This window comes from Streptococcus sp. SG2, assembly GCF_030439925.1.
Taxonomy (GTDB): domain Bacteria; phylum Bacillota; class Bacilli; order Lactobacillales; family Streptococcaceae; genus Streptococcus; species Streptococcus gordonii.
The window spans coordinates 518,555-749,240 of sequence record NZ_JAQFJD010000001.1 but is presented as its reverse complement, the minus strand read 5'-3'; the positions used below and the strand labels follow the sequence as shown (position 1 = coordinate 749,240).

At 41.2% G+C, this 230,686-nt stretch carries 202 protein-coding genes, 8 pseudogenes and 1 other annotated feature (2 of these 211 cut by a window edge); of the genes and pseudogenes, 173 read left to right on the top strand and 37 right to left on the bottom strand.

Annotated elements, in window-relative coordinates; translation table 11 throughout:
• Together PCY09_RS03605 and PCY09_RS03600 are read left to right on the top strand one after the other, a co-directional pair.
• On the top strand, positions 1 to 136 hold the 3' portion of the coding sequence (locus PCY09_RS03605; RefSeq protein ID WP_020992673.1) for a DNA-directed RNA polymerase subunit beta. 53 nt of this gene lie to the left of the window's left edge; the window shows 136 of its 189 coding nt (coding positions 54-189); the start codon falls outside the window, past its left edge; the stop codon is at positions 134 to 136.
• Positions 137 to 180: 44 nt separating this feature from the next.
• The gene (locus PCY09_RS03600) at positions 181 to 1,020 is read left to right on the top strand and encodes a DNA/RNA non-specific endonuclease (protein ID WP_045634644.1); all 840 of its coding nucleotides are present in this window, start codon (positions 181 to 183) and stop codon (positions 1,018 to 1,020) included.
• Between the two features lie 212 nt (positions 1,021 to 1,232).
• Here the strand turns inward: PCY09_RS03600 and PCY09_RS03595 are convergent, their stop codons facing one another.
• The 4 genes from PCY09_RS03595 to PCY09_RS03580 form a co-directional block, all read right to left on the bottom strand.
• Positions 1,233 to 1,934, bottom strand: a complete 702-nt coding sequence (locus tag PCY09_RS03595) for an alpha/beta hydrolase-fold protein (RefSeq protein ID WP_125396956.1) — start codon at positions 1,932 to 1,934, stop codon at positions 1,233 to 1,235.
• Positions 1,915 to 2,943: an ABC transporter substrate-binding protein gene (locus PCY09_RS03590; RefSeq protein ID WP_061601745.1), complete on the bottom strand. Its 1,029-nt coding sequence runs from the start codon at positions 2,941 to 2,943 to the stop codon at positions 1,915 to 1,917. The genes PCY09_RS03595 and PCY09_RS03590 overlap by 20 nt, the downstream gene beginning before the upstream one ends.
• A gap of 144 nt (positions 2,944 to 3,087) precedes the next feature.
• Positions 3,088 to 3,843 (bottom strand): ABC transporter ATP-binding protein, encoded by a 756-nt coding sequence (locus PCY09_RS03585; RefSeq protein ID WP_105165157.1) that lies wholly within the window; start codon positions 3,841 to 3,843, stop codon positions 3,088 to 3,090.
• 1 nt (position 3,844) lies between these two features.
• Complete coding sequence (locus tag PCY09_RS03580) at positions 3,845 to 4,891, bottom strand: iron ABC transporter permease (protein WP_125396957.1); 1,047 nt, start codon at positions 4,889 to 4,891, stop codon at positions 3,845 to 3,847.
• Positions 4,892 to 5,179: 288 nt separating this feature from the next.
• Between PCY09_RS03580 and PCY09_RS03575 the strand changes: the two are divergent.
• A pseudogene (locus PCY09_RS03575) lies at positions 5,180 to 5,287 on the top strand (DNA-entry nuclease); the annotation flags it as partial.
• A gap of 50 nt (positions 5,288 to 5,337) precedes the next feature.
• Here the strand turns inward: PCY09_RS03575 and PCY09_RS03570 are convergent.
• Positions 5,338 to 6,420, bottom strand: a complete 1,083-nt coding sequence (locus PCY09_RS03570) for a Xaa-Pro peptidase family protein (protein WP_061601748.1) — start codon at positions 6,418 to 6,420, stop codon at positions 5,338 to 5,340.
• A 164-nt stretch (positions 6,421 to 6,584) separates the two neighbouring features.
• Between PCY09_RS03570 and ccpA the strand changes: the two genes are divergently transcribed.
• The 15 genes from ccpA to ftsY all read left to right on the top strand — a co-directional run bounded on the left by ccpA (position 6,585) and on the right by ftsY (position 24,314).
• Positions 6,585 to 7,589 carry a catabolite control protein A gene (ccpA, locus tag PCY09_RS03565; protein WP_048775076.1) on the top strand — a complete coding sequence of 335 codons (1,005 nt, stop codon included), beginning with the start codon at positions 6,585 to 6,587 and terminating at the stop codon, positions 7,587 to 7,589.
• Positions 7,590 to 7,733: 144 nt separating this feature from the next.
• Complete coding sequence (locus PCY09_RS03560; protein ID WP_045502119.1) at positions 7,734 to 8,732, top strand: glycosyltransferase family 4 protein; 999 nt, start codon at positions 7,734 to 7,736, stop codon at positions 8,730 to 8,732.
• A gap of 1 nt (position 8,733) precedes the next feature.
• Entirely contained in the window at positions 8,734 to 10,047 is a 1,314-nt protein-coding gene (locus PCY09_RS03555; protein ID WP_125396958.1) for a glycosyltransferase family 4 protein, read from the top strand.
• 35 nt (positions 10,048 to 10,082) lie between these two features.
• Positions 10,083 to 10,448 carry a hypothetical protein gene (locus PCY09_RS03550; protein ID WP_061601749.1) on the top strand — a complete coding sequence of 122 codons (366 nt, stop codon included), beginning with the start codon at positions 10,083 to 10,085 and terminating at the stop codon, positions 10,446 to 10,448.
• Positions 10,449 to 10,781: 333 nt separating this feature from the next.
• On the top strand, positions 10,782 to 11,153 hold the full coding sequence (locus PCY09_RS03545) for a hypothetical protein (RefSeq protein ID WP_046165831.1): 372 nt from the start codon (positions 10,782 to 10,784) through the stop codon (positions 11,151 to 11,153).
• A gap of 91 nt (positions 11,154 to 11,244) precedes the next feature.
• Positions 11,245 to 13,188, top strand: a complete 1,944-nt coding sequence (gene thrS / locus PCY09_RS03540) for a threonine--tRNA ligase (protein WP_061601750.1) — start codon at positions 11,245 to 11,247, stop codon at positions 13,186 to 13,188.
• Between the two features lie 205 nt (positions 13,189 to 13,393).
• On the top strand, positions 13,394 to 14,095 hold the full coding sequence (gene yycF / locus PCY09_RS03535) for a response regulator YycF (protein ID WP_012000241.1): 702 nt from the start codon (positions 13,394 to 13,396) through the stop codon (positions 14,093 to 14,095).
• On the top strand, positions 14,088 to 15,449 hold the full coding sequence (gene vicK, locus PCY09_RS03530) for a cell wall metabolism sensor histidine kinase VicK (RefSeq protein WP_008809003.1): 1,362 nt from the start codon (positions 14,088 to 14,090) through the stop codon (positions 15,447 to 15,449). Before yycF ends, vicK begins: the two co-directional genes overlap by 8 nt.
• Complete coding sequence (locus PCY09_RS03525; protein ID WP_048775089.1) at positions 15,442 to 16,245, top strand: MBL fold metallo-hydrolase; 804 nt, start codon at positions 15,442 to 15,444, stop codon at positions 16,243 to 16,245. The genes vicK and PCY09_RS03525 overlap by 8 nt, the downstream gene beginning before the upstream one ends.
• 34 nt (positions 16,246 to 16,279) lie before the next feature.
• Positions 16,280 to 16,636 carry a YbaN family protein gene (locus tag PCY09_RS03520; protein WP_008809001.1) on the top strand — a complete coding sequence of 119 codons (357 nt, stop codon included), beginning with the start codon at positions 16,280 to 16,282 and terminating at the stop codon, positions 16,634 to 16,636.
• A gap of 242 nt (positions 16,637 to 16,878) precedes the next feature.
• Complete coding sequence (gene rnc / locus PCY09_RS03515) at positions 16,879 to 17,577, top strand: ribonuclease III (protein WP_061601751.1); 699 nt, start codon at positions 16,879 to 16,881, stop codon at positions 17,575 to 17,577.
• Complete coding sequence (gene smc, locus PCY09_RS03510; RefSeq protein WP_125396959.1) at positions 17,568 to 21,101, top strand: chromosome segregation protein SMC; 3,534 nt, start codon at positions 17,568 to 17,570, stop codon at positions 21,099 to 21,101. Before rnc ends, smc begins: the two co-directional genes overlap by 10 nt.
• Position 21,102: 1 nt before the next feature.
• Entirely contained in the window at positions 21,103 to 21,900 is a 798-nt protein-coding gene (locus tag PCY09_RS03505) for a Cof-type HAD-IIB family hydrolase (RefSeq protein WP_061583524.1), read from the top strand.
• The gene (locus PCY09_RS03500; RefSeq protein ID WP_061601753.1) at positions 21,897 to 22,706 is read left to right on the top strand and encodes a Cof-type HAD-IIB family hydrolase; all 810 of its coding nucleotides are present in this window, start codon (positions 21,897 to 21,899) and stop codon (positions 22,704 to 22,706) included. The genes PCY09_RS03505 and PCY09_RS03500 overlap by 4 nt, the downstream gene beginning before the upstream one ends.
• Before the next feature lie 18 nt (positions 22,707 to 22,724).
• On the top strand, positions 22,725 to 24,314 hold the full coding sequence (ftsY, locus tag PCY09_RS03495) for a signal recognition particle-docking protein FtsY (protein ID WP_125396960.1): 1,590 nt from the start codon (positions 22,725 to 22,727) through the stop codon (positions 24,312 to 24,314).
• 45 nt (positions 24,315 to 24,359) lie between these two features.
• On the opposite strand, the gene zwf is transcribed toward ftsY, so the two are convergent.
• The 4 genes from zwf to PCY09_RS03475 all read right to left on the bottom strand — a co-directional run bounded on the left by zwf (position 24,360) and on the right by PCY09_RS03475 (position 27,803).
• Positions 24,360 to 25,820, bottom strand: a complete 1,461-nt coding sequence (gene zwf / locus PCY09_RS03490; RefSeq protein ID WP_060970316.1) for a glucose-6-phosphate dehydrogenase — start codon at positions 25,818 to 25,820, stop codon at positions 24,360 to 24,362.
• 131 nt (positions 25,821 to 25,951) lie between these two features.
• On the bottom strand, positions 25,952 to 26,767 hold the full coding sequence (locus tag PCY09_RS03485; protein ID WP_045773777.1) for a TIGR03943 family protein: 816 nt from the start codon (positions 26,765 to 26,767) through the stop codon (positions 25,952 to 25,954).
• Positions 26,764 to 27,669 carry a permease gene (locus PCY09_RS03480; RefSeq protein ID WP_125396962.1) on the bottom strand — a complete coding sequence of 302 codons (906 nt, stop codon included), beginning with the start codon at positions 27,667 to 27,669 and terminating at the stop codon, positions 26,764 to 26,766. The genes PCY09_RS03485 and PCY09_RS03480 overlap by 4 nt, the downstream gene beginning before the upstream one ends.
• Positions 27,666 to 27,803: an SPJ_0845 family protein gene (locus PCY09_RS03475; protein WP_125366964.1), complete on the bottom strand. Its 138-nt coding sequence runs from the start codon at positions 27,801 to 27,803 to the stop codon at positions 27,666 to 27,668. Before PCY09_RS03475 ends, PCY09_RS03480 begins: the two co-directional genes overlap by 4 nt.
• Positions 27,804 to 27,973: 170 nt before the next feature.
• Between PCY09_RS03475 and PCY09_RS03470 the strand changes: the two genes are divergently transcribed.
• The 8 genes from PCY09_RS03470 (at position 27,974) to PCY09_RS03435 (ending at position 38,633) form a co-directional block, all read left to right on the top strand.
• Positions 27,974 to 30,106: a Tex family protein gene (locus PCY09_RS03470; RefSeq protein WP_125396963.1), complete on the top strand. Its 2,133-nt coding sequence runs from the start codon at positions 27,974 to 27,976 to the stop codon at positions 30,104 to 30,106.
• Positions 30,093 to 30,533, top strand: coding sequence for a SprT family protein (locus PCY09_RS03465; protein WP_125396964.1), 441 nt, complete (start codon positions 30,093 to 30,095; stop codon positions 30,531 to 30,533). Before PCY09_RS03470 ends, PCY09_RS03465 begins: the two co-directional genes overlap by 14 nt.
• Positions 30,534 to 30,700: 167 nt before the next feature.
• Positions 30,701 to 32,362, top strand: coding sequence for a ribonuclease J (locus PCY09_RS03460; protein WP_008808990.1), 1,662 nt, complete (start codon positions 30,701 to 30,703; stop codon positions 32,360 to 32,362).
• 50 nt (positions 32,363 to 32,412) lie between these two features.
• The gene (locus tag PCY09_RS03455) at positions 32,413 to 33,204 is read left to right on the top strand and encodes an alpha/beta hydrolase family protein (protein ID WP_125396965.1); all 792 of its coding nucleotides are present in this window, start codon (positions 32,413 to 32,415) and stop codon (positions 33,202 to 33,204) included.
• A 136-nt stretch (positions 33,205 to 33,340) separates the two neighbouring features.
• Positions 33,341 to 34,054, top strand: coding sequence for a M57 family metalloprotease (locus tag PCY09_RS03450; protein WP_125396966.1), 714 nt, complete (start codon positions 33,341 to 33,343; stop codon positions 34,052 to 34,054).
• 485 nt (positions 34,055 to 34,539) lie between these two features.
• Entirely contained in the window at positions 34,540 to 36,156 is a 1,617-nt protein-coding gene (locus tag PCY09_RS03445) for a M20/M25/M40 family metallo-hydrolase (RefSeq protein WP_125396967.1), read from the top strand.
• A 115-nt stretch (positions 36,157 to 36,271) separates the two neighbouring features.
• The gene (locus PCY09_RS03440; protein WP_125396968.1) at positions 36,272 to 37,015 is read left to right on the top strand and encodes an ABC transporter ATP-binding protein; all 744 of its coding nucleotides are present in this window, start codon (positions 36,272 to 36,274) and stop codon (positions 37,013 to 37,015) included.
• Positions 37,005 to 38,633 carry a hypothetical protein gene (locus PCY09_RS03435; protein ID WP_125396969.1) on the top strand — a complete coding sequence of 543 codons (1,629 nt, stop codon included), beginning with the start codon at positions 37,005 to 37,007 and terminating at the stop codon, positions 38,631 to 38,633. Before PCY09_RS03440 ends, PCY09_RS03435 begins: the two co-directional genes overlap by 11 nt.
• A 21-nt stretch (positions 38,634 to 38,654) precedes the next feature.
• Here PCY09_RS03435 and PCY09_RS03430 read toward each other — a convergent pair whose 3' ends face one another.
• Positions 38,655 to 39,596 carry a polysaccharide deacetylase family protein gene (locus PCY09_RS03430; RefSeq protein WP_060553977.1) on the bottom strand — a complete coding sequence of 314 codons (942 nt, stop codon included), beginning with the start codon at positions 39,594 to 39,596 and terminating at the stop codon, positions 38,655 to 38,657.
• A gap of 119 nt (positions 39,597 to 39,715) precedes the next feature.
• On the opposite strand from PCY09_RS03430, the gene PCY09_RS03425 reads away from it, so the two are divergent.
• The 9 genes from PCY09_RS03425 (at position 39,716) to PCY09_RS03385 (ending at position 47,883) form a co-directional block, all read left to right on the top strand.
• Positions 39,716 to 41,002: a homoserine dehydrogenase gene (locus PCY09_RS03425; protein WP_060553976.1), complete on the top strand. Its 1,287-nt coding sequence runs from the start codon at positions 39,716 to 39,718 to the stop codon at positions 41,000 to 41,002.
• 1 nt (position 41,003) lies between these two features.
• Entirely contained in the window at positions 41,004 to 41,870 is an 867-nt protein-coding gene (thrB, locus tag PCY09_RS03420; RefSeq protein ID WP_061601865.1) for a homoserine kinase, read from the top strand.
• 90 nt (positions 41,871 to 41,960) lie between these two features.
• Positions 41,961 to 42,884, top strand: a complete 924-nt coding sequence (locus tag PCY09_RS03415; RefSeq protein WP_061601864.1) for a hypothetical protein — start codon at positions 41,961 to 41,963, stop codon at positions 42,882 to 42,884.
• Between the two features lie 96 nt (positions 42,885 to 42,980).
• Positions 42,981 to 43,889, top strand: a complete 909-nt coding sequence (gene murB, locus PCY09_RS03410) for a UDP-N-acetylmuramate dehydrogenase (protein ID WP_046165814.1) — start codon at positions 42,981 to 42,983, stop codon at positions 43,887 to 43,889.
• Between the two features lie 18 nt (positions 43,890 to 43,907).
• Positions 43,908 to 44,054, top strand: a complete 147-nt coding sequence (locus PCY09_RS03405) for a hypothetical protein (protein WP_155718594.1) — start codon at positions 43,908 to 43,910, stop codon at positions 44,052 to 44,054.
• A gap of 47 nt (positions 44,055 to 44,101) precedes the next feature.
• A complete protein-coding gene (locus PCY09_RS03400; protein WP_045502205.1) occupies positions 44,102 to 45,259 on the top strand; it encodes an ABC transporter ATP-binding protein in 1,158 nt (385 codons plus the stop codon).
• On the top strand, positions 45,240 to 46,046 hold the full coding sequence (locus PCY09_RS03395; protein WP_012000265.1) for an ABC transporter permease: 807 nt from the start codon (positions 45,240 to 45,242) through the stop codon (positions 46,044 to 46,046). Before PCY09_RS03400 ends, PCY09_RS03395 begins: the two co-directional genes overlap by 20 nt.
• Positions 46,043 to 46,816 (top strand): ABC transporter permease, encoded by a 774-nt coding sequence (locus PCY09_RS03390; protein WP_008808976.1) that lies wholly within the window; start codon positions 46,043 to 46,045, stop codon positions 46,814 to 46,816. The genes PCY09_RS03395 and PCY09_RS03390 overlap by 4 nt, the downstream gene beginning before the upstream one ends.
• On the top strand, positions 46,813 to 47,883 hold the full coding sequence (locus PCY09_RS03385; RefSeq protein ID WP_045634615.1) for an ABC transporter substrate-binding protein: 1,071 nt from the start codon (positions 46,813 to 46,815) through the stop codon (positions 47,881 to 47,883). The genes PCY09_RS03390 and PCY09_RS03385 overlap by 4 nt, the downstream gene beginning before the upstream one ends.
• Positions 47,884 to 47,916: 33 nt before the next feature.
• Here PCY09_RS03385 and PCY09_RS03380 read toward each other — a convergent pair whose 3' ends face one another.
• Positions 47,917 to 48,324 (bottom strand): DUF6556 family protein, encoded by a 408-nt coding sequence (locus PCY09_RS03380; RefSeq protein WP_045634614.1) that lies wholly within the window; start codon positions 48,322 to 48,324, stop codon positions 47,917 to 47,919.
• Positions 48,325 to 48,615: 291 nt separating this feature from the next.
• Positions 48,616 to 51,237: a pyruvate, phosphate dikinase gene (gene ppdK, locus PCY09_RS03375; RefSeq protein WP_125396970.1), complete on the bottom strand. Its 2,622-nt coding sequence runs from the start codon at positions 51,235 to 51,237 to the stop codon at positions 48,616 to 48,618.
• Positions 51,238 to 51,481: 244 nt separating this feature from the next.
• On the opposite strand from ppdK, the gene PCY09_RS03370 reads away from it, so the two are divergent.
• The 10 genes from PCY09_RS03370 (at position 51,482) to PCY09_RS03325 (ending at position 59,724) form a co-directional block, all read left to right on the top strand.
• Positions 51,482 to 52,120, top strand: a complete 639-nt coding sequence (locus PCY09_RS03370) for a CBS domain-containing protein (protein ID WP_012000270.1) — start codon at positions 51,482 to 51,484, stop codon at positions 52,118 to 52,120.
• A 2-nt stretch (positions 52,121 to 52,122) separates the two neighbouring features.
• A complete protein-coding gene (locus tag PCY09_RS03365; protein ID WP_012000271.1) occupies positions 52,123 to 52,935 on the top strand; it encodes a pyruvate, water dikinase regulatory protein in 813 nt (270 codons plus the stop codon).
• A 55-nt stretch (positions 52,936 to 52,990) separates the two neighbouring features.
• Complete coding sequence (locus tag PCY09_RS03360) at positions 52,991 to 54,901, top strand: fructose-1,6-bisphosphatase (protein WP_125377352.1); 1,911 nt, start codon at positions 52,991 to 52,993, stop codon at positions 54,899 to 54,901.
• A gap of 99 nt (positions 54,902 to 55,000) precedes the next feature.
• Complete coding sequence (locus PCY09_RS03355) at positions 55,001 to 56,143, top strand: cysteine desulfurase family protein (RefSeq protein WP_061598689.1); 1,143 nt, start codon at positions 55,001 to 55,003, stop codon at positions 56,141 to 56,143.
• A 3-nt stretch (positions 56,144 to 56,146) separates the two neighbouring features.
• Complete coding sequence (gene thiI, locus PCY09_RS03350) at positions 56,147 to 57,361, top strand: tRNA uracil 4-sulfurtransferase ThiI (protein WP_061600789.1); 1,215 nt, start codon at positions 56,147 to 56,149, stop codon at positions 57,359 to 57,361.
• Between the two features lie 74 nt (positions 57,362 to 57,435).
• Positions 57,436 to 58,035 carry a hypothetical protein gene (locus PCY09_RS03345; protein WP_061601861.1) on the top strand — a complete coding sequence of 200 codons (600 nt, stop codon included), beginning with the start codon at positions 57,436 to 57,438 and terminating at the stop codon, positions 58,033 to 58,035.
• A 106-nt stretch (positions 58,036 to 58,141) separates the two neighbouring features.
• Positions 58,142 to 58,229: a sequence feature (ribosomal protein L21 leader region), on the top strand.
• Positions 58,230 to 58,267: 38 nt separating this feature from the next.
• Positions 58,268 to 58,582 (top strand): 50S ribosomal protein L21, encoded by a 315-nt coding sequence (rplU, locus tag PCY09_RS03340; RefSeq protein ID WP_009754237.1) that lies wholly within the window; start codon positions 58,268 to 58,270, stop codon positions 58,580 to 58,582.
• A gap of 15 nt (positions 58,583 to 58,597) precedes the next feature.
• Positions 58,598 to 58,942 carry a ribosomal-processing cysteine protease Prp gene (locus PCY09_RS03335; protein WP_012000277.1) on the top strand — a complete coding sequence of 115 codons (345 nt, stop codon included), beginning with the start codon at positions 58,598 to 58,600 and terminating at the stop codon, positions 58,940 to 58,942.
• A 17-nt stretch (positions 58,943 to 58,959) separates the two neighbouring features.
• A complete protein-coding gene (gene rpmA / locus PCY09_RS03330) occupies positions 58,960 to 59,253 on the top strand; it encodes a 50S ribosomal protein L27 (RefSeq protein WP_003032879.1) in 294 nt (97 codons plus the stop codon).
• A gap of 165 nt (positions 59,254 to 59,418) precedes the next feature.
• Positions 59,419 to 59,724, top strand: coding sequence for a rhodanese-like domain-containing protein (locus tag PCY09_RS03325; RefSeq protein WP_061601860.1), 306 nt, complete (start codon positions 59,419 to 59,421; stop codon positions 59,722 to 59,724).
• Positions 59,725 to 59,783: 59 nt separating this feature from the next.
• Here the strand turns inward: PCY09_RS03325 and PCY09_RS03320 are convergent, their stop codons facing one another.
• Both PCY09_RS03320 and PCY09_RS03315 read right to left on the bottom strand, forming a co-directional pair.
• Positions 59,784 to 60,311 carry a hypothetical protein gene (locus tag PCY09_RS03320; RefSeq protein ID WP_008808966.1) on the bottom strand — a complete coding sequence of 176 codons (528 nt, stop codon included), beginning with the start codon at positions 60,309 to 60,311 and terminating at the stop codon, positions 59,784 to 59,786.
• Positions 60,312 to 60,540: 229 nt separating this feature from the next.
• Positions 60,541 to 61,353, bottom strand: coding sequence for a Cof-type HAD-IIB family hydrolase (locus tag PCY09_RS03315; RefSeq protein ID WP_061601859.1), 813 nt, complete (start codon positions 61,351 to 61,353; stop codon positions 60,541 to 60,543).
• A gap of 122 nt (positions 61,354 to 61,475) precedes the next feature.
• Here PCY09_RS03315 and lepA point away from each other — a divergent pair, with 122 nt between their 5' ends.
• The 19 genes and pseudogenes from lepA (at position 61,476) to PCY09_RS03220 (ending at position 78,826) form a co-directional block, all read left to right on the top strand.
• Positions 61,476 to 63,299 carry a translation elongation factor 4 gene (gene lepA / locus PCY09_RS03310; RefSeq protein ID WP_061601858.1) on the top strand — a complete coding sequence of 608 codons (1,824 nt, stop codon included), beginning with the start codon at positions 61,476 to 61,478 and terminating at the stop codon, positions 63,297 to 63,299.
• Positions 63,300 to 63,343: 44 nt separating this feature from the next.
• A complete protein-coding gene (locus PCY09_RS03305) occupies positions 63,344 to 63,979 on the top strand; it encodes a hypothetical protein (RefSeq protein ID WP_061601857.1) in 636 nt (211 codons plus the stop codon).
• A gap of 89 nt (positions 63,980 to 64,068) precedes the next feature.
• Positions 64,069 to 64,563 carry a YkgJ family cysteine cluster protein gene (locus PCY09_RS03300; protein WP_045773754.1) on the top strand — a complete coding sequence of 165 codons (495 nt, stop codon included), beginning with the start codon at positions 64,069 to 64,071 and terminating at the stop codon, positions 64,561 to 64,563.
• Positions 64,564 to 64,759: 196 nt separating this feature from the next.
• Entirely contained in the window at positions 64,760 to 65,593 is an 834-nt protein-coding gene (locus PCY09_RS03295) for an AraC family transcriptional regulator (protein ID WP_061583496.1), read from the top strand.
• A gap of 243 nt (positions 65,594 to 65,836) precedes the next feature.
• Entirely contained in the window at positions 65,837 to 66,526 is a 690-nt protein-coding gene (locus PCY09_RS03290) for a YjjG family noncanonical pyrimidine nucleotidase (RefSeq protein WP_061583494.1), read from the top strand.
• 42 nt (positions 66,527 to 66,568) lie between these two features.
• Positions 66,569 to 68,404 carry an excinuclease ABC subunit UvrC gene (uvrC, locus tag PCY09_RS03285; protein ID WP_061583493.1) on the top strand — a complete coding sequence of 612 codons (1,836 nt, stop codon included), beginning with the start codon at positions 66,569 to 66,571 and terminating at the stop codon, positions 68,402 to 68,404.
• A gap of 170 nt (positions 68,405 to 68,574) precedes the next feature.
• On the top strand, positions 68,575 to 69,120 hold the full coding sequence (locus tag PCY09_RS03280) for a hypothetical protein (RefSeq protein ID WP_008808949.1): 546 nt from the start codon (positions 68,575 to 68,577) through the stop codon (positions 69,118 to 69,120).
• A gap of 257 nt (positions 69,121 to 69,377) precedes the next feature.
• Positions 69,378 to 70,217 carry a metallophosphoesterase gene (locus tag PCY09_RS03275; protein ID WP_125392219.1) on the top strand — a complete coding sequence of 280 codons (840 nt, stop codon included), beginning with the start codon at positions 69,378 to 69,380 and terminating at the stop codon, positions 70,215 to 70,217.
• A 13-nt stretch (positions 70,218 to 70,230) separates the two neighbouring features.
• Positions 70,231 to 71,895 (top strand): hypothetical protein, encoded by a 1,665-nt coding sequence (locus PCY09_RS03270; protein ID WP_061601854.1) that lies wholly within the window; start codon positions 70,231 to 70,233, stop codon positions 71,893 to 71,895.
• A 114-nt stretch (positions 71,896 to 72,009) separates the two neighbouring features.
• Positions 72,010 to 72,615, top strand: a complete 606-nt coding sequence (locus PCY09_RS03265) for a nitroreductase family protein (protein WP_012000291.1) — start codon at positions 72,010 to 72,012, stop codon at positions 72,613 to 72,615.
• A gap of 45 nt (positions 72,616 to 72,660) precedes the next feature.
• On the top strand, positions 72,661 to 74,064 hold the full coding sequence (gene pepV, locus PCY09_RS03260; protein WP_061601853.1) for a dipeptidase PepV: 1,404 nt from the start codon (positions 72,661 to 72,663) through the stop codon (positions 74,062 to 74,064).
• Between the two features lie 52 nt (positions 74,065 to 74,116).
• Positions 74,117 to 74,701, top strand: a complete 585-nt coding sequence (locus PCY09_RS03255; protein WP_045634594.1) for a uracil-DNA glycosylase family protein — start codon at positions 74,117 to 74,119, stop codon at positions 74,699 to 74,701.
• Between the two features lie 12 nt (positions 74,702 to 74,713).
• On the top strand, positions 74,714 to 75,202 hold the full coding sequence (locus PCY09_RS03250; protein ID WP_061600763.1) for a prolyl-tRNA synthetase associated domain-containing protein: 489 nt from the start codon (positions 74,714 to 74,716) through the stop codon (positions 75,200 to 75,202).
• Positions 75,203 to 75,256: 54 nt separating this feature from the next.
• A pseudogene (locus PCY09_RS03245) lies at positions 75,257 to 75,582 on the top strand (TfoX/Sxy family protein).
• 161 nt (positions 75,583 to 75,743) lie between these two features.
• Positions 75,744 to 76,193, top strand: coding sequence for a MarR family transcriptional regulator (locus PCY09_RS03240; RefSeq protein WP_061600760.1), 450 nt, complete (start codon positions 75,744 to 75,746; stop codon positions 76,191 to 76,193).
• A 176-nt stretch (positions 76,194 to 76,369) separates the two neighbouring features.
• Positions 76,370 to 77,338 (top strand): zinc-binding alcohol dehydrogenase family protein, encoded by a 969-nt coding sequence (locus tag PCY09_RS03235; protein ID WP_061601851.1) that lies wholly within the window; start codon positions 76,370 to 76,372, stop codon positions 77,336 to 77,338.
• A complete protein-coding gene (locus PCY09_RS03230) occupies positions 77,331 to 77,645 on the top strand; it encodes a rhodanese-like domain-containing protein (protein ID WP_082245457.1) in 315 nt (104 codons plus the stop codon). The genes PCY09_RS03235 and PCY09_RS03230 overlap by 8 nt, the downstream gene beginning before the upstream one ends.
• Positions 77,646 to 77,758: 113 nt before the next feature.
• Positions 77,759 to 78,475 carry an LD-carboxypeptidase LdcB/DacB gene (ldcB, locus tag PCY09_RS03225; RefSeq protein WP_061593777.1) on the top strand — a complete coding sequence of 239 codons (717 nt, stop codon included), beginning with the start codon at positions 77,759 to 77,761 and terminating at the stop codon, positions 78,473 to 78,475.
• 60 nt (positions 78,476 to 78,535) lie between these two features.
• Positions 78,536 to 78,826, top strand: a complete 291-nt coding sequence (locus PCY09_RS03220; protein WP_125392222.1) for a cupin — start codon at positions 78,536 to 78,538, stop codon at positions 78,824 to 78,826.
• A gap of 89 nt (positions 78,827 to 78,915) precedes the next feature.
• On the opposite strand, the gene PCY09_RS03215 is transcribed toward PCY09_RS03220, so the two are convergent.
• On the bottom strand, positions 78,916 to 79,788 hold the full coding sequence (locus PCY09_RS03215; protein ID WP_061593768.1) for an N-acetylmuramoyl-L-alanine amidase family protein: 873 nt from the start codon (positions 79,786 to 79,788) through the stop codon (positions 78,916 to 78,918).
• 801 nt (positions 79,789 to 80,589) lie between these two features.
• Between PCY09_RS03215 and PCY09_RS03210 the strand changes: the two genes are divergently transcribed.
• Positions 80,590 to 82,605: a hypothetical protein gene (locus PCY09_RS03210; RefSeq protein WP_061601849.1), complete on the top strand. Its 2,016-nt coding sequence runs from the start codon at positions 80,590 to 80,592 to the stop codon at positions 82,603 to 82,605.
• 223 nt (positions 82,606 to 82,828) lie between these two features.
• Complete coding sequence (locus PCY09_RS03205; protein WP_061601848.1) at positions 82,829 to 84,268, top strand: CAP domain-containing protein; 1,440 nt, start codon at positions 82,829 to 82,831, stop codon at positions 84,266 to 84,268.
• 154 nt (positions 84,269 to 84,422) lie between these two features.
• Here PCY09_RS03205 and PCY09_RS03200 read toward each other — a convergent pair whose 3' ends face one another.
• Both PCY09_RS03200 and PCY09_RS03195 read right to left on the bottom strand, forming a co-directional pair.
• A complete protein-coding gene (locus PCY09_RS03200; protein WP_002895374.1) occupies positions 84,423 to 84,665 on the bottom strand; it encodes a type B 50S ribosomal protein L31 in 243 nt (80 codons plus the stop codon).
• 98 nt (positions 84,666 to 84,763) lie between these two features.
• On the bottom strand, positions 84,764 to 85,708 hold the full coding sequence (locus tag PCY09_RS03195; RefSeq protein WP_061601847.1) for a bifunctional oligoribonuclease/PAP phosphatase NrnA: 945 nt from the start codon (positions 85,706 to 85,708) through the stop codon (positions 84,764 to 84,766).
• Positions 85,709 to 85,824: 116 nt separating this feature from the next.
• Here PCY09_RS03195 and PCY09_RS03190 point away from each other — a divergent pair, with 116 nt between their 5' ends.
• The 5 genes from PCY09_RS03190 to cshA all read left to right on the top strand — a co-directional run bounded on the left by PCY09_RS03190 (position 85,825) and on the right by cshA (position 97,485).
• Positions 85,825 to 86,268 carry a flavodoxin gene (locus PCY09_RS03190; protein ID WP_061601846.1) on the top strand — a complete coding sequence of 148 codons (444 nt, stop codon included), beginning with the start codon at positions 85,825 to 85,827 and terminating at the stop codon, positions 86,266 to 86,268.
• Between the two features lie 139 nt (positions 86,269 to 86,407).
• The gene (locus tag PCY09_RS03185; RefSeq protein WP_125396971.1) at positions 86,408 to 87,574 is read left to right on the top strand and encodes an AI-2E family transporter; all 1,167 of its coding nucleotides are present in this window, start codon (positions 86,408 to 86,410) and stop codon (positions 87,572 to 87,574) included.
• Positions 87,564 to 88,799: a tetratricopeptide repeat protein gene (locus tag PCY09_RS03180; RefSeq protein ID WP_125392223.1), complete on the top strand. Its 1,236-nt coding sequence runs from the start codon at positions 87,564 to 87,566 to the stop codon at positions 88,797 to 88,799. Before PCY09_RS03185 ends, PCY09_RS03180 begins: the two co-directional genes overlap by 11 nt.
• A gap of 120 nt (positions 88,800 to 88,919) precedes the next feature.
• Positions 88,920 to 89,639 (top strand): acetolactate decarboxylase, encoded by a 720-nt coding sequence (budA, locus tag PCY09_RS03175; RefSeq protein ID WP_061583479.1) that lies wholly within the window; start codon positions 88,920 to 88,922, stop codon positions 89,637 to 89,639.
• A gap of 331 nt (positions 89,640 to 89,970) precedes the next feature.
• Complete coding sequence (gene cshA / locus PCY09_RS03170) at positions 89,971 to 97,485, top strand: LPXTG-anchored fibrillar adhesin CshA (RefSeq protein ID WP_125396972.1); 7,515 nt, start codon at positions 89,971 to 89,973, stop codon at positions 97,483 to 97,485.
• Positions 97,486 to 97,564: 79 nt separating this feature from the next.
• Here the strand turns inward: cshA and fbpA are convergent, their stop codons facing one another.
• Positions 97,565 to 99,217, bottom strand: coding sequence for an Rqc2 family fibronectin-binding protein FbpA (fbpA, locus tag PCY09_RS03165; protein WP_125369670.1), 1,653 nt, complete (start codon positions 99,215 to 99,217; stop codon positions 97,565 to 97,567).
• Between the two features lie 158 nt (positions 99,218 to 99,375).
• Here fbpA and PCY09_RS03160 point away from each other — a divergent pair, with 158 nt between their 5' ends.
• From PCY09_RS03160 to PCY09_RS03100, 13 genes are all read left to right on the top strand, one after another.
• Positions 99,376 to 99,936, top strand: coding sequence for an RNA polymerase sigma factor (locus PCY09_RS03160; protein WP_125369668.1), 561 nt, complete (start codon positions 99,376 to 99,378; stop codon positions 99,934 to 99,936).
• Positions 99,917 to 100,666: a beta-carotene 15,15'-monooxygenase gene (locus tag PCY09_RS03155; protein WP_125369666.1), complete on the top strand. Its 750-nt coding sequence runs from the start codon at positions 99,917 to 99,919 to the stop codon at positions 100,664 to 100,666. Before PCY09_RS03160 ends, PCY09_RS03155 begins: the two co-directional genes overlap by 20 nt.
• Positions 100,650 to 101,534 (top strand): ABC transporter ATP-binding protein, encoded by an 885-nt coding sequence (locus PCY09_RS03150; protein WP_125369664.1) that lies wholly within the window; start codon positions 100,650 to 100,652, stop codon positions 101,532 to 101,534. Before PCY09_RS03155 ends, PCY09_RS03150 begins: the two co-directional genes overlap by 17 nt.
• Positions 101,518 to 102,702: an ABC transporter permease subunit gene (locus PCY09_RS03145; RefSeq protein ID WP_125377210.1), complete on the top strand. Its 1,185-nt coding sequence runs from the start codon at positions 101,518 to 101,520 to the stop codon at positions 102,700 to 102,702. The genes PCY09_RS03150 and PCY09_RS03145 overlap by 17 nt, the downstream gene beginning before the upstream one ends.
• 458 nt (positions 102,703 to 103,160) lie before the next feature.
• Entirely contained in the window at positions 103,161 to 104,165 is a 1,005-nt protein-coding gene (gene trpX / locus PCY09_RS03140) for a tryptophan ABC transporter substrate-binding protein (RefSeq protein WP_061583764.1), read from the top strand.
• A gap of 66 nt (positions 104,166 to 104,231) precedes the next feature.
• The gene (locus PCY09_RS03135; protein WP_045635019.1) at positions 104,232 to 105,098 is read left to right on the top strand and encodes an ABC transporter permease; all 867 of its coding nucleotides are present in this window, start codon (positions 104,232 to 104,234) and stop codon (positions 105,096 to 105,098) included.
• Positions 105,095 to 105,853, top strand: a complete 759-nt coding sequence (locus PCY09_RS03130; protein WP_008808922.1) for an ABC transporter ATP-binding protein — start codon at positions 105,095 to 105,097, stop codon at positions 105,851 to 105,853. The genes PCY09_RS03135 and PCY09_RS03130 overlap by 4 nt, the downstream gene beginning before the upstream one ends.
• A 943-nt stretch (positions 105,854 to 106,796) precedes the next feature.
• Positions 106,797 to 107,846, top strand: coding sequence for a phenylalanine--tRNA ligase subunit alpha (gene pheS, locus PCY09_RS03125; protein ID WP_061583763.1), 1,050 nt, complete (start codon positions 106,797 to 106,799; stop codon positions 107,844 to 107,846).
• A gap of 45 nt (positions 107,847 to 107,891) precedes the next feature.
• Entirely contained in the window at positions 107,892 to 108,401 is a 510-nt protein-coding gene (locus PCY09_RS03120) for an N-acetyltransferase (RefSeq protein ID WP_061601842.1), read from the top strand.
• Positions 108,402 to 108,817: 416 nt separating this feature from the next.
• Entirely contained in the window at positions 108,818 to 111,223 is a 2,406-nt protein-coding gene (pheT, locus tag PCY09_RS03115; RefSeq protein WP_061601841.1) for a phenylalanine--tRNA ligase subunit beta, read from the top strand.
• Between the two features lie 116 nt (positions 111,224 to 111,339).
• Positions 111,340 to 112,053, top strand: a complete 714-nt coding sequence (locus PCY09_RS03110; RefSeq protein ID WP_125392225.1) for a hypothetical protein — start codon at positions 111,340 to 111,342, stop codon at positions 112,051 to 112,053.
• A gap of 151 nt (positions 112,054 to 112,204) precedes the next feature.
• A complete protein-coding gene (locus PCY09_RS03105) occupies positions 112,205 to 112,597 on the top strand; it encodes a YbgA family protein (RefSeq protein ID WP_046165771.1) in 393 nt (130 codons plus the stop codon).
• A 253-nt stretch (positions 112,598 to 112,850) separates the two neighbouring features.
• The gene (locus PCY09_RS03100; protein ID WP_046165770.1) at positions 112,851 to 113,309 is read left to right on the top strand and encodes an SP_0198 family lipoprotein; all 459 of its coding nucleotides are present in this window, start codon (positions 112,851 to 112,853) and stop codon (positions 113,307 to 113,309) included.
• Positions 113,310 to 113,603: 294 nt separating this feature from the next.
• Here the strand turns inward: PCY09_RS03100 and PCY09_RS03095 are convergent.
• Positions 113,604 to 114,329: pseudogene (locus tag PCY09_RS03095) on the bottom strand (hypothetical protein).
• Between the two features lie 109 nt (positions 114,330 to 114,438).
• Here PCY09_RS03095 and PCY09_RS03090 point away from each other — a divergent pair.
• The 8 genes and pseudogenes from PCY09_RS03090 (at position 114,439) to PCY09_RS03055 (ending at position 122,142) form a co-directional block, all read left to right on the top strand.
• Positions 114,439 to 115,047: pseudogene (locus tag PCY09_RS03090) on the top strand (TetR/AcrR family transcriptional regulator).
• Positions 115,048 to 115,114: 67 nt separating this feature from the next.
• A complete protein-coding gene (locus tag PCY09_RS03085) occupies positions 115,115 to 116,176 on the top strand; it encodes an ABC transporter permease (protein ID WP_046165958.1) in 1,062 nt (353 codons plus the stop codon).
• On the top strand, positions 116,177 to 116,842 hold the full coding sequence (locus PCY09_RS03080; protein ID WP_046165769.1) for an ABC transporter ATP-binding protein: 666 nt from the start codon (positions 116,177 to 116,179) through the stop codon (positions 116,840 to 116,842).
• Positions 116,843 to 117,168: 326 nt separating this feature from the next.
• Positions 117,169 to 117,486: a hypothetical protein gene (locus PCY09_RS03075; protein ID WP_227250335.1), complete on the top strand. Its 318-nt coding sequence runs from the start codon at positions 117,169 to 117,171 to the stop codon at positions 117,484 to 117,486.
• A gap of 230 nt (positions 117,487 to 117,716) precedes the next feature.
• Positions 117,717 to 119,612, top strand: a complete 1,896-nt coding sequence (locus PCY09_RS03070; protein WP_125392227.1) for an ABC-F family ATP-binding cassette domain-containing protein — start codon at positions 117,717 to 117,719, stop codon at positions 119,610 to 119,612.
• A gap of 45 nt (positions 119,613 to 119,657) precedes the next feature.
• The gene (locus PCY09_RS03065; RefSeq protein WP_061583753.1) at positions 119,658 to 120,014 is read left to right on the top strand and encodes a hypothetical protein; all 357 of its coding nucleotides are present in this window, start codon (positions 119,658 to 119,660) and stop codon (positions 120,012 to 120,014) included.
• Positions 120,015 to 120,018: 4 nt separating this feature from the next.
• A complete protein-coding gene (locus tag PCY09_RS03060; protein WP_070493809.1) occupies positions 120,019 to 120,882 on the top strand; it encodes an XRE/MutR family transcriptional regulator in 864 nt (287 codons plus the stop codon).
• Positions 120,883 to 120,960: 78 nt separating this feature from the next.
• Complete coding sequence (locus PCY09_RS03055) at positions 120,961 to 122,142, top strand: MFS transporter (protein WP_048779706.1); 1,182 nt, start codon at positions 120,961 to 120,963, stop codon at positions 122,140 to 122,142.
• Between the two features lie 18 nt (positions 122,143 to 122,160).
• Here PCY09_RS03055 and PCY09_RS03050 read toward each other — a convergent pair whose 3' ends face one another.
• From PCY09_RS03050 to murT, 3 genes are read right to left on the bottom strand one after another with little or no spacing between them, the layout of a single operon-like run.
• Entirely contained in the window at positions 122,161 to 122,418 is a 258-nt protein-coding gene (locus tag PCY09_RS03050) for a lipopolysaccharide assembly protein LapA domain-containing protein (protein WP_048779704.1), read from the bottom strand.
• An 18-nt stretch (positions 122,419 to 122,436) separates the two neighbouring features.
• Positions 122,437 to 123,222: a lipid II isoglutaminyl synthase subunit GatD gene (gene gatD / locus PCY09_RS03045; protein ID WP_125392228.1), complete on the bottom strand. Its 786-nt coding sequence runs from the start codon at positions 123,220 to 123,222 to the stop codon at positions 122,437 to 122,439.
• On the bottom strand, positions 123,222 to 124,565 hold the full coding sequence (murT, locus tag PCY09_RS03040) for a lipid II isoglutaminyl synthase subunit MurT (RefSeq protein ID WP_125392229.1): 1,344 nt from the start codon (positions 124,563 to 124,565) through the stop codon (positions 123,222 to 123,224). The genes gatD and murT overlap by 1 nt, the downstream gene beginning before the upstream one ends.
• A gap of 100 nt (positions 124,566 to 124,665) precedes the next feature.
• Here murT and cdaA point away from each other — a divergent pair, with 100 nt between their 5' ends.
• The 16 genes from cdaA to PCY09_RS02960 all read left to right on the top strand — a co-directional run bounded on the left by cdaA (position 124,666) and on the right by PCY09_RS02960 (position 138,021).
• A complete protein-coding gene (cdaA, locus tag PCY09_RS03035) occupies positions 124,666 to 125,514 on the top strand; it encodes a diadenylate cyclase CdaA (protein ID WP_125392230.1) in 849 nt (282 codons plus the stop codon).
• Positions 125,511 to 126,257 carry a YbbR-like domain-containing protein gene (locus tag PCY09_RS03030; RefSeq protein WP_125392231.1) on the top strand — a complete coding sequence of 249 codons (747 nt, stop codon included), beginning with the start codon at positions 125,511 to 125,513 and terminating at the stop codon, positions 126,255 to 126,257. The genes cdaA and PCY09_RS03030 overlap by 4 nt, the downstream gene beginning before the upstream one ends.
• A gap of 36 nt (positions 126,258 to 126,293) precedes the next feature.
• On the top strand, positions 126,294 to 127,646 hold the full coding sequence (glmM, locus tag PCY09_RS03025) for a phosphoglucosamine mutase (protein WP_045635000.1): 1,353 nt from the start codon (positions 126,294 to 126,296) through the stop codon (positions 127,644 to 127,646).
• Positions 127,647 to 127,816: 170 nt separating this feature from the next.
• On the top strand, positions 127,817 to 129,709 hold the full coding sequence (locus PCY09_RS03020; RefSeq protein ID WP_125392232.1) for a Cna B-type domain-containing protein: 1,893 nt from the start codon (positions 127,817 to 127,819) through the stop codon (positions 129,707 to 129,709).
• A gap of 176 nt (positions 129,710 to 129,885) precedes the next feature.
• A complete protein-coding gene (locus PCY09_RS03015) occupies positions 129,886 to 130,017 on the top strand; it encodes a DUF4044 domain-containing protein (RefSeq protein ID WP_012000341.1) in 132 nt (43 codons plus the stop codon).
• A gap of 75 nt (positions 130,018 to 130,092) precedes the next feature.
• Positions 130,093 to 131,403, top strand: a complete 1,311-nt coding sequence (gene obgE / locus PCY09_RS03010) for a GTPase ObgE (protein ID WP_125392233.1) — start codon at positions 130,093 to 130,095, stop codon at positions 131,401 to 131,403.
• Between the two features lie 11 nt (positions 131,404 to 131,414).
• The gene (locus PCY09_RS03005; protein WP_125392234.1) at positions 131,415 to 131,570 is read left to right on the top strand and encodes a hypothetical protein; all 156 of its coding nucleotides are present in this window, start codon (positions 131,415 to 131,417) and stop codon (positions 131,568 to 131,570) included.
• A gap of 126 nt (positions 131,571 to 131,696) precedes the next feature.
• Positions 131,697 to 132,278, top strand: a complete 582-nt coding sequence (locus PCY09_RS03000; protein WP_125396973.1) for a GrpB family protein — start codon at positions 131,697 to 131,699, stop codon at positions 132,276 to 132,278.
• Positions 132,275 to 132,889, top strand: a complete 615-nt coding sequence (locus PCY09_RS02995; RefSeq protein WP_125396974.1) for a class I SAM-dependent methyltransferase — start codon at positions 132,275 to 132,277, stop codon at positions 132,887 to 132,889. The genes PCY09_RS03000 and PCY09_RS02995 overlap by 4 nt, the downstream gene beginning before the upstream one ends.
• Positions 132,890 to 132,901: 12 nt before the next feature.
• Positions 132,902 to 133,519, top strand: coding sequence for a Type 1 glutamine amidotransferase-like domain-containing protein (locus PCY09_RS02990; protein WP_125396975.1), 618 nt, complete (start codon positions 132,902 to 132,904; stop codon positions 133,517 to 133,519).
• Positions 133,520 to 133,636: 117 nt separating this feature from the next.
• Positions 133,637 to 134,047 carry a helix-turn-helix domain-containing protein gene (locus tag PCY09_RS02985; protein ID WP_045634994.1) on the top strand — a complete coding sequence of 137 codons (411 nt, stop codon included), beginning with the start codon at positions 133,637 to 133,639 and terminating at the stop codon, positions 134,045 to 134,047.
• Between the two features lie 6 nt (positions 134,048 to 134,053).
• Positions 134,054 to 134,350 carry an AbrB/MazE/SpoVT family DNA-binding domain-containing protein gene (locus PCY09_RS02980; protein WP_081106673.1) on the top strand — a complete coding sequence of 99 codons (297 nt, stop codon included), beginning with the start codon at positions 134,054 to 134,056 and terminating at the stop codon, positions 134,348 to 134,350.
• A 39-nt stretch (positions 134,351 to 134,389) separates the two neighbouring features.
• Positions 134,390 to 135,490, top strand: coding sequence for an alpha/beta fold hydrolase (locus tag PCY09_RS02975; protein WP_125396976.1), 1,101 nt, complete (start codon positions 134,390 to 134,392; stop codon positions 135,488 to 135,490).
• Positions 135,491 to 135,629: 139 nt separating this feature from the next.
• On the top strand, positions 135,630 to 136,127 hold the full coding sequence (locus PCY09_RS02970; protein ID WP_125396977.1) for a GAF domain-containing protein: 498 nt from the start codon (positions 135,630 to 135,632) through the stop codon (positions 136,125 to 136,127).
• Entirely contained in the window at positions 136,127 to 137,797 is a 1,671-nt protein-coding gene (dnaX, locus tag PCY09_RS02965; protein WP_125396978.1) for a DNA polymerase III subunit gamma/tau, read from the top strand. The genes PCY09_RS02970 and dnaX overlap by 1 nt, the downstream gene beginning before the upstream one ends.
• A 38-nt stretch (positions 137,798 to 137,835) precedes the next feature.
• Entirely contained in the window at positions 137,836 to 138,021 is a 186-nt protein-coding gene (locus PCY09_RS02960) for a DUF3272 family protein (RefSeq protein WP_046165754.1), read from the top strand.
• A 58-nt stretch (positions 138,022 to 138,079) separates the two neighbouring features.
• On the opposite strand, the gene birA is transcribed toward PCY09_RS02960, so the two are convergent.
• Both birA and PCY09_RS02950 read right to left on the bottom strand, forming a co-directional pair.
• The gene (gene birA, locus PCY09_RS02955) at positions 138,080 to 139,015 is read right to left on the bottom strand and encodes a bifunctional biotin--[acetyl-CoA-carboxylase] ligase/biotin operon repressor BirA (RefSeq protein WP_125396979.1); all 936 of its coding nucleotides are present in this window, start codon (positions 139,013 to 139,015) and stop codon (positions 138,080 to 138,082) included.
• Positions 139,016 to 139,031: 16 nt separating this feature from the next.
• Positions 139,032 to 140,033 (bottom strand): LacI family DNA-binding transcriptional regulator, encoded by a 1,002-nt coding sequence (locus PCY09_RS02950; protein ID WP_061583737.1) that lies wholly within the window; start codon positions 140,031 to 140,033, stop codon positions 139,032 to 139,034.
• 165 nt (positions 140,034 to 140,198) lie between these two features.
• Here PCY09_RS02950 and PCY09_RS02945 point away from each other — a divergent pair, with 165 nt between their 5' ends.
• From PCY09_RS02945 to PCY09_RS02870, 16 genes and pseudogenes are all read left to right on the top strand, one after another.
• On the top strand, positions 140,199 to 140,855 hold the full coding sequence (locus PCY09_RS02945; RefSeq protein ID WP_125396980.1) for a hypothetical protein: 657 nt from the start codon (positions 140,199 to 140,201) through the stop codon (positions 140,853 to 140,855).
• Between the two features lie 450 nt (positions 140,856 to 141,305).
• A complete protein-coding gene (locus PCY09_RS02940; RefSeq protein ID WP_008808889.1) occupies positions 141,306 to 142,874 on the top strand; it encodes a 2-isopropylmalate synthase in 1,569 nt (522 codons plus the stop codon).
• 12 nt (positions 142,875 to 142,886) lie between these two features.
• Entirely contained in the window at positions 142,887 to 143,924 is a 1,038-nt protein-coding gene (leuB, locus tag PCY09_RS02935) for a 3-isopropylmalate dehydrogenase (RefSeq protein WP_125396981.1), read from the top strand.
• A complete protein-coding gene (locus PCY09_RS02930) occupies positions 143,921 to 144,187 on the top strand; it encodes a DUF1294 domain-containing protein (protein ID WP_125396982.1) in 267 nt (88 codons plus the stop codon). The genes leuB and PCY09_RS02930 overlap by 4 nt, the downstream gene beginning before the upstream one ends.
• 1 nt (position 144,188) lies before the next feature.
• Complete coding sequence (gene leuC, locus PCY09_RS02925; RefSeq protein ID WP_125396983.1) at positions 144,189 to 145,571, top strand: 3-isopropylmalate dehydratase large subunit; 1,383 nt, start codon at positions 144,189 to 144,191, stop codon at positions 145,569 to 145,571.
• A 9-nt stretch (positions 145,572 to 145,580) separates the two neighbouring features.
• Positions 145,581 to 146,171, top strand: coding sequence for a 3-isopropylmalate dehydratase small subunit (gene leuD / locus PCY09_RS02920; RefSeq protein WP_002897735.1), 591 nt, complete (start codon positions 145,581 to 145,583; stop codon positions 146,169 to 146,171).
• A gap of 99 nt (positions 146,172 to 146,270) precedes the next feature.
• Positions 146,271 to 147,050, top strand: coding sequence for an L-threonylcarbamoyladenylate synthase (locus tag PCY09_RS02915; protein ID WP_002897734.1), 780 nt, complete (start codon positions 146,271 to 146,273; stop codon positions 147,048 to 147,050).
• Positions 147,051 to 147,298: 248 nt separating this feature from the next.
• A complete protein-coding gene (locus PCY09_RS02910; protein ID WP_125396984.1) occupies positions 147,299 to 148,972 on the top strand; it encodes an McrB family protein in 1,674 nt (557 codons plus the stop codon).
• A complete protein-coding gene (locus PCY09_RS02905; RefSeq protein WP_125397062.1) occupies positions 148,935 to 150,239 on the top strand; it encodes an McrC family protein in 1,305 nt (434 codons plus the stop codon). The genes PCY09_RS02910 and PCY09_RS02905 overlap by 38 nt, the downstream gene beginning before the upstream one ends.
• 114 nt (positions 150,240 to 150,353) lie before the next feature.
• A pseudogene (locus tag PCY09_RS02900) lies at positions 150,354 to 150,434 on the top strand (polyketide cyclase); the annotation flags it as partial.
• Positions 150,435 to 150,448: 14 nt separating this feature from the next.
• Positions 150,449 to 151,177 (top strand): ABC transporter ATP-binding protein, encoded by a 729-nt coding sequence (locus PCY09_RS02895; RefSeq protein ID WP_125396985.1) that lies wholly within the window; start codon positions 150,449 to 150,451, stop codon positions 151,175 to 151,177.
• A complete protein-coding gene (locus PCY09_RS02890) occupies positions 151,170 to 152,690 on the top strand; it encodes an ABC transporter permease/substrate-binding protein (protein WP_045773691.1) in 1,521 nt (506 codons plus the stop codon). Before PCY09_RS02895 ends, PCY09_RS02890 begins: the two co-directional genes overlap by 8 nt.
• Before the next feature lie 338 nt (positions 152,691 to 153,028).
• A complete protein-coding gene (locus tag PCY09_RS02885; RefSeq protein ID WP_012000350.1) occupies positions 153,029 to 153,631 on the top strand; it encodes a hypothetical protein in 603 nt (200 codons plus the stop codon).
• The gene (locus tag PCY09_RS02880) at positions 153,631 to 154,422 is read left to right on the top strand and encodes an energy-coupling factor transporter transmembrane component T (RefSeq protein ID WP_000130448.1); all 792 of its coding nucleotides are present in this window, start codon (positions 153,631 to 153,633) and stop codon (positions 154,420 to 154,422) included. Before PCY09_RS02885 ends, PCY09_RS02880 begins: the two co-directional genes overlap by 1 nt.
• Entirely contained in the window at positions 154,398 to 155,234 is an 837-nt protein-coding gene (locus tag PCY09_RS02875; RefSeq protein ID WP_000343048.1) for an ABC transporter ATP-binding protein, read from the top strand. The genes PCY09_RS02880 and PCY09_RS02875 overlap by 25 nt, the downstream gene beginning before the upstream one ends.
• Positions 155,221 to 156,021, top strand: coding sequence for an energy-coupling factor ABC transporter ATP-binding protein (locus tag PCY09_RS02870; protein WP_125396986.1), 801 nt, complete (start codon positions 155,221 to 155,223; stop codon positions 156,019 to 156,021). Before PCY09_RS02875 ends, PCY09_RS02870 begins: the two co-directional genes overlap by 14 nt.
• Before the next feature lie 224 nt (positions 156,022 to 156,245).
• Here PCY09_RS02870 and PCY09_RS02865 read toward each other — a convergent pair whose 3' ends face one another.
• The 5 genes and pseudogenes from PCY09_RS02865 to PCY09_RS02845 form a co-directional block, all read right to left on the bottom strand.
• Positions 156,246 to 156,407 carry a hypothetical protein gene (locus PCY09_RS02865; protein ID WP_001062367.1) on the bottom strand — a complete coding sequence of 54 codons (162 nt, stop codon included), beginning with the start codon at positions 156,405 to 156,407 and terminating at the stop codon, positions 156,246 to 156,248.
• Positions 156,395 to 156,622: a hypothetical protein gene (locus PCY09_RS02860; protein WP_001152920.1), complete on the bottom strand. Its 228-nt coding sequence runs from the start codon at positions 156,620 to 156,622 to the stop codon at positions 156,395 to 156,397. Before PCY09_RS02860 ends, PCY09_RS02865 begins: the two co-directional genes overlap by 13 nt.
• A 12-nt stretch (positions 156,623 to 156,634) precedes the next feature.
• On the bottom strand, positions 156,635 to 156,892 hold the full coding sequence (locus PCY09_RS02855) for a plasmid replication protein (RefSeq protein ID WP_046165739.1): 258 nt from the start codon (positions 156,890 to 156,892) through the stop codon (positions 156,635 to 156,637).
• Positions 156,885 to 157,166, bottom strand: a pseudogene (locus tag PCY09_RS02850) (DNA replication protein); the annotation flags it as partial. The pseudogene PCY09_RS02850 and the gene PCY09_RS02855, both read right to left, overlap by 8 nt.
• A 14-nt stretch (positions 157,167 to 157,180) precedes the next feature.
• Positions 157,181 to 157,800: pseudogene (locus PCY09_RS02845) on the bottom strand (LacI family transcriptional regulator); the annotation flags it as partial.
• A 157-nt stretch (positions 157,801 to 157,957) separates the two neighbouring features.
• On the opposite strand from PCY09_RS02845, the gene PCY09_RS02840 reads away from it, so the two are divergent.
• The 17 genes from PCY09_RS02840 (at position 157,958) to PCY09_RS02760 (ending at position 185,258) form a co-directional block, all read left to right on the top strand.
• Positions 157,958 to 159,136: a galactokinase gene (locus tag PCY09_RS02840; protein WP_048776193.1), complete on the top strand. Its 1,179-nt coding sequence runs from the start codon at positions 157,958 to 157,960 to the stop codon at positions 159,134 to 159,136.
• Between the two features lie 219 nt (positions 159,137 to 159,355).
• Positions 159,356 to 160,837 carry a UDP-glucose--hexose-1-phosphate uridylyltransferase gene (gene galT / locus PCY09_RS02835; RefSeq protein ID WP_061601827.1) on the top strand — a complete coding sequence of 494 codons (1,482 nt, stop codon included), beginning with the start codon at positions 159,356 to 159,358 and terminating at the stop codon, positions 160,835 to 160,837.
• Between the two features lie 45 nt (positions 160,838 to 160,882).
• Positions 160,883 to 161,884, top strand: a complete 1,002-nt coding sequence (gene galE, locus PCY09_RS02830) for a UDP-glucose 4-epimerase GalE (RefSeq protein WP_125396987.1) — start codon at positions 160,883 to 160,885, stop codon at positions 161,882 to 161,884.
• A 185-nt stretch (positions 161,885 to 162,069) separates the two neighbouring features.
• A complete protein-coding gene (locus PCY09_RS02825; RefSeq protein WP_125396988.1) occupies positions 162,070 to 162,660 on the top strand; it encodes a CDP-archaeol synthase in 591 nt (196 codons plus the stop codon).
• A gap of 14 nt (positions 162,661 to 162,674) precedes the next feature.
• A complete protein-coding gene (locus tag PCY09_RS02820; RefSeq protein ID WP_125396989.1) occupies positions 162,675 to 165,170 on the top strand; it encodes a PEP/pyruvate-binding domain-containing protein in 2,496 nt (831 codons plus the stop codon).
• On the top strand, positions 165,157 to 165,789 hold the full coding sequence (locus PCY09_RS02815) for a phosphatidylcholine/phosphatidylserine synthase (protein ID WP_048774599.1): 633 nt from the start codon (positions 165,157 to 165,159) through the stop codon (positions 165,787 to 165,789). Before PCY09_RS02820 ends, PCY09_RS02815 begins: the two co-directional genes overlap by 14 nt.
• Positions 165,782 to 166,654, top strand: a complete 873-nt coding sequence (locus tag PCY09_RS02810; RefSeq protein WP_048774600.1) for a phosphatidylserine decarboxylase — start codon at positions 165,782 to 165,784, stop codon at positions 166,652 to 166,654. Before PCY09_RS02815 ends, PCY09_RS02810 begins: the two co-directional genes overlap by 8 nt.
• Positions 166,639 to 167,538 carry a UbiA family prenyltransferase gene (locus PCY09_RS02805; RefSeq protein WP_061601824.1) on the top strand — a complete coding sequence of 300 codons (900 nt, stop codon included), beginning with the start codon at positions 166,639 to 166,641 and terminating at the stop codon, positions 167,536 to 167,538. The genes PCY09_RS02810 and PCY09_RS02805 overlap by 16 nt, the downstream gene beginning before the upstream one ends.
• Entirely contained in the window at positions 167,538 to 170,015 is a 2,478-nt protein-coding gene (locus PCY09_RS02800) for a phosphoenolpyruvate synthase (RefSeq protein ID WP_125396990.1), read from the top strand. Before PCY09_RS02805 ends, PCY09_RS02800 begins: the two co-directional genes overlap by 1 nt.
• Positions 170,008 to 171,081 carry a hypothetical protein gene (locus PCY09_RS02795; RefSeq protein ID WP_125367022.1) on the top strand — a complete coding sequence of 358 codons (1,074 nt, stop codon included), beginning with the start codon at positions 170,008 to 170,010 and terminating at the stop codon, positions 171,079 to 171,081. The genes PCY09_RS02800 and PCY09_RS02795 overlap by 8 nt, the downstream gene beginning before the upstream one ends.
• A gap of 202 nt (positions 171,082 to 171,283) precedes the next feature.
• Positions 171,284 to 179,077: an SIALI-17 repeat-containing surface protein gene (locus PCY09_RS02790; RefSeq protein ID WP_125367023.1), complete on the top strand. Its 7,794-nt coding sequence runs from the start codon at positions 171,284 to 171,286 to the stop codon at positions 179,075 to 179,077.
• Positions 179,078 to 179,207: 130 nt separating this feature from the next.
• A complete protein-coding gene (locus PCY09_RS02785) occupies positions 179,208 to 179,789 on the top strand; it encodes a TetR-like C-terminal domain-containing protein (protein WP_082307691.1) in 582 nt (193 codons plus the stop codon).
• Positions 179,782 to 180,462, top strand: a complete 681-nt coding sequence (locus PCY09_RS02780) for an ABC transporter ATP-binding protein (protein WP_125375804.1) — start codon at positions 179,782 to 179,784, stop codon at positions 180,460 to 180,462. The genes PCY09_RS02785 and PCY09_RS02780 overlap by 8 nt, the downstream gene beginning before the upstream one ends.
• A 3-nt stretch (positions 180,463 to 180,465) precedes the next feature.
• Positions 180,466 to 181,611: an FtsX-like permease family protein gene (locus tag PCY09_RS02775; protein WP_082307690.1), complete on the top strand. Its 1,146-nt coding sequence runs from the start codon at positions 180,466 to 180,468 to the stop codon at positions 181,609 to 181,611.
• A gap of 87 nt (positions 181,612 to 181,698) precedes the next feature.
• Positions 181,699 to 182,736, top strand: a complete 1,038-nt coding sequence (locus tag PCY09_RS02770; RefSeq protein ID WP_125396991.1) for a M42 family metallopeptidase — start codon at positions 181,699 to 181,701, stop codon at positions 182,734 to 182,736.
• Between the two features lie 106 nt (positions 182,737 to 182,842).
• The gene (locus PCY09_RS02765; RefSeq protein ID WP_227250336.1) at positions 182,843 to 183,697 is read left to right on the top strand and encodes an alpha/beta fold hydrolase; all 855 of its coding nucleotides are present in this window, start codon (positions 182,843 to 182,845) and stop codon (positions 183,695 to 183,697) included.
• Positions 183,698 to 183,860: 163 nt separating this feature from the next.
• Positions 183,861 to 185,258, top strand: a complete 1,398-nt coding sequence (locus PCY09_RS02760) for a polysaccharide deacetylase family protein (protein ID WP_125396992.1) — start codon at positions 183,861 to 183,863, stop codon at positions 185,256 to 185,258.
• Positions 185,259 to 185,351: 93 nt separating this feature from the next.
• Here the strand turns inward: PCY09_RS02760 and PCY09_RS02755 are convergent, their stop codons facing one another.
• Positions 185,352 to 186,443: a DEAD/DEAH box helicase gene (locus PCY09_RS02755; protein WP_185760617.1), complete on the bottom strand. Its 1,092-nt coding sequence runs from the start codon at positions 186,441 to 186,443 to the stop codon at positions 185,352 to 185,354.
• On the bottom strand, positions 186,433 to 187,413 hold the full coding sequence (locus PCY09_RS02750) for a Gfo/Idh/MocA family protein (protein WP_125396994.1): 981 nt from the start codon (positions 187,411 to 187,413) through the stop codon (positions 186,433 to 186,435). The genes PCY09_RS02755 and PCY09_RS02750 overlap by 11 nt, the downstream gene beginning before the upstream one ends.
• A gap of 102 nt (positions 187,414 to 187,515) precedes the next feature.
• Here PCY09_RS02750 and udk point away from each other — a divergent pair, with 102 nt between their 5' ends.
• From udk to PCY09_RS02690, 12 genes are all read left to right on the top strand, one after another.
• Positions 187,516 to 188,148 carry a uridine kinase gene (gene udk / locus PCY09_RS02745; protein WP_060553717.1) on the top strand — a complete coding sequence of 211 codons (633 nt, stop codon included), beginning with the start codon at positions 187,516 to 187,518 and terminating at the stop codon, positions 188,146 to 188,148.
• 41 nt (positions 188,149 to 188,189) lie between these two features.
• Positions 188,190 to 188,861: a YoaK family protein gene (locus PCY09_RS02740; protein ID WP_125396995.1), complete on the top strand. Its 672-nt coding sequence runs from the start codon at positions 188,190 to 188,192 to the stop codon at positions 188,859 to 188,861.
• Between the two features lie 219 nt (positions 188,862 to 189,080).
• Complete coding sequence (locus tag PCY09_RS02735; RefSeq protein ID WP_008808853.1) at positions 189,081 to 189,461, top strand: RidA family protein; 381 nt, start codon at positions 189,081 to 189,083, stop codon at positions 189,459 to 189,461.
• 24 nt (positions 189,462 to 189,485) lie between these two features.
• Complete coding sequence (rapZ, locus tag PCY09_RS02730; RefSeq protein ID WP_046165717.1) at positions 189,486 to 190,376, top strand: RNase adapter RapZ; 891 nt, start codon at positions 189,486 to 189,488, stop codon at positions 190,374 to 190,376.
• Positions 190,373 to 191,347, top strand: a complete 975-nt coding sequence (locus tag PCY09_RS02725; protein WP_008808851.1) for a YvcK family protein — start codon at positions 190,373 to 190,375, stop codon at positions 191,345 to 191,347. The genes rapZ and PCY09_RS02725 overlap by 4 nt, the downstream gene beginning before the upstream one ends.
• Complete coding sequence (gene whiA / locus PCY09_RS02720; RefSeq protein ID WP_046165715.1) at positions 191,344 to 192,255, top strand: DNA-binding protein WhiA; 912 nt, start codon at positions 191,344 to 191,346, stop codon at positions 192,253 to 192,255. The genes PCY09_RS02725 and whiA overlap by 4 nt, the downstream gene beginning before the upstream one ends.
• A gap of 185 nt (positions 192,256 to 192,440) precedes the next feature.
• Complete coding sequence (locus PCY09_RS02715; protein WP_046165714.1) at positions 192,441 to 193,055, top strand: hypothetical protein; 615 nt, start codon at positions 192,441 to 192,443, stop codon at positions 193,053 to 193,055.
• An 11-nt stretch (positions 193,056 to 193,066) separates the two neighbouring features.
• On the top strand, positions 193,067 to 193,933 hold the full coding sequence (locus tag PCY09_RS02710) for a GNAT family N-acetyltransferase (protein ID WP_061601815.1): 867 nt from the start codon (positions 193,067 to 193,069) through the stop codon (positions 193,931 to 193,933).
• 80 nt (positions 193,934 to 194,013) lie between these two features.
• The gene (locus PCY09_RS02705) at positions 194,014 to 194,646 is read left to right on the top strand and encodes a copper homeostasis protein CutC (protein WP_061601814.1); all 633 of its coding nucleotides are present in this window, start codon (positions 194,014 to 194,016) and stop codon (positions 194,644 to 194,646) included.
• 44 nt (positions 194,647 to 194,690) lie between these two features.
• Complete coding sequence (locus tag PCY09_RS02700) at positions 194,691 to 195,362, top strand: MmcQ/YjbR family DNA-binding protein (protein ID WP_061601813.1); 672 nt, start codon at positions 194,691 to 194,693, stop codon at positions 195,360 to 195,362.
• A 90-nt stretch (positions 195,363 to 195,452) separates the two neighbouring features.
• Complete coding sequence (locus tag PCY09_RS02695; RefSeq protein ID WP_046165711.1) at positions 195,453 to 197,192, top strand: ABC transporter ATP-binding protein; 1,740 nt, start codon at positions 195,453 to 195,455, stop codon at positions 197,190 to 197,192.
• A gap of 1 nt (position 197,193) precedes the next feature.
• Positions 197,194 to 198,936 (top strand): ABC transporter ATP-binding protein, encoded by a 1,743-nt coding sequence (locus PCY09_RS02690; protein ID WP_046165710.1) that lies wholly within the window; start codon positions 197,194 to 197,196, stop codon positions 198,934 to 198,936.
• 12 nt (positions 198,937 to 198,948) lie between these two features.
• On the opposite strand, the gene PCY09_RS02685 is transcribed toward PCY09_RS02690, so the two are convergent.
• The gene (locus tag PCY09_RS02685) at positions 198,949 to 200,229 is read right to left on the bottom strand and encodes a PLP-dependent aminotransferase family protein (protein WP_125396996.1); all 1,281 of its coding nucleotides are present in this window, start codon (positions 200,227 to 200,229) and stop codon (positions 198,949 to 198,951) included.
• 100 nt (positions 200,230 to 200,329) lie between these two features.
• Between PCY09_RS02685 and PCY09_RS02680 the strand changes: the two genes are divergently transcribed.
• From PCY09_RS02680 to PCY09_RS02615, 14 genes and pseudogenes are all read left to right on the top strand, one after another.
• On the top strand, positions 200,330 to 201,193 hold the full coding sequence (locus PCY09_RS02680; RefSeq protein WP_301556692.1) for a pyridoxamine kinase: 864 nt from the start codon (positions 200,330 to 200,332) through the stop codon (positions 201,191 to 201,193).
• Positions 201,183 to 201,713, top strand: a complete 531-nt coding sequence (locus PCY09_RS02675) for an ECF transporter S component (protein WP_046165708.1) — start codon at positions 201,183 to 201,185, stop codon at positions 201,711 to 201,713. The genes PCY09_RS02680 and PCY09_RS02675 overlap by 11 nt, the downstream gene beginning before the upstream one ends.
• 240 nt (positions 201,714 to 201,953) lie before the next feature.
• Positions 201,954 to 207,809, top strand: a complete 5,856-nt coding sequence (locus tag PCY09_RS02670; protein ID WP_227250339.1) for an accessory Sec-dependent serine-rich glycoprotein adhesin — start codon at positions 201,954 to 201,956, stop codon at positions 207,807 to 207,809.
• A 378-nt stretch (positions 207,810 to 208,187) separates the two neighbouring features.
• Positions 208,188 to 210,197: pseudogene (locus PCY09_RS02665) on the top strand (SP_1767 family glycosyltransferase); the annotation flags it as partial.
• A 16-nt stretch (positions 210,198 to 210,213) separates the two neighbouring features.
• Entirely contained in the window at positions 210,214 to 211,218 is a 1,005-nt protein-coding gene (locus PCY09_RS02660) for a sugar transferase (RefSeq protein WP_061601929.1), read from the top strand.
• 31 nt (positions 211,219 to 211,249) lie between these two features.
• On the top strand, positions 211,250 to 212,473 hold the full coding sequence (gene secY2, locus PCY09_RS02655) for an accessory Sec system protein translocase subunit SecY2 (RefSeq protein WP_061601930.1): 1,224 nt from the start codon (positions 211,250 to 211,252) through the stop codon (positions 212,471 to 212,473).
• An 8-nt stretch (positions 212,474 to 212,481) separates the two neighbouring features.
• Positions 212,482 to 214,062, top strand: coding sequence for an accessory Sec system protein Asp1 (asp1, locus tag PCY09_RS02650; protein ID WP_125396997.1), 1,581 nt, complete (start codon positions 212,482 to 212,484; stop codon positions 214,060 to 214,062).
• Positions 214,052 to 215,581 carry an accessory Sec system protein Asp2 gene (gene asp2, locus PCY09_RS02645; protein WP_125396998.1) on the top strand — a complete coding sequence of 510 codons (1,530 nt, stop codon included), beginning with the start codon at positions 214,052 to 214,054 and terminating at the stop codon, positions 215,579 to 215,581. The genes asp1 and asp2 overlap by 11 nt, the downstream gene beginning before the upstream one ends.
• On the top strand, positions 215,578 to 216,057 hold the full coding sequence (gene asp3 / locus PCY09_RS02640) for an accessory Sec system protein Asp3 (RefSeq protein ID WP_061601099.1): 480 nt from the start codon (positions 215,578 to 215,580) through the stop codon (positions 216,055 to 216,057). The genes asp2 and asp3 overlap by 4 nt, the downstream gene beginning before the upstream one ends.
• On the top strand, positions 216,050 to 218,431 hold the full coding sequence (secA2, locus tag PCY09_RS02635; RefSeq protein WP_125396999.1) for an accessory Sec system translocase SecA2: 2,382 nt from the start codon (positions 216,050 to 216,052) through the stop codon (positions 218,429 to 218,431). Before asp3 ends, secA2 begins: the two co-directional genes overlap by 8 nt.
• Positions 218,432 to 218,443: 12 nt before the next feature.
• A complete protein-coding gene (gene gtfA, locus PCY09_RS02630; RefSeq protein WP_125397000.1) occupies positions 218,444 to 219,964 on the top strand; it encodes an accessory Sec system glycosyltransferase GtfA in 1,521 nt (506 codons plus the stop codon).
• A complete protein-coding gene (gene gtfB / locus PCY09_RS02625) occupies positions 219,948 to 221,300 on the top strand; it encodes an accessory Sec system glycosylation chaperone GtfB (protein WP_125397001.1) in 1,353 nt (450 codons plus the stop codon). Before gtfA ends, gtfB begins: the two co-directional genes overlap by 17 nt.
• A complete protein-coding gene (gene asp4, locus PCY09_RS02620; RefSeq protein ID WP_125397002.1) occupies positions 221,293 to 221,475 on the top strand; it encodes an accessory secretory system protein Asp4 in 183 nt (60 codons plus the stop codon). Before gtfB ends, asp4 begins: the two co-directional genes overlap by 8 nt.
• A gap of 1 nt (position 221,476) precedes the next feature.
• Complete coding sequence (locus PCY09_RS02615; protein ID WP_125397003.1) at positions 221,477 to 221,698, top strand: accessory secretory protein Asp5; 222 nt, start codon at positions 221,477 to 221,479, stop codon at positions 221,696 to 221,698.
• A gap of 71 nt (positions 221,699 to 221,769) precedes the next feature.
• On the opposite strand, the gene PCY09_RS02610 is transcribed toward PCY09_RS02615, so the two are convergent.
• Positions 221,770 to 222,615: a DegV family protein gene (locus PCY09_RS02610; protein WP_008808827.1), complete on the bottom strand. Its 846-nt coding sequence runs from the start codon at positions 222,613 to 222,615 to the stop codon at positions 221,770 to 221,772.
• A 125-nt stretch (positions 222,616 to 222,740) separates the two neighbouring features.
• Here PCY09_RS02610 and PCY09_RS02605 point away from each other — a divergent pair, with 125 nt between their 5' ends.
• Both PCY09_RS02605 and PCY09_RS02600 read left to right on the top strand, forming a co-directional pair.
• Positions 222,741 to 223,307 carry a TetR/AcrR family transcriptional regulator gene (locus PCY09_RS02605; protein ID WP_008808826.1) on the top strand — a complete coding sequence of 189 codons (567 nt, stop codon included), beginning with the start codon at positions 222,741 to 222,743 and terminating at the stop codon, positions 223,305 to 223,307.
• Between the two features lie 18 nt (positions 223,308 to 223,325).
• Positions 223,326 to 223,793 (top strand): deaminase, encoded by a 468-nt coding sequence (locus tag PCY09_RS02600; RefSeq protein WP_125397004.1) that lies wholly within the window; start codon positions 223,326 to 223,328, stop codon positions 223,791 to 223,793.
• 76 nt (positions 223,794 to 223,869) lie between these two features.
• Here PCY09_RS02600 and PCY09_RS02595 read toward each other — a convergent pair whose 3' ends face one another.
• From PCY09_RS02595 to PCY09_RS02580, 4 genes are read right to left on the bottom strand one after another with little or no spacing between them, the layout of a single operon-like run.
• Positions 223,870 to 224,724, bottom strand: coding sequence for a cysteine ABC transporter substrate-binding protein (locus tag PCY09_RS02595; RefSeq protein ID WP_008808824.1), 855 nt, complete (start codon positions 224,722 to 224,724; stop codon positions 223,870 to 223,872).
• Between the two features lie 11 nt (positions 224,725 to 224,735).
• Positions 224,736 to 225,494, bottom strand: coding sequence for an amino acid ABC transporter ATP-binding protein (locus PCY09_RS02590; RefSeq protein ID WP_045773912.1), 759 nt, complete (start codon positions 225,492 to 225,494; stop codon positions 224,736 to 224,738).
• 1 nt (position 225,495) lies between these two features.
• Positions 225,496 to 226,173: an amino acid ABC transporter permease gene (locus PCY09_RS02585; RefSeq protein WP_105026028.1), complete on the bottom strand. Its 678-nt coding sequence runs from the start codon at positions 226,171 to 226,173 to the stop codon at positions 225,496 to 225,498.
• Positions 226,133 to 226,813: an amino acid ABC transporter permease gene (locus PCY09_RS02580; protein ID WP_125397005.1), complete on the bottom strand. Its 681-nt coding sequence runs from the start codon at positions 226,811 to 226,813 to the stop codon at positions 226,133 to 226,135. The genes PCY09_RS02585 and PCY09_RS02580 overlap by 41 nt, the downstream gene beginning before the upstream one ends.
• Before the next feature lie 336 nt (positions 226,814 to 227,149).
• Here PCY09_RS02580 and PCY09_RS02575 point away from each other — a divergent pair, with 336 nt between their 5' ends.
• The 4 genes from PCY09_RS02575 to PCY09_RS02560 all read left to right on the top strand — a co-directional run.
• Positions 227,150 to 227,638 carry a hypothetical protein gene (locus PCY09_RS02575; protein WP_048779387.1) on the top strand — a complete coding sequence of 163 codons (489 nt, stop codon included), beginning with the start codon at positions 227,150 to 227,152 and terminating at the stop codon, positions 227,636 to 227,638.
• 484 nt (positions 227,639 to 228,122) lie between these two features.
• Entirely contained in the window at positions 228,123 to 229,313 is a 1,191-nt protein-coding gene (metK, locus tag PCY09_RS02570; RefSeq protein WP_048779390.1) for a methionine adenosyltransferase, read from the top strand.
• A gap of 59 nt (positions 229,314 to 229,372) precedes the next feature.
• A complete protein-coding gene (locus tag PCY09_RS02565; RefSeq protein ID WP_061596413.1) occupies positions 229,373 to 230,299 on the top strand; it encodes a YafY family protein in 927 nt (308 codons plus the stop codon).
• Between the two features lie 83 nt (positions 230,300 to 230,382).
• Positions 230,383 to 230,686, top strand: the 5' portion of a protein-coding gene (locus PCY09_RS02560; protein WP_061595693.1) for a nuclear transport factor 2 family protein. It continues 62 nt past the right edge of the window; the window shows 304 of its 366 coding nt (coding positions 1-304); it begins with the start codon at positions 230,383 to 230,385; its stop codon lies beyond the right edge, outside the window.

The following is a 230,686-nucleotide window of genomic DNA, read 5'->3' as shown; positions in this document are numbered from 1 at the left end:
GATTTTATTGGGACTCCTTGTCTTTGCTATTGGTTTAGTTATTGGTTATGGTGTGATTGGTGGTGGCGATAATCCTTGGTCCATCTTATCACCTGATAAATGGCAGAGCATTATTAATAAATTCACAGGTAAATAAGGAGTATAGGGCAGTTTGTCCGCTCCTATTTTTATGAGGAAAAAATGAAGAAAAAACAAGAAGAGAAACTCTTTCAGAGCATAGTAGGACTGATTCTGGCACTTGTTCTGATAGCTGGTGCTAATTATTTCTCAAACCATCAGAATCAGGATAACATAAAGTCTAATCCACAGGTTCAAAGAACAGGAAGAAGGGATATCTCAACTCCCGAGCAAGCACTATCTCAGAGTGTGCTGACTGATTCTGTTCGTAAGCAATTAAAAGGCAGCATAGAATGGAATCAGGCAGGTGCTTTTATTATTAATGGCAACAAGACAGACCTGAATGCTGATATTGCCAGTCAGCCTTATGCACAAAATCAAACGAAGTCAGTCCAGGGACAGTTAGTACCAATAATTGGGAACGCACTGCTTTCTAAACAGACTAGACAATACAAAAATCGAGAAGAAACCGGAAACGGGACGACAAGTTGGGTTCCTGCCGGCTGGCATCAGCTGAGAAATCTTACTGGAGATTTTAATCATGCTGTTGATCGAGGGCATTTATTAGCTTATTCTTTAGTCGGAGGCTTAAAGAACTTCGACGCTTCTACAAGCAACCCGGAGAATATCGCTGTTCAAACAGCCTGGGCAAATCAAGCAAACAGCCCTTCGTCTACTGGACAAAATTTTTATGAAAGCTTGATTCGGAAGGCTTTGGATAAAAAGAAGCGAGTTCGTTATCGAGTAACCTTGATTTATGCTAATCCTGATGACTTAATAGCAGCGGGCTCTCATTTAGAAGCAAAGTCTAGCGATGGAAGTCTTGAGTTTAATGTCTTCGTTCCAAATATTCAAACCGGGATTCGTATTAACTATAGAACTGGAGAAGTAACTGTAGAGTAGTTATACTTTAAGACAGAAAAAGCACCAATTTTACCCTACCCTAGTTTTTAGATTATTTCTATCTAAGTCTTAGGGGGAAGTAAATCTGGTGCTTTTTATCATCTTTCTAAAATCAGAAGAGATGAGGGAGGTAGAAGCAGTCTACTTCAATAAAAATTAAAGTGTTTCTCTATATAGTGCCATGATTAGATTAAAGTTTTCAAGAAAGATAGTTAACTAGTTGTTTCTATATTCCAGTTTTGAACTAACCATTTTATAAAGGAATCATATCTTGATTGAAGAGCATCATGATGTCCAGAAGAATCAAAGACAGAGTAAGTGTCAGTTATCTGATTTTGAATGACACTGTGGACCAGTTCGGCATAGAATGGTGCTTTAGCCAAGCGATTAGAATGATGAGCACCTTCTGTCTTTCCATTCTGTAAATAGACTAGACAGTCCTTGTTTTTCAAGTCCTGTGTCTGGCAATAGTTGGTAAAACCTGGGTACCAAAAGGAACCGCAGATAGAAAAGACACAGGGGATCTTGCAGTTGCTATAGAGGCTGTATACAGCAACTAGTCCACCGAGAGAGTAGCCACCATAGGCAATTCTCTTGTCGTCCAGTAGGTAGTGCTGTCTGATTTCTGTTAAAATACCGCTGAAGAGCTTTTGATGGTAGCTATCTGCTCTGCCGCCAAAATCGGGATTGCCAGGCTTTAAAGCATTGGCTTTCCAGGGTGTATAATCGTCCAGCCTATTGTTTGATATCAGTCCGATCAAGATTACCGATGGAGAAAGCTTGCTTAGGTAGTTTATCTGCCCATCGTTTAGCAAGACAGCAGGATAAGGTCTCGATCCGTCATAATCTTGGGGCAGAGTAATATTGACAGTGATACCCTCCCAGACAAAGGCCTTATTTATTGATAAAGTCATTGATTTTCTCGAGTGAGTCGATTACAGCAGGACCATAATCCATAAACTCATCATAGGAGATGGTCATAATTTTCTGATTTTTGACCGCTGGGACATCTTCCAGAACTGGATTGGCTTTCATTAGATCAACTGCTTGCTCATCCATGGACTTGTTGCGGTCGCTGGTTACGTAGATGATGAGTTCTGGATCCATAGAAACCAGGTTTTCCAAGGTTAAGCCAGAGGTTCCAGTCGCTACATTGGTATAGCCGAGCTGGTTGAGCAGACTTTCTTGCAGAGCAGATTTATAAGCACCGAAAGTCTCATCGTTATATGCACACATGATGAGCGCTTTTTTCTTTTCTCCTTGGCTAGCCTTATTCGCCTTCTTGACAGTGTCAATTCTTGCCTGTAGCTGGTTGGCATACTGATTGGCCTTATCTTGAACGTTAAAGATGGTTCCTATATTCTTGACATCTTCAACGATATTGCCTAGATCTTGCTTGGTATTGGACAGGGAAGCCTTTTGTGTATAGACAGGGATTTTATTTTCATTCCAGGCACTAACTGTTCCCAGAGATTTTTCGGAAAACATCATGTTTCGGCCAAGAAGAGCGTCTGGCTCATAGGATAGCACAGTTTCCTGTGATACGGTTTTCTTGTCGCCGACCTGCGGAATGGTGGCAATATCAGCCTTGTATTTATCTGTGACATCATTGTCTGGATTGAGCATGCCAGCAATCTTGTCTTTTAAGCCTAGTTCAATCAAGATTTCGGTCGTTGAAAGGTTATTGGTGATGACCTTTTCCGGTACCTTTTCAAAGATCTGATCAATCTCCTTGCCTTCGGCATCGTAGGTTTTGATTGTCACTGGATATTTTGTCTCTGCTGTGCTCTTTTTCGCGCTTTGTGTTTTTGAGGAAGATTGCGAAGTTGAGCTTTCTTTCGTACTTTCCTTAGATGAAGAATTGCAGGCTACCATTGTCAGTGCAGCTGTTGTGACGAGTAAGATACTGAGAGTTTTTTTCATATACATTTCCTTTCATGTGTTGAGAATATAGCTAGATTAGGCTAAGGTTTTCAAAAAGTGGCTACCCAAAAGTTTCCATTAATTATAAGAAAGTCACATTGGAAACAATTTTTTCTTCAACTATTCATCTCTGAAAATAGTTTCTTAGAGATACTGAATCATTGCTTGTTGATCGCTGGTCCAAGCGACCTTGCTTTGAACACCATAAATGGCTTGCAGTGATTCTTGACAAATTACTTCTTCAGGGCTGCCCTGGTATAGGATTTCACCTCCTTTCATAAGATACAGATAATCTGAGTAGCGACAGGCTAATTGAATATCGTGTAGAACAGCCAATACGTTGATATCTAAGTCTTTAACAATACTTAGAATATCCAGCTGGTATTTGATATCCAGATGATTGGTAGGCTCGTCTAGGAGTAGCAAGCTTGGTTGCTGGGCTAGAGCTCTAGCCAACAAGACTCTTTGCTTTTCTCCTCCAGATAGGGAGGAGTAGGAGCGTTTGGCTTTGTCAGCCATGTCTACTTTAAGTAAAGATTGGTGAACCAAGTCATAATCTTCTTCTTGTTCCCTCTGTAAAAAAGATAGGTGGGGGATTCGCCCCAGTAACACGATTTCCTCAACAGTGGTGTCAAATTGCAACTGGTTAAATTGACTGAGAACTGCCATGCCTTTAGCGGTAGATTTTAAACTCAAATTTTTTAATGGACTTCCGTTTAAAAAAATCCTACCACTGTCTGGTTTAATTTGACGATATATAGTCTTCAATAGGGTTGTTTTACCGCAGCCGTTGGGTCCAAGAATAGTGTGGAATTTTCTCCCTTCGACTTTTAGAGAAATGCCATTTAAAATTTTTTTCTGGCCAATTGAATAGTGAATATCTTCGCAAATTAGATCCATCTCAACTAAGCATCTCCTTTCGACTTTTAGCAACCATATAGATAAAAAAGGGAGCTCCTACTAAAGCGGTAAAAATACCAATCGGAAGTTCAGAGTTTTTTATTAAAATCCTGGAAAAAACATCGGCCCAAAGAATAAAGAGGGCTCCAAGAAGGCTGGCTATGGGTAAGATTTCTTTATAATTGCTTCCTATTAGGGCTCTGGCTAAATGAGGAGTGATCAATCCTACAAAACCAATAATTCCACAAGACGCTACTAGCATAGCAGTGATAATCGCGACAATAGTGATATAAAGATACCAATAAAAGCGTAAGGGCACACCCAATGTTAAAGCAATTTCTTCCCCCATCGTCATGGCGTTAAAAATTCGATATTGAGACCAAAAGAACAAAAGGGAAAGACTGACAATGAAAGCAGGAAAAGTTAGATTCGACCAAGATGCCCCTGCCAGAGAACCCATAGTCCAAAATTTGATAGTCAAGGCGCTATCAGCATTGGCGCCAAGAGAAATGATAAAATTAGCAAAGGCGATAAAGAGGGCGTTAACTACTGTACCGGAAAGAATCAGACTGGATGTTGTTGACTTTCCTTGTATAGTCGCAATTAGCAAAACAGTAGCAGTTGCTAGAAGTGCTCCCGTAAAAGCAGCAACTCCAGTGAAGGCTTTAAGGCCTAAAATGATACTGAGTGTAGCTCCAAAAGTAGCTCCTGAAGAAATCCCCAGAATGTAAGGTTCAGCAATGGGGTTGTTGACAGTGGACTGCATCACACACCCGCAGATAGAAAGTCCAGCTCCTGCAATAATGGTAAGGAGTACTCTTGGGACTCGCATATTCCAAACGATTGCAATACTTGATTTGGAAAGGTATCCAGTATCTGAGACCCAGCCTAACTTACTAAATACAATCCGATAGGTATCTAACAAATTGATTTTAACAGCTCCTAAAGAAACAGATAAAAACAATGAAAAAAGTAAAAATATGATGAGAAAAAGTAAGAGAACAAGATAGCTAAGGTAGCCTCTCCTTCTAGTTTTCTTGAAGGACATAGATGTCTCCTTAAAACACTAATATCTTAGAATATTCTGATAATTTAATGAAATTATATCATTTTAAAAAAAGAAGGGCAAGGGAAGACCTGATTTGAAAAGTTAATCATTTATACATATAATAATTTCACCAAATGGTTGTCGATTGTTTTTTAGGATTCTTATTTTTTAGAAAAAAAGCCCAAACAATAGAGTTCAGACTTGTAATTAAGGACAAGAGGATCTAAGAAAGTGACAAGAATCTCCGTCCAATAACGATTAGAAGCAAAGAAAGGAGTAATCTTTCGTCTGGAAACCAAATCAAGCGATGGGAGTCTCGAGTTTAATGTCTTCGTTCCAAATATTCAAACCGGGATTTGTATTAACTATAGAACTGGAGAAGTAACAGTTGACTAAGTAGATATCAAACTAGCAAAAAAGCACCGCAATGGGTGCTTTTGGCTATTCTAATCAAAGTAGAGCAAGTCCTTGCTAGTCTCAGTAAAGAGTTCAAATCCGTTTTTAGTGACATACCCACAATCTTCGATGCGGACACCGACCTTGCCAGGAATATAAATACCTGGTTCAACAGAGAAGCACATACCTTCTTCAATAACCATATCGTTACCTTCCATGATAGACGGAAATTCATGAACATCCATACCGATACCATGACCAAGACGGTGGTTGAAATACTCACCATAACCAGCTTTTTCGATAACTTGTCGAGCAGCTCGGTCTACTTCATGGGCTGTTACACCTGGTTTGATAAAGTCAAGTGCAGCTTGCTGGGCTTCTAGAGTTAGATGGTAGATATCTTTTTTGAACTGGTCAGGTTGGCCAACAGCAACAGTCCGCGTCATATCACTAGCATAGCCATTAACCATACAGCCTAAGTCAAAGAGTAGGAGGGCATTGTTTTCAATTTTGTTTGCTCCTGGGATACCATGAGGGTTGGCCGCATTATTTCCAGTTAGGACCATGGTTTCAAAGCTCATTTCATATCCTTCTTGCTTGATGGCAAAGTCAATTTGAGCAATGATATCAGTTTCAGTTTTATTCAAAGAAATATTGTCAAAACCAATGTTAACAGCCTTATCGGCATATTGGCCTGCTACAAGCATTTTTTGGATTTCATCAGCAGACTTAATGAGTCGCATCCGTTGAATAAATGGTGTAAGGTTTGTAAAGTCAGCCTGCTCAAAAACAGTTTTCAAACCGTGGTATTTAGTTAAAATTAAGTTGTCAAATTCAACAGCCACAGTTTTAACCCCTTTGACTGGTAGGGAAGCCTTAATTTTGTTCCAAGGGTTTTCAGAATCTACATAACCTACTACAGAAAAAGAAACGGTGCTAGAAGCGCGCTCTACTTCTAAAGCAGGAACAAAGAGTAGAGGTTCTTGATCTGTGAAGACAAAGAGAAACATTTGACGCTCATGAGGGTCGCTATAAAATCCGGTTAAATAATGAATAGTGACTGGATCTGAAATGATTGCAGCGTCTTTTTTCTCGTTTTCAAGAAAATTACGAATTTGATTCAATTTTGTCATAATGAAACCTTCTTTCTATGCCTCTATTTTGGCAAAAAATGACTAAAAAAGCAAGAGTTTTCAAATAAACTCATCAAAATGCTTGAAAGTGTTTCCAAGAAGTGATAAAATGTTCTTGGTAGGAATATGAAAACGTTATTTTCAACTTTAAGAAAGGAAGCAATATGAACACAGACGATACAGTAACCATTTATGATGTCGCCCGTGAAGCAGGGGTTTCTATGGCGACAGTTAGTCGTGTAGTTAATGGAAACAAGAATGTAAAAGAAAACACTCGGAAAAAAGTTTTGGAAGTAATTGATCGCCTTGATTATCGTCCAAATGCAGTAGCTCGTGGTTTGGCTAGCAAGAAGACTACGACAGTTGGTGTTGTGATTCCAAGTATTACAAATAGTTATTTCTCAACACTCGCCAAGGGAATTGATGATATTGCTGAGATGTATAAATACAATATCGTCCTAGCAAACAGCGATGAGGATGATGATAAGGAAGTTTCAGTTGTTAACACTCTCTTTTCGAAACAAGTAGATGGTATTATCTTTATGGGTTACCACCTTACTGAAAAGATTCGTTCAGAATTTTCACGCTCACGCACGCCGGTTGTCTTGGCTGGAACTATTGATGTGGAGCACCAATTGCCAAGTGTTAATATAGATTATAAACAGGCTACGATTGATGCTATCACATTCCTTGCTAAGCGCAATAAAAAAATTGCTTTTGTATGCGGACCTTTAGTTGATGACATCAATGGAAAAGTACGCTTATCCGGTTATAAAACGGCTCTTAAGAGTAAAAAGCTATCATACAGCGAAGGTCTTGTTTTTGAGTCTAAGTATAGCTATGATGATGGCTATAATTTAGCTGAACGAGTAATTGCTTCTAAAGCAACGGCTGCTTTTGTGACAGGTGATGAGCTGGCAGCAGGTCTTTTAAACGGACTAGCTGATCGCGGAGTAAAAATTCCAGAGGATTTTGAAATTATTACTAGCGATGATTCACAGATATCTCGCTATACACGTCCAAATTTGTCGACTATCAGCCAGCCTTTATATGATTTAGGTGCTATTAGTATGCGTATGCTGACTAAAATTATGCACAAGGAAGAGTTGGAAGAACGCGAAGTTGTTCTATCTCATGGTATTTACGAACGGAACTCAACTAGAAAATAAAAGATAAAGTCACCATTTGGTGGCTTTTTTGGTATGCAGTTTGAGGATACTTGTTGGAAAGAAAAGTCATAAGATTGAGTGAGACAGACTTGCTTTTGCCATTTAAAGTTTAATTTTTTTCTGCTTTCAGGTATAATAGTATTTATGAAAGTTTTATTGTATTTAGAAGGAAAATCAGTGCTAGAAAAATCTGGTATTGGTCGAGCTTTGCAACACCAAATGCATGCCTTGGACCTAGCTGGTATTCCGTATACGACAGATATTTTAGGTGATTATGATGTAGTCCATATTAATACTTACGGGCCAAGAAGCTTGCTTCTCTTGCACGCTGCTAAGAGACATGGGAAGAAGGTAATCATGCATGGTCACTCAACTAAAGAAGATTTTCAGAATTCTTTTATTGGGTCGAATTTCTTTGCACCTTTATTTGGTAAATATCTTGCACATATGTATCAAAAGGCTGACTTTGTTATTACACCGTCAGAGTATTCTAAAAAGCTTATTGCAGGCTACGGGGTAACGACACCGATTATTGCTGTGTCAAATGGTATAGATCTTGAGAAATACCAAGCGGACCCTAAAAAGGAAAAGGTTTTTAGAGAACATTTTCGAGTTAAGGAAGGCCAAAAGGTTGTTGTCTGTGCAGGTCTCTATTTTAAGCGAAAAGGAATAGAAGACTTTGTTGAAGTGGCTAGAAGGATGCCAGATGTTCGTTTTATCTGGCTAGGCTCGATCAATAAGTGGTTGATCCCAGCTTCGATTCGTAGATTAGTAGAAAAAGATCATCCTTCTAATGTGGAGTTCCCTGGCTATTTTAAGGGAGCTGTTTTTCAAGGAGCTATGTCAGGAAGTGATGCATTCTTTTTCCCATCATATGAAGAGACAGAAGGTATTGTGGTCTTGGAAGCCCTAGCTAGCAAGCAACATGTCATTCTTCGAGATATTCCTGTGTATGAGGGATGGATTAGCGAAGAGTCTGCTGAGCTTTGTCATAATGTTGATGAATTTGTTGAGTCACTTCGAAAGGTTCTAGACGGTCAAGTTGATAAACGTGAAGCTGGTTATCGAGTGGCTCAAAGCCGTTCAATTGATGATGTAGCCTATCAGCTAGTAGAAGCCTATCGAAAAGTATTGGAGATGTAATATGCGAGTTGGTCTTTTTACAGATACCTATTTCCCTCAGGTCTCGGGTGTGGCGACGAGTATTCGGACTTTGAAGACGGAACTTGAAAAGCAAGGACATACAGTTTTTATCTTTACGACAACTGATAAAGACGTGAATCGTTATGAGGATTGGCAGATTATTCGGATACCGAGTGTACCCTTTTTTGCCTTTAAAGATCGTCGGGTTGCATACCGAGGTTTTTCTAAGGCTTTAGAGATTGCTCGCCAGTATCAGCTTGATATCATTCACACACAGACTGAATTTTCATTGGGGTTGTTAGGGGTCTGGATTGCTAAGGAATTAAAGATTCCTGTCCTGCATACCTATCATACTCAATATGAAGATTACGTCCGCTATATTGCAAATGGAATGCTGATTCGGCCTAGTATGGTTAAGTATATCGTTCGTGGTTTTTTGAATGACATGGATGGTGTGATTTGTCCTAGTGAAATCGTCTATGATTTGTTGACACGTTATAAGGTTACAACTGAAAAGAGGGTCATTCCTACAGGGATTGATTTGGCTAAGTTTGAACGGCCTGAAATTACCAAAAATCATATTGAAGATTTACGAAAGAAATTGGCAATCGATGATTCGGAAACTATGTTGCTCAGTTTGTCTCGAGTTTCCTATGAGAAAAATATTCAAGCAGTTATTGAAGCCTTACCAAATGTCTTAAAAGAAAATGCTGCTGTAAAATTGGTAGTAGCAGGAGATGGGCCTTATTTGGCGGACTTGAAGGAACAGGCTGAGAGTTTAGGTATTACTGATTCTATCATTTTCACAGGTATGATTCCTCCAAATGAAACTGCCCTTTACTATAAGGCGGCTGATTTCTTTATTTCTGCCTCGACTAGTGAGACACAAGGTCTAACATATTTGGAAAGTATTGCCAGTGGTACACCGATTATTGCACATGGCAATCCTTATCTAGATAATGTTGTGACGGATAAAATGTTTGGGACGCTTTATTATGAGGACAATGACCTATCTGGTGCTATTTTAGAAGCAGTTATGACAACGCCTAAAATGGACGAAGAGAGATTGGCAGATAAACTCTATGAGATTTCAGCAGAAAATTTTGGGCGCCGTGTCTATGAATTCTATCTGGATTTAGGGATTTCTAAAGATTTTCAAAATGAAATTAGGCCGGATGAAACAAGAACAAAGCGCTTTGCAAAATCAATGATAAAACTGCCGGGTAAAATTATCCTTCTTCCGGTAAATGGTTCCACTCGGATGATCAAGGCTTCAAGAAAACAAATCAGAAAAATTCGCAAATACCTAGAATAAGTTTACTCTTTGAAAGGTGAAAAGGAGATGAGGGGATGAAAGACAGAAAAAATGAATTTCTTTTCTTACTTCCCCTTGTTTTTTTCTATTTAATATTTGATATTTTGCCAATATATTTGCCACTTGATTCAATAGTAAGTAAAAGCCTTATGGTTGGAAATGTTCTTATATTTTCACCTCTGGTCACTCTTTTGGTGTCTTTTCTATATGCAGTATTTTATGGATTTTCATTGCGTTTTTCACTCTTAGTTGGCCTTCTATTTTTGCTGACAATTTTTATCTTTGGAGAATGGATTCCTCTCTATCACTTGGTTTATTTTCTTTCTTCACTGGCTGGTAATGGATTAGGCCATTTGTTTTATCATTTGAGAAAGAAAAAAAGCGAAGCTAGAAAAATGTAAAAGTTCTTGCAAATTTTTTCAATCGTGCTATAATGTTTCCTAGAGACATATCACCTGCAGGAAATCTTTTAGAGAGCGCGTGGAGCTGGAAATCGCGTAGAGGATGCAGTTGGGACTACTCTACTGGATTTTATGAAAACATAAAACGGTGGCTACGTTAGAGCCAATCAGAGGTGTCCCTCTTTTTTGAGGAACATAAATGAAGGTGGAACCACGTTGCGACGTCCTTTCGAGGATGTCGCTTTTTGTATGGAGAATAGTTATGACAAAGTTAAAATGAAATTTAGCTAAGGGCTGAATGAGGTGATAGATTTGAAGAAATATTTATCTTGGATGATGGCTTGTACCTTCCTTATAGTCTATGTATGGCTAATGAAAACTCTCAGCCTATGGGGGTTAGAGTATATTGTCGTCTTTTCATTTTTTCTACTCATTCCTCTCTTGCCCTTCCTTGCCCCCTTTCTTGGTATCTTAATGTTTTTCAACAACAAGAAACTCATTATAACGGGATATCTTTTAAGTTTGACAGCTGCTATCTATTTGGTCAATGCGATAAAAAGCTATCCGATAAGGATATACATGGAAGGTGAGATGACTGATGAGCAATACTTGTCTCTAATCCTTTCTTTGGTATGCTATCTATTTATTTCTACAGCTTTCTTTATCTATAGAATGAGAAAGTTAAACTATCATTTATTTAAATAATCAACTGATATCATTCATTGTAAATGACTAGTTTCCCTATTCCTTCAAACCTCAGTTATAAAAATACGATAATTTTTTAAAGGAGAAAACCATGATTAAGATTACTTTCCCAGATGGTGCTGTTCGTGAATTCGAATCTGGCGTTACAACTTTTGAAATTGCGCAAAGCATCAGCAATTCCCTCGCTAAAAAAGCCTTGGCTGGTAAATTCAACGGCAAACTCATCGACACGACTCGTACTATCACCGAAGATGGTTCCATCGAAATCGTGACACCTGATCACGAAGATGCCCTTCCAATCTTGCGCCATTCAGCTGCTCACTTGTTTGCTCAAGCAGCTCGTCGCCTTTTCCCAGACATTCACTTGGGAGTTGGTCCAGCTATCGAAGATGGTTTCTACTACGATACGGACAACACAGCTGGTCAAATCTCTAACGAAGACCTTCCTCGTATCGAAGAAGAAATGAAGAAGATCGTCAAGGAAAACTTCCCATCTATTCGAGAGGAAGTTACCAAAGACGAGGCACGTGAAATCTTTAAGAACGACCCTTACAAGTTGGAATTGATCGAAGAACACTCTGAAGACGAAGGTGGTTTGACTATCTACCGTCAGGGTGAATACGTGGACCTCTGCCGTGGACCTCACGTCCCATCAACTGGTCGCATCCAAATCTTCCACCTTCTCCATGTAGCAGGTGCTTACTGGCGTGGAAATAGCGACAACGCTATGATGCAACGGATCTATGGTACAGCTTGGTTTGACAAGAAAGACTTGAAGAACTACCTTCAAATGCGTGAAGAAGCCAAAGAACGTGACCACCGTAAACTTGGTAAAGAACTTGACCTCTTCATGATTTCACAAGAGGTTGGACAAGGTCTGCCATTCTGGTTGCCAAACGGTGCGACTATCCGTCGTGAATTGGAACGCTATATTGTCGACAAGGAAATCGCTGCAGGCTACCAACATGTTTACACTCCACCACTTGCATCAGTAGAGCTTTATAAAACTTCTGGTCACTGGGATCACTACCGTGAAGATATGTTTCCAACTATGGACATGGGAGACGGTGAAGAGTTTGTCCTTCGTCCAATGAACTGCCCACACCACATCCAAGTCTTCAAACACCATGTTCATTCTTACCGTGAATTGCCAATCCGTATCGCTGAAATCGGTATGATGCACCGCTACGAGAAATCTGGTGCCCTCACTGGTCTTCAACGTGTGCGTGAAATGTCTCTCAACGATGGTCACCTCTTTGTTACTCCAGAACAAATCCAAGAGGAATTCCAACGTGCCCTTCAGTTGATTATCGATGTTTACGAAGACTTCAACTTGACTGAGTACCGCTTCCGTCTCTCTCTTCGTGACCCTCAAGACACTCACAAGTACTTTGACAACGATGAGATGTGGGAAAATGCCCAAACTATGCTTCGTGCAGCGCTTGATGAAATGGGCGTAGACTATTTTGAAGCGGAAGGAGAAGCTGCCTTCTACGGACCAAAACTCGATATCCAAGTGAAGACAGCCCTTGGAAAAGAAGAAACCCTTTCTACTATCCAGCTCGACTTCTTGCTTCCAGAACGTTTCGACCTCAAATACATCGGAGCTGATGGTGAAGAACACCGTCCAGTTATGATTCACCGTGGAGTTATTTCAACCATGGAACGCTTCACAGCTATCTTGATTGAAAACTACAAGGGTGCCTTCCCAACATGGCTTGCACCACATCAAGTGACCCTCATCCCAGTTTCTAACGAAAAACACGTGGACTACGCTTGGGAAGTGGCTAAGAAACTCCGTGACCGCGGTGTCCGTGCTGATGTGGATGAGCGTAATGAAAAAATGCAGTTCAAGATTCGTGCTTCACAAACCAGCAAGATCCCTTACCAATTGATCGTTGGGGACAAGGAAATGGAAGATGGAACAGTCAACGTTCGTCGCTACGGACAAAAAGAAACACATACGGTAGCAGTAGACGAATTTGTGGAAGCTATCCTAGCTGATATCGCTAACAAATCACGCGTTGAAAAATAATGATCAAGAACTCGCTTTGCGGGTTCTTTTTGTAATCTCATTTTTTGACAGTTTATTTTTAGATTTTTTTATGAGCTAATTTTTTACAGCATTGTCACGAATGTCTTTAAATTGTAAGATAAAGAATAGTATTTTTAATTGGGGAAATTAGTCTATTTTAAGAAAGTTTGTTATAATAAAAGAGACAGAAAAAAAGGTGAAAGATATGAAGAAAATATTAGTTGTAGATGATGAAAAACCAATTTCAGATATTATAAAATTTAATATGGTAAAAGAGGGCTATGAAGTTGTTACGGCTTTTGATGGTCGTGAAGCTCTTGAGATGTTTGAAGCTGAAAATCCTGATATTTTGATTTTGGATTTGATGTTGCCAGAGTTGGACGGGCTAGAAGTAGCACGCACCATTCGGAAGACCAGTAATGTTCCAATTATTGTCCTATCGGCTAAAGATAGTGAGTTTGATAAAGTTATCGGCCTTGAGATCGGAGCAGACGACTATGTGACTAAGCCTTTCTCTAACCGTGAGCTCCAAGCTCGTGTCAAGGCTATTTTGCGACGTTCAGAATTTGCTGTAGATACCCAAGAAAATGAAAAGGGCTCAAATGAGTTGACAGTGGGTGAATTGCAAATTTTACCCGATGCTTTTGTTGCCAAGAAACATGGTGAAGAGCTAGAATTAACCCATCGTGAGTTTGAATTACTCTACCATTTGGCTAGTCATGTTGGTCAAGTAATGACACGCGAACACCTACTAGAGACAGTTTGGGGTTATGATTATTTTGGTGATGTACGCACTGTTGATGTGACGATTCGCCGTCTACGTGAAAAGATTGAAGATACGCCAAGCCGACCAGAGTATATTTTAACTCGTCGTGGTGTTGGCTATTATATGAGAAACAATGATTGAAAATATTAGACAATTTGTGTTTTCTGTAGATTTTGTTTTTGTTTTAATTGTTTTAGGTTTTATTTTGGTTGTTGCCCTGCTCTTTTTAGAGAATCGAAGGGATAATCGCCAACTTCGTCTGCTCAATCAAAAGATCAAAGATTTAATCGCAGGAGACTATTCCGAGGTTCTGGATATGCAGGGCAGTCCAGAAATTACGGATATGACCAATAGTATAAATGATTTGTCTGAGGTGACTAGATTAACACAAGAAAATCTGGAGCAAGAAACCAAACGTTTGACTAGTATCCTGTCCTACATGACAGATGGGGTTTTGGCAACCAACCGTAGGGGTCAGATTATCATGATTAATGATATGGCTTCTAAGCAACTAGGTGTTGATCCAGAGGAAGTCCAAAATACAAGTATTTTAGACTTGTTAGATATTGCGGATGAATATGATCTGCGGGATTTAATTACCAAGATGCCGGAATTGACGATTGATTCACAGGATGAAAATGGAGAATATCTAAGTCTGCGTGTTCGTTTTGCCTTGGTTCGTAGGGAATCTGGTTTTATCTCTGGTTTGGTAGCTGTTTTGCACGATACGACAGAACAGGAAAAAGAGGAACGGGAGCGTCGGCTTTTTGTATCAAACGTAAGTCATGAGCTCCGGACCCCTTTAACAAGTGTTAAGTCTTACCTAGAAGCTTTGGACGAGGGCGCTCTTTCTGAGCCAGTTGCTCCTGAATTTGTTAAAGTTTCTCTTACTGAAACGAACCGAATGATGCGGATGGTTTCTGATTTGCTTAGCTTATCAAGGATTGATAATGATAGTAGTCATTTGGATGTAGAATTAACTAATTTTACAGCTTTTATCACTTTTATTTTGAATCGTTTTGATAAGATTAAAAGTCAGGATGAAACCAAAAAATATGAGATTGTACGAGATTATCCAATCACACCTATTTGGGTTGAAATTGATACTGATAAAATGACGCAGGTCATTGATAATATCATGAATAATGCTATCAAGTATTCTCCAGATGGTGGAAAGATTACCGTAGGGATGAAAACGACGGAAGATCAGCTGATTATTTCAATTTCTGATGAAGGATTGGGAATTCCCAAAAAAGACTTGCCTAAGATCTTTGACCGTTTTTATCGAGTGGATAAGGCTCGAAGCCGTGCGCAAGGTGGAACGGGCTTAGGACTTGCGATTGCAAAAGAAATCATCAAGCAGCACCATGGCTTTATCTGGGCCAAGAGTGAGTATGAAGTCGGATCAACTTTTACAATTGTCCTGCCGTATGATAAGGATGCTGTTTTGGATGATGGCTGGGAAAGTGAAGAAGTAGAAAGTAAAGATGACTAAGGAAGGTTTTAAGTATAGCATTTTAGCATCTGGATCTAGTGGTAATTGTTTTTATTTAGAAACAACCCAAAAGAAGATTTTAGTGGATGCGGGACTATCTGGTAAAAAAATCACTAGTCTCCTAAGTGAAATTAATCGTAAACCAGAAGATTTAGATGCTATTTTAGTAACTCATGAACATAAGGATCACATTCATGGTGTTGGGGTCTTAGCCCGCAAGTATAATTTAGATATCTATGCTAATGAAGATACTTGGAAAGCTATGGATAGTGCCTTAGGGAAAATTGATATCAGCCAAAAGCATATTTTTGAAATGGGTAAGGTTATGACTTTTGGTGATATAGATATTGAAAGTTTTGGTGTTAGCCATGATGCGGCGGCACCACAATTTTATCGGTTTATGAAAGACGATAAAAGCTTTGTCATGCTGACGGATACGGGCTATGTGAGTGACCGTATGGCTGGAGTAGTTGAAAATGCTGATGGTTACTTGATTGAGAGTAATCACGATGTAGAAATTTTGCGTAGTGGAGCTTACCCCTGGAGTCTTAAGCAACGTATTTTATCTGATAAAGGGCATTTATCTAATGAAGATGGTGCTGATACGATGATTCGAACCTTGGGGAACCGTACCAAAAAGATTTATCTAGGTCACTTGAGTAAGGAGAATAATATCAAGGAGCTGGCTCATATGACTATGGTTAATCAGCTGGCTCAAGCTGACTTGGCAGTCAATCATGACTTTCAAGTTTTGGATACTTCGCCTGATACGGCTACGCCTCTGACATCAATTTAATCATGTTGAAAATAAAAAATAACCAGGAGATTTTATGCGTCCCATTTATTTTCTTGTTGGACTAGTGTCCTTGGGGCTGGGAGTTGTTGGAATTCTTCTTCCTATCTTGCCTACAACGCCTTTTTTGCTCTTGTCCATAGCTTGCTTCTCTCGGAGTTCCAAACGTTTTGAAAATTGGCTCTATCATACAAAAATGTATCAGATTTATGTGGCGGATTTTCGGGAGACAGGATCGATTGCCAAGGAGCGTAAGAAAAAGATTATTGTATCCATCTACATTTTGATGGGCATTTCTATATTTTTTGCTCCTCTTCTACTTGTAAAGATCGGTCTATTTGCTCTGACAATTTTTATCACCTACTACTTATTTAAGGTCATTCCTGATAAGTAATAACTATAGAAAAGACAATTGTTATAATTGTCTTTTTTCCTTTGCCTAAAGCAAGAAAAAGAGGGCAGGAAAATTTAATTTTTGGTATAATAGTAGCTGTGCAGTCTTCTTTCTAATAGAAGATTTAAACAGCAGTAGAACTTACTTTTACCATTTGTTAAGAGTGTCTTTCTACTCTACTTTGCTATAAAGATAGAAAGGATTGGACTTGTGTTTATCAGTTTGAACACAGGTAGAGGTTTATGAAAAAATTAGAAAACCTTTTGTTTGATCGATTTGGCTTGGTTTTCAAGGATGTTTCATTGCTAGAAACAGCTTTTACTCATACAAGTTATGCCAATGAACACCGCCTCTTAAAAATTTCACACAATGAACGCCTGGAATTTTTAGGAGACGCTGTTCTGCAATTAATTATCTCTGAGTATTTATTTGAAAAATATCCCAAGAGACCTGAAGGAGATCTGACTAAGCTTCGTTCAACGATTGTTCGTGAAGAAAGTTTGGCGGGTTTCAGTCGTGATTGTCAGTTTGATCGTTTCATCAAGCTGGGTAAGGGAGAAGAAAAATCTGGGGGCCGTGAGCGCGAAACGATTTTAGGTGACTTGTTTGAAGCTTTCTTAGGAGCTTTGTTACTTGATAAAGGCTTGGAAGTTGTGAAGGACTTTATTTATCAAGTCATGATTCCTAAGGTGGAGGCAGGAGATTTTGAGCAGGTGACAGACTATAAGACAAAATTGCAAGAGTTGCTTCAGTCTAATGGAGATGTAGAAATTCTTTATCAAGTCGTGTCTGAATCTGGACCAGCTCATGCCAAAAATTTTGAGGTTAGCGTTTCGGTTGACGGCCGTTTAGTAGGAAAAGGCCAAGGGCGTTCTAAAAAGCTGGCAGAACAAGAGGCTGCTAAGAATGCCTTTGAAAAGGAAAATCATTCATGTATTTAAAAGAAATTGAAATCCAGGGTTTTAAATCTTTTGCGGATAAAACAAAGGTAGTTTTTGACCAAGGGGTGACAGCAGTTGTCGGCCCCAATGGTTCAGGTAAGTCCAATATTACAGAAAGTCTGCGCTGGGCTTTGGGAGAATCCAGTGTTAAGAGTTTGCGTGGCGGTAAGATGCCCGATGTCATTTTTGCAGGGACTGAAACACGTAAGCCCCTTAATTATGCGTCTGTAGTAGTGGTTCTTGATAATAGCGACCAATTTATCAAGAATGCAGCTAAGGAGATTAGAGTTGAGCGTCATATTTATCGAAGTGGTGATAGTGAGTACAAGATAGATGGTAAAAAAGTTCGTTTGCGTGATGTTCATGATCTCTTTATGGACACAGGGCTTGGACGGGACTCCTTCTCTATTATTTCCCAAGGTAAGGTAGAAGAGATCTTTAACAGTAAGCCAGAGGAGCGGCGTGCTATTTTTGAAGAGGCTGCAGGAGTACTGAAATATAAGACGCGTCGTAAGGAAACTGAGAGTAAATTGGCTCAAACCCAAGACAATTTGGATCGCTTGGAAGATATTATTTACGAATTGGATGGGCAAATCAAACCTTTAGAGAAGCAAGCACAAACTGCTAAACGCTTTTTGGAGTTAGATCAGGAAAGGCGAGAACTTTACCTAGATGTCTTGGTTGCTCAAATGACAGCTAATAAGGAAAAGCTGAACCAGGCTGAGGAGAATTTGGCCAAGATTCAGGAAGAGCTGTCAGCCTATTATAGCAAACGCGATGAATTGGAACTGGAGAACCAAACTCTCAAATCTAAGCGCCATGAGCTTAATCAGACCTTGGCAGCTGATCAAGCTAAGCTACTGGAATTAACTCGTCTGATTAGTGACTTGGAGCGACAAATTGACCTCTCTAAGCTTGAATCGAGTCAGGCGGCTAGTAGCCGTAAGGAAAATGAGGCTCGTATGGCTGTATTGGCAGAGAAGTTGGAGCAAACGGAGAAAGAATGTCAGGCTAAGTCTGAAAATCTGGCTCTTATTGCAGAAAAATTGGATAAGAATCAACAGGAAATGGATGAGCTAGAAAAAGAGATTGCCGATTTTTCTGAGAATCCTGATCAATTGATTGAGCATTTACGAGATCAATATGTCAAACTCATGAAAGAAGAGGCTGATTTATCCAATGATTTGACTGCTCTGGAAAGCCGTCAGGCTAATGAGTTGAAACTAAACGAGAGTAAACAAGCAGATTTTGAAAAAATTAAAAGGGACTTGTTAGAAAGCCAAAATGCTGAAACAGCCCATATAGAAGAGTTGGAAACAGCTCGGAAGAATCTAAAAGACTTGTTGAATGCTTACCAGGCGCAGGTGGAAAAAGTACAAGAACTGCAGACAAGTTACCAAAATCAGCAGAAAACTATGTTTGATTTGTTGGACGATTTGAAAAATAAGAAGGCTCGTTCTGCGAGTTTGGAAGCTATTCTTAAAAATCATAGTAATTTCTATGCTGGTGTAAAAAGTGTCTTGCAAGAGTCTGATCGCTTAGGTGGGATTGTTGGTGCTGTTAGTGAAAAATTAAGTTTTGATCCGCATTATCAGACAGCTCTTGAGATCGCTTTAGGAGCTAGCAGTCAGAATATTATTGTCGAAGATGAAGCGGCTGCTACAAAAGCTATTGATTTCTTGAAGAAAAATCGAGCTGGTCGAGCCACTTTCTTGCCACTGACAACGATCAAACCGCGTCAGCTAGCTGATCATCATCGGACAAGCATTGAGTCTAGTAAAGGTTTCCTTGGTTTGGCATCTTCGCTGGTCACTTATGATGCAAGCTTGGATACCATCTTCCAAAATCTGCTTGGGACGACAGCCATTTTTGATACGGTAGACAATGCAGGAGCTGCGGCCCGTCAGGTTCGTTACCAAGTCAGAATAGTCACTCTAGACGGGACAGAACTGCGAACAGGTGGTTCCTACGCTGGTGGAGCAAATAGAAACAACAATACGATCTTTATCAAACCGGAATTGGACGCTCTTTTGTCTGATATAAAGGAAAAAGATGTCCAATTGAAGGAAAAAGAAGAGACTGTCCAAATCCTACACAATCAACTGAGTCAAGCTAAGCATGTCTTAGATCAAATCAAGGAAGATGGCGAAAGCGCCCGCTTGGCAGAACAAAAAGCTAGTTTAGCTTATGAGCAAATTGCAAAGCGAGTGGAAGAGCTGACGAATCTGAAAGATATGCAAGAGCAAGAATTGGCAAGGTTGTCTGGCTTAGATATTTCTGGCGAACAAGCCAAATTGCAGGCTCGTTTAGTAGAAATTGAACAGGCTAAATTGGATGTGACACAGGAAATTGAGCAGGTTAAATCGAATAAAGATGCTGTTCAAGAACGTTTTGATAAACTTTCCAATAAATTGTCAGACTTAAAACTATCTCGGACTGAGCTGACCTCTCTCCAACGTTTTGAGAAAAATGACTTAGAACGTTTGGAAGAAGAAAAAATAGCTTTAGTCAAAGAACAGTCTACTCTAGAACTCTTAATGGAACAAAAAGAATCCAGTCTCCAAAAGGTGGACATTGCAGTTCTAGAAGATCAGTTGAAGACTGCAAATCAAGAAAAGACAGACTTAAACCAAGGACTGATTCGCCTGAAATTTGAATTGGAAGATTTGGAAGGTCAGTCTGAAGACATTCTCAGCCATTTGGATCAGGCTCGTAAGCAAAATGAAGAATTGATACGTAATCAGGCCAAGGCTGAGGCTGAAAAAGAAAAGATTACTGATGTTTTGCGTCGTCTCTTAACCAGTCTGACGGAAGAATATCAAATGAGTTTTGACGAAGCCAATCAGAAGGCTCGTCCTCTCGAAAACTTAGCAGTATCGGAAGGGCAAGTCAAAGACTTGGAACGATCTATACGTGCGCTTGGCCCAGTAAACCTGGATGCTGTTGAACAATTTGATGAAGTAAAAAATCGTTTGGACTTTCTCAATACACAACGAAATGATGTCTTGTCCGCTAAGAATCTTCTCTTGACAACCATCGAAGAAATGAACGATGAAGTCAAGGAACGTTTCAAGTCAACCTTTGAGGCTATTCGTGAAAGCTTTAAAATGACCTTCAAACAAATGTTTGGTGGAGGATCGGCAGATTTAATCTTAACAGAAGGTGACCTTTTGAAAGCTGGAGTTGAAATTTCGGTGCAGCCACCTGGCAAGAAGATCCAGTCCCTCAATCTCATGAGTGGTGGGGAAAAGGCCTTGTCAGCTCTCGCTTTGCTCTTCTCCATTATTCGAGTGAAAACCATTCCTTTTGTTATTTTGGATGAAGTTGAAGCGGCCTTGGATGAAGCAAATGTTAAACGTTTTGGGGATTATCTCAACCGCTTTGATAAGGAGAGTCAGTTTATCGTTGTTACCCACCGAAAAGGGACCATGTCAGCAGCTGACTCCATTTATGGAGTGACCATGCAGGAGTCCGGTGTGTCGAAGATTGTTTCGGTGAAATTAAAAGATTTAGAAGGTATGTAAAATGGATATTAAACTAGTTGCAACCGATATGGATGGTACCTTTTTAGATGGTCAAGGGCAATTTGACATGGAACGTCTGAAAAGTCTTTTAGTCAAATTCAAAGAGAAAGGTCTCTATTTTGCGGTAGCTAGTGGCCGAGGGATTCTGTCTCTGGAGAAGCTGTTTGCCGAAGTTCGTAATGAGATTATTTTCATTGCTGAAAACGGCAGTCTAGTTGAATTCCATGGGCAGGATTTATATGAGGCTACGATGAGCCGAGATTTTTATTTAGATACTTTTGAAAAGTTAAAGGAGTCTCCATATGTAAATACTGGTAAGCTCTTGCTAACAGGTAAAAAAGCTTGCTATGTTTTAGACAGTGTAGATCCGACCTATCTACATTTTTCAGCTCACTACAATGAAAATATTGTAAAGGTGGCTAGTTTAGCTGATATTGATGATGAGATTTTCAAATTCACGACTAATTTCACACCTGAAACTATAGCTGAAGGAGAAGCTTGGGTCAATGAAAATGTTCCTGGAGTCAAAGCGATGACAACGGGCTATGAATCTATTGATATTGTTCTTGATTATGTGGATAAGGGGGTTGCGATTGTCGAATTAGCCAAGAAACTTGGTTTGGAAATGGGCCAAGTCATGGCTTTTGGTGACAATCTTAATGACCTTCATATGATGCAGGTTGTTGGCCATCCGATTGCACCAGAGAATGCCCGCCCAGAGATTTTAGAATTAGCAACTGAGGTGATTGGCTCTCACAAAGATCAGTCTGTAATTGCCTATATGGAGAAACTAGTATGACAGCTATTAAACTGATTGCGCTTGATTTAGATGGAACCCTGTTGACTTCTGACAAGAAGATTTCTCAGAGGAATATAAAGGCTCTAGCAGCAGCCAGGGCAAAGGGAGTAAAAGTTGTATTGACGACAGGCCGACCACTCAAGGCTATGGAGTTTTTACTAGATGAGCTGGGAACAGCAGGTTTAGAGGATGAATATACTATTACATTTAACGGTGGTTTGGTACAGCGAAATACTGGTGAAATTATAGATAAAACCGTCTTCTCCCATGCTGATGTGGTTCGTATTTTTGAAGAAACGCAGAAGCTTTCTTTGCCACTCGATGCTATTAGTGAGGGAGTTGTGTATCAGCTGCAATCTGAACAGAAATCCCTCTATGCCCAAGCCAATCCTTATCTCCAGTTTGAACACGTATCGCTAAACGATCTATTTGAGGAACAGACCTACAATAAATGTGTGACAGCCTTTGATCCATCCAGCATTGATAAGGCACTGCCTCAGATTTCACCTGATCTATTTGAGCGATATGAAATTTTTAAATCTCGAGATATGCTGTTAGAGTGGTCTCCGAAAAATGTTCATAAAGCAACTGGTTTAGCAAAATTAAGCCAGCATCTTAGTTTAGATTCCAGTCAGATCATGGCTTGTGGAGATGAAGGAAATGACCGTTCCATGATTGAGTGGGCAGGACTTGGTGTGGCCATGGGGAATGCAACGGAAGAAATCAAAGCAGTAGCCAAGGTAGTTGCTCCGCTGACCAACGATGAAGACGCAGTCGCTTGGGCGATTGAAAACTATATTTTATAGAGAAAAGGAGGACAGACCATGGGCTTATTTGATCGCCTTTTTGGCAGAAAAAAAGAAAAAAAAGAAGACATCCGAGAAGAGGAGTCTGTTCAGACGGAAGTTTCTGAAACAGAGGACGCAATAGAAGAACTGGAAAATGAAAATCAGTCTCAAGTAGAAAATGCTGCTGAAGTAAGTTTACAAGAGGAGAATCAACCTTTTGAAGAAGAGGAAAAGCAGGAATTTTACGAAGAGCTAGAAGAGCGCTTAGCAGAAGACCAGGTCTTAAATGAGGTCATAGAAGACAAGACTCAAAATATATTCGAGGATCAAGAAGCGGATGAACTCCAGCAAGAAGAGACTGAAGAGAGTGTAAGCATTGCTGAAAAGTCTGAAGAAGCTCAAATAGACAATTCAAGTGAAGAAGAGCTTGCTGAAGAACCAGCCTCAGTCCAAGAAGAGTCTGAAGCAGATCAATTAGAACGTGACTCAGAAACACCAGCACTTGAAGATAGCAAGTTAGAAGACCAAGGCCCTCTAACCGTCGATGAACCAGGTCAGGCTGATGAAGATGCGAAAGACTCAAATCAAGCAGAAGCTGTTGAGGAAGAGAAGCAAGATTTACCAGATGAAGCGGAGCAAGGTCTAGATACAAGTGAAGAGGCTGAAGTTACAAAGTCAGACCAGGAAGAAGGTCATACTGAAACTGTTCAAGAAAAGTATGACCGTAGTTTGAAAAAAACTCGGACAGGATTTGGAGCTAAGCTCAATGCTTTCTTTGCTAATTTCCGTACTGTCGACGAAGACTTCTTTGAAGATTTGGAAGAGCTGTTGATTACCAGTGACGTTGGTGTGCAAGTGGCCTCTAATTTGGCAGAAGAGCTACGTTATGAGGCTAGATTAGAAAATGCCAAGAAACCTGATGCTTTACGAAAGGTTATCATAGAAAAGCTAGTTGATATCTACGAAAAAGATGGTCGCTACAATGAGAAAATTAATTTCCAAGATGGTTTGACAGTCATGCTTTTTGTCGGTGTCAATGGTGTTGGGAAAACTACATCAATTGGTAAATTAGCATACAAATATAAACAAGAAGGCAAGAAGGTTATGTTGGTAGCAGCAGACACCTTCCGGGCTGGAGCAGTAGCCCAGCTAGCTGAGTGGGGGAGACGTGTTGATGTACCTGTCGTAACTGGTCCTGAAAAGTGTGATCCTGCCAGCGTTGTTTTTGACGGTATGGAGCGAGCTCAAGCTGAAAATGTTGATATTCTGATGATCGATACTGCTGGTCGCTTGCAAAATAAAGATAATCTCATGGCTGAATTGGAAAAGATTGGCCGGATTATTAAGCGGGTTAATCCAGATGCTCCTCACGAGACTTTCCTAGCTTTAGATGCTTCAACAGGTCAAAATGCCCTCGTTCAAGCCAAGGAATTTTCAAAGATTACTCCAGTTACAGGAATTGTTCTAACGAAGATTGATGGAACAGCGCGTGGAGGTGTTGTTCTCGCTATTCGTCAGGAATTGGATATTCCTGTTAAATTGATTGGATTTGGTGAGAAGATTGATGATATTGGGGAATTCAATTCAGAGAACTTTATGCGTGGCCTTTTAGAAGGACTGCTTTAAATACAAAAAAAGAAATCCATATTCCTTGGATTTCTTTTTCTATCTTTAATTTTGAGGGTTCCATTGCCACTCAGCACCAAACTGAGCCAATAATTCTGCTGAAGCAGCTGGTCCCATTGTTCCAACTGCATATTCATGAAGTGGCGCTTGATTGTTTCTCCATAGTTCTTCAATTTGATCAATTAATTTCCAGCTGGCCTTTACTTCTTCCCAGTGACTAAAGTTAGTTGAGTCATTGTTAAGTACATCAAAAATTAATTTTTCGTAAGGTTCAGGAGAAGCTCCAGAAGCAGTCGCCTCTGTACGGTAATCTAAAGAAATAGGGGATAAACTGAAGAGTTCGCCGACTTCTTTGCCATTAACGCTGAGTGAGAAACCTTCCGTTGGCTGAATATAGATGGTCAGAACATTCGGTGCTAGTTTTTCACCAAAAATGGAATCCATTTGTTTGAAGACGATGTTAACATGGGTCCCTTTTTCTGTTAGACGTTTACCTGTGCGGAAAAAGAAAGGAACATCACGGAAGCGGTCACTGTCAACAAAGAAGGCACCTGAAACAAAAGTTTCAGTCATAGATTCTGGATTGACATTGGGTTCACTTCTATAAGCAATATATTTCTTACCATTGACTTTTCCAGACTTGTATTGGCCACGAATGAAATATTTTTTCAAATCTTCTTGGCTCGGTTGTGTCAAACGTTCAAAAACCTTGATTTTCTCTGCACGGATCTCATCTTTTGTAAAGCTGTTGGGCTTATCCATGGCAAGAAGAGACAGCAATTGCAAGGTATGGTTTTGGACCATATCTCTTAGGGCACCGGATTCATCGTAATATCCGCCTCGTTCTTCTACACCCAGTTTTTCGGCAAAGGTGATTTGGACATTGTCAATGTGGTCGCGGTTCCAAATATTCTCAAAAAGTGAGTTGGCAAAACGAATAGCAAAGATGCTTTGGATCATTTCCTTGCCCAGATAATGGTCAATTCGGAAGATTTGCTCTTCATCAAAAGTTGCCAACAAGTCATCATTAAGTTGGCTAGCTGATTCCAAGTCTGTTCCAAAAGGTTTTTCGACGATCAAACGCTCAAAGCCTTTGCCATCGACAATGTTTTCAGATTTGAGGTGTTTGGCAATAGTTCCGAAAAACTGAGGAGCCATGGATAGGAAGAAGAGTTTATTGTGTTCTGCTTGATATTCTTCATTGAGTCGGTTTTGAAGCTTGCGTAACTCAATGTAGTGTTCGGTATCCTGCACATCATGACTTTGATAGTAGAAGTGGCTGGCAAATTCCTGTGCTTGCTCAGGACTATCAGCTAAATCGGCGATAGACTCAACAACGACAGATTCAAAGTATTCCTTGCTCCATGGCCTGCGAGCTGTCCCAATAACAGCAAAATGCTTAGAAAGGTTGCCAGACTTATATAATCTAAAAAGTGAAGGGTAGAGCTTACGTTTAGCCAAATCTCCACTAGCTCCAAAAATTGTAACAATAACTTTAGATGACATCCTAATATCCTTTTTTTCTAAAATGATGTATCTATTTTATCACAAATGCCTCAAAAATGGTAAATGACGCTACGAATAGAATATAATTTGTCTGAGGTTAAGAAAAGAGTTAGACTACTTGTCTAACTCTTCTAAAATACGCGATAAACATAAGGATTGTCTGGTTTTTCTACTTTCTCAAAACTGGAGACCTTTAAGATAGGCAGACTCTGTCCTAAATTCTTATGGTATTGGACAGCAATCTTTCCTTTAGCATGGATCCAAGTATTGTCTTCAAAATGTTGGGTATTTCCAGTTGTTAAGAGGCCATAGACTCCAGAGTCAGCAATACAGTGGATGATGCCGAAGCGAAAGAGAAATTGACTTTTCTGATCGCTCGGGTCGTTGTAGACAAAACCGGTAAATTCAAGCGTTTTACCAACAAATTCATCTGGATAATCATAGATAACTTCCATAACTTCCATGTAATTTTCAGTCGTGACCTGAATGGTACTTTTATTGATATATTTCTTGGCAGCTGCCCGCATTTCTTTTTCATAGGCCCCTTTTGTAAAGTAGGTGCTAGTGTCCGGTTTCAGGTATTGGCTGGTTGTGCCTTCGTCCTGCTGAATAGCAGTTGAAGTTCCTTCAGCCAGTGGAAAATGAAATCCTTTAGCAGAAACTGTGGTTGAATCCAAGGTAACAGTTGGAAAGAAAATTCCTACAAAGAGTGGGATGATAAGGAGCAGTATGCTACCCAGTTTTGCCCAGCGAGTACTTAAATGGCTGTGAACCTCCATCTTCTTCATCCAGACGATGAGTTGAACCACTGCCAGAATAAATGACAGAATCATAGACAAGTATGCCAGATAGGAGTAATGAAGGTTGATATATTGGTTGAGCTTGCCTGTCAGCTGCAGATACATGGTGATCTCAAAGTAGCCGACTAAGATTAGAAATCGAATCATAGCACCACCCCCACAAGCCAAGTGTAAAGAAAGACGACGACGGTAACTAGACTGATAAATTGCCAGATAAAGCGCGTCTTAAAGTAGTTTTTCATCATCAGCAGATTCTTGACATCTAGCATAGGCCCAATGACCAAGAAAGCTAAGACTGGCGATAAGCCAAAGCTAGCAATCAAGGAGCTCCCGATGAAAGCATCAGCTTCACTACAAAGCGAAAGCAGGAAGGACAGCAGCATGAGGAGAAGAATAGCGATAGCGGGTGTCGAGCTAATAGAAGTCAGGATTCTGGTTGGCACATAAACTTGGACTAGGCTGGCAAAGAGACAGCCAAAGACCAGATAGCGACCTGTATCGAAAAATTCGTCAATGGCCTGCACAAAGACCTGAAATAGCTTTTGTCCCTTGCTGAGATGTGAAAAGTCATGTTCATGGACTGCTTTGCGATTTTCTTTTTGAATATGACTATCTGCGAAGAAGCCCAGAAAAATCCCTAAAAGAATAGCCACGACCATAGAACCTAAAGCACGAAGCAGAGCCATTCGGAGGGAATTTCCAAAGGCTGAGTAGGTCGCAAAGAGCACAATGGGGTTGATGACTGGAGCCGTTACCAGAAAAGGCACAGCCGTGTAACTGGGAACTTTCTTTTCCAGAAACCGATTTATAATGGGAACAATACCGCACTCACAGGATGGAAAGACAATACCGATCAAGCTTCCAAAGAAAATCCGAGCCCATTTATTTTTGGGTAAGAAGTGATAAACTTTTTCTGGAGTGACGTAAACTTCAATAAAGCCAGAAATAATACTTCCAATCAAAACAAAAGGTAGGGCCTCGATGATGATAGAGAGAAAGATAGCACCAGCCTGTAAAACGCTAGCAGGCAGATTTGAAAAGAGACTCATGATTTTTTAGCCTTTTCTTCCGCTTCTTTTTTCTTTTTATCATCAGGAAATTCTACTTTTTCTAGCTTAGGAAGGGTTGCAAATTCCTCGAACATCTTATCTAAATCATCTGTTCTATTATATTTTACAGCCATAGGGCCACCTCATTTCTAAAATAATAACTCTATTATACTACCAAAAAGGAAAAAATGATATTTTGAGACATAGGACTTAGTCTTTAATGAGAACTTGGAGCTATAAAAGAATAATAGAAGTTTGGCTTTCTGAATTTTTAAAATCAATCTTATGGTATAATAGAAACGTTATGGAAAATATAAATATTGAAAAAATTGCTCAGAAATTGGGCCTTAAAGAAAGCCAAGTATCACAGGTCCTAGATCTGACTGCTGAGGGAAATACAATTCCTTTTATTGCTCGTTACCGTAAGGAAATGACGGGAAATCTAGACGAGGTCGAGATTAAGGCAATCATTGATTTAGATAAGAGTATGACTGTTTTAGCAGAGCGCAAAGCAACGGTATTGTCTAAGATTGAGGAGCAGGGCAAACTAACGGATGCTCTTCGCTCTGAGATTGAGGCTGCTGAAAAGCTGGCTGATGTGGAAGAATTGTATCTGCCATATAAGGAGAAGCGCCGTACCAAGGCTACTATTGCGCGTGAAGCAGGTCTCTTTCCTTTGGCCCGCTTCATCCTACAGGATGCGGCTAACTTGCAGGAAGAGGCTGAGAAATTGACTAGTGAAGCCTTTCTAACAGCAGAAGCTGCTCTTGCTGGAGCAGTGGATATTCTGACCGAGGCGATTTCCGAAGACACCAAGCTGCGGGCTTGGACCTATCACGAGATGCAGACCAATTCTTCTATCGTATCCAGTCTCAAAGATGGTGATTTGGATGAAAAGCAAGTTTTCCAGATTTATTATGATTTTTCTGAAAAAGTAGCGACCATGCAAGGCTACCGGACCCTTGCTCTTAATCGTGGTGAGAAGCTAGGTATTCTCAAGGTTGGTTTTGAGCACAATCTTGAGAAAATTTTGCGCTTCTTTGAAGTACGTTTCAAGGTGAAAAATGCCTATATTATTGAAGCTGTCCAGCAAGCGGTTAAAAAGAAAATCATTCCAGCCATGGAGCGCCGTATTCGGACCGAGCTGACTGAGGCTGCTGAGGATGGAGCGATTCAGCTCTTCTCAGATAACCTCCGCCATCTTCTTCTGATTGCTCCTCTCAAAGGTCGCGTAGTACTGGGCTTTGACCCAGCCTTTCGGACAGGAGCCAAGCTAGCTGTTGTGGATGCGACAGGAAAAATGCTGACGACTCATGTTATCTATCCAGTAGCGCCAGCAAAGCCAGCTCAGATTGAAGCTTCTAAGAAGGAGTTGTCAGAGCTGATTGAGGAGTTTGGCGTGGAAATCATCGCCATCGGAAACGGAACGGCCAGCCGAGAAAGCGAAGCTTTTGTAGCAGAAGTTTTGAAATCTCATCCAAATGTCAGCTATGTTATCGTCAATGAAAGCGGTGCATCTGTCTACTCTGCTAGTGAACTGGCCCGTCATGAGTTTCCAGAGTTGACCGTTGAAAAGCGCTCAGCTATTTCCATTGCCCGCCGTTTGCAGGATCCATTGGCTGAGCTGGTCAAGATTGATCCTAAGTCTATCGGGGTTGGCCAGTACCAGCATGATGTCAGCCAGAAAAAACTGTCTGAAAGTCTGGACTTTGTCGTAGATACCGTGGTTAACCAAGTTGGAGTCAATATCAACACCGCAAGTCCTGCACTGCTGGCCCATGTAGCTGGCCTTAATAAAACTATCTCAGAAAATATCGTCAAGTATCGGGAAACAGAAGGTTTGATTCGGTCTCGTGAGGCCATCAAGAAAGTGCCACGTCTAGGCGCAAAGGCTTTTGAACAGGCAGCCGGCTTCCTGCGTATTCCTGAAAGTGATAACTTGCTAGATAATACAGGGGTTCACCCAGAGTCATATCAGGCAGTGGAAGAGCTCTTTAAGCGTCTGGAAATCAGCAGTTTGGATGAAGCAGCCCAAGCCAAATTAAAGGCTGTGCATACTTCTATTTTGGCTGCAGAGCTGGGCTTGGGCGAAGAAACCCTAAAAGATATTATTGATGATTTGCTCAAGCCTGGCCGAGATTTGCGTGATTCCTTTGACGCGCCAGTTCTGCGACAGGATGTCTTGGATATCAATGACTTACGCATTGGCCAAAAGTTGGAAGGCGTCGTACGGAATGTCGTCGATTTCGGAGCCTTTGTGGATATTGGTATCCACGAAGACGGTCTTATTCATATTTCTAAGATCAGTAAAAACTTTGTTAAGCATCCCAGTCAAGTCCTGTCTGTTGGTGATTTGGTCACTGTCTGGGTGGATAAACTGGATGTGGAGCGGGAGAAGGTCAACCTCTCTTTGATAGCGCCAAATGAATCTAAATGAGTATGTCAAGCAGGTTTCGCTGGAAGATTTCGGCTGGGAATTTCGCCACCAAGCTTTTTGGAATAAGCGTCTTCGGACGACTGGTGGGCGCTTCTTTCCCAAAGATGGTCATCTGGATTTCAATCCTAAAATCTATGAAACTTTTGGACTGGAGACCTTTCGAAAGATTGTCCGCCATGAGCTAGTTCATTATCATCTCTATTATCAAGGCAAGGGGTATCGGCATAAGGATAGAGATTTTAAGGAACTGCTTAAACAGGTAGGAGGCTTGCGCTATACACCCAGTATCTCTAGTCCAGAAGGAAAGTTACATTACCAATGCCAGCAATGCCATGCAGATTTTTATCGACAAAGACGGATTGATCTTAAGAGATACCGCTGTGGTCGCTGTAAAGGAAAACTACGATTACTAAAGCAAGAAAGATAGAAATTCTATCTTTTTTGTTTGCAGTAGACTAACCTCATTTTTGAAAAAAGAGTGAAAAAGTTGTATAATATAGAGGATATGCAGCGAAAGTTGCAAGACTGTAATTCGACTTGGATTCCAAGGACCGTTAGTAATAAAATATAAATGTATGGAAGGATACAAAATTAATGAGTAAAGTGAAAATCATCGCTTTAGGTGGTGTCAGAGAGAATGGTAAAAATCTCTATATCGCCGAGGTGGATGAATCAATTTTTGTTTTGGACGCAGGTCTAAAATATCCAGAAAATGAGCAGTTAGGTGTCGATGTGGTGATTCCTAACATGGATTACCTCTTTGAAAATAGCGATAGAATTGCAGGTGTCTTCTTGACCCATGGTCACGCGGATGCTATTGGAGCTTTGCCTTATCTTTTGGCGGAAACCAAGGTGCCTGTATTCGGTTCAGAACTGACTATTGAGCTAGCTAAACTTTTTGTTAAAAATAATGATGTTGTCAAGAAGTTTAATGACTTCCATGTGATTGATGAAAATACAGAAATTGAGTTTGGAAATGTGGTTGTTTCCTTCTTTAGAACGACTCACTCGATACCAGAGAGCTTGGGTATTGTGATAAAGACTGATGAAGGAAATATTGTTTACACAGGCGATTTCAAGTTTGACCAATCAGCTAGTCAGTCTTATGCGACTGATTTTGGCCGCTTGGCTGAGATTGGACGGGAAGGTGTATTAGCTCTCCTTAGTGATTCTGCTAATGCAGACAGTAATGTTCAAGTAGCAAGCGAAAGTGAAGTGGGCGACGAAATTATGCACACCATTGGTGACTGGGACGGCCGTGTGATTGTGGCTGCAGTAGCCAGCAACCTCTCTCGGATCCAACAGGTTTTCGATGCCGCAGCTGATACTGGACGCCGTGTTGTCTTGACAGGTTTTGATGTTGAAAACATTGTCCGCACTGCCATTCGTTTGAAGAAGCTTTCTTTGGCAGATGAACGTCTCTTGATCAAGCCAAAAGAAATGTCTAAGTTCGAAGACCATGAGCTGATTATTTTAGAGACAGGTCGGATGGGTGAACCTATCAACGGCTTACGCAAAATGTCAATTGGTCGTCACCGCTATGTGGAAATCAAAGAGGGTGACCTGGTTTATATCGTAACGACACCGTCTATTGCTAAAGAAGCAGTTGTTGCCCGAGTAGAAAATATGATCTACCAGGCAGGTGGAATCGTGAAATTGATTACCCAGCATTTACGTGTATCTGGTCATGGAAATGCTCGTGATTTACAATTGTTGCTCAATCTTTTGAAGCCTCAATTCCTTTTCCCAATTCAAGGAGAATACCGAGAACTGGACGCCCATGCTAGGGCGGCTATGGAAATTGGCATTTTACCTGAGCGGATTTTCATTCCAAAACGCGGAACCATTATGGAATATGACCGTGGAGATTTTGTCCCGGCAGGGTCAGTGTCAGCAGGAGATGTCCTTATTGATGGAAATGCTATTGGTGATGTTGGCAATATCGTCCTCAGAGACCGCAAGGTCTTATCAGAAGACGGGATCTTTATCGTTGCAATCAGTGTGAATCGTCGGGAGAAAAAAATTATTTCCAAGGCTAAAGTTCATACTCGTGGCTTTATCTATATCAAAAAGAGCCGTGATATTTTGATAGAAAGTGCTGAATTAATTAATAAAACAGTTGAAGACTACCTTGCAAAAGATGAATTTGATTGGAGTGAACTAAAAGGAAACGTTCGCGATGTACTTTCAAAATATCTCTTCGAACAGACCAAACGTCGCCCAGCTATTTTACCAGTAGTGATGGAAGTAAAATAAATGAAAAACAGCCTGAAGGCTGTTTTTAAATCATAGAATAGGAGACTAAGATGGCTTTTCTTGAAATTGAATATAATTCTAAAGTTTTAGAAATGGAAAGACATGTCAATGTTATCTATCCAGATGCCAGTGAGATTGATCCGGCTCTAGTAGAAGATAAAGATATTCCAGTTTTATACCTTCTGCATGGGATGGGGGGAAATGAAAATTCTTGGCGTAAGAGAACCAATATTGAACGTTTATTGAGACACACAAATCTGATTGTTGTGATGCCCTCGACTGACTTGGCCTGGTATACAAATACAAACTACGGGCACCGTTATTATGACGCTATAGTTAAAGAGCTACCAGAGGTCTTACAACGTTTCTTTCCAAATATGAGCCGTAAGCGGGAGAAAACTTTTATTGCGGGTCTTTCGATGGGAGGATACGGTGCCTATAAAATTGCTTTGAAAACCAATCGTTTTTCTTATGCAGCTTCCTTTTCAGGTGCTCTTGGTTTAGGAATTGATGGTACTAGTCTTGATGATCTTCCTGGTGACAATCGTGCTTACTGGGAAGGGGTCTTTGGGGACTTGGATGCTCCTGATATGAAGCAACACTTTTTAACAAGTATGGTGGCAGAGTCAGACAAGAAAACTAAGTTTTATGCTTGGTGTGGAGAGCAAGATTTTCTTTATAAGGCTAACCAAGTAGCTGTCAAAGAGTTGAAGAAACTTGGCTTAAAACTGGATTACAAACATAGTCCTGGTAAGCATGAGTGGTATTATTGGGAAAAACAGCTGGAATATCTCTTAGAGTGGTTGCCGATAGACTATAAGCCAGAAGAGCGTTTGTCATAAAATTAGAGACGAGTAGAAAGTGGGTAGAAGTCGTTGATTTATCTAGTGAATCCACTTTCTTCTATTTCTATCTTTAGAAAACTTTAAGCAAGGTCTTTTATAATCTGTTTTTATCTAGGAGAGAGAGGAGGCGAGAATGAGATTCCTTTTAAACCTTTTTCGTTTCATATGGCGAATGTTCTGGCGCCTTGTATGGGCAGGAATCGTAGCCTTTATTATCTTAGTGAGCGTTCTCTATTTAACGAATCCTAGTCAAACTGGACTAACAGCTGTAAGACAGGCTGTACAGACAGCGGTTAATCAGTTAGATACTTTTTTAGATCAACAAGGTATTCACACTGGACTTGGTCAAAATGTTCAAAATCTGGGAGAGCATTTAACCGATCAACATGTAGCAAGTTCAGATGGAGCACGTTGGGAGACTGCTAGAGCGACAGTTTATATTGAGACGGAAAACCCTACTTTTCGAGCAGCTTATCAGGAGGCGATAAAGTCTTGGAATGCAACAGGAGCCTTTACTTTTCAACTTGTAGAGGATAAAAGCCAAGCTAATATCATCGCTACTGAAATGAATGATAGTACTATTACGGCAGCTGGAGAAGCTGAGTCTCAGACAAATGTCTTGACCAAGCGTTTTACTAAAGTAACTGTTCGTTTGAATGCTTATTATCTTTTGAACAGCTACTACGGATATTCTCATGAAAGGATTGTGAATACAGCAGCTCATGAGTTGGGTCATGCCATTGGACTGGATCACAATGAGTCAGCATCCGTCATGCAGTCTGCAGGATCTTTCTATAGTATCCAGCCAATAGATATCCAGGCTGTTAAGGAATTGTACCAAGACTAAAGACGGAATTATTTAAGTTCAGAAGAATTTTCATTCCCCTCTCCTTTCAATGGAGAGGGGCTTTTAAATGTGAAGACTTGAGTTTAAAATCCATTTTTTTCTTTTAGCTAGATATCAGATTAGGCAACTTTCATTTCTTTCTAAGAAAACTATTTTATCTTTGGAGAAATTGGATTGGAAGGTAGAGGAAAGGCCAGCGAGTTAACAAAAATTATAAGTAGTCATGATAGATTCGTGACGTATGCAGATTTGATTGTTCTTTTATTTAGAGTTGTAGAGTAGAAGAAGAGCTAGTAGCTTTTATAGTGTAGAAGATTTAAGAAGCTGAAAGACCGATGATAAAACAATCCTCAGTATAATTTTTCCATGAGGGGGATTTTTATTTTTGTTAAAAAAATACCTATTTTTCCTTGTTAATTGAAAGTCTGAGTGCTACAATATAGGCAAAATAGAAGAAAGACAGGTTCTCTGTTCAGGTGAAGAAAATGAAGGAAAGAATAGCAGATATATTTCAAAAAAGTATGGCCATAAAAAGCTTTACTCACACTGCTTTTGAACGAGATATAGAAAATTTTTTGATGAACTATATAGGGCAAATCCCTTATTTTCAAATTCATCCAGAACTTTTTGGCTCTTATCCGATTCCTGAGGATAGTCTGGGACGTAGTGTTAATTGGGCCTTGGTGCGTCGTGATTCGGCTGATACAGTCATTCTTTTCCACCATCATGATACAGTGGATACGGAAGACTTTGGTCATTTGAAAGACTTGGCTTTTGACAATCAGGACCTGAAAGAGAAGCTGAAAGAGGAGTCTATACATCAGGATGTCCTGGCTGATATCGTTTCAGGAGACTGGCAATTTGGTAGAGGTTCTTGTGATATGAAGGCGGCTCTAGCCCTGCAGTTGGGGGTCTTAGAGGAATACTCGTCTACCTCCACTGGTCAAGCAAACTTGCTTTACCTGTCTGTCAGCGATGAGGAAGCATATTCTCAAGGTATGAGGGCAGCTGTTGGTTTGCTCTATGATTTAAAAGAACGTTTTGATCTTAATTACATTCTTGCTATTGACTCGGAACCTTTTGAAAGTACATCTGAATCAGAAAAGGTTCTACATGTTGGTACAGTTGGGAAATTGATGCCCTTGATTGTGACCCAGGGTCTGCTTTCTCATATGAAAGAACCATTAAAAGGTGTGAATGCAATTTCTCTTTTAGCTAAAATTATTGAAAAAATAGACTTAAATCCTTTGCTGTCTGATGCGGCTTACGGAGAGCAGTCTCCCTTGCCTTCTTGGTCCTTTATGAGAGACCTAAAAGAGCAGTATGATGTGTCAACGGTCCTACGTGCAGCTGGATACTTTAGTCTACTGTATCTGGATAAAAGTCCTCAGGACTTGCTAGAACTGATCCAAGGACTGATGCAAGAAGCAATAGATGAATTTTATGATAAGTATTCCAACTTGCAGGATCAATATCAGGAAAGCAAATCAATGGCTAAGCCAAGAGTGCTAACCTATCAAGACTTGTTAGAAGAATGCCAAAAAAAGGCGGGTTTCAAAGACTTCATGGAAAGGGTCAATCAAGAAGCTAAAGTAGAATTACAAAAAGGCTTGTCCTATCAAGAAGTTACTCTGTCTAATGTACAAAAAGCTCTTGATTTTTACGATAAAAAAGAAGCCTTGGCTGTACTTGCTGTTGCCCCGCCTTATTACCCAACAATGAATAGCCGACGACTTCAAGAACAAGATCTTGACATGGATCGATTCATTTCTTTCTATCAGAATTATTTAGCAAATAAGGGGAGTTACCAGTTGAAAGTTGAAGAGTTTTTCATGGGCATTTGTGATATGAGTTACTGTGCTTTGGAGAAGCCTTTGAGTGACTATCAAGCTCTTCTGAACAGTATGGCAGTCTCAAAAGAGATTTACCCGCTTGATTTGGAAAAAATTGCTAGTATTAATGTAGCTGCTGTAAATTTGGGGCCTTGGGGTAAGGACTTACACCAGTTGACAGAAAGGGTCTATGAGGAAGATATGTTAGATACCATACCAGCTTTCTTTCTCTATCTATTAGAACACCTTGACGAAGTCAAAAGGAACTAATTTAGCTTTTCTATTGTGTAATAGAGGAAAAAACGAACATTATCGTTATAAGAGAGACAAACAATTTTAAAAGATATATAATAAATATATTATAAATAAGAGCGGAGGAACTCTGATGATTGAATTGAAAAATGTAACCAAAGATTATGATGGCCATCTGGCCCTTAGGAATCTAAACTTGACCATTCAAAATGGTGAAATTGTCGGTCTGATTGGTCATAACGGTGCAGGAAAATCAACGACAATCAAGTCACTAGTCAGTGTCATTAATCCAACGAGTGGTCAAATCATTGTTGACGGACAAGAGTTGTCTGCTAATCGACTGGCCATCAAGAAAAAAATTGGTTATGTAGCCGACTCACCAGACCTCTTTCTTCGTTTAACAGCTAATGAATTCTGGGAGTTAGTAGCTACATCTTACGATATGAATGAAGCTGACTGTGAGAAACGCTTGCAGTATTTGTTGGAAACTTTTGACTTTGCAGATCATCGATATGAGGTCATCGAATCCTTCTCACATGGTATGCGTCAAAAAGTTTTTGTCATTGGTGCTCTACTTTCTGACCCGGATATCTGGGTTTTGGACGAACCTTTGACAGGTTTGGATCCTCAAGCGGCATTTGATCTTAAGAACATGATGCGGGAACATGCAGACAAGGGAAATACTGTTATCTTTTCAACCCATGTCCTAGAAGTGGCTGAGCAACTCTGTGATCGTTTGGCCATCTTGAAAAAAGGGGAGTTGATTTTTTATGGAACGATCGAAGAACTCAAGTCCCAACACCCTGAGCAAAGTCTAGAAACTATTTATCTGGGATTGGCTGGACGGAAAGAAGAGGTGGTCCACGATGCGCTTTAAAGCCTTAAAAAGTTTAATTCGGACGAATATTATCTATACAACACCTCCGTCAAGTCTAACACGCTTTCGTCAGAAGCAAGCCAAAAAGCCTGATAAGAAAATCAATGTTTCTAGACAGTTGATTATGACCCACTTGTTTACAAGTTTACTTTATCTTCTTATCTTTGGAGTGATGAGTGCCTTTTATCCTTTAGTAGATCATCCGGGTATCTTTACCAATATGGTATCTATTTTTAGTCTGATGGTTCTATCACAGGGATTCTTATCTTTCTACAACGTTTTCTATGAAAGTAAGGACTTGCAGTCTTATCGACCCTATGCTTTTAGTGAAGCAGAAATCATGATTGGGAAGAGTATCTCTGTTGTTCTGACAGTTTTGCTTGGAGCTCTTCCGATTTTAGCTTATTTCATAAATCTTCAGATTCAAAGTGGGAATCCTTTTTGGCTGGCTATTCCAATCGTTCTGATTTCGCTAGTGGTTTTGGGATCTGTTCTGGCTTTCGGGATTTTGACAGCTGTTCATTTTATCACTAAAACCTCTGTTTTCCGTCAGCATAAGCAAGTAGCCTCTAATATTCTTTTGGGAGTGACCAATCTCTTGATTTTTGGATCAATTATTTTGGTCAATACTCAAAACAGAGAATTACTTCTTAAAGATACAGGTAGCTATTTGCCACCGATGGAAGCCTTTTATTATTTTGGTGTTACTCCTTTTGCGCCTCAATCTCTTATTGGAATTGGCGCTTGGGCCTTGGTTGCCGTGCTTCTGTTTTCAATCGTAAAATGGAAGGTTCTACCAGAGTTTTATGAAGCGGCTTTGAAAACTTCTGAGACTGTTAATAAGAAACAACGTGTTCGTAAATTTCAACTTGGAAATCAGAAGTCATTCCCTCGCTTTGTTTGGAGCTATCAGCTTAGCTTGATCAGTGACGGTTCTGTTTTTCTTCAATCAGTCTTTATGTCTAGTGTTATGCCTTATCTCTTCATACTTCCTGGACTAATGGGCTTTATTCGGGGAGGAGGATTTGAGCTTAGCCCGTACTTAACACCGAAGTTTCTGTTACCATTGATGTTGATCACGGTGTTCATTGCTACTTTTAATGCAGGTTCGACCAACTTAACTATGATTGGGATTTCCTTGGAGCGCGAGAATTTTTCCTATTTGAAAGTACTTCCCTTTGATATGAAAGCATATCTTCGCTTAAAATTCTGGTATCTTTTCTTGATCCAGTCAATCTTGCCTCTCTTGATATTTGTTGTGGTCAACCTATTATTGGGCACCCATTGGTTATCTCTTTTGGTTATGGTCCTTGTCTGGATCAGTAATTGTTTAGCATGGAGTATCTGGGGCTTCCAACGGGACCATCGTCTCTTGGTTACCAACTGGTCTAACGTCACAGAATTATTCAACCGATCTAACAATACTCTAAAGACAATTATTGCTTTTCTAATCTTATTTGTTTTTATTGCCGCAATTGGTGGTTCCTATGCCTTGATATTCTACCTAAAAGAAGCAATAGTCTATGGTATTACCTTAGGATTTTTCCTTATTATCATGGTCCTTTCTGGTCTTCTCTATTTTCACTATGCGAATAAATTTAAAAAGGCTCTTGAATGAGAGCCTTTTTTGTTATGGTCTTTAATTTGCTATCTCATCTAGGAGACTCTGTGCAGTGGTCGTTGGATTGACACGAACACGATTGAGTGATAGAAGTCCGTCTGAGAGAGAAGCCAAGCCATTATTGGTCGTCAACCCCATTTTATATCCTAACTTTTCTGCAAGCTGAAGAGTTGTCTCACTGTAACGGCCAGAAGGATAAGCCACGGTAGTGGTTGTCTGAGAAAGATTACGATCTAAATACTCTTTTGAATCTTGTAATTCTGAATTTTGAGTATCAGCACTTGATACGGATAAATCTGGATGGTTCACGGTATGATCTTCAAAGGACATGCCATTTTTCTTCATTTCTTTGATCTCATCAAGTGTTAGAATATCTTCGCGACCTGCTTGAACAAAACCTGTAATGACATTGTTAGTAGCCTTCATTTGGTATTTTTGTAGGATAGGATAGGCTTGAGTATAGAAGTCCTTGAGACTATCATCAAAAGTTAACCAAACGACCTTCTTATTCTCTGGGAGGACATTTTCAGTTAAGGCCTTATAAGCTTCAGCAGGAGAAAGAGTGTAGTATCCTGCTTCTTTCAAAGCTTTTAAGTGGCTTTCAAAAGTTTCAGGATCAACAATTAGTCCAGAGTTAGCGGCTTCAGATGGGTCCATGACATGGATAGCATGATACATCAAGATGGGCAATTTAACAGGCTTATCTTGCTTGACCCATTTGATTTCCTCTTTCTTTTGACTAGTAGATGAGGGCTGGCTTGCCTCTTTTGAAGGGCTTGCTTTACTAACTTGGCTAGCTTCAGGCTTGCTGGCTTCTTGCTGACTATTACTGTATTCTTTCCAAAGGAAAATACCACCAGTAACGATAAAGATGAGAAGAATGAGGTTCAACAGAAGTAAGATATCTCTTTTCTTTCGAGCCTTTTTTTCTGCTGAACGATTGCGATTAGGATAAGTCATAATTTCTCCTTGGCTAGATATTTGCTTTTATTATATCAGATCTAGAGAAGAATAGTATGAATTTTGTGCTAAATTCTGATATAATAGACTTTATACAGAAAAAATTTGAGGAGTGCTTCATGTCTATTAAAATAGCTTTACTTGGTTTTGGAACAGTGGCCAGTGGTGTGCCATTTCTACTGAAGGAAAACGGAGAGAAAATCGTTCAAGCTGCCCATTCAGAGATTGAGGTTGCTAAAGTCTTGGTTAAGGATGATGCTGAAAAAGAGCGTCTTTTGGCAGCAGGAAATGACTTTAACTTTGTCACAAATGTCGAAGAAATTTTGAAGGATTCCGAAATTACCATCGTTGTCGAATTGATGGGACGGATTGAGCCGGCGAAAACTTTCATCACTCGTGCTCTTGAAGCTGGCAAGCATGTGGTAACAGCCAATAAAGACTTGCTGGCTGTTCATGGCGCAGAGCTACTGGAAATTGCTCAAAAGCAAAATGTAGCTCTCTACTATGAAGCAGCTGTTGCTGGCGGTATTCCGATCCTGCGTACCTTGGTCAATTCATTGGCTTCTGACAAAATTACCCGTATCCTAGGTGTGGTTAATGGAACCTCTAACTTTATGATGACCAAGATGGTCGAAGAAGGCTGGTCTTATGAAGATGCTCTTGCTGAAGCTCAGAAACTTGGATATGCTGAAAGTGACCCAACCAATGACGTAGATGGCATTGATGCGGCTTACAAGATGGTCATTCTTAGCCAGTTTGCCTTTGGTATGAATGTTAAGTTTGAAGATGTAGGCCATCAAGGAATTCGAAATATCACACCAGAAGATGTGGCTGTAGCTCAGGAATTGGGCTATGTAGTTAAACTAGTTGGATCTATCGAAGAGACGCCATCAGGGATCGCAGCAGAAGTAGCTCCAACTTTCCTACCTAAAGCTCATCCACTTGCTAGTGTCAATGGAGTGATGAACGCTGTCTTTGTCGAGTCGATCGGTATCGGAGAGTCTATGTACTTCGGACCGGGAGCTGGCCAAAAACCAACTGCAACTAGTGTCGTGGCAGACATTGTTCGGATTAGTCGTCGTTTGAATGAAGGAACAGTTGGCAAGGCATTTAATGAATTTAACCGTGAGTTGGTCTTGGCTAAGCCAGAAGATGTGAAGAGTAGCTATTACTTCTCTATCTTAGCGCCTGATTCTAAAGGCCAAGTTCTGCATTTGGCTGAGATTTTCAATGCTGAGGATGTTTCCTTTAAGCAGATTCTGCAGGAAGGTACAGACGGTGAGAAGGCTCGTGTAGTGATTATTACCCATGCTGTCAGCAAGACACAGCTAGAAAATGTCACTGCTAAGCTCAAAGAAGTTGCTGAGTTCGACTTGCTCAATACCTTCAAAGTATTAGGAGATTAAGATGAAGATTATTGTACCCGCTACCAGTGCTAACATTGGTCCAGGCTTTGATTCAGTCGGTGTGGCTGTCAGTAAATATTTGACCATTGAGGTTCTGGAAGAACGCGATGAGTGGCTAATCGAACATGACTTAAATCCAAGAATTCCTAAGGATAAACGAAACTTGCTAATCAAAGTAGCCTTGCAACTGGCGCCAAACCTTCAGCCTTACCGTCTGAAGATGACTAGTGACATTCCTTTGGCACGTGGTCTGGGTTCATCTAGCTCAGTTATCGTAGCTGGGATTGAATTGGCTAACCAATTAGGAAAACTGAATTTAACGGATGATGAAAAGCTGGACTGGGCAAACAAGATTGAAGGCCATCCAGACAATGTGGCTCCAGCTATCTTTGGAAATCTAGTCATATCTAGTGTTTTTAAAGGGGCTGTTTCCTCTGTTAGGGCAGACTTTCCTGAGTGCTCTTTCATTGCTTATGTTCCTAAGTACGAACTGAAGACACGGGATAGTCGCAGTGTTTTGCCTTTTAAATTTTCTTATAAGGAAGCAGTAGCAGCTAGTTCGATTGCCAATGTTGCAATTGCAGCCCTTCTTCAGGGGGACCTTGTCAAGGCAGGCCGAGCCATTGAATCGGATCGCTTCCATGAGCGTTTTCGCCAAAAACTCGTCAGAGAATTTCCTAACATTAAGAAATTGGCTAAAAAACATGGAGCTTATGCTACTTATTTATCTGGAGCAGGTCCAACAATTATGATTTTAGCTCCAAAAGATAGGGCCAAATTAATTCAAACACGGATTGAGGGATGCAAGTATAATGGAGAAGTCTTTATACTAGATGTTGACAGAGATGGTGTTCGAGTGGAATTTTAAAGGCTTTAAAATAGACGAAGAGACTGTCTATTCCTATCAAAAAAATTATGATATAATCAAATGAATATCCAACTAGGAGGTTTTACACGAATGGATAAACTTGAATGGCAGGATCTTGCTAGCCAGCTAGGACTTGAGTACGATGAAGATACGAAAATTATTTTCGGTCAGAAAGATGGGTACACTCTTTTTATTGAAGATGCTGGTGAAAAAATCTACCGAATTTGCTTTTCAGTTAAAGGTGATGAAGCACTTTCCATTGCGGAAGACCTGAAAGAATTGAAAAAATCCACTAAGGGTATGACAAATGCTCAGCTTACGCGTTACAAGCTTGTTGTTACTGTTAAAGGCGGAATGACTAAGGGTAGAACCAAAGAAACAATTGCTGAATGTTTGGAAGCTAGTGTCACCTTCTTAAAAGAGCATGGGTTAGTCAATGTTTGTGAGCACACTGGAGAAGCAGAGCCAACAGCAGTTTACCAAGTAGGAACAAACTTGTTGATTTTATCGGCTGATAGCTTCCAACAGTTGAGCTCTAATCTTGCAATTGAGAATCAAAGCTATGATCAGCAAAATGAAAATGTGATTGGCGGAATCGTCGGAGCCTTTGTTGGGTGTTTGATCGGTGGAGCTGTTACATTGGGAATCGCTCAATTGGGTTATGTCTCTTTTGTATCTGGTTTAGTTATGGGAGTTTGTACCATTAAGGGATATGAACTTTTAGGAAAGAAATTATCTAAACTTGGAATTGGTATCAGTATTTTCTTTATGCTTGTGATGATTTTATTTGTTCACCAGCTTGACTGGGCTATATTAGTTACAAGAGAAGTAGGCACAGATGTTTTCACAGCTTTCTCTTATTTCACAAATTATCTCTTATCTGGTGGAGAAGTTCACTATACCTACTGGCTTAACCTTGGATTGCTCTATCTCTTTACAGGAATTGGTGCCTACTCTATGGTACACAATGCTTTAGGTAATCATACCTTGAAGTATGTCACTAGGAAATTATAAAAGAAAACTGGCTGAGACCAGTTTTTTTGTATTTTTATCGAAAATGCCGATTAATTTTGATATAATAGAATCAATTTGTGATAAGAAAGAGAAATCATGGTGAATATAGAATTATTAAAGTCGGAACTAGCGGGAATTGATATCCGTTTTGATGAACCACTGAAGAGATATACTTATACAAAAGTTGGTGGTCCAGCCGATTATTTAGCTTTTCCTCGTAACCGATACGAATTAGTTCGACTTGTCAAGTTTGCTAATAGGGAACAAATTCCATGGATGGTTCTGGGAAATGCTAGTAATATCATTGTTCGTGATGGTGGTATTCGTGGCTTTGTGATTATGTTTGACCAGTTACACACCATTATGGTTAACGGCTATACGATTGAAGCTGAAGCTGGGGCTAAATTAATCGACACGACTCATGTAGCCTTGCATCATAGCTTGACAGGCTTTGAGTTTGCATGTGGAATTCCAGGGAGTGTAGGTGGAGCTGTTTTCATGAATGCTGGCGCCTATGGTGGCGAAATCGCTCATGTCCTGGTATCTTGTAAGGTCCTGACTCCAGAAGGAGAAATCAAGACGATTTCAGCTGAGGAAATGAAGTTTGGCTATCGCTCTTCGGTAATTCAGGAAACGGGTGATATTGTCATTTCTGCTAAATTCGCCCTTTCTCCAGGAAATTACACAGCCATCCAGCAGGAAATGAAACGTCTGACACACCTGCGTGAACTTAAGCAACCGCTAGAATATCCATCGTGTGGTTCGGTCTTTAAACGTCCTTTAGGCCATTTTGCTGGCCAGTTGATTAGTGAAGCTGGTCTCAAGGGACATCGGATTGGTGGCGTTGAGGTTTCAACCAAACACGCTGGTTTTATGGTCAATATTGCAGATGGAAATGCTCAGAACTATGAAGATTTGATTGCTCACGTGATTCAAACTGTTGAAAATGAATCTGGTATAAGGTTGGAGCGTGAAGTCCGGATTATTGGAGAGACTTTACAGTAAAATTTTACTGAGATTGAAATGTTAGATAAGAAGGTTAGTCGTTGTCTAGTAATGAACGACTTTCTGCTTTTTTCTGACCGCTACGTTTTAGTTGAGGGGGTGACGCCTATCGATATCGCAAGTATGCAGGGCACTAGTTGCCCTCGAGAAGCAGTAGCGGCTTGACAGAGCCCCAATCTGTTAATACATGAAAAAGAAGGAATTTATGTGAATTGAAAAAACCAATTATCGAATTCAAAAATGTTTCTAAGGTTTTTGAGGATAACAATACTGTTGTTTTAAAAGACATTAACTTTGAGCTAGAAGAAGGAAAATTTTATACTCTTCTGGGGGCTTCAGGGTCTGGTAAATCTACGATTTTAAATATTATCGCAGGTCTCCTAGATGCCTCTACAGGAGATGTCTTTTTGGATGGGGTACGGATCAATGACGTACCAACTAATAAACGTGATGTACACACTGTTTTTCAGTCTTATGCCCTTTTCCCGCATATGAATGTTTTTGAAAACGTAGCTTTTCCGCTACGTTTGCGTAAGGTTGAGAAGAAGGAAATTGAACGTCGTGTCAAAGAAGTGTTGAAAATGGTTCAGCTGGAAGGTTTTGATCGCCGTTCCATTCGAAAATTATCAGGAGGTCAGCGACAACGGGTAGCCATTGCTCGAGCAATCATTAATGAACCTCGAGTGGTCCTCTTAGATGAACCACTATCAGCTCTTGATTTGAAATTGCGGACGGATATGCAGTATGAACTGCGTGAGTTGCAACAGCGCCTGGGTATTACCTTTGTCTTTGTTACTCACGACCAGGAAGAAGCCCTAGCAATGAGCGATTGGATTTTTGTCATGAATGACGGGGAGATTGTCCAGTCAGGTACACCGGTTGATATCTATGATGAGCCGATTAACCATTTTGTTGCAACTTTCATTGGAGAGTCTAATATCCTTCCTGGTAAGATGATTGAGGACTATTTGGTTGAGTTCAATGGCAAACGCTTTGAAGCGGTGGACGGTGGGATGCGTCCAAATGAGTCTGTTGAAGTGGTTATTCGTCCAGAAGATCTGCGGATTACTCTACCAGAGGAAGGAAAACTTCAGGTTAAGGTTGACACCCAGCTCTTCCGTGGAGTCCACTATGAAATCATCGCCTATGACGAACTGGGAAATGAATGGATGATTCACTCGACCCGCAAAGCCATTGTTGGTGAAGTGATTGGTCTTCAGTTTGAACCAGAAGATATCCATATTATGCGTCTCAATGAAACAGAAGAAGAATTTGATGCTCGTATCGAAGAATATGTTGAAATTGAAGAACAAGAAGCTGGTCTGATTAACGCAATCGAGGAGGAAAGAGATGAAGAAAACAACCTCTAACCTCTTTATCGTTCCATATTTTTTATGGATTGTGCTTTTTGTACTAGCACCAGTGGCTATGATTATCTGGAATTCCTTCTTTAATATTGAAGGAGGATTCACCTTAGAAAACTACCGGACTTATTTTGCCTCTCAGAATCTGACCTATTTAAAAATGAGTTTCAATTCAATTTTTTACGCAGGAATTGTAACTTTGGTCACCTTATTGGTCAGTTATCCAACGGCATTTTTCTTGACTCAGCTCAAGCACAAGCAACTCTGGCTCATGCTGATTGTTTTGCCGACTTGGATTAACCTTTTGCTGAAGGCCTATGCCTTTATTGGAATTTTTGGTCAGGATGGCTCTATCAACCAATTCCTTAGTTTTATCGGAGTTGGTCCTCAGCAAATTCTTTTTACTGATTTTTCTTTTATTTTTGTTGCTAGTTATATTGAGCTTCCCTTCATGATTTTGCCAATCTTTAATGTATTGGATGATTTGGATCCAAATCTCATCAATGCTAGCCGTGATTTGGGAGCTAACCGTTGGGATACTTTCCGTCGCGTGATCTTCCCTCTTTCGATGAATGGTGTACGTTCAGGTGTTCAGTCAGTTTTCATCCCTAGTCTCAGCCTCTTTATGCTGACTCGTTTGATTGGTGGAAATCGGGTTATTACACTAGGTACGGCGATTGAGCAACATTTTCTAACGACGCAAAACTGGGGTATGGGTTCAACCATAGGAGTGGTTCTTATTATTGCCATGCTCCTGATTATGTGGGCAACTAAAGAAAGGAGAGATCGATGAAGAAACTATCCAGTATCTATCTAGCTTTTGTCTTTCTGATTCTTTATCTGCCAATCTTTTATCTGATTGGTTATGCCCTTAATGCTGGTGATGATATGAATCAATTTACCGGCTTTAGCCTGACTCACTTTGAGAACCTCTTTGGTGACAAGCGTTTGATGCTGATTTTGGCTCAAACCTTCTTTCTGGCCTTTCTCTCTGCTTTAATTGCGACAATCATTGGGACTTTTGGGGCAATCTATATTTATCAAGCCAAGAAAAAATACCAGGAAGCTTTCCTTTCTGTTAACAATGTCTTGATGGTAGCGCCGGATGTCATGATTGGTGCTAGTTTCTTGATTCTCTTTACCAATATGAAATTCCAGCTGGGCTTTATCTCAGTTCTGGCTAGCCATGTGGCCTTCTCTATTCCGATTGTTGTTTTGATGATTCTGCCAAGGCTTAAAGAAATGAACGACGATATGATTAAGGCGGCTTACGACTTAGGTGCCAGCCAGTTACAAATGCTGAAAGAAATCATGTTGCCTTATCTAACACCAGCTATTATAGCAGGGTATTTTATGGCATTTACCTACTCTTTGGATGATTTTGCAGTGACCTTCTTTGTAACAGGGAATGGGTTTACTACCTTATCAGTGGAAATTTATTCTCGTGCCCGTCAGGGGATTTCTTTGGAAATCAATGCCCTATCTGCTTTAGTCTTTCTCTTTAGTATTTTACTGGTGATTGGCTATTACTTCATTTCGCGAGAGAAGGAGGAGCAAGCATGAAAAGACTCTATTCCTTTCTAATCGGTATTGTTGCCATTGTCGCTGTCTTATGGCTAGTTAGTGTTCAGCTTGAAAATCAAACCAAAACTAGTGGTGGCGATAAGCTGGTCATCTATAACTGGGGTGACTACATTGATCCAGAACTGCTAGAAGAATTTACCAAAGAAACAGGAGTTCAAATCCAGTACGATACCTTTGATTCGAATGAATCGATGTACACTAAAATCAAGCAGGGAGGAACAACCTATGATATTGCCATCCCAAGTGAGTACATGATTGCCAAGATGATCAAAGAAAATTTGGTAGAAAAGCTAGATCACAGCCAAATCAAGGGGATGGAAAATATCGGTTCAGACTTTTTAGACCAGCCTTTTGATCCAGGAAACCAATATTCTGTTCCTTATTTTTGGGGAACTCTAGGTATTGTTTATAATAGCAAGATGGTTGACAAGGCTCCAGAACATTGGGATGACCTTTGGCGTCCTGAATACAAAAACTCTATCATGTTGATTGATGGAGCGCGTGAGGTTATGGGCTTAGGTCTCAATTCTCTTGGCTATGGGTTGAATGACAAAAATGCGGATCATTTGCAGGAAGCTGTAGACAAGCTCTACAAGCTTACACCAAACATCAAAGCCATTGTAGCAGATGAGATGAAGGGCTACATGATTCAAAACAATGCAGCAATTGGTGTAACTTTCTCTGGTGAAGCTAGGCAGATGCTAGAGAAGAACGAAGACTTGCGTTACGTAGTTCCTAGTGAAGCCAGCAACCTTTGGTTTGATAATATTGTCATTCCAAAAACAGTTAAAAATAAAAAAGCAGCTTATCAATTTATTAACTTCATGCTGCGTCCAGAAAATGCCTACAAGAATGCCCTTTATGTTGGCTATTCGACCCCAATTCCAAAGGCAAAAGAGCTTCTTCCAAAAGAAATTCAAGAAGATCAGGCCTTCTATCCTACAGAAGAAACCATGAAGCACCTAGAAGTTTATCAGCAACTAGGCCCTAAATGGTTAGGAATATACAATGACCTCTATTTACAGGTTAAGATGTATAGAAAATAAAAAAATGAGCTGGAACAGATGTTCTGGCTCATTTTATTGTTGACTTCCCTGCTCACTGCTACTAGCACTTGTCTCAGCCTGGCTAGAAGAAGTAGTGTCGTTGCTTGAAGAACTTGAACTGGTCTCTGTGCTAGTTGCAACTGAACTCTCTTGTGTGGAGGTCTCAGTGGCCTCAGAAGTGGAGGCAGTAGTAGTCTCTTTTTCGACTTCCTTGATGATAGTAGTCGTTTGAGCAGAAGAACTGGTATCTGATTTCTTTTGTTCATTGGACTTCATTGCATTCATAATAGTAATAGTCGCTGTGATAATACCCAGAACACTACCAATCAAGGTTAAGGTTTTCTGAAAAGCAGATAGGCCTTTTTTGATATGGCGCCCAGCTTTTCCAGTTTCCTGATTATCTTTATTTGTTTTCTTATTTTGACGAGAATAGTTGGTCATAATGTTTTTCAAACTCCTTTGCAAAAACTAAATATGAATTCAAGTTCATTTCATATTTTCCATTATACGTCTTTTATTTTAAAATGTCTTAAAAAAATAAAAATTTTATATTTGAAAACGCAGTCAGTAGGTTTTTTCTTTCATCTCTAGTCGAGAAGTTTTATGATAAGAGATGTCTGGGTAAACTTTCAAAATAATAAAAGAAATCCTGCTTAGGGAAACGTGGCTTTTATCATAAAGTGAGGCTGGGAATTCTTTGTCCCAGCCTCTTTTAAATACCCATAAAGAATTTTAATTTTTTCCCTCTTGTAGAACAGCTTGCGCAACGGCAAGTCTAGCTGCAGGGACCCTATAAGGCGAACAGGAAACGTAGGTAACCTCGATATCCTGGAAGAAAGAAATAGAAGCAGGATCTCCGCCAACCTCACCACAAATACCAATGGATAGATTTGGTTTTACTTGGCGAGCCTTGCTGACTGCAATTCTCATTAACTCTCCAACACCATCCTTATCAATATTTTGGAATGGATCGGATGAGAGAATGCCCTTCTTTTTATAATGGCCAATAAATTTTCCTATATCATCCCGAGAGAAACCAAAGGTCATTTGAGTCAAGTCGTTGGTTCCAAAACTAAAGAAATCAGCTTCCTGAGCCAGCTTGTCTGCGGTCAGACAAGCGCGTGGTAATTCAATCATAGTACCAATTTCATATGGGAAGGGCTTTTGTTCATACTCATTGAAGAGACACTGGATATGTTCATTTAGATATGATTTAACAAAGTCCAGTTCTTTTTTATCTGTTATCAAAGGGATCATAATTTTTGGCTTGATTTTAAGTCCTTCTTGATGCAGTCTAATGGCACTACTAAAAATAGCCTCAGCCTGCATTTTGTAAATTTCTGGCTGAGTAATTCCCAGACGGCATCCCCGATGTCCTAGCATAGGGTTACTTTCCTGCAAGTTCTCGATTTGACGGGCTAACTTTTCTGGTGACTTGTGCAATTTTTCGGCTAAAAGCTTGATTTCCTGAGGATCCTTAGGCAAAAATTCATGCATTGGTGGATCTAAAAGGCGAATAATCATCGGTTTATCCTGAATTGCTTGGAACATTTGGTAGAAGTCTTCTTCTTGGAAATGTAAAAGTAGCTTGAGGGCTATCTTAATCTCCTCTTCGTTGTCAGCGAGAATGAGGCGACGCATTTCTAGGATCCGGTCTTGACCAAAAAACATATGTTCAGTACGGGCCAGTCCAATCCCTTGAGCACCAAATTTCATAGCTGTTTCCAAATCTTTGACAGTCTCAGCATTTGCTCGAACTTTCAGACGAGCAACTTCATCAGCCCAAGAAAGCAGACGCTGTAGATCTTGATTATTTTCAACTAGGACGGTTGGGATTTCTCCGCTATAAATGAAACCTGAACTACCATCAACAGAAATGATATCTCCTTCAGTAAGGGTAAGACCTCCACATGAAAGTGTCTTGCATTCCTCGCGAATGCTTAGTTCTCCACATCCAGCGACACAGCAGGTTCCCATTCCTCTAGCGACAACGGCTGCATGAGAGGTCATACCACCTTGACTGGTTACAATAGCTTGGCTGACCACCATCCCTTCAATATCTTCTGGAGAAGTTTCCTGTCTGACTAAAATAACTTTTCTTCCCAGATCATGTAGTTCTTTAGCTCGATCAGCTGTAAAGACTATTTCACCAGTAGCAGCTCCAGGACTGGCTGGCAACCCTTGTGCTATGAATGAAGCTTTTTCCAATGCTGTATCTTCAAAGACAGGATGAATGAGCTGACTAATAGACGCAGGAGATACTCTTAAGAGGGCATCATTTTTACTGATAATACCTTGGTCTACTAAATCTAAAGCGATTTTTAAAGAGGCTTTAGCTGTCCGTTTACCATTTCTAGTTTGTAAGATATAAAGTTTCCCTTTCTCAATAGTAAATTCAATGTCCTGCATGTCTTTATAGTGGTTTTCAAGAATACTAGCATAGTTTTTAAAGGCTTTATAAGCTTGAGGCTGAGCTTTTTCTAAGGCAGCAATAGGTTCTGGAGTCCGTATGCCAGCGACTACATCTTCTCCTTGGGCATTCAATAAAAATTCCCCGAATAATTCAGCTTCACCACTAGCAGGATTTCTAGTAAAACAGACTCCAGTTCCACTATTTTGATCACTATTTCCAAAAACCATGGCTTGAACGTTTACAGCTGTTCCCAAATCATGAGAAATATGATTTAAATCACGGTAAATTTTAGCTCGGTTATTATTCCAGGACTTAAAAACAGCTTGAATAGCAGCGTAAAGCTGGTCTATCGGATTTTCTGGAAAATTCTTATTTTCTTGATGGTAGATTTCTCTATATTGCTTAACCAAGTCTTGGTGCTCAGCAATTGACAATTCTTTAAGGCATTTATTCTGATTCTTTTCAAAGTTTTCTAATAAGGTATCAAAAAGTTCTTTAGGAATTCCATATACAACGTCTGCAAACATTTGAAGAAGACGTCGGTAGCAGTTGTAGGCAAAGTCAGGATTAGTCTGTTCGGCTAATATTTGTGTCCGATGATCATTGAGCCCAAGATTCAAAATGGTATCCATCATTCCTGGCATGGAGAATTTTGCACCACTACGAACGGAGACTAAAAGCAGGTCAGAGTTCTCTCCATTAAAAGATTTATTCGTTTTCCTCTCAAGAAGGGTAATCGCTTTCAAAACATGATCTTTTAAAGAGGAATCAAAGAAATCAGGATTTTCGAGAAACTTGATACAGCTTTCTGTAGTAATGGTAAAACCTGGAGGAACAGGCAATCCCAAATTGCTCATTTCTGCTAAATTGGCTCCTTTTCCACCAAGGAGAGCTTTGTCATTCGCACTTCCTTCCTCGAAGGAATAAATCCATTTTGTCATATCTGCCTCCAAATTAATTTAATATGTGTCATATTAAAAGACAAATACATTGTAATATACATCATATATGATTGTCAAATGAAAAATAGACAGTTTTTTGTTGACATATTTAATTTTTTTGATATAATTTGTAACAAAAATGATGAATATATAAAGACTTTTAATTTAAATATGCTGAGAATAGCCAATTATTATTTTAATATTTATTTTTATCATTATAGAATACAGAAAGGTTTTATGTTAATTGAAATTAAGCGAACGACAAAAGAAAATTGTAGAAATTGTTAAAGTTCAGCAGCCTTTGAGCGGTGAGAAAATATCGGAGCTACTGGATATTTCTCGGGCGACATTACGGTCAGATCTTTCCTTTCTAACCTTGGTTGGAATTTTAAAGGCTACTCCGAAAGTTGGTTACACGTATTCCGGCACTGATCTTGAAACACTTTTCTTTTTTGATACTTTTCGAAAAGAAGTAGCAGAGATTATGACTTCTCCGGTTTTGGTAAGCCATGATTCTTATATTCAGGATGCTATTATTACTCTCTTTATGTATGATGCAGATGTTCTCTATGTCATTGATGAAGAAAAGCTTCTCCTTGGAATTATGTCGCGTAAAGATCTTTTGAGGGCTTCACTCAATTCTAATATCAATAGTACACCTGTAGCAGTTTGTATGACCAGGATGCCCCATATTAAAACATGTCACAAGAATATGAATATTTTAGAAGCTGCTGCCCTCCTTCAAGATTATGCCATAGATTCGTTGCCAATAGTGGACGAGGAGAATGAGCGTAAAATTTTAGGAAGCGTGACCAAGTCAGCTTTGTTGGATTATATTATTCAGCAAGCTCGAAGCGCTGAGGTGAATAGAGAAGAGGAATAAATATGAAAAAAGAAATGATTGTTTATAGTGTTTCAGATTCATTAGGTGGGACTTCCCAAAAGTTGCTGTCAGCAGTTACGGCTCAGTATCCAGATATCATTTTTAATAACAGCTATCGTTTCCCTTTTATTAACAAGGAGGAGGAACTGTTAGATATTTTACGTGACGCTATCAAGGATGATGCCCTAGTAATTAGTACCTTGGTTGATGGCAAGCTAGCCTCTGTAGCTAGAGAGTTTAGTCAGGCTCATGGTTTGTCCTATTTGGATTTGATGCATCCATTTTTTGAAATTATCAAGGAAAAGACGGGTACTGACCCGATTGAAGTACCTGGGACCCTTCATCGTTTAGATAGTGAGTACTTTAATAAAATTTCAGCTATTGAATTTGCGGTTAAATACGATGATGGTAAGGCACCACAGGGATTTTTAGATTCAGATATAGTCCTGTTGGGTGTTTCCCGCACGTCGAAAACACCTCTTAGCATTTACTTGGCAAACAAAGGATATAAGGTTTCAAATCTTCCTTTAATTCCAGAAGTTCCTCTGCCTCAGGTTTTGGAAAAAGTTGATTCTCGACGTTTAATTGGTCTTGTTTGTGAGCCAGAAAAATTAGCGAAAATTCGTAGTCATCGTTTGGACTCCTTGGGCTTGACCCAGGAAACCAGCTATACAGATCTGGAAAAAATTTATCAGGAATTGGACTACTCTAAAACCGTATTTAAAAAATATGGAGCTCAGATCATTAATATGTCAGATAAATCAATTGAAGAGACAGCTTTCTTGATCGAAGAGCATTTAAAGAAACTGAACTAAGCGAATGAAGCGTTAACTGTTTTTCATAAATAGGTTAGAGCGTTGGAGGGCTGATATGGAGCAATATAAGCGTATTTTACTGAAAGAATTTGACTCTCGGCAAAAGGTTATTACTGAACTAACCAACCTTGAAGCAATTTTAAACCTTCCTAAGGGGACAGAGCTTTACATCAGTGATATTCATGGAGAATTCGAGGCTTTTGACTATATTTTAAGAAGCTGTGCTGGTATTCTTAATGAAAAAATTAAGGATTGCTTTGGGGATTCTTTGTCACAAGATGATAAAAACAGACTATCAGCTTTGGTTTCCTATCCAGAACTTGTCTTGAAAGAAAGCAATAAAAGCAGAGACTGGTATAAGGACACCATCCCTCAGCTGTTAACCTTACTGGCCTTTGCAGCAGCCAAGTACAGTCGTTCCAAGCTTAGAAAGGCCTTGCCGCCTCAATATGCCTATATCATTGAAGAATTGGTTTATAGTGATACTGCTTTAGCGGATAAAAAATCTTACTTCGAAAATATTCTGTCTTATGTCATTGAGCTACGCGAAGCTGTTTCTTTTATTCTGGGGATATCTGGCAGTATCCGTCGCTTATTGATTGACCACTTGCATGTGGTGGGAGATATTTTTGATAGAGGGGCTGGTAGTCCTCAAGTCATGGATGAACTCTTGCATTTTCATTCTATAGACATTCAGTGGGGAAATCACGATATTATTTGGATGGGAGGCTTTTTCGGCTCTAAAGCCTGCATGCTCAATGCCTTGCGTATTGCAGCACGATATGGTTATCTGTGGGATATCGAAAAGGCGTATGGCTTAAATCTTCGATCCTTAACACTATTTGCGGATAGAACCTATAAGGCCAATCCTAAGTTTAGACCTATTCTGGGACATAGAGAAGACGATTTCACTGCTGAAGAAATTTTACAGTTGGAAAAGGTTCATCAAGCTCTTACCATAATACAGTTTAAGCTAGAAAGTCAATTAATAAAAAGACGCCCTGAGTTCCAGATGGAGGACCAGGTTACCTTGGATAAAATTGATTACTGGGAAGAATGTCTGACGATCGATGATAAAAAACATCCTTTGATTAATACTTGTTTTCAAACTATTGATCCAACAAATCCATCAGAATTAAGTCCAGAAGAAGCGCAAGCAGTTGACAGTATGTTGGCTTCCTTCCAAGAATCACTCAAGCTGGCTGAACATATCAACCTGCTCATGAAAAAGGGTTCAATGTATAAGATTTACAACCAACATTTGCTCTTTCATGGCTGTATTCCTCTTGAACCTTCTGGAGAGTTTCAACCTCTTATGATTCATCAAGCGCATTATGTAGGAAGAGAATTGCTGGATTTCTTTGAATACCATATTCGCCAAGCAGCAAAGAATAAAGAAATCGGCGATGATTTTTCGACAGACTTAATTTGGTATTGTTGGAGAGGCAAATTGTCCCCTCTATTTGGGAAAGATAAGATGACCACTTTAGAACGTTATTTTATCGAGGATAAGGAAACCCACAAGGAAGTGGAAAATTCTTATTTTTCTTATCGTAATTCTGAGAAAATTTGTCAATTGATTTTAGAAGAATTCGGCCTCTTTTCTCAGGAGTCTAGAATGGTCAATGGCCATACTCCAGTCAAGACAGGCAAGGGAGAATCTCCTATTCGTGGCGGTGGCTTGCTCTTCGTCATTGATGGCGGTTTGTGTGAAGCTTATCAAGAAAAGACTGGAACAGCAGGATATTCTTTGCTGAATAATTCTTACGGTTTTCAACTGGTAACCCACCAACCCTTCCAAAATGCCCAAAAGGTAGTAGAAGCACCTTTTGCCCAGACTTCTTTAAAGAAAGTTATTGAAAATGTTGAACAGCGAACTCTGATTAAATCCACTAGTATCGGTCAAATATTGATGGCTCAGCAACAAGAACTTTTTGCTCTGCTACATGAATTTTACGACTTTTAAAACATACCCTAGATTCTTCTTGAATTTAGGGCTTTTTCTTTCTTGTTCCTGTTTCTCTTTCGTGTTACAATAGGAGTATTGAATTTTAGAGGAAAGAACATGATTTATTTAGATAATTCAGCGACAACAAGACCTTATCCTGAGTCTTTGGCCACTTACACAGAGGTTGCTTCTAAAATCTGGGGAAATCCTTCCAGTCTGCACAGTTTAGGCAGTCAGGCAACCCGTCTCTTAGAAGCTTCACGTAGGCAAATTGCAGAGCTTTTGGGCAAGTCTTCGTCGGAGATTTTTTTCACGTCTGGAGGGACAGAAGGAGACAACTGGGTGCTTAAAGGAGTTGCTTTTGAAAAGATTCCCTTTGGAAAACACATCATCGTATCCAACATTGAGCATCCCGCGGTTAAAGAATCAGCCCTCTGGCTACAGAGTCAAGGGTTTGAAATAGATTTTGCCCCAGTGGACAAGGCAGGTTTTGTTGATGTAGACAAGCTAGCGGAGTTGATTCGACCAGACACCACACTAGTCTCTATCATGGCTGTCAATAATGAAATTGGCAGTATTCAACCCATTCAGAAAATATCCGAACTGCTAGCAGACAAGCCGACTATTTCCTTTCATGTGGACGCTGTACAGGCTGTTACGAAGATTCCAACAGCTGCTTATCTGACGGATCGCGTGGATTTTGCGACATTTTCCAGTCATAAATTTCATGGTCTTCGGGGTGTGGGATTTGTCTATATCAAGTCTGGCAAGAAAATCAGTCCGCTTTTGACTGGTGGAGGTCAGGAGTCGGACAAACGCTCAACGACGGAGAATTTAGCTGGCATTGCTGCGACAGCCAAGGCCCTGCGTTTGTCTATGGAAAGGCAAGAAGTATTTGCCCAGAGGACGACTCAGATGAAGAAGATTCTCCTTGAAGAGCTGCAGAAGTATCCAGATGTGATGATTTTCTCAGACATGGAAGATTTTGCGCCCCATATACTAACCTTTGGTATCAAGGGAGTGCGTGGCGAAGTTGTCGTTCATGCATTTGAAGACTACGAGATTTATATCTCGACTACCAGCGCTTGCTCTTCTAAGGCTGGAAAGCCAGCAGGAACCCTAATCGCTATGGGGGTTGAAAAGTCTATCGCTCAAACGGCTGTCCGTATCAGTTTGGATCTTGACAATGATATGAGCCAGATGGAGCAGTTTTTGACAACTTTTAAAATCATTTACGAAAAAACTAGAAAAGTAAGGTAAACAATGCATTATTCAGAAATTATGGTACGCTACGGTGAGCTCTCAACCAAGGGCAAGAACCGCATGCGCTTTATCAACAAACTCAAACGCAATATCCAATCAGTCTTATCAATCTATCCACGGGTTCATGTCAAGGCTGACCGTGACCGCACTCATATCTATCTGCATGGAACAGACTATCAGCCGGTCGCTGAATCACTCAAGCAGATTTTTGGGATTCAGAATTTCTCTCCATCTTATAGGGTTAAAAAGTCTGTACCAGCCTTGATTGAAGCTGTTCAAACCATCATGAAGCAAGTCTATCAGGAAGGCATGACCTTTAAGATTACCAGCAAGCGCAGTGATCACAGCTTTGAGTTAGATAGCCGTGAGCTTAACCAGACGCTTGGCGATGCTGTTTTTGAGGCTATTCCCAATGTTCAGGTTAAAATGAAAGCGCCAGACATCGAGCTTCGCGTCGAGATCCGAGAAGAAGCGGCCTATATCTCTTATGAGACGATTCGTGGTGCTGGGGGACTGCCAGTCGGCACTTCAGGCAAAGGCATGCTCATGCTGTCGGGTGGGATTGACTCACCAGTGGCTGGTTATCTGGCTCTCAAGCGTGGTGTAGATATCGAGGCGGTTCACTTTGCCAGTCCGCCTTACACCAGTCCAGGTGCGTTGAAAAAAGCTCAAGATTTGACACGAAAACTGACCAAGTTTGGTGGCAACATCCAGTTTATCGAAGTTCCTTTCACAGAGATTCAAGAGGAAATCAAGGCCAAGGCTCCTGAAGCCTACCTGATGACCCTGACTCGTCGCTTTATGATGCGTATTACGGATCGGATTCGGGAGGAACGGGGGGCTCAAGTCATTATCAACGGAGAAAGCCTAGGTCAGGTAGCTAGTCAAACTATCGAGAGTATGCAGGCTATCAATGCTGTAACCAATACACCGGTTATCCGTCCAGTCGTGACCATGGACAAGCTGGAAATCATTGAGATTGCAGAAAAAATCGATACTTTCCAAATCTCTATCCAGCCATTTGAAGACTGCTGTACCATTTTTGCACCAGACCGGCCTAAAACCAATCCGAAGATCAAGAATGCGGAGCAGTACGAAGCTCGCTTAGATGTTGAAGGTTTGGTAGAGCGTGCCGTTGCAGGCATCATGATTACTGAGATCAGACCACAAGCAGAGACTGATGAAGTTGACGAGCTGATTGAGGAGCTGTTGTAAGAGTATAGAAGTAGCTTTTTACTAAAAGAATCTGGGATTATATCCATTGATGCTGAAGATAAAAGGGGATATTTATGAATGAGTGGGATTACTTCTTGAGTGGGCTCATACGAGCATTGTCTTGGAGAGATGGGCAAGATAATGCTTTGCTGTTTGGAATACCCAGTTGGACTTATTTACTTGGTCTCTTAGTTCATTTCCAGATTTTCCTAAGCTTGTATGCTTTCTTATTTTGGGGATATCATAAAGATATTAAGAAATCTGGCTCTATCAAGAAGTCCATGAGAAATAAATGGAATACCATACGTGAAAGCCAAAAAAGTAAAGGCAGAGCTAGATTTGTTACAATAACAGGCCTTTTTCTAATATTTTTTATCTTTCCTGCTTATGAAGGCTATCGAATTTCAAATGGTATTTGGCGTTATCATTATTTTACTAATCAGATAACCGAGCTAAAAACGGCTTTAGTTACTGGTGTTGATACCGAGACCGGAGGAAGTAAGTCTACTTATTCTCGTATTACCTTTACTATTAACGTTGATGGGAAAGAGCGAGAGGTTAATGTTTCAGATAGTAATAAAAGTCTTGCCAGATCAGCTAAAAAACATTTAAAGCCTCCGATAGATATTGAGGTTCATGTTAATCAAGAAGGGCAGATTGTATATTTGAAATAAAAGGAAGTATAGAATGAGGATATTTAGTTGAAAATCCGTTTTCATTGGGTAAAAATGCTTGTCAAAAGGGAAGAGAAGTGCTATACTTAGAGAGTTGACTATGCACATTCCTGTGCAACCGCACGAACATCGTTGCTCACATAGTGAGTATAAAGTGGTTCGTCCCACGATGCTAGGCGAGTCTTCACAAAAATACGGGGTACCCCCCAAAAAAAATCATAGGAGGTGCATAATGAGCACATACGCAATCATTAAAACTGGCGGAAAACAAGTTAAAGTTGAAGTTGGTCAAGCAATCTACGTTGAAAAATTGAACGTTGAAGCTGGTCAAGATGTTACTTTTGACGAAGTTGTTCTTGTTGGTGGTGAAAAAACTGTTGTCGGAACTCCACTTGTTGCCGGAGCTACTGTTGTCGGAACTGTTGAAAAACAAGGTAAACAAAAGAAAGTTGTTACTTTCAAATACAAACCTAAAAAAGGCAGTCACCGTAAACAAGGTCACCGTCAACCATATACTAAGGTTGTCATCAACGCGATCAACGCTTAATTTTCAGGAGAACACATGATACACGCAGTCTTTGAGAGAGCTGAGGATGGCGAACTGAGATGTGCAGAGATTACTGGACACGCCGGAAGTGGCGAATACGGCTTTGATGTCGTGTGTGCATCGGTTTCGACGCTTGCCATAAATTTTGTCAATTCAATTGAAAAATTCGCGGGCTATGAACCGACCTTAGAATTAAACGAAGATCAAGGTGGATTCTTACGGGTTGAAATCCCAAAAGATATTGCACCGAACCAGAGAGAAATGACTCAGCTTTTCTTTGAATCCTTTTTCTTAGGAATGGCAAACCTATCGGAGAACTCATCAGAGTTCGTCCAAACAAGAGTTATCACAGAAAACTAACACGGAGGAAAAACATTATGTTAAAAATGAATCTTGCTAACTTGCAATTATTCGCCCACAAAAAAGGTGGAGGTTCTACATCTAACGGACGTGACTCACAAGCGAAACGTCTTGGTGCTAAAGCTGCTGACGGTCAAACTGTTACAGGTGGCTCAATCCTTTACCGTCAACGCGGAACTCACATCTATCCAGGTGTAAACGTTGGCCGCGGTGGAGACGATACTTTGTTTGCAAAAGTTGAAGGCGTAGTTCGCTTTGAACGCAAAGGACGCGATAAAAAACAAGTTTCGGTTTACCCAATCGCTAAATAAGGTTATAAAACCACTAAACAAAAGGCTTTCTGAGAAATCAGAGAGCCTATTTTTTTGTTTTGATAACTGTTTCTTAATAAATAAGATGATGGGGGAAACCGTTTCCTTGACTTTAAAGTATTGAAATGATTGAATAGTTTTTATAAAAAATAAATCGGAGGGCATATGTTCCATTTTTTTACAAAAGTTGAAAGTATTTCAACAGCAGAATTAGAGAAAAGGTTGAAGACGAATATTAAGTTACTGGATGTTCGAACCCCATCTGAATATAACAGAGGGCACATCAAGGGAGCACTAAATATTCCTTTAGGTCAAATCGATCGCTATTCTCAATCAAAAGAAGAGAAGCTTTATGTGATTTGTCACTCAGGTGTCCGTAGCAGATTAGTAGCGAAAAAGCTTAAAAAGAAAGGCTATGATGTTGTGAATGTTTCTGGAGGCATGATGTCTTGGAAAGGGGATGTCGTTTAAAGTAAGTCAATAAAAAACTCTTTGCCAATTTTTAATGAATGGCAAAGAGAAGGAGTCGCTTATTTGACTGTTGTAGGGATGATATCTTTAGTTTTTCCAGAATGAGCAATCACACGATATTCGTTTGGTTTTGTTTCGTATTGGAATGCAATGGTTGTGGTGTCGTCTGGTAATTTTTGTGCAATGTCAGCAATAGTCTGGCGGAAACCTTGCAGAATTTGTTTGTCTTCCTCTGTAGCAGTATTATTATCAAAAGCAGCCATCATTTCCTTAGTACCAGCAGCTGTATCACCTTTGATAGAAGCTGTAATGACGGTATGTCCATTCGGGAAAGCTTCGTCTTTTACATCTTTTTCAACTTTAATATCAAAATCTTTAGAATTTCCATTTGGATCAAATATTGATTTCAGCTCATTGATAACATCTTCTTGAGAAGTACCAGCTGATTTGCTTTTTTTGGCAGTAGATACTGATGAAGTGACTTCTGAAGAAGATGATGAAGATGTTTCTTCAGTTGATTTCGCAGAGCATGCAGCTAAGACGATAAATGATAGGGCAGTTAAACTATAGAGTGAAATTTTCTTCATAGATTCCTCCTGGAAAGGTTAAGGTTATATTATTCTCTTATAACTGGAAAACAGTATCAAGAAATAAATTGTAGATATATTGTAACCAACGCTAAGCCAGTCGTCAAGCGACTTTCAGGCTTTTTAGGCAACTTGAGTAAAAAATCATATAAAGGATATAAGAACTACAGATGAACATAGAAAAAAAGTAGATGATGACCTACCTTACTGGTTTGTCCCACCTACTTTTTTAGTTTAGAAGATATTTTTCAATAGCTTTTGCAACCCCGTTTTCATCATTGGAGTCAGTGACGTCATCAGCAAGCGATTTAACATAGTCGCTTGCATTTCCCATGGCAATACCTAGACCTGCAAATTTTAGCATTTCCAGATCGTTGTTGGCGTCGCCAAGAGCCATGATTTCCTCTGCTTGGATATCTAATTTTTGGGCTAATTTTTCTAATGCAAATGCTTTGGTGACACCTGCTGGCATAACTTCATAAATCACATCCTGTGAGCGTACACCACTGAAACGCTGGCAGATATCAGAGGCATATTTTTCCTCAAAGATATCGACGATTTCTTTTTCTGCCAAGAACATAGCCTGGAACATCGTATACTTACCACTAACTGCCTCTTCAAGGCTGATTTCAGTGGGTGATGTAAAAACATAGCCTGTGTCTCGAACCACGATAGGGCTTGGTGTCTCTCCGACAACGAAATAGTGTTCTTCGTCAAATAAGGTAAGTTGAATGGAGCTATCTTGGGTTAAGCTATAGAGATAATGGATATCTTGCTTATCCAAGGCGACTGAGTCTATCACTGCCCAATCACTTGTTCGGTGGATGGCGCACCCATTGTCAACAATCACATATTCATCTTCTTGGGCGAGGCCTAAAAGTTCGTAATATGGTCGAACACCAAAAGGAGGACGACCTGTACAAAGGACTAGTTTCACACCGGCCTTTATAGCTTTGTGGATCGCAGAGATATTTTCTTGGGAAATCTTTTTTTGAGAATTCAAGAGAGTTCCATCCATATCAAGTGCAAGTAATTTTATCATTGTTTATCTCCAATATTAATCTGTGATAAGTATAGCATAATTTATGGATAAAGTCCGAGTCTATAGGAAAAATCGCGGGTCTTGTGTTATAATAAATAGAATACCCTAAAAGGATGAGAAAAATGAATTTAGAAGATTTGAAAAAACGTCAGGAGAAGATCCGCAATTTCTCCATCATTGCCCACATTGACCACGGCAAATCAACCTTGGCTGACCGGATTTTGGAGGCGACTGAGACTGTTTCTAGCAGGGAAATGCAGGCCCAACTCTTAGACAGCATGGACTTGGAGCGCGAGCGTGGTATCACCATCAAGCTCAATGCTATCGAGCTCAATTATACCGCAAAGGACGGGGAGACCTATATTTTCCATTTGATTGATACTCCGGGACACGTGGACTTTACTTATGAAGTATCACGGTCATTGGCAGCCTGTGAAGGGGCTATTTTAGTCGTAGACGCTGCTCAAGGGATCGAGGCGCAGACCTTGGCAAATGTTTATCTAGCGCTGGACAATGACTTGGAAATTTTACCAGTCATTAATAAGATTGACCTTCCAGCTGCGGACCCCGAAAGAGTACGAACTGAGATTGAAGATGTGATTGGACTGGATGCTAGCGAAGCTGTGTTAGCTTCTGCCAAGGCTGGTATCGGGATTGAAGATATTCTAGAGCAGATTGTGGAGAAAGTTCCGGCTCCGACTGGAAATGTAGAAGCACCACTCAAGGCCTTAATCTTTGACTCAGTCTATGATGCCTATCGTGGGGTAATCCTGCAAGTACGGGTTATGGACGGTGTGGTCAAGCCTGGAGACACCATTCAGCTCATGAGCAATGGCAAGACCTTTGACGTGACTGAGGTTGGCATCTTTACGCCTAAGGCTATTGGACGCGATTTCTTAGCGACAGGGGATGTCGGCTATATCGCTGCCTCTATCAAGACGGTACAGGATACCCGAGTCGGAGATACAGTGACCTTGGCGGATAATCCAGCCGCAGAACCTCTGCACGGCTACAAGCAGATGAATCCGATGGTTTTTGCTGGTCTCTATCCTATCGAGTCCAATAAATACAATGACCTGCGCGAGGCGCTTGAAAAGCTTCAGCTAAACGATGCCAGCTTGCAGTTTGAGCCAGAAACATCACAGGCGCTAGGATTTGGTTTCCGTTGTGGTTTCTTAGGCTTGCTGCACATGGACGTCATTCAGGAGCGTTTGGAGCGTGAATTTAATATTGATCTGATTATGACGGCGCCGTCCGTTATCTATAAGGTCAATATGACGGATGGTGCCTCGATTGATGTGTCCAATCCGAGCGAGTTTCCGGACCCGACTAAGATTGATTCCATCGAGGAGCCTTATGTCAAGGCGCAGATTATGGTGCCACAGGAATTTGTCGGAGCTGTGATGGAGTTGGCTCAGCGCAAGCGCGGTGACTTTGTGACTATGGACTATATCGATGATAATCGGGTCAATGTCATCTATCAAATTCCGCTTGCTGAAATCGTCTTTGACTTCTTTGATAAGCTTAAGTCTTCTACCCGTGGCTATGCTAGCTTTGACTATGAAATCTCCGAGTATCGCTCATCCAAGCTGGTTAAAATGGATATTCTCCTCAATGGTGACAAGGTTGATGCTCTCAGTTTTATCGTTCACAAGGAATTTGCCTATGAGCGCGGTAAGCTGATTGTAGACAAGCTCAAGAAAATCATTCCTCGTCAGCAGTTTGAAGTACCTATTCAGGCCGCTATCGGACAGAAAATCGTGGCTCGGACTGACATCAAGGCCCTGCGTAAGAATGTCTTGGCCAAGTGTTATGGTGGTGACGTTTCCCGGAAGCGCAAACTCCTAGAAAAACAAAAAGCCGGTAAAAAACGGATGAAAGCTATCGGATCTGTCGAAGTCCCACAAGAAGCCTTCCTCAGTGTCCTGAGTATGGATGATGAATAATCTCTTAAATCCATAGGTAACATGTTCCAAAAAGGAGGAAAATCATGAAACGATCGTACTTACTTGGTGCAGTCCTTGTATTGACTTCACTTACACTTATGTCTTGTGCAAAATCTCAACAAAAAAGTGAACAAACGAGCTCATCGACCAGTTCAAGTGTTCAAGTGAAAAAGGATAGTTCAGACTCTTCTTCTAAGGAAAGCAAGAGCAAAGACAATCAAGAAAGAAAACGAGTTGGCTCTCCTGAGTTTGGCTATATCGATATTCCTAGTAATTGGGTTAAATTTGTCGATGTAGATGTTGAGGGACTCGTTCAATATACCGATGGCTCTACCTATAATATCGTTACTATGAATGCTATTTCTAAGTCAGAGGCAGAAGTAGGTGAGGGTGAGACCTTCAATGCAGAAACGATTGCTCAACGTGTAGCTTATAATTGGAGTCAAAAAGATAATCTTGAAAAGATGTGGGGAACTAAGAATACCGTATCTGGCCAAGAAGCATTTCAACTTAACATCATCTTGAAGTCAGGACAACTTGCTAATACATTGGTTTTCCAAAAGGATGATAAAGTCTATATACTGTCCATTGAAGGTGACAAAGAAACTATCAATGACTTCTTGGAAAACATGAAGGATACATGGAGTCTCGACGAAAAAAATTCAAATGCTAAGATCTAAAAGACTCAGAAAAATGAGATTGACTGAGGGTCATCTCATTTTTTGATGTGTTGATGATAAACACTAAAAAGATAATTAGAAAGTAAAATATGTCTCAAGAAATCGATCTTGAAAAGTACCACCAACTAGCCCTGCAAAAGCAGAAAGAGCATCGAAAATTTTTAGCCAGTCTCAAGAAAAAACCACCAAAAAACCTCGATAAGATTGCCCAGCAAATTCATGATGAGGTCTTTGAAGAGATCGACTGTACAGCCTGCGCCAATTGTTGTAAGACGCTGGGACCAGACTTTAAGGAAGCCGATATTGTCCGTATTGCCAAGTATTTTAAGATGAAGCTTCCGGCTTTTGAAGAGGAATTTCTACAGGTGGACGAAGACGGTGACAAGGTCTTCAAGTCTATGCCTTGTCCTTTTTTAGGTGGAGACAATCTCTGCTCGATCTACGATGTCCGTCCCAAGGCCTGCCGCGAGTTCCCTCACACAGACCGCAAGAAGATTCATCAGATTAATCATCTGACAATCAAAAATACTCTGACCTGTCCAGCGGCTTATCTCTTTGTGGAGAAACTGCGGGATAGGTTGTAACATCCCCCTCTAAATCTTGTACAAAAATTCTAGGGTGGAAGTATCTGAGATCTGTTAGACTATAGTTAGAATTGAACACGGTCTAAAAGTTGTGTGAAAAAGATAAAATTTTCTCGGAGCAGGAGCCCCTCCGCCAATTTTCCTATTTTCACTTTGTTTTTAACGGCCTTAGTATCTTTTGTGAGGTAAAAAGAATATGATGCATCAATTCAATCGAACCATGGAATACCTGGAAAGTAAGTTAGACGCAGAAGTGGATTTGCAGAAATTTCAGCAGCTATCAGGCTATTCTTATGCTCTCTTTAGCAGGCTCTTCTCCATCCTAGCAGATATGACTTTAGCAGAATACTTGCGCAATCGCAGACTGTCTGAAGCTGTGACGGACTTGCGAGAAAGCTCTGAGAAAGTCATTGATATAGCACTCAAATACGGCTATGATTCTTCGGATGCCTTCAGCGCAGCCTTCAAGAAATTCCATGGTGCGACTCCCTCAGAAGTTCGAAATGGAAAACCTTATCGGGTTTTTCCTAGACTTCAATTATCCTTAAAGATTACAGGAGGAAAGAACATGGATATCAAGATTCAAAAGAAACCTGCTTTTACCGTAGCAGGCATCCTATTGGAAGCTATTGACAATAGCCAGTGCCCATCTGCCTGGGAGCAGCTCTATGCCAATCACAGCTTTGAAAGCCTGGAGAGTCTGGGCAGTGGCCAATCCTTTGGCGTCTGCTCGGATGTCAAAGAAGGCGAAATCATCAACTATATGGCTGCCTATGATGTGAAGGATAAAGCCAAAGCAGAAGAACTAGGTCTGTCAATCAAAGAAATAGCAGAAGCTGAATATGCTATCGTACCAGTCAAGGGGGCTATACCAGCCAGCATTCACCATGCTTGGAAATATGTCTTGGAAGTCTTTTTCCCAGAAACTGGCTATCGCCACTCAGGAGCACCAGATTTTGAAGTCTACACCGAGGGAGACATGTCCTTGCCAGACTATCAAATGGAACTCTGGATACCAGTGGTGAAATAAAATGTGAATCGAGGCTGGGACAAAAGTCCTAGCCTCTCAATTGTCTTTGGATTGTCGAGCAAGACGCAGTGGTTGAGTGGGCTCTACTACGCTGATTCCATCAGCTTTTACAGCCCAACTCAACTGTGCGGAGGTGGGACGACGAAATCGAATTCTAACGAATTACCGATTTCTGTCCCACTCTCGTTTTTTTGTGGCTTGTGGTATAATAAACCTACTAAAGATGCAGAAAGGATTTCGACCTTGTCATATAAATTTCTACTTTTCGACCTTGACCATACGCTGCTGGATTTTGATACGGCAGAAGACATTGCCCTGACTCAGTTTTTGGAGGAACAGGGCGTGACGGAGATTCAGATCTACAAAGACTATTATATTCCCATGAACAAGGGGCTTTGGCGGGATTTGGAACAGGGGAAAATCACCAAGCTGGAGCTGGTCAATACGCGCTTTTCTCGTCTTTTTGCTCATTTTGGCATTGAGAAGGATGGGGCCGAGCTGGCCCTTCTCTATCAGCAGCATATTGCTCAGCAAGGACAAACCTATGCTGGTGCAAGCGAGCTTTTGGACAGTCTGACAGCAGCTGATTATGAGATTTACGGAGCGACTAATGGCATCACAGCTATTCAGACTGGTCGCATGGCCCATTCCGACATCTCACCCTATTTTAACCATATCTTTATCTCGGAGCAGATGGGGACACAGAAGCCTGAAGCTTTGTTTTATGAAAAAATAGCAGAGCAAATACCAGCTTTTGAGAAGAGCCAGGCTTTGATGATCGGAGATTCGTTGACTGCTGACATTGCCGGTGGAAACAATGCAGGGATTGATACGGCTTGGTATAATCCGAAGAGGGTTACTAACCAAACACAGGCTAGACCAACCTATACCCTTCAGTCTTATCAAGATTTGTTGGATTTGTTGTTACAATAATAAGAAGAGGCGGTTCGGCCTCTTTTCTGCTATAATAGACCTATGAATAAGCTAATCCAATCAAAACTGGAACTGTTGCCGACCAGTCCCGGCTGTTACATTCACAAAGATAAAAACGGTACCATTATCTATGTCGGTAAAGCCAAGAATCTTCGCAATCGGGTTCGTTCTTATTTCCGCGGAAGCCATGATACCAAGACGGAGGCTCTGGTATCAGAGATTGTCGATTTTGAGTTTATTGTCACCGAGTCCAACATTGAGGCCTTGCTTCTTGAGATTAATCTAATTAAGGAAAACAAGCCTAAGTACAATATCATGCTCAAGGACGATAAGTCCTATCCTTTTATCAAGATCACCAATGAAACCTATCCGCGCCTAATCATCACGCGCCAAGTCAAAAAGGACGGTGGGCTTTATTTTGGTCCATATCCGGATGTCGGTGCGGCCAATGAAATCAAGCGTCTCTTAGATCGGCTCTTTCCTTTCCGCAAGTGTACCAATCCGCCTGAAAAGGTCTGCTTTTACTACCATCTGGGACAGTGCAAGGCCCACACTATTTGCCAGGTAGACAGCCAGTATTTCAAGGAACTAGCCCAGGAGGTAGCGGCCTTTCTCAAGGGACAGGATGACCAGATTATTGAGGATTTACGGGGGAAAATGGCTGGCGCAGCGCAAACTATGGAGTTTGAAAAGGCAGCTGAGTACCGCGACTTGATTCAGTCCATTGGCACGCTGCGCACCAAGCAGCGGGTCATGGCCAAGGATTTGCAGAATCGCGATGTCTTTGGCTACTATGTGGATAAGGGTTGGATGTGCGTACAGGTCTTCTTTGTCCGCCAGGGCAAGCTAATTGAGCGCGATGTCAACCTTTTTCCCTATTACAATGATCCGGACGAGGATTTCTTGACCTATATCGGCCAGTTCTACCAGGAAAAATCCCACCTCAAGCCTAATGAAATTTTGATTCCGGCAGATATTGATGAAGAAGCTGTCCGAGCCATGGTGGATACCAAGGTGCTTAAGCCTCAGCGAGGCGAGAAGAAGCAGCTGGTCAATCTGGCTATCAAAAACGCCCGAGTTAGTCTCCAGCAGAAGTTTGACCTCTTGGAGAAATCAATTGAAAAGACTCAAGGTGCTATTGAGAATCTAGGGCAGCTCCTCAACATTCCGACGCCAGTTCGCATCGAGTCTTTTGATAACTCCAACATCATGGGGACCAGTCCTGTATCAGCTATGGTGGTCTTTGTCAATGGTAAACCAAGCAAGAAGGACTATCGCAAGTATAAGATCAAGACTGTGGTGGGACCTGATGACTACGCCAGTATGCGAGAGGTCATCAAGCGACGCTACAGTCGGGTGATTCGGGATGGACTGACTCCGCCTGATTTGATTGTCATTGATGGTGGACAAGGTCAAGTGAATATCGCTAAAGAAGTTATCCAGGATCAGCTGGGACTAGATATTCCCATCGCTGGACTGCAAAAAAATGACAAGCACCAGACTCATGAATTGCTTTTTGGCGATCCTTTGCAAGTGGTAGAATTATCCCGCAATTCGCAGGAATTTTTCCTACTTCAGCGTATCCAAGATGAGGTCCACCGCTTCGCTATTACCTTCCACCGCCAGCTCCGCTCTAAAAATTCCTTTTCATCGCAGCTAGATGGTATTGAAGGCTTGGGACCGAAACGCAAGCAAAATCTCATGAAACACTTCAAATCTCTAACCAAGATTAAAGAAGCCAGTGTTGACGAGATCGTCGAAGTCGGCGTACCACGAGCAGTCGCTGAAGCAGTGCAAGAAAAGTTGAATCTGAAAACTCAGGAGCAGCAACAAGCACGGTTGCGAGAGGTGGCAGAGCCACAAGCAGAAATAGAATAAACAGATTTCTGATGAAGACAGTGTAAACAATCTTTAGTTATAGAATGGAGAAAAATTCAAGCAATGTGAAGTAAGCATTAGAAGGCTTAGAATATTTGATATCGAAATAATTTGACATTGAAATAATTTTATAATATAATATTCCTATTCTTTATTAATAGGAGACACTAATGAAAAAAATTGTTACAGCTAGTGTAGCGCTTTTATCGGTTATAACTTTAGCAGCATGTTCTGGAAAATCAACTTCAGAATCTTCTGATAAAGCTTCAAGTTCTGTAGAAAAAACTTCTACTTCAAAGAGTTCATCAAGTAGCTCTGAAACTTCATCAAAAACAGCTAGTTCTGATCTAAAAACTCCAGAAATTGTTCTTTTGACAGATGAAGAAATTGACAATGCTAAAACAATTGGCGATATGAAAGCTCTTTTTGGTAAGTTGATTGACAACTATAAGAAATACATTACCGAAATCGGTAATAAAGTTCCAGAAGCTGGAAAAGAAGCATACAATCAACAAGTCCAACCAGCAATTGAGTCTATGGAAACTTCAAGAGAAACATTTAACAATACACTTTCAGCCGCTGGTCCGGATGATACAGTAGTTCCAGAACAAAGTCGTAACCTGTTTCTTCAACAGTTGAAAACAGGACGTGATGCTATGAAGCAGGCTATTGAAGGTGCTTATAAATCTCTTGCTCCGCTTATTTCTGGACAATAATATCTCAACAAAGTAGGTGATTGTCACCTGCTTTTTTTGTACTTAAAATTAATAGTTATAAAAGAGATAGCGTGTGACACATAAGAAGTAGATGAACTTATGATTGTTGGTGAGGAGAAAAAATCATAAACTATACCGTTTCTAAAATGATCCATAAGTTCTGGAAGATAAACCACCCAGAGGATGGTTTTCACGTTTTCAGTCAGTTTTTGATATACTAGATTCAAACTAAACAGTCATTTACTTAAGGAGCAAGCATGAAACAAAGAATTGCCATTTTATCTGATATACACGGAAATACGACTGCCTTAAAAGCAGTCTTAGCAGATGCCAAAGAGCTAGAGGCAACCGAATACTGGCTTCTGGGTGATCTTTTTCTTCCTGGACCTGGTGGAAATGATTTGATGGACCTTTTGGAAGGACTGCCAATCGCTGTAGCAGTCCGTGGAAATTGGGATGATTGCGTTTTAGAAGCTTCAGATGGTGTCTATGGCTTGGAAGACCCTCAAGAAGTACAACTTTTGCGCCTTACTCAGTATTTGATGGAACGGCTTGATACTCGCTATATCGACTGGTTGAGAAGTTTGCCACTTCTTGACAAGATTGAAGTGGATGGTTTGCGTTTTTCACTTAGTCATAACTTACCTGATAAAAACTACGGTGGAGCTTTACAGGTGACAAATGAGACTTCAAATTTTGATCATTTGCTGGATGATGGAACGGATATAGCCGTTTACGGTCATGTTCACAAGCAGTTGCTTCGTTATGGAAGTCAAGGACAACAAATCATCAATCCAGGAACGATTGGAATGCCCTATTTTGATTGGCAAGCTTTGAAAAATCATAGGGCTCAATATGCGATCATAGAGGTTGAAGATGGAGAAATGGTGAATCTTCAGTTCAGGAAAGTAGCTTATGACTATGAAGCGGAGTTAGAATTGGCCAAAGAAAAAGGACTTCCCTTTATTGAAATGTATGAAGAACTACGACGTGAAGATAACTATCCAGGACATAATAAGGAACTTTTAACTTCCTTGATTCAGCAACATGATTATGTGGAGGAGGTCAAAGATTTCCTTCAGAAAATAAAAAAATGAAAGTTAAAGAGAGATGACCTTAAATTTTGATAAACATAGAGATCATTTGGAACAAGATATTCGAGAAGAACTTCAGAGTATTTATATAGACAAATTCAAAATACTAGACATTAAAGAGAATATTCTGGGACCCTATTGTCCAATATTTTTATTTGAGATAAAGCTTGAGGACTATCGGGATAGATTAGATATTTTAGTTGATGGTAGTGATCTGATACTAAAGTGGGGAGAGGAAAAATACGCGATTCAGTATAAGTATGATCGCGAAAGTCTAAAGGAAGGACTGGAAAGAATTAAGCTCTATCTAGATCAACCAGAATTGATTTTTTCCGAACCTCTAAGTCCTAGAAATGTCCAACTGAAGTCTAAAGGCATTGAAAGAATGATTGCTAATATCTTTGAGGGGAAAACGAGAACCAACTGCTGGGAAAAATCTGACCAAAAGGATGGGGATTATAAAGCTCTTATCACGAATATCTTGCCTCGCTACCAGGCTTCTTTTACACTTGAGTTAACAGAACAACACTTTATCGTGAAAGATATTTTTCCTCTCAAGGCCGACATAGGAAATCAAGGTTTGCAGTTGCATCAGCCGATCGATTTAACCTCCTCAAATATGGCTTCTTTCTTGAGTCAATTTAAGGAATTTCTAGAATCTAACTTGGAAAAAGATGAAGAAAATTTAATTGACTCAATGTCTGTCTCCGAGCTTATTTTGTCTGCTCCTCTTAGGCCTGATACTGTAGGGGTAAAGGTTTTACAAGTACAGAGGATTATCAGCACAAGCTTCACAAAGGACGTTTCTTTTTTTGAAACGACTAAGATGATGAAGGATGGTAGTCTTTATGAGGTTGATTTTTTTGCAAAATCCAACTTTTATTCGGCAATCTTTTCTATTACTTTGATCGGCAGGCATTTTTATCTTCACGTGACTAGGCCAAATAAAGCAGACTTGAAAAATTATTGGGATTTATTTGGTTATCCCTATGAGTTAACTGAGGAAAATCTTAGAAAGGTAATAAAGACAGCAGAGACATATTTTGCTAGTCATCTAAAAAAGGAACAAAAGCCATCGGGTTCTAATAAGAGTAAATCTCAACTAATTCATAAAATAAAAACTCAAGCAAGAAAAAAGAACGAGGCGCTTGCGAAAGAAAAAGCAGACAAGGAAGTTTATTTAGGACTGAGAAAATTGTGGAAACTGCAGTTTCTGATTTTCTTTATCCTGATAATTATGGCGTTTGTCATAGAAGTTTATATGACTGGAGCAGGCTATAAAGCCTTTAAAATGAGGATTCAGTTTAGTCGGGTTTCGGTTCATAGTTTTTCGCTCCTCTTTATTACCGTGTATGGCTTTTTGACACTCTATATCACTGGCTTGAAGATCAATGGATTTTTGAAGCAGTATCCTCGTTGGAAAGGTCTTCCGACCAAGGAAAGTCGTCTTCCTAAAAAGGAGACAGGTTTGACATTCTTGGTGCTTTTTATTGTTCTTTTTCTAGGGGCCATTGAATTAACCCTTCGCAAGCCTGAACCAAAAGTAGAGATACCTAAGATTGATCAAAATCTAAACAAGGCCTTTGAGCAAGAAAGAAGCTCTAGTTATAGTGATTTGATAAAGGGCTTAAGAGATTCAAGTAGCCAGAATGGAGAAAGCGAAACTTCTGCTACAGAATAACCTTAGCAAGTGGCAAGAGCTGATAGTCCTATCTTATAGAGAATGAAAAACCTCTGCAAACTCTTACAAAATATGATAAAATGAAGCTAGTATATTAAGAAAAGGAAGAGACCTATGAAATTTCTAGAACTCAATAAAAAGCGTCACGCAACCAAGCATTTCAATGATAAGCCGGTGGATCCAAAGGATGTCCGTACAGCGATTGAAATTGCGACTTTGGCACCTAGTGCCCACAATAGCCAGCCATGGAAATTTGTAGTAGTACGAGAGCGCAATCAAGACTTAGCAGAAATTGCTTTCGGCTCTAACCAAGATCAGGTTAAAGAAGCACCAGTAACCATAGCCCTCTTTACGGATACAGATTTGACCAAGCGGTCTCGTAAGATTGCGCGTGTGGCTGGAGTTAAGAATTTCTCTGACGAGCAACTTCAATTCTACATGCAAAATCTACCAGCTGAGTTTGCTCGCTATAGCGACCAACAAAAGAGTGATTACTTGGCCCTCAATGCTGGTTTAGTAGCTATGAATCTCGTTCTGGCTTTGACTGACCAGGGCATAGGATCCAACATTATTTTAGGTTTTGATAAATCTAAGATTAATGAAGTCTTGGAGATTGATGAGCGTTTCCGTCCGGAACTCTTGATTACGGTTGGTTATACTGATGACAAATTAGAGCCTAGCTATCGTTTGCCAGTTGACGAAATCATTGAAAAACGTTGATACAGCTGTATTGATTTAAATCGAATTAGAGATTGGGGTAATATAATGACAATTGATTTTAAAGCAGAAGTTGAAAAACGCAGAGAAGCTCTCTTGGCCGATCTGTTCAGCCTTTTGGAAATTAACTCAGAGCGGGATGACTCCAAGGCGGACAAGGAGCATCCTTTTGGACCTGGACCTGTTCAAGCCCTACATAAGTTTTTAGAAATCGCTGAGCGCGATGGCTATGAAACCAAGAATGTAGACAATTACGCTGGTCACTTTACTTTTGGTGAGGGTGAAGAAGAACTGGGAATCTTTGCTCACATGGATGTGGTCCCTGCTGGAAGTGGCTGGAATACAGATCCTTACAAACCTGAAATCATTGATGGTAAACTTTATGCGCGTGGTTCATCAGATGATAAAGGGCCAACTATGGCTTGTTACTATGGTTTGAAAATTATCAAAGATTTAGGATTGCCTGTATCTAAGCGCGTTCGCTTTGTGGTGGGGACTGATGAGGAATCCGGTTGGCAAGACATGGACTATTATTTCAAGCATGTTGGTCTGCCTGAACCAGACTTTGGTTTTTCACCAGATGCGGAATTTCCAATTATTAACGGAGAAAAAGGGAATATCACCGAGTACCTCCATTTTGGAAATGAAAATACTGGGAATGCTAAACTTCATAGCTTTACAGGTGGCCTCCGTGAAAATATGGTGCCAGAGTCTGCAACAGCAGTTGTATCCGGACAATTACCAGATCTTGCTGGTCTCTTAGATGCCTTTGCCAAGGAACACCAACTTCAGTACGAAATCTCAACTGTTGATGAAGAAACCTATACCATTACGATCATTGGGAAATCTGCCCATGGATCAACTCCCGAAGATGGGATCAATGGTGGAACCTATTTGGCCCTCTTGTTGAACCAATTTGACTTTGGTGGTGATGCCAAGGCTTATTTGCAAGTAGCAGCTCGAGTTTTGCACGAGGACTTTACTGGTGAAAAGTTAGGAATTGCTTATACGGATGCTAAAATGGGTGCTCTTAGCATGAATGCTGGTGTCTTCCATTTTGACAGTTCTAAGGCTGACAATACTATTGCTCTGAACATCCGTTACCCTCAAGGTACTGATCCAAAAACGATTCAAGCTGGTCTTGAAAAAGTCACTGGTGTTGTATCAGTGAGTTTGTCTGAGCACGGTCACACTCCGCACTATGTTCCAACAGATGATGAATTGGTAGCAACTCTTTTGAGTGTTTACGAAAAACAAACGGGTCTTAAAGGACATGAGCAAGTCATCGGTGGTGGAACCTTTGGTCGTCTCTTGAAACGTGGAGTTGCCTTTGGTGCTATGTTCCCAGACTATGTCAACACCATGCACCAAGCTAATGAATTTACAGATGTAGAAGACCTTTTCCGTGCTGCGGCTATTTATGCGGAAGCTATCTACGAACTAATCAAATAATCCACTACTCGGCCAGTTTTTCTGGCTGAGTTTTTCCATAGAAGGAGTTCTTATGTCAAAGATTGAAACTATTAAACAAGCCATTATGGCAGATCCTCAAAATAAAGAATATACGGATAAAGGAATCGAACCTCTCTTTGCAGCCCCAAAGACTGCCCGTATCAATATCATCGGACAAGCTCCTGGGATGAAGACAGAAGCTGCTGGCATTTACTGGAAGGATAAAAGCGGTGATCGTCTGCGGGAGTGGTTAGGAGTTGACGAAGATACTTTTTACAATTCTGGTTTGTTTGCAGTGATTCCCATGGACTTTTATTTCCCAGGGCATGGAAAATCAGGTGACCTACCACCTCGCAAAGGCTTTGCTGAAAAATGGCATCCTAAACTCCTCAAGGAGTGTCCGGATATTGAGTTGACCCTCTTGATTGGACAATATGCCCAGGCTTACTATCTTCATGAGAAAGTGAGTGGCAAGGTAACTGAACGGGTTCATCATTTTAAGAACTATTTGCCAGAGTATTTTCCACTAGTTCACCCTTCTCCCCGCAACCAAATCTGGATGGCTAAAAATCCTTGGTTTGAGGCAGAAGTTGTGCCAGAATTGCAAGCGTTGGTGCAAAAGATTATTCATCAATAAAGGAGAAAAACTATGGATGCTTATCAACAAGTGGCTAATAAGTTGCAAGAGTTGGGGATTACCTTTGATGTGGTAGAGCACCCACCTGCATTTACGACAGAGCAGGCAGATAGCTATATTGAAGGCATGGAAGGAGTTCGGACTAAGTCCATGTTTTTGACCAACAAGAAGAAAACTCAATATTATCTTCTGATTATGGATGACAAGAAAAGTCTGGATATGGACTTGTTTAAAGAGCTAGTTTCAGCCAACCGAATTCGTATGGCTTCAGCGGATTCCCTCTATGAAAAAATGCAGTTGCCACCAGGAACGGTATCGCCTTTTGGCCTGCTTAACAATGAGGAGAAGGACATTCAAGTTTATTTTGATAAGGACATTGTATCAGAGGATATCATGACTTTCCATCCCAATACCAATGAAAAGACTATCTTTATCTCGACAACAGATTTATTTAAGTTCCTGCAAGATTTGGGATATTCTTATGAAGTCCTGGAGCTTTAGCCAAGCATTTTGCTGGGATTTCGGACTCGTTGAAACAAGAAAGGAGCTGAGAATATGGCGTCGAGCAAGGAATATTTGACTTTTATCTTGGAGCAGTTATCTGATTTAGATGGGGTCAGCTATCGGGCCATGATGGGGGAGTACATCCTTTATTACAAGGAGAAAATAATTGGTGGTATCTATGATGATCGGCTCTTGGTCAAACCAGTCAAATCGGCTCAGAAATATATATACCTGAAGCTGTGCTGGTGTCTCCTTACCCAGGTGCTAAAGAAATGCTATTAGTAGACAATGTGGACAGCAAAGACTACCTAACCACCTTATTTAAAGCTATGTTTGATGAGCTTCCCGCCCCAAAAGCTAAAAGAAAAAATAAGTAGTAATAAACCAGTTTCTGATCAAACTAGTTTTTTGTCATAATGAAATGCTTCTTAACAGGATTGTAAGTGTTTTACAGTGGAAACTAAATCTTTGACAGCTATTATTCTATTTAATATAATTAGAAAACACTTATATATATTAATATTATAAAGGAAGCGAAATGACTAAAAAGCTTAACTGTGACTTTTATATCGGGAAGATCCACAGATTATCCAACCGACTCATGAATCGGATATTACTAGACCAAGAGATTCAGGATTTTAACGGTGAACAGAGACGAATCTTTCATGCCTTGTGGCAGCAAGATCGACTGAGCCAAACGCAACTAGCAAACAAGACAGGGCTTACACTAAACACTCTAACTAAGATGTTGGAGCGGATGATGGAGATGAATCTGGTTGAACGCTGTCCCCATGAAAAGGATAGGCGCAGGAAAGTCATTTGTTTGACAGATCATGCTAAGAGTCTGAAAGATGATTATGATCGAATTTCTAAGGAAATGACAGAAATCATATATCAAGATTTTTTACCAGAAGAAGCAAAAGATTTTGAAAGTTGTCTAGAAAAAATTCTGCTGAATTTGGAGCGAGTTGAAAAAGAAGAAGTATGAGCGAGACCATAGTACTATCTGGAATTTAAAAGAAGTCTTAGTATAGTGGTGATGGATTCAAATATAAAATGCCTTCCAGTGTCTCTTATAGCTTCTGGTTTCCACCATAAGCATTGCCGGTTAAGTTAAGTCTAAGTTTGATTAGTTACACTATCCAGAAAAAGGGAGGTGATCCTATGAAAAAAATGAAGGCTATTGTTATTTATGATCCGGGAGGACCAGAAAAACTTCTATTAGAAGAGAGACCTATTCCTGTATTACGAGAAGGATGGACTTTGGTTAAGGTTAGAGGATTTGGAATAAATCATTCAGAAATCTTTACACGGCAAGGCTTGTCACCTAGTGTTAGCTTCCCTAGAATTTTAGGCATTGAATGTGTTGGCCAGGTAGCTGAGACGACTCGGACAGATTTAGAGATTGGTCAGAAAGTAGTTTCCATCATGGGAGAAATGGGTCGAGCTTACGATGGCTCATATGCTGAGTACGTTCTCCTGCCAAATGACCAAGTTTATCCTATCGAAACCAGTCTGCCTTGGGCTGAGTTAGCTGCAGTTCCCGAGACCTATTATACAGCTCTTGGATCTTTAAAAAATTTGCATATTAAGCCCGAAGATAAGATTTTAGTTCGGGCGGCAACCAGTGGTGTTGGTCTAGCGTTTGCTCGCCTCGTCAAGGCTCAGTTTCCTGACGTTCATATCCTTGGTTCGGTTCGAAGTGGTTCTAAACAATTTTTGCTTAAGCACCAGGCTTATGATGACATTGTTATTGATCAGGATGGTCGGTTAGAGACCGAAGAGCAGTTCGATAAAATTCTAGAGTTGGTAGGTCCATCGACTATTAAGGATTCATTTGATCATATTGCTCCGGGCGGAATTATCTGTGTAACTGGTCTCTTAGGAGGACAGTGGGAGCTAGAAGGCTTTAACCCAATTGAAGAAATAAAGAATAATAGTTTTATGACGACCTTTCACTCAGCTCAAGTCAACCAAGAATTGATGGATGAGTTGTTTGACTATATTGACCGATACCAAGTAGATGTTTCCCCGAGGCGCGTTTTTTCCTTGGAAGAAGTGCCCGAAGCTCATGCTTATATTGAAGGGAAGACAGGTTTTGGTAAGGTTGTGATTATCAACGAAAATAAATAGGAGGAGCATGATGAAAAAGATTAGTGCAAAAGAATTACAAGGTCTTTTACAGACTGAAAAGATTGAATTGATTGATGTTCGTGAAGTAGATGAGTTTGCAAATGGGCATATAGCTGGCGCTCGAAATTTGCCTCTTAGTGGCTTGGCAGAAAACTATCTTAGCTTGGACAAAGAGATTTCCTACCATGTTATTTGTCAAAAAGGAGGTCGGTCTGCACGGGCGTGTGAATTTTTGGAAGGCCAAGGTTATCAAGTGACCAATGTGGAGGGCGGAGTCGAAGCTTATCCTGATGAATTGACGCAATAGAAATTTTCAGAAGACTACTAAAATTTATTGAAATTTTGGAGGTCTTTTTGTAGAATGTAGTTAAGAATTTCTCTTGTTTTTCATGCTTTGTGAATGGAGGTTTTTCCATGAAAATGAAAACAATAGCTTATTTATTGCTTGCCTTCTCTGCTTTTACATTAGTTGCTTGTTCTTCTGATAAGAAAGATAATTCCAAAACCTCGGGATCGACTTCGGACACTCAACAGGTAGAAAATCAAGCAAAAGATAAGAAAATAACCGAAAAACAAAAGGATACTAGTCTTTCTTATAATGGAAGTTATTATAGTCTACAAGGAAAGTATGAGGAAATCCTGATTGTAAATAAAAAGTACCCTCTCTCTTCTCATTACAATCCTGGAGAAAATCCTACTGCCAAAGTAGCTTTACTTAAGTTGATTGCGGATATGCAAGCTGCTGGATATGCTGTCAGTGACCAATACAGTGGCTTCCGTAGTTATGATACTCAGCTAGAACTTTACCAAAATTATGTCAATCGAGATGGAAAGGAGGCTGCCGATCGTTATTCAGCCAGACCTGGATACAGTGAACACCAGTCTGGTTTAGCCTTTGACCTGATTGATACAGAAGGAAATCTGCTGGAAGAACCTGGTGCCAGTCAGTGGCTTTTGGACAATGCTTCCAATTATGGATTCATTGTGCGCTTCTTAAAAGGTAAGGAAACTTCAACAGGCTATATGGCAGAAAGCTGGCATCTGCGTTATATTGGACAAGAAGCTAAGGAGATTGCTGATTCAGGTAAATCATTAGAAGAATACTTTGGTATTACCGGAGGAGATTATCAAGATTGATCGAATGTGGCTTCGTCTTTTCTATAGGTCATTATAAAATAAAACAAGGAGGACAGATTTATGAAGTTTTACAAAATTGATACATCAATTGATGTTGTTGAAACTCCCGTCGAAGAAAGGGGTCGTTTGATCCGTCATCTTCATTTGGCAAAGGGGAAGGAAATTCCTGAACATAAGGCTGATGCATTAGTGACAGTAGTTTGCTTGGAAAGTAAGGTGAATTTTACTGCTTTAGGAGAAACTGTTCAAATGCTTCCAGGAACTTTTCTTACAATGGAACCCAATGAACTGCACAGTTTATATGGTGTGGAAGAAAGTCACGTCCTAGTCATTCAGCAATTGATTTATTAAAAACAAAAAAGAAGTCTGATGTTTTACATCAGACTTCTTTTTTAATCGAGTTCTAAGGTGGATTAAATAAAGAGAAGTGGATCTTCTAGTTATGGATTGGTAGTTACAAGACCTTGTTCATTAAAGGTATATTGTTTGCCATTGATTAGAAGAGTTTCACTGTGAGCCATTTTCCCATCTTCTTTAAGGTAATACGAACCCTGCCAAGCATTTGATAGCATGGATCCATCTTCAGTAGCAAAGTAATACCATTCGTCAGCGACCTGTTGCCAACCAGTTAACATTTCCCCGTTTACTGGATTAAGATAATAAGATTTTCCATCATCTCCTATTTGGTGAAGTCCTGTTAGCATATAGCCATCAATCGGTTGAAAATAATACCATTTTCCTTGAATATTTTGCCAGCCTGTGAGCATGCTTCCGTCTGTTGGATTAAAATAATACCAGGCTGGCCCTTCATGGTTACCAGCACCTGTTAATTGTTGCCATCCAGTCTGCATATCCCCATTTTTATCATGGAAATAATAACATTCACCGTTTTCACCAATCTGCTGGACTCCATTTAGCATGTAACCTTCAGCAGGATCAAGGTAGTACCACTTACCTTTGATATTCTGCCATCCCGTTTTCATATCTCCATTTTCTGGGTCGAAATAATACCAAGATCTTTCTTTGTAGTATCCAAAACCATCTAATTCTTGCCAGCCAGTCAGCATATAGCCGTTGACGTTGAAGAAATAATACCTTCCATTAATTTGCTGCCATTGATTTCTGGGAAAACTACCATCTGGATATTTGTACCACCAACCCTTCTTATCTTTAATCCACTGTCCATCTGTGTGATTAGTGATTTGCGGTCGAATCTGTTGGGCTTGAACAGAAATACCATCTTGTGTCACTAAAGTTGCTAATAGACCAACTAACAATAAAAGTTGTATAAGGAATAGCGAGCGACGTTTCATTTTTTCCTCCTTCAAAGGTTTCAGCTGAAGTGAAATAAAAATTTCACAGAGAGAAGTGTTACTGCAGTTAAGATACCATATTTTCTTTTATTCTTCAAACAAACAGAAATATCTAATTTATTAAAGCATATTTATTATTTGCATTTGTAAGCAAAAATAAACGAGTCTATCTAGATGGCCTTAAAATAAGTATTTATAAGAATGTAATATTCTTCTATTTTAGATAAATATTTAAAATAACAAATCTTTCAAAAATTAGTGATATATTAAAATCATATTTTGTTTCATGTATAAAACAAAAATAAACACTGATTTATAGCTATAATACCTTTTTGTATGAAATAGCTTCACAGATCAAACCATAAAAGCGCTTACTGTCTTGTTTACAAATAAAAAATAGGGTTAACTCTTAAAATATCAGAAAATTGCATGTAAAATAAAACAAAAACGAACATAGATAAAAAATAGAATTAGATTAAGAACAATATTAAAAAAATAATTTTGAAAATAAGAACAAATTTCTTGCTTTGCCTAAATTTTTGTGTTATAGTTTAGGTCGATGTGAAATATGCATAAAAAAGAATTTTTTAGCAATATAGATGTCGGGCGAATTTTCTCATCTGTCAAATTATTTGTCTCAAAAGTTTACGTGAAACTGACTGATTAAAATATGATTGATGTTGATCTAAAGATTTTATGTCCAAGATGTCTTATTTACTGAAGAATTATTTTTTGTCATGGCACGTCTAAAATATAAGATCATTCTAAAAGATAAATGAATGATTTTGGAGGTTTATTATAATGTCGAAACGTTTAAGATTTTTATCTTGTTCAGTTTTAGCTGCAGCAGCAGTGATTCCAGCTTTTTCTGGAAATACTGTTCAGGCCGCTGACTACTATGGTTATAGTTCTCGCTATAGTAACTTATACCAACCAGGTGTTAATTACTGGAATACTGGCTTCACAAGTCGCCGTAATACAGTAACTAACAACCGTACTAGTCGCCACAGCAATCGTCGTAGCAATCGTTATAACAACTATAGCTACGGTTACAATAACTATGGCTATGGTTATGGTTATGGCTATGGCTATGGTTACAATAACTACTATTTAGGTTCTAATATTTGGGATTATTTCTATCCAAATTACAACTACAATAACTATGGTTACAACTACAATAATTATGGTTACAATGGTTGGAACAACTACAATAACCTAGTAAACGATGAAAACTATATCTACTGGAATGGTAATCACTACTACCGTATGAACGATGGTAGCTACCGTATTTACCGTGACGGTGAATGGAAACCGTTGACAAACAATAGCAACAACAACTCATCATCTAACAATTTGGAAAACGATCCTCATTACCGTTATGAAAATGGCTACCATTACTATGTATTAGAAAATGGTGACTATTACTATTACCAAGATGGTAAATGGGTATTGGTTAAGAATTCAACCAACAATTCAACAACTCCATCACCTCAAGCTCAGCCGGAAACTCCAAGTACAGAACAACCAGCTGAAGATCCAAAACCAGCACAACCTGCAGAGGATCCAAAACCTGAAGTTCCAACTCCAACTCCAGCACAACCTGAGGCTCCAACTCCAGCGCCTAGCGATAAGCCTGAAGAGCCTACTACACCTGCTGAACCAAAACCAGAACAACCAACAACTCCAAGTGTTGATTTACCAGAAAATCCACCAATTAACGGTGCTGATAGTGAGTTTGATCCATTTAATCCAAAACCAGCGCAACCAGCTGAAGATCCAAAACCAGCACAACCAGAACAGCCAGCAACACCTGGAAATTCAGGATTGGTGACAACTGACGAACCTAGTGAAAACCAAATCCCTGCTTATGTTGAAAAACCAGCAGAAGGTTTGGAACATTTAGCTTGGGCACCAAATGGACAAACTCCAAAATTGGTTTACCCACCAGGAAAACCAGGTGATAAAGCCCTTAAGAATGATAAAAACTACTACTTCGATGGTAGCACGCATTACTACTATGTACCATCTAACTCAGAGCGTACAGGTTATTCACCATATTGGAAGTGGATTGGTGGAAAATGGAAACTTCAAGGTATGACTGATCCTAACGATCCAGCTCTTGATCCAAAACTTCACGAAAATACTGCTGACGATGAGTACATGTACAGTGATCAAAACTCTAGCGTGAAACTCTACTCAACAAACTTGGTAACTACTGCCAAAGCTGGTCAACCATTGCCATTCAAGAACGTTGAAGAGTTCAAGAAATACGTTATCGAAAAAATGAATCCTAAATTCCTTGATAACGCTGGATGGGATGCTAAAGTTGAGTGGGAAATCGAAGATGCAGATATCTTTGATAAGACCAAAGAAAACCCATATGCTAAGGACTATGTCTTGGTTGCAAACCTCAAGAGTGGTGTTGAGGATAAGAAATACAGTGACGTAGAATTTGGTTATGTGAAGTTTGTTTACCGTGTTGAAGCGACAAACGATACAAACTACGACTATGTTTCAAAAGCGAAAGAGGCTTTTGCTAAAATCAATGAGACTCGTAAGGCTCAAGGTTTGAAAGAGTTGACTTGGTCAGAAGATATTTATCAAAACCAAGCACTTCCGAAAGTAAACGAGATTTCACGTCAGTACGATAGCACAGGCTTTGTCGGACGTCGTGACGAAGATGCAGCTACTGTCGTTAAGAAATGGGCAAACAGCGGTTTGAGAGAATTGCTTCTTGATCCAAACGTAACTGAAGGAGCTGTAGCGACAGTCGTAGATGGAAACGGTGTATACTACTGGACTTACAACTACAAATAATCAATCTTTTCCTAATGATTTCACTTAATTAACTAGAAAATCCCTTAAGATTAAATTCTTAAGGGATTTTTGTTCAAAAACTTCAATAGTATATATGCAAAAAAACACAAAAAGAATAGGATAATATTTATGTTTTTGTTTGACTAAGAGATCAGATGGGGATAGAATATTATATAGAGGAGGAGTAGACTATCATTGTTTTTATTACAAAGGAGTATAAGTAATGAAATCAAAAAGAAAGTATCTATCAAGAGCGATGCTGTTTAGTTCTGCCTTAGTATTAGCTTTTCTTGCTACAAATACTGCTCAGGCAGAGGAACATAATGACGTATTTTATTCTCGCTATCGTCCAGGATTTAACTATTATAATCCGCGCGTCAGAAATAACTATAATTACGGTCGATACCCTGGTTATTACAATCCTTGGTATAACTATAATGTCTTTTATTGGAATGGAAATTACTACTATAAAAACCAAAACGGAGACTATTATGTCTACAAGAATGGTAGGTGGGAACTCTATTACCAAGATGGCTTTAATAAACTGAAGAATGATCCCCATTATCGTTATGAAAATGGTTATCACTATTATGTATTGGATGATGGTTCGTACTATTACTATGAAAATGGTAAGTGGGTTTATGTTAAGAAAGCAGAAGATCCAACTCCAGAACCAGATCCAACTCCAGATCCAACTCCAGATCCTAAGCCAGATCCTGAAACACCTAAGCCAGAGAAGCCTGATTGGGCACCAAATCCAAATATAGATTATAGTAAATTGCCAAAACCTCTTTACAGACCTGATGATCCTCGGATGAAGAGTGATCCTCGCTTTGTAGATGATAACGGCACCTATTATTACCGAGTCCATCTTGGAGACGAAAACCCTGATGGTATCGATGGATATTACAAGTGGATGGGCGACCGCTGGAAACTATTTAACGGAACGGATCCAAACGATCCGGCTCTTGATCCAAATAATCATTCCAATCCAAAGGACGATGAATATAATTATGATGATAATGCTTCTACAGTTAAACTATACTCAGAAAATCTAGTTGGTACTGGTAAAGCAGGAGATCCTCTTCCTTTCAAGAGCAAGGAAGAATTCATCTCTTATGTTCAGCAACATCTGGCACCAAAAATGATAGATAATGCAGGCTATGACTGTAAGGTTACATATGAACTTGAAGAAGAAGATGTCTTTAATCAAGCAGTGGATCATGCTTGGGCTAGAGATTACGTTTTGACAGCTTATTTGACAAGTAGCGTCAAAGGATATGAAAAAACAGAATTTGGCCATGTGAAGTTTATTTATCGTGTGGAAAAAACTGAAAACTCAAACTTCCCAAATATTGATAAGGCTAAAGCAGCTTTTGCAAAAATAAATGCGGAACGTAGAAGACTTGGCTTACAAGAACTAACTTGGTCTGATGAACTTTATAACAATCAATCTTTACCAACAGCTCAGAAACTTTCTGTCAATTATGATAGTAGCGCTGGTATCACTTTCCGCCGGGAAGAAAATGCTGATGTAGTTGCTAACAAATGGCTAAACTCAGGAAATAGAGAATTGATTCTAAATCCTGATGCCAAAGAAGGTGCAGCTGCCTGTGTACAAGCAGGTGATGGTACATATTATTGGGTGTTTAATTATAAATAAAATAAATGAATTTAATGGTCTATTCCTTTAACCGAGAACTTCCTCCATCTTTTAGAAGGGGGAAGTTTTAAATTGCTAAAGGAAAAACAAAAACCACTTCCGATTAATCGGAAATGGTTTGGATTCAATAATCGAATGTATTGAATAGATGTTCTTATTTGAGACCGTATTTTTTGTTGAAACGATCCACACGTCCATCTGCTTGAGTGAACTTTTGACGTCCAGTGTAGAATGGGTGTGAGTCTGATGAAATTTCAACACGAATCAATGGGTAAGTTTCCCCTTCGAATTCAACTGTTTCGTTTGAACGCTTAGTTGAACCACTAAGGAATTGGTAACCAGTTGAAGTATCCATGAAGACAACAGGACGGTATTCTGGGTGAATATCTTTTCTCATTTTAAAAAATTTCCTTTCTGCCATGGTCTCTTTGCGAGCCATAGATTAGTTACTTTGATAGTTTATCAAATTTCATTTGCTTTGACAAGCCTTTTCGCTCATTTTCTTTGCTTTTTCGCTAATTCTTTTAATTCTTGGAAGATTTCTTCATTTTCTTCTAGCGAATAGGAGTTAGCACCACTAGCTAAGGGATGTCCTCCGCCATGATGATTTTTTGCGACTTCATTGATTGGAATGAATTTGCTGCGCAATCGTACACGGAAATGACCGCTTTCTTGTTCAACAAAGATTCCCCACAACTTGACGTCCTCAATTCGACCAGGAGTTGCGACAATATCTGCAGTTTCGGCATCTGTAAGTTGGTGAGCTTTTAGTAAATCCTGAGTGATGATGACACGTGCTGCTCCATTTTCATCAAGTTCAAGATGATCGTAAACATAGCCTTGCAGCTTAGCAACTTTGTAGCTGAAAGAGTCCATTTTCCGAGCCAGCGTAGCAAAATCAAAGGGATATTCCCTTAATTGACTAGCGACTTGTAGGGTTCGAGCGGTAGTAGCGGGATAAAGAAAGCGTCCCGTGTCACCAGTAATTCCAGCGTAGAGGAGTTTAGCGATATATGCATCCATTTTTAGGTGATTGTTTAAAGCGAATAAAGAAATTAGTTCGCAGGTGCTACTTGAATTGGTATCAACCCACGCTAAATCACCATAAACGTCGTCATTAGGATGATGGTCTATTTTAATCAAAAAGGATCCGTTTGGATAACGTTTATCATCAATTCGAGCTGTATTAGCAGTGTCGCATACGATAACCAAGGAGTTTTCATAATCTTGATCTGAGACATCATCCATCTGGGCTAGCCAGGTTAGACTTGGTTCATCGTATCCAGTTACCTTAACTGTTTTTTCAGGGAAATTTAGCTGAAGGAGCTTTTGTAAGCCGACTTGGCTACCTAAAGCATCAGGGTCAGGATTTACATGGCGATGAATGATAATCGTTTTATATTCCTTGATCTTTTGTAAAATTTGATGTTGAATTGTCATAGAAAAAATCGTTCCTTCTTGCTTAGAGTTATTGTTTAATTGTAACACAAGATTTCTATTTTTAAAATGAAAAATATGTGCTATAATTATCAATAGAAGATATTTTGGAGGAAACTATGACTTTAGCAAAAATTGTATTTGCAAGTATGACAGGTAATACAGAAGAAATCGCTGATATCGTTGCTGATAAGTTAAGAGATTTAGGTATAGATGTTGATGTTGATGAGTGTACGACAGTTGATGCTTCAGATTTTCTAGAAGCAGACATTGCTATTGTGGCAACCTATACATACGGTGATGGAGAATTGCCTGACGAAATCATGGATTTCTATGAAGACTTGGCTGATTTGGATTTGTCTGATAAGATTTATGGTGTCGTGGGTTCAGGTGATACTTTCTATGATGAATTCTGTAAAGCAGTAGATGACTTCGATGCTATGTTAGCTTCAACTGGTGCAACAAAAGGTGCTGAAAATGTTAAGGTTGATTTATCAGCAGAAGAAGATGATATCGAAAATCTTGAGAATTTCGCTACTAGCCTGGCTGCAAAAGTAAGTTAGGAAATATAGAATAGTCAAAAGATAAAATATATGAAAAGGAAGAGAGGCTTTATCAGTCTCTCTTTTTTTTCTTTAGTTTCGTCGGGTGTTTTTCTGTAAAAAATGCTACAATAAGAAGATAAAAGAAAAGGAGAGAAGGATGGAACCAAAAGAAAAAGAATTTAGCATGAGTTGGTTTTTTAGATGGTTTTTAGATAATAAAGCCATTACGGTTTTCTTAGTTTGTTTATTGATTGGACTCAATCTCTTGGTCTTGAGTAAAATTAGTTTTATTTTCACCCCTATTATTGAGTTTATTTCGGTAATTATGTTACCAGTGATTCTGGCAGGTTTGCTCTATTATTTACTCAATCCTCTGGTAGACATGATGGAAAAGCGGAAGATCAATCGTCTTGTAGCTATTACGATTGTTTTTGTATTGATTACTGTGCTTTTGATTTGGGGGTTGGCGGTTGTCATTCCAAACCTTCAGGCTCAGATTGTAAGTTTCTTTAGAAACATGCCTTCTTATCTCAAGCAATCTAAAAAAATAATTGATGATTTACTGGATAGTCGCTTGTCTGAAGAGTTTCGCCCGCAGATCGAGCAAGTTACGGAGAATATTTCTTCTCAATTAACGACATGGGCAAGTAACTTTTCTGCTCGAGCGGTTAACTGGGCTAGTCATTTTGTCAGTGCTGCTTCTCAAGTTATTGTTGCTGTCATTATTATGCCTTTCATTCTATTCTATCTCCTTCGAGATGGGAAAAATTTGAAAGGCTATATAACTCAGTTCCTGCCTAAGAAATTACGTGAGCCAGTTGGGCAAGTTTTGTCCGACGTGAATAGTCAGTTGGCTAATTATGTTCGCGGACAGATAACAGTTGCAATCATTGTTGCCTTTATGTTTATGATTCTCTTTAAGATCATTGGACTGCGCTATGGAGTGACCTTGGCAGTCGTGGCTGGAGTCCTCAACTTGGTTCCGTATTTAGGAAGCTTTTTGGCTATGTTACCGGCGCTTGTTTTGGGACTGATTGCGGGACCTGTTATGCTCTTGAAAGTTATCATTGTCTTTATTGTGGAGCAAACAATAGAAGGACGTTTTGTATCTCCCCTTATTTTAGGTAGCCAATTAAGTATTCATCCGATTACTATTCTTTTTGTACTCTTAACATCTGGATCGATGTTTGGGATTTTGGGGGTCTTGCTGGGAATTCCAGTCTACGCTTCTGCAAAAGTGGTGATTACAGCTATCTTTAAGTGGTACAAAGTAGTGAGTGGTTTGTATGATGATGAAGTAGAGGAAGAAGTAAGTGAAAAATAGTGAGAAAATGCTGTCTGCCATTGAGGCTCAGGATTTAGTGCAAGCAGAACAGTGGTTTGAAAAAGCCTTGTTAGAGGATAGTGATTCTATCTTATTGGACCTAGGAGAATATTTAGAAAGTATTGGCTTCTTTTTACAAGCCAAGCGTATCTATAATAAACTGGCTCTCCTTTATCCGCAGGTTAATCTAAATTTGGCAACAATTGCCAGTGAAGATGGAGACTTGGAGGAAGCTTTTGGCTATTTGGAAGAAATCAGCTCGAACGATCCGTGGTATGTCAATGCTCTTTTGATCAAGGCGGATTTATACCAGATGGAAGGCCTGCCTGATGTGGCGCGTGAGAAACTAGTTGAGGCCAGTCAATTAAGTGACGATCCTATCATTACTTTTGGATTGGCTGAAATAGATTTTGAATTAGGCAATTTTTCCCAGGCAATCAAGGAATATGCCATTCTTGATAATCGCTTGATTTATGAGCAGACAGGGATCTCAACTTATCAGAGGATAGGGGTAAGCTATGCCAGTTTAGGAAAGTTTGAAGCTGCCATTGAATTTCTTCAAAAGGCTATTGAAATAGAGTATGACGAATCTACAGTATTTGAATTAGCTGTGATTCTTTACGATCAAGAAGACTATCAGAAGGCGAATCTCTATTTCAAACAATTGGATACTCTTTCACCGGATTTCGAAGGTTATGAATATATCTATGCACTGTCTCTTCATGCAGACCATCGAGCTGAGGAGGCTCTATTCATGGCTCAGCAAGGTTTGAATAAAAATCCGTTTGATAGTCAGCTAGCACTATTAGCCTCACAAGTTTCCTACGAACTTCATGATACTGAAAAAGCAGAGAGCTATCTATTAGATGCCTGGGATAATGCTGATGATCTAGAAGAGATAGCTCTGCGCCTGACTAACCTTTATCTAGAGCAGGAGAGATATGAAGATATTCTTGATTTGGAGGATCAGGATTGGGACAATGTGTTGACTCGATGGAACATAGCTAGAAGTTATCAGGCTTTAGAGGACATAGAAAAAGCCCGAGAGCTCTATGGAGAATTGCATAGGGACTTACGAGATAATCCAGAATTTTTAGAAGAATACATTTACCTGTTGAGAGAATGTGGCGATCTTGAAAGAGCCAAACAAGAAGCTCAGCACTATTTGAGCCTGGTGCCGGATGACAGTGTAATGCAAGAATTTTATGATAGTCTAGACTATTAAAATTTTTATAATAAATAGTAAAAGCATATCATCTAGATATGTTTTTTTGAAATTATAAAATTTTATGTTATACTAATTTTGCTTTATAAGAGAAGATGAAAGAAGAGTAGGGGATTAAAAATGTTTGAACCAGTTAAATTATTTCAATATAATACTTTGGGTGCCTTGATGTCTGGTCTTTATGGTGGGACAATGACGATTGGTGAGTTGCTTCAATATGGTGATTTAGGTATAGGTACTTTGGATTCTATTGACGGGGAGCTGATTGTTCTAGATGGTAAGGCTTATCAAGCTAAGGGATCCGGAGAAGTGCCAGAAGTAGTTGAGGTGGATCCATCAGAGACGGTTCCTTATGCAGCGGTCGTTCCTCACAAGGCTGAAGTGATTTTCCGCCAGCGTTTTGAAATGAATGATAAGGAGCTGGAGGAAAGAATTGAGTCCTATTATGATGGAGAAAATCTTTTTCGTTCCATCAAGATTCATGGCGACTTTTCTCATATGCGCGTTCGCATGATTCCTAAGTCAACGTCAGACCGAAAGTTTGCAGAAGTTGCTGTTAACCAACCTGAATACAGTAAGGAAAATGTAACTGGGACAATCGTTGGCATCTGGACACCAGAGATTTTTCATGGAGTCAGCTTAGCAGGTTATCATCTTCATTTTGTATCAGACGATTTGAGCTTCGGAGGACATGTCATGGACTTTGTCATCAAAGAAGGTATTATTGAGCTTGGAGCGATCGATCAGTTAGATCAACGTTTTCCTGTTCAGGATCGTGACTATCTATTTGCCAAATTCAATATGGATGAAATGAAAGAAGACATTGATCGTGTAGAATAAGATAAGAAAAATTACTTGGCCAGAAACCTAATTTAGGTTCGTTTGGTCAAGTTTTTTATTTTGTAAAATAAAGGAAGGTAACAGGGATTTAAGCCATGCTATTTTATGGATCAAGTAAGCAAATTGTATCAATTCAATCCTAATGCTTATACCGTCAAGTATAGGCAAGACAATTTCTTTTATAATGATCTGTAATCTATAATGTTTGCTGAGCCCTTTCGAAGTTCTTTAAAAGTATCGAAAATCTATTTTTTTAGTGTATTTTGTATAGCCAAGCCAAAAAAATTACTGTATAATAGGCTAGAATATAATGAATAAATAGGAGATCATTATGGGAAAAGATTTATTTAATCCTCACCTGCGTAAGTTTTCGATTCGAAAACTAAACGTCGGTGTTTGTTCTGTGCTCTTGTCAACCCTTATACTATTAGGGGCTGCAAGTCAGGTTAGCGCTGATGAAACAAGCGCTTCTAGTGTTCAAAACGAGGTCGCTCGAACCGACCTTGCTGAACCATCAGCAACTGTTACAGCACCAACAACTTCTGAAACAACACAAAATCTAGAAACTACTGTAGCGGCTTCAGCTGCTGAGGCATCTCAAACAAGTGAGAATACTGCACCTACAAACTCAGTTTCAGAGAAACCAAAAGATGAGCAACCAGTAGCTTCTGAAACACCTCAGTCTTCAGTCGAGAAGCCAGTTCTTCCTACTGAAGTCAAGCCTGTAGAGAATACTACTCCAGCTTCAACTGAGGCTAGCCCAGAAACTGTAAGTCCTTCAAGAGCTACAGATCAACCAGTAGCGACTGGGGAAGCTGCACAACCTACACGTTCTCGTCGGTTACGTAGAGATCTTGAAGCGACTGCGGTTACTCCTGGAACTGGCCCTGCAGGAGCAGACGATGCAACCCCTATTCCAAGAGTATCTAAGCCAACTTTGTCTGAATCAGAGAAAAAAGAAAGTACTCAATTAGCCAAACAAATTAACTGGGTTGATTTTTCTGATACAGCAAGTATGAAGAACTTGGATCCTCAGGGTGGTTTTAAGGTAGGGACTGTCTTTAAGAAGGAAATTTCGCCAGGTTATGTGGTGACCTTGACCGTTACCGAACTTAAGCCATTTAACTCGACTGAAATCTATAAGAAACGGGTAGAAGGCACACCAACAGCCAGCACCTATGATCCAAATGCGATTAACAGTTATTTGAAAGGTTATAAGGACTATGGTAAAACGCCACCTTCTGTAACCGGTCGTCCACAGAACAAATTTAGTACCATTGGGGGCCAAGGTTTTGATACCCAAGGCCGTAAAACCCAAATTATCTTACCAGATGACGCGGTTAACTGGGGGATTAAGTTTAAGGTAGAAGCGACCTATCGTGGCAACCCTGTTAAACCATCCGTTGTAATGGCTGATGGGGAAGATGCTAACCCTGCTGAATATGGAATCTTTACCACCAACGGGGAAGGTTGGGAATATGTGGGTGAATGGATGAAGGGCCCTCGTGCCAAAGGTCCATACACTGTCATGACTGAAGACATGGTTAAAGCATTCGATAAAACCAGAAAAGATGGTCTTCTAATCTTGAAGGATAAGAGCGTTGACTGGAGCAAATACTTGAGTCCAGATACGGTCACAGGTGGTTTGGGTAGCCAGGTCTTCGGGCCAATTATTTCGGCTAGCAAGGCTGTGCCAGTTGTAATGACCCGTGGGGCCTCTGAAGTTGGCTTTTACGTGGCAACGGGTGGGCAACAAGCCCTCATGATGGGTTTCTTGGTAGTCGATTCTAGTGACGCACCAGCAAGTTATGGTGAAGCTTACCATACGATTGGAACCCGTGATTCAATTGCTAATACTCCAATCAACCAGCCGTACTTAGGTTCAACCGCAGCGGATATCGATGCAGACTCCAAAAGTGACTGGACGGCCGATGACCGTGAGGATGTAGCCGATGAAGGGCCAGCTCAATTATTGACAGCTGATCAGTTAAGCAAAACCAATGACCTCTTAGACTTAAACAAGGCTAAGAATGGGACTTACACCCTTAAGATTAAGGCTAACCCTAATGGTAATGCCAAGGCCTATGTCAAAGCCTGGGTAGACTTCAACAACAATGGCAAGTTCGATGACAACGAAGGCAGTGTTGTTAAAGAAATTACTGCTAATGGCGACCATACCTTAAGCTTTAATGCCATTCCAGGTTTGACTGGTGGCCTAGTGGATCAAATTGGGATGCGTGTCCGTATCGCAACCAATGCGGGTGACATCGAGAAGCCTACAGGGACTGCCTTTAGTGGGGAAGTAGAGGACATGTTAGTTCGTCGCGTTTACCCACCTCAAGGTGAAAAGCAAGAAAGCACTGGCTTCCAAGGTGAAACTCAAAACGCAACAGTTCACTTTACCGCTAAGGGGCCAGACCGTTCTGACTTCGTTACAAACGCTAGCATGAGCAACCAAGCGCCACAGATTTTGGATAATCAAGGGAATATCTTGACACCAACCAACGGCAATACTTATGTTCGTCCTGAAGGGACCTATGTCGTGACTGCTAATGGCGATGATGTCAATGTGACCTTTACGCCTAATGAAGACTTCTCAGGGGCGGCAGAAGGGATTAATATCCGTCGCACTGACTCTAACGGTTCTTCAACAGACTGGCAATCAACAGATGCAGCAGATCCTAATAAGAATGACCGTTTGAACAACATGGATGGACGTTTTGTTCCAACTGTTCGCAAGGTACCAAAATACGATTCGACTGGTATTCAAGGCCAAGATCAAAGCAAGGAGCTAGTCTTTAACGATGGCGATCCTGCTAAGACTCCTGTTACACCAGATGCGTCACGTCCTGCGACCTTCGTGGATGCTAACGGCCAACCTGTCACAGGTAACACCGTGCCTGCTATGTCCAATGGCCAACAAGTGGGGACCTATGAATTAGATCCTAACACTGGCCAAGTGACCTTTAAACCTAATAAGACCTTTGTTGGGACGCCAGATCCAGTTGCGGTTCAAGTAAGCGACACTAACGGTGTGCCTCACCGAGCTCGTTACCAACCAACTGTGACTAAGGTCACTCCTACAGGAACTGGGGCAACTAGCACAGGTCCTCAAGGTGTCCCTCAAACTGGAACCCCAACCTTCCAAGGTGGCGACCCACTGGTTCCAATCGATGAAACAGTAGAGCCAACCTTCGAAGATGGAAGTAAAGAGAAGACCATTCCAGGACAAGGAACCTACACGATTGCGCCAGACGGAACAGTGACGTTCACTCCAGACAAGCAGTTTGTCGGAAATCCTGATCCAGTCACAGTTAAACGCGTGGATAAGAACGGTACTCCAGTCACTGCAACCTACAGTCCAGAGTTTACGAAAGTAACACCAACTTCAACGGATGCCACTTCAAATGGTATCCAAGGTCAACCGCAAAAAGGTACCCCAACCTTCACAGAAGGTAATCCATTGGTTCCAATTGATGATACGAAACCAATGACTTTCGAAGATGGACAGTCAACGAAAACAGTTCCAGGTGTAGGTGAATACAGCATTAATCCAGATGGATCTATTACCTTTACGCCGGATAAGAAGTACGTTGGTACTCCTAATCCAGTCACAGTGAAACGTGTAGATAAGAACGGTACAGAAGTTACTGCAACTTATACACCAACAGTAACCAAGGTAACACCAACTTCAACGGATGCCACTTCAAATGGTATCCAAGGTCAACCGCAAAAGGGTACTCCAACCTTCACAGCAGGTAACCCATTGGTTCCAATTGATGATACGAAACCAATGACCTTCGAAGACGGACAGTCAACGAAAACAGTTCCAGGTGTAGGTGAATACAACATCAATCCAGATGGTTCTATTACCTTTACGCCAGACAAACAATATGTTGGTAAACCAGATCCAGTCACAGTGAAACGTGTGGATAAAAATGGTACAGAAGTCACTGCGACTTATACACCAACAGTGACTAAGGTGACACCAACCAGCACTAACGCAACCAGCTCAGGTCCGCAGGGTGTTCCACAAACAGGAACTCCAAGCTTCCAAGGTGGCGATCCACTGGTTCCAATCGATGAAACCGTTGAACCAACCTTCGAAGATGGAAGCAAAGAGAAGTCTATTCCAGGTCAAGGAACTTACACAATTGCGCCAGATGGTACAGTGACCTTCACTCCAGACAAACAGTTTGTCGGAAACCCAGATCCAGTCACAGTCAAACGCGTAGATAAGAATGGCACCCCAGTTACTGCGACTTACAGTCCAGAGTTTACGAAAGTAACTCCTACAGGAACTGGCGCAACCAGCACAGGTCCTCAAGGCCTTCCACAAACTGGAACTCCAACCTTCCAAGGTGGTGACCCACTGGTTCCAATCGATGAAACAGTTGAGCCAACCTTCGCAGATGGAAGCAAAGAGAAGTCTATTCCAGGTCAAGGAACTTACACCATTGCGCCAGATGGAACTGTAACCTTCACCCCAGATAAGCAGTTTGTAGGAAAACCAGACCCAGTTACAGTGAAACGTTTAGATAAGAACGGAACTCCAGTGACTGCGACTTACAGTCCAGAGTTTACGAAAGTAACACCAACTGGTGCGGGAGATAAGACAGAGGGGCTTCAAGGTCAGGTCCAAGAAGGTAAAGTGACCTTCACTCCAGGCCATGACTCAGTTCCATTCCCAGCTGATTCAACTCCACTATTTGACAATGGTACAACTGTGAAAGAAGTGCCAAATGTTGGTAAGTTCGAAGTGGACGCAGACGGTAAGGTGACCTTTACTCCTGATAAACAGTTCAAGGGTGAAACGCCAGAACTTGAATTGACTCGAGTGGATGCCAACGGAACTCCTGTTATAGTCAAGTACCAAGCGGTGGTGAAAGAAGTAGTTCCAACGAGCACTAACGCAACTAGCACAGGTCCTCAAGGCCTTCCACAAACAGGTACCCCAACATTTGAAGGTGGTGATCCACTGGTTCCAATCGATGAAACCGTTGAACCAACCTTCGAAGATGGAAGTAAAGAGAAGTCTATTCCAGGACAAGGAACCTACACGATTGCGCCAGACGGAACAGTAACCTTCACTCCAGATAAGCAGTTTGTCGGAAACCCAGATCCAGTCACAGTCAAACGTGTGGATAAGAACGGCACTCCAGTCACTGCAACTTACAGTCCAGAATTTACTAAGGTAACACCGACTGGTACAGGTGATAAGACAGAGGGCCTGCAAGGTCAGGTACAAGAAGGTAAAGTGACTTTCACTCCAGGCCATGACTTAGTTCCATTCCCAGCTGATTCAACTCCACTATTTGACAATGGGACAGCTGTGAAGGAAGTTCCAAATGTTGGTAAGTTCGAAGTGGACGCAGATGGCAAGGTGACCTTCACACCAGACAAACAGTTCAAGGGTGAAACACCAGAGCTTGAATTGACTCGTGTGGATGCCAACGGCACTCCTGTTACAGTCAAGTACCAAGCGGTGGTGAAAGAAGTGGTTCCAACCAGCACTAACGCAACCAGCACAGGTCCTCAAGGACTTCCGCAAACTGGTACTCCAACCTTCCAAGGTGGTGACCCACTGGTTCCAATTGATGAAACCGTTGAACCAACCTTTGCAGATGGAAGCAAAGAGAAGTCTATTCCAGGTCAAGGAACCTATACAATTGCGCTAGACGGAACAGTAACCTTCACTCCAGACAAGCAGTTTGTCGGAAACCCAGATCCAGTTACAGTCAAACGTGTAGATAAGAATGGTACTCCAGTGACTGCAACTTATAGTCCAGAGTTTACGAAAGTAACTCCTACAGGAACTGGCGCAACTAGCACAGGCCCTCAAGGCCTTCCACAAACAGGTACTCCAACCTTCCAAGGTGGTGATCCACTGGTTCCAATTGATGAAACAGTTGAACCAACCTTCGAAGATGGAAGCAAGGAAAAAGTGATTCCAGGTCAAGGAACTTACACGATTGCACCAGATGGAACTGTAACCTTCACTCCAGATAAGCAGTTTGTAGGCAAACCAGATCCAATCACCGTGAAACGTGTGGATAAGAATGGCACTCCAGTAACAGCCACTTACAGTCCAGAATTCACTAAGGTCACTCCTACAGGAACTGGTGCAACCAGCACAGGTCCTCAAGGACTTCCGCAAACTGGTACTCCAACCTTCCAAGGTGGCGATCCACTGGTTCCAATTGATGAAACAGTTGAACCAACCTTCGAAGATGGAAGTAAAGAGAAGACAATTCCAGGTCAAGGAACTTACACCATTGCGCCAGATGGAACAGTAACCTTCACACCAGACAAGCAGTTCGTTGGTAAACCAGATCCAATCACCGTGAAACGTGTGGATAAGAATGGCACTTCAGTCACTGCAACTTACAGTCCAGAATTCACTAAGGTCACTCCTACAGGAACTGGTGCAACTAGCACAGGTCCTCAAGGACTCCCTCAAACTGGTACTCCAACCTTCCAAGGTGGCGATCCACTGGTTCCAATTGATGAAACAGTTGAACCAACCTTCGAAGATGGAAGCAAAGAGAAGACCATTCCAGGTCAAGGAACCTACACGATTGCACCAGATGGTACAGTAACCTTCACTCCAGACAAGCAGTTTGTAGGGAAACCAGATCCAATCACCGTGAAACGTGTGGATAAGAATGGCACTCCAGTGACTGCGACTTACAGTCCAGAATTTACGAAAGTAACACCAATTGGTAAGGATGCTTCCTCTGAAAATATTAAGGGACTTGTACAAACAGGTACTCCAACCTTCCAAGGTGGCGATCCACGGGTTCCAATTGATGAAACTGTAGCACCAACCTTTGAAGATGGCTCAACTGAAAAAGTGATTCCAGGTGAAGGAACCTATACCATCTCACCAGATGGCACAGTAACCTTTACTCCAGAAGCTGATTTTGTAGGAAAAGGAACCGGCGTAACAATTGTTCGTAAGGATAAGAACGGTACCTCAGTTACTGCAAGCTATCGTCCAACAGTTGTAGATCCGTCTACTGGACAGGATACAACCTCTACAGGAGCTAAAGGCCAAACGCAAGTGGCAACCCCAGCGTTTGAAGGACATATCGATAGTACAGTTCCACCAACCTTTGAGGACGGCAGCACGACACTGATTGTTCCAGGAGAAGGAAGCTATACAATTGATAAAGATGGTAAGATTACCTTTACTCCAGAACCAGACTTTGTTGGTACAGCCAAAGGAGTGGTTGTAAAACGTTTGGATATTTATGGCAACGTTGTTACAGCGCAGTATACACCAACGGTCATCGGCCAAACACGAGTAGAAGATGTAACCTCAGATGGACTCAAGGGTCAAACACAGACTGGTAAACCAATCTTTGAAGGTGATGTAGACTTAACAGTAGCACCAACCTTTGAGGACGGCTCAACTGAAAAAGTTGTTCCAGGAGAAGGCACTTATACCATCTCGCCAGACGGTGTTGTAACTTTTGTTCCAGAGCCAAACTTTGTTGGTACAGCTAAAGGAGTCGTTGTAATCCGTAAGGATCGCAATGGTCAAACAATTTCTGCAAGCTACACACCGAGAGTGACAGAAATTCCGGTCGTTCCAAACAGACCAAGTACTCCAGAACAGCCAAAGGTTCCAGTAATTCCAGCTGAACCTGCGGTAGCAGTTCAAACACCAGAAGCTGAAGAGAGAGTAGAACCTGTTTATGTCGATCCAAAAGATGAAAAAGCGGTTCTTCCAAGAACAGGAAGTCAGACAAGTGATCAGACTGCTTCAGGCCTCTTAGCAGCCATTGCCAGCTTAACATTCTTTGGTTTAGCAAATCGGAAGAAGAAATCTGAAGAAGATTAAGAGAGAGATTACTGTCTTTCCATTCGACAGATTGAGTTAAGTTTAAAAGCGATTCGGATATTCCGAATCGCTTTTTTGGTTATTGAATTTTCATACTCTTGATTTTCTCTGCGTCAGGTGTCACCCGCAGGGTTTTCTGACCAGTGTAGGTCACAAATCCTGGCTTGCCACCAGTGGGCTTATTTAGCTTTTTAATCTCAATCATGTCTACTTGGACAAGATTGGAGAGTCTGGCCTTGGAGAAGTAAGCAGCTAGCTCGGCAGCGTCAGTCTTGACCTCATCGCTGGGCTGAAGATTGCCTGTGATGACCACATGACTACCTGGAATATCCTTGGCGTGAAACCAAAGCTCGTCCTTCTTGGCCATCTTAAACGTCAGCTCATCATTTTGTAGATTGTTGCGGCCAACCAGGATAATAGTTTGGCCATCTGTTGCCAAATATTTCTCTGGTTTCTGCCTTTTATGGATCTTCTCTCTCTGGCGCCGGCGGATAAAGCCAGTCTGGATTAGTTCCTCCCGAATTTCTGCGATTTCAGTCAGGCTGGCCTGAGCAAGGGCTGTTTCCACGCTCTCTAGGTAGAGAATCGTAGTCCGCGTCTCCTCAATCAAGCTAGTCAGGTGTTTGACGGCTTCTTTGAGCTTCTGGTAACGTTTGAAATAGCGCTGGGCATTTTGGTTGGGAGTTAGGGCCTTGTCAAGTGCGATGAGGATCTTTTCACCTGTGTAGTAATTGTCCAGCTCTACCTGATCTTGGTCGTTGGGCACCTGATGGAGAAAGGTGGTCAAAAGCTCCCCTTTTTGGCGGAATTCTTCTGCATTCTCCGTTGCTAGGAGCTCTTCCTCTTGCTTGCCCAACTTTTTCCGGTTCTTTTCCAACTCATTTTCTACTCGGCGGATGAGCTCGCTGGCCTGCTGGTTGACTCGATCTCGCTCAGCCTTGTCCTTATAGAAAGTGTCCAAAAGCTCGGATAGTGTGGACATTTGGGTCTTACTGTCAGAAAATAGCAGAGCAGAGAAGGATTTTTCGGTCAGGCTAGGCTGAGTCGGACTGGCAAAAAATGCTCGGAAAGTTTTGAGCTTATCAGCTGTAAGACGACCACTGAGTTCGGTAGCCGTATCTCGACCCAATCCCTGAAAAATTTGCTGAAGGCGTTTGGGCTCTATTTCCTCAGTCTGTAGGATTTGAAAGAGCTTTTCATCGCCCACAGTGAAAGGATTGAGACTGCCTGTCTGAGGCGGTGCGACATAAGTTGAGCCAGGTAAAATCGTTCGATAGCTATTTTGCGAAAATCCGACATGTTTGATGGCTTCAATAATCTTACCGCTAGCCTTATCCAAGAGAATGATATTGCTATGTTTACCCATGATTTCGATGACTAGTGTCACAGCTACGCTATCGCCGATTTCGTTCTTATTAGAAACACTGATTTCTAAAATTCGGTCATTCTCAACTTGCTGGATTGCTTCAATGACAGCACCCTGCAGGTATTTGCGCATCACCATGATAAAGGTATTTGGAACTGCTGGATTTTCAAACGTAGTATCTGTTAATTGGACGCGTCCAAAGACCGAGTGGGCTGATAGGAGCAGCTTGAGGCTTTTGCGATTGCTGCGAATCTGTAAAACTAGCTCCTGTTCAAAAGGTTGATTAATCTTCTGGACGCGACCGCCTACTAATTCGTGGCGCAGCTCCTCAGTCATGTGATGTAAAAAAAATCCGTCAAAAGACATGCTTTTCTCCTTGAAAGTTACTATAGAAAATTATAACAAAAAACCAAGCTAAAAGCTTCTAAATTATTTGATACAAATTTTTAAAAAAATTAAATGATTTTTATATAAAAATTGTTAATATAGTAGTGAGAAGGAATTTGAATATAGATGGAGCTAGAATGTTTGAAGATTATATTTTAATTCAAAAGATTAAAAATGGCGATCATAATGCGTGGGAAAGGGTGATTGAGAAGTATTATCACTCTATCTATTTTTACTGTGTACGCAGATGTTATGGCAATGTTGAGTTAGCAGCAGATTTGACGCAAGATATTTTTCTTAAAGTGATAGAAAATATCAAAAACTATCGTTTTACAGGGAAATTTTATAATTATCTATTCACAATTGCTGTTCATCATTGTAATAACCATTATAAAAAGAAAGAAATAGAAAAAGTTGAATTCAACGAAAGTGTTTTATCTTCTCACGAAAGTGATGGTATAAGAAATTTAGTAGTTGATGAAGAAAATAAGGTAATTCAACGCGCTTTAAATCAGTTGTCAAATCCACAAAGAGAGGCTATTATTTTGAAATATTACCATGATTTAAAGGTTAAGGATATAGCAAAGATTACAGGTGTTGGTGTTCCAACTGCACAGTCCCGAATTCATCAAGGGCTTGTAAAACTATCAAAGTTCTTAGATCAAGAGGCATTTACTTATGACGAAAAAAATTATTGAGCGTTTAAAAAATTATCAAATAGAAGTTGATGAATCTAGAAAAAAAGAGGTTCTTTTACTCGGTGCTGCTCATCTGAAAAGACAAAAAAAGAGGACTTCTTATCTTGAACTGGCTCTTTTTACTATTCGATTTATTAGCTTAAAAACTTGGTTGATCCAGTTTGCAGTATTAGCAATTAGTTTATTAGTTATATTAAACAATACTCCCGGTCTCATTTATACTCTAATAAAAAATTTAACAGGATTGCTAATAATTTCTTTACTTTTCTTTATGGAAGAATTATTTAAAAGTTTTACATCTGGAATGTGGGAATTAGAGCAAACTTTTAAGTATGATTTGCGCCAGCAAGTATTGGTGAAGCTTTTTATTTTTGGTTTTATTGATTTTATGATTGTTCTGAGCTTTTCTATATTAACGAACTTACTCTTCAGATTCTCCTTTTTAAGTATGCTACTTTATTTGTTAGTCCCCTATAATATTGTGTGCATTGTTTTGTTTTATTCTCTCTCTCGTTGGAGAAATTCTGGCAATCATCGTAGTGCATGGTTCGTTTTGGGTATGGCTCTTTCAATTCTATTTGTAGCTTTGAATCTATTCAATCCTTATCGTATGGCTGTTATATATTGGTTCCTAACTTATTTAATATCTCTTTTGATTCTCGCACTTTTGTTCTTTAAACAATTAAAAAAATTGACAGCAGGAGGAATGTGGAATGGAACTCAGTCTTAAAAACATTAAAAAAGAATATGGAAACAAGTTGATATTAGATTGTATTTCCGTTTCATTAAAGCCAGGACTTTACGGGCTTTTAGGTTCGAATGGATCAGGAAAGACGACGCTTTTCCGGATTATTTGTGGTCTCACGAAGCCTACTCAGGGAGCTGTTTTCTTTAACGGAAAGAATATAGTTGATCAAGCGGAAAAATTTAGAGATATTTTAGGTTTTTTACCACAGGACTTTCGGTATTATCCAGACTTTACTGCTAGAAATTTTTTACTTTATATTGCTTCTTTAAAAGGGTTGAGTCGAAAAAATGCTTCTACAACAAGCGATGAATTATTAGATTTGGTTGGCCTATCTGCTATCAAAAATAAAAAAATTAGAAAACTTTCTGGTGGAATGAAGCAGAGATTAGGAATTGCACAAGCTCTCTTAAACGATCCTCAAGTCCTTGTGTTAGATGAGCCAACAGTTGGACTAGATCCTAAAGAACGGGTTAAATTCCGAAAGTTATTAAGTAGTTTATCAAAGGAAAAAATCATTCTTTTATCGACCCATATTGTATCAGATGTTGAAAGTATCGCTGATGAAATTTTGATTTTAAAAAATGGGCGTTTGCGAGATAGAGGCACAGTTAGTCAGTTAGTTTCTGAAATATCTGACAAGGTTTGGGAATGTGAAGTAACAGAATATGAGGCTAATAAATTAGAAGAGACTTTTCTTGTGAGCAATCGTCGCCAGGATGGTCAACATATCGTGATGAGGATTGTATCTGAACAAGCTCCAAACTTGAATGCTTCCTTGGTTAGTCCAACTTTAGAAGATTTGTATCTCTATTATTTTAGAGAGGAGATGCAGGATGAAGACACTTATTAGATTTGAATTTCAAAAAATTTTAAAGAATAAAACGATTTTGGGAAGTTTAGTTGCAAGTTTATTTCTACTTGCTGGTATTTTTTTCGTAGGCTATCATTATTCTCAGTATCAATTTGCAGCGAGAGACAATGTTGCACATGGCTATTCTAAAGATATTGAACAGAGTTACAGAGGAGAGTTTACAGATAATAAAATTCGTTGGATTATAGCAGACGATCTCAAAAAATTTCAAGAAAGAGAACTTTCTGATGATGGAAGCTGGAAAGAAAAAGGAGAACCTTGGCTTTTTCATCCATTTTATCTCTTTACAGAACAAATAAGTGATGTTTTTGTCAAAGACGCACGTCATCTTTATGAAAAGCAGATGGAACGTGTGAAAAAAGGAAAAATGTTGACGATTGAAGACATAGAAGTACGTAGCATTAAGGATCTTGGTTTTAAAGAGTTTGGTAAGCCTCTGAAAATTGGAAATTATGCTCCTTGGCTTGATTTATATAAAGTCCAGGGAAATGTTACTATTTTAGTTTCCGTTATAGTCATTTTGGTTTGTTCTCTGATTTTTTCAGATGATAAGTCTAAAAATATGAATCAAGTTTTGCTGACAACTAAATATGGACGCAATAGACTAATAAAAGCCAAGATTGGAGTGGCTTTTCTCTTGACTATTGTACTATTTTTAGTTTTCCAAATGGTCACTTATTTTGTATTTTCTAGTATGTATGATACTAGTGGATGGAGTTCTAGTATTCAGACTAACTTAGATTTGGGGTTATTCAGTTTTCCATTGGAGTGGAATCATCTACAAGTTTACTTTTGGTTTTTGTGCTTACAATTTACAGGGCTTCTTTTTACAGCGGGAGTAACATTATTAATTTCCTCTCTTCTGAACTCTCCTTTGTCTGTCTTGTCATTTTCTATTAGTCTGTATTTATTGCCTTATTTTTTAGATCAGATTTTTCGAGAAGGACTTGCTCAAAAACTACTTTATCTTTTTCCAATTAATCAACAGTCAGTGGGAAAACTATTAGGGTTGCTTGCTTCGAATAGGGGATATTTTTTCCATAGTTTTATCATAAATAGTCTTTCCGTTTTTAGTTTTCTAATTGGTTTGGCTCTTTTGTTGAAGATAGTATCTTATTTCCATGCTAAAAATTGGAAATTCGCCTAACTATAAAAATCCGAACATTTTACAAAAATTGTCAAAAAAGTCTTGACATCCTTTCAGGAAAAACATAAAATATAGGAAATTAGAAAAGTAGCAAACGAATTTGTTTTAAGCGAGCTTGTGGGTGGTGAAAACAAGTAGCAAATCTTTGCGAAATTGGGCTAATGATTAGAGTGTCTTTTAGTAATTTACTGATAAGCTAAAAGAACAAATGAATTCGAAACAATAAGAATTCGGTTGGCACACCTTACAGTGCAACTTGTTGGTAGACAAGGCAGAGATATGGGAGAATGCTATTTATTTTTCCATAATTGAGGTGGCACCGCGATTTACGCCCTCACACAGGATATCTGTGTGAGGTTTTTTGTTGGAAAAAAGAGAAGGAGAGTTGCCCATGTTTAAACGATGGCGTCCCTAGGGATTGAAATGAGAAAGCTTAAAAATAGAAATGGAGAAAAAATATGAAGAATAAACGTTTACTCGCTGTTTTAGCAGTATTAGTAGTCTTGGTTGGAGGATCTTTGATCTATTCCAGCTTGAATAAAGGTGGTGGGGCGAAGTCTACTACAGATAAGAAAACAGTCAAAGTCGGAGTCTTACAGTATGTCAGTCATCCTTCACTTGATTTAATCTATAAAGGCATTAAAGATGGATTAGCTGAAGAAGGTTACAAGGCCGATGATATTAAAATTGATTTTATGAATGCTGAGGGTGATCAGAGTAAGGTTGCTACTATGAGCAAGCAATTGGTGTCTAATGACAATGATGTGCTGATTGGGATTGCGACTCCGTCTGCTCAAGGACTGGCTTCAGCTACTAAGAACAAGCCCGTCGTCATGGGAGCTATCACAGATCCAGTCGGAGCTAATCTAGTAAAAAATCTTGAAAAACCAGGTGGCAATATCACTGGTGTCTCTGACCGCAATCCAGCTAAGCAACAGTTGGAGCTGATTAAAAAATTGACGCCAAATGTAAAAACTATCGGTGCACTATACTCTAGCAGTGAAGATAACTCTAAATCTCAGGTAGAAGAGTTCAAAAAATTAGCTGAAGAGGCAGGCTATAAGGTAGAAGAATACTCTGTTCCTTCAACCAATGAAATTGCTTCAACCATGAATGTCATGACTGGAAAGGTTGATGCTATCTGGATTCCGATTGATAATACAATTGCATCAGCGTTTGCGACTGTAGTATCTAGCAATAAAGACGCTAAAAAACCTATATACCCAAGTGCGACTGCTATGGTAGAAGAAGGTGGACTAGCATCAGTTGTTGTTGATCAACATGACCTTGGAGTTGCAACAGGAAAAATGGCTGCTAAAATCTTGAAAGGTGCAAAACCAGAAGAAACACCAGTTGAAATTTTTAATAAAGGTAAGTCAGTCATCAATAAGAAGAATGCCAAAGAACTTGGAATTACTGTACCAGAAGATGCCCTCAAAGAAGCTGGACAAGTGATTGAGTAAGGAAGGAGACTTAAAAACTCAAGCCTCAGTTGAATGGCAAGTTTTAATACAAAGTTAGGATAGAATATGATTATTTCGATTATTTCACAAGGTCTTTTCTGGTCCATTTTGGGTCTGGGAATCTTTATGACCTTTAGGATTTTGAATTTTCCAGATATGACAACAGAAGGCAGCTTTCCTCTGGGAGGGGCTGTTGCTGTCACTTTGATTACTAAGGGCGTTAATCCACTAATTGCAACTTTGATTGCTATTTTAGCTGGATGTTTGGCTGGTTTTGCAACGGGCTTGCTTTATACCAAAGGAAAAATTCCGACTCTGCTGTCTGGAATTTTGGTCATGACCTCATGCCATTCCTTAATCCTTATGATCATGGGAAGAGCCAATCTGGGCTTATTGGGGGCTAAAAAAATTCAAGACTTTCTTCCTTTTTCAGAGGAAATGAATCAAATCTTTCTAGGCCTAATTTTTGTAGCTCTTGTAATTCTAGCTTTGCTATTCTTTCTTGATACCAAGCTAGGTCAGGCCTACATTGCTACGGGGGACAATCCTGATATGGCTAGAAGTTTTGGGATTAATACTGGTCGGATGGAGCTGATGGGCTTGGTCTTGTCCAACGGAGTGATCGCCCTAGCTGGGGCTTTGATTGCCCAGCAAGAAGGTTATGCGGATGCTTCAAGAGGGATTGGAGTCATTGTTATCGGTTTGGCCAGCTTAATCATTGGAGAGGTTCTCTTTAAGAGTCTTACTTTGGCTGAAAGACTGATGACGATTGTGGTAGGTGCGATTGCTTATCAATTTCTGATTTGGGCGGTTATCGCTTTAGGCTTTAATACAAGCTACCTACGCCTCTACAGTGCGGTGATTTTGGCAATCTGCCTCATGATTCCCACGCTTAAAAATAAATTCTTTAAAGGAGTCACATTAAGCAAATGACAGTCATTGTAGAACTAAAAAATGCCACAAAAGTTGTAAATAATGGTTTAGATGAAGAAAAAGTCATTTTGAATGATGTGTCTCTCCAAATCCATGAGCATGACTTTATTACTATTCTAGGTGGAAATGGAGCCGGAAAATCAACCCTTTTTAACGTAATTGCTGGGACCTTACCTTTAACCAGTGGTAGTATCCATATCTTGGGTGAAGATGTGACTCATTACTCACCAGAAAAACGAGCAAAATACCTTTCTCGAGTCTTTCAAGATCCAAAGATGGGGACAGCGCCTCGTATGACTGTTGCTGAAAATCTCTTGATTGCAAAGTTTCGAGGAGAGAGAAGAGGTCTTTTTCCTCGCCGATTGAATCATTATAAAGAAGAATTCCAGGCGACTATTGATAAAATCGGCAATGGTCTGGAAAAGCATTTGGATACAGCAATTGAGTTCCTATCAGGTGGTCAAAGACAGGCCCTAAGTCTTTTAATGGCAACGCTCAAACGTCCTGAACTTTTGCTACTAGATGAGCATACAGCAGCTTTGGATCCCAAGACTAGCGTGGCTTTAATGGAGTTAACAGATGATTTTGTTCAAAAGGACCGTCTGACTGCTCTCATGATAACACATCATATGGAAGATGCACTTAAGTACGGCAATCGCTTGATTGTTATGAAGGATGGTCAGATTATTCAGGATCTCAAGCAAGAAGAAAAAGCTCAAATGACTATTTCAGATTATTATAGTTTATTTGAATAGAAACAAAGCTAATAAGGAGCTTTAAATGGCTGTCCTATTGGCTTTTTTTTATTCCTTTGTTTTGCAAAAAAATATTATAAAAAAACAATGTAAACGCTTGCTTTTTCAAAGATAAAGGAGTACACTAATAGTAGATAAAGATAGGTGGGAAATTAAGGATTTTGATATTCTTCTTTCCTTCTTTAAACGTTTCGTTCCTTTGATAAGGGATGCATGGCTTAGCAAATAGAAAGGACTGATTCCAATGGGTTTCAGAAATTCAAATCTGTTTTAAGTTATCTATATTTTAGCTTATGTCCTTGTTTACTGATTTGTTGTTCGTCTTAGTTGGAGGTATTGTTAAAAAATATCTGAACCGAATTATCTCTTGTGACGATTGTAGATTGTTGCTATGGAAAATAAGAGTTTAAAATGAGAAAAAAACTTCAGAGAGCGACAATGAAGAGAGAAGCTTTTCAATGGTTTTCGGACTTCGAATAATACAATCGTCATTGCTTTTGTACGATAAAATATATTTTCTTATTAGATCGATATAAAAGAAAATCATTCTTTAGGGCTATAAAAGATTGAATCAATCATCAAGTAAATTGTTTGTCAGTAGCTTTTAGCTACTCAAGTTGCTTCGTTAGTAATCAGTAAACAAGACGCACTCCTGGCTATTCCGTTTTAAATGGACGCCAGGAGCTTTTTATTTTTGTTGCCAAAATAGGGTAAATTTGCTAGAATATTAAGTAACTGAATAGCAATCCGCAAGACCAGTAACCTAGGGGAAGTTTGACAGGGAAGGGAGCCATCGACTGAAAGCTCTCTAGATGAAGGCTAGGCGAATTCACTTGCTCTAGGATTGATAAGTAAGGTCTGGCTTGCCAGATAAAAAACGGATGGTACCGCGTGTCAACGCTCCGCTTATGGAGATTGGTGCGCTTTTTATTTTGGAGGGAAAATGACGAAAACGATTGAAGAACAACTAAAAAGCCTGCGTGAAGAGACTTTAGCTTCTCTCAAGCAGCTCAAGGCGGAGAATCAAAAGGAACTGCAGGACTTGCGTGTAGCTGTCTTGGGCAAAAAAGGTTCGCTGACTGAAGTCCTGAAAGGGATGAAGGATATTTCAGCTGAAATGCGGCCGATTATCGGGAAGCACGTCAATGAAGCGCGTGATATTCTGACAGCAGCCTTTGAAAAGACTGCACAAGAGATGGAAGAGCAATTAGTCGCTCTGAAACTAGCTGAGGAATCCTTGGATGTGACCCTGCCAGGCCGTCAAATTCCGATAGGGAACCGACATATTCTCAGCCAGACTAGTGAAGAAATTGAAGATATTTTCATCGGGATGGGCTATCAGGTCGTGGACGGCTTTGAAGTGGAGAAGGACTATTACAACTTTGAGCGGATGAATCTGCCTAAGGACCACCCAGCACGGGATATGCAGGACACTTTCTACATTACAGAGGAAATCCTACTCAGAACTCACACCAGTCCGGTACAGGCGCGAGCTATGGATGCCCATGACTTTTCTAAAGGACCGCTCAAGATGATTTCACCAGGGCGTGTCTTCCGTCGGGATACCGATGATGCGACTCACTCCCACCAGTTCCATCAGATTGAAGGCTTGGTAGTTGGGGAAAATATTTCCATGGCCAACCTGCAAGGAACACTGCAGCTGATTGTACAGAAGATGTTTGGCCAAGACCGCAGTATCCGTCTGCGTCCGTCATACTTCCCATTCACAGAGCCGTCTGTTGAAGTGGATGTTTCCTGCTTCAAGTGTGGCGGTGCTGGCTGTAATGTCTGCAAGAAGACCGGCTGGATTGAGATTATGGGAGCTGGTATGGTACATCCGCGCGTGTTGGAAATGAGTGGCATTGATGCGGAGAAATACTCTGGATTTGCCTTTGGTCTTGGTCAAGAGCGGGTAGCCATGCTCCGCTACGGTATCAACGATATTCGTGGCTTCTACCAAGGAGATATTCGTTTTTCTCAGCAGTTTAAGTAGAAATCTGTATTCATAGATGCAGCTTTTCTGAGAAAGGAGTGCAGTATGCTAGTCAGAGTCAAAAAAGAAGAAGTGAGCCTCCTGCGGGAGTTGGAGGTCGCGACCTATCAAGAAACCTTTGGTCCATTTATCAAGGAGGCTGATATGGCTCATTATTTTGACAATGAGCTGTCGCTTGCTACTATCGAAAAGGAACTGTCAGATCCTGAGTCAGAGACCTATTTTGTTGTCAAAGATGATAAAATTGCTGGTTTTCTCAAGTTTAACTGGGGCCAGGCTCAAACGGAGCAAGAACTGCCACAAGCCTTTGAGGTTCAGCGAATCTATGTCTTAAAAGCCTATCATGGTCAAGGCTTGGGCAAGGAGATGTTTGAATTTGCCTTAGAAGAAGCCGAGAAGCGAGGCTTTGACTGGGTTTGGCTGGGTGTCTGGGAAAAGAATTTTAGAGCTCAAGATTTTTACTTTAAATACGGCTTTGAAAAATTCAGCCAGCACGACTATATCACTGGTGAGACAGTAGATACAGACTGGCTACTGCGCAAGAAATTGAAATAAATAAGAAAATTTAAAGAGAGGAAATGATACGACCTAAAAGCTTTAAATTTAGATGATTAGTTTCTGAAATCCAGCTTTCAGACAAATCACTAAAATTTGGTCGGTCAAGTTCCTAAGTGATAGAATAGAGAAAGGAATTGAAGCCGGGCTAAAAACTCGGAAAAAAGATAGATTTGCAATCATTCATCGAATGCTTGAGCAAATCTCCTATTTTTCAGTCGTTTTTGACGCCCTTGGTATCCTTCGTAGTAATGGCACAGCACAAGTGCAGAAAATTTAGAGAGAGGAAATGAATACGACCTAAAAGCTCGAAATTTAGATGATTTGTTTCTGAAATAAGAATTTCATACAAATCCCTAAAATTTGGTCGCTTTTACCAATTGCCAAGGCAATTGGCCGGTCTTAATATCTTAAATATGCTAGTAAGTTATAAGTGGTTAAAAGAGTTAGTAGACATTGATGTGGCGAGCGCTGAGCTGGCTGAGAAAATGTCAACGACAGGAATTGAAGTGGAAGGTGTGACATCACCAGCTGCTGGCCTATCAAAAATTGTTGTTGGTGAGGTGGTAACGTGTGAGGATGTTCCTGATACTCACCTGCATGTCTGTCAAGTCAATGTCGGAGAAGAGGAGAACCGTCAGATTGTCTGTGGTGCTCCAAATGTTCGCGCCGGCATCAAGGTCATGGTGGCTCTGCCGGGTGCTCGCATTGCCGACAATTATAAGATTAAAAAAGGAAAAATACGTGGCTTGGAGTCACTGGGCATGATCTGCTCTCTGGGTGAGCTAGGTATTTCTGATTCTGTTGTGCCAAAGGAATTTTCGGATGGCATTCAAATCCTGCCTGAAGAAGCAGTGCCAGGTGAGGAAGTCTTCTCTTATCTAGACTTGGACGATGAGATTATCGAACTTTCCATCACACCAAATCGGGCTGATGCTCTGTCTATGCGTGGTGTGGCTCATGAAGTGGCTGCGATTTATGACAAGTCAGTACAGTTCAAAGATTTTCCGCTGGTGGAAAATGAAAAGCAGGCAGCTGACAGCCTTTCAGTAGCCCTTGAGACAGAGAAAGCCCCTTACTACGCGGCTCGTATCTTGGAAAATGTCACTATTGCCCCAAGTCCTCAGTGGCTGCAAAATCTCCTCATGAACGAAGGAATCCGTCCGATTAACAATGTAGTGGACGTGACCAACTACATCCTGCTCTACTTTGGTCAGCCTATGCATGCCTTTGATCTGGATACGTTTGAGGGTGACCAGATCGTTGTGCGGGAAGCGCGTGCTGGTGAAAAACTGGTGACGCTGGATGGCGAAGAGCGCGAGCTGGAAGTCAGCGATTTAGTCATTACTGTGGCAGATAAGCCAGTGGCTTTGGCTGGTGTCATGGGCGGAGCAGCGACTGAAATTTCCGGTAAGTCCACTCGTGTTGTTCTGGAGGCAGCAGTCTTTGATGGGAAATCAATCCGCAAGACCAGCGGTCGCCTTAACCTGCGCTCAGAATCATCTTCCCGCTTTGAAAAAGGCATCAATGTGGCAACTGTCAATGAAGCTTTGGACGCAGCAGCAAGTATGATTGCGAACTTGGCAGGAGCGACTGTTCAGGCTGGTATCGTATCAGCTGGTAGTTTAGATACTAGCGATGTAGAAGTGACATCCAGTCTAGCGGATGTCAACCGTGTGCTGGGAACAGACTTGCTTTATACAGATATTGAGGATGTTTTCCGTAGACTTGGCTTTGGCTTATCAGGAAATGCTGAACAGTTCACTGTCAGTGTCCCTCGTCGTCGCTGGGATATTACAATCGAAGCAGACCTCTATGAAGAAATTGCCCGTATTTACGGCTATGACAAATTGCCAGCTAGCCTGCCAAAAGATGACGGGACTGCTGGTGAATTGACTGCAACGCAGCAACTGCGCCGTCAAGTGCGGATTTTAGCAGAGGGAGCTGGACTGACAGAAATCATTACCTATGCTTTGACAACGCCAGAAAAGGCGGTTGAGTTCACTCTCAATCCTAGCAACTTGACTGAGCTTATGTGGCCAATGACAGTGGAGCGCTCTGTTCTTCGTCAGAACATGGTTTCCGGTATTTTGGACTCCCTAGCCTACAATGTGGCTCGTAAAAATAAGAATCTAGCCCTCTATGAGATTGGAAAAATCTTTGAGCAGACTGGCAATCCTAAGGAAGAACTGCCAAATGAAATCAATAGCTTTGCCTTTGCTTTGACAGGTCTGGTTAATGAAAAAGACTTCCAGACCAAGCCAGTAGCAGTTGATTTCTTCTACGCTAAGGGTGTAGTGGAAGCGCTCTTTACTAAGTTGGGCTTGACTGCTGAATACGCTGCTAGCAACCAGATTAAGGGCCTGCATCCTGGTCGGACTGCTTTGATCTCTATCAATGGCCAGCCTGTCGGCTTTGTCGGCCAAGTCCATCCTGCGACAGCCAAGGCTTACGATATTCCTGAAACTTATGTGGCTGAGCTCAATCTGTCTGCTATCGAAGAGCAGCTCCAGCCAGCACAGCCATTTACAGAAATCACTAAATTCCCAGCTGTCAGCCGTGATGTGGCCCTCTTGCTCAAGGCTGAAATCACTCACCAAGAGGTCCTTGATGCAATCCAAGAAGCTGGTGTTAAGCGCTTGACAGATATTAAGCTCTTTGATATCTTCTCTGGTGACAAGCTAGGTGTCGGCCTCAAATCCATGGCCTACAGCCTGACTTTCCAAAATCCAGAAGCCAGCCTGACTGACGAAGAAGTGGCTAAATATATGGAAAAAATCGAAAAATCTCTGACAGAAAAACTCGGCGCAGAGGTGCGTTAGAAGAGTCGAAAAAAGCAGTCTTTACAGGCTGTTTTTTTTAATCGCTAAAAGAAGCTTTATAAAAGGCTTGATTTATGATATTCTAGTCATATTAAAATTTATTAAAGAGGTGTCTGATGCAGTATAAGAGAAGTTATGCAGGTGAAATTGTTGGTATTATCTTGATTACTATTTTTGCAATCTTTGCTGTATGGTCAAACTCGTCTTCTACCTTTAGTGCAAGTAACTCTAAAGATCCTGAAGTGAGTTTTGACGCCAAGATGGATGAATACAAACTAGAAGAAAGACCGATAACTATCCGAGATGCAGAACTAATGTTTGGTTCAGAAGATGGTCCCAAAGATGAGACTCCAGAGAAAAAAGAAGCCAGGCTCCAAAGCATTGTAGATACTTATAATAATCAATTAAAGAAAGAACAGGATAAGATAAAAAGGGAAAAAGAAGAGGAAAAGAAAAGAGATAACGATTTTGCTACAACTGTCTTGATTGGTTCAGCAGTTGGGGTTTCTTTATTGTTGATTTCTATTTTTATAAAGTCTAAACAACCTCCAGCAATGACAATTTCAGAAGGAAAACTGGATATTAAATCTTCGATTTTCCAAGATATGAATGAACTTGATCTGAACAATGTCAAGAAGATTGAATATAAAATCAAAACTTATAGTTCTGATGATATGCAGAAAACAAATCGTATGCTTTACTTTTATGATCAGAATGGTAGTTCTCTAGACTCGATTGACTTAAATAACTTGTCTGGTGCTGATTTTAATGATATTTACAAGGAAATTAGTCGTCAGGCACCTCATATCGAATGGATTTTTCCAGAATAAAAGAAAGACTAGCAAATCATCCTTCTTTTCCAATCATGTTGAGTTTTGTGGTTGGGCTTATATTTTGAAAATCTGAGAATTAGGATATGTGACTAATGATTTGAATGATGATGAAGGAATTCAATATTAAGGATTGGCAGGAAAAGTAAGTATGAAAGATTTAAACCAAATGTCTCTGTGTCAGACTCTTTGGGCTCGGAATAAATATCTAGTCCTCAGTCATTCCAGTAATATCTATCTGGAAATTCGTCAATATTTAAAAAGTGAATCGGTAGAAGTAGCTCATGTTCAAGCCTTGATTGACCAAGCTGTTACCCTACCAGAAAATCGAGGTCAGGTCTGCAATGCCTTTCAGCATATCTGGGGCTATTTTAAGAAGAAAGCCAGCCCAGCTGAAAAAGATAATTTTATGCTACTCTTGCTTCGTTACCAATCCGGTCAGGCTGAGCAGAAAGATTTGGTTGCAACAGTAAAAGAGCTGCTTCTCAAGTACCCCAACCCATATCTGCAAAAATCGACTCTGTTATTTCAGAATGAGGAATGATGCCTTGCTATCAAGGAGACATCGCGCACCTGTTCTGCTAGTGGCTTAGTGATTACATATGAGAAGAACAATAATATATCCCCAGTCAAATTAGACTGGGGATTTTTCTAATGTTTAAAAGAAAAGATCTAGATTTGATTGCATCTGGCATATAGAATTTTTAATAGAAAACAAGATTCTTTCTCTTGACAAATAAAACAGACAAGTGTAGAATATAAGTATAAACTACAAATGTAGAAAAGGAGGAATTGATATGTCTATTCCGAAGAAAACTATTTTAGCAATTGTATCCCTTACAGCAGCTGTTGTCTTGACAGCTTGCTCAGGAAATAACAACCAAGGGACTAATGCTAACTCTCAATCTCAAGATGTCAAAAGTCAAAGTTCCCAATCAGCAACTAGTTCTAATACAGAATCTTCTTCTAGTCAAGCTAACTCTTCTAAGCCTACCCAAACTTCGAATCTAGATGGTAGTTATAAGGCAACTGACCATGATGGGGATCAACATCTTCTTCAAATTAATGGGGCCTCTGGGACATGGACGGAGACAGAAGTAGATGGAAGTAAGGAAATCAAGCAAGTTCAGGTTGATGCAGCTAATCAGCGTTTGATTGTTGGTGACGATGTTAAAACCTATCAACAAAATGGCAATCAGTTAACTGTCAGCGAACTTGATGACGATCCAGATACTCTAAACTTTACGAAACAGTAAGTTAGACAACAACCTGCAGTAGACAAAAATGAATCGCAGGAAAATTCCAAAGTGACATCAAAACAGTAGTTACAACCTATTGGAATTGTCGAAAAATAGGACTGAGATGGACAACTGTTAAACCTGAAGATTTTGCTATTGATTCATTTACTTACGGGTAAGAGCAAGATCATTAAGACTAAGTCCATGATTATCTTTGATTAAGTATAGAAGAAAACAGCCTTGCTGCGGTCTCTTTAAGATGGCAGTAGGCTGTTTTTGCATGGTTTAGTAGGATTTTTCAGGAAAGGAATTTCATTCTTTATGCTCTTTGCACCAAGCTATCCACTTTGACCATTCGGCAGCAAGGTGGAGCTGGTGTTCTTTGATAAGGCTGTCTGGACAAAGGCTGGGGAATTCGACGCAGAATCGGGCTTCTAGGCCTTTTTCTGTGTCGCGAAACTGATGGCGAATACCACCGATATTACAACCATTCGCTAGACTGGCGGTACCGACAGTTTGGAAGGGATAAGATGCATCACGAGGCTCCTCTATAGCAGCTTCAGCACCAAGGTCAAGGAAAAACTGTGTTGGCAGCGGGCTATTTCCTGCTGTTTCAATGACTTCCAGTATGCCGCCATACGGCTGCAAGGCATAATGATCTGGACAGGCACCAAGATTGACGCTTTTATGAGCATTTGCCTTTTCTAGCATCAACCTTTCTAGTCGTTTACTGAAAGAAGCAGCAGTCAATCCACTTGCAAAAATCGTGATGATAGCTCTTTTTCTTGGTTTCTTGGACCATTTGGCTGCCCATTTCATCAAACATTGGCTCCATTTGAGTTTGGTTCCGATTTGCTGGATTAGCTCTTCGTATGTCAGCTTCATTTTTGCTTCCAGTAGGGCTTGGTCTAAAATCTCCGTGTTGTCAGTATTAGGTAGCTGTAGATTAAGCATCTTAGCAACTTTAAGGATTCTTTGCTTTCTCTATTGCTCAATTCTTTCTTGACTGACTTCTTTTTGATTGATCATAATCTTCATCTTTTAATCCTCTTGTTCTTGTCTTCTGCTTATATTTATTATATAGTGGGAGCTGGATGGCATACAAGCATCAATTTTAGAGAGATTGTTGCATTTTGAGGTGAATGGCATGTATGAGAAAAAACGAAGAAAGACAGAAAAACAGATAGAGACTAGCTTGCTGCAACTGATGAAAGAGCAGACTTTTGAGACTATCAGTATTCGCCAATTGATTGATTTGGCGGAGGTGAATCGCAGTACTTTTTATCGGCATTATCTGGACAAGTATGATCTGCTAGAGAAGATTGAAAACCGCTTGCTAGATGAATTGCAGGCCTATTATCAAGAGGCTCTAGATTCTGCCTGCTTGTTCAAGTTAGAAAAGGATTTTAAAGTGAAAGACTACATCCATGAGAAACAAAATCTTTTTCATTTTTTTGAGCCATACTTGGAAGACTTAGCCATTCTTTTGGGACCCAATGGTAGTCCTACTAGTTCGAGGCGGTTGCAGGAAGCTCTGAGGGAGATTTTCTGGCAGAGTATTTCCTTGGGTGATCCACTTTTAGAGGAGGTAGAAGCGGATTTACTGCTGAATCATCAGGCTGCTTCCTTTATGGGAACCTTGACTTACTAGTTGGCTCATCCTCATTATAAGTCTCAGCAAATGAGTGATTTTCATACTAAGGTGACCACTGTCGGTCTAGCAGGCTTTGTTAGAGAGCACATGCGGGGAGACTGATGGGATATTTTCTGTATCTTGTTTCTTTATGATATAATAGTTTGGAATCTTTCAAAGGAGGATGGCTTTGTTTTTAGCTTTTAAAGAGATTGTCTACAGTCGCGGACGTTACCGTATGGTTGTTGCTGTGGTTTTTCTCATCACCTATATGGTTTTCTTTTTATCCAGTCTTTCCGTCGGTTTGGCTCGGCTTAATCGCTTGGCAATAGATCAGTGGGGAGCGCAGTCAGTTGTTTTATCTGAGTATGCCAATAAGAATCTGGTTTCGTCGACTCTCAAGGAAGAAGAGTACAGCCGCCTGCTTCAAGGTGACTCAATAGCGGCTTTGGGACAGATGGCAGTAGTAGCCAATCATGAAGATGGGAAAGAAAAAATTAATGCCCAAGTCTTTGGTCTGTCATGGAATAGTTTTTTAGCTCCAAAACTGAGTGAGGGGAGATCAGCTGATAATGCTTATGAAATTATTGTTGATAAACGCCTACAGCAAAAAGGCGTGAAAATGGGCGACCAGCTTCAGCTCAATGGAAGCGAACGCCTCTATCAGGTTGTTGGCTTCACAGAGGATAATAGCTTCTTTACGCAACCTGTAATTTTTATGGCTTTAGATGATTTTAGAGAATTAAAATATGGTTCGAGCTTAGTCAAAAATATTAGTGCCTTGGTAGTTAAGAATGACCAAAAGATTGAGGAAGCAGGTCTTAGTCAACTCTCCATGGGGGAATTGATAGAAAATATTCCAGGTTATCAGGCTCAGGTACTGACTTTTTCCTTTATGATTGGGGCCATGGTTCTGATTACATTTTTGGTATTGGGAATTTTCATGTACATCATTACCATACAAAAGACGCATCTTTATGGTATTATGCGCGCCCAAGGAATTGCCAGTAGAAAGATTATTGCTTCTATTTTCTGGCAGATTTTCATCCTGTCCACTCTGGGAATAAGTCTGGCTGTTTTGGCACTTTTGGGGACACAATTGGCCTTACCTGCCTCTGTGCCTTTTTACAGTGATTGGCGAGCTTATGGAGGACTGATTGCCTTGATTGTTCTCATGTCACTGGCTGGAGGACTCTTGTCCATTCGTAGGGTTCTAAAAATTGACCCTATCACAGCAATAGGAGGTGAGTAAATGCCAATCTTAGAATTAAAAGGGGTTACCAAAGAATACGGCCAGGGGCATACGCTGGTTCAAGCCCTGAAACCAACTGATTTCCAACTGGAAGCGGGGCAGTTTGTAGCTATTATTGGGCCGTCAGGCTCAGGTAAAACAACCTTTCTGACCTTGCTGGGGCATTTGCAAACTCCCTCAAAAGGACAGATTCTCCTGCACGGGAAAGATACCTCCCAGCTCAAGGAAAAGGAACGAGCAGCTCTGCGTTTCAATGATTTTGGCTTCATTTTGCAGGCTTCCAATCTCATACCTTTTTTGAAAATCGAAGACCAGTTCCAGCTGATTGACCGCTTGTCTAAAAAGGAAAGAACGGATCTAGACAGTCTGATTGAGTTGCTGGATCTTAAAGGAACTCTCAAGCAATATCCGAAAGAATTGTCCGGTGGGGAACGGCAGAGAGCTGCTATCGCTAGAGCGCTTTACAATAGCCCGGATATTATCTTGGCTGATGAGCCGACAGCTAGTTTGGATACGGAAAGGGCCAAGCGCGTGGTTCATTTGCTTAAAGAGGTTACTCAGAAATTCAATAAGAGTGTAGTCATGATTACGCATGATACCCGCCTACTGGATGAGGTTGATAAGATCTATGAAATGCAGGATGGTACACTAACTCAAGTTCGATAAAGCTTTAAAAAGCTTGTGCGATCTATTAAAACCATTTATAGGCAACCTGTTTTTCGTTGACAGGCTTGTCTTTTTTTGTATAAAATCATCATAAGTGAAAGACAGTTTTGAAAGATGAATTATCGAATTTGTTGTAGTGGAATAGGAGAAATACTCATTAGAAATCTTGCAACGGAAATCATAAGTAAAGCAGTTTGTTTTGCTAGTTAGACAAAACAATAGCATTCAGAAGGGTTGATGAAAAATCTAGCTAATATTGACTAATCTTTGGAAGGCAAAAGTTGCTACTTTTATTTTTTAAAAGTAATAAATCAGAAAGGAACAAAATGCAAAATAAGGCTAAGCTTACACTATGTCTTTTATTCTTGGCAATGATTGCTCTTTTAGTTTTTCTCTATTTTTTCAGGCGCATTTACTGGAAATATGATGATCAGTGGATTATCGGTAAAAGAGAATGGGAGATAGTGGAGCGTTATGGTAAATTTGATTATGAAACGAAACCCGGCGCCCGAAAGGGATATTATATAGGACAAAAGAATCATTTTTTTGAAACTCATGGTAAAAAGTTGTATTATTTTATTCTTTTTGATAACAATAATAAAGCTAAAAAAGTCGTGATTGGTGGTCAGCCGGGAAAAGATTGAGTGATTGTAAAGGTAATATTGGAAGAGTTACTTGCTTATTACTTTCGAAAGTTTATAGTGCATCTCGAAGCTTAGTTGAAAAATCTAAGTTGTGAGATGTTTTTTTCTTCTACAAAGCCTTTTGTGACAGAGCTATGCGTTCAGAAAAATCTCTAGGATAATGAACCTGCTGAAACTTTTTTAAAATCTGGTAGATAGCAGGAGTGAAGCAAATCTGCTATAATGGTCTTATGATTATTTTACAAGCAAGCAAGATTGAGCGCTCTTTTGCAGGGGAGCTTCTTTTTGACAATATTAACCTGCAGGTGGATGAGGGTGATCGGATTGCCCTCGTCGGTAAAAATGGAGCTGGGAAGTCAACCCTGCTCAAGATTTTGGTGGGCGAGGAAGAGCCTACTTCTGGTCAGATCAATAAAAAACGAGACCTATCTCTGTCCTATCTGGCTCAGGACAGTCGCTTTGAGTCGGAGAATACTATCTACGACGAGATGCTGTTGGTCTTTGATAGTCTGCGTCAGCAGGAAAAACGCTTGCGGCAGATGGAGCTGCAAATGGGAGAATTGTCAGGGGAAGAGTTGACTGCTCTCATGACCCAGTACGACCAGCTGTCAGAGGATTTTCGTCAGAAAGGTGGTTTTACCTACGAGGCCGATATTCGAGCGATTTTAAATGGCTTCAAGTTTGACCAGTCCATGTGGCAGATGAAGATTTCTGAGCTGTCAGGCGGGCAGAATACCCGTCTGGCTCTGGCTAAGATGCTTTTGGAAAAGCCAGAACTGCTGGTACTGGACGAGCCGACCAACCACTTGGATATCGAGACCATTGCCTGGCTGGAGACTTACTTAGTCAACTACAGCGGTGCCCTGATCATCGTTAGCCACGACCGCTATTTCCTAGACAAGGTTGCGACCATCACGCTGGACTTGACCAAGCATTCCTTAGATCGATATGTGGGTAATTACTCTAGCTTCGTGGTCCAAAAGGAGCAAAAGCTAGCTACCGAAGCTAAGAACTATGAGAAGCAACAGAAAGAAATCGCTGCGCTGGAGGACTTTGTCAATCGCAATCTAGTTCGGGCTTCCACAACCAAGCGGGCTCAGTCCCGTCGAAAGCAGCTGGAAAAGATGGAGCGTTTGGACAGGCCGGAGACCGGCAGTCGCTCGGCTAATATGACTTTCAGAGCCGATAAGGTTTCGGGTAATGTTGTGCTGACCCTGGAAGATGCGGCTATTGGCTACGGCGAGGAAGTCCTGTCGGAGCCGATTAACCTTGACATTCGCAAATTTAATGCGGTAGCTATTGTCGGGCCAAATGGGATTGGGAAAACGACCTTGATTAAATCACTAATCGGTCAAGTGCCTTTCATCAGGGGCAAAGAGCAGCTGGGGGCCAATGTGGAAGTGGGCTACTATGACCAGACCCAGAGCAAACTGACTCCCAGCAATACAGTTCTCGACGAGCTATGGAATGACTTCAAGCTGACACCAGAGGTCGAGATTCGCAATCGCTTAGGCGCTTTCCTCTTCTCGGGAGACGATGTCAAGAAGTCTGTCGGCATGCTATCAGGTGGAGAGCGAGCGCGGCTGCTTCTAGCCAAGCTGTCTATGGAAAACAAGAACTTCCTCATCCTAGACGAGCCGACCAACCACCTGGACATTGACAGCAAGGAAGTGCTGGAAAATGCCCTGATTGACTTTGACGGCACCCTGCTCTTTGTCAGCCATGACCGTTACTTTATCAATCGCGTGGCCACTCAGATTATCGAGCTCTCTGAGACAGGCTCCACCCTTTATCTGGGTGATTATGACTACTATCTGGAGAAAAAGTCAGAGCAGGAAGCCTTGCGTGAGGAGACGGAGCAGGTTGATTTAGATAAGCCTGCCCCTGCCAATGACTATCAGCTTCAAAAGGAAAACCAGAAAGAACAGCGCCGGCTGGCCCGCCGCCTAGAGCAATTGGAAGCGCAAATCGAGGACTTGGACAGTCAGATCAGTCAGCTTCAGGAAGCCATGCAGGCTACCAACGACGCCAGTGAACTCATGGAGAGCCAGCAGCAAATCGACCAGCTGACTGCCGCCCAAGAAGAAGCCCTGCTCGAATGGGAAGAACTGGCAGAGAAGGTGTAGTATTTTTAGGGGCAGTCAGTCAGCCCGCTTTGAAAGGAGCTACTGATGACGACAGAAAACGATTGGTTTATGCGGCAGATCAAGGGAGCAGCCAATATGCTTGGTTCGGCGCTGCGCCTAACAATCCAGCATTTAGATCTGGGGCAGTTTGAAGATGAGCAAGGCCGGCAGCTTGATGGAGCTGATTATTTGCAAGAGCTGCTGGAAAGCGAGCATTTTGCAGAGGCTACTGATTTCGTTCAGGCCCAGATGAAGCGCCTGCCTTTCCATCAATATGAGATACTGGCGGACCAGTTCTTGCTTTATCTGGCCAGTCTGGAAGCCCCAGCAAAAGACCGGAATGGCTTGGATGAAGCCTATTTACAGGATTTGGAAAAGCAACTGAAAGAATTTAAGTGGTAAACAAATGGAAAATTTAGGCAAAGTTTTTCGTGATTTTCGTTTAAATGGGCATTATTCTTTGAAGGAAGCGTCGGGTCAGGTTTGCTCGACCTCTCAGCTGTCTCGTTTTGAGCTGGGTGAGTCGGACATGACCCTCTCGAAATTTTTAGATCTCTTGGATAATATTCATGTGACCCTTGAAAATTTTATGGACAAAGCTCGGAATTTCCAGCAGCATGAACACGTGGCCATGATGGGTAAGATTATCCCTCTTTACTACTCAAATGACATCAAGGGATTTCAGGACTTGCAAGCGGAGCAGTTAGAAAAGGCCAAGGCCAGCAGTGCGCCTCTTTACTATGAGCTCAATTGGATTTTGCTGCAGGGCTTGATTTGTCAGAGGGACAATCAGTTTCGCATGAGGCAAGAGGATTTAGATAAGGTGGCTGATTATCTCTTTCAAGTGGAAGATTGGACCATGTACGAGCTTATCCTCTTTGGAAACCTCTATAGTTTCTATGATGTGGACTATGTCTACCGTCTGGGCAAGGAAGTTATGGAGCGGGAGGACTACTACAAAGAAATCGGTCGCCATAAGAAATTGGTCTTGATTTTAGCCCTCAATTGTTACCAGCATTGTTTGGAAAGTCGTTCTTTTGATAAGGCTAGTTATTTTGAGGCTTACGTAGAGAAAATCATTGGCAAAGGCATCAAACTCTATGAACGCAATGTGTTCCTCTATCTCAAGGGTTTTGCGGCCTATCAGAAGGGGGAGAATAAGCAGGGCATCAAGCAAATGCGGGAAGCCATGCATATCTTTGAAGTGCTGGAACTACCTGAGCAAGTCGCTTATTATCAAGAGCATTTCGATAAGTTTGTGAAAGTATAATTTCCCAAATATGGGAAAAATAAAGAACCTCCCTCCATTTCTGATACAATAGTTTCAGAAATGGAGGGAGGTATTTTTATGAATCGACAAGCAGTGCAGCTGATTACACGGGCTGCTATTAATAAAATTGGGAATATGCTTTATGACTATGGAAATAGTATCTGGCTTGCTTCTTTGGGAGCTCTGGGGCAGACGGTCTTGGGCATTTACCAGATATCAGAGCTAGTTACTTCCATCTTATTCAATCCTTTGGGGGGAGCTATTACGGACCGCTTTTCCAGACGTAAGGTGCTGATGGTAGCAGACTTGGTTTGTGCTGGTCTTTGTATGTTGATTTCCTTTATCTCAAATGACCAGCTCATGATTGGAGCACTGATTTTTGCTAATGTGGTTCAGGCTATAGCCTTTGCTTTTTCTCGGCCAGCTAATAAGTCTTATATTACCGAAATTGTGGACAAGGAAGACATCGTGGCTTACAATTCTCATCTGGAATTGGCCTTGCAGGTTATCAGTGTCTCAGCCCCAGTTCTGTCTTTTATCGTGATGCAGTATGCGAATCTGCGCATGACCCTTCAGCTGGATGCCCTTAGCTTCTTTCTGGCTTTTGCCTTGATTTACTTTCTGCCCAATCATGAGCCAAGCAAGCAGAAGTCTCCCATCAATCTTGGAAATATCCTGAGAGATATCAAGGAAGGTTTAGTCTATATCCGTCAGCAAAAAGAAATCTTCTTTCTGCTCTTGGTAGCTTCGGCAGTCAATTTTTTCTTTGCGGCCTTTAATTATCTATTGCCTTTTACCAATCAGCTCTACGGTAAGACAGGTTCTTATGCAAGCATTTTGAGTTTGGGTGCTGTAGGCTCAATCATTGGAGCCATTCTAGCCAGCAAGGTTAAGGCCAGTATGGGCAACTTACTTGTAGCCCTGCTATTGACAGGTGTTGGAGTCGCAGTCATGGGCGTCTCTACCTTGCTACCGGTTCATCCCTATTTTTCTTATTCTGGTAATCTTATCTGTGAGCTCTTTATGACTGTTTTCAACATTCATTTCTTCAGCCAGGTTCAGACTAAGGTGGACAAGCAGTATCTAGGTCGCGTTTTCTCAACGATCTACACGCTGGCAATTCTTTTCATGCCTCCTGCGACTTTCCTAATGACTCTGCTACCAAGCGTCCACACTCTTTCCTTTCTACTGATTGGTTTCGGAGTGATGGGATTGGCTTTGATTTCCTACCTTTATCAAAAGAAAATACAAAAAAACTAGGCTGGAATAAATTCCAACCTAGTTTTTTGAATGTGAGTTTTCAAGTACTTCTTTGGTCTTTTTAAGCTCTTTTTTCAGTGAGAAATTTTTTACCATGCTGATGAGAAAGGTCGTGACAGAACCTAGGAGCACTGAAATCAAAATCAATATAATCAAGGGAAGTTTGAAGCTAAATAGGATAAAGCTAACATTGACGCTCTGCATATTGGCCAAGGAAATACCAGCAACCAATAGAACGGTAATTAAAAGTAGAATATAATGCAATTTTTCTTTCATAGTGATTCTCCTGTTTGTCTATTCAAACTCAGCCTTGCTTTTGACATCTCCGTATTCTTCCTGTTTTTCCAGTGCTAAGATGTCCTCATAAGCTGCCAATTTAAGATCTGAGCCATATTTCTTTTTCAGTGCTGTTGTTACCAGACGATAGGCCAAGTTTGCGTTACGTGATAAGATGGGGCCATGGAAGTAGGAACCAAAGACATTTTTATAATGAACACCTTCGCAACCATCCTCTTGGTTGTTACCATTTCCATAGACAACCTTGCCCAGTGGTTTTTCATCATCAGAGAGGAAGGTGCGGCCTTGATGATTTTCAAAACCATAGTAGGTCTCGTTGAATTCATCATTATGAATCTTGATGTCGCCAATGTAACGATTATTAGTCTGATTGAGGGTGTAATGTCCCATGATACCTAATCCTTCGATCCGTCGACCCGAGGCTTCGATATAGTATTGTCCCAAGAGTTGAAAACCGCCACAAATAGCCAGTACCACACCGTGTTCATTGATAAAGCTTTCCAAAGCTTCTTTTTTAGCTGGTAAGTCACGAGCTACGATTGTTTGTTCATAGTCTTGGCCACCACCGAAGAAGACGATGTCGTAGCTGTCCTTGTCAAAACCATCTTCCAGAGAGACAATATCAACTTGAACTCTAGCACCTAGCTTTTCTGCCACATATTTGAGCATGAGCACATTCCCATTATCTCCATAAGTATTCATGAGATCTCCATAGAGGTGGGCAATTTTAATATCGTAAGGGAAATTCTGGTTATCAAGAGAAGTGAGGGAAGTATAAACCATTAGTTCATCTCCTTTCTAACAACCTGACGCTCTGCCAGCAACTCTCGAAATTCAAGCATAGCGGTATATGTAGCTAAGATATAGGCATGCTTGGTTTCTTGTTGTTCAATGGCTTTGAAAACTGCTTCTAAGTCTTTGACTTCGCTAATCTGATCTGCTGGATAACCCGTTACTCGCAGTCGCCGAGCAATCTCGGAGTGACGGACACCACCGGCGATGACATGAGGGATCTCCATCTCTAAAATTCTCTCAAAATCAGCATCCCAGATCCAGCTGGTATCAATGCCGTCCGCATAATTAGCATTGAGCAAGACAGATAAGCTAAAGTCAAAAGGTGCAAGCTCAATCATTTCCAAGGCTTGGGTCGCCCCGACCGGATTTTTAATCAAGACTAAGGTACATTCCTTATTGCCGATTTTGAAAGTTTCCTGACGGCCAAAGACAGCTCGGCTCTTATCAAAGCCAGACTTGATTGTAGAAGGATCAACCCCAAAGAATTGAGCCACTGACACAGCAGCCAAGGCATTGTAGATATTGTAGAGTCCGCCGATATTGATCTGATAGTCTTGTCCATCAATAGTAAAGGCAGAGCGGTTATGCTCAAGAGCATTGAGAGCAGTCAAGCTGTAGTCTAGTTTAGGTCGTTTGAAGCCACAGTCCTCACAGATATAAGCTCCCAGATTGGCATAGGTGTTGAGCTCATACTTGAGGATATGCTCGCACTTGGGACAGAGGATGCCTTCAGTATTATAGTGAGCCAGCTGAGCCTGGCTTTTTTTAGTGTCAAATCCATAGTAGCGGACAGGATTCTTCAGGCTAACAGAGTTAAAGAGAGGGCTGTCCCCATTCATTAGCACTGTCGCTTCAGGAACTTTTGCAGCAGCATCCAGAATCATCTGGTAGGTCGTGTAGATCTCACCATAGCGGTCCATCTGATCACGGAAAATATTGGTAAAGACAAAGAGGCTGGGCTTGATATAGTCACAAATCCGAGATAGGCTGGCTTCATCTATTTCCAGCACAGCTATATTCTTGCCAGATTTGCCTTTTCTAGCAGTCAAGAAAGTAGTGGTGATCCCTGTAATCATATTGGCACCACTAGTATTAGTAGTAACTTCTCCAAAAGCTTCCTTGAGAATGCCCACTGTCAAAGCAGTGGTTAATGTCTTTCCGTTGGTTCCAGTAATCACTACGACTTCATAGTTCTTAGCTAAGTTTTGTAAAATATTTTTATCAAAGGTTAAGGCAATTTTTCCAGGAAGAGTAGATCCACGTCCCATTTTGCTGAGGACAAAGTGGGAGGATTTACCTGCCCAGAGGCCTAAAAGTGTATTTATCTTCATAAGAATTATTTTATCATAAAAAGTAAATTTGATTACAGAAAAAAACTACTAAAAGTGATATAATAGAAAAGAACGTTTTCTTTGATAGGGTGGATTGATTATGAATTTTCAACAATTGTCTAATCTCCAGTACTGGTCCAGTTTGTTTGGCAGCCCCTGGAGTATTTTGATTAATATCATTGATATTGCTTTGGTGGCTTGGATCTTATATTTCTTTACTAAGGCTGTTGCAGGAACAAAAATCATGATTCTCCTGCGTGGAGTTTTTCTCTTTGTATTAGGACAAATTATTGCAAATGTTTTAGGCCTAGCAACGATCTCTTGGCTGATTAATCAAGTTATTACTTATGGGGTTATTGCAGCAGTAGTGATTTTTGCTCCAGAAATTCGAACAGGACTCGAACGCTTAGGTAGAGCAACAGATCTTTTTTCAGCAACTCCTATGAGCTCGGAAGAAAAGCTTATCCAAGCTTCTGTCAAAGCAGTTGAGTATATGAGTCCACGTAAGATTGGAGCTTTGGTTGCGATTCAAGGTAGCAGAACCTTGCAAGAATATATTTCGACTGGAATTCCCTTGGATGCGGATGTATCAGGTGAATTACTGATTAATATCTTTATCCCCAATACTCCTTTGCACGATGGTGCAGTCATTATCAGAGATAATAAGATTGCTGTATCATGTGCTTATCTTCCTCTCACAGAAAATTCAAGGATTTCCAAGGAATTTGGTACTCGTCACCGGGCTGCAATCGGCCTATCTGAGGTTTCTGATGCTTTTACATTTATTGTATCGGAGGAAACGGGAGGTATTTCTATCACTCACAATGGTGTCTTCAAGCATGATTTATCTCTGCAGGAATTTGAAGATGAGCTTCGTAAGGTTTTAGCACCTGATCAACCTGTTAAAAAAGGTTGGCATCAGCGTATATTGGGAGGGCATAGAAAATGAAAAACTATAAACAAATCTGGTATATCCTCTCCTCTATCTTTTTTGCTCTGGTCTTATTTGTTTATGCAACCTCAAATAATTTCCAAAACAATGCCAATATTCGCTTAAATAAGTCTGAAACATACACTAATACAATTACAAATGTTCCAATTGACGTGAAATACGACAGCGATGAATATTTTATAAGTGGTTTCTCTTCTGAAGCAACAGTTAGTTTGACGGGATCGAATCGCTTGACCTTGGCCAGTGAAATGCAGGAAAGTACTCGGAAATTCAAAATAGTAGCTGATCTGACCAATGTTAAGACAGGTATCTCAGAGGTGAAACTAAGTATTAATAATCTACCTAGTGGCCTGACAGCAACAGTAAATCCTGATAAGATCACTGTAAAAGTAGGTAAGCGCGTGAGTAAGACATTTCCTGTACAGACAACTATCACAGAAAGTCAGGTTGCTCAAGGAGTTTCAATTTCAAGTGTCAACTTCGGTGATTCGAAGGTTACCGTCTTTACTGATGAGGACTACATGGAAAGAATTGACCATGTAGAAGCGGTCTTACCAGAGAGTGACGTCATTAGTGGTAATTATACAGGCGTTGCAACTTTGAGAGCTGTAGACAGTAATGGGACTGCAATACCAAGTGTCATTAGTCCTTATGAAACGACGGTGAAGATTACGACTAAGACGTCAGGTTCATCTTCGACAAGTACAAGCTCAACTTCTACGAGCTCTTCTAATCATTAATAAAACAGTTTATAACCTGAAAGGAATAATAGAATAATGGGAAAATATTTTGGAACCGATGGTGTTCGCGGAGAAGCAAATGTGGAATTGACGCCTGAATTGGCCTTTAAATTAGGTCGTTTTGGCGGTTATGTTCTGAGCCAGCACGAAAGTGAAGTGCCCAAGGTCTTCGTTGGACGTGATACACGGATTTCAGGAGAAATGTTAGAAAGCGCCTTGATTGCAGGTCTTTTATCAGTTGGTATTCATGTTTATAAACTTGGAGTTATTGCAACTCCAGGTGTAGCTTATTTGGTTAAGTCAGAAAAAGCAAGCGCCGGAGTTATGATTTCGGCCAGCCATAACCCAGCACTGGATAATGGTATCAAGTTCTTTGGTGGTGACGGCTATAAGTTGGATGATGATCGAGAACTAGAAATTGAAGCACTGCTTGATGCGACTGAAGATACTTTGCCACGTCCAAGTGCTGAGGGACTCGGAACTCTTGTTGATTATCCAGAAGGACTACGCAAGTATCAACAATACCTAGTTTCAACTGGTTTAGAGCTAGAAGGAATGCATGTTGCTCTAGACACGGCTAATGGTGCTGCTTCAACAAGTGCCCGTCAGATTTTTGCTGATTTGGGCGCTCAATTGACTGTTATTGGAGAAAACCCAGATGGCCTCAATATTAACTTGAATGTTGGTTCGACTCATCCTGAAGCTTTACAAGAGACTGTAAGAGAATCTGGCGCAGCTATTGGTTTAGCTTTTGATGGAGATAGTGATCGTCTGATTGCTGTGGATGAGAATGGTGAGCTGGTAGATGGTGATAAGATTATGTACATCATCGGTAAGTATCTATCTGAAAAAGGTCAGTTGGCTCAAAATACTATTGTGACTACAGTTATGTCTAACCTTGGTTTCCATAAGGCATTAGATCGAGAAGGAATTCAAAAGGCTGTAACAGCTGTTGGAGACCGTTATGTAGTAGAAGAGATGCGCCAATCTGGCTATAATCTTGGCGGTGAACAGTCTGGACATGTGATTATTATGGATTATAATACAACAGGTGACGGTCAGTTAACTGCTGTACAATTAACCAAAATCATGAAAGAGACTGGTAAAAAATTATCAGAACTTGCATCTGAAGTAACTATTTATCCTCAGAAATTAGTCAATATTCGAGTAGAAAATAGCATGAAGGACAAGGCGATGGAAGTCCCTGCTATCAAATCAATCATTGAAGAAATGGAAGCAAAAATGGCTGGAAATGGACGGATTTTAGTTCGTCCAAGTGGAACTGAACCATTACTTCGCGTAATGGCGGAAGCTCCAAGTCATGAGGAAGTTGATTTCTATGTTGATACGATTGCGGATGTCGTTCGTGCAGAAATTGGTATTGAATAAATAACTATGAAAACAAAGAAGTAGCATTGATTTTGCTACTTTTTTGTATGAAATGAATCCATTTACATATATATCTTGTACTATAACTGATTTTTTTGTTATTTTTCTATAAAACATTTCCTACTTTTCTGTATTTTAGGTATAATAAAATATGAAGGAGGGAATAATGAATGAAAGAAAAAAATAATCTTGTTCTTAAATTCTTTATTTTGTTGTCGGCTATTGTTTTTGGTCTTGGAGTAACAAAATCAGCTCAAGCGACTGAAGTTACTGACTATACAAACAATGTTACTATAACTAAAAATGGTAGTCCTCTAACTAGCGATACAACAGTTACGACAAATGAGACCTTAGCTGTGACAAGTGACATTACTTTTCCGGATTCACAAGCTATTAATAGCGGTGATACCCTTACTCTGAAGCTGCCTCAAGAGTTAACTCTTATTACAGTTTTGAATTTTAATGTCATTGATGTCAAAAATGATAAGGGTGAAGTTGTTGGTACCGCTCAAGTAGATCCGAACAATCAGACGGTGACAGTAACTTTCAGTGATTACTTCTCTCGTTTGCCTGAAAATAAGAGAATGTCTCTAAATTTCAATGTTCGATTAAATAATGACACAGTCAAAGAGTCTGGCCCTGTTTCATTCCGTTTTGGTCAAACTGACTTTTCTTTCCAATATAAAAAGGATGATGGTCAAGCTGGTGAGTACGAGATGAAATATGGTTACCAAGATAAATCAGACCCAAGCATTGTTAAATGGCGTATCATCCTAAACGCTCGACAAGATATGCTTCGTGGAATGGTTATTTCTGATAATTTTGGTGATGGCTTAACTCTTGTCCCAGGAAGTTTACGAGCTGTGCGCTATGCACCAGTTCAAGGAGGAATTCGTAACGAAGCCCATCTTTTAACTCTACCTGTACTTGACAATTTTACAAAGAAAGCAGTTCTTTCTAAAAATGCAAATGGCGACGTAAATGGATTCACCATCAACTTTGGTGATAATTACAATTGGCCAATGTATATTGAATACTCAACTCGTGTAGCGCCAGGAACTAAAGTAGGTGATACAGTAAATAATAAATTATCTTGGTCAGCTACAAACTTCCCAGGAGAACGAACAATCAATCGCTCACTTAGATTGGAAGCTGGTTCGGGAGATGGAAGTGCCGAACGCTCAAAAGATGTTGTAATCAAAGCTCAAAAAACTCTGGTCGGTAAAGAATTGACTAAGGGACAATTTAGTTTTGGCCTTTATGATGACAAGGGGCAACTTTTACAGACAGCGACTAATGAAGCTGATGGTTCTATTAATTTCGCAGCAATCAATTATAGTCAAGCTGGTACATTCAACTATGTAATTAAAGAAATTCCAGGCCAGGAAGATGGCTACACTTATGATGCTAAAGAGGTTAAAGTAACAGTTAAAGTTGTTGATGTATTGGGTGAAAAATTTGGTTCAGTTTCTTATGATGGAGACGCGACTTTTACCAATACATATAAACCAGTAACCTCTGTATCAGGTCATAAAACATGGGTTAATGATACAAACATGACTCGTCCACAGAGTATTACAGTTAATCTATATGCTAACAATCAAGTAGTAGCATCTAAAGTTGTCAGTGAAGCTGATGGCTGGAACTACACATTTAGTGGTCTTCCAGTAAATGATGAAAATGGTCAAAAAATTACCTATACAATTGGTGAAGATGCCATTGTAAACTATAGTTCAAAAGTTGAAGGTTATGACTTAATTAATACCTATGATCCGCCAACTATTCCATCAGACCCAGGAGAGCCTGGAAAGGATAAACCAAGCAATCCAGGTGGAGGCGATCCGAATGATCCTGGTCGTAAAACACCAGATCCAAAAGTAGAAGATCCAAAAGGATCAAATAAACAAGATCCAAAAACACCAGGAACCAAGAAAACTGACAATAAGCCAACCTTGCCAAAAACGGGTGAGCAAGCAGCGATCTGGTTGTCAGTAGCTGGGGTCTCAATTTTGGTTATTCTTGGTGGTGTATTTGTAGTCTTAAGAAAGAAAAATAAACAATAATTGATGGCTTAAAAAATAAGAAGTCAGTTTTTAAGTGATCAAAATAATTTGAAAGAAGATAAGGTTTATCATTTTTATCCCTTTCTTCTTTCTTTTTTTATTTGAAGCGACTAGCATTTGAAAAATACTATCAATCATGTTAGAATAAGTCTATAAAAATATAAGAGGTAATTATTGTGGCTTTTGGAGATGAAGGAAAACGCAAAAAAACAGGATTTGAAAAATTAACAATGGTCGTTGTGGTAATCATGATTGTGGTAACAGTCGGAGCCATTATTGCTAGTGCAGTCAGCGCTATTTTGAGATAATTTTAAATCCGAAACGCTCTTTCAGCGTTTTTTTTAGGAATATGAAAGTGAAATTTAAGAGAAGGTAGAGAAAGAATGAGTATGTTTTTAGATACAGCCAAGATTCAGGTTAAGGCTGGTAATGGTGGTGATGGTATGGTTGCCTTTCGTCGTGAAAAGTATGTTCCTAACGGCGGCCCTTGGGGAGGCGATGGCGGCCGAGGCGGTAATGTGGTTTTTGTCGTAGACGAGGGTCTTCGTACCCTGATGGATTTTCGTTACAATCGCCACTTTAAAGCTCAGTCTGGTGAAAAGGGTATGACCAAGGGTATGCATGGCCGAGGGGCTGAAGACTTGGTCGTTCGTGTACCTCAGGGGACGACAGTGCGAGATGCTGAGACTGGCAAGGTACTGACGGACTTGGTAGAAAATGGCCAAGAATTTATCGTAGCGCGTGGTGGCCGAGGCGGTCGTGGAAATATCCGTTTTGCAACGCCTAAAAATCCTGCTCCAGAGATTTCTGAGAATGGAGAACCAGGTCAAGAACGGGAGCTTTTGCTTGAGCTCAAGGTCCTAGCAGACGTTGGTCTGGTCGGCTTCCCATCTGTCGGAAAATCCACTCTGCTTAGCGTGATTACAGCGGCTAAGCCTAAGATTGGTGCCTATCATTTTACGACAATCGTGCCAAATCTAGGCATGGTTCGCACCCAGTCTGGTGAGTCTTTTGCAGTTGCAGATCTACCGGGTTTGATAGAGGGAGCTAGCCAAGGGGTTGGACTGGGAACCCAGTTTCTCCGTCATATTGAGCGGACACGGGTTATTCTTCATGTTATCGATATGTCAGCGAGTGAAGGACGTGACCCTTATGAGGACTATCTAGCCATTAATAAAGAGTTGGAATCCTACAATCTTCGTCTTATGGAGCGGCCTCAGATTATTGTTGCCAATAAGATGGATATGCCAGATAGCGCTGAAAATATCAAGGTATTTAAAGAGAAATTAGTGGCTAATTATGACGAATTTGCAGATTTACCACAAATCTTCCCAATTTCCAGTCTGACAAAGCAGGGACTTGCGACCCTCTTGGATGCGACCGCAGAACTACTGGATAAGACACCTGAATTTCTTCTTTACGATGAGTCTGAAATGGAAGAAGAAGCTTACTATGGCTTTGACGAAGAAGCTCCTGCCTTTGAAATCTCTCGTGATGATGATGCGACTTGGGTGCTGTCAGGTGACAAGCTTGAGAAACTCTTTAATATGACCAACTTTGACCGTGATGAGGCCGTTATGAAATTTGCCCGTCAGCTTCGTGGTATGGGCGTTGATGAAGCCCTTCGCGCTCGTGGAGCCAAGGATGGTGATCTGGTCCGCATCGGCAAGTTCGAGTTTGAATTCGTTGACTAAGGAGGTTTGAAATGGGTGATAAACCAATATCTTTCCGTGATGAAAATGGAAATTTTGTCTCTGCAGCAGACGTCTGGAATGCAGAAAAGCTAGAAGAACTCTTCACACGTCTTAATCCAAACCGAAAATTACGATTGGAAAGAGAAAAGACTAAAAAAGAAGAATAAAATAAGCACTCTGAGGAAATTTCTCAGAGTGTTTTCTTATTATGAGTGATAGACATTTCAATTCTTTTGTTTTGGATAATGATATAATATGCTTAAGGAATATTCGAATCTAAAGGAGAGTGGATGATGACAAAATCATTAGAGGATATGACTTTAGAAGAGCTGTGGCAACTTTTTCCAATTTTTTTGAGAGAACATCAGCTTGAGTGGAAAGACTGGTATGAGGAGGAGCGACTTCGGCTCTTGAGTTTTTTGCCAGAATATCAGATCGTTCGTCTTAGCCATATTGGCTCAACATCAGTAGAGACTATCTGGGCCAAGCCTATAGTGGACATCATGCTGGAAATTCCCAAAGAAACAGATATGGCGGTAACGAGAGACTTGCTGCTACAAAATGGTTATCTCCTCATGTCAGAAAGCCAAGGACGGATGTCATTTAATAAGGGCTACACACCGAGTGGTTTTGCGAAGCGGGTTTTCCATCTGCATCTGCGCTATGAAGGTGATCATGATGAGCTTTACTTTAGAGATTATTTACAGGAGCACCCTGCTGTAGCTAAGAACTATGAACAGCTCAAACTTTCTCTGTGGAAACAGTATGAGCACAATCGGGATGCCTATACAGATTCCAAGACGGATTTTATCAAGAAATACACTAAAGAAGCTAAAAAGCTTTATGGTAGAAGACATGAGAGGGAAGACAGATGATTTATCTAGCAATGATTGGCCTTATGATTATTCTGGCTTTTCCTTACTTAATTTACCAATCTAAGAAACCATCAGGCCTTATTGGACTATGGATGATGAAGTTATGGAATCGTGTTTATATGCCCATGGTTGTTTGGTCGGTCAGTCAGCTGGGTTATAAGAAACAATTTGATTCAATTTTGGATGTTGGAGTTGGAAATGGAGCCTCCTCGAAGTATTTAAAAATGCACTTTCCTGATAGCCAAGTTTTGGGGATTGATATTTCAAGTACAGCCATCAAATCAGCTGAAGAATTGTCTGAGCCTGGTCTATCTTTCGAGGTGAAAAATGTTGAGAAAACAAATCTTCCTGTTGAGGAATTTGATTTGATTACAGCCTTTCAGACGCATTTTCATTGGTCGGATTTAACTCAAGCGTTCCTAGAACTTAAGAGGATTCTTAAGCCAGATGGAACCATTCTACTGGCATGTGAATGGAGCAAATTAGCTTACTACCTACCAGACTTTACAAAGCAAGAAAAACTGGAAAGCTTCTTGACAGCCTTGGACCTACATCTCCTCAATAGTCAAAGAAATGGTCAATGGATTCTTTATCAAATCGTGAAAAACTAAGGGAGGTATCCTATGAAACAATTATTTTTATGCTCTTATTTTGCGGGAGTCAAGGAATTGTTCAGACAATATGTATCTGAAAATCAATTGGGCAAACAAGTACTTTTTATACCGACGGCTGGAAATGTAGAAGAGTACAGGGGTTATATTGATGAAGCCCTACAAACCTTTGAGGACTTGGGATTTCAAGTAGAGGTCTTGGATATTTCAGCTTGTGATAGAGAAACAGCTCAAGCTAAGATTTTCCAAAGTAAGCTCCTCTATATCTCTGGTGGCAATACCTTTTACCTTTTGCAAGAACTTAAGAAAAAGCAACTTCTGTCCTTGATAAAAGAGCAGATTGCGGATGGCATGGTTTATGTGGGCGAATCCGCTGGTGCTATCATCACAGCTAAGGACATTGACTATAACAAGATCATGGACGATAAGACGGTTGCTATGGAACTGAATGGTACAGAGGCATTAAACGAGGTGGATTTTTATGTTCTTCCTCATGTTGGCGAAGAACCCTTTGTAGAAAGTGCCCAGACTACTTTGGATACATACAGCGACCAGCTGAATCTCCTTCCCCTAAATAATCGTCAAGCTTTGCTTGTGGAGGGTGAAGAAGTGAAGGTTTTGGAGGAGTAATAAAATATTTTTGCCACGAATTTTAACAAAAGGTCTATAAAAAGTAAGAAAAGCTTGGTTGAAGCAACCAGCTTTTTTGCTATACTAACAGTGTAATCATAAAAAGGAGATTAAAAAATGATTTCTAAAAATATTGCTATTTTAAGAAAAAGAGAGAATATTTCTCAGGAAAAACTGGCCGAGGAAATAGGTGTATCAAGGCAGACTATAGCAAAATGGGAAGCAGGAGAAAGCGTTCCAGATGTGATTTATTCCTCTCAATTAGCTGATTTTTTTGATGTGAGTTTGGATGAACTAGTACATTTAGAGAGCAATTTATTGACAACTCCTAGTATCAAAGGGAAATATATTTTTGGAACAGTAACGGTGGGGGATCGTGGTGAAATCCACTTACCCCCTCGGGCGCGAAATATTTTTCAAATAAAAGCGGGAGATCAGCTTCTTTTGCTAGGAGATGAAAATCAAGGATTGGCATTATTAGATCCGAATTTTTTTCTAGAAACTCCTAAGTATTTTTCAGAAAAGTAGCAGGCGATGAATGAAAAGGACAATGATGTTAGTTATTTTGATATTGATAGCTGTTATATTGGTAAGTGCGCTGATTTTTTTGATGTGAGTTTGGATGAACTAGTACATTTAGAGAGCAATTTATTGACAACTCCTAGTATCAAAGGGAAATATATTTTTGGAACAGTAACGGTGGGGGAGCGTGGTGAAATCCACTTACCCCCTCGGGCACGAAATATTTTTCAAATAAAAGCGGGAGATCAGCTTCTTTTGCTAGGAGATGAAAATCAAGGATTGGCGTTATTAGATCCGAATTTTTTCTAGAAACTCCTAAGTATTTTTCAGAAAAGTAGCAGGCAATGAATGAAAAGGAAAATGATGTTAGTTATTTTGATATTGATAGCTGTTATATTGGTAAGTGCAGGGTGGTTTGCTTATCGTAATCTTCACTATGATAAGGCTAATCTTGAATATATCCGACAAGCTGGGATGATAGAAAAGCAAGTGACTTTACCAGATGGATCTCTTATTAATTATGGCGAAGGTCCAAAAAATGGTCCCCCTTTACTCCTGATCCATGGCCAGCAAGTATCTTGGGAGGACTACGCCAAGGTTTTTGGAGAATTGTCTAAGCGATATCATGTATATGCAGTAGATTGTTATGGACATGGTGGGTCTAGTAAAAATCCTGCTAAATATTCAGCACTAGAAAATAGTCAGGATTTCATTTGGTTTATTCATAATATTATAAAAGCTCCTGTGTTCATTTCAGGACATTCATCAGGAGGGCTTCTGGCAACAATGGTAGCTGCACTAGCTCCTGATACTGTTAGAGGACTATTGATAGAAGATGCACCGTTCTTTTCAACAGAGCCTAGTCGAGCACATTCTACTTTTTCTTGGTTAGGATTTAAAGATATGTATGATTTCTTAAAAAGCGGTAAAAAAAATTATACTGCCTATTTTTTAGAACATACTTATTTAAAAAAACTTTTTGGTGAGGAAAATTTTAATAAAATTGTCAAAAAACCAGCTCTGAACTATATGAAAAATCATCCAGGAAAGATTCCTAGAATTTGGTACTATCCGCCAGAATTACAAGTGAATCTCATCTATGACTTAACAGCTAATTTACAGGATGGAACAGGAGATTACGATCTTCGTTTTGGCTCAACATTTTATGATTTTTCTTGGTTCAAGGGATTTGAACAGGAAGAAATCTTGAAAAAAGTTCAATGTCCATCTATATTGCTTCATGTGGCTCGGCCTTTGAATCAGAAGAATTACTATGATAAAAATGGGATTCTCTTGAGTGCTATGGATGACAAAGATGCTAATCGAGTAGACAAACTTTTGTTGAACAATCATCTAATAGATAATATCAAGAGTGGGCATGATATTCATGCTGAAAAACCTGAGATTTTTATTCGGGCGATTGATGATTTACAAAAAAGGTGTAAATAGAATCTTAAAGGTGAGAGATGTTTTTGCTTTATCTATTGGGATTTTCACTTGACGAAAAGTTTAAAGTTTATTTTAGTTGTACTTCTTATTTTTATTTCAAAAACGGCCATCAGACTGTTTTTTTGATATAATAGACTCTATGAACACAAAAGATAAAATTTCAAATTATCAACTTTTACTAGCCCAGCTGGAAGCCTTGTTAGATGGTGAGACTAACGCTTTAGCCAATCTTTCCAATGCTAGCGCGCTGCTCAATCAAGCTTTGCCTCATTCGGTTTTTACTGGTTTCTATCTTTTTGATGGGAGTGAGCTGATTCTGGGGCCCTTTCAGGGTGGTGTTTCCTGTGTCCATATTACGCTAGGCAAGGGTGTCTGTGGGGAGTCTGCGGAGAAAGAGCAGACGATTATCGTAGATGATGTGACTCAGCATGCCAACTATATCTCTTGTGATAGCCGAGCTAAGAGCGAAATTGTGGTGCCCATGGTAAAAGACGGTCGCCTTCTTGGAGTATTGGATTTAGACTCGGCTTTGACGGGGGATTATGATAAGATAGATCAGGAATATCTGGAAAAGTTCGTCCAGATTTTGCTTGAAAAGACGATTTGGAATTTTGAAATGTTTGGAGAAAAAGCCTAATGTATCAAGCTTTATATCGGAAATACCGCAGTCAGACCTTTGGTCAGCTGGTGGGTCAGCAGGTAGTGGCAACCACTCTGCGACAGGCTGTGGAGCAAGGGAAAATTAGCCATGCTTATCTCTTTTCTGGACCACGTGGAACAGGGAAAACTAGTGTTGCTAAGATTTTTGCCAAGGCTATGAATTGTCCGAATCAAAAGGACGGCGAGCCCTGCAATGACTGCTATATTTGTAAGGCCATTACTGAGGGAAGCCTTGAAGATGTCATAGAAATCGACGCAGCTTCTAATAATGGGGTAGATGAGATTCGTGATATTCGGGATAAATCTACCTATGCACCTAGTATGGCTAAGCACAAGGTCTATATTATTGACGAGGTGCACATGCTCTCAACAGGGGCATTTAACGCCTTGCTCAAGACCTTGGAAGAACCGACAGAAAATGTGGTCTTTATCCTAGCGACGACTGAGCTACATAAGATTCCAGCCACTATTCTTTCCCGTGTCCAGCGTTTTGAGTTTAAGTCTATCAAGACTCAGGACATTATTGCCCATATTGAGTGGATTTTGGAGCAGGAAGGTATTGACTTTGAGCAAGAAGGTGTGCAGATTATTGCCCGTCGAGCAGAAGGTGGTATGCGGGATGCCCTGTCTATCCTTGATCAGGCTCTTAGTTTAACCCAGGAAAACCGTCTGACCACTGATATTGCTGAAGAGATCACAGGCTCTATCAGCTTGGGAGCCTTGGATGCTTATGTAGCAGCCTTGATTTCGCATGATGCAGTTACAGCCTTGGATAATCTCAATCTGATTTTTGACAGCGGAAAAAATATGGCCCGTTTCGTAACGGATCTTCTGCAATACCTGCGTGACCTAATCATTGTCAAAACTGGCGGGGAAAATCATCATGCCAGTGAGCTCTTTCTGGAAAATCTCAAGACACCGCAGGACACTCTCTTTGCTATGATTGATATGGCAACCAAGAGTTTGCCTGATATCAAGAACAGCCTGCAGCCTAAGATTTATACAGAAATGATGACCATTCGACTGGCAGAGACCAGTAGCCATTCTACGTTGGCAGCTATTCCGGATAATCTAGCTGATGAACTCAAGGGATTGAGGCAAGAGCTTGATAGTCTCAAGCAGCAGCTGGCTAATGGCAATGGAAAACCTGCAGCACCTGTCAAAACTTCGGATATTCGGCCGCAGAAATCTAAGGGCTACCGTGTAGATCGCAATAAAGTCAATGCTATCCTGGAGGAGGCTGTTGACAATCCTAGCCTAGCTCGTAGCAATCTGACTAAGCTACAGAATGCTTGGGGAGAGGTCATTGAGAGTTTATCTGGGGCGGACAAGGCTTTATTAGCTGGCTCGCAACCTGTGGCAGCCAATGAAAGCCATGCCATCTTAGCTTTTGAGTCTAATTTTAACGCTGAGCAGACCATGAAGCGAGACAATCTCAATACCATGTTTGGCAATATTCTTAGCAACGCAGCAGGGTTTTCACCAGAGATTTTGGCTATTTCCTTAGAAGAATGGACCAAGATCCGAGCGGATTTCTCGGCTCGTAGCAGAAATGGTAAAGTTGAAGTCGAAGAGAAGAAGGAGGAAAATCTGATTCCAGAAGGATTTGACTTTTTAGCTGAAAAAATTACGGTGCAAGAAGACTAATAAAAGATTTTTTGAATTTTTCATGATATAATACATTTATGAATAGAAGACAATTTATCACAGTGGCTCTCTTTACGGCTGTTGAAACATACTTTTTTAATGAATCCATAATGTCGGAACACTATTTCATGGCGATTTTCTGGGCCTTTCTGATTTTGCGGAATCTTCAGATTTCCTATGTCATGGGTCGGATTGTTGATGAAATTGATAAACATTTAAAATAAATATAAGAAAAGGACTGAGTTTTTTCAGTCCTTTTATCTTGTGATTTTATGTGGCCTATTACCAACTTCTTAGAGAAACTTCGCCACTATTGAGCCAGATTTCTTGACCATTATCGAGCTGAACGAGGAGCTGACCACTGTCAGAAACGTCCTTAGCCAAACCCTTGTAGTCAGTATTATTTTGACTGAAGCTGACTTCCCTCCCTAGCACCAAGGAATGTTGTTTGTAAAGGTAGATGAGTTCTTCTGGATCACTTTCGTAAAAGCATTTCCAAATCTCAGCGATGAGCTCATTACGACTAATTGGCGGTTTCTCATCAAATAATGATCCGGCCTTATCCTTGAGATCTGCAGGAAAATCCTTAATAGAGAAGTTAAAGCCAACTCCAATAATAACATCAGTTACCTGTCCATTCTCGATAGAAGTAGTAGCTTCTGTTAGGATGCCAGCTATCTTTTTATTTTTATAATAAATATCATTGACCCACTTGATGTCAATGTCCATAAGAGTTAAATTTTTTATAGCTTTATAGATGGCTCCCGCAGTTAAGATAGTATAAGATGGGATCTGGTCAAAGGGGAGGTTGGGCTTGAGGTGGAGAGACATATAGAAACCACCTTGGCTAGGGCAGAAGAAAACACGACTGAAACGGCCACGACCAGCTGACTGGGAGGTTGCTAGATAAAGGGTATCGGATGGGGCGCCAGCTTCCATCCCAGCTTTTGCATCGATTTGAGTGGACTTACAGTCAGGATTGAAGGAAACTTTTACAGGTGAGTGTTCCTCAATCCAAGAAGGAAGCAGCAAATCTCCATCAAGCAATCGATAGCCACGATTCTTGACTGATTCGATTTGAATGCCTTCTTTCTCAAGTTTTTGAATGGCCTTCCAAATAGAGGTCCGAGTAATCCCTAGTTCTTGGGCTATTTTTTCACCATTGACGTAATCATCGGCCTGACTAAGAATATCATAGAGTTTTTCGTAGGTTTTCATAGTATGTCTTTCTAATTTAAATGCTGCTTTCTCTAATAGTCAATCTTGTAGCTAATTTGACCATATAAGGAACTGAAGAACTATCTTTTTGGAAACTTTGCTCAAGAATCTGAATGGCTTGTTTTCCCATGTCTTCTGTAAAGACTGTCACAGTACTGAGTTTTGGATACATATATTTGGCTAGAGAAGTATCGTTAAAAGAAATCAAGCCAACTCTTTCTGGGACAGGGATTTTAGCTTCTTGCAAAGCACGCAAGGCGCCTGAGGCTAAGGCATCATTTGCTGCAAAGAAGGCTGGAGGTAGATTGTCACCAAGCTCCATAATGAACTCTTTCATTATTTTATATCCAGCTTCTGAAGAAAAACTCCCAATTTTGATCAAGTTGGGATCATATAGTGTGAGTTGTTTGAGATAGGATTGAAAAGTGTTGAGTCGAGGGTCAGATAGGAGTGTGCTTTTATCAGAAGAGGTTTCTTGGCCAGCAATCATACCAATTTTTTTTAGGCCACTGTTGATAAAGTAATCTATAACATTGATGACGGAGTTTTCAAAGTCGGTTGTGACGCAAGAATGACCAGATTTTAAGGTATCGCTATCAACAAAAACTAGTTTATCACTGTAATTCTCTAGTTCTTTTATTTTACCAGGACTAAACTTTCCGATAGCTATGATTCCATCAATATTTTCTAGTTGAGTCAGGGAATCGTTGTTGAAAATTCTTATGACCTCATAGCCCAATTCTTGAGCTCTTTTTTCAGCTCCCAATCGAATAGAGTAGTAGTAGAGATCATCTAGCTCTTCTTGTTCTGTATACCATTCGATTATGGCAATTCTGTGAGAAGGTTTAGATCGTTTATTAGTTTTCTTTGATTTTTTATAGCCAAGCTGTTCAGCGATGGTAAAAATTTTGATACGTGTTTCATCACTGACAGACATGGCTTGATCTTGGTTTAAAACTCGCGAAACAGTTGCAGATGAAACACCAGCAGCATGGGCAATATCTTTGATGGTAACCATACGATTCAATCCTTTTTCTTTACTATCCTTTCATTATACATCAAAAATTAGTAAATCACAAAGCAGAATTTAGTAAAACACCCCAGCATATTTGGCATAGCTATTAGTGGGCAGATTATAGTATGTGGTATAATAAAATAAAGCTTTGAATGAGGAGGATAAAAGATGAAAAGAGCTGGAATAACTTTTCTTGCATTAACAACTCTTTTATGTGGCTTGTTTTTCCTAACAGCCTGTAAGAAAGGACCGCTAAGTCTTGACCAACAATTTGATGTTTATTCAAAGGCTAAATCGGTCTCTATTTCTGATGGAGAAACTTATTATCTTTGGGTTAAAGATGGTCAAGGTAAGACAGTGGATAGCCTGAAGTATATGATTCCAAAAGAATGGGAACTAGATCTTGAACAAAGTCTAAAACCTAATGAAGATGTGGCTTATACTGCTAAAGAAGATGGTCGTTATTTCTTAGTTCAAATTTATACTTTACGTATTCAAGGTAATCAGAATCTTTCTGAGAAAGCTCTAAAGCAAACAATGATGGATGACGGTCATCGTTTTTCTAAAGAAGGAAAAGTCACTATCGGAGATAAGGAGTGGCTGACAGGTTATGAGCGTTCAGAACAAGCTAACAAGGCTTCAGCTATCTCTTTTTATCGTCTGGAAAAAGACTCGTCAGGAAATCCCATTATTTTAGTGGGAAATTTCCTATATCCAACCTATCCTGGAAAAGGAGAAGATGATGTAGATGCTTTGGTAGAGAGGGGAATTGGACACTTAAAGACTATTTTAAAGCAGTTGTCTAGTCAAGATCAATTTTCTTAATACTCGAGGTTGGATCGAAACTTTCTTTTTCAAATTGCAGAAAGAGTTAGTTGGATAAAAGTTGAGTACAGTATATTAAAAATTTTCAGAAAATATCGACTTTTTCTTGACAAGGCAAAAATACTGTGTTAGAATTCTAAACAATAAGAAATCATCTCAAAAGGAGTTAGTCAAACATGAAGTCAACCCAATCTTCAAACTTTGCTTTGTTGTTGCGTTACTCGGGCTAGTGCAAAAGCATTAGTCCTGTTTGGCTTACCAAGCGGGAGTAAATCAACATCTCGCTTGTTCCTCAAGTGAGATGTTTTTTTATACCTACTCACCTCAATATAGATTAAGGTTTCTATGCTTGGCCCAAAGTGCTAGTCTTTTAGAGATATTTTCTACTGCTAGTTTACATTTTGATGCCTTGATTATAAGAGTCCTTGTGTATTAGAAAAGGAGTTGTCTATGACACGAAAAATTGAGTTTCTTGATACCAGCCTTCGGGATGGTGAGCAGACACCTGGAGTGAATTTTTCCGTTAAGGAAAAGGTTGCTATTGCCAAGCAACTTGAAAAATGGGGAATTTCTGCCATCGAGGCTGGCTTCCCAGCTGCTAGTCCAGATTCATTTGAAGCAGTACGGGAAATCGCCAAAGCAATCACCAAAGCTTCGGTCACTGGCCTAGCGCGTTCGGTTAAATCTGACATTGATGCCTGCTATGAGGCACTCAAGGATGCCAAGCACCCTCAGGTACATGTTTTCATTGCGACCAGTCCCATTCACAGAGAGTTCAAGCTGAAAAAGTCCAAGGAAGAGATTTTAGAAGCCATTAAGGAGCATGTTTCTTATGCTCGCTCTAAGTTTGAGATTGTCGAGTTTTCACCTGAGGATGCGACACGAACCGAGCTAGATTTTCTGCTTCAAGTTGTTCAGACAGCGGTTGATGCAGGTGCTAGCTACATCAATATTCCAGATACGGTTGGTTTTACTACACCTGAAGAGTTTGGCAATATCTTCAAGTATCTGATTGACAATGTCCAAACGGACCGCGAAATCATTTATAGTCCTCACTGCCATGATGATTTGGGAATGGCAGTAGCCAACAGCTTGTCTGCGATTAAATATGGTGCTAGGCGGGTGGAAGGAACGATCAACGGTATTGGTGAGCGTGCAGGTAACGCTGCGTTGGAAGAAGTAGCGGTTGCCTTAGAGATTCGTCAAGACTATTATCAAGTTGAGACGGATATCGTCCTTAATGAAACCATTAATACTTCTGAACTGGTGTCTCGTTTCTCAGGTATTCCAGTGCCTAAGAACAAGGCTGTCGTTGGTGGCAACGCCTTTTCTCATGAATCTGGTATCCATCAGGATGGCGTTCTTAAGAACCCACTAACCTATGAAATCATTACTCCTGAGCTAGTCGGTGTCAAGAGCAACTCACTCCCACTTGGTAAACTCTCTGGTCGTCATGCCTTTGTCGAAAAACTCAAAGAATTGGCTCTGGACTTTGCGGAATCTGAAATCAATGATCTCTTTGCTAAATTTAAGGTCTTGGCTGATAAGAAAAATGAAGTCACAGATGCTGATATACGGGCTCTGATTGCTGGAACGACGGTTGAAAATCCAGAAGGATTCAGATTTGATGATCTGCAGTTGACGACCAATGATGACCAAACTATCACAGCTGATGTGCAGTTGGTTAATGGCGATGGTGAGATAGTCACTTGTGTGGCAGAAGGCAAGGGAAGTGTTGAAGCTATCTTTAATGCGATTGACCAATTCTTTAACCAGTCTGTTCAGCTTTTGTCTTATAACATCGAGGCAGTAACGGATGGTATCGACTCTCAGGCTCGTGTTTTGGTAGCTGTTGAAAATACGGATACTGATACGATCTTTAACTCTTCAGGTATTGACTTTGATGTTCTTAAGGCTAGTGCTATTGCTTATATCCATGCCAATACTTTTATTCAGAAGGAAAATGCAGGTGAAATCGGCCGTCGCGTTTCTTATCATGACTTACCTGCTAGTGAATAGGAAGGAGTACCTATGACAAAAAAAATCGTAGCTCTGGCAGGCGACGGTATTGGCCCAGAAATCATGGAAGCGGGCCTCCAAGTTCTAGCAGCTGTTGCGGACAAGTTTGGATTTACTTATCAAGTCACAGAGAAGGATTTTGGAGGTGCTGGTATTGATGCGGAAGGTCATCCTCTGCCTCAGTCAACTCTAGAAGCAGCCAAGAAGGCGGATGCTATTCTCCTAGCAGCTATTGGTAGTCCCCAGTATGATAATGCCCCGGTTCGGCCGGAGCAAGGTTTGCTTGCTCTACGCAAGGAGCTTGAGCTCTATGCTAATATCCGTCCTGTTAAGATTTTTGATGCCCTAAAACATTTGTCGCCTTTGAAGGCAGAGCGAATTGCTGGCGTGGATTTCGTGGTTGTGCGCGAGTTGACTGGTGGGATTTACTTTGGCGAGCATATTTTGGAGGACAAATCTGCGCGGGATATCAACGACTACAGCTATGAAGAGGTGGAGCGAATTGTCCGTAAGGCCTTTGACATTGCGCGTGGTCGCAGAAAGCGCGTGACCAGTATTGACAAGCAAAATGTGCTAGCAACATCCAAACTCTGGCGCAGAGTAGCAGATGAAGTCGCCAAGGATTATCCAGATGTGACCTTGGAGCACCAGCTGGTGGATAGCGCTGCGATGCTTATGATTACCAACCCTGCTAAGTTTGATGTTGTGGTAACGGAAAATCTCTTCGGGGATATTCTATCCGATGAGTCCAGCGTCTTATCAGGAACGCTAGGAGTTATGCCATCAGCCAGTCATTCGGCTGATGGGCCAAGTCTTTATGAGCCTATTCATGGCTCAGCTCCTGATATTGCAGGGCAAGGCATTGCCAACCCTATCAGTATGATCCTTTCTGTAGCCATGATGTTGAGGGATAGTTTTTCAGAGCTAGAAGCTGCAGAAGCCATTGAAGTAGCAGTTGAAAAGACTTTGGCTCAAGGGATTTTAAGCCGAGATTTGGGAGGACAGGCGACAACAACTCAAATGACGGAGTCGATTATTAATAACTTATGAAATGGATATTAACAGGTATTTGCCTGCTTTGGAACCTTATCGTTTTCCAGCTTTATGGCTGGGATAAGCGAAAGGCAAAGAAAAATTACTACCGCATTCCAGAGAAGACCTTGTTGCTGTCAGCTTTGGTAGCTGCGGGTTTGGGCGCTTTATTAGGCGGTCAACTCTTCCATCATAAGACTAGAAAATGGTATTTCTGGTTAACTTGGATGTGTGGAATAATAATAGAAATTGTAGTTTTATATTACATATGGAGAAGCTAGTATGGCTGGAAAATCGATTTTTGATAAGCTGTGGGAAAGGCACGTAATAACTGGTCAAGAAGGCCAGCCTCAGCTTATGTATGTGGATCAGCATTATATTCATGAAGTAACCAGCCCTCAGGCTTTTCAAGGACTTCGAGATGCAGGGCGCAAAGTTAGACGGCCGGATTTGACCTTTGGTACCTTTGACCATAATGTTCCTACGGTCAATATCTATGATATCCGAGATGTGATTTCTAAGGCTCAGATTGATAAACTTTCTGAAAATGTCAAGGATTTTGGCATCGAGCATGCGGCTCACGGATCGGAGTTGCAAGGTATTGTCCATATGGTTGGACCTGAAACAGGCAAGACTCAGCCGGGCAAATTCATCGTCTGCGGTGACAGTCACACGGCCACTCACGGAGCTTTTGGAGCTATTGCTTTTGGAATCGGTACTTCGGAGGTGGAGCACGTTTTTGCCACGCAGACCATTTGGCAGGTTAAGCCCAAGAAAATGTTGGTCAAATTTACCGGAGTGCCACCTAAAGGTGTCTATTCCAAGGACTTTATCCTCGCTCTGATTGCCCGATATGGTGTGGCTGCAGGTGTTGGTCATGTAGTCGAGTATGCTGGTGATGCGATTGACCATCTGACCATGGAAGAGCGCATGACCATTTGTAATATGTCCATAGAGTTTGGATCCAAGATGGGTATTATGAATCCTGACCAAAAGACCTATGATTATGTTCAAGGTCGGCCGGGCGCTCCCAAGGATTTTGAAGCAGCGGTAGCTGATTGGAATACTCTGGTCAGTGATCCCGATGCCGTCTATGATAAGGTCATTGAGATTGATGTTTCCACGCTTGCACCAATGGTGACTTGGGGGACAAATCCTTCTATGGGAGTAGAGTTCGGTGCTGCTTTCCCAGAAATCCGTGATATGAACGATGAGCGGGCTTACAATTACATGGACTTATCCCCAGGTAAGAAAGCAGAAGATATTGACCTAGGTTATATCTTTATCGGATCCTGTACCAATGCCAGACTCAGCGATTTACAGCTGGCAGCCAAGTTTGTTGCGGGTAAGCACATTGCTCCTAATCTGACTGCTATCGTCGTACCAGGCTCTCGCCCAGTCAAGCGTGCTGCTGAAAAGATGGGACTGGATAAAATTTTCATGGATGCAGGATTTGAGTGGCGCGATCCAGGCTGCTCTATGTGCCTGGGAATGAATCCAGATAAGGTGCCAGACGGAGTTCACTGTGCCTCTACTAGTAATCGGAACTTTGAGGATCGTCAGGGATTTGGTGCTAAAACCCATCTCTGCAGTCCAGCCATGGCAGCAGCGGCAGCCATTGCCGGACGCTTCGTGGATATTCGTCAGCTACCAGAGGTTCAGTAAGGAAGGTTTATGGAAAAATTTACAATCTACACGGGGACAACAGTCCCACTCATGAACGATAATATTGATACGGACCAAATTTTACCTAAGCAGTTTCTCAAGTTGATTGATAAAAAAGGTTTTGGAAAGTATCTCATGTACGCATGGCGCTATCTGGACAATCAGTACACTGAAGATCCTGATTTTGTCTTTAATAGACCGGAATACCGCAAGGCGACTATTCTGATTACAGGGGACAATTTCGGAGCTGGTTCGTCTCGGGAGCACGCTGCCTGGGCCTTGGCTGACTATGGCTTCAAGGTAGTTATTGCCGGATCTTTCGGGGATATTCACTACAACAATGAACTTAATAACGGCATGTTACCTATCGTCCAGCCACTGGAAGTTCGGCAAGCCTTGGCGAATCTGAAGCCAACGGATCAAGTGACAGTGGATTTGGAGCAACAGAAGATTTTTTCACCGGTGGGAGAATTCTCCTTTGACATTGATGGAGAATGGAAGCACAAGCTCCTCAACGGGTTGGATGATATCGGTATTACCCTGCAGTATGAGGATTTGATTGCAGAATATGAAAAAAATCGTCCATCTTATTGGCAGTAACTTTATTTTTGCTATATTCAGAAAATTCTAAATATATCTTGCCTCTGATAAGAATATATGGTAAAATAAATCTTAATTTAATAGAAAAGGAAGAAACTTATGACAAAACACATTCAATGGAACGGACAGCTTTCACAAGAAGGTTATGACATCCTGAAAGGCGATGGCGGCTGTATCGTTTGCCCGACCAAGGTGGGGTACATCATTATGACCAGCGATAAGGCAGGTTTGGAGCGTAAGTTCGAAGCTAAGGCTCGTAATCGTAATAAGCCAGGTGTTGTCCTCTGTGGCAGTATGGATGAGCTCCGTGCTTTGGCTCAGCTAAATCCGGAAATTGAAGCTTTTTATCAAAAGCATTGGGATGAAGACATCCTCTTGGGCTGTATCCTTCCATGGAAGCCAGAAGCTTTTGAAAAGCTCAAGGCCTTTGGCGACGGTCGAGAAGAGCTGATGACAGATGTTCGTGGCACTAGCTGTTTTGTTATTAAGTTTGGCAAGGCAGGCGAGCAGCTGGCAGCTAAGCTTTGGGAAGAAGGCAAGATGGTCTATGCATCCTCAGCTAACCCATCCGGTAAAGGGAACCGCGGCAAGGTTGAAGGAATTGGCGAGCGCATCGAAAACGCTGTTGATTTAGTCATTGAAGCAGATGACTATGTAGCCTCTATCCAGCCAGACAAGACCATTGAAACTCGCTACGAGCAAGGTGTTATGGTCTCCATGGTGGACAAGGATGGAAAACTGATTCCAGAACAAGGTGGGCAACGTTCCATCTCACCAGCACCTGTGGTTATCCGCAAAGGATTGGACATCGACAAAATCATGATGCACCTGTCCGATACTTTCAATTCATGGGATTACCGTCAGGGTGAATATTACTAAGATAAAAACGAAGCTCAGTGCGAGAGGGGGATTTCCTCTTTACACTGGGCTTTTTATTTTATAATTTCTTTTATTTTTCCTATAATCATGCTATGATAAAGAAAAGCTACATTATCCTTTTAAAATTATTTTTTTTAATTCTTATATCATAATGTAGAGCGTAATCTATATTGTTTTCGCAACAACGCAAAGGATTAGAAAATGAATATAAGATTTTAAAGGTTAGGTTAAAAAGTTAGAGGTTTTTTATGGCAGATAAAGTAAATTATTGGATGATAGTTGCTGGTGGTGGAGGTAGCAAATGGTCTTTATTTAAAAAAGAAAAGATAGCTTGTATAGATTTTAATGCTAATTTAAAAAATATTTTAAGTTATAAGAACTTGCAAGACTTGAAGCAAGGAATTCACAGGAATAAATTCATTTGGCAATTTGCCCATGACATAAAAATAAATGACTATATAGTAGCTACTTCAGGATTTAAAAAGATTTTAGGAATTGGTCAGTGTGTGAAAACATATTACTTTGACGAATCAAAAAAAGAGTTTAAACATTGTATTGGTGTTAATTGGTTGAAAGTTGACGGTGCATGGGAATATCAGGGTAAAAAAGGAGCTAGACAAACTATCAACTGGGATAGAAATACGGAACGTATCAATTTATATAAATCTATTTTAAATGATACATATGGAAACGATACAGAGAAAAAAGTTATGAATAAAAATATAGATAATTATATAGAAAAACTAGAAAAATCCAAAAATCTCATCCTCCGTGGTGCTCCTGGTACGGGAAAAACCTATCTTGCTAGACAAATTGCAAGGGAGTTGACTGGAGGAAATGAGGAACAAATCGATTTTGTACAATTCCATCCCTCTTATGACTATACGGATTTTGTTGAGGGGTTACGACCTGTTTCTAATGATAATAGCCAGATAAGTTTTGAGTTACAAGATGGTATTTTTAAGAAATTTTGTCACAAAGCTAACGAAGCTCAAAAAACAGGAGGACAAGATAATTTTGATGAAGCCTGGAATGATTATCTTGAATATGTAAATAATAGAGATGAAAAAGAGCGTTTGACAGATTTTTCTTATCTTACTGTTAATAGCCGGAATAATTTTAATGTCAATTATGAGAGCAAAAGTCAAGGGACAGTTTTGACTAAGTCCTATGTCTATGAACTCTATAAAGATGAAAATTATTTAAAACAGACTTATTATCGTGGTCAGGGAAAAAAAGTTCTTGAAACGTTAAGAAAAAAATTTGGTCTAAAAGACTATATTTCTCCAACAGAAATTGACACAGACAAGAAATTCGTATTCATCATCGATGAAATCAATCGTGGGGAGATTTCTAAGATTTTTGGTGAACTTTTTTTCTCTATTGACCCAGGTTATCGTGGTGAAATGGGGAGTGTTTCTACCCAGTATTCTAATTTACATGAAACTGATGAGAAATTTTATATCCCTGAAAATGTCTACATCATCGGAACGATGAATGATATTGACCGTTCAGTGGATACTTTTGATTTTGCCATGCGCCGTCGTTTCCGTTTTGTAGAAATTACGGCTGAAAGTCAGCTGGGAATGCTTGATGAACCTCTTGGAGATGGAGCTGAAGAAGCGAAAATTCGTCTAAGAAACTTGAATGCTTCCATAGAAAAAGTAGAAGAGCTCAGTAGTCATTACCATGTTGGACCAAGTTATTTCCTTAAGTTGCAGGAAGTAAATTTTGACTATGAATTACTCTGGTCTGATTATATTAAGCCACTCCTAGAGGACTACTTGCGAGGTTCTTATGAAGAGGGTGAAACGTTGGAAACTTTGAAAAAGGCATTTGATAAGACAAGCAATGAGCAAACCAATCAGTCAACAACTGGTGACAATGAAAGCGATGGAAATGACGATACGGATAACAGATAATCAGCAACTTATAAAAAAAGAGGATTTTGTTGAAATCTATCCAAAAATTAGTCAGGTACTTTTAGATAGAACTTTAGAAAGCCTTTCTCAAGAGGATAGTATTTTCATTTTTCCAAATGACTTGAAAAATACTTCTGACTTGGACAAGGACCAGAAAATTTTTGAAACTGTAAATCAGAATATTAAGACAGGAAATGTGATTGGTTTTCTGGGTTACGGTCAGGAAAGATTAACGATTTCCTCTCGTTTTTCAAATGCTAATAACGACTATTTTTTACATTATCTCTTGCAGAAGGTCCTCAATATCAATCTCACTAACTTGGATGTTGGTTTATCAAGCGAAGATAAACTTTATCAACTATTGGTTTACCTCTTTCCAAAATATCTGCAAGCGGCTTTGAGAAAAGGGCTTTATAAGGAATACCAGAGGTTTTTCCATAATGATAGCCATGTAAAGGGAGCGATTGATGTAGGAAATCATCTTAAGAAAAATGTTCCTTTTATGGGAAATATTTCCTACACTACTAGAGAGTTTGCTTATGATAATCCATTGATGCAACTGGTTCGACACACCATTGAGTATATTGAGAATCAGAAAACAATTGGAAGTGGAGTGTTTGATGCTAATCGTGAAAATGTAACAGAAATTATTCGTGTGACTCCGTCTTATAAACTATCTGATCGTGTTAAGATTATCAGACTAAATCAAACTAAACCTGTCCGTCATGCCTATTTTCGAGAATATAGAAAATTACAGGAACTTTGTCTGTTGATTCTGAGTAAAGAAAAGCACGGTTTAGGACTTCGAGAGCAAAAAATACACGGTATTCTCTTTGATGTTGCCTGGCTTTGGGAAGAGTATGTTTACAGCTTATTGCCAAAAGGTTTCATCCATCCACGAAATAAAGATAAGACGGGTGGCATTTCTGTGTTTAGCAGTCATGTTCGAAATATTTATCCAGACTTTTATCATAAAGATTTAAAAATCGTACTAGATGCCAAATATAAAAAGCTAGAATTTACTGAAAAAGGAATTAATCGTGAGGATTTATATCAACTGATTTCCTATACATACATTTTAGAAGCTAAAACAGCCGGTCTTATTTTCCCAAGCGTGGAGAAGTTTGTTGATAATGACATAGGTAAATTAGCAGGTTACGGGGCATTCTTGAAAAAGTGGTCCATTCTTATTCCTCAAGAAGCTGAAAGTTATGACCATTTTGTTCAACAGATACATCAATCGGAAACAATAAATTTTAGATTTTAAAGCAGGTTCAACCTGCTTTTTTCTTTACCTATTTTTAAGTTGTATCAAAATAGAACAAAATTCTTGATAGTTGAAATCACAAGTGTTACAATGGAACCGTTCGTTATGGATGATAATGGCTTGATTGTGGAGCATTGGGATAATAAAGAAGTCATGCCTAAGGTAGAGGACTTGACGAATCGAGGAAAGTTTTAAATTGAGGACAAACAATGATTGAATATAAAAATGTAGCACTACGCTACACAGAAAAAGATGTTTTGAGAGATGTCAATTTACGGATTGAGAATGGGGAGTTCATGGTTTTAGTTGGACCTTCTGGGTCCGGTAAGACGACCATGATCAAGATCATTAACCGTCTTTTAGAGCCAACAGATGGCAATATCTATATGGATGATAAGCGGATTAAGGATTATGATGAGCGTGAGTTGCGCCTTTCTACAGGATATGTCTTACAGGCGATTGCCCTCTTTCCCAACCTAACTGTGGCTGAAAATATTGCTCTCATTCCTGAAATGAAAGGATGGAGCAAGGCAGATATTGAGCAGAAGACTGATGAATTGCTGGAGCTAGTAGGCTTGCCTGCTGAAGACTATGCTCAGCGTATGCCGAGTGAGCTGTCTGGCGGTGAACAGCAGCGGGTGGGTATTGTCCGTGCCATGATTGGTCAGCCTAAGATTTTGCTTATGGATGAGCCCTTTTCGGCTTTGGATGCTATTTCGAGAAAACAGTTGCAGGTTCTGACGAAAGAATTGCATAAAGAGTTTGGGATGACAACGATTTTTGTGACCCATGATACGGATGAAGCTTTGAAATTGGCGGACCGTATTGCTGTTTTGCAGGATGGAGAGATTCGTCAGGTGGCGAATCCCGAGACCATTTTAAAAGCGCCTGCAACAGACTTTGTAGCAGACTTGTTTGGAGGTAGTGTTCATGGCTAATTTGATATCAACTTTTCAGGATCGTTTTGGTGATTGGGTAACAGCTCTATCTCAACATTTGCAGTTGTCACTTTTGACCCTGTTACTGGCTATTTTTATTGCAGTCCCCTTAGCGGTATTTCTTCGTTATCATGAAAAGGTGGCGGATTGGGTCTTGCAGATTGCAGGGATTTTCCAGACCATCCCATCTCTTGCCTTGTTGGGGCTCTTTATCCCCTTGATGGGAATTGGGACCTTACCAGCTTTGACAGCTCTTGTGATTTATGCGATTTTTCCGATTTTACAAAATACCATTACTGGGTTGAAGGGAATTGATCCAAGTCTGCAGGAGGCTGGGATTGCCTTTGGGATGACCAGATGGGAACGTCTCAAGAAGTTTGAAATTCCACTGGCCATGCCTGTTATCATGTCTGGGATTCGGACGGCAGCGGTCTTGATTATCGGTACAGCAACCTTGGCTGCCTTGATTGGGGCAGGCGGACTGGGTTCCTTTATCCTTTTGGGAATTGATCGTAATAATACCAGTCTGATTTTGATTGGGGCCCTTTCTTCTGCAGTGCTTGCCATTGCCTTTAACTTCCTGCTAAAAGTGATGGAAAAAGCAAAATTGCGGACGATTTTCTCTGGTTTTGCCTTGGTGACAATATTGCTCGGTCTGTCTTATAGTCCAGCTCTATTAGCTCAAAAAGAGAAAGAAAACTTGGTTATTGCTGGGAAATTAGGACCGGAACCAGAAATCTTGGCCAATATGTATAAATTGTTGATTGAAGAAAATACCAGTATGACTGCGACTGTTAAACCGAATTTTGGGAAGACAAGCTTTCTCTATGAAGCTTTGAAAAAAGGCGATATTGACATCTATCCTGAATTTACAGGTACAGTGACTGAAAGTTTGCTTCAACCAGCACCTAAAGTAGGTCATGAGCCAGAGCAGGTTTATCAAGTGGCGCGTGATGGCATTGCTAAACAGGATCATCTAGCCTATCTCAAACCTATGTCTTATCAAAATACCTACGCTGTAGCTGTTCCGAAAAAGATTGCTCAAGAATATGGCTTGAAGACCATTTCGGACTTGAAAAAAGTGGAAGGACAGTTGAAGGCAGGTTTTACACTCGAATTTAATGACCGTGAAGATGGCAATAAGGGCTTGCAATCAATGTATGGCCTCAATCTCAACGTAGCGACCATGGAGCCAGCCCTTCGCTATCAGGCGATTCAGTCAGGTGATATTCAAATCACGGATGCCTATTCGACCGATGCAGAGTTGGCGCGTTATGATTTACAGGTCTTGGAAGATGACAAGCAACTCTTCCCACCTTATCAAGGAGCTCCACTAATGAAAGAAGCTCTTCTCAAGAAACACCCTGAGTTGGAGACAGTTCTCAATAAACTGGCTGGTAAGATTACAGAAAGCCAGATGAGCCAGCTCAACTATCAAGTCGGTGTTGAAGGCAAGTCAGCAGAACAAGTAGCTAAAGAATTTCTACAAGAACAAGGTTTGTTGAAGAAATAGATTGAAAATGTCAAACTCAACTTCTTTAAATGACCATACAGAAGAATGCTCAGACAATGTTGTCTGGGCTTTTTTGGTGTCAGAATTAATGATTTTCATTTTTAAATGGAAAATAAGAGGAAATTTTCAGGATTTTCTAAAGTTTTACTGTAAATACACTTGACTATTCAGAGAATAGGTGTATAATGTGTTGTGAACTACTTAACAAATAAAGATTTCCAGCTCATGTCGACTAAGGATGGAAATCTTGTGTATAGACAGTTCAGTAGATATATAATAGAGCGTTGCGTCCGAAAGTCTATCCAGACACGGCTCTTTAAAAACAAAAGGAGAAGATTATGAAAACAGAACCGATTCATCGTACCAGTATGTGGAAATTTAAGTTAAGTGCTGCCACCATGACTTTGATTCCCGCTGCCGTGGGGATTAACTATGTTGCCAAAGCCTTGGCGGAGGGGTTAAAGTTGCCCGTTTGGCTGGGGTCTTTGGGAACCTTTCTTGCCAGCATGTTGGCTGGGCCGGTTGCCGGTGCCATTAGTGGTTTCATCAACAACGTGATCTATGGGCTGACCTTATCGCCAATTTCAACCGTGTATGCGATTACCAGCATCGGAATTGGGATTGCTGTCGGAGTTTTGCACGCCAATGGGTGGTTCTCGTCAGCGCGACGAGTATTTGTTTCTGCTATTATTATTGCCATCGTTTCAGCTGTCATTTCAACGCCGCTCAACGTCATCTTTTGGGGTGGTCAGACCGGTATCGCTTGGGGTGACTCATTGTTTGCGGTAATGGTCGCCAATCATGCACCAGTGTGGCTGGCCTCATTTACCGATGAGTTTGTCTTGGATATTTTGGATAAAGTCTGCGTGGCCTACCTGGCATTCTTCATCTATCGTCAGCTGCCGAAGCGGATGGTGCACTTCTTTAGCGATGATAAATGATGACTGATAAAACATTGATTTCTGGAGCGCCACGGGTCAAGCTCAAGTGGTACCAGGTGATCGATCCGATTACTAAGCTCTTGTTCATCTTGGACATGACGTTGTTGAGCTTTGCCAGTATGAATTTATTGCTTCAGGCCGGATTAATTCTTGTCGCAACACTGCTATTGTTATTTTCCAAATTGAGTTCTACCACCTTTAAGGCGCTGGGATTCAGCCTGTTTCTGATTTGCACCATGCTGATCATCCAAGGGTTATTTTACAGTCGGAATCAAACTGTGCTGTTTTCTGTGCTTGGGGTGTCGTTCTACAAAGAAGGCCTGATTTACGCCACCACTCTGGGTTGTCGAGTATTGGTGATTATTTTGACCAGTGGCTTTTTTATGGTGACCACGAGTATTTCAGAAAACGCGGCCTATTTGGAACTGTCCGGATTGTCTTATAAAACCGTCTACGTTCTGATGTCGGTGTGTTATATTTTGCCGGAAATGATGCGCAATATGCGGAAAATCCAGCAGGCACAAAAAGTTCGCGGAACCAATCCGCAAAAAACGTTGATTCAGAAATTAAAGTCAGTCCTGCCGGTTCTAATTCCATTGGTGATTAAGACCTTGGATCAATCGATGACGCGGTCGATTTCTCTCCAACTGAGAGGTTTTGATAATCTCAACCGGACTGTCAGAACCTCCCAGCGCGTGTATCGCCTGTCGCGGACGCTGCACATTGGTCTGACTGGATTGGCAATTTTATTGATTGGGTGGAAAATATGGACGAAGATAAACGGATTGTAATTGAAAATTTGACCACCCGTTATCCGGGTACTGAGCAACCACAACTGCGTCAGATTAACGCGGAGGTTCATACCGGCCAGGTGGTTGGGATTATCGGGAATAGCCACTCCGGCAAATCGACTTTGTGCCGTGTGCTGGCAGGGGTCATTCCCAAAATTGTGTCTGCTGAGATTGAGGGCGACTGGCACATGTTTGGCCAGCGAGTGTCCGACAATTGGCCCGTTTATAATGCCATGAATGGAGTTGTACTGCAAAATCCAGCTGGCCAACTAAGCGGGTTGGCAGACACGGTTGCCGATGAAATCGCCTTTGACTTGATTAATCAGGGAATGGCTGAAGGACTGATTCAAAAACGGGTTGAAGAAGTTGCCACGCAAATGGGGCTGATTGAACAGCTGAATTTGCGTCCCGAGAGCCTTTCCGGTGGTCAGATCCAGCGGTTGGCAATTGCCACGGCGATTGTGGCTAATCCGGCTGTTTTGATTATGGATGATCCGACCAGTGAGATGGATCCCCTTGGCCGCCGGCAATTTTTCCAATGGCTGGCCCAAGTCAAAGAGACGACTGTCTTCATTGTCACCAGTGAAATTGACGATTTGTGCGAAGTCGCCGACGTTGTGTGGGTGCTGCACGAGGGTCAAATGGTAGCCCAGGGCAGGCCGGGTGAGGTGTTTAATCATTTGGCAGCTGACTGGCAGATTCCAGCCCCGACAATCCAGCAACTTGCTCAAAAAATGGATTGGCACTTGGCTGATGGCCGGTATCCGGTGAATTACGCTGATCTGAAGGAGGTTCGTTATGTCCACAATTGAACTGAGCCACCTGACGTTCACTTATCCGGAACGGTCCTTTAGCTTGGATGTTGAAGACAAACACTTCGCCGATCCGATGGTGGCGATTGTCGGCCAAAATGGTGCCGGCAAATCAACGCTCTTCAAATTGTTGACGGGCTTGCTGACACCACAAACCGGTGTGATTAAGATCGATGGAGAAAATTTTAATGATCTTAAACCAGTCGAAAAGTTACTGAAGGTTGGGATTACTTTTCAGAATCCTGACGATCAGCTTTTCAACCCGACCGTTCAACGAGAGGTGGAGTGGAATGTCGCGCAGGTCATGGATGACCACGACACGATTACGAGGCGGGCTTTAGCGGCTCTAAAAAGAGTTGGCTTGGATGATAAAACAGCTGAAAGTCCATATGACCTGTCATTGTCGGAACGCAAGCTGTTGAGCGTTGCCACAGTTTTGGCAGTGGATCCGGCGATTTATTTATTTGATGAGCCGATGATGTCGCTTGATTGGGAAAGCCGGCGCAAGTTGACCGCAATTTTCCATCAGTTGGCTGATTCGGGCCACCAAGTTGTGACCATCACCCATGACATGGATTGGGTCGCCGCCGAGTTTGAGTCGGTGTATGTTATGGAACACGGGAAGTTTGGCTTCGCCGGCAGTCCACGGGAATTGTTCAGCAATCACGAACTTGTCCAGCGAGTGGGATTACTACCACCGCGGATTATGAACATAGCGGAGTCGCTGGGTGATTCACAGACATATTTATCGGTTAATGATTATTGCCAGAAAAATCGAGATGTATAGAAAAAGTCACCTCTGCGGGTTTTCCAGGTTGAAGGATTAACTTCAGCTTCTGGCAAGAACTCACATGGGTGACTTTTGTGTTTAATAACGTTTCATGATCATCGGGTGCTTCCTCAGATCACTCGGTTTGATTTTACTTTGTTTCATGTTCATAATCATATACCATTTCTTTTGGATTTTTTGTTTGACTAATACAAAATAGGTCTTCATAGTTCTTCGCATTTTTAGCGCCCATTAGGATCATCAGTATAATTTTCTGAATTAGGAGACTGTCCCATCACTATTCGAACTTCGTCTCCCAACTTACGCTGTTCCCATTCATCCGTGAATCCTTTAAATCGCAATTCTGGAACTTTCTTTTTAACTGAATCATCTATTTTCGCCATAGTCCCCACCATTTTATTGGTTTTTCTTGTTCTTCTATCCTTTTTTGATCTTTGATTTGTTCCTGCAAATTTTCCAACTTCTCTTTAAGAGCGTTCACTTCATCTTTATATTGATTGTCTAAGTGTTTGAATTCTGTTTCCTGTGAGGGCATTTTGAGGGCTTTTAAGTTATCATTTTCCGCCTTGTATTCTTCTAGCAACTTTTTATCTTGCAAGGCTAATCGTTGTTACTGGTCTAACAAATTAGTTAGTTTTTCTATTTGTTGGTCTTTGCTACTTATTTGTTGGTCTTTGGTATTTGATTTGCTACTATTTTCTACTTTACCTAAAATTATTTTTTCTGCTTTAGAATTTATTAGATTAGACCCATTGGAACTTTTAAGCTGTAATTCTTTTGGTAACCTTTGGTAGTGATATTGAATATTTTGTTTTGTAACACTCAACTCATCCGCCAGCTCTTTGATCGTTTTTAAGTCTTCACTCATGGTTTAAGTCCTGCCTTTTAACCGTTGGTAGATATTGTTCAATGGCTTTTTTGAGGTAGCGTGCGATATTATGCTTAGAATATTCTTCACGTCTGCTGGCAACATAAGACAAGTGGTCTTTGACACTATTTAGCCCTCTTAATTCTTTCAGTTCGTCATAGAGGGGGTAAACATGGACTTGCAATCCTGCCATGATTTTTGTATCTTGCATTTCAAACGGACTTAGCAACATATTTTCTAGCAATAGCGTGGTGTACTTGCTTTTCATTGCTTCAATAGCTAGCTTAGAAAGACCAGTTTATCATGGTAGATTCCTTTTGTTTGACTATAGTTCTTAAAATTTTCCAGACGCTTGTCCTGGATGATTTCTTCTTGGTCAGTTGTTTCCTCAAGCCCTGTTAGAATCCCGATACGATCAAGCCCTTGGCTGAGGAAGTAATCTACAACTTGTTTTACAGCAGTGTAAAAGTCAGTGATAATACAGGTATGTCCCAATGAAAGAGTATCGCTGTCTAAAAAGACCAGGGGTTTTTGGTATTCTTCAAAGGCAGAAATTTGTGATTGGCTGAACTTTCCAATACAGAGTATCCCAATCACTTCCTCGCTCAGAGTAAAAGGATGGTCGTTAAAATAGCGCAAGATATCATAGTCCAACTCTTGGGCCCTTTTTTCAATACCGAGACGAATCTGGTAGTAGTAGAGGTCGTCCAGTTCCCCCTGCTCGCTGACTCATTGGATAATGGCAATCTTTTGCTTGGGTTTGTGGGATTCGCCTGTCTTGAGGTACTTAGTATAGCCCATTTCTTCAGCGACAGTTAAAATACTGTGTCTGATTTCTTCTGTAACAGATAGACTCTGGTTGCGATAGAGACAGAGGTTAGTTGTGCAATGTCTTTTAATGTAGCTATAAATGCTCCTCCTTTTTGGTTAGTATATCATATTTTTCTCTTTTTACCGATTGTTTAGTAAAACTTTAGTAAAAAGGATTGACTTTGGCAAAAACCTTGGATACAATAGAAGAAAACGATTACAATATCGGGCATTTATTTTAAAGGAGTATAGCTTATGTCAAAAAGACTTTCAGCGGAGCAAGTCCGCGCAGATTTCGCCAAAGTTTTTGGAGTAGAAGCGGATCACACATTCTTTTCACCCGGTCGGATCAATCTGATTGGTGAGCATACCGACTACAACGGCGGCCATGTCTTTCCTGCAGCAATTTCCCTAGGAACTTATGGAGCGGCTCGCAAGCGGGATGACCAGCTCTTGCGATTCTTCTCAGGGAACTTTGAAGAAAAAGGGATTATTGAAGTGCCGTTGGAAAACCTGCACTTTGAGCCTGAGCATAACTGGACCAACTATCCAAAAGGAGTTCTCCATTTTCTACAGGAGGCGGGTCATATGATTGACCGAGGCATGGATGTCTATGTTTATGGAAATATTCCCAACGGATCTGGCTTATCTTCATCTGCGTCACTTGAGCTCCTAACGGGTATCATTGCTGAGAAACTTTTTGATTTGCAGTTAGAACGTTTGAATCTAGTGAAAATCGGTAAATTAACTGAAAACAAGTTTATCGGGGTTAATTCTGGCATTATGGACCAGTTTGCTATCGGAATGGGTGCTGACCAACGGGCTATTTACTTAGATACCAATACTCTTGAATATGATTTGGTGCCGCTTGATCTTAAGGATAATGTCGTAGTGATTATGAATACCAATAAGCGTCGTGAGTTGGCTGACTCTAAATACAATGAACGTCGGGCGGAGTGTGAAAAAGCTGTTGAAGAACTGAACCGCAAGCTATCTATCGCAACCTTGGGTGAGTTGGACGAGTGGTCCTTTGACGAGTATAGCTATCTGATAGAGGACGAAAATCGTCTCAAACGGGCTCGCCATGCTGTTTTGGAAAATCAGCGCACTTTGCAAGCGAGGGCAGCTTTGCAGGCAGGCGATCTTGACAAATTTGGCCGTCTTATGAATGCGTCCCACGTTTCTTTGGAACATGACTATGAAGTGACTGGTCTAGAGCTGGATACCTTGGTTCACACAGCCTGGGAGCAAGAAGGTGTTCTGGGGGCTCGTATGACTGGAGCTGGCTTCGGTGGTTGCGCCATTGCTTTAGTTGCTAAGGATGCTGTGGAATCTTTCAAAGAAAATGTCGGTCGCAAGTATCAAGAAGTTGTCGGCTATGCCCCTAGCTTTTACATTGCTGAAGTAGCTGGCGGAAGCCGAGTGCTGGACTAATTCACAGAAAAGAAAGTTGAGTCTGGGACAAAAGTCCTAGTCTTTCAATTGTCTTTGGATTGTCGAGCAAGACGCAGTGGTTGAGTGGGTTCTATTACGCTGATTTCATCAGCTTTTACAGCCCTACTCAACTGTGCGGAGGTGGGACGACGAAATCGAATTCTACCGAATTACTGATTTCTGTCCCACTCTCTTTACTAGCAAGAGAAAGGAAAATCTATGTCCAATAAGTTACTGGATGCTTTTGTATCAGCAGTGATTGACAATAGCACTTTTGAAGAAATGGACACCATCTATCTGAGCAATCGTGTCATGGCTTTGGTTGGAGAGACCGAGGCAGAGCAGGAGACCGAGGCTGAGCAGCTAATTGACCTGAAGGATGACTTGGTAGCTGTGGCTGTCAAGAATGGGAAAATTAGTGATACTCTGGCTGAGCAGGATATACTGGGAGCTGAGCTCATGGACTTGATTACACCTGCCCCTAGCCAGCTCAATCGGGACTTCTGGACGACTTATGCCTCCAATCCCGAGCAAGCTGTGGCTGATTTTTACCAGCTTAGTCAAAAGAATGACTACATCAAGGTCAAAGCTATTGCTAAAAACATTGCTTTCAAAGCACCGACCGCTTATGGAGATTTGGAAATCACCATCAATCTCTCTAAGCCAGAAAAGGATCCCAAGGAGATTGCGGCAGCTAAAAAGTCTAAGAATAGTAACTATCCAGCCTGCCAACTCTGCATGGAAAACGAAGGCTACCAGGGTCGCTTGGATCACCCAGCCCGCACCAATCATCGGATTATCCGCTTTGACTTGGCTGGACAGGAGTGGGGCTTTCAGTATTCGCCCTATGCCTATTTTAATGAGCATTGCATCTTTCTGCACAGCCAGCACCTTCCTATGGCCATCAGCCGGCTGACCTTTGAGCGCCTGCTGGACATCGTTGAGACCTTTCCAGGTTATTTCGCTGGCTCAAATGCCGACCTGCCTATTGTTGGCGGCTCTATCCTGACTCACGACCACTATCAGGGCGGACGTCATACCTTCCCTATGGAAATGGCAGAGCTGGATTGCAGCTTTACTTTTAGCGGTTTTGAAGAGGTAGAGGCAGGCATTGTCAAGTGGCCTATGTCCGTCATTCGTCTAAGGTCTGAGAAAAAGCAATTGTTGATTGAGTTGTCTGACAAGATCCTGCAAGCTTGGCGCACTTATTCTGACCCAAGTGTGCAGGTGTTGGCAGAGTCTGAGGGTGAGCCTCACCATACCATCACACCGATTGGCCGCAGGAAAGATGGATCTTTTGAGCTAGACTTGGTCTTGCGGGACAATCAAACTTCCCCAGAACATCCAGACGGCATTTATCATCCTCATGCAGATGTGCAGCATATTAAGAAAGAAAATATCGGCCTGATTGAGGTGATGGGGCTGGCTATTCTACCACCTCGTCTCAAGGAAGAGCTCAAGCAGGTGGAACTTTTCTTGCTGGGAGAAGACTGTCAGGTTGCTGCCTATCATCAGGAGTGGGCCAATCAACTCAAAGACCAGAATCCGAATGTTTCCGCTGAGACGGTGGAAGGAGTAGTTCAGGCCTCGGTTGGACAAATTTTCAGCCGAGTACTGGAAGATGCTGGAGTTTTCAAGCGAACAGAGGAGGGCCAGGAGGCTTTCATGCGCTTCGTCCAATTCGTCGGCATCCAGCTCTAGGAAATGTGTTAGAATGGAACTAACGATACAGGGAAAGGAAGTTTTATGGCAATTTTAGTATTAGGTGGTGCTGGCTATATCGGCTCGCACATGGTTGACCGTTTGATAACAGCAGATAAGGAAGAAGTAGTCGTTGTTGATAATTTGGTGACTGGACACAGGGCAGCCGTCCATCCGAAAGCAGTCTTTTATGAGGGGGATTTGGCAGATAAGGACTTTATGCGTGATGTCTTTGCCAAACATCCATCTATCGATGCAGTCATTCACTTTGCTGCCTTTTCACTGGTTGCTGAGTCTATGGTAGATCCACTCAAGTATTTTGACAATAACACAGCCGGCATGGTTTCCCTTTTAGAGGTCATGCAGGAATGTGGCGTTAAAAATATTGTCTTTTCTTCAACGGCGGCGACTTATGGCATTCCTGAGGAAGTTCCGATTCTGGAAACGACTCCGCAAAAGCCGATCAATCCTTATGGTGAGAGCAAACTCATGATGGAGACCATTATGCGCTGGGCAGACCAGGCCTATGGCATCAAGTTTGTAGCCCTGCGTTATTTCAATGTAGCCGGTGCCAAGCCCGACGGCTCAATTGGTGAGGACCACGGACCTGAAACCCATCTCCTGCCCATTGTACTTCAGGTGGCTCAGGGCAAACGCGATAAGATTGCTGTTTTTGGCGATGATTACGATACTCCGGACGGGACCAATGTACGCGATTATGTCCATCCTTTCGACTTGGCTGACGCCCATATTTTGGCTGTTGATTACCTGCGTGCAGGTCAACCATCAGATGCTTTTAACCTTGGCTCTTCGACTGGTTTTTCCAACCTGCAGATTGTAGAAGCAGCACGAAAGGTGACCGGACATCCTATTCCTTTGGAAATAGCAGAGCGGCGCCCAGGGGATCCAGATACGTTGATTGCTTCCTCTGAAAAAGCAAGAGAAGTTCTAGGCTGGCAGCCGAAATTTGATAATATCGAAACCATCATCGAAACCGCTTGGAAATGGCATTCCAGTCATCCAAATGGCTATGATGATAGAGTTTAATAGTCCCTAAAGTAAACCAGTAGGATCTACTGGTTTTTTGTTTAAATCAAATCTTAAACTAGAAGAAATTAGAAGGCCTCTTCACAGTTTGCCCTACTGAAGGCCTGTAATTTTTATGGTATAATGGGTTCATTATAATTTGAAGAGTTCTGGTTGACTCTTATAAAAAAGAATAGGAAATGAGTATGCATTCGATTCTTGCTTTATATATCACCCTGATGCCGGTCATTCTAGCTGGGGTTATGAATATGATCTTTTGCAAGTCTTCATTGCTAGAGGCAGCTTATCGACCAATGGATGCTGGGCTGATTTTAAAGGATGGGAAGAGGCTTTTTGGAGCTAACAAGACTTGGAAGGGTTTCTTTGGTATGATTGTCTGGGGAGCCTTGGCTCAGATCCTTTGGGGTTTGCTCTTAAAGAGTATTCCTACCCTAGAGAAGCTGCACTTGGTCTATGCTTTCTACGAAAATACGGTGCTGTTTAATCTGGTGCTTGGGGCTCTTTTGGGGCTGGCTTATGTTTTGTTTGAGTTGCCCAATAGCTTTATCAAGCGCCGTTTGGAAATCAGAGAGGGCAAGACAGCGGAAAATGGCTGGAAATGGACTTTTATCTGGATAGACCAGATTGATTCTTTGATTGGCTGTATTATTTTCTTACTTTTCTATATCCCTCTGTCTTGGCAGCAGATGCTGGGCATTCTACTCCTAGGGGCGGGCACGCATCTGGGGGTTAATCGTCTGCTCTACTGGACTAAGCTTAGAAAAAATCGTATGTAAGATGGGAGTATTTGATGAAAGAACTATGGCTGGAAAAAGAGCCTTTGGCCGTCTATGGCGGTAAAATTAATCAGTTAATTAGTCTCTGTCAGCTGGGGCTTTCGGTTCCTAAGGGTTTGATTTTGCCTGCGGACCAAGTAATGGATTGGCTAAGAGCAGCTCTGCCAGAATACTCAAAAGAGGGACTTCAAGAATTCATCGAACTGGGCAAGGAGGGAATTGCGGAGCGTTTGCAGCAGTATCCCTTGGATCCAGCTTGGAAGCGAGAGTTAGTAGCCTTTTGCCAGGAAAATCAAGCTTATGTCGTTCGCAGTAGTGCCCTTTTAGAAGACGGACAGAACATGTCATTTGCTGGCCAGTATGACTCGATTGGCAATTGCCAGACACTGTCAGAAATTGAGCAGGGCATTCGTTCTTGTCTGCTTTCTCTCTTTAATCCAGAAGCCTTGGCTTACTGGCAGCGTCAGGGTCTTGTTGAGAAGGATTTTGCCATGGCAGTGCTGATCCAGGAGCAGATAGAGCCTGACTTCAGCGGTGTCTGCTTTTCCCTAGACGTGGCAACAAATCAGGACCAGACAATGCTGTTGGAGTATGTGAAAGGCTCGGCTGAGAGCTTGGTTAGCGGTCAAGTAAATCCTGAGCAGCTGACTCTTTCTTGGTACAAGACGGACTGGAGCCTGTTTGAAAAAGTTGAAATGCCTCTGGCAGTCTTGCAGAAACTGCATGAGCAAGTTTTGCAGATTGTTGCGTATTTTGGTCGGCCGATGGATATTGAATGGTGTGCTGTCCAAGAGCAAGTCTATCTGCTTCAGGCTCGGCCCATTACAACAGTACCAACTAAAATCGACAGTGGCCGCTGGACGACGGCAAATTTTCGAGATGGAGGCGTGGCGGCTCAGCCCTGTCCCAACCTGATGTGGAGCCTTTACCGCCATTCTTGGCAAGAGGCCCTTTCCAGCTTTTTGCTGGCAATTGGCCTAGAGCCTGAAGGAGTGATGCCGCCGCTGATGCGCCTGCATTATGCCCGACCTTTCTGGAACTTAGGCGTAGTCAAGCAAGGTATGGAGCAGATTCCGGGCTATATTGAGCGAGACTTTGATGATGAGCTGGGAGTCAATAAAGACTACCAAGGTCAAGGTTTTACTAGCAAACTAAGTCCAGCCTTTCTCTTGAATTTCCTGCGCGTAGCTTTGAAAACGCAAAAAGTAACTAAGACTTTTTTGCATCAGGCGCCTGACAAGCTGCAAGAGCTGCGCCAGCAATTTACCCACCTAAATCAAGAAATACGAGAACTGAACGACCAAAGCTCGCTGCAGCAGGTCGAGAGTCTTTGGCAGTTAGTGCTAAATCAGGCTTATTTAGACAGTGAGGGAACTTATTTCTGGCAGGCCTACATCAATACGGTACAGCTGTCTATGAAAAAGACCAGTCTGCTTAAATGGCTGACGGTCGATGAATTTTTCCAACTGATTGCCAAGTTAGGAAATGTTTCGCATACCAAGCCTTTAGCTAGGATGCTAGAAGCTGCGGACCTTGTTTTGGCAGACGAGAAGCTGACAGACGATTGGTTGAAGCTATCGGTGGAAGAGTTGCAGGAACTGGCTGCACAATATCCTGAGCGAGCAGATTTCATCAAGATTCGGGATTTCCAAAAGGACTTTGGCTATCACTCCGCACGGGAGCTGGACTTGCGAGTAGCCAGTTACGAAGAAGATGCTCATCAGGTTCTGACAGCGGTCCAGCAGTTAGTTGCTGATTCAGCTTACTACCAGGCGGCCAAAGCTTCGCTCAGTCCTGTCTCAGAGTCTGAACTTGATCTTGCTCATCTATCTCGAGCCAAGCAGAAAAAGATAGAAAAAATCAGTCAAGATCTGCGGAACTTGCTCTGGTGGCGGGAGGAGTTCAAGGACATTTCCACGCGCTATTACCACCTCATTCGTCAGATTAGCCTTAAACTCGGCCGAGCCTATGAAAAGCAAGGCTTTCTGAAAAATGAACAAGATGTTTTTTACATTAAGAAAGAAAGTCTGACTGCCTTTATGGAAGGGCAAAAGACTGCCTATCAGCTTCAAGAAGAAGCGGCTGATAATCGGCATTATTGCCACGCCTATCGGAATTTTGAGCCAGTTGGTGATTTGACTGATAAAGAGATGAGTTTGGAAGAGGTAGCCCATGATAGTCAAGCACTTCTTACGGGAATGCCAGCCAGCAGTGGTCAGGTGACCGGTCGAGTTCGCGTCCTCTTGGATCTGGCTGATATTGAGACGATTGAGCCGGGAGAAATTCTTGTCACTCGCTATACAGATACGGGTTGGAGTTATGTTTTCGGTATTCTGGGCGGTCTTGTGACAGAGTATGGCGGGGTTCTCTGCCATGCCTCCATCGTCGCTCGGGAATGCGGGATTCCTGCTCTGGTCTGCGCCAAGAATGCAACTCAGCTGCTAGAAACTGGCATGATGGTAACTTTAGATGGAAGAAGAGGAGAAATAAGAATTCATGAAGAAGAATGAACCTTTGTTTATCGGGGAATACGACAAATCTGTTATCCTGACCTATTTGGGCGCCACTTTTGCACTGTTGGCAGTCTATGCCATCATTCAGTCCCAGCTGCGTCTGGCCATGATGGCCTTTATCGTTAGCGGTATCTGTGACCTCTTTGACGGTGTGGTGGCGCGGCGGATGAAGCGGACTGAAAGTCAGAAGCGATTTGGCATTGAGATTGATTCGCTCTGCGACATGATTAGCTTTGCGGCACTTCCAGCTGTGCTCCTCATGACTCAGCTGCCCTTGGGGGCGGTCAATATTATCTTGGCTGTCCTCTATGTCTTAGCTGCGGTTACGCGCTTGGCTCATTTTAACCGCTTGGCCAAGCATGATGAAGGATCGGGCGCTTATTTTATCGGCTTGCCCGTGACTTACAGTGCTCTCTTTTTTCCTCTGACCTATCTGGTCTGTCAATGGCTGGCGTCTGGTCTCTATGCTTGGGTGTGGCTGGGCTTGTCTCTTTTGCTGACCTTCTTATTTGTCTACAACTGCCGAATTCCCAAGCCAAATAAGCTGGCCTATCTGATCTTTGCGATTCTGGCTGTTGCAAGTCTGATTGGTCTGGGGGTTCTCCCGCATGGTTAAGGTCTATCTGAGAAGGACTGACCAAGTAGTGGAACCGACAGAATACAAGGCGGGTCTGTTAGATAAGCTTTATGGTACTGCTTGGGGTCGCTTCCTATTGCCTATCTTCACCCGACCTATCCTGTCTTATCTTCTGACTTTGAAAGACTACACTCCTTTTTCTCGCAAGAAAATAGCAGCTTTTGTGGAAAATTATCAGCTGGATTTGGCTGACTATGAAGATGGCCCCTATTCTAGCTTCGCGGCTTTCTTCCAGCGAAAAATCAAGCCTAGTTTGCGTCCGGTCTGTCCTGATAGTCAAGTACTGGCAGTGGCGGATGCCAAGCTGGAGGCTTTTGCCATCAGTCAGGACTTGCAGCTGATGATTAAAGGGCAGACATACAGTCTAGCTGACTTACTGTTGGATGATGACTTAGCTCAGTTGTTTAGTGGCGGAACAGCGCTGGTCTATCGTTTGGGAGTGGAAGACCTGCACCGCTATTTGGCAGCTGAATCCGGCAGAATTACCCAAAGACGAAAAATCAAGGGACGCCTGCATACGGTCAGGCAAGTAGCCCAGAAGCGGCGCTTGATTTACAAGGAAAATAAAAGAGAATACTGTCTTTTAGATACCGACCTAGGACCTGTCCTGCAGATGGAAGTAGGAGCTCTCTTGGTCGGAAGAATATACAATCACAGTCAGGACCATTTGGTCAGGGGACAGGAGAAGGGCTGCTTTGGTCTGGGCGGCTCAACCATTCTTGTCCTCTATCCAGCAGGCACGATTCGCTTGGATCAGGATATCCTGACTTACTCAGACCTTGGAATAGAAACCCAAATTCAAATAGGGGAAAAGATTGGAGAAAAGCTATGTTTAAACGATTAGCTGTTTATTATAAGGAAATGTTTCCTTTGCTACCGCGCTTTTTTGTGGCTGCCATCATGTTTTTTGAGATTTATTTTGTCCTTCTGCTCAATGACGGAGTAACCACCTTTCACTTTGACCATCAGGAGTTGATTGGGATTTTTACGATTTTCGTCTTTCTGATGATTCTGCGAATTGCGGATGATTTCAAGGACTATGAGACCGATAGACGTCTCTTTCCTCATCGAGCTCTGCCATCTGGTCGGGTTAAAAAGAAGGACTTGGCTATTGCCCTCAGCTTTATCGTAGCGGTGTCTGTACTTCTCAATATCCTCTTTATGAACAATGTTGGCTGGTTCCTCTTCCTCTATATCTACGGAACTCTCATGTCCTTCTGGTTCTTCAAGCGTGACAAGATTCAAAATTCCCTGCCACTGGCTCTAGTAACTCATAATCCGGTCATGATGATTTTGAATCTCTATACCATCTCCTTCGTCTGCTATAAGTATAATCTGCCTCTCTTGTCCCTGCCAACCGTTTTGCTTGCCTTTACTATGTATTTCCCAAGTCTAATCTGGGAAGTCTGCCGCAAGATTCGGGCGCCAAAAGACGAGACAGAGTATGTGACCTATTCTAAGCTTTTTGGCTACAAAAAAGCCACTCGCTTTATCGAGGTGGTGACTCTGCTGGATATCTTGACCAATTTCGCTCTCCTCTGGAATATTTCCCATGTCGGAGTGCTAGTCTTGGTGCTGAATGTCATCTGGATGACCGTCCAGTTTGAGCAGTTTATCAAGGATCCAACTCGCTTTAATATACGGGAGCGGGTGGAGCGTTATACTTATATTACGGAGACGACCATGGTTCTGTCCGTTGCTGTTTATCTCTTGATGGGGGTACTTTGATGAAAAGAATCAAGCAGACAGGGCTTGACCAGGTCGGAGGCAAGGCCTATCATTTGCTGAAAATGCAGGCTGCTGGTTTGCCGGTTCCTGACTTTGCGGTGTTTGCTTTTGACTTTTTTCAAGAATCTGCCAGCTCTGCTGACTTAGAGCGGATGGAAGTAGCCTATCGGTCTGGAGAATTGAACTTGTCCCAGCTCAGTCAGCAGCTGCAGGACTGGGCCAGAGAGCAGTTTGCGCAGGAAGATCTGACAGCAGCAGAAAACTGGATTCGGCAGGAATTTTCTCAGAAAGACTGTCGCTTCGCAGTCCGCTCATCTGCTACCATTGAGGATGGGAAGGCTTCATCCTTTGCCGGTCAGTTTGAGAGCCAGCTCAATGTGAAGCCAGATGGACTTAAAGAAGCTATCCAAGCGACCTTGCTCTCTCTTTATCAGGAGTCGGCTCTTAGTTATCTATTTGAGCAAGGACTATCGTTGAAGCAAGCGCAGATGATTTGCCTTGTTCAAGTTATGCAGGAGGGAGACTTGTCTGGGATTTACTTTACAGCTAATCCCAAGGGCATTCTGAACGAGCACATCATTGTCATCGGTCGGGGCTTGGGCAATAAGGTTGTCGAGGATAAGATTCCTACGACAATGGTGACCCTCCATCCCAAGGACCAGCTCTTTTATACAGAGCAGACGGAGAACTCACCAGGCGTATCACTGGAACAACTCGAGGAGTTACAGGCCTTGGCGAGTCAGGTGAGTCAGCTTTTCGGACCTTATATGGATATGGAGTTTACCTTCGCAAATGGCCAGCTCTATCTCTTGCAGGCACGACCTATTACCACCTTGCCAGAGGGACAGAAGATTATTCTGGATAACAGCAATATTGTCGAGAGCTATCCAGGCGTTTCCAGTCCTCTGACTATTAGTTTTATCCAAGAGGCTTATGCCAGCATTTTCCGAAGTCTGGCTCAACGCTTGGTTGGCAAGAATGCCCCTGAATTGGCAGCTTATGAAGCCACATTTCAAAATATGCTGCAGCCAATTAATAGCAGAGTCTATTACCAGATTCAGAGTTGGTATCAGCTCTTGCAGCTTCTGCCTTTTTCTAAGAAAATCATTCCTATCTGGCAGGATATGCTGGGAGTGCGAGAGACAGAGGTACCTCAGATGCCGGTACACCTGTCTGCTTTCAAACGCCTGCAAATCATGCTCCGAATCATCCGAGAGTTTTGGACGGCTCCCAAGCAAATGCGACAATTGGAAGAGCAGTTTGCCCAGATTCAGCGTGAATACGAAACGAGCTTTTCTCCCGAAGCAGATGCGGAGACCTTGATTGCCTTGGTCAGTAAGCTAAAAGAGGATATTCTGGCTCACTGGGACATTACGCTGGTCAATGACCTCTATGCTTTTGTTTATACTGGTCTCCTGAAGAAGTCGAGTCGCAGCGGGGCTGTTCAGGCTGAGATTGCAGGAATTGAGCAGATTGAAAGTATGCGGCCAGCCTTGGCTCTGCAGGCTTTAACAGCTCAGCTGAAAGCAGAAGCAAACGAAGAGATTAGACAGGCCATGGCAAGTGAAAGTCCAGCAGTCTTTCTAAGTCGCCAGCACCCTTTGATCCAAGAAATAGTCCATTTTATCCATGAATTTGGTGATCGAGCTCCAGAAGAGTTGAAGTTAGAAACTCCAACCTTCCGAACGCACCCAGAGCGTCTACTCAAGCTCCTGCTGCAAATGTGCCAGCAAGAGGAGAAGAAGTTGGCCCCTCAGAAACTTGAAGAAGAGGAGCAAAAATCAGGCTGGTGGACGAATTTTCTTCGCAAGCGAGCCATGATCGGTGTTAAATATAGGGAAAGCTCCCGCTTAAACCGCACACGAATCTATGGCATGATGCGACAGATTTTCCGAACGCTTGGGCAGCAATTAGCCGAGCAAGGACTGCTGGCTACGCCTGACGATGTTTTTTACCTGACAAAGGAAGAATTGTTTGAGCTGACCAGAAAGCCCAGAGATGTTAGTGGCTTGATAGCCGAGCGTCGGGAGAAGTTGGAGGCCGACAAGGAACTGCCAACCTTTAGTCGCTATGTTTTTGCTGGACAGGTCTTTGAGAAATACCTGAAACCGCAAAACCGCACCAGCAGTCATAATACGGGCAATCAAGCCTTACAAGGGATTGGCTGCTCACCTGGCTGCGTCAAGGCTCAGGTTTTGGTCGTGGAAGATGTGCAGGAAATTGAGTCTGCTCAGGACCGAATTATCGTGACCAAGATGACCGATCCAGGCTGGGTCTATCTTCTGACCCAAGCCAAGGGTGTCATTGCCGAGCAGGGGTCTTTGCTCTCCCACACTGCTATTATTTCCCGCGAGTTGGGTATTCCTTCCATTGTCAATGTTAGAGGAGCTTGCAGTCTCTTGCAAAATGGCGACTGGATTGAGATGGATGGCCTTACTGGCAAGATTCGACTGATCAAGGAGGAAGGTTATGCTTGAAATTAAACCAGTCAAACCCAATACGGCTGAGCTGGCCGATTTTCTAGCCCTGCCCAAGCAGATTTACAAGCCGGACCACCTCATGCAGTCGGAAGAGGAAGAGCTTGCTTTGATTGAAGGCAATCACCCGCTGAGTTCCGATCTAGAAACCTATGCCTTTATTGGCTATGTGGACAGTCGGCCTTGTATTCGAGGGCTCCTGACCTTCTATCCAGATGATGAGGCTGCTTACTTGGGATTTTTCGAGTCAATCAATGATCAACAGATTGCATCTGCTTTTATCGACCATTTAGCGGGATTTGCCCGCAGACTCGGAGCGATTAAAATAATCGGTCCCGTACAGGCAAGTTTTTGGCTAGGCTATCGAATGCAACTGACTGGAACAGAGGATCTCCCTTTTACAGGGGAGCCTCATAATCCAGACTATTATCCCAAGCTGTGGAAGGTAGCTGGTTTTGAGATCAAGGAGCGCTATTTATCCAATTTTTATCCCAAGGTCAGCAATCAAACTCATCAGGATAAGCTGGCTCATCGCTTTGAGTCTTTTGAAGAAGCAGGTTTCACTATTTGCTCTCCAAAGAAGCAGGAGTGGGAAGAAGCTTCGCTGCAGGTTTTTGAGCTCCTCAATCGCCTCTATCAAGATTTTCCGATTTATCGGTCAATTTCTAGTCAGCAGTTCAGTCAGATTTTTCAAAAATACCAGTATATTCTTGATTTTTCTATGGTTAAGCTGGCCTATAAGGAGGGCAAGCTAGCTGGTTTTTTGATTGCCATGCCGGACTATGGCTCTCTGGTTTATCAAAAAATGACTCCTATTAACCTAGCCAAGTTTTTTTGGACCAAGCGTTTTCCCAAACGTTATACGATTATGTATCTAGGAGTAGATGAGCAATTCTTGGGGTTAGGTTCTGCCTTGGCCTATCCGATTTTTAAAGAAGCACAGAAGCGACAGGCTTCAGCTATCGGCGCCTTGATTCATCAAAAAACCGTCACGCGTCACTATGCGGCAGAATTGCAAGGGGACAAGCATGAGTACGGCCTCTTTGAGTTAAGATTGTATTCATAGTTACTAAAGCATATTTACAAAAGCAAATTTTCTGAGTGGAAATTTGCTTTTTATTTCAAAAGGTAAAAATGAATAATATGTTTGATTGAAAAAGAAGTAAATTTCAGTATTTGAAGATATATTTTTGAGCAAAGAAATTGTCTTTTTGAAAAAATTTCAGTAAAATTTTAAGAGATTATTATATTATGAAAAGGGAATTATTATGGAAAAAAGAATCACTGGTGAGAGGTTCCAGCGCTATTCTTTAAGAAAGTTATCAGTAGGATTGGTTTCCGCTACTATCGGAAGCTTCTTTTTTAGTACAGCGATAGCAGGAAATGTAATTACGATTGAGGCTGCAGAAGTATCAGCTAGGCAAACTATTCCTGTTCAATATCACTACGTAGTAGAGTCTGAACTGACTGAGGCTGAAAAGAATGCGGTCGTTAAGGAGCTTCCAAAATTTGTAGAAGAAAACTCTGACGCTTATTATTTAGTATATCGTCCAAAAAATCAGGGGCTTTTGGAGAATAATCTGCCGAGGACGGGATACTCAAGTCTGTGGGAAGCAACTTTTGCAGTCGCTGGGCTGACTTTAGCAGTCTTAGTAATTGCACGAGGTAGAAATGGTAAGCGATACCTGTCTTCTATTTTGCTGGTGACGGGTCTAGGCTCTATTCTCTTAGCTCCTTCTGTGTTTGCAGTGACCAATATTGAATTAGCAGCTTACAATCAAAGGCTGAATTTGTCAGTAGGAGATAAGCTGCCTGAGCCTTTAGAGATAACCGGTTTTGAATATGTAGGATATCTGAAAAGCGGTGAACAGGTCAAGGAGAACGCAGCAGGAAATCATCAGCTTCCTATGGCACAAAAGGACTTGTCAGCTGTTGAAGTCAATAAGCAGGCGGGCAAATCTGTGAGTTTTTCTGAGAATACAAGTGCTCCCAATAAGCCAGTATCTACTGAAACAGAGAAACCGACAGAGCAAGAAAAAGCCATTGCTATTAAAGAGCACGAATCTGCTCGACGTTTTCCAGTTACTGAATTACCTGAATTGCAACTCAAGAGCCAAGACAGCACCCAAACCCAAGTCCTGCCTTATCAAACTGAGTACCAATATTCAAATGAGCTCGCAGAAGGGCAATCTCAGGTCATTCGCGCAGGTGTCGCTGGTACACGTACTGTTGTCACTCGCAATTATATTGCAGGTAAAGAAATTGTAAAAAGCGAAGTGATTTCAGACCAGGTAACTACAGAGCCTGTTTCGGAAATTGTGTTGGTAGGAACTGCCGCAGTCAAATCTGTTCCAAAAGAAGCGCCAGTTCAGGAAGTTCCAGAATTGACGACTTATGGAACTGCACCAGATACCGCACCGGTTCAAGAAGTTCCGGAGCTAACCAACTATGGTACAACCCCTGAAACAGCACCAGTGCATGAAGTTCCTGAGCTGACCAATTATGGTACAAGTCCTGATACAGCTCCAGTGCATGAAGTTCCTGAACTGACAGAATATGGAACCAGTCCTGAGACAGCACCTGTCCAAGAAGTTCCTGAGTTGACCAACTACGGTACAACTCCTGAAACAGCACCAGTGCATGAAGTTCCTGAGTTGACCAACTACGGTACAACTCCTGAAACAGCACCAGTGCATGAAGTTCCTGAACTGACAGAATATGGCACCAGTCCCGAGACAGCTCCAATTCACGAGACTCCAGAACTGACGGAATATGGCACAGCACCAGATACAGCACCAGTGCATGAAGTTCCCGAGTTGACCAATTATGGTACAACCCCCGAAATAGCCCCAGTCCACGAAGTTCCTGAGTTGACCAACTACGGTACAACCCCCGAAACAGCACCGGTGCAAGAAGTTCCAGAGTTGACCAACTATGGTACAGCCCCTGAAACAGCACCGGTGCAAGAAGTTCCAGAATTGACCAATTATGGTACAACCCCCGAAACAGCACCAGTGCAAGAAGTTCCAGAATTGACGACTTATGGCACAAGTCCTGATACAGCTCCTGTTTATGAGAACTCTGAGTTGGAATTGACTACAAATGACGAGGTTAGAATAGAAAAGATTGATTTTTCTATTGAGGAGCAATATACCGATGAACTTGTTCGAGATGCTCGTCAAATCGTGACTCCAGGAGTGCAAGGCGAACGGACCATCAAGACTCGAGTCTACAGTTCCCATGGTCAAGTGGTTGATCGTCAAGAGCTATCGAATGAAGAAACCTTGGCTCCCGTAACGCAAGTTGTCAAGGTTGGTACAGCTAAGCCAAGCATGGTACCGAACGATGCGCCGAAAGCAGACGCTCTTCCAGAGTATCCACTAACTTACACCGACGAAACTCGGGTTGAGAAAATCAGCTTTAGCATTCGTGAAGAAGAAACGGATGAATTGGTTCGAGATGCTCGTCAAATTGCGACTCCAGGAGTCCAAGGTGAGCGTACGATTAAGACTCGAGTCTACAGTTCTAATGGCCAAGTGATCGACCGTCAAGAGCTTTCTAACGAGGAAACATTGGCTCCAGTAACGCAAGTCGTCAAAGTTGGCACAGCTAAGCCAACCATGGTACCAAGTGAAGCTCCGAAAGCAGACGCTTTGCCAGAGTATCCACTGACATATACAGATGAAACCCGCGTAGAGAAAATAGCCTTCAACATCGAGGAGCAATATACCGATGAATTGGTTCGCGATGCTCGTCAAATCGCAACTCCGGGAGTTCAAGGCGAACGGACCATCAAGACCCGCGTCTACAGTTCCAACGGTCAAGAGGTTGATCGCCAAGAGTTGTCTAACGAGGAAACCCTAGCTCCCGTAACACAGATCGTCAAGGTCGGTACAGCTAAGCCGAGCATGGTACCAAACGATGCGCCGAAAGCAGACACTTTGCCAGAATATCCACTGACTTACACAGACGAAACTAGAGTTGAAAAAATCAATTTCACCATTCGTGAAGAAGAAACGGATGAATTGGTTCGTGATGCTCGTCAAATCACAACTCCGGGTGTCCAGGGCGAGCGTACAATCAAGACCCGAGTCTACAGTTCTAATGGTCAAGTGGTTGACCGCCAAGAACTTTCGAATGAAGAAACCTTAGCTCCTGTAACACAAGTCGTCAAAGTAGGAACAGCTAAGCCAAGTATGGTACCGAACGATGCACCGAAATCAGAAGCTTTACCAGAGTATCCGTTGACTTATACTGACGAAATTCGCGTTGAGAAGGTTGCGTTCAACACCGAGGAGCAATATACTGATGAATTGGTTCGAGATGCTCGTCAAATCGCAACTCCGGGTGTCCAAGGAGAACGGACGATTAAGACTCGTATCTACAGTTCTAACGGTCGGGAAATCGACCGCCAAGAGTTGTCTAACGAGGAAACCTTGGCTCCAGTAACGCAAATCGTCAAAGTCGGCACGGCTAAGCCGAACATGGTACCGAACGATGCACCGAAAGCAGAAGCTTTAGAGGAGTTCGATTTAATTTCACTGCATAATCTATTAGCAGAAGCGGATCAGATTAAAGCTCAGGCACGTTATTTTAACGATAGTCAGAGTCATCAAGCTAACTACGATACTGCCTTGATGGCAGGTCAAGCTATTCTGAGCCAATCCCAAGCCAGCCAAGCAGAAGTTAACCAACTGGTGGAACAAATCAACCAAGCTAAAGCTCAGTTAAGCGGTCTTGAGGTTGTCAAAACGGCTCTTCAAAACGAGTACGATTTAAATCCAACTGTTAAAACTTCTGTTAAATATAAGAATGCGGATTCAGATAAGCAGACAGCTTATACTGACGAATTGTCCAAGGCAGAAAGTGTTCTGAACAATCAAACTGCCACTCAAGTGCAGGTCAATCAAGCATTTGCTAGCCTGACAGCAGCCAAAGAAGCTCTAAATGGAGTGCCTAAAGTTAAGCCGACAGTTTCTATTCTAAGTTTGACAGAAAATGCAGATGACAAGTCGGTTACAGTCCAATATAGATTAGAAGACCAGACCCAGTCCTTCCGTTCAGCGACTGCTGAATTGTATCAGGGAGATCAGCTTGTCCGCACTCTTCCGATTACCAATTTCGCAGGAAGTCTGAAGATTGGCGACTTAGACTACTACACAGGCTATACTCTGAAAACCAAGCTGACTTATGAACTGGATAATGGCAGCTTCACTGAGTTTGAAACAGACAGTCGTAACTTTGAGCTAGAATACAAGAAGATTGCCTTCCGAGATATTGATTCTGCCGAGTTTTACAGCAAAGAAAACGACCAGTTTAAGCGCGTCGTATCCATGAGCTCTATGCCTACGGATCTGTCTACCTACTTTGTCAAAGTCAAATCAAGTGAATCTAAGGAAATGCTCCTGCCGGTTCACAGCATAGCGGAAAGTCAGAAGGATGGCAGGGATGTCTATAAGGTGACCGTCTCTCTGCCTGAGCTGGTACAAGAAGGTGAGACAGGCTATAAGTCTGGCTATGACTTCTATATCAGTAAGGCAGCTGTTCCTAGTCAGCAAAATGTCTACACTAGCTTTGCTGGTTTGGTAGACGCTATGAAGCAAAATATGGCTGGCAACTATGTTCTGGGTGCTGATTTGGATGCGAGCGAGGTTAACCTAGCTCCTGCGGATTATGTCTACCTCAAAGGAAACTTCACAGGCAGTCTGACTGGTAACCATAATGGCAAGCAGTACGCTATTTATAATCTGGCCAAGCCGTTATTTGAAAATCTCAAGAGTGGTTCCTCTATTTCTAATCTGGACTTGAAAGAGGTCAATATTGTAGGTACCTATGACTCAGCTGCACTAGCTCGTAGTGCTGAAAATGCTCAAATCACAGACCTCTCTGTCCAAGGTAGAGTATCGGTAGTAGGCAACGCTTCTAATGTAGCGGGACTAGTTGTGAGTGCGACAAATACCCAAATTACCAATAGCTCCTTTACTGGAACTATCGTGTCAAATGATAAGCAGGGCAAGGAATACAATGTCGGTGGTTTGGTTGCCAATCTTAAGGGAGGAAACTCCTTGATTAGCCAAAGCAGGGCAGATGTGACTATTCTAGCAGGCGCTAGAGCCAACAACCAACGCTTCGGCGGTCTGGTTGGCCGTTTAGAAAACAATGCCCGCATCAGCCGTTCTTATGTAGCTGGAAAGATTCAAAACTCTACTAAGAACGGTCAGATTGGTGGCGTGGTTGGCTCCAATTACTTCAATGGCTTGATCGATAATGTCATCAGCAATGTCAGCGGTACAAATGTTTACAGTATTTCTGGCGATCAGGGATATGAGAATAACCGTATCACAGATGCTTATGCCGTTGAAGGAAATAAAACGCTGGAAAATGACAAGTTTGTCACTTCAACACTGACTCTGAACGAGGCAGAAGAAAAGCTGGCTGACCTAGACATTACGACCACGCTAGAAGACACGAATCTTAACCTTTATTCTGTCGACTACACCCAGGAAAAGAATGCCCGAGAAGATCGTCTGATAGCTTATGCTAACATGGAAAAGCTCCTTCCATTCTACAATAAGGAAACTATCGTTACTTATGGAAATAAACTTCCAGATAATCACAAGCTCAATACGGAGTACTTGCTGGATGTTGTTCCGATGAAGGGTGACCAGATTATCACTGATATCAATAGCAATAAGACCGGAATTAACCGTCTGATGCTGCACTTTGAGGATAATACGGTTGAATACCTGGATCTGACCTATAAGGGAGATTTCAAATATAAGGCAATTGCTGAGTACAGTGTAAATGGCTTGGGCCTTCTTTATACACCAGAAGCATTCCTATCAGACTATAGCAGGATTCTTAATCAAGTGCTACCAGAGTTGAACAAGGTTGACCTTGACTCACCAACTATGCGAACTGTTTTAGGCGTGAATGCTGATACTTCTCTGGATGATCTCTATCTGGATACCGCCTTTGACCAAGTCAAGACTAAGCTGTCAGAAGAGTTGCGCAAGGTTCTGGCTATGGACAAGTCCATCAATACTGAAGGCAATGTCGTGGCTGACTATGTAGCCCAGAAGATTACAGCCAATAAGGAAGCCTTCCTGCTGGGTCTGACCTATCTCAACCGCTGGTATAATATCAACTATGACAATATCAATGTCAAGGATTTGTCAGCCTATAAGTTTGACTTCTTTGGAAATCATAATGCTTCAACGTTGGATACCATTATTTCACTAGGTCAGTCTGGCTTTAATAATCTTAAAGCCAAGAACAACTATATGGCTTATGATACCTCGCTCTCTGAAGCAACTGGTAAACGAGGGCTCTTCAATTATCTTGAAGGCTATCGTCAGCTCTTCCTTCCATACAAAACCAATAATGAATGGCTCAAGACCAATACAAAAGCCTACATCGTTGAGGCCAAGTCGGATGTTGCAGAAGCTAGACATCTTCAGGATGCAGCCGAGGGCAAGAGCAAGTATTCTGTTGGCGTTTATGACAAGATTACTGCAGATAATTGGGAACACAAGGGCATGCTTCTGCCACTCTTGACCATGACGGAGAAAGGTGTCTATGCTATCTCCAATATATCTACCCTCTCTATGGGAGCTTATGATCGCTACCGCCTTGATGCCAATGGCAGAGTTCGGACAGATGCAGAGCTAGCTGAATATGTCGAAGACCGAGTGAGAAAAACAGCTGAATACCAGCGAGATCACTATGATTTCTGGTATAAGATTCTAAGCGATGAAAGCAAGGACAAGCTCTTCCGTTCTGTTCTGGTTTACGATGGATTCTCATTGGTTGACAAGGATGGTAAAAGATATTGGGCTCCAGCTAATGACAAAAAATCACTGGCTATGCAGGAGTTCTTCGGACCAGCTGGTAAGTGGTACCCAAGCAAGGGCTACAATGCCTATGCTACAGGAAGTGTAACCCACTTTGATGCTGCTCGCTTGTTAGAAGACTATGGGAACTCTGTCTATACGCATGAGATGACCCATAATTCTGACGGTGGTATCTACTTTGAAGGTTATGGTCGTCGTGAGGGCTTGGGTGCGGAACTCTATGCTCGTGGACTCTTGCAGTCCACTCCAAGTGCAGATGAAGCTACCATTACTCTCAATACCCTCTTCAAGGTTGACAAAGACTCTAAGACGCGTCTACACACATATAACTTCAAGGAACGCGTTCAAAATGCAGAAGACCTGCAGCACTATGTCCATGGTATGTTTGACATGATCTACACGCTAGATTACCTAGAAGGTAGATCTATGCTGAAGCAGAGCGATGATGCTAAACTTCAGTGGTTCAGGAAGATGGAGAATTACTATATTACAGATAAGTATGGTAAGGAGACTCATGCTGGTAACCAGACGCGAAGCTTTACTGCTGAAGAAATCAAACAGTTGAAGACCTTTAACTCTCTGATTGAAAATGATGTGATCACTCGTCGGGAGAACAAGGATAGTGGGAAATATGGCCGAAATGGCTACCTCAGTCTCAGCCTCTTCTCACCAATTTACTCAGCCTTGAGCAATCCAAATGGAGCGCCGGGTGATGTCATGTTCCGTCGCACAGCCTATGAGTTGCTAGCGGCTAAGGGCTACCATGAAGGATTTGTCCCTTATGTTTCTGGTAAGTACTCTAAGGAAGCCTTTGATGAAGGCAAGAAAACTTGGGACGGATGGTCCGGAAGAGATGTTGGTCTCGTAACTGACCAGAAAGTCTTGGAAAATGTATTCAAGGGTGAATACGACTCTTGGGCATCCTTCAAGAAGGCTATGTACCAAGAGCGGATTGATCAGCTGACCAAGCTCAAACCAATCACCATTGAGTACGAGCTAAAAAATCCAAGCAGTACCAAGAAAGTAACCATTCGTTCTTATGAAGAGATGCAGAAGCTAATGGACGCAGCCGTAGCAGAGGATGTGCGCAACATTACCAATGCTACTAGTCGTGTCGAAGCTAGCTGGGTCAACCTGCTCAAGAAGAAGATTTACAACGCTTATCTTCGTGAGACAGACGACTTCAGACAGTCAATCTTTAATAAGTAATCATTTTAATACTAGCTAAGGAAACTTAGCTAGTATTTTTTATATTTTTCTTGATTTTTGAGTTAGGATATGGTTAAATATTTTAAAAGAAACAATTGTTGCGCAACAAATGTATCAGAAAGGGATATCAATGCCTCCAAAAAATAAATTCACCAAAGAAGAAATCATTGAAGCTTGTCTAGATCTTGTTCGAGAAGAGGGGAAGTCGGCTGTCACGGCACGAGCTGTTGCTGCTAGATTGAAGTCTTCACCTAAGGTCATTTTTGGTCTTTTCGATAATATGGATGAGTTGAGCAAGGCTATCGTCGTTGCTGCCGAGAGGATCTTTGTCAGACAAGTTGAAATTGCCTTGCAGGAAGAAAAAGCCTTTCGGGCTGTTGGGATCGCTTATATCCGATTTGCAGCAGAGGAGCCCCAGCTTTTTCAATTGATCTTTATGAATGAGTCCGAACGTGCTATTCATCAGTTTTCTGAGTTTTTACCAATCAAAGATTACAGTTATGAAAATATGATTCTGTCTATTCAAGAGGAATATGGGCTTTCAAGACAGCTATCAGAGCAACTTTATCAACATCTATTTATTTATTCACATGGAATTGCCAGTATGACTGCTGCAGGAATCTATCGCTTTTCACCCGCAGAACTAACTACCATGCTGACACAAGTTTTCACAGCGCTTATAAAGGAATTATTAGGAGGGAATCATGATTGAACTAAAGGGAGTAAGAAAGTCCTACGGAGCCAATGAGGTTTTAAAAGGTATCGATTTACGGATAGAAGAGCAAGATTATTTAGTGATTTTGGGAGCTTCTGGATCGGGTAAGTCGACTTTGCTAAACATTCTTTCAGGCTTGGAAAAACCTGATCAGGGTGAAGTATTATATGATGGGGAAAATATTGCGTCTTTAAGTGAAAGTCAACTGACTAAGTTCCGTAAGAATCAGGTCGCTTTTATATTCCAGCAATATTATTTATTACAAGAGTTGACGGTAGTGCAGAATGTTAAAATGGGAGCCCATCTTGCAAAGAATCAAGATTACCTCCCAATTATTGAAGAAATGGGTTTAAAAGAAAAAATCCATCAATATCCCAGTGAATTATCCGGCGGTGAGCAACAGCGCGTAGCGATTGCCAGAGCCTTGGCTAAGAAGCCAAAGGTACTTTTCCTTGATGAGCCGACAGGAGCTCTCGATGAGGCGACAGGCCGCCAGATTCTATCCTACATTGCTCAAATGAAAAAAGAGCTTGGATTTACCCTAGTAATGGTTACTCATAATGAGCATATAGCCCAGCTGGCAAATACTGTGGTGAGGGTGAATAGCGGGCAAATTCAGGACATTACGGTCAATGAAGAGCCAAAGAGAGTAGAAGAGATTGGGTGGTAGATTATGGTAGTTAGTAGCAAAGATTTACGGAAATTATCTGTTGTCTCCATTATCAGTTTTTGTGCAGTTTTGGTCTCGACTTTATTTATCAATTTTTACCTTGATCTTCAATCTATTGAGGTTGAGAAATTATCTTTACCAGCCAAGGCTTATTACGATGCTCAAGTTCTCATTGCTAAATTCGTCTCCTTGGTTAGTGGAGGAGTGCTTTCTCTCCTAGCTGTTCTTCTCTTATTCTTTTATATCAAGCAGTTTATTGATGATCATAAGGAAGAGTTAGGGATTCTCAAAGCTCTTGGCTACCAAAATGTTGAATTAGCCAAGCATTTCTGGATTTTTAGTTGTTCAGTTTTTCTAGGAGCCTTGCTTGGGTTTGCTTCATCATTCTTCTTTATGAAGGACTTTTATGATTTGCGCAATCAAAAAGGTTTCTTGCCCACTATTGAAATTCATTTTCATTGGCAATTATTTCTTGCGATGGTCATCTTACCGACTCTTCTATTTGCATTATTAGGAATTGGCTATGCTTTGATTAAATTGAAGCAGCCGAGCCTTTATTTGCTGAAGAGATTTGAGTTGGCACAAGTAAAGCAAAAGCACCATAAAACTAAAGCAAATAAACCTTTTTTGAAAGAGTTGGGGGCTGTTCATTTTTATAAAAGGAAATTATTGATTTTCTTTGTTGTCTTTGCAGCATTTTCTTTTGCAGCTATGATGCAGCTTTCCTTAGGCATGAAAGACTTTATAGATGGTACCATTCAAGTCATGATGATGGGAATAGGCATTCTTCTGTCACTTTCGATTTTGCTGCTTTGTCTAGGTACTGTCGTCCAAGAAAACAAAGCCAGTCTGGCTCTCATGAAAGCCTTTGGCTATAGCAAAAAAGAATGTAGTCTCGTTATTTTTGCTCGTTATCGAGTGGTTGCTTACCTTGGTTTTGTCTTAGGGACGGTATATCAGTATGGTCTTATGAAGTTACTCCTTAAAGTTATTGTGAAAGATGCTAAGGGGGTCCCCGACTACGCATTTGATGTTCAGCTTTGCTTAATCGCCTTCTTAGCCTTTGTGATCTTATATGAACTTTTACTTGCCTACTATGTCAAAACTATTGAAGGCTTGACCTTAAAAGAAGTCATGCTAGCTGAATAATATAAATAATCTAGCTTTTACATTGATAAACCCATCTGTAAAAGCTATTTTTGTGCTATAATGATAAAAAAATATGAGGAGATTAAAATGAATCAAACTGTTCAATATTTACAAGAATTAACGGCGATTCCTTCCCCAACAGGCTTCACAGCCGAGGTGGCTGACTATCTGGTAAAAACTTTGGAAGGATTGGGCTATGAGCCTATCCGGACTAATAAAGGTGGCGTCCATGTTGTGGTTAAGGGTGAAAATGATGCCCAGCATCGGGTAGTGACTGCCCATGTGGATACACTGGGGGCTATTGTGCGTGCAGTCAAGTCAGACGGTCGTCTTAAACTGGATCGGATTGGAGGTTTCCCTTGGAACATGATTGAAGGCGAAAACTGTCTAGTTCATGTGGCCAGCAGTGGCAAGACTATAAGTGGGACTATTTTGGTTCACCAGACTTCTTGTCATGTCTACAAGGATGCTGGGACGGTTGAACGTACCCAGGACAATATGGAAGTCCGTTTGGATGAAAAGGTGACTAATGAGAAAGAAACTCGCGATTTAGGAATCGAAGTCGGTGATTTTATTTCCTTTGACCCTCGTACCACAGTTACTGAGTCAGGCTTTATCAAGTCTCGCTTTCTGGATGATAAGGTCAGCGTAGCTATTTTGCTCAATCTTTTGCGTGTCTACAAAGAGGAAAATATCCAGCTACCAGTGACGACTCATTTTGCTTTCAGTGTCTTTGAGGAAGTTGGTCACGGGGCTAATTCCAGCCTTCCTGAGCAAGCGGTAGAGTATCTGGCTGTTGATATGGGCGCTATGGGTGACGACCAGCAGACAGATGAGTATACTGTTTCCATCTGTGTCAAGGATGCTTCAGGGCCTTATCACTATGGCTTCCGCCAACATTTGGTAAATTTGGCTAAGGAGCAAGACATTCCTTACAAACTGGACATCTATCCATTTTACGGATCAGACGCCTCTGCAGCTATGAGTGCAGGAGCAGAAGTTAAGCATGCTCTGCTAGGTGCCGGCATCGAATCCAGCCACTCTTATGAGCGGACGCATATTGATTCGGTTGTTGCGACAGAGCGTATGGTCGATGCTTATTTGAAAAGCGAGTTAGTAAAATAGACTAAAGTGGAGTCCTATGCTGAAAACTATGCTAAAGCTTCTTAAATATCTTTCATGCTTACTTCTGTTTATTCTAGTTCTTGTGTTTTTATACCATCAATACAGTTTGAACAAAGAAAAAAAGTTCCTCACCTCTAGTATCGGTCAGCGAGTAGAGGTAGACGGAAAGCAAATGAATGTCTATGTGGCTGGAAATGGACCGAAAACACTGGTCTTTCTTTCTGGTAGTGGGACAAGTTCACCTATTCTTGATTTCAAATCCCTGTATTCCAAACTTGTAAAGGACTATCGGGTAGTTGTGGTAGAGAAGTTTGGGTATGGCTTTAGCGCTGACTGGTCTAAAGATCGTGATTTGGATACTATTCTAAGCCAAACAAGGAAAGCTTTACAGAAGGTTGATGTTAAAGGACCTTATGTTCTCCTTCCACATTCTATGTCGGGACTTGAAGCCTTACATTGGTCTGCTTCTTACCCTAAGGAAGTTGAAGCGATTATTGGTTTAGATATGTCCTTTCCTCAAGCATACGATAATTATAGACCCAATCAGCTTCTATACAAGACTTTGCAACTGGCTGCTAACTTAGGTCTAAGTCGCTGGTTTTATTCTCCCGATAAAGAGATCCGTTCCCTGTCTAATGGTTCTTTGAATCCAAAGGAAAAGTCAATTTATAAAGCTTTATTCTATCGGCGTCCCATATCTAATTCCATAATGAAGGAAGCAGAAGAAGTTAAAAGTAATGCAAAACTTGTAAAGCAAGACAAAGTCCCTGCCATTCCTTATTTACTATTTGTATCCAATGGTCAAGGGACAGGTTTTGCTAGAAAGGACTGGCAAGATATGTCGAAAGACTTTGCTAAAGATCATAAAAATGTTCAGCTAAAGAGTTTTGATGTTCCGCACTATATTCATAGTTATATTCCTGATGAGCTTGTTAAGGAAATAAGAAAATTTTTGAAGTAAGTTTTGGAAAGGATATCTAGGAGATCTAATAAAAAACAGCAGGTTAAATAACCTGCTGTTCTTCTAATATTTATTTTTTAAAAAATTTAATATAAATTTGCAGCTTGATGGGTTATAATAAATAAGACACACTAGGAATGAGATACAGAGATAGGATAGGTGTATGAGAAAACATAATAAAAAAAGAATTAATATAAAGAAACTGCTTTTCTTTAGCTTGCTTAGTTTTACAGTGGTTCTTGCCCTCTTTTTTGGAGTCAAGAGAATTTACTCATATTTTCAAGATAAGGAGTACCAGGAGAAGATTGAAGCCTTAATTTCCAAGGAAGAGAAAAATTACGCTTCAAATACTGAGAAGAAGAGTAGACAAGAGGGTAGTCACTATATTGAAAGCTTCTATCCATTGCGTGATGGTCAAGTCAATTCAATCGTCAAAGAAATGATGGATGCTGATAGTCAAACCATCAAGAATGGCCAGAAAAAAGATAGGAAGATTGATCAATTGACCTTCTATTATTCAGAAGAAAAAGATACCAGTCTAACTGATGTAAAAGAAGTTTTGGTCCATCGAAAAGATTATCAAGCAAAAAACAGGAAAATTAATCCTGCGGAAACCCGTCAAATTGCATGGAGCTATCTCGGTTCAGATGGTAATCGTTTCACCTTAGACAAGGTTTTTCAGGATGCAGAAGTTGCAAAAGAAGTCCTCTTAAGTGAAATCTCTAGCCAACTTACTTTTAGACAGATAGATGAAGCGGCTCAGACAGAAGTTCTTAACAGTATGTCAGCAAGCGACTTAAGCCAGTGGAATTTCCGGTATGAGAATAGTCATTTTTCTATTAGCTTACCTAGGGAAATTCAAGGCTTGACTAGTATAGATGTCCCTTTATCCAGCCTTTATAATCAAATCAACCCTTCTTTTCTTAAAGGAGCAGACTTGGAAGCATATCAGAACTATGAATCTAAAAGACATGAAAAAATGGTTGCTCTGACTTTTGATGATGGACCGGATGCTAAAACAACACCACAAGCGTTGGATATCCTAAAGAAATATGGTGTTAAGGCTACTTTCTTTATGCTAGGTCAAAATGTAGTAAGCAATCCAGACATTGTCAAGAGAGTAAAAAATGAAGGTCATCAAATTGGAATACATACATGGGATCATCCAGTTTTAACCAAACTTCCTATGGAAACAGTCAAGAAAGAAATTTTTGATACTCAGACGGCTATATATAACGTTGTAGGGATTAAGCCAACGATTACGCGACCACCTTATGGAGCTATTAATTCTACGATTCAAAATGCGATTGACCAATCCTTCATCATGTGGAATGTGGATAGTCTAGATTGGAAGACACGGAATACTAAAGCCATTATGCAGGAGGTTGCCAAGACCCAACCAGGCTCTATCATTCTCATGCATGATATACATCAGACCAGTATTAATGCCCTTCCGAGTGTCATCCAGTATCTGCAAAATAATGGCTATACTCTAGTGACAGTCGATGAGTTGCTAGAGGGTCAGTTAGAGCCACATCGTATCTATTATGGTAGAGACTAAGACAGTTCTTGGGGTTAGATTTTTGAAATCATTGTTGGTAATGAGTAAAAGCAAAAAGCTTTGGAAACATTAGATTTCCAAAGCTTTTTTAGCTTAACTCGTTACATAAAGTTCTTGATTTTTTAGTACAATTTCGCGAACAGAAGCGTATTTTTTTAATGTCTTCAGCTCTTCTGGATGGCTGATGAGAGTGATGACATTGCCTTCTTTGCCCATACGGCCGGTTCGGCCAGAACGATGGGTATAGGTTTCTAAATCGCGCGGAAGTTCATAGTTGACGACGCATTCTAGGGAGTCAATATCAATGCCACGAGCAACCAAGTCAGTGGCCAGCAAGAGAGTAATCTGGTGTTCTTTGAACTTATCTAGAATAACCTTGCGGAACTTAACATTGATATCGCTGGCAAGTGAAACAGCATTGGCTTCTCGATACTGGAGTTTTTCTTCGGCACTGCCCAGGTCTGACAGAGCGTTGAAGAAAACCAACCCACGGAAATCTTCAACATTGGATAATTTGCGAAGCAACTCCACTTTATCACGTTTTTCGACTTGCATGTAAAAATGCTGGATATTGTCCAAGACTTGATTATCAATGCTGATTTTTAGGGTGTCTTTAGCAATCTTATCGTGGTCGAACTTAGCTGTGGCGCTCATGTAAATCAACTGATGATCACGAGGTGCATAGCGAACGATTTTATCAACAAAATGATACTGAGAATCACTGAGCAGTTGGTCAAATTCATCTAAGACGATTGTATCAATATTCATCATCTTAATTTTTTTTAGCTTGACCAACTCAAAAATTCGACCGGGAGTGCCAATGATAATTTCAGGTCCTTTTTTTAGACGTTCAATCTGGCGTTTTTGACTGGATCCAGAAATGAATAGCTGAGCGTTCAAACCAAGTGAGTCTGCCCAGCTTTTGCAAACTTCAAAGATTTGTCCAGCCAACTCAGTATTAGGAGCTAAAATCAAGAGCTGTTGAGCTTTTTTTGGCGTTATCTTAAGTAGACTGGGAAAGAGGTAGGCTAGAGTTTTGCCAGTTCCCGTTGGACTGATCCCTAAAACAGATTTTCCTGATGAAATTGGCTCAAATATATCTTCCTGTATACTTGTAAGATCTGAAAATCCTAAGTCTTCTAACTTGTCTTGCCAAGAGTTAGGAAAATGTATTTTAATCATAATCAACCTCAAATCTAATGCCAGCATCCTTACGCATGGTCCACAATGTTTGGTGAACGGCAGATGCTGCTTTTAGCCATTCCTCATAAGCTGTTCGATCTTTTCTTAGTAATACTGTTGCAAAGGCTTTAGCTTCCTCCTGCATGGTATGAGAAGCTTGCTGAATGGGAAGAAGGGTTTCTTGTCCATCTAGTCCTTGGAAAATAGCAGAACTGATAAATTCAATACTGTCTAAAGTCAGAGTTCCCTGATCCGTGTAGATTTCTGCGGGTAGATTGCTATTGATATTTTTTCCAGCCTGAATCCCGACTTGGAAATCGGGGTATATCAAAGCTCCCACTCCATTTAAGTCAATGGTATTAGGTAATTGTTGAGCACTGTATCGGGCAGATTGAGGGGAACCAAAGAGCCTAATAGCAGCGTAGACGGGATAGACACCTAGGTCCATCAAAGCTCCACCAGAAAACTTAGCAGAAAAGACATTAGGCTCTTTACCTGAAAGTAGTGCCTGCATCTTAGAAGAATATTTGGCATAGGTGAAGTGTGCTCCCCAGACAGTCTTGTCCTTGAGGAAGCCTTGAATAGTAGAGAAGGCTTCTTCATGATAATTACGAGCAGCTTCAAAAATATAAACTTCTTCTTGCTTAGAAAGAGCAACCAGTTCCTTCCATTCTTCCGGTAGCGACACAGCTGGTTTTTCAATAATCGCGTGTTTGCCTGCTAAAATAACTTGTTTAGCATGCTCAAAGTGTAGGGAATTTGGACTGGCAATATAGACTACATCGAGCGAACTTTTTAAAAAATCTGTAAAATCACTAAAAAGTTCTACATTTTGATAATCTTGGGCAAAGGCTTGAGCAGAAGTTAAGCTCCGCGAATATACAGCCTGTAACTCATAATGGCCACTGAGTTTAGCAGCCTTGATAAACTCATGGGAAATCTGTCCTGTACCAATAATACCTAATTTTAACATGCTTCCCTCCTTTAAAAATCTCTCTATTTTTTACTGATTAGCCCTTTCATTATACCATGATTTGGTGTAAAATAGATAAGATTAAAAATATTGGAGCAAGAAATGCAAAACAGACCTATTATTATTGGAGTGACCGGTGGATCAGGTGGTGGTAAAACCAGTGTCTCCAGAGCAATTTTATCTAATTTCCCAAATGAAAAGATTGCTATGATTGAGCATGATTCTTACTATAAAGACCAGTCCCATTTGACTTTTGAGGAAAGGATTAAGACAAACTATGACCATCCTTTTGCCTTCGATACAGATCTAATGATTGAACAAATCAAGGAGCTTTTGGCTGGCCGTCCAGTAGATATCCCCACCTATGATTATACGGAGCATACTCGTAGTAGCAAAACCTATCGCCAGGAACCTAAAGATGTATTTATCGTAGAAGGGATCTTGGTACTTGAAGATCAGCGCTTGCGTGACTTGATGGATATCAAAATTTTTGTCGATACTGATGATGATGTTCGAATCATTCGCCGGATCAAGCGGGATATGGAAGAACGTGGTCGCAGTCTGGATAGCGTTATTGAACAATATTTGGGTGTAGTGAAACCCATGTATCATCAGTTTATTGAGCCGACTAAGCGTTATGCTGATGTCATCATTCCTGAAGGAGCTTCAAATACAGTTGCCATTGATCTGATCACAACTAAGATTGAAAAAATCTTAAAAGAAGCTAGAAATTAATGAGGAGGAAGTCTAGTAAAGAGCTAGACTTTTTAAATAAAATGAGAAATATTGTGAAAAGAGAATTTCATTCCCGATCTAAATTTTTCGCCTGCTTGTTAACGTTTTGCGCAGGGTTTGTGGATGCCTATACCTTCATTGAAAGGGGAGGGACCTTAGTAGCTGGGCAAACAGGAAATGTTGTTTTCCTTTCAGTTGAATTGATTAATCATGAAACAAGAGAAATTGAAGTAAAACTGGCTACGATGTTAGCATTTATGCTAGGGATCTTTCTAATGACGGTTTTTCAAAATCTTTTCGAGAAATCCTGGTGGCGACTTTCTAGCATTGTGCCACTAATTCTAGTATCTTCTATAATTGGATTTTTGCCAGGCAACTTCGCCAATATCTACATTGTGCCTCCTCTTGGTTTTTGTATGGGTTTGGTAGCGACGGCTTTTGGAGAAGTAGATGGCATTGCCTATAATAATTCCTTTATGACAGGTAATCTTAAGAAGACCATGGTTGCTTTTGGGACTTACGTTCGAACCAAGAAAATACCTTACTTAGAAGAAGGCTTGTTTTTTGTGGCTCTTTTAGCTAGTTTTGTAACGGGAGCCATCGCATCTACTTATCTCATCCAATTCTGGTACTTGAAGACGATTTGGTTAGTAAGTTTGATTTTATCAGCCTTTCTAATCTTTAGATTAACTCAATATCTGCGTAGAAGATAACAAGTATATAGCATTAAATATAAACTGAGATCAGCTTATCTCGGTTTTTTTGTTTCTTAATTTGGTTAAGTAGGGTAGACATCATGTATTTCACAATTTATGCCCAAGTGATTTTTAAAGAGTTAGAAAAATATCCTGACTTTTAACTGCTTTTATAGAAGGATTCAGCTAGGAGAGTCTCTTTATGATATAATAATAAGGAAATAAGGAGGAATGAAAATGTCTAAGATAATTAATACAAATAAAGCACCTAAAGCTATTGGTCCCTATGTTCAAGGACGAGTAGCTGGCAATCTTTTGTTTGCAAGTGGCCAGATCCCTTTGTCACCAGAAACTGGTGAGATTGTCGGTAGCACGATTGAGGAACAGACTGAGCAAGTTCTTTCAAATATCAAGGCTATTCTAACAGAAGCTGGAACTGATTTTGATCATGTCGTGAAAGCAACTTGTTTTCTGAGTGATATCAATGATTTCGCGGCTTTTAACGCTGTTTATCAAACAGCCTTTTCAAGCGCCTATCCTGCTCGATCTGCTGTAGAAGTAGCGCGCTTACCTCGTGATGTTAAAATTGAAATTGAAGTCATTGCTGAGCTAGATTAAAGCTCTAGCTGGAGGGGAGAGAATATGCCAGAGAAAGAGATGAAACTAGTCATTGTTACGGGAATGAGCGGTGCAGGAAAGACAGTAGCCATTCAGTCATTCGAAGATTTGGGCTACTTTACCATTGATAATATCCCGCCAACACTTGTACCCAAGTTCCTGCAATTATTAGAAACAACTAATGATATTGACAAACTAGCTCTTGTCGTGGATATGCGTAGCCGTTCATTTTTTGCTGAAATTCAGAACGTTTTAGATCAGGTGGAAAACAATTTAGAAATTGATTTTAAAATTCTCTTTCTAGATGCGGCTGATAAAGAATTAGTAGCTCGTTACAAGGAGACACGACGAAGCCATCCATTGGCAGCAGACGGTCGGATTTTAGACGGAATTAAGTTGGAGCGGGAATTGTTGGCTCCTCTTAAGAATCTCAGTCAAAATGTTGTTGATACGACAGATTTAACTCCTCGTGAATTGCGAAAGACTATTTCAGAACAGTTTTCTGACCAGTCTCAACTACAATCCTTTCGTGTTGAGGTCATGAGTTTTGGATTTAAGTATGGCCTTCCTTTGGATGCGGATCTGGTTTTTGATGTTCGTTTTTTACCAAACCCATACTATCAGCCAGAACTACGTAATCAAACAGGATTGGATAAACCAGTCTTTGACTATGTCATGAACCACGAGGAGTCATCCGAATTTTATCAACATCTTCTGAATTTAATTGAACCGATTTTACCTGGTTACAAGAAAGAAGGGAAGTCAGTCTTGACAATTGCAGTTGGTTGTACGGGGGGGCAGCATAGAAGTGTTGCTTTTGCTCAACGTTTGGCAGACGATTTAGCTAAAAATTGGCCTGTCAACTGTAGTCATCGTGACAAAGACCGTAGAAAGGAAACGGTAAATCGCTCATGAGAAAGCCCAAAATAGCTGTTATTGGTGGTGGAACCGGGATTTCCGTTATCCTTGATAGTTTACGAAAAAGGGATGTAGATATTTCTGCTATCGTAACGGTTGCTGATGATGGGGGGAGTTCAGGTGAGTTAAGAAAAAATACCCAGCTGACTCCTCCAGGCGATTTACGAAATGTACTTGTTGCTTTGTCTGATATGCCAAAGTTTTATGAGCGAGTCTTTCAGTATCGCTTTGCTGACCAAGATGGACCTTTAGCGGGGCATCCTTTAGGAAATTTAATTATTGCTGGTATTTCTGAAATGCAGGGCTCAACCTATAATGCCATGCAAATTCTGACTAAGTTTTTCCATACAACGGGAAAAATCTATCCATCCAGCGATAGTCCATTAACCCTTCATGCTGTTTTTACTGATGGTGTTGAAGTGGCAGGTGAGAGTCGGATTGCCGATTATAAAGGCATGATCGACCATGTCTATGTGACTAATACTTATGATGATGAAAAGCCCCAAGCCAGTCGTAAGGTTGTTCAGACCATTTTGGACAGCGATATGGTCGTACTTGGTCCTGGATCTCTTTTTACCTCTATTTTGCCAAATTTGGTGATTGAAGAGATTGGCCAAGCTCTACTTGAAACCAAGGCTCAGGTGGCTTATGTCTGTAATATTATGACCCAAAGAGGGGAAACTGAACACTTCACGGATGCCAATCATGTGGAAGTTTTGCATCGTCATTTGGGACAAAAATTTATTGATACAGTGCTGGTGAATATTGAAAATGTTCCAAAAGATTATATGAATTGTAATAAATTTGATGAGTATTTGGTGCAAGTTGAGCATGACTTTAAGGGACTTCAAGAACAGGTTCCCCGTGTTATTTCTTCTAATTTTTTACGTTTGGAAAATGGTGGAGCCTTCCACGATGGTAATTTAGTTGTGGAAGAATTGATGAAGAACATTCAGGTGCGAAAATGAGCTTTACGGTAAAGGTAAAAGAAGAACTATTGGGACTAGATACCAAGAGTAAGAGTGAATTGGCTGCTATCATGAAGATGTCTGGTAGTTTAGGAATTGCAAGTCAAGGATTAACTCTATCCATTACTACTGAGAATGCGAAAATTGCTCGTCATATTTATGAGTTGCTGTTGAGCTTTTATCAGGTGAAATCTGATATTCGTCATCACCAGAAAACTAATTTACGAAAAAATCGTGTTTATACGGTTTTTTTAGATGAAAAAGTTGAAGATATCTTGTCAGACTTGCACCTGGCGGATGCTTTCTTTGGAATCCAAGAGGGAATTGATCCTTTAATTCTATCAGATGATGAAGCAAGTAGAGCCTATCTTAGAGGTGCTTTCTTATCAAATGGCAGTATGAGAGATCCGGAATCTGGTAAATATCAACTAGAAATTGTTTCTGTCTATTTGGACCATGCTCAAGGACTTGCCAGTTTGATGCAACGTTTCTTACTAGATGCAAAAACCATCGAACGAAAAAAAGGAGCAGTTACTTATTTGCAACGAGCAGAAGATATCATGGATTTTCTGATTGTTGTTGGAGCAATGGAGGCCATGGCTGAGTTTGAAGCTGTGAAAATCCTTCGGGAGACTAGAAATGACCTCAATAGGGCTAATAATGCAGAGACTGCCAATATAGCTCGAACTGTGACAGCCAGTATGAAGACTATCAATAATATTGTCAAGATTATGGAGACGAGTGGTTTGGAGAGTCTGCCAATTGATTTACAAGAGGTAGCACATCTGAGAGTTAATCATCCTGATTACTCTATCCAGCAGTTGGCTGATAGCCTTAGTAAACCTCTGACCAAAAGTGGCGTGAATCACCGCCTTCGGAAAATTAATAAGATTGCAGATGATTTATAACCAAGAAAACTAGAAACGGCTCTAGTTTTCTTTTTTATCAAGGGAAAACTCGGCTTTGTCATGTTACCGCATAGGAATGTCATCTTTTTGTCACAAAAGTAATAGGAAATTAGTGTAAAATAGATCTATTATGATTTTAGAGCAGGCAGAATCAGACTTCTGACTTGTTACAAAAAGGAATAAAAATGAAAAAAATAATCAAACGTACTGTAGTTGGTCTTCTTGTCTTATTATTTGGCCTGATCCTGATTTTGGTACCTTCCTCAATTCAATCCTCTGATCAGCTAAAGAATGTAGAAAGCACAATTAGTTTGTCTAGTATGGTTGAATCTGGACTTCAGAATGCAACCGTAGGAACAAATGGTCTAAGTACAGAGATTACGATTAACAGCAAACAATTGAATCAGTTACTGAAACCATTTTTGACTGATAATCAGAGTCAAGAATTATTGGAGAGTGCGTACAGCATTGAAGGGGATAAATTAAGATTGCAACTCCCGATAAAAATCCTTGGGATTGACAGCAAACTTGATTTGCGATTCTACGCGGCCTACGAAAATCATACCCTACGATTTGATCTTGCTAGCTCTCGTCTAGGAAATCTACCAGTACCAAAAGCTATTGTAGCTTCGATTTTACAAAATAGATTGAAAGACCAGTCCAGCAATCTAGCCATGGAACAAGAAACAATATTGGTTTCTCTACCAGAGTCTCAGTTTAAAATTACAGGACTTAACATACAGGATAATACTGCTAAGGTTAAGCTGACAATGAATGTGTCAGGTTTGCTGGGTCAGTAGGAGTAGAGAATATGCTTATAGTAAATTCAGCTCAACCTGATTTTATTCAAATTAATAGCAACTTGCGTTTGCGAGCTTATGATGGCCACTATCAAGTGGCCTTTTCTTGGTATCAGGATCCAGAGCTTGTCTATTTAATTGACGGCAAAAAAGAAAGCTATTCACTAGAAAAGATCAAGAAGATGTATGAGGTCCTTAGTCAGCGAGGAGAACTATATTTCATTGAAGTTAAGCAGGATGGTTCCTGGTTGCCAATTGGTGATGTGACATTTTCAGAGAATGACTTACCTATTGTTATTGGAGTGGAGGCTTATCGATCTATTGGTCTTGGACGAGAGGTTATTGCAGCATTGATTGAGAGGGCTCGATCTCTGTCCTATCGTCAGTTATGGGTTCAGGACATTTATGATTTTAATCTCTCGTCTAAAAAGCTATTTACTTCATTCGGTTTTTATCCTTATGAAGAGACGGATCTGGGACACCGTTATGTTTTAGATTTACTTTTACCTCTAACTGATATCCAGCCCAGCCAATTTTTCCTTTCAAAAAGGAAGCTAGAAGAAATTGTGACATGGTTTGACCAAGAAGAATTAAATCCTTTGCCAGTAAAAAGATTGGAGGGCAAATGGTTCCTGACAGATGGTCATAGCAGAGCTTTCACTGCATATCTTAGAGGATGGTCAGAAATACCGATATATTTTGACAGAGACGACATAAATTTAAAATTTTATTCCAATTGTATTAGACTCTGTAAGGAAAAGAAGATCTTGTCAATAGCTGACTTGAAGGACCGTATCTTATCTGAGGAAGCCTACCAAACAGAATGGCTTGACTGGTGTAAAAAGACCTTTGAAAGTATGAATGGGATAGACAGCTAATTCGTCTTTTTTTCACAAGTTGTGATATAATAAACAAGAAAGAATTAGAATAATATCATAATAAATTAAAGGAGTAGCGGATGCTATACGAATTTTGTGCTGAAAATGTAACCTTGCTTGAAAAAGCAATGCAAGCAGGAGCTCGACGTGTTGAACTCTGTGACAATTTAAGTGTCGGAGGAACCACGCCAAGTTATGGAGTCATTCGTGCTGCAGTGGACTTGGCTAAGTCTTATGATACCACTATAATGACCATGATTCGTCCTAGAGGTGGTGATTTTGTATATACTGACCTTGAAGTAGCAATCATGATCGAAGATATTAAAAAGGCGCGTGAAGCTGGAAGTCAGGGTGTCGTATATGGCCTACTGACAAGGGAGAATGAACTAGACACAGAGAATCTTGAGTCTTTGCTAGCTGTGTCACAAGGTTTAGAAGTAGTCTTTCACATGGCTTTTGATTCTATTCCAAGAGATAAGCAATTCGAGGACTTGGATTGGTTGGCTGAGCATGGTGTTAAGCGCATTCTGACTCATGGAGGTCCAGCTACAGAGACGATTCAAGAACACTTTGCTTGGCTAAAAGAGTTGGTGGCCTATGCAGACAAGCGAATTCAAATCCTGCCTGGCGGTGGTATTACGACTCAAAATCGCGATGAAATCGTTGCTGAGTTAGGTCTGGATCAGCTACATGGAACCAAGGTAGTATTTTAGGAGGATAAGGAGAGGAGCTGTGGCTCCCTTTCCTTTTTATAGACATGTTTGAACTATTCGAAAAGTATAAAGCTAACTATGATAAGCTAGTTAAGTATGGTTTTTTAGAAAAGGAAGGCATCTATCAGATATCAAGAAAAGTCATGTCTGGAGATTTTCAGATGGTGATCAATGTTGAAGATAGTAGTGTCAGTTTTCAGCTGTTTGATTGTGAGACAGGGGATGAGTATAGGCAGGTTCACATGGAATCTATGACAGGCGAGTTTGTCGGCCAGGTGCGTCAAGCTTGTTTGGACCTTCTCTTAGATATTCGTCGCCATTGTTTTGATGAAATTGGTTTCCTTTATGAACAAAGTCAGCGCTTGGTAGCTCACGTTTCTGAGCGTTATCAGGGAAGTTTAGAGTACCTTTGGGCTAAGTCTTCAAGAAAAAGTTCTACCCAGGCAGCTGTATTTCGCCATGAAGGTACAAAGAAGTGGTATGGAGCCTTTCTAACGACTGACTGGTCTAAGTTTGATTCAGGACGAAGCGGAGCAATTGAGGTTCTTAATGTCAAGAACAATCAGGTCTCAGAACGAGTCCAAGAAAAAGGAATCTACCCAGCCTTTCATATGAATAAAAAATATTGGCTGAGTCTCCCGCTAGACGATACTCTAACGGATCAAGAATTATTCTCTCTTTTAGAAGAGAGCTTTCTTTTAACAAAGAAAAAATAAGAGGCTGAGTTTTCCAGCCTTTTTCGCTGTCAATAATCAAAAAATGAGTGTATAATGAATAGTATTTGAAGATTAGAAATAAGGATAAGTATGAAGTTATTAAAGAAATTATCTTGGTTTTTTAAATTAGAAAAGTGGCCCTATATTACTGGTATTTTAGCCTTGTCTTTGGTCAGCCTTTTAAACTTGCTTCCACCTCGTGTGATTGGAGAAGTGATTGACCAGATTGCCAGTAAAGATTTGACGAATCTGGAATTAGCCTATCAACTTTTTATTTTGGTTTTGTCAGCCTTGGCCATGTATGCTTTGCGTTTTGTCTGGCGTAAGTATATTTTGGGGACAGCCAATCGTCTGGGTAGAATCTTACGATACCGTCTCTTTGAGCATTTTACTCATATGTCTCCTTCCTTTTATCAAACTTATCGGACAGGTGATTTGATGGCTCATGCTACCAATGATATCAATGCTGTTGTTGGGGTTGCTGGTGGAGGAGTCATGTCAGCTGTAGACGCTTCAATCACAGCTCTTGTGACTGTTCTTACCATGTTTTTCGTCTTGGACTGGAGACTGACTCTGATTGCCATTTTACCCTTGCCTTTTATGGCCTGGGGAACCAGTCTGATCGGTCGAAAAAATCATGAAAGTTTTAAGGCAGCACAAGAAGCTTTTTCTGATTTGAACAATAAGGTCCAAGAAAGTTTCTCAGGTATCAAGGTGACCAAGTCCTTTGGTTATCAAGATGCAGAGACAGCTGCTTTTGCAAGGATTAACCAAGATGTTTTTAAGAAAAATATCCTTGCAGCTAAGTACAATGCCCTTTTTGATCCTATGGTTCTGATTTTTGTCGGTCTGTCCTATCTTTTAACCTTGATTTTTGGTGGTCTTTTCATTAGTCAAGATCAGTTGACGGTGGGAGAGTTGGTCACCTTTATCACCTATCTAGATATGTTGGTCTGGCCCCTTCAAGCTATGGGCTATCTCTTTAATATTAGTCAGCGAGGAACTGTGTCTTATGAGCGAATTGAAAGCTTGCTAGCCCAAGAAAGTGATGTGACAGAAGTAGCTTCGCCCATTAAGGACATTAAAAATGGTCGTCTGGATTACTCTATTCAAAAATTTGCATATGATGATCGACCAACTCTCAGGGATATTCATTTTTCAATTGATCAGGGTCAGACCTTAGGAATTGTTGGTGTTACAGGCTCTGGAAAAACGACCTTGCTTCGTCTTTTGCTTCGAGAACAAGATATACAAGATGGGAATATTTGCCTGGCTGGACATGACATAAGAGATTACAGCCTTTCTGCTTTGCGAAGCTTGATTGGTTATGTGCCTCAAGATCAAATCTTGTTTGCTACATCGATTCGTGATAATATTCGATTTGGTAATCCAAGTCTTTCTGATGAGGACGTTATCGCCGTTACTAAACTTTGCGGAATTTATGAAGACATCATGCAAATGCCCGATAGATTTGATACTTTGGTTGGGGAGCGTGGTGTATCCTTATCTGGTGGACAAAAGCAACGCTTGGCCATGTGTCGTGCTTTGATTCTTAATCCCGATATCTTAATCTTGGATGATTCTTTATCTGCTGTTGATGCCAAGACCGAGCACTTGATTTTAGATAATCTCAAGAGGGAGCGATCTGGTAAGACTACTTTGATCACTGCCCATCGCTTATCAGCAGTAGTGCATGCAGACTTGATCCTAGTTTTAGATCAGGGACGGATTATTGAGAGTGGTAGTCATCAGGAACTTCTGACACAAGACGGCTGGTATGCCACCACTTATCAAAATCAACAATTGGCTGAAAGCTTAGAGGAGGTCTAATATGAAAAAAAAATCAACTTTTCAACGACTTCTAAGCTATATGCTTGCTTATAAATGGCTTACACTGTCAGCATTTGCTTTTGTTTTTCTAACCACTTTAGTTACAACTGCTCTACCACTTTTGGCTAGAACTTATATTGATCAGTTCATTAGTTCTGGACAGGCGGCTGCTGGTTTTTATCTCTTGGCTATTTACTATGCCTTATTTATACTGCGCGTGCTTTTGACATTTTTAGGGCAGTATTCATTTGCTAAAGTAGCCCACAGTATTGTTCGTGACTTACGTCAAGAAGCCTTTGCCAATATTCAAAAGCTACGAATGGCCTATTTTGACCAAACACCTGCTGGAGCCATCGTTTCTCGTCTGACCAATGATACTCAAGCAGTGGCTGATATGTTTAGTAGTATTTTCTCAAGCTTTTTAAGTTCAATCTTCATTTTAGTGGTAACTGCTGCAACTATGTTTGCTCTGGATTGGCGTCTGGCTCTTTTAATACTTTTATTTCTACCAATCATGCTGGCCTCAATCTTGCTTTATCAAAAACTATCTACTGGCTTGCTCAAGCAAGTCCGTAGTAAGTTGAGTGATTTAAACGTAAAACTTTCCGAGACTATTGAAGGAATGAGAATCGTCCAAGCCTTTGGTCAGGAAAAGCGCTTGATTGATGAATTTGAAGCAATCAATCAGGAGCACCTAAACTACACTAATCGCTATCTGGATATCAACAGTCTGCTTTTACGTCCAGCTATGTCTCTTTTGAAAATTCTGGCCTATGGCGTTATTCTGACTTATTTCGGTCTGACTTGGCAAAGTGCTAGGATTACAGCAGGGATTATGTATGCCTTTATCCAGTATGCCAACCAGCTCTTTAATCCTTTGATTGAAGTCATGCAAAACTACTCAGTTCTTCAGACTTCTATGATCTCTGCTGAGCGTGTCTTTGAAGTCATTGATAGGAGAGACTATGAACCAATCCAAAAAAATAAAGACTTGAAAATCCAAGAAGGCGATATAGAGTTCAAAGACGTTAGTTTTTCTTATGACGGCAAAAGAGATATTTTGAAACATATTTCTTTCAAGGTCAAGCAAGGTGAAACGATCGCTTTTGTTGGATCTACTGGATCGGGAAAATCATCCATCATCAACCTCTTTTTACGCTTTTATGAGTTTGAAAGAGGACAAATACTGATTGACGGACACGATATAAAAGACTATAGTCAATCAGAGCTTAGGAGACATATTGGACTGGTCCTTCAGGATCCCTTCCTTTACCATGGGACAGTTGCTAGCAATATTAAGATGTACCAAGAAGGACTTAGTCAACAGGACATTGAAGAGGCTGCTAAGTTTGTTGATGCTCATGACTTTATTCATCAACTGCCATTGACTTATGATGCACCAGTAACAGAGCGAGGAGCTGCATTTTCTAGTGGTCAGCGCCAGCTCTTAGCCTTTGCTAGGACAGTAGCGACCAAGCCTAAGATTTTGATTTTAGACGAGGCTACTGCCAATATTGACTCAGAGACAGAGGAGTTGATCCAAGCCTCACTGAAAAAAATGCGACAAGGCAGAACGACGATTGCCATCGCCCATCGCCTCTCTACCATTCAGGATGCCAACTGTATTTACGTGCTAGATAAGGGGCAGATCATCGAATCTGGCAGTCACGAAGAGCTCCTAGCTCAAAATGGCACCTACAAGAAAATGTATCAACTTCAGGCAGGAATGCTGGAAAAAGCTTAGGAATGAATTTTCCTAAGCCTTTTTTACATATTTTTTTAGTCCCTCTATAGAGGCTTCTAGGTCTTGGTATCGAATTTTGACATAGCGATAAGGGCAAGGATCAATATAAGCAGACTCAAAGAAGTCAAGCGGGAGACCACTGTGTTTAAGAGAGCTTATGGATGTTAGTGTTTTTAGATCTAATAAAACACCTCCCGGTGTCAGTAGGTAAGGTAGTCCCAAACCTGATTTTTCAAGTAAATGTTGGGCATTTTCTTTTTCTTCCTCCTGTAAACGCAGTAGCGCCTGTCTATTTTTCTGAAACATTTGATTATCGATATAAAGGGAGAGAGCCTTTTGCATGATAAGATTGCTATCATAGTCCAAAATGCTTTTGAAAGCGATGAATGGCTTCTTGACGCTATCAGGCAATAGCAAAGCTGTGATTCGAAGAGCAGGGAAAAGACTGGTTGAAAAAGATTTGATATAAATAACTGAGTCGCTATCATCTAGATAATGAAAACTTAGTTCTGACTTATTGTCAAAATCAGCTAGGTAATCATCCTCAATAAGAAAGACCTGATAAAGCTTAGATAGGCGGAGAATTTCTTCCTTCTCCTGACGACTGTAAGTGTGGCCTAAGGGATAGTGAAAGCGAGGAATGGTATAGAAAAACTTGATGTTTCCTGAACGAAAAATATTTTCTAGTTCTAGCAAGTCAATTCCTTTTGGACTTCGTTCTATGGTCTTATATTTTAAATTTTGAGCCTTGAGCAAATCATTTATTCTGTGATAGGTTGGTTGTTCTACTAAAATAGTATCGCCGTGATTAGGGAAGTCTATTTGAGATAGAATATAGAGTGCTTGCTGGGTACCAGATGTCAAAGCTATCTTGTCTAGGGTTGGGTAAATAGCTGATTCTAGCAGTAGATTTTTGACAGATTGTCTCAAATCTTCTAGCCCTTCTTGTTGAGAATAGTAGTTAAAAAGGTAATTCTCACGCCCAATCAAGGTTTCATTGAGACAGATGCGAAAATCTTCATAGACTTGATGGCGGTCGTTTCTTAAGGGAAGCTCTAGATCATTGTTTTCTTCTGGAGCTTGCTCCAATACATAATAACCACTTTTTGGGACGGCATAGATATACTTCTGATAACTCAGATCTAGAAGAGCCTTTTGAACGGTATCCTTGCTACAATGGTAACTTTTAGACAAAAGCCGAATAGAGGGAAGCTTATCTCCTTTTTTAAGCTGTCCACTCTTGATTTGTTCAATCAAATGATCTGAAATTTCTTGATATTTTGTCTTAAGCATACAACTGTCCCCATACAGATTTTATTTTTCCATATTGTAACTTATTTTAAAGTGTTTTACAATAAAAAAGTAGAAACGGAGAGGGACGAATGGAATGATCATGACAAAGCCAAAGAGAATTATTTTAGCTAGTGATATTTCTGGCTTAGGGAAAGTTGCTGTGACGGCAACCCTGCCATTGTTTGCCATATGCCAGTTGGAAGTCTCTGTTCTTCCCACAGTTCTTCTATCATCTCACACTGGTGGTTTTCCTAAAGTCTATATTGATGACTACACTGTTGGAATGCAGGCTTTTTTAAAGCAATGGCAGAGCTTAGAGATCGGCATTTCTGCATTAGTAACTGGCTATCTTAGATCAAGTCAGCAAATAGCGTCTCTGATTGATTTTTTGGAGCATGAGAACATCCCCTTGATTGTAGACCCTATTATGGGTGACAATGGTAAGCTATACAAAAGCTTTGATGATCATTATATTTCTAGCATGCGTACTCTCTGTCAAAAAGCAGATTTGATTTTGCCCAATTTAACAGAAGCTTGTTTTCTTGCTGATTTGCCTTATCAAGATAATGATTTGACAGAGCAATTTTTAAAAAGTCTTGCTCAGCGTCTGAGCGAATTAGGTGCAAAGAAAATTCTATTGACCGGTCTTCCACTGAGTCACGATCAGATAGGTGTTGCTTATTTCGACAAAGCAGAAGGCGTCTTTAGTCTGTATAAAGGTAAGAGATTTCAGCAACAATTTTTCGGAACGGGGGATATGCTGACTGGTTTGGTAGCGGCTGCATTTGTACAGGGGCTTGACCTGCAAAAGTGTCTTCCGGTTTTTATCAACTTCATAGAGAAAAGTCTAGCGACGACACTGGTTTGCCACTTTGATCTTCGTTATGGAGTTTACTACCAGCCCCATTTGGGAGATTTATTTATAGAATTTAAAAGATTATTGGAGGTTTCTAATGACAAATAATAAACTTACTACCCGTGAACTAGTGGAATTGAGTCTTTTTTCGGCCCTAATTGCACTTAGCATTCAGTTTTTCAGAATTCCTGTTGGTCCTCAATTTATTCATTTTGGAAATGCTCTGGTTGTGGTAGCTACCCTTATTTATGGAGTAAGAAAAGGTGCTTTGGTTGCAACCGTTGGTCTGGGAGCCTTTGATATATTAAATGGCTATGCTTCAGTAGTTTGGATTACAATCTTGGAAGCATTAGTTGTTATTCTTGTTGTTCATTTTGTTTATGAAGCAATGCCAGAGAATAGAGAAAGGTTAGTGATTGTTGGTTTTGCAGCTGCTTTGACCAAAATAGTATTAAATCTATTCAAATATACTTTGATTGGAATGCTCGGCAACCTCACTTTAGGTGCTTCCTTAAATTTAGCTCTTGTTAAGATAGTTGGAACTTTTGGTTCAAGCTTGGCTACTGTTATAGCTGTTCCTATCCTTTATCCAATATTTAAGAAAATTAGTGAAACAATTAGAAAATAATTTTAAATATCAAACATAGTTTAAATGCTTTGAATAGAAAGAATCAGTGATAAAAAAATGCATATTTAAAGACGGTTTATAAACTCGTCTTTTTTAGTATTTGAGGATTTAAAAATAATCAATTTTTTTCGTAAAAAATGCTTGAAAAGCCGTTATTTCCACTGAAAATATGATACTATAGATACGATACTTTTTTAAATACTAATTTTTTGGGATATTAAATTAAGTAGAGGGGATTACATGTTTTTTAAACGTCAAAAGGGTCAATACCACGAAGTTGAACGTGTTACGCGTTTTAAACTGATTAAGTCTGGGAAACACTGGCTTCGTGCGGCTACATCTCAATTTGGACTTTTAAGATTAATGAAGGGTTCTGATGTTTCTTCCACAGAAGTGAAGGTAGTGGAGGAGCAGTCTGTAGAAAAAAGTGGACTGAATTACCTGAAAGGAATTATAGCGACGGGAGCAGTGCTTGGTGGAGCGGTTGTAACAAGCTCTTCTGTTTATGCTGAAGAGGAACAAGCACATGAAAAAGTGATTGATACGAGGGATGTTTTAGCAACTCGTGGAGAAGCGGTTTTAAGCGAAGAAGCAGCAACTACTTTGTCATCCACAGAAGCCAATCCAGTGGAATCCTTGTCAGATACTTTGTCTGCAAGTGAAAGCACTTCAGCGAGCTCTTCTGTTTCAACTAGTTTATCTATATCAGAGTCGTTTTCAGTATCAGCATCATTATCATCAAGTTCAAGTCTATCACTGTCTAGCTCAGAATCTGCAAGTGCGTCTGAGTCTCTTTCAGTGTCCTCAAGTGCGTCTGATTCTGTGAGTGCAAGTACAAGTACGTCAGCTAGTGCTTCTCAGTCGGTCTCAGCCAGTCATAGATCTACCACCTCTACATCAGAGAGTACTAGATCCGAAAGTAATAATTCTTTAAATACGAACCAGTCAGTTAGTGTAAGGAATCAAAGTGCTCGTGTTCGGACTCGTCGTGCTGTAGTCGAGAATGATACAGAAGCTCCTCAAGTAAAATCTGGATATTATGTAGTATATCGTGGCGAATCTTTTGAATATTATGCTGAGATTACCGATAACAGTGGTCAAGTTAATAGAGTTGTCATCCGAAATGTTGAAGGTGGTGCTAATAGTACTTACCTTTCTCCTAATTGGGTAAAATATTCAACAGAGAATCTTGGTCAGCCTGGTAATGCTACTGTACAAAATCCTCTCCGGACTAGGATATTTGGTGAAGTTCCGCTAAATGAAAATGTTAATGCAAAATCTTATTATACTCGTTATATAGTTGCGTGGGACCCTTCAGGGAATGCCACTCCAATGGTGGATAATGCTAATCGGAATGGACTCGAAAGATTTGTCCTTACGGTCAAAAGTCAAAATGAAAAGTATGACCCTGCTGATCCTTCCGTTACTTATGTTAATAATCTTTCTAATTTATCAACGAGCGAAAGAGATGCGGTAGCAGCAGCAGTCCGGGCCGCAAATCCAAGTTTACCATCAGCTGCTAAGATTACTGTTTCACAAGATGGTACGGTTACAATTACTTATCCAGATAGATCTACAGATACTATTCCTGCAAACAGAGTAGTTAAAGATCTTCAAATTAGTAAATCAAATTCCGCTTCGCAGAGTTCATCGGTAAGTGCATCTCAATCAGCCAGTGCATCTGTATCTGCAAGCGAATCCGCCTCAACCAGTGCGTCTGTTTCAGCAAGTACGTCCTCGTCCACAAGCGCTTCAGTAAGTGCGAGTGAATCCGCCTCAACGAGCGCATCTGTTTCTGCAAGTACGTCCGCGTCAACGAGTGCGTCAGTAAGTGCGAGCGAGTCCGCGTCAACGAGCGCCTCAGTATCTGCAAGCGAGTCAGCCTCAACCAGTGCGTCTGTATCTGCGAGTGAGTCCGCATCGACGAGTGCCTCAGTAAGTGCCAGCGAATCAGCTTCCACGAGCGCATCTGTTTCAGCAAGTACGTCCGCTTCAACGAGTGCGTCAGTAAGTGCGAGTGAATCGGCCTCCACGAGTGCATCTGTATCTGCAAGCGAGTCCGCTTCCACGAGCGCATCTGTTTCAGCAAGTACGTCCGCGTCCACAAGTGCTTCAGTAAGTGCCAGCGAATCAGCATCGACGAGTGCGTCTGTAAGTGCCAGTGAGTCCGCGTCAACGAGCGCCTCAGTATCTGCAAGCGAATTGGCTTCCACGAGTGCGTCTGTATCTGCGAGTGAGTCCGCCTCAACGAGTGCCTCAGTAAGTGCCAGCGAATCGGCCTCAACCAGTGCATCTGTATCAGCAAGTGAGTCCGCCTCAACGAGTGCATCTGAATCGGCAAGCGAGTCGGCCTCAACGAGCGCATCGGTAAGTGCGAGTGAGTCCGCGTCCACAAGCGCTTCAGTAAGTGCCAGCGAATCAGCTTCAACGAGCGCATCTGTTTCAGCAAGTGCGTCCGCGTCTACGAGTGCCTCAGTAAGTGCGAGCGAATCGGCCTCCACGAGTGCATCTGTATCTGCAAGTACGTCCGCGTCTACGAGTGCCTCAGTAAGTGCGAGCGAATCAGCCTCCACGAGTGCATCTGTATCTGCAAGTACGTCCGCGTCTACGAGTGCGTCCGTAAGTGCAAGAACGTCCGCTTCAACGAGCGCTTCAGTAAGTGCGAGCGAATCCGCATCGACGAGCGCCTCAGTATCAGCAAGCACGTCTGCGTCAACGAGTGCCTCAGTAAGTGCGAGCGAGTCCGCTTCGACGAGTGCCTCAGTAAGTGCCAGCGAATCAGCTTCCACGAGTGCCTCAGTATCTGCGAGTGAGTCTGCGTCAACGAGTGCCTCAGTAAGTGCGAGTGAATCGGCTTCCACGAGTGCGTCTGTCAGTGCCAGTGAGTCCGCATCTATGAGCGCTTCAGTATCTGCGAGTGAGTCCGCATCAACCAGTGCCTCAATAAGTGCTAGCGAGTCCGCATCGACGAGCGCCTCTATGTCTGCCAGTGAGTCCGCCTCAACGAGTGCCTCAGTAAGTGCCAGCGAATCCGCATCGACCAGTGCCTCAGTAAGTGCGAGTGAATCAGCTTCCACGAGTGCATCGGTAAGTGCGAGTGAATCAGCCTCAACGAGCGCATCGGTAAGTGCGAGCGAATCAGCATCAACCAGTGCGTCTGTTTCAGCAAGTACGTCCGCGTCCACCAGCGCTTCAGTAAGTGCGAGTGAGTCCGCATCGACCAGTGCCTCAGTAAGTGCCAGCGAATCAGCTTCAACGAGCGCATCAGTAAGTGCGAGCGAATCCGCGTCGACCAGTGCGTCTGTTTCAGCAAGTACGTCCGCTTCCACGAGTGCCTCAGTAAGTGCGAGTGAATCGGCCTCCACGAGTGCATCTGTATCTGCCAGCGAGTCCGCTTCCACGAGCGCATCTATTTCAGCAAGTACGTCCGCGTCCACAAGTGCTTCAGTAAGTGCCAGCGAATCAGCATCGACGAGTGCGTCTGTAAGTGCCAGTGAGTCCGCCTCGACGAGTGCGTCTGTCAGTGCGAGTGAATCAGCTTCAACGAGCGCCTCAGTAAGTGCGAGCGAATCGGCCTCCACGAGTGCATCTGTATCTGCAAGCGAGTCCGCATCGACGAGTGCGTCTGTCAGTGCGAGTGAATCAGCGTCAACGAGTGCGTCTGTATCAGCGAGCGAATCAGCCTCCACGAGTGCGTCAGTAAGTGCAAGTACTTCGGCTTCAACGAGTGCGTCAGTGTCCGCAAGCACCTCAGCGTCCACAAGTGCTTCAGTAAGTGCAAGCACGTCCGCGTCAACTAGTGCATCTGTTTCTGCCAGTGAGTCAGCATCCACGAGTGCGTCAGTTTCTGCCAGTGAGTCAGCTTCCACGAGTGCATCTATATCTGCCAGTGAGTCCGCGTCGACGAGCGCTTCAGTAAGTGCGAGCGAATCAGCCTCCACGAGCGCTTCAGTATCTGCCAGTGAATCAGCCTCCACGAGTGCGTCTGTCAGTGCGAGTGAGTCCGCGTCCACAAGCGCTTCAGTAAGTGCGAGCGAATCGGCCTCCACGAGTGCATCTGTATCTGCAAGTGAGTCCGCCTCCACGAGTGCATCGGTAAGTGCGAGTGCGTCAGTAAGTGCGAGTGAGTCCGCCTCAACGAGTGCCTCAGTAAGTGCGAGCGAATCAACTTCGATGAGTGCGTCTGTAAGCGCGAGTGAGTCCGCTTCAACGAGCGCTTCAGTATCTGCAAGCGAGTCCGCGTCTACGAGTGCTTCGGTAAGTGCTAGCGAATCGGCCTCAATGAGTGCATCTGTAAGTGCGAGCGAATCAGCTTCCACGAGTGCGTCAGTAAGTGCGAGTGAGTCCGCCTCAACGAGTGCGTCAGTTTCTGCCAGCGAGTCCTCGTCAACCAGCGCGTCAGTAAGTGCAAGCGAGTCCGCATCGACGAGTGCATCTGTAAGTGCGAGCGAATCAGCGTCCACGAGCGCTTCAGTATCTGCCAGTGAATCAGCCTCAACGAGTGCATCTGTAAGTGCCAGCGAGTCAGCTTCGATGAGTGCGTCAGTAAGTGCGAGCGAATCAGCCTCAACGAGTGCGTCAGTTTCTGCCAGCGAGTCCGCGTCAACCAGCGCTTCAGTAAGTGCAAGCGAGTCCGCTTCCACGAGCGCATCTGTAAGTGCCAGTGAGTCCGCCTCAACCAGTGCCTCAGTAAGTGCTAGCGAATCGGCCTCCACGAGTGCGTCAGTTTCTGCAAGCGAGTCCGCGTCAACCAGCGCTTCAGTAAGTGCAAGCGAGTCCGCATCGACGAGTGCATCGGTAAGTGCCAGCGAGTCAGCGTCAACGAGTGCGTCTGTCAGTGCGAGTGAATCAGCTTCCACGAGCGCCTCAGTAAGTGCGAGCGAGTCAGCTTCAACGAGCGCCTCAGTAAGTGCGAGTGAATCGGCCTCCACGAGTGCATCTGTATCTGCAAGCGAGTCCGCATCGACGAGTGCGTCTGTAAGTGCGAGTGAATCAGCGTCAACGAGTGCGTCTGTATCAGCGAGCGAATCAGCCTCCACGAGTGCATCTGTTTCTGCAAGCGAGTCCGCTTCAACGAGTGCGTCTGTTTCAGCAAGTGAGTCCGCTTCGACGAGCGCTTCAGTAAGTGCGAGTGAATCCGCTTCCACGAGCGCCTCTGTGTCTGCAAGCGAGTCCGCTTCAACGAGTGCGTCTGTATCTGCGAGTGAGTCCGCTTCAACGAGTGCGTCTGTATCAGCGAGCGAATCCGCGTCAACGAGCGCCTCTGTGTCTGCAAGTGAATCAGCCTCCACGAGTGCCTCAGTAAGTGCCAGCGAGTCCGCATCGACGAGTGCCTCAGTAAGTGCTAGCGAGTCAGCCTCAACCAGTGCATCTGTAAGTGCTAGTGAGTCCGCCTCCACGAGTGCCTCAGTATCAGCTAGTGAATCAGCGTCCACGAGCGCTTCAGTTTCTGCGAGTGAATCGGCCTCAACGAGTGCGTCTGTTTCTGCAAGCGAGTCAGCTTTGACGAGTGCGTCTGTATCTGCGAGTGAATCCGCTTCGACGAGCGCATCTGTAAGTGCCAGCAAATCGGCCTCAACGAGCGCATCGGTAAGTGCAAGTGAGTCCGCATCGACCAGTGCCTCAGTAAGTGCTAGCGAATCGGCCTCCACGAGTGCGTCTGTCAGTGCGAGTGAGTCAGCCTCAACCAGTGCATCTGTATCAGCCAGCGAATCCGCGTCGACGAGCGCATCTGTTTCAGCAAGTACGTCCGCGTCCACCAGTGCCTCAGTAAGTGCGAGCGAATCAATGTCAGTTAGTGAGTCACTATCATTAAGTGTTAGCACATCAACACTACACAGTCAGCTAAATGGTATATATGAAAGCGAATTGAATTCATTAAGCCTTTCTGAAAGTTTATCTGCCTCACAATCGCTTAGCCAGAGCCTGTCTGAGAGTCAATCTTCTTCAGCAAGTCAATCAATGCATGATAGGATTTCTAAAGGACAACTTCCTCGAACAGGTGAATCTGAAAGCAAAGCATCCATTTTGGCTTTAGGGTTAGGAGCTTTGGGATTGGCGTTTAAGAAAAGGAAGAAAAATGAGTCAGAGGATTAAACATTAATTAAAGCAGGAAGTTTTTGAACTTCCTGTTTTGATTTTGTTATCAAAATCCTTGATATTCTAGCTTTTTCTAGCAATATTTTATATAATATCTAGTATAGCTTGATGTATTTGTACTTGATGTATTCAACTAAAAATTGGATAAGTAATTATCAAGAAAATCGCAAGTAATTATGGACATAAAAATATAGTAAAATCTAGATTTAAAAACTCATTCTATTTTTGCTAGAAAACTCTATGATTTCTTGATTTTACAGTTGTGAAAGAGTTACAAATAATTTTCGAGATTCAGATTTAATTAGGGTGTAATCGTATAGGGAGTAAGTTTGCTAAGTGGATAAGTTAGAGAATAAAAGTATGGCTAACTATGATGAATACCGAGCAGTTGTTCTTTGTGCCAGCTTTTCTGAATGTAATCAAGTTTTAACCACCATTAAGTCCATCGTCTTCCACAACCGCTTTATCAAGTTTTATGTCATCAACAGTGACTTTCCAACAGAGTGGTTTGTCAGCATGAAAAAAAAGCTGGCCAAGCTGGACTGCCAGATAGTCAATGCTCGGCTGGATGGCAGTCATATTAGTCAATATAAGACAAATATCCATTATTCAGTTTCCTTGAGATATTTTACGGCTACTTTTGTAGAGGAAGATCAAGCCCTTTATTTGGATTGCGATATTGTAGTAACACGTGATTTATCAGAAATTTTTGCAGTTGATTTGGGTTCCTATCCGCTTGGAGCGGTAAGAGATCTGGGTGGAGAAGTATATTTTGGCGAGCAGATTTTTAATTCAGGTGTTTTACTAATTAATGTGAACTACTGGAGAGAAAACGATATTGCGGGTCAATTGATTGAGATGACTGATAACTTACATGATAAAGTCAATCAGGATTACCAAAGTATTCTCAATATGCTCTTTAAAAACCGCTGGCTGGAGTTGTCTTTTGCTTATAACTGCATTACGCTCCATACGACCTTTTCGGACTATGAGCCTGAAAAAGGTCTCTATCCGCCTGTGATTCATTATCTGACCGAGCGCAAGCCTTGGAAAGAGTATACTCAGTCCATCTATCGTGAGGTCTGGTGGTTCTATCAGGGACTGGATTGGTCGGATATGCAGGAGCCAGTCGGAGCCCTGACTCAAAAGATGGTGGAAGGTGAAGATGGACCAAGTCTGTCCTGCCTAATCTACACCTACTCTTGTGACCTGATGCATATCAACTATCTGATTCAAGCCCTTCCTACCTGTCATTTTTACATCGCGGCACCGGTAGTGGTGGCAGAGCCAATCACGCGTCTGCTCCAGTATCCTAATGTCAGCGTCAGCTCAGATATCGCGGGCATTCCGGCTCTCTTGGAGTCGCTGGAAGCCAAGTCTCAGCTGTTGCTGGATATCAATGCCGGTGATGAGGTAGGTGGTATCATTGCTCGCTTTAAGTTTGCTGGTAAGCCAGTCTTTGCCTTTGACAGCACAGTCCATGGCCAGCAGGGGCAGGAAGTCTTTCCAGCTGATAATCCTGAAATCATGGTTCAGGCTATTGAGAAGCTAGGCATGGCCGAGCCTGAAGAGCGGCAGATTTCTGTACTCTCTATTGACCAGTCGCTGGATTATCTCTTGGAGAAAGGTGCTTCAGTGGTTCGTTTTGGAGATGGGGAGATGGATTTAGTTGCGGGTCGCGGTATCCCTTATCAGGAGTACGACCCTGAGCTGTCAGCACGCTTGAGAGAGATGATATCTATGGAGAGCGATGAGCGTTTGATGGTCTGTCTGCCCGATGTCTTTACAGGACTAGAGCGCTATTCCATTGATGCCCAGAATTTTTGGAAAGCTCATCTGCAGCACCATTTGGCAGATTATCTAGAAATTTGCCGGGCAACTTGGTATGGATCAACTTTTATTTCCCGGCCTTATATCGATCTGGAAGATAAAACGCAGTCTGCGGGCTATTTTGCAAAGTTAAAGAAGGTATGGCAGGACAAGGACCTCTTGATCGTAGAGGGCTTGACTTCTCGCTCTGGTGTGGGCAATGACCTCTTTGACGGGGCTAAATCCATCAAGCGGATTATCTGTCCTTCTCGCAATGCCTACAGCAAGCTGGAGGCCATCAAGCAGGCTGTTCGAGAGCATGTGGATAATCGTCTGATTTTGATCATGCTTGGTCCGACGGCCAAGGTCTTGGTCTATGATCTGGTTCAGGAAGGTTATCGGGCGCTGGATATTGGACATATTGACTCAGAGTATGAGTGGTTTCAGATGGGAGCTAGTCACAAGATCAAGCTATCGCACAAGCATACAGCTGAGCACAATTTCGATCAGGATATTGAGTTTAGAGACGACCAAGCTTATGACAGTCAGATTGTTGCCAATCTGGCTCAGGAATGAAGATTAGAAAAAGAATATGAAAGTTAATATTACCAATCTATACGGTATGTCTGGCCAGAGTACGGCCTTGATTGCCCAGAATGATGTGACCAAGCTAGCCAAGCAACTGGGCTTCAATGAACTGAGTTTTTATTTTTACGATATTTACAGCGACAGCCAGTCGGAGCTCAGTCGTCGTCTGGACGGTATCATGGCTAGTGTTGGCTATGGCGATGTGGTTATCTATCAGTCGCCCACTTGGAATGGTCGGGAGTTTGATCAAGCCTTTATCAGCAAGCTCAAGATTTTGCAGGCCAAGCTGATTACCTTTATCCATGATGTGCCGCCACTTATGTTCCCGTCAAACTACTATCTGATGCAGGAGTATATCGATATGTACAATCAGTCAGATGTGGTCATCGTTCCTTCTGAGCAGATGCGGGACAAGCTGCTGGCAGAGGGGCTGACTGTGGACAAGATTTTGATCCAGCGCATGTGGGATCATCCCTATGATTTGCCACTGCACCAGCCTCAGTTTGCGCCTAAGCTGTATTTCGCAGGAAGTGTGGAGCGTTTTCCGCATCTGAGCAACTGGTCTTATGCTATGCCGCTAGAGATTTTTTCGCCTGAGGAAGAGTCAAATCCAGAGGCCAATGTCAGCTATCGCGGCTGGGTCAGCCGTCCAGAGTTGCTCTTGGAGCTGTCTAAGGGCGGTCTAGGCCTAGTCTGGGGTGTTGAGGAAAATCCAGCAGACGAGCCGGAATACTATGGTCTCAATATCTCTCATAAGTCTGCCACCTATCTGGCAGCTGGGATTCCGGTCATCGTCCCTTCTTACCTGTCCAATGCAGAGCTGATTCGCGAGCGTGATCTGGGCTTTGTCGTAGACAGTTTGGAAGAGGCCAGTCGGATCGTTGAAAATCTGACTGTCGAGGAGTATCAGGATATGGTCGAGCGGGTTAGAAAGTTCTCTTTCTTGCTTAAGGAAGGCTATTTCAGTAAAAAAGTATTAATTGATGCGGTGATGGAAGTCTTGTCCTAAAATTCTCAAGCCATCATCATAAGGAGTCAGAGTGAAGTCATTTTTTAAACCGCTTATTCTCAAAAAGTTTCTTTGGACCTTACTTTTCGTATTTATCTATGTTTTGGGAAGTAAGTTGACTCTTCCATTTGTTGATGTCTCGAGTATAGCTAAACTAAATGGAGATTCAGTAACACTAAATTATGCAGCTGCTTTGATGGGTGGAAACTTAAGGAGTATGTCTTTCTTTTCGATTGGGCTAGCCCCTTGGATGTCGTCTATCCTCATCTGGCAAATGTTCACTGTTTCGAAACGATTGGGACTTAATAAACTTTCTATGGAGAGTCAAGAAAAGAGAAGGATGTTGTTGACTCTAGCTATTGCTCTGATTCAATCCTTAGGTTTAGTTCTTAATTTGCCTTTGAAGACAGTGGCAGGAGTTGGACAAGGAACGATTGTCTTCCTGGATACCTTGATCTTAATAGCGGGAACTTATTTTCTTATTTGGCTGACTGACCTTAATTCATCAATGGGGCTTGGGGGTTCCATTATGATTGTCATGGTCAGTATGATCTCCTATATTCCGCAGGACATATGGCTTTCGATCCAAGAACTCAAAATTTCTCCTCTTATTTTAGCTGTAGTAGGGCTTTTGAGTCTTTGTTTTCTATATCTTGCTGTTCTAGTTGAAAGAGCCAAGTACAGAATACCGATCAATAAGATAAATATCCATAATCGCTTTAAAAAATATTCCTACCTAGATATTCGAGTAAATGATGCTGGGGGTCTTCCTATTATGTATGCCATGACTTTGGTCAGCATTCCCCAGTATTTCCTCATGCTAGTTCTGTTTTTCCAACCAAATAATAGGCTGGTGAAAGAATGGATTCTAAGGTTAGCGATGGGTGGAATACCTTGGTTGATTCTCTATCTGCTGACTATTTTTATTCTGGCTTGGGCTTTTGCTTTTATTAATGTTAACAGTGATCAAATTGCAGAGCGGATGCAAAGGAGTGGGGAATATATTGAAAATTTGTATCCTGGTGAAGCAACCCGTCGTTATATTCACAAAATTGTAGGTTATTTTGCCTTTGTCGGAGCGCTTTACCTAGTTTTGGTGGCTGGTCTTCCAATGCTTCTGATCCTCTTCGATATTCGCTATATGAGGCTTGGTATGATTCCTGGTATGTTTATGATTTTTATTGGCATGGTCTTTTCTATTAAGGATGAGGTAGATACTTTAACACTTAATGACCGTTATCATTCATTGTTCTAGGAGGAACTATGTATTATTTTATTCCTTCATGGAGTGGAAGTGGAAAGAGGGTTTGGCATCGAGATATTATTCCCTGGTACCGATCTATGCAGAGGCTTGAGTTTGATGATACTATTCATCAGATTCGGATTTTTCATAGTGAGAATCTGCCAGTCAAACTCCTCTTACAAGCCTATATGCCTCATGCTCGTTATTTTTTACATCGCCAAGATATCTTTGAGACGGAATACTATTCAGTTTTTGATGAGATCCAGGCTGTAGAATCTAATGATATGCAGGTTTTACAAATCAAAGATCTTGAATGGGAAGATGATTGTGAATTTATTTATACTCCATTTTTGATTATCGTACGCAGGCAAGGACAGCTTTATGCTCATGTCGAGTTTGGAGTAGAAGGCTTTATCAGTTTTATCAAATTTTTCAAGGATGATCAGCTGGAAAAGCTAAATATTTTTGATGATAGAGGCTTTGTCTCTAGTATCGTCTATTATGAAGATGGTCAGGAAGTATATCAGGACTACTTAAATCCAAATGGAGATTGGCGTATACGAGAATATCTAAAATTTGAAAATAGTCATGTAGTAGTCAATCCAGTTTTTTCTCGAGACTTTGATAAGCTGGAGTATGAATGCATACCAGATTTGATTCTTGAGAAGTTGGGATATTATATTTCTCATAATGTTGAAGAAGACAGCCGATTTGTAGTCGCTGCACAGCCTTTTACTAATCAAGGGGTGCTAGATCTGTTACCTCAACATTCTCATAGTATTCTCAGTTTTTTCCACGAACGTAATCAAGCAAGCAAAATAGAGAATTTTAAAGCTGATTTGGAGTACGTGGACTTGGTATTGACAGATCGAATGGATTTCAAAGAGACTCTTCAGAATCATTTTCCTCTCCAGGCAGAGAAGATTCATTACTTGTCTCCATTTGATACACGTTTGCAGCTAGGAAAGAGTCAACAACGTCATGAGTCAAAGATTTTTTATCAAATTGATCTTAGTGAGCTTTTGAATGACTATGCTATTTTTAAGGTTCTGTTTTATGTAGCCCAGCATCCAGACACGGAACTGGTTATCGGTGTATACAATGCATGGCAAGAAGGTATTAAACAGGTGGAAGATAAAGTAGAGGAACTTATTTCTGATTACTTGGATTTAAAAGATTTTATCAAAAAATCTTATAAAAATAACCAAGCAGAAAACCCTTTACCAGAAAACCAAGAGTTGGAATACCGATTTAGGATTAGGAACATTACAGATGAGCTTAGCCTGATTCAAGAGTTGGATGATACTCGTCTTATTATTGATTTAAGCCAGCAACCTAATCTTTATACACAAATTGCCGGTATCTCAGCTGGTATTCCACAGATCAATCTGGTTGCTTCTGACTATGTGACTCATTTACAAAATGGCTATATTCTTGACTCTATCTCTCAACTTGCAGTTGCTGCAGATTATTATTTGCAGGGGCTAAAAAATTGGAATCAGGCCTTGATTTATTCAATCGAAAAGATCAAACTGAATACTGGACATCAAGTGATTAAGCGGTGGGAGAAGTGGCTCAAGGAGGCTATAGATGAAAAATAAGCTGAAGATCTTACAGATTGGTTCCATCGATTGGAGCAAGGAAGTGGTAATCCCGGATAATATGGATTGGTACTATTTCTTTCCTCACTCTCAGCTGGCTATCAAAAAAGTTATGGAAATGGAGAAAATCAACCATTTCAGTGCCATTATTGTAGATGATTTAGACTTGATTCCAGATTTATTTTTGATTGAATCGAGAATTATTCCTTATACTATTTTTTACAGTAAAAAGCAGCAAGCCATACAAGAGCCGATTGCCTTTTTCCTTAAACGATACTGCGCTCAACAGATAGATCTAAGTGATAGACCAAATTTACTGAGAAAACTTTCTAAGGCACTTTTTCGTGGACAATATGGAGATAAGATGACACCTCTTGATATGGTCGTTAGTCCAGGTTTTAAGGGCAGGATTTGTTACAATGGCTATGAAAATTTGGAATTGGAAGGAAATTTTGGATCAGGCTTTAGGCCAATCGTGTCTTGGAAGTATAATATTGTAGCAAGCAAGAAAAATCCTGTAGAAATTTGGCTTGAATACGAAAAAGACCTTAGTTGCGAACTCCGCTTAAGAATCTATAATATTCAGGAAGGTTCGGCTGGTGATCTTGTTAGAGAATCAGTTTTTTCGGAAACTGATATGCAGGAAGCCATTGTTTTAGATAATGATTTCACTTCCTTTTTAGGAATCACTTTAGAAGCCAGAGGCTTTGGTACTTTAAAAATTGGTGCCTTCCACCAGCGTTTGACTCGCTATGAATTTGGTAAGTTTGTTTTGGGAGGTGAAATTTTAAAGGATATCCATCGGCAGGAAATCAATTATTTCTTTTATCCTGGAGATTTTAAGCCACCTTTGGTTGTTTATTTTTCTGGCTATCGTAGAGCAGAAGGCTTCGAAGGATTTGGTATGATGAGAGGTTTAGGTTGCCCTTTTCTTTTGATTTCTGATCAGCGATTAGATGGTGGTGTCTTTTATCTAGGTAGCGATGAATTAGAAGAAGGTATTAGACGCATAATCCAAGAACATATGGAATTACTAGGTTTTTCTGAACGAGAATTAATCCTATCCGGTATATCCATGGGAACCTATGGCGCCGCTTATTACGGGGCAGATTTCAGCCCTAGAGCAATTATATTATGTAAGCCACTTGCTAATCTTGGAACAATTGCTCAACGTGGCCGTCTTCGGCTACCAGAAGTTTTTCCGATGGCTCTTGATATCCTTCATCGTCATACAGGAGGGAAAGGTCGAGAAAATGTAATAGAGCTAGATAATCGCTATTGGAAAAAATTTAAAAATGCGGATTTCAGCCGTACTATTTTTGGTCTGGCTTACATGAAGGAAGAAGACTACGATCCGACAGCTTACGAGGATTTAGTACAATATCTCTATCCTACTGAAACCCAGTTGATGAGCAACGGGCTTTCAGGGCGACATAATGACGATTCTACTATGGTGATCAATTGGTTTATGAATTATCATCGCATCATACTGGAAAAAGAATTTGGAAGAAAGAAATGAAGATTCAAAAACATAAGGAAATTTACTGGGGAGAATTGAGAGGTGCGTCTATCTCAAAAACTAGAAAAGATTTCACCTACTTGTATGGTTCAACCATCATATTTCATTCTCCTGACCAGGTCTATTTTGAAAACAAATTAATGGCTTCTGGTCAAACGATTCATGAATGGTCCTCCAGTTGGAACTATCAAGGAGATAGACAGGTTCCTTCCCTTCCTTTGCTAAAAAGGGGAAGATCTTATTCTTTGGCTAGAGATATGACTTCCTACCCTTCCGAAAGTGTTTTTCTAAAACTTATTTTTTTCGATCGTTATAATAAAGAAGTCGGCAATATTGTTGAGCGTTCGGATAAAATGACTTTTACTTATCCCGAAGAAGCCTACAGCTATAAGGTACAGCTTCTTAGTGCGGGTGTTGAGTCTTTTGAGTTTTACTGCTTAAGAATTGAAGAAATTTTAGAGGAGTCAAATGGTTAAAAATTTTTTTCATATTCGGCGCTTAAAGAAAATTCTAGCTAAAATTAAGAGTTTTGAAAAAGAGATGTCTAGTCTGTCAGATTTAGACCTACAGAAAAAAACTGACGAATTCAAAAAGAGATTTGCTGACGGGGAAAATTTGGATCAACTTTTGCCAGAAGCCTATGCTGTTGTTCGAGAAGCGGATAAAAGGATTTTAGGATTGTTCCCTTACGATGTCCAAGTCATGGGAGCAATTGTCCTCCACGAGGGAAATATTGCTGAAATGGCGACAGGTGAAGGTAAAACTTTGACAGCGACTATGCCTCTTTATCTAAATGCCTTGTCTGGTCAAGGAGCGATGTTGGTCACTCCTAATTCCTATCTGGCTTTGCGAGATGCGAAAGAAATGGGTCCTGTCTACCGTTTTTTAGGACTGACGATTGAGACAGCAGTGAGGGCGGATGAAACAAAGCCCTTGGAGACCAAGGAAAAACGTAGGATCTACCAGGCAGATATCCTATATACAACCAATAGTGCTTTAGGATTCGATTACTTGATCGAAAATTTAGCAGAAAATAAAAAAAATCAATTTCTAAGAGAATTCAACTATGTTATTATAGATGAGATTGACTCTATTCTTCTGGACAGTGCACAAACCCCTTTGATTATATCTGGCGCTCCGCGTGTCCAGTCAAATTTCTATGACATGATGGACACTTTAGTCCAAACTCTCTATGAAGATGAGGATTATTGCTATGATGATGAGAAGAATGAAGTTTGGCTGACCCAGAAAGGAATTCGAGCAGCAGAGTCTTTCTTAGGATTAAACCATCTCTTTTCCAAAGAAAATCAGGAATTGGTTCGACATCTCAATCTAGCCTTGAGAGCTCATATGGTTTATAAAAAAGACCAAGACTATGTGGTACGACAAAGTGAAAATGAAGCAGAAGTGGTGCTTTTAGACCGTGCAACCGGTCGCCTTATGGAATTAACCCGTCTTCAAGGAGGCCAGCATCAGGCGATCGAAGCCAAGGAACATGTTAAACTAACTCAGGAAACACGTGCCATGGCCTCTATAACTTATCAGAATCTTTTTAAACTCTTTCGAAAACTCTCGGGTATGACTGGGACTGGAAAAGTTGTAGAAAGTGAATTCCTAGAAACTTATTCTATGTCTGTCGTTAAGATTCCAACAAATTGCCCTGTCATTCGAAGAGATTATCCTGATCAGATTTACCAAACCTTGCCTGAAAAAGTATTTGCTTCACTGGATGAAGTAAAGCATTATCATGCAAAAGGAAATCCTCTTTTGATATTCACTGGTTCTGTTGAGATGTCTGAAATCTATTCTTCTCTCTTACTGAGAGAAGGAATTGCCCACAACTTGCTAAATGCTAACAATGCGGCTCGAGAAGCACAGATGATTGCTGAATCTGGTCAGCTTGGAGCGGTGACTGTAGCTACATCTATGGCTGGTCGAGGAACAGATATTAAATTAGGTCCAGGAGTAGCTGATCTAGGTGGCTTGGTTGTTATTGGAACTGAAAGAATGGAAAACCATAGAATTGACCTACAAATTCGTGGCCGTTCAGGCAGGCAAGGTGATCCGGGGATCAGTAAGTTTTTCATCTCTTTAGAAGATGATTTACTAAAAAAATGGGGACCAGATTGGATAAAAAACTTTTATCGAGATTATTCTCCAGAAGATCTTAAGAACAACCCTATCTTGCTTAAACAAAGACGTTTTAAAAAACTTGTCTCTAAAGCACAAAAAGCTAGTGAGGGCAATGCTAAATTATCACGACGTCTGACTTTGGAGTATGCTCAAAGTATGAAGATTCAGCGAGAGCTGACCTATGCGGAGCGCAATCGCTTACTTGAGGATACAAATGAGATGGAAGAGGAAATCAATCGAGTTATTGAGTATGTCATTAAACAAGTTGCCTATGAACAAAGTTTTGAAAATAGGGCAGATTTTTATCGATTTATCTTGCACCATTTTAGCAACCGGGCTGAAAGAATTCCCCAGGAGTTTGATATTCACTCACCAAAAGAAGTCTCTCATCTTCTTCAAGCCATTGCTGAGCAGGAATTATTGGCAAAGAAAAGCTATCTTAAGTCGGACAAGCTTTATAGTCAATTCCAGCGTTTAGCTATTCTTAAGGCGATTGATGAGAACTGGGTTGAACAAGTAGACTATTTGCAACAGTTAAAAAGTGCTTTGAGTGGATTTCATACTTCTAATAAAAACCCTATAGTTGAGTATTACCAAGAGGCTTATGATGGTTTTGAATATATGAAAGAACGAATGAAACACCAAATTGTTAAGAATCTTTTAATGAGTGAATTGGCACTCAACCCCAAAGGAGAGGTCGTAATGTACTTCCCATAGGATGAGGAAAATATGACAGTATATAACATCAACTTAGGCATCGGCTGGGCAAGTAGTGGTGTAGAATATGCCCAAGCTTATCGAGCTCCGATTTTAAGAAGAATGCAGCAACCGGCTAAGTTTATCTTTATGGATATGATTTTAGCGGATAACATTCAACATTTGACAGAAAATATCGGTTTTTTGGATGAGGAAATTATCTGGCTTTATAACTATTTTACTGATATCAAGATTGCACCGACGACGGTGACGCTGGATCAGGTACTGGCTCAAGTCGCAGGTCAGCCGGAGTGCTCGGAGAGAGAGGGCAAGATTGTCCGCTATTTCTATCCGCAGGATGACCAGTTTATCACTTGCTATCTACGGCAGGAAGACCAGGACTTTGTGGAGCATGTGGAGTATGTCTCGCGGGGCAGATTGATTCGTAAGGATTATTTCTCCTATGTCCGCTATGCCAGTGAGTACTTCGCACCTCACAATGACGCCGCAACTCTCTACCAGCGCCGTTTCTACAATGAAGACGGCAGTGTGGCCTATGACATGCTGATAGAGGATGGTCAGGAAGTCTTATACCGTTTTCCGGATAGGATCTTTTATTCCAAGGCTGAGCTGGTCCGTTATTTTCTCCAGTGTTTGCAGCTGCAGGCAGATGATGTGGTCATCTTGGATCGAGAGACAGGGATTGGTCAGGTTGTCTTTGAAGAGAGCCAGAAGGCTAAGCTGGGAGTAGTGGTCCATGCGGAGCATTTCAGTGAAAATGCCAGCAGCGACGACTATATTCTCTGGAACAATTTCTATGACTACCAGTTTACCAATGCAGACAAGGTGGACTTCTTCATCGTGGCAACAGAGGCTCAGAAAATGATTCTAGAGCAGCAGTTCCAGCATTACTCGGACAAGCAGCCCAAGATTGTCACCATACCGGTGGGGAGTTTGGACCAACTGACTTATCCCAAAGAGCCTCGCAAGCCTTTCTCCATGATTACGGCTTCGCGTCTTGCTACGGAAAAGCATATCGATTGGCTAGTGGCAGCGACTGTCCAAGCCCATATCCAGTTGCCTGAACTGACTCTGGATATTTATGGTAAGGGGAGCGAAGAGGACAAGCTGCGTCGCAGGATTGAGGAATCGGGAGCTCAGGACTACATTCGGCTCAAAGGGCATGCAGATTTGAGCCAGATTTATGCAGGCTATGAGCTTTATCTGACGGCTTCAACCAGCGAAGGCTTTGGTTTAACGCTCATGGAAGCAGTTGGATCAGGTCTGCCTCTCATCGGCTTTGATGTCCGCTATGGCAATAAGACTTTTATCGTTGATGGTAAAAATGGCTATCTGCTACCGGTTAGTTCCAATCATGTCGAGGACCAGATTATTGCTGCTTTTGTGGAGAAAATAATAGCTCTCTTTAGCCAAGGGCGCCAGCAGGAGATGAGCCAACACTCTTATCAAGTGGCCGAGAATTATTTGACCAGCCGGGTTGAAGCGGCTTGGACCCAGCTTTTAAAGGAGGTTAGAGATGATTCAGCTCTTTGATTATTACAATCAGGAAACCCAGGATCTGCATGATTCCCTCCTTGCAGCTGGCTATGCCTGTCCGACCATTGTCATTGAGGCCAATGGCTATCTGCCGGACGACATGATCTCCCCCTATACTTATTTTTTAGGGGATGAAGAGGGAGTAGATCATCCGCTCTTTTTCAATCAAGTGCCAGTGCCCCCTTTCTGGGAAATCACAGGCGACCATCAGGCGGCGCGTGTCAGTGACATGGGAGAAGAAAGAGCACGGATTCACTATGCCAGTCAGGCCAGAGGCCGGCTGGTCAAGCAGGTGGATTGGCTGGATAAAAAAGGCCAGCTGCGACTGAGTGAGCGCTATAATAAGCAAGGCCGTTGCTTTGCCAAAACAGCCTATAAATCAGGCCAGGAGGCTTTCAACACGACCTATTACAGCACTGATGGTCAGGAGCGTATCGTGGAAAATCACGCCACCGGTGACATCATCCTGACCCTGGACCAAGAGCCCTTGCGGATTTTTAAAAGCCGAGTGGATTTTATCCGTTTCTTTTTAGAGCGGCTCGACTTTGACTTGGATCACATTCTCTTTAATTCTCTGGCTTATTCTTTCCTAGTTTCCCACAGCTTGACAGGTCGAGCTGGGCAGGATATTCTCTTTTGGCAGGAACCTCTGTATGACGAGCTTCCGGGCAATATGCAGCTGATTCTGGAAAATAGCCAGCTGCGGACGCAGACCATTATCATTCCAGACCTAGCAACTTATGAAAAGGCCATGAGTTTGGCAGCGACTGCCCAGCAGCAGAAGTTCCTGCATCTGGGCTATCATTATGACTTTAAGCGGGACAACTACCTACGAAAAGATGCTTTAATTCTGACCCATTCAGATCAGATTGAAGACTTAGAGACCTTGGTTCAGTCCCTGCCGCAGCTAGTCTTTCGCATTGCAGCACTTACGGAAATGTCACCTAAACTCTTGTCTATGCTGTCCTATAAAAATGTCGTCCTTTATCAAAATGCCAGTCTCAAGCAAATCGAGCAGCTCTACTTGGAATCGGACATTTATCTGGATATCAATCACGGAGGCCAGGTCTTACAGGCAGTGCGCAAGGCTTTTGAGAACAATCTCTTGATTCTAGGCTTTGAGCAGACCCTGCATGACAGGCGCTACATTGCCCAGCAGCATATTTTCGACAGCAGCCAGCCTGCTCAGCTGGCATCGACTCTGGAAGAAGCCTTATCTGGTGTTGAGCAGATGCGGTCGGCCTTGCAAGCTCAAGGCCGGCATGCCAACGATGTACCCGTCAGTCTTTATCAGGAGACTCTCCAAAGCTTGTTAGGAGGTCAGCATGGCTAAAAAAGATTTATTTCATAAGGATATTGAGGGACGGTTAAATGAGCTTAAGCATGGCAAGCCCAAGAAAGAAAAGGCTAGCTTGGGGGAAAACCTCAACAAAGCCTTTGTCATCGCCTTGGGCTTGATGATTTTGATTGGCTTGATTTTTACATTGATTGGAGCCTTGAGGAAATAAAATGCAAAAATTATTACTTATTCTGACTATCTTACTTGCTCTTATTTTAATTACATTGGTTATTTCTTTGCCTAGAGAAAACCAACAGTTTTTCAGCGAAACTCGTTCAACAATTGGTAAGTCAGGTTATTGGGAGACAAATTTTTTTAAAAAAGTTATTCTTTTGATTGTTAGTATTCTTCTCTTTTTAACCCTCATTTTCTATATAATTCAAACAGCCTAACTTTTTAGATCAAAAAGAGACCCTTAGACTAGGGTCTCCTTTGATTTAAATATTAGGAAGTTGATTCATTATTAGCCGATTTCATATCCCATTAATAATCCGCCTTCTTCTGCATAGAAACTACATAAGCCGGATGTCGGGATAGCTTGAATTTGGGCGTTAGGAAATTTTTCCTTGACTAAGTCAGAGAATTGCTGACAGAATTTATCATTATTGCGGTGAGAGATAATAATTTCACCTCCTGCATAACCCGCCTTGATGATTTCTTCAAAAGCAGCAGACAACGACTTCTTATAACCTCTAGCCTTCTGCAATAGTTCTAAGGTTCCTTGTGGCCCAGCTTCCCCAACCATGCGAATATTGAGCAAGCCTACGACTGCTCCAATTAGCTTATTTAATCGCCCGTTTTTAACCAGATTATCCACTTTGGCCAGGACAAAAAGTAATTTGGTTTTTGATTGGTAGTTTGTAATTTCTTGCACGATTTCGTCAAAAGAAAGGCCGTTACTAATTAGCTGATTGAGCTTTTGAACAAGCAAGTCAACTTCACCTCCAGCCGATAAACTATCAATCACATGAATATTGACATTCGGATGCTCTTCAAGGTAAAGCTTTTTAGCAACCTGAGCGCTGTTATGGCTACCAGATAAGGTTCCAGTAATAGTGACAACAAAGATATTATCAGCTCCTGCAAATGCTTTTAGATAGTCATCTGGACTTGGGCAAGCAGATTTAGAAGCAGTTGATGTGGCATACATTTTTTCCATCATTAAGTCAATATTTAGTTCTGCGTTGTCAATAAAGATTTCCTGGCCTACCTGAATGGTTAATGGGACATTTTCAAAATTTGTGTCTAAAGCCAGGTCTTTTAATTCTCTAAAATCGCATCCAGAGTCACTAACGATTTTCCAAGTCATTTTTAATCCCCTTGTTCCTATAATTATACATTGACAAAGATTGTGTCTTTTTTTACAATTATATCATGAAAGACTTTTTCCAGAAAGCTATTGATATCCGATGAGACAAGAAGGAAGAAACTGTTATGCCTGAACGTAAAATATCCAAAAAATCTCTTGAAAACCTAACGATTTCCAATCGGGAATCCAATCGTTTAACTCGCGAATCTTTGGAAATTTCCTTATTACAGTTATTAGAAAAAAAAGAATTGGCTAAAATCACTATTTCTGAGTTAGTAAACCGTGCTGGCGTATCCAGAGCGTCTTTTTACCGAAACTACAGCTCAAAAGAAGAGATTCTAGAGGAGCTTTTCGGCCAGACTGTGCATAATATTATGGAAAAAATGGCTCAGTTCGATTTTAAGACGGAGCTTTACCAAGTATGGCTTGCTCTGTTTAAAGAGGCACAGAAGGAAGCGTATCTCATTCGTTTAGCTGTTGAGTATAATTTAGAGAAACACTTGACGCAAGCAGTTCTTAACTTTTTAGAGAAAGGTCAAGAGTCCAAGAAAGATGCTTCGTCCTACGTTAATTCTTTCTGGAGCTCAGCTTTGGTTTCTGTCCTGTCAAAATGGATCAAAGAAGGCATGAAAGTGCCAGCTGAAAAGATTGCTTCTCTTGGTTTGCCTTTAATGGTTCAAGAAAATATCTAGTAAAGAAAAGAGAAAGAAATGGAAACAAAACGATTAGCTTGGGATGAATATTTTGCTGCACAGGCTCTTTTGATTGCCAATCGCTCAACTTGTAAGCGCGCAAGAGTAGGAGCGGTTTTGGTCAAAGACAACAAGGTTATTTCTACGGGATATAATGGCTCCGTATCAGGAACAGAACATTGTATTGATCATGAATGTTTGGTAGTCGATGGCCACTGCGTAAGGACCCTACACGCTGAGGTTAATGCCATTTTACAAGGCGCTGAAAGAGGTGTTCCAAAAGGATTTACTGCCTATGTAACTCATTTTCCCTGTCTCAACTGTACCAAGCAGTTGCTCCAGGTCGGATGCAAGCGCGTAGTCTATATCAATCAGTATCGGATTGACGAGTATGCTGAGTACTTGTATAGCGAGAAAGAAGTGGAATTAGTGCACCTGCCTTTAGAGGAAGTGAAGTCAGCCATAGCCGAAACAGATTTTATTTAAAAAGTGACTATCCTAGTTATTGTTTAAGATAAAAAGGCTCTATCATTTCGATAGAGTCTTTTTACGATCTTACTGATTATTTGACTTGACCACCTTCTACAACAAGATCATCAGCCTTAGCTGCATCGCCGTAGGTAGGGTGAAGAGTTTTTTCATAAGCCTTATGGAAGAAGTTTTCCTTACCAAGCTTTTCAATATCTTTGTTGATAAAGTCAAGAAGTTCTTTGTTTCCTTTTTGAACGGCTGGAGCAATAGTATCAGGATCACCTAAAGAAGTTATACCAACTTCGTAACCCTTGTTTTCAAGAGCCCAAGCTAGGACTTCAGTGTTATCTGTTGAGAAGGCATCACCACGTCCATCAAGCAGAGCTTGGTAGGCGTCACTGTATTGATCATATTTTTGAAGTTTAACCTCTGGGTGATTCTTTTCAAAGTAGGTTTCAGCTGTTGTACCTTTGGTCACGATCAAAGTTTTTCCTTTAAGTTCTTTAACATCTTTTATAAGGGCATCTTTAGGAGAAACGACTCCCAGTGAAACCTTCATATAAGGAAGCGCAAAGTCAACCTGTTTCTTGCGTTCATCTGTTACAGTGAAGTTTGCCAGTGTAATATCAACCTTGTTTGAGATCAAGTACTCTGCACGGTTGGCTGCGTCAACGGAAACATATTTAACCTTGACTCCAAGATCTTTGGCAAGTTGATTTCCAAGTTCGATATCGTATCCTTGGTAAGAGCCATCATTATCAACATAACCGAAAGGTTTTTTGTCTCCAAAGACTGCGATACGAAGCTCGCCACTTTTCTTAATTTCATCAATGGTCCGAGCCTTAGAACTTGATGCATTGGAGTTTTTGCTAGCACCACAAGCTGTGATAAAGACTAGAGCAAGGGCAAGTGTCATTACAGTTAAAATTGATTTAATTAGTTTCATAATCGTCTCCTTTATAGATATGAGCCAAATTGGCTAAAGTCAAATACGTTTAAAAATTCTTGCGCTCTTTTTGTTTTAGGATTGGTAAAGAAAGAGTGAGCATCTCCTTCTTCAGCGATCTGTCCTTGGTCCAAGAAAATGATTCGATCTGCTATAGCTTGAGCAAATTGCATTTCATGTGTGACCAAAATCATAGTTCGTCCTTCTTGGGCAAGATCATTAATTAATTCTAGCACCTCTCGTACCATCTCAGGATCTAAAGAGGCGGTTACTTCATCGAAAAGGATGATTTCAGGATGCATGAGAAGGGAACGAACAATTGCCACCCGTTGTTTTTGACCTCCAGAGAGCTGTCTTGCGTAGCTATGCTTTTTATCTAGAAGTCCAACACGTTTCAGTAGTTGTTCGGCTTCCTGAATGACTTCCTCTTTCTTACGTCCCTGGGCTTTTGTTGGTCCTAAAATAAGATTTTGCAGAACATCTAGGTGTGGAAAGAGTTCATAACTTTGAAAAACCATGCCAATTTTCTGACGAACAAGGTGAAAGTTCTTTTGATTGCCTGTGATGGATTGGTCATCTAAGAGGATATCACCTCCTTGAATATTTTCTAAGCCATTAATACAACGAAGAAGTGTACTTTTACCACACCCAGAAGGACCCAAAATCACGACAACCTCACCTTTTTTAACTTCAAGCGAAAGACCTTGAAGGATAGGATTGTCTCCAAAGGATTTTTGAAGGTCCCTTATTTTTAAAATCGTTTCAGGCATATTAATTCCTCCAGTGTTTTTCTAAATGACCTGCTAACTTGGAAATAGGGAAGCAGACAAGGAAGTATAAAACAAGAATAGTTCCATAAATCCAAAAGGAAGCGGTGGGGATAGTCAATCGGTTGCTATCGATAATTTGCTGGCCGACTTTAGTCACCTCAACAACGCCAATCAAAACGACTAGCGAAGTTGTTTTAATCATACGTGTAATCAGGTTAATGGCTTGTGGTAGTAGACGTCTTAGAACCTGTGGAATGATGACATAATAGTAAAGTTGAAACTTGGTTAAACCAAGCGCTTGGCCACTTTCAAACTGGTGCTTGGGTAGAGAAGTGATTGCTCCTCGAACTAGGTCCCCCATTTCAGCTGTTCCCCAGAGAGTAAAGACAATGATGGCTGAACTCTCGCCTGAGATATTGATATTAAAGTTGCGTGCTAACCCAAAGTAAACAATAAACAGTAAGACGAGCTGAGGCATTATTCGGATGAATTCTAGATAAAATCGAGTTAGTAGACGAACGATTTTAGATTGAGAAGTCATGATAATTCCCAAAAATGTACCAAGGATCATGGATAATAGAACGGAAATAACTGAAATACCAATCGTGACTCCCAAGCCTTGTAAAATACGAAGGAGATTATTTCCCTGAAAGAGTACCTGGATTCCCGAATCCTGCATGGCGTAATCTCCTTTCTATCCAACCAAAGAGAAGTGAAATCGGTAATAACATGAGCAGATAGGCAAGAACCAACATGGCCAAGGCGATATCTGTCTCGTAGTAGAGTCCAATCAAGTCCTTTGCCACATACATAAGATCTGCTAAAGCTACTACAGAGAAAACTGAGGTTTCCTTGATTAAGAAAATGACATTTGCACTAAAGGAAGGAAGTGCTACAGCAGTCGCTTGTGGAAGAACAACGTAGCGAAAAACTTGTCTTGGTGTCAAACCAATAGAGAGACCAATTTCATGCTGGGTTTGACTAACAGCTTCCAAGCCACTACGGAAGGATTCAGCCATGTAAGATCCACCTAGGAAGATGAGACCGATTGTCGCACAAGCTTCTGAAGACAAGACAAGACCAATCCTAGGTAGCCCAAAATACAGAAAGAAGAGCTGAATCAATAGTGGCGTGTTTCGAGATAGCTCAATGTAGACAGTTGCTAGCTGGCTCAAGATGGGAACTCGGTAATGTCGAATGATACTAACAACCAAGCCTAAAAGAAATGAACCAATTATCCCCCAAATAGCAATATGCAGGGTCAAAAAGAAGGCCTGCTGGTATAGTGGATAGTACTGTTCGATAATAGACCAATCCAAAAATGAATTCCTCCCCTCCTTAAGTCAGGAAAGTAAAATCGTCCCTGAACTTATCGGTTTAATAGAGTCATTTTATCATCAATCACACTGTTTGAATAATATGTATATTTTATCGGTCTGATAGAAAAAATTTATAAGGACTGCCAAAAAGATTGTATTTTAGTAACTGATCTAGACAAAGATGTTTGTCTAGATGCTGGATTGTTTTGAGAGAAGATGGATATACTTGATTTTTATACTGAAAATAATTAAAGAATAGAGTATAATGGATATAGAAAAATATGAAAGAGTATTTTGTTTTTTTAAAGAAATATAACAGTAGGATGGATCAATCAAATGTCAAATAAAGAGATAAACCAGGAGTTAAGTCAAAGGCGTAATGAAATAAGTCCAGAGATAGATAACGAAAAAAATAAGGAGAAGATTGAAGAAAAACAATCTATTGATGAAGCAAATGGGTCAGAACAAGTGGTAAAAGATTCAAAAGAGATCAAGTATACATCGGCTCTTCTTTCATTTTCCTTCTTCTCATCGATCATTTATCTGATTCTTTTCGTGTCACTTTTTAGTATAGCTTTACCATGGGGAATTGTCTTGTTGATTTTTCTAGGCCCTAGCTTAATTTGTTTTTTTATTGCAACTTTTTTAACTAGGGTTGGGATGACTAATGGGAGGAAAGGTTTACTATATGCAAGTTCAGGTATTTACCTGATTTCAGCTCTTTGTGCAGGAGATCCTGATTGGCATCTTTTTCAAATAGCTCCTTTTGTTTTCGCAGTTCTTGTTTTGGTTGGAACGCTAGTAGCTAAAGAAGAGAAGAGATGATATGGCGCGAAGTCATATCTTTATCTATTAATGGTTCCGTACAAACTTTCTTGTGCGTTGATACTTGGTACATCTTTTACGCCCTTTTTGATTGTACCCATTGTAATCGTAGCTCTAATCAGGATTGGTTTGCTAAAAACAGCAGATTCATAATTTTAAAAAGGTATAGTTTATGTCTATACCTTTTTCTTTTTTTAAACAAAGGAGTGTTAGCGTAAATTATGTTATAATGAAAAAGTTATATAGTCCCGATAAGATGGTAGGAAACTTCTATCAGTTCTTTGTAACTCGCAAACAATGACGGCTCCAAAGTCGCTCGTCATTCTACGGTTGCCGCTATACTTCGGACACCCATGCGCCTTACTAGCTTCGGAAATAAAAAGGTATCGTTTTTATTTCTTTCGCGTCGTAACTCTTAGACAATAGAAACACCTATCAGTACTTTGTAACTCTATAACAATATTTTTTAAGGGGGGACATTTCTATGTCAGAACGTAAACTTTTCACGTCTGAGTCTGTATCGGAGGGACATCCCGATAAGATTGCAGACCAAATTTCCGATGCTATTTTGGATGCCGTCTTGAGTCAGGATCCAGATGCCCATGTGGCTGCTGAAACAGCTGTTTATACAGGCTCTGTTCATGTTTTTGGTGAGATTTCGACTACAGCTTATGTAGATATTAACCGTGTGGTTCGTGATACAATTGCAGAGATTGGCTACACCAATACAGAGTATGGCTTTTCGGCAGAGACCGTCGGTGTGCATCCATCTTTGGTGGAGCAGTCGCCAGATATCGCTCAGGGTGTCAATGAAGCTATAGAGGTTCGTGGGAATGCAGATCAAGATCCATTGGACTTGATCGGTGCTGGCGACCAAGGGCTTATGTTTGGCTTCGCAGTGGATGAAACACCGGAGCTTATGCCATTGCCTATCTCACTCAGTCATAAGCTAGTCCGTCGATTGGCAGAGTTGCGCAAATCAGGAGAGATTGGCTATCTGCGTCCAGATGCTAAGTCACAAGTGACTGTTGAGTATGATGAAAATGGCCAGCCTGTGCGCGTGGATACGGTGGTTATTTCGACCCAGCATGACCCAGAAGTGACCAATGAAGAGATTCATCGTGACGTGATTGAAAAGGTGATTAAAGCTGTTATTCCTGCCCAGTATCTGGATGATAAGACAAAATTTTTCATCAATCCAACCGGACGTTTTGTAATTGGCGGCCCGCAAGGTGACTCTGGCTTGACTGGACGTAAGATTATTGTGGATACTTACGGCGGTTATGCTCGTCACGGTGGCGGTGCCTTCTCTGGTAAGGATGCAACCAAGGTCGATCGCTCAGCTTCATATGCAGCTCGATACATTGCTAAAAATATCGTGGCGGCGGGACTGGCTAAGAAAGCAGAGGTACAGCTAGCTTATGCCATTGGTGTGGCTCAGCCGGTTTCTGTACGTATCGATACTTTTGGCACTGGAGTAGTTGCAGAAAGCAAGCTTCAGGAAGCTGTTCGTCAGATTTTTGATTTGCGTCCGGCAGGTATCATTCAAATGCTTGATCTGAAACGTCCAATCTATCGTCAGACAGCTGCTTATGGCCATATGGGTAGGACAGATATTGATCTGCCTTGGGAAAAAACGGATAAAGTTCAAGCGTTGAAGGAGTATCTAGCCTAATTATAAAGAGTTGCAAGATGAGTATTTGATGGTTTCTACTTTATAGAAAAATAAAGATTATGAAATTAGAACGATTAATTTATATTTTATTAGCCCTTTTGAATAAGAGACAGATAACAGCTAAAGAAATTGCTGAACGTTTTGAAATATCTACTCGTACAGTATATCGAGATATGGATACGCTCAGCTTAGCTGGAATCCCTATTTACTCTGAACGTGGGGATAAGGGAGGCTTTTATATACCAGATGACTACAAGATGGACAGCAGCTTTTTCACAGAAGAAGAAAAGCAGTTTATCATCAATATGAGCCAAAATGTTGGCAAAATTGTCGGTCGTCCAAGTTTTGACAGCATTGAGCATAAGCTTACTTCTCAAGAAGTGACTGATAATGTTAATCCTTTTTACTTCGATCTTACTTCATGGTCTCTCAATACAAATTATTTACTTGAAATGGAGCAGGCTATACAAACTGGAAAGAAAGTTTCCTTTTCTTATTTTTCTAAAAAACAGGAACGAAGCCAACGAACGATTTTTCCATACCGTCTGATTTTTAAACTAAATGCTTGGTATGTTATCGGCTACTGTTTAGAAAAGTTAGATTTTCGTATTTTCAAGCTTAGTAGAATTCGTGATTTGCAGCTAGTAGATGAGGGGATAGAAGTTGATGACTACCCACTTTTATCTCAAGAGAAGCTAGATCTTTTTCTAAATCCATCCAAAGATAAAGTTGAAGGCAGTAAAGAAGAAGTGGAGTTGATTTTCACAGAATTTGCACTTCCAAAAATTTATGACCACTTCACAGAAGAAGAAATCACTGTTGAGCAAACCAGAATAATAGTCCATGCTTTCAGAGCATTAACACCGCCCTTTTTCGAATTGATTTTAAGTTTTGGTCAGCAAGTAAAAGTCAGATCGCCCAAAAAACTGCAGGATAAATTAATTGATACTCTTCAAAAAAATCTTCAGCAATATGACAGACTGTAGTCATATTGCTTTTTGTATACTCTTAAGTGGGCATAAACTTTCATTGGTTTGAAAACAGCCTAAATAATTTTTGGAGGTTCCAAATGGATACAAGAACATTAGCAGAAAGCTATTTTACCGCAGTCAATAAAGGTGGCTGGGAAGATTTCGTAGCTGAAAACTTTGATTATGGGATGTGCGACAGTCAAGAAATCAGGCAAGGTCGTAATGTTTATCTACAAGGTGCAGGTCAATTCTATGCTTTAAGTCAGCATCTTGAAGTAAAGAAGTTGCTGGTGGAGGGAAGAGAAGTAGTGGCTTTAAATCGCTATCGCTTGCAGTCGCCACAAGGAAATCAACTAGAATTGGATGTTGCAGAATTTTTAAAATTTGACGAATCAGACAAAT

What these genes read in the sequence shown, in the direction of transcription:
- PCY09_RS03600 (WP_045634644.1), top strand. Translation starts at nt 181, where the DNA reads ATGAAGAAAAAACAAGAAGAGAAACTCTTTCAGAGCATAGTAGGACTG.
- PCY09_RS03595 (WP_125396956.1), bottom strand. Translation starts at nt 1,934, where the DNA reads ATGACTTTATCAATAAATAAGGCCTTTGTCTGGGAGGGTATCACTGTC.
- PCY09_RS03590 (WP_061601745.1), bottom strand. Translation starts at nt 2,943, where the DNA reads ATGAAAAAAACTCTCAGTATCTTACTCGTCACAACAGCTGCACTGACA.
- PCY09_RS03585 (WP_105165157.1), bottom strand. Translation starts at nt 3,843, where the DNA reads ATGGATCTAATTTGCGAAGATATTCACTATTCAATTGGCCAGAAAAAA.
- PCY09_RS03580 (WP_125396957.1), bottom strand. Translation starts at nt 4,891, where the DNA reads ATGTCCTTCAAGAAAACTAGAAGGAGAGGCTACCTTAGCTATCTTGTT.
- PCY09_RS03570 (WP_061601748.1), bottom strand. Translation starts at nt 6,420, where the DNA reads ATGACAAAATTGAATCAAATTCGTAATTTTCTTGAAAACGAGAAAAAA.
- ccpA (WP_048775076.1), top strand. Translation starts at nt 6,585, where the DNA reads ATGAACACAGACGATACAGTAACCATTTATGATGTCGCCCGTGAAGCA.
- PCY09_RS03560 (WP_045502119.1), top strand. Translation starts at nt 7,734, where the DNA reads ATGAAAGTTTTATTGTATTTAGAAGGAAAATCAGTGCTAGAAAAATCT.
- PCY09_RS03555 (WP_125396958.1), top strand. Translation starts at nt 8,734, where the DNA reads ATGCGAGTTGGTCTTTTTACAGATACCTATTTCCCTCAGGTCTCGGGT.
- PCY09_RS03550 (WP_061601749.1), top strand. Translation starts at nt 10,083, where the DNA reads ATGAAAGACAGAAAAAATGAATTTCTTTTCTTACTTCCCCTTGTTTTT.
- PCY09_RS03545 (WP_046165831.1), top strand. Translation starts at nt 10,782, where the DNA reads ATGATGGCTTGTACCTTCCTTATAGTCTATGTATGGCTAATGAAAACT.
- thrS (WP_061601750.1), top strand. Translation starts at nt 11,245, where the DNA reads ATGATTAAGATTACTTTCCCAGATGGTGCTGTTCGTGAATTCGAATCT.
- yycF (WP_012000241.1), top strand. Translation starts at nt 13,394, where the DNA reads ATGAAGAAAATATTAGTTGTAGATGATGAAAAACCAATTTCAGATATT.
- vicK (WP_008809003.1), top strand. Translation starts at nt 14,088, where the DNA reads ATGATTGAAAATATTAGACAATTTGTGTTTTCTGTAGATTTTGTTTTT.
- PCY09_RS03525 (WP_048775089.1), top strand. Translation starts at nt 15,442, where the DNA reads ATGACTAAGGAAGGTTTTAAGTATAGCATTTTAGCATCTGGATCTAGT.
- PCY09_RS03520 (WP_008809001.1), top strand. Translation starts at nt 16,280, where the DNA reads ATGCGTCCCATTTATTTTCTTGTTGGACTAGTGTCCTTGGGGCTGGGA.
- rnc (WP_061601751.1), top strand. Translation starts at nt 16,879, where the DNA reads ATGAAAAAATTAGAAAACCTTTTGTTTGATCGATTTGGCTTGGTTTTC.
- smc (WP_125396959.1), top strand. Translation starts at nt 17,568, where the DNA reads ATGTATTTAAAAGAAATTGAAATCCAGGGTTTTAAATCTTTTGCGGAT.
- PCY09_RS03505 (WP_061583524.1), top strand. Translation starts at nt 21,103, where the DNA reads ATGGATATTAAACTAGTTGCAACCGATATGGATGGTACCTTTTTAGAT.
- PCY09_RS03500 (WP_061601753.1), top strand. Translation starts at nt 21,897, where the DNA reads ATGACAGCTATTAAACTGATTGCGCTTGATTTAGATGGAACCCTGTTG.
- ftsY (WP_125396960.1), top strand. Translation starts at nt 22,725, where the DNA reads ATGGGCTTATTTGATCGCCTTTTTGGCAGAAAAAAAGAAAAAAAAGAA.
- zwf (WP_060970316.1), bottom strand. Translation starts at nt 25,820, where the DNA reads ATGTCATCTAAAGTTATTGTTACAATTTTTGGAGCTAGTGGAGATTTG.
- PCY09_RS03485 (WP_045773777.1), bottom strand. Translation starts at nt 26,767, where the DNA reads ATGATTCGATTTCTAATCTTAGTCGGCTACTTTGAGATCACCATGTAT.
- PCY09_RS03480 (WP_125396962.1), bottom strand. Translation starts at nt 27,669, where the DNA reads ATGAGTCTCTTTTCAAATCTGCCTGCTAGCGTTTTACAGGCTGGTGCT.
- PCY09_RS03475 (WP_125366964.1), bottom strand. Translation starts at nt 27,803, where the DNA reads ATGGCTGTAAAATATAATAGAACAGATGATTTAGATAAGATGTTCGAG.
- PCY09_RS03470 (WP_125396963.1), top strand. Translation starts at nt 27,974, where the DNA reads ATGGAAAATATAAATATTGAAAAAATTGCTCAGAAATTGGGCCTTAAA.
- PCY09_RS03465 (WP_125396964.1), top strand. Translation starts at nt 30,093, where the DNA reads ATGAATCTAAATGAGTATGTCAAGCAGGTTTCGCTGGAAGATTTCGGC.
- PCY09_RS03460 (WP_008808990.1), top strand. Translation starts at nt 30,701, where the DNA reads ATGAGTAAAGTGAAAATCATCGCTTTAGGTGGTGTCAGAGAGAATGGT.
- PCY09_RS03455 (WP_125396965.1), top strand. Translation starts at nt 32,413, where the DNA reads ATGGCTTTTCTTGAAATTGAATATAATTCTAAAGTTTTAGAAATGGAA.
- PCY09_RS03450 (WP_125396966.1), top strand. Translation starts at nt 33,341, where the DNA reads ATGAGATTCCTTTTAAACCTTTTTCGTTTCATATGGCGAATGTTCTGG.
- PCY09_RS03445 (WP_125396967.1), top strand. Translation starts at nt 34,540, where the DNA reads ATGAAGGAAAGAATAGCAGATATATTTCAAAAAAGTATGGCCATAAAA.
- PCY09_RS03440 (WP_125396968.1), top strand. Translation starts at nt 36,272, where the DNA reads ATGATTGAATTGAAAAATGTAACCAAAGATTATGATGGCCATCTGGCC.
- PCY09_RS03435 (WP_125396969.1), top strand. Translation starts at nt 37,005, where the DNA reads ATGCGCTTTAAAGCCTTAAAAAGTTTAATTCGGACGAATATTATCTAT.
- PCY09_RS03430 (WP_060553977.1), bottom strand. Translation starts at nt 39,596, where the DNA reads ATGACTTATCCTAATCGCAATCGTTCAGCAGAAAAAAAGGCTCGAAAG.
- PCY09_RS03425 (WP_060553976.1), top strand. Translation starts at nt 39,716, where the DNA reads ATGTCTATTAAAATAGCTTTACTTGGTTTTGGAACAGTGGCCAGTGGT.
- thrB (WP_061601865.1), top strand. Translation starts at nt 41,004, where the DNA reads ATGAAGATTATTGTACCCGCTACCAGTGCTAACATTGGTCCAGGCTTT.
- PCY09_RS03415 (WP_061601864.1), top strand. Translation starts at nt 41,961, where the DNA reads ATGGATAAACTTGAATGGCAGGATCTTGCTAGCCAGCTAGGACTTGAG.
- murB (WP_046165814.1), top strand. Translation starts at nt 42,981, where the DNA reads ATGGTGAATATAGAATTATTAAAGTCGGAACTAGCGGGAATTGATATC.
- PCY09_RS03405 (WP_155718594.1), top strand. Translation starts at nt 43,908, where the DNA reads ATGTTAGATAAGAAGGTTAGTCGTTGTCTAGTAATGAACGACTTTCTG.
- PCY09_RS03395 (WP_012000265.1), top strand. Translation starts at nt 45,240, where the DNA reads ATGAAGAAAACAACCTCTAACCTCTTTATCGTTCCATATTTTTTATGG.
- PCY09_RS03390 (WP_008808976.1), top strand. Translation starts at nt 46,043, where the DNA reads ATGAAGAAACTATCCAGTATCTATCTAGCTTTTGTCTTTCTGATTCTT.
- PCY09_RS03385 (WP_045634615.1), top strand. Translation starts at nt 46,813, where the DNA reads ATGAAAAGACTCTATTCCTTTCTAATCGGTATTGTTGCCATTGTCGCT.
- PCY09_RS03380 (WP_045634614.1), bottom strand. Translation starts at nt 48,324, where the DNA reads ATGACCAACTATTCTCGTCAAAATAAGAAAACAAATAAAGATAATCAG.
- ppdK (WP_125396970.1), bottom strand. Translation starts at nt 51,237, where the DNA reads ATGACAAAATGGATTTATTCCTTCGAGGAAGGAAGTGCGAATGACAAA.
- PCY09_RS03365 (WP_012000271.1), top strand. Translation starts at nt 52,123, where the DNA reads ATGAAAAAAGAAATGATTGTTTATAGTGTTTCAGATTCATTAGGTGGG.
- PCY09_RS03360 (WP_125377352.1), top strand. Translation starts at nt 52,991, where the DNA reads ATGGAGCAATATAAGCGTATTTTACTGAAAGAATTTGACTCTCGGCAA.
- PCY09_RS03355 (WP_061598689.1), top strand. Translation starts at nt 55,001, where the DNA reads ATGATTTATTTAGATAATTCAGCGACAACAAGACCTTATCCTGAGTCT.
- thiI (WP_061600789.1), top strand. Translation starts at nt 56,147, where the DNA reads ATGCATTATTCAGAAATTATGGTACGCTACGGTGAGCTCTCAACCAAG.
- PCY09_RS03345 (WP_061601861.1), top strand. Translation starts at nt 57,436, where the DNA reads ATGAATGAGTGGGATTACTTCTTGAGTGGGCTCATACGAGCATTGTCT.
- rplU (WP_009754237.1), top strand. Translation starts at nt 58,268, where the DNA reads ATGAGCACATACGCAATCATTAAAACTGGCGGAAAACAAGTTAAAGTT.
- PCY09_RS03335 (WP_012000277.1), top strand. Translation starts at nt 58,598, where the DNA reads ATGATACACGCAGTCTTTGAGAGAGCTGAGGATGGCGAACTGAGATGT.
- rpmA (WP_003032879.1), top strand. Translation starts at nt 58,960, where the DNA reads ATGTTAAAAATGAATCTTGCTAACTTGCAATTATTCGCCCACAAAAAA.
- PCY09_RS03325 (WP_061601860.1), top strand. Translation starts at nt 59,419, where the DNA reads ATGTTCCATTTTTTTACAAAAGTTGAAAGTATTTCAACAGCAGAATTA.
- PCY09_RS03320 (WP_008808966.1), bottom strand. Translation starts at nt 60,311, where the DNA reads ATGAAGAAAATTTCACTCTATAGTTTAACTGCCCTATCATTTATCGTC.
- PCY09_RS03315 (WP_061601859.1), bottom strand. Translation starts at nt 61,353, where the DNA reads ATGATAAAATTACTTGCACTTGATATGGATGGAACTCTCTTGAATTCT.
- lepA (WP_061601858.1), top strand. Translation starts at nt 61,476, where the DNA reads ATGAATTTAGAAGATTTGAAAAAACGTCAGGAGAAGATCCGCAATTTC.
- PCY09_RS03305 (WP_061601857.1), top strand. Translation starts at nt 63,344, where the DNA reads ATGAAACGATCGTACTTACTTGGTGCAGTCCTTGTATTGACTTCACTT.
- PCY09_RS03300 (WP_045773754.1), top strand. Translation starts at nt 64,069, where the DNA reads ATGTCTCAAGAAATCGATCTTGAAAAGTACCACCAACTAGCCCTGCAA.
- PCY09_RS03295 (WP_061583496.1), top strand. Translation starts at nt 64,760, where the DNA reads ATGATGCATCAATTCAATCGAACCATGGAATACCTGGAAAGTAAGTTA.
- uvrC (WP_061583493.1), top strand. Translation starts at nt 66,569, where the DNA reads ATGAATAAGCTAATCCAATCAAAACTGGAACTGTTGCCGACCAGTCCC.
- PCY09_RS03280 (WP_008808949.1), top strand. Translation starts at nt 68,575, where the DNA reads ATGAAAAAAATTGTTACAGCTAGTGTAGCGCTTTTATCGGTTATAACT.
- PCY09_RS03275 (WP_125392219.1), top strand. Translation starts at nt 69,378, where the DNA reads ATGAAACAAAGAATTGCCATTTTATCTGATATACACGGAAATACGACT.
- PCY09_RS03270 (WP_061601854.1), top strand. Translation starts at nt 70,231, where the DNA reads ATGACCTTAAATTTTGATAAACATAGAGATCATTTGGAACAAGATATT.
- PCY09_RS03265 (WP_012000291.1), top strand. Translation starts at nt 72,010, where the DNA reads ATGAAATTTCTAGAACTCAATAAAAAGCGTCACGCAACCAAGCATTTC.
- pepV (WP_061601853.1), top strand. Translation starts at nt 72,661, where the DNA reads ATGACAATTGATTTTAAAGCAGAAGTTGAAAAACGCAGAGAAGCTCTC.
- PCY09_RS03255 (WP_045634594.1), top strand. Translation starts at nt 74,117, where the DNA reads ATGTCAAAGATTGAAACTATTAAACAAGCCATTATGGCAGATCCTCAA.
- PCY09_RS03250 (WP_061600763.1), top strand. Translation starts at nt 74,714, where the DNA reads ATGGATGCTTATCAACAAGTGGCTAATAAGTTGCAAGAGTTGGGGATT.
- PCY09_RS03240 (WP_061600760.1), top strand. Translation starts at nt 75,744, where the DNA reads ATGACTAAAAAGCTTAACTGTGACTTTTATATCGGGAAGATCCACAGA.
- PCY09_RS03235 (WP_061601851.1), top strand. Translation starts at nt 76,370, where the DNA reads ATGAAAAAAATGAAGGCTATTGTTATTTATGATCCGGGAGGACCAGAA.
- ldcB (WP_061593777.1), top strand. Translation starts at nt 77,759, where the DNA reads ATGAAAACAATAGCTTATTTATTGCTTGCCTTCTCTGCTTTTACATTA.
- PCY09_RS03220 (WP_125392222.1), top strand. Translation starts at nt 78,536, where the DNA reads ATGAAGTTTTACAAAATTGATACATCAATTGATGTTGTTGAAACTCCC.
- PCY09_RS03215 (WP_061593768.1), bottom strand. Translation starts at nt 79,788, where the DNA reads ATGAAACGTCGCTCGCTATTCCTTATACAACTTTTATTGTTAGTTGGT.
- PCY09_RS03210 (WP_061601849.1), top strand. Translation starts at nt 80,590, where the DNA reads ATGTCGAAACGTTTAAGATTTTTATCTTGTTCAGTTTTAGCTGCAGCA.
- PCY09_RS03205 (WP_061601848.1), top strand. Translation starts at nt 82,829, where the DNA reads ATGAAATCAAAAAGAAAGTATCTATCAAGAGCGATGCTGTTTAGTTCT.
- PCY09_RS03200 (WP_002895374.1), bottom strand. Translation starts at nt 84,665, where the DNA reads ATGAGAAAAGATATTCACCCAGAATACCGTCCTGTTGTCTTCATGGAT.
- PCY09_RS03195 (WP_061601847.1), bottom strand. Translation starts at nt 85,708, where the DNA reads ATGACAATTCAACATCAAATTTTACAAAAGATCAAGGAATATAAAACG.
- PCY09_RS03190 (WP_061601846.1), top strand. Translation starts at nt 85,825, where the DNA reads ATGACTTTAGCAAAAATTGTATTTGCAAGTATGACAGGTAATACAGAA.
- PCY09_RS03185 (WP_125396971.1), top strand. Translation starts at nt 86,408, where the DNA reads ATGGAACCAAAAGAAAAAGAATTTAGCATGAGTTGGTTTTTTAGATGG.
- budA (WP_061583479.1), top strand. Translation starts at nt 88,920, where the DNA reads ATGTTTGAACCAGTTAAATTATTTCAATATAATACTTTGGGTGCCTTG.
- cshA (WP_125396972.1), top strand. Translation starts at nt 89,971, where the DNA reads ATGGGAAAAGATTTATTTAATCCTCACCTGCGTAAGTTTTCGATTCGA.
- fbpA (WP_125369670.1), bottom strand. Translation starts at nt 99,217, where the DNA reads ATGTCTTTTGACGGATTTTTTTTACATCACATGACTGAGGAGCTGCGC.
- PCY09_RS03160 (WP_125369668.1), top strand. Translation starts at nt 99,376, where the DNA reads ATGTTTGAAGATTATATTTTAATTCAAAAGATTAAAAATGGCGATCAT.
- PCY09_RS03155 (WP_125369666.1), top strand. Translation starts at nt 99,917, where the DNA reads ATGACGAAAAAAATTATTGAGCGTTTAAAAAATTATCAAATAGAAGTT.
- PCY09_RS03150 (WP_125369664.1), top strand. Translation starts at nt 100,650, where the DNA reads ATGGAACTCAGTCTTAAAAACATTAAAAAAGAATATGGAAACAAGTTG.
- PCY09_RS03145 (WP_125377210.1), top strand. Translation starts at nt 101,518, where the DNA reads ATGAAGACACTTATTAGATTTGAATTTCAAAAAATTTTAAAGAATAAA.
- trpX (WP_061583764.1), top strand. Translation starts at nt 103,161, where the DNA reads ATGAAGAATAAACGTTTACTCGCTGTTTTAGCAGTATTAGTAGTCTTG.
- PCY09_RS03135 (WP_045635019.1), top strand. Translation starts at nt 104,232, where the DNA reads ATGATTATTTCGATTATTTCACAAGGTCTTTTCTGGTCCATTTTGGGT.
- PCY09_RS03130 (WP_008808922.1), top strand. Translation starts at nt 105,095, where the DNA reads ATGACAGTCATTGTAGAACTAAAAAATGCCACAAAAGTTGTAAATAAT.
- pheS (WP_061583763.1), top strand. Translation starts at nt 106,797, where the DNA reads ATGACGAAAACGATTGAAGAACAACTAAAAAGCCTGCGTGAAGAGACT.
- PCY09_RS03120 (WP_061601842.1), top strand. Translation starts at nt 107,892, where the DNA reads ATGCTAGTCAGAGTCAAAAAAGAAGAAGTGAGCCTCCTGCGGGAGTTG.
- pheT (WP_061601841.1), top strand. Translation starts at nt 108,818, where the DNA reads ATGCTAGTAAGTTATAAGTGGTTAAAAGAGTTAGTAGACATTGATGTG.
- PCY09_RS03110 (WP_125392225.1), top strand. Translation starts at nt 111,340, where the DNA reads ATGCAGTATAAGAGAAGTTATGCAGGTGAAATTGTTGGTATTATCTTG.
- PCY09_RS03105 (WP_046165771.1), top strand. Translation starts at nt 112,205, where the DNA reads ATGAAAGATTTAAACCAAATGTCTCTGTGTCAGACTCTTTGGGCTCGG.
- PCY09_RS03100 (WP_046165770.1), top strand. Translation starts at nt 112,851, where the DNA reads ATGTCTATTCCGAAGAAAACTATTTTAGCAATTGTATCCCTTACAGCA.
- PCY09_RS03080 (WP_046165769.1), top strand. Translation starts at nt 116,177, where the DNA reads ATGCCAATCTTAGAATTAAAAGGGGTTACCAAAGAATACGGCCAGGGG.
- PCY09_RS03075 (WP_227250335.1), top strand. Translation starts at nt 117,169, where the DNA reads ATGCAAAATAAGGCTAAGCTTACACTATGTCTTTTATTCTTGGCAATG.
- PCY09_RS03070 (WP_125392227.1), top strand. Translation starts at nt 117,717, where the DNA reads ATGATTATTTTACAAGCAAGCAAGATTGAGCGCTCTTTTGCAGGGGAG.
- PCY09_RS03065 (WP_061583753.1), top strand. Translation starts at nt 119,658, where the DNA reads ATGACGACAGAAAACGATTGGTTTATGCGGCAGATCAAGGGAGCAGCC.
- PCY09_RS03060 (WP_070493809.1), top strand. Translation starts at nt 120,019, where the DNA reads ATGGAAAATTTAGGCAAAGTTTTTCGTGATTTTCGTTTAAATGGGCAT.
- PCY09_RS03055 (WP_048779706.1), top strand. Translation starts at nt 120,961, where the DNA reads ATGAATCGACAAGCAGTGCAGCTGATTACACGGGCTGCTATTAATAAA.
- PCY09_RS03050 (WP_048779704.1), bottom strand. Translation starts at nt 122,418, where the DNA reads ATGAAAGAAAAATTGCATTATATTCTACTTTTAATTACCGTTCTATTG.
- gatD (WP_125392228.1), bottom strand. Translation starts at nt 123,222, where the DNA reads ATGGTTTATACTTCCCTCACTTCTCTTGATAACCAGAATTTCCCTTAC.
- murT (WP_125392229.1), bottom strand. Translation starts at nt 124,565, where the DNA reads ATGAAGATAAATACACTTTTAGGCCTCTGGGCAGGTAAATCCTCCCAC.
- cdaA (WP_125392230.1), top strand. Translation starts at nt 124,666, where the DNA reads ATGAATTTTCAACAATTGTCTAATCTCCAGTACTGGTCCAGTTTGTTT.
- PCY09_RS03030 (WP_125392231.1), top strand. Translation starts at nt 125,511, where the DNA reads ATGAAAAACTATAAACAAATCTGGTATATCCTCTCCTCTATCTTTTTT.
- glmM (WP_045635000.1), top strand. Translation starts at nt 126,294, where the DNA reads ATGGGAAAATATTTTGGAACCGATGGTGTTCGCGGAGAAGCAAATGTG.
- PCY09_RS03020 (WP_125392232.1), top strand. Translation starts at nt 127,817, where the DNA reads ATGAAAGAAAAAAATAATCTTGTTCTTAAATTCTTTATTTTGTTGTCG.
- obgE (WP_125392233.1), top strand. Translation starts at nt 130,093, where the DNA reads ATGAGTATGTTTTTAGATACAGCCAAGATTCAGGTTAAGGCTGGTAAT.
- PCY09_RS03005 (WP_125392234.1), top strand. Translation starts at nt 131,415, where the DNA reads ATGGGTGATAAACCAATATCTTTCCGTGATGAAAATGGAAATTTTGTC.
- PCY09_RS03000 (WP_125396973.1), top strand. Translation starts at nt 131,697, where the DNA reads ATGACAAAATCATTAGAGGATATGACTTTAGAAGAGCTGTGGCAACTT.
- PCY09_RS02995 (WP_125396974.1), top strand. Translation starts at nt 132,275, where the DNA reads ATGATTTATCTAGCAATGATTGGCCTTATGATTATTCTGGCTTTTCCT.
- PCY09_RS02990 (WP_125396975.1), top strand. Translation starts at nt 132,902, where the DNA reads ATGAAACAATTATTTTTATGCTCTTATTTTGCGGGAGTCAAGGAATTG.
- PCY09_RS02985 (WP_045634994.1), top strand. Translation starts at nt 133,637, where the DNA reads ATGATTTCTAAAAATATTGCTATTTTAAGAAAAAGAGAGAATATTTCT.
- PCY09_RS02980 (WP_081106673.1), top strand. Translation starts at nt 134,054, where the DNA reads ATGAATGAAAAGGACAATGATGTTAGTTATTTTGATATTGATAGCTGT.
- PCY09_RS02975 (WP_125396976.1), top strand. Translation starts at nt 134,390, where the DNA reads ATGAAAAGGAAAATGATGTTAGTTATTTTGATATTGATAGCTGTTATA.
- PCY09_RS02970 (WP_125396977.1), top strand. Translation starts at nt 135,630, where the DNA reads ATGAACACAAAAGATAAAATTTCAAATTATCAACTTTTACTAGCCCAG.
- dnaX (WP_125396978.1), top strand. Translation starts at nt 136,127, where the DNA reads ATGTATCAAGCTTTATATCGGAAATACCGCAGTCAGACCTTTGGTCAG.
- PCY09_RS02960 (WP_046165754.1), top strand. Translation starts at nt 137,836, where the DNA reads ATGAATAGAAGACAATTTATCACAGTGGCTCTCTTTACGGCTGTTGAA.
- birA (WP_125396979.1), bottom strand. Translation starts at nt 139,015, where the DNA reads ATGAAAACCTACGAAAAACTCTATGATATTCTTAGTCAGGCCGATGAT.
- PCY09_RS02950 (WP_061583737.1), bottom strand. Translation starts at nt 140,033, where the DNA reads ATGGTTACCATCAAAGATATTGCCCATGCTGCTGGTGTTTCATCTGCA.
- PCY09_RS02945 (WP_125396980.1), top strand. Translation starts at nt 140,199, where the DNA reads ATGAAAAGAGCTGGAATAACTTTTCTTGCATTAACAACTCTTTTATGT.
- PCY09_RS02940 (WP_008808889.1), top strand. Translation starts at nt 141,306, where the DNA reads ATGACACGAAAAATTGAGTTTCTTGATACCAGCCTTCGGGATGGTGAG.
- leuB (WP_125396981.1), top strand. Translation starts at nt 142,887, where the DNA reads ATGACAAAAAAAATCGTAGCTCTGGCAGGCGACGGTATTGGCCCAGAA.
- PCY09_RS02930 (WP_125396982.1), top strand. Translation starts at nt 143,921, where the DNA reads ATGAAATGGATATTAACAGGTATTTGCCTGCTTTGGAACCTTATCGTT.
- leuC (WP_125396983.1), top strand. Translation starts at nt 144,189, where the DNA reads ATGGCTGGAAAATCGATTTTTGATAAGCTGTGGGAAAGGCACGTAATA.
- leuD (WP_002897735.1), top strand. Translation starts at nt 145,581, where the DNA reads ATGGAAAAATTTACAATCTACACGGGGACAACAGTCCCACTCATGAAC.
- PCY09_RS02915 (WP_002897734.1), top strand. Translation starts at nt 146,271, where the DNA reads ATGACAAAACACATTCAATGGAACGGACAGCTTTCACAAGAAGGTTAT.
- PCY09_RS02910 (WP_125396984.1), top strand. Translation starts at nt 147,299, where the DNA reads ATGGCAGATAAAGTAAATTATTGGATGATAGTTGCTGGTGGTGGAGGT.
- PCY09_RS02905 (WP_125397062.1), top strand. Translation starts at nt 148,935, where the DNA reads ATGAAAGCGATGGAAATGACGATACGGATAACAGATAATCAGCAACTT.
- PCY09_RS02895 (WP_125396985.1), top strand. Translation starts at nt 150,449, where the DNA reads ATGATTGAATATAAAAATGTAGCACTACGCTACACAGAAAAAGATGTT.
- PCY09_RS02890 (WP_045773691.1), top strand. Translation starts at nt 151,170, where the DNA reads ATGGCTAATTTGATATCAACTTTTCAGGATCGTTTTGGTGATTGGGTA.
- PCY09_RS02885 (WP_012000350.1), top strand. Translation starts at nt 153,029, where the DNA reads ATGAAAACAGAACCGATTCATCGTACCAGTATGTGGAAATTTAAGTTA.
- PCY09_RS02880 (WP_000130448.1), top strand. Translation starts at nt 153,631, where the DNA reads ATGACTGATAAAACATTGATTTCTGGAGCGCCACGGGTCAAGCTCAAG.
- PCY09_RS02875 (WP_000343048.1), top strand. Translation starts at nt 154,398, where the DNA reads ATGGACGAAGATAAACGGATTGTAATTGAAAATTTGACCACCCGTTAT.
- PCY09_RS02870 (WP_125396986.1), top strand. Translation starts at nt 155,221, where the DNA reads ATGTCCACAATTGAACTGAGCCACCTGACGTTCACTTATCCGGAACGG.
- PCY09_RS02865 (WP_001062367.1), bottom strand. Translation starts at nt 156,407, where the DNA reads ATGGCGAAAATAGATGATTCAGTTAAAAAGAAAGTTCCAGAATTGCGA.
- PCY09_RS02855 (WP_046165739.1), bottom strand. Translation starts at nt 156,892, where the DNA reads ATGAGTGAAGACTTAAAAACGATCAAAGAGCTGGCGGATGAGTTGAGT.
- PCY09_RS02840 (WP_048776193.1), top strand. Translation starts at nt 157,958, where the DNA reads ATGTCAAAAAGACTTTCAGCGGAGCAAGTCCGCGCAGATTTCGCCAAA.
- galT (WP_061601827.1), top strand. Translation starts at nt 159,356, where the DNA reads ATGTCCAATAAGTTACTGGATGCTTTTGTATCAGCAGTGATTGACAAT.
- galE (WP_125396987.1), top strand. Translation starts at nt 160,883, where the DNA reads ATGGCAATTTTAGTATTAGGTGGTGCTGGCTATATCGGCTCGCACATG.
- PCY09_RS02825 (WP_125396988.1), top strand. Translation starts at nt 162,070, where the DNA reads ATGCATTCGATTCTTGCTTTATATATCACCCTGATGCCGGTCATTCTA.
- PCY09_RS02820 (WP_125396989.1), top strand. Translation starts at nt 162,675, where the DNA reads ATGAAAGAACTATGGCTGGAAAAAGAGCCTTTGGCCGTCTATGGCGGT.
- PCY09_RS02815 (WP_048774599.1), top strand. Translation starts at nt 165,157, where the DNA reads ATGAAGAAGAATGAACCTTTGTTTATCGGGGAATACGACAAATCTGTT.
- PCY09_RS02810 (WP_048774600.1), top strand. Translation starts at nt 165,782, where the DNA reads ATGGTTAAGGTCTATCTGAGAAGGACTGACCAAGTAGTGGAACCGACA.
- PCY09_RS02805 (WP_061601824.1), top strand. Translation starts at nt 166,639, where the DNA reads ATGTTTAAACGATTAGCTGTTTATTATAAGGAAATGTTTCCTTTGCTA.
- PCY09_RS02800 (WP_125396990.1), top strand. Translation starts at nt 167,538, where the DNA reads ATGAAAAGAATCAAGCAGACAGGGCTTGACCAGGTCGGAGGCAAGGCC.
- PCY09_RS02795 (WP_125367022.1), top strand. Translation starts at nt 170,008, where the DNA reads ATGCTTGAAATTAAACCAGTCAAACCCAATACGGCTGAGCTGGCCGAT.
- PCY09_RS02790 (WP_125367023.1), top strand. Translation starts at nt 171,284, where the DNA reads ATGGAAAAAAGAATCACTGGTGAGAGGTTCCAGCGCTATTCTTTAAGA.
- PCY09_RS02785 (WP_082307691.1), top strand. Translation starts at nt 179,208, where the DNA reads ATGCCTCCAAAAAATAAATTCACCAAAGAAGAAATCATTGAAGCTTGT.
- PCY09_RS02780 (WP_125375804.1), top strand. Translation starts at nt 179,782, where the DNA reads ATGATTGAACTAAAGGGAGTAAGAAAGTCCTACGGAGCCAATGAGGTT.
- PCY09_RS02775 (WP_082307690.1), top strand. Translation starts at nt 180,466, where the DNA reads ATGGTAGTTAGTAGCAAAGATTTACGGAAATTATCTGTTGTCTCCATT.
- PCY09_RS02770 (WP_125396991.1), top strand. Translation starts at nt 181,699, where the DNA reads ATGAATCAAACTGTTCAATATTTACAAGAATTAACGGCGATTCCTTCC.
- PCY09_RS02760 (WP_125396992.1), top strand. Translation starts at nt 183,861, where the DNA reads ATGAGAAAACATAATAAAAAAAGAATTAATATAAAGAAACTGCTTTTC.
- PCY09_RS02750 (WP_125396994.1), bottom strand. Translation starts at nt 187,413, where the DNA reads ATGTTAAAATTAGGTATTATTGGTACAGGACAGATTTCCCATGAGTTT.
- udk (WP_060553717.1), top strand. Translation starts at nt 187,516, where the DNA reads ATGCAAAACAGACCTATTATTATTGGAGTGACCGGTGGATCAGGTGGT.
- PCY09_RS02740 (WP_125396995.1), top strand. Translation starts at nt 188,190, where the DNA reads ATGAGAAATATTGTGAAAAGAGAATTTCATTCCCGATCTAAATTTTTC.
- PCY09_RS02735 (WP_008808853.1), top strand. Translation starts at nt 189,081, where the DNA reads ATGTCTAAGATAATTAATACAAATAAAGCACCTAAAGCTATTGGTCCC.
- rapZ (WP_046165717.1), top strand. Translation starts at nt 189,486, where the DNA reads ATGCCAGAGAAAGAGATGAAACTAGTCATTGTTACGGGAATGAGCGGT.
- PCY09_RS02725 (WP_008808851.1), top strand. Translation starts at nt 190,373, where the DNA reads ATGAGAAAGCCCAAAATAGCTGTTATTGGTGGTGGAACCGGGATTTCC.
- whiA (WP_046165715.1), top strand. Translation starts at nt 191,344, where the DNA reads ATGAGCTTTACGGTAAAGGTAAAAGAAGAACTATTGGGACTAGATACC.
- PCY09_RS02715 (WP_046165714.1), top strand. Translation starts at nt 192,441, where the DNA reads ATGAAAAAAATAATCAAACGTACTGTAGTTGGTCTTCTTGTCTTATTA.
- PCY09_RS02710 (WP_061601815.1), top strand. Translation starts at nt 193,067, where the DNA reads ATGCTTATAGTAAATTCAGCTCAACCTGATTTTATTCAAATTAATAGC.
- PCY09_RS02705 (WP_061601814.1), top strand. Translation starts at nt 194,014, where the DNA reads ATGCTATACGAATTTTGTGCTGAAAATGTAACCTTGCTTGAAAAAGCA.
- PCY09_RS02700 (WP_061601813.1), top strand. Translation starts at nt 194,691, where the DNA reads ATGTTTGAACTATTCGAAAAGTATAAAGCTAACTATGATAAGCTAGTT.
- PCY09_RS02695 (WP_046165711.1), top strand. Translation starts at nt 195,453, where the DNA reads ATGAAGTTATTAAAGAAATTATCTTGGTTTTTTAAATTAGAAAAGTGG.
- PCY09_RS02690 (WP_046165710.1), top strand. Translation starts at nt 197,194, where the DNA reads ATGAAAAAAAAATCAACTTTTCAACGACTTCTAAGCTATATGCTTGCT.
- PCY09_RS02685 (WP_125396996.1), bottom strand. Translation starts at nt 200,229, where the DNA reads ATGCTTAAGACAAAATATCAAGAAATTTCAGATCATTTGATTGAACAA.
- PCY09_RS02680 (WP_301556692.1), top strand. Translation starts at nt 200,330, where the DNA reads ATGACAAAGCCAAAGAGAATTATTTTAGCTAGTGATATTTCTGGCTTA.
- PCY09_RS02675 (WP_046165708.1), top strand. Translation starts at nt 201,183, where the DNA reads ATGACAAATAATAAACTTACTACCCGTGAACTAGTGGAATTGAGTCTT.
- PCY09_RS02670 (WP_227250339.1), top strand. Translation starts at nt 201,954, where the DNA reads ATGTTTTTTAAACGTCAAAAGGGTCAATACCACGAAGTTGAACGTGTT.
- PCY09_RS02660 (WP_061601929.1), top strand. Translation starts at nt 210,214, where the DNA reads ATGAAAGTTAATATTACCAATCTATACGGTATGTCTGGCCAGAGTACG.
- asp1 (WP_125396997.1), top strand. Translation starts at nt 212,482, where the DNA reads ATGTATTATTTTATTCCTTCATGGAGTGGAAGTGGAAAGAGGGTTTGG.
- asp2 (WP_125396998.1), top strand. Translation starts at nt 214,052, where the DNA reads ATGAAAAATAAGCTGAAGATCTTACAGATTGGTTCCATCGATTGGAGC.
- asp3 (WP_061601099.1), top strand. Translation starts at nt 215,578, where the DNA reads ATGAAGATTCAAAAACATAAGGAAATTTACTGGGGAGAATTGAGAGGT.
- secA2 (WP_125396999.1), top strand. Translation starts at nt 216,050, where the DNA reads ATGGTTAAAAATTTTTTTCATATTCGGCGCTTAAAGAAAATTCTAGCT.
- gtfA (WP_125397000.1), top strand. Translation starts at nt 218,444, where the DNA reads ATGACAGTATATAACATCAACTTAGGCATCGGCTGGGCAAGTAGTGGT.
- gtfB (WP_125397001.1), top strand. Translation starts at nt 219,948, where the DNA reads ATGATTCAGCTCTTTGATTATTACAATCAGGAAACCCAGGATCTGCAT.
- asp4 (WP_125397002.1), top strand. Translation starts at nt 221,293, where the DNA reads ATGGCTAAAAAAGATTTATTTCATAAGGATATTGAGGGACGGTTAAAT.
- PCY09_RS02615 (WP_125397003.1), top strand. Translation starts at nt 221,477, where the DNA reads ATGCAAAAATTATTACTTATTCTGACTATCTTACTTGCTCTTATTTTA.
- PCY09_RS02610 (WP_008808827.1), bottom strand. Translation starts at nt 222,615, where the DNA reads ATGACTTGGAAAATCGTTAGTGACTCTGGATGCGATTTTAGAGAATTA.
- PCY09_RS02605 (WP_008808826.1), top strand. Translation starts at nt 222,741, where the DNA reads ATGCCTGAACGTAAAATATCCAAAAAATCTCTTGAAAACCTAACGATT.
- PCY09_RS02600 (WP_125397004.1), top strand. Translation starts at nt 223,326, where the DNA reads ATGGAAACAAAACGATTAGCTTGGGATGAATATTTTGCTGCACAGGCT.
- PCY09_RS02595 (WP_008808824.1), bottom strand. Translation starts at nt 224,724, where the DNA reads ATGAAACTAATTAAATCAATTTTAACTGTAATGACACTTGCCCTTGCT.
- PCY09_RS02590 (WP_045773912.1), bottom strand. Translation starts at nt 225,494, where the DNA reads ATGCCTGAAACGATTTTAAAAATAAGGGACCTTCAAAAATCCTTTGGA.
- PCY09_RS02585 (WP_105026028.1), bottom strand. Translation starts at nt 226,173, where the DNA reads ATGCAGGATTCGGGAATCCAGGTACTCTTTCAGGGAAATAATCTCCTT.
- PCY09_RS02575 (WP_048779387.1), top strand. Translation starts at nt 227,150, where the DNA reads ATGTCAAATAAAGAGATAAACCAGGAGTTAAGTCAAAGGCGTAATGAA.
- metK (WP_048779390.1), top strand. Translation starts at nt 228,123, where the DNA reads ATGTCAGAACGTAAACTTTTCACGTCTGAGTCTGTATCGGAGGGACAT.
- PCY09_RS02565 (WP_061596413.1), top strand. Translation starts at nt 229,373, where the DNA reads ATGAAATTAGAACGATTAATTTATATTTTATTAGCCCTTTTGAATAAG.